Raw genomic sequence first — 225,100 nt, 5'->3', positions numbered from 1 at the left:
GAAATCAGATTACAATAATGTCAATGAACATAATACTAACCAGCTGGTTTTTAACTTATTTTAAGTGGACACTAGTGAGTAAATTTTGTTAACTACTGAAAAAACAATACAAAATTTCCATTCCCAGAAAAACTTCTTTGTCAGAACTCTTCTTATTCTTTTCGCCATCTATACAACTGGGGAGCGGTAACTTCCAATTCTCTGGCTAGTTCAGAGATCTTATGTCTATCATAACTCAATTGAACGGCTTTCTCTTTAAAAGCTCGGTCATAAAATTTACGCACTTGTTTCATAAGTTAAATTAAGGTTTTTGTTCTTAACTTTTTATGCTGGTAAAGTTAGCAAGTCCAATATATCATCGGCAACGGCAAAAAGGGGGGCGCATTGAATCTCTTTGAAATCGTAGGAACTCTGAACAAAACAAAATACCTGATAAAATAATTATTGTCAACACTACTGTAGCATTCCTATTTACACATAAAAAAAGCCCCTAAAAAAGCCGAAATGTATCAGTTTTTTTTAGGGGCTTGGTTTTTAAACTTATTTTTACAATGTAGCCATGTCTATTACAAAACGATACCGGACATCTCCTTTTGTCATTCGGTCATATGCTTCATGAACATTTTTGATATCAATCATTTCTATTTCAGAAACAATACCATGTTCCGCACAATAATCTAACATTTCCTGAGTTTCAGGCAAGCCGCCTATAAGCGAACCTGCAAGACTTCTTCGTCCGCCTATGAGACTAAAAGCTTGAATTTCATAAGGTGTTGGTGGTACGCCCACACAAATATGCACGCCGTTTACTCTCAATAATGACAAATACAAATTTAAGTCGTGTGGTGCAGAAACAGTATCCAGAATAAAATCAAAAGAACCAGCTACACTTTCGAGTTGTTTGGCATCTTTAGTAACGATAAAATTATGTGCTCCTAATTTTCTGGCATCGGCTTCTTTATTTGCTGATGTACTTAACACGGTAACTTCAGCTCCAAAAGAAACTCCAAATTTAACCGCCATATGTCCCAAACCACCCAAACCAAGAACGGCTAATTTATGCCCTTTCCCAACTTTCCAGTGTCTCAATGGAGAATAGGTCGTGATTCCGGCACATAATAACGGCGCTACAGCAGCCAAAGGCAATTTATCTGAAACTTGCAAAACAAAATCTTCATGTACTACAATGGTATTCGAATAACCGCCATAAGTAGGTGTTTTTCCGTCTTGTCCTAAAGCATTATACGTGTCGGTTCTTCCTTTCAAACAAAATTGTTCTAATCCCTCTTTACAGTTTTCACAACTTCTGCAAGAGTCTACCAAGCAACCTGTCCCTGCTATATCTCCTATTTTAAACTTCTTTACATGACTTCCTACCTTTACCACTTTACCTACAATCTCATGTCCCGGAACCATTGGGTAAATTGAACCGCCCCAGTCATCTTTAATTTGGTGTAAATCACTGTGACAAACACCACAAAACAGGATGTCAAATTGTACATCATGTGGTCCAACTTCTCTTCTTTCGAAATCCCAAGGTGCTAAATCTGTCTTAGCATCTTGTACTGCGTATCCTTTTGTAGCTATCATTTTTTTATATTTTCAATAAAATTATTGAATTTATCTTGAAAAACGAGTTATCGAAATGTTAAAGAAATCTAAAGAAATTATAAAGGTCTACTCCGTTAAAAAAAACCTCATAGTAATTGCATAGCCTTTAATGCTTTAAATCCATAGTTTAATTTATATTTAATTTTTTTTAAACTACATTAATGAAAGCACAATCTTATAAAAATCACATTCGGTACTATCCGCCGCCTCATTTTATTCATTATCCAATAATCATGACATTGCTGGCCTTCAGTATTTATTTTAGTTGTACCAAAAGAAGATTCTTTAATCTGGATATTTATTAGTGCACTCTTTGTCGTGCTTTTGCCTTGTTTTTATGTTGCGTCAACATTATGCGTTGATCCTACAAAACCGAATTGTCTATTTAGAACTTCGGTACCGTTATTTTTCTCTTACCGGAAAAATATTGGAAGATTTTTAACGTCATTTAAATGACGATCAGCTATTTGTGTTACGTTTTGCCTCAGATGATGAATTTCAAGCGTTAACTCTAAGAGCGCTGAATGAAAATCTTTCGGCAAAGGAAATTAAAAAAGCGATTCAGCACTGGAAAGCGGATTACGAAAGAGTTTAAAATTTCAAAAATAATAAGACTAATTTATCCAATTTAACAATTTCGAATTTTGTTTCTTTGTGATGAAAAGATAGCAATAAAACTGAATTTAAAACCACTAAATGCCCGAATATTTTCTAGATATTGAATACAAAGACATTACGTACAAGGAAGAGGAAGTCAATTTTAAGGAATTTGAATGCTGTACTTTTACCAATTGTAATTTCTCCCAATGCGTTTTTTTAGCGGTAACTTTCATTGATTGTACCTTCAATGACTGCACTTTTAGCAATGCTAAAATTAATTATGTGGCCTTTAGAACCGTAACTTTTAATAGGTGTGAAATCAAAGATGTCAATTTTGCCATGTGCGATAAATTAATTTTCGAAATCGCTTTTAAGGATTGTATTTTGGATTTCTCTAAATTTTACACTTTAAAAATCAAAGGAACCTCCTTCTCCAATTGTAGTCTTATTGCCGTTGATTTTATGAGCACTGATTTGACCGAAGTTGTTTTTGAAAACTGCGATTTATACCGTTCTGAGTTTGCAAAAGCAATTGCCAACAAAGCTAGTTTCAAAACAAGCTATAATTATACAATTGATCCCAAAACAACAAAATTAAAAAAAGCCGTTTTCGCTTTAGAAGGATTGAAAGGATTGCTCTATAAACATGAAATCATAGTAAAATAGTGCTTTATGAATCAATATCTGATCGTCATACTCCGTATCCATCGTAGAAAGCAAATACAACAACGTCGATTTTCCACAGCCAGATTTTCCTATGATTGAAACAAACTCTCCATGTTTGACACGCATATCCAGTGATAATTATTTAATGAAAGAAACATTAGTTTTATTTACAAGTTTTTAAATAGTTATTTTACTGATAATCAAAGAGTAATTATACGTTCATTGAGTAAAAAAATTTGTATTACTATTTTTTTGAAACATTCCTTTTACAGACATCAAAAAGGCTCGATTTAAAATTAAACCGAACCTTTTTGATGTCTGTATATTTTTAAACTAAGGAAGCAGTCGAAGAAATTGCAGCATTCAAAACTTTAGAAATAGGACAATTTTTTTCTGCTTTAGTTACTAATTGTTGAAAAGCATCTTCTGTTATTCCGCTAATTTTTGCTTGAAGCATCAGGTGCGAGGTAACAATGGTTCCATCAACTAAATCAATGTCGCATTTGGTTTCGATACTTTCGATTTCAAACCCTTCTTCACTAATGTAGGCCGAAAGTTGCATCGTAAAACAGCCTGCGTGTGCTGCGGCGATAAGTTCTTCAGGATTAGTCCCCACTCCTTCTTCAAAACGAGATTTGAATGAATATTGGGTATCTTTTAGTGTGGTACTTTGTGTAGTTAGTTTTCCGGCTCCTTCTTTGAGTGAACCATTCCAGACTGCGGTTGCATTTCTTTTCATAATTATAAATTTTCTGTTTTCTCAAATTTAGTTCTTTTTAAAAAAAGAGTATAGTATATCCACTATTTTTAACTAAAATTTAAAATTAAATCAAAAAAAATTAACAAAAACGTGGTTAAAATAAATACTGTTTAATTTTAATAGTATCAGTAAATTCTTTATGTTTGCTTTTTGAAAAAGTATACTTTACTTACAAAAAAAACTAATTGACAACCAATAAAAAAACTAATTAATCAGCAAATGAAATTAACTACAATTATTTTTTTATTATCGATTGTAATTTTACTAAATAGTTGTGCTTCAGTATACAAACCAATACAACCCGCTTCACTTAATTATATTTCGAACAACACACTTCATGGAGTAACGCTGGAATACAAATATGATTTATTAAATAAGAAATACGCAAAGAAAGAGACTAAAAAAGGGCTTCGACTAGTGGCTGTTAAAGTAAAAAACAATACTGAAAAAGATTTGGTTTTTGGAAAAGATATAAAATTAAATTTTGAAAGCGGAAATGAATTGTATCTATTGGAGAATGAAAGAACATTCAAATCTTTAAAACAAAGCCCAGCCTCCTATTTATTTTATTTATTACTATCTCCAATTCAATTGTTTACCAAAAAAACCAATTCAAACGGAATGACAGAGCAAACCAGCTCGACACCAATAGGACTGATTATTGGACCCGGATTAGCCTTAGGAAATATGATTGTTGCGAGTAATGCCAATAAAAAGTTCAAAACTGAGCTGAACGATTACTCCATTAATGGCAAAATAATAAAAAAAGGAGAAACTGTTTTTGGACTTATTACTTTTCAGTCTGATAATTATGGTGCTATTAAAGTTAGAGTAGAATAAAAATTACCCATATAATAATAATAATAATAATAACCAATTCCATCTGACAATGAAAAAATTATCTCTTCTCGTTTTTGTATTTTTAGCTTTTAGCTGTAGTCCAAAAATCACTTCTAATTTTGAATCTTCAGAAAAACCACTAACAATTGAAGACCCCGTAGCCTTTCTTGATGTTCATCATGCAATTCCTGAAGGTGCCAAAAAAATAGGAAATGCCAGATATCAGGACAGTGGTTTCACAACCGATTGTGATTTTAACTCACACCTGACAAAAGCCCGAAAATTAGCCCGAGAAAAAGGCGCTAATCTTGTAAAAGTAACCGAAAAGAGAACTCCCGATATATGGAGTCTTTGTTATCGCATCAAAGTAGATTTCTATTATTATGACGGAGACGTAACCACAATCCCCCAATATAAATTACAACTTAATTAATTATACACACTCTAATGAAAAAAACAATCCTTATTTCTACATTATCCCTAGCGCTACTAATGAGTAGTTGTGCTACAATTGTTTCCGGCTCTAAACAAAAAGTAAATTTTAGAAGCAACCCTGCTGCTGCCTCTATTTTTATTGATGAAATCGAAGTAGGAAAAACGCCTTTTGAAATCAAACTGGAACGAAAAAAAGAACATCATGTGATGATTAAATTAGAAGGATACCAAACTTTTGAAACTAACTTGACCAAAAAATTCAATGCTTGGTATATTGGAAATATTTTATTTGGTGGCTTGATTGGTATCATTGTAGATCCTATTACTGGAGCAATTTACAACTTAACACCTAAAGAAGTCAATGCTGAAATGAATAAAGGAACTGCTTTCAAAGTAAATAAAAGTGAAGTGTACATCGCTGTCGCTTTAAATATAGATCCAAACTGGAAAAAAGTAGGTCAATTAGAAAAAATAAACTAATACTAAGTATTTACACCAAAAGCTAAGGTGGCAAAAATATGGTATTAGGTGTACTAAAAAGCACCGGTTTTGCCGTTCTATTTTTATCCCTGTCATAAACTAAAAGCTGTAACGCTATTCCAAATCAAGAATAGAATTACAGCTTTTTTTTATATTGCACCTAGTAATCTTGTTGTTTACAGTGCTTAAAATATTTTCTCAGATTTCGTACGCCCTAAGAAGAACAAAAACACATTAGAAAACTATTTTTAGCCCTTTTTTGTATCAAAAACAATTGAAAAAGTAGCCCCTTTATTTGTCCCACTGCTTTGTGCATAAATTACACCGTTGTGTCGTTCTACTATGTTTTTGCACAAATACAATCCAATTCCTGTAGAAGGCTCATTTGAAGTGCCAGACATACTCATTTTAGTGAATTTTTTAAATAATTCGTCACTCTGTTTTTGAACAAAACCTACTCCTGTATCCTTCACTTTTAAATACAGTTTAGTGCCATCAAGATACACATGAACCTCAATTTCACTATTTGGGTAGGAGAATTTTATAGCATTATCAATTACGTTGACTAAAACTCGAATCAACAACTCATCGTCAATTGATAAAAGTGCTTCCTGAACGTCAATTGATAAAACTAATTTAATGTTTTTGACCACTAATACCTGATCTAATTGTTTTGCCACCATAGAAAAAACAGGTGAAAATTGAATTAGGGAGTCCTGAGAATTTCTTTTTATAATTTGATCTTGTTCCTTTAATAATGTGATAAAACTTTCAATATAATGAAATTGTTCACCACTGGATTGAACTATTAACTCCGCTAATTCTTTTATATAATCCGAAGAATCCTCTTCTAAAATAAGCAATGCGGCCGATTTTGAATTTCCTACAAAATTTCTTAGATCATGCGAAAGCAAATAAACTAAATCTTGTTTTTCAGTAATGAAATTTTCGTTATCAGCTATTGATTCTTGAATATTACTCATTAACAACCCTGCTTCATCCGAAAAATTAGTTGGCAAAGAAGGTATTGTTCTGTCTTTTCTATAGGCAATTAATGACCTGGAAGCTACCTCAATTGGTTTAATTAGTTTTTTTAAAAAAAATAAAGTGACCGCTGTTGCTAATAAAGTAATAATCAGCGCAAAAATTAAAATAGAATCGGCTGAAATTGTTTTACTTGCATAAAGCACAAAAAATAACAATCCAATTAATGGAATGTGAATGCCTATAAATGCAACAAACAGGAATTTGAAGGCATAACTATTTTTGAGAAAACCAATCCGAGACAATTTTTCATACAACTGCATAAATTTATTTTTTTAAAATGCAAATGTATTAGTAAAAAATTACAGAACCCAAAAATTACAATTAATTTTTATCTTATTTGTAACACACAATGAATATTCTAAAAATAACTCATCAAACTACTTTCTTCGAGTGTCAATAAGATAAATAATTTTCCAGTGGTTGTGTTTTTTGAAAAGTGTAAACGTATTTACCTCAGTATGACTTAGTGTACCATTAACATAAAACTCATACGTTGTCCAGACATGCTCCATGGCTCCGTTTATTTGAATGGAATACCTGAGAATTTTTTCTTGAAATTTTAAGCTATAGATTTATAAAATGCCCTCTGGTTTTTCATGAGAAAGCAAAGTGCCTTTTTCATTCTCAGCAATGGATTGCAATATCTTTGTATCATCACAAAGTAAATGCAATTGAGGTGAATCTCTGGCATGGAAGGCTTGAAAAAAAGTATCAATTACGCTTTGAACTTCTTGATATTGAGCCTACTAATATACTGAGGAGAGCAATAAAGTCAGTACTAGAATTTTTCGTATGATTACTTTTTTGATTAATTTGTATCCGATATAATATAAGTGCTACATTTTCAACCTAAAATTATACATTTTAGTACCTTTACACTCTCAAAAAATGAAATATGTCTGTCGCAAAAAAAGATTATAAAAGAATTACAACAAAGTCATTGATTGAAATGAAGGCTAATGGAGAAAAAATTTCGATGCTCACCGCATACGATTACACCATGGCAAAAATCGTTGATACGGCAGGAGTTGATGTAATATTAGTGGGAGACTCCGCTTCAAATGTTATGGCTGGTCATGAAACTACATTACCTATTACGCTGGATCAAATGATTTATCACGCCTCCTCTGTGGTAAGAGCCATTGAAAGAGCTTTGGTAGTGGTGGATTTACCCTTTGGAAGTTACCAATCCGATCCTAAAGAAGCCTTGCGCTCTGCCATCCGAATCATGAAAGAAAGCGGTGGTCATGCCGTAAAACTAGAAGGTGGTAAAGAAATTAAAGACTCTATCAAGAAAATATTAAACGCCGGAATTCCAGTTATGGGACATCTAGGTTTAACACCACAATCCATTTATAAATTTGGAACCTACACCGTTCGTGCCAAAGAAGAGGAAGAAGCACATAAGTTAATCGAAGATGCTAAATTACTAGAAATACTAGGCTGTTTTGCCTTAGTTTTAGAAAAAATTCCAGCTCATCTAGCCGAAAAAGTAGCCCAAAGCATCTCGATTCCAGTTATTGGTATTGGTGCTGGGGGTGGTGTTGACGGACAAGTATTAGTAATTCATGATATGTTAGGAATGAACAACGAATTCAGTCCTCGTTTCTTAAGAAGGTATATGAATTTATATGACGGAATGACAACGGCCATTGGCCAATATGTTGCAGATGTAAAATCAAGTGATTTCCCTAATGCAAATGAACAATATTAAATTTGACTTCTTAGATGAGTAGCCTTTAAGAGAATTTGATTATTGTCGAATACTCTAAGAGTATTGGAAATCCAACAATCTAAAAATCCAAATGAAAATAATTTCTACTAAAAACAACCTTCAAATCCTTCACGAAGACAATCATCTTATTGTAATTAACAAACGTGTAGGAGATATTGTTCAAGGGGACAAAACGGGTGATAAACCCTTATCAGATGTGGTTAAAGAATACATCAAAGACAAATACAACAAACCCGGGGAGGTTTTCCTGGGTGTTGTACATCGCTTAGATCGGCCAACAACCGGAATAGTTGTATTTGCCCGAACCAGTAAAGCTCTGACTCGAATGAATGAATTATTCAGTACCCGTGAAACTCAAAAAACATATTGGGCCATTGTCAAAAACAAACCTGCCAAGCCCACTGATACACTCGTTCATTATTTAAAAAGAAACGAAAAAAACAATAGTTCAAAAGCGCACGAAAAAGAAGTCCCTGAAAGCAAATTAGCCAGTTTAGAGTATACAATTATCAAAGAACTAAACAACTACTATGCGCTTGAGATCAATCTTCATACTGGAAGACACCATCAAATAAGGGCTCAACTTTCAGCGATTGGATTACCTATAAAAGGGGATTTAAAATATGGTTTTGACCGAAGCAATCCGGACGGAGGAATCCATTTGCATGCTAGAAAATTAATGTTCATCCATCCTGTTACAAAGGAAAATATAAAAATAATTGCTCCTGCTCCAAATGATGTGATCTGGAATGCCATTTAATACTAAAAAACAGTATTTTACTTTCAACCTTTCAATAACTCAATAATAAATATTCACAAAAACAAATTGTATGAAAAAACTACCTATTATTTTTTGTTTCATTTCGTTCTTAAACATGACCGCTCAAGACCATTTTTCAGGAATCAATATGTCTACTAGAGTCGGAATACTTAATGCCGGTATGAATCCTGCGGAACTGTCTAATTTAAGTTCAAAATATGAAATAAATATTTTTTCGGCCAGCGTAAATGCTTCTAATAATAAAATAGGATTTAGTGATATTGTTAATGGTGAAAACTTAGAAAATTTGTTATTTACAGGAAATACCCCTGTAAATATGCGCGTAGATGCTGAAATATACGGCCCAGGTTTTGCTATGAAAATGGATAAATGGGCTTTTGGTTTTACTACAAAAGCTGCTGCAAAATTAAATTTAATTGATATTGACCCACAACTTGGTGCGGCGATCAATACCGGAAATCTTATTGGTTCTTCATCAATAAGCAATGATTACAACCAACGTTTAAATGGAACAAGCTGGGGAGAAATAGGAATTTCAGCAGCCAGAAACGTATTTGAAAATGAAAACCATAAATTTAATGCGGGTGCTACCTTGAAATTATTATTTCCAGGCTCGTACACCAACTTAGGCCTGGATCAATTTCAGGGAACCATTAATACTATTGGTGCCGAAGCGTATTTAAATAATACTCAAGCGTCAATGAATATTGCGTATTCCGGGAACTTCAATGATGGTTTTACTGATTTTAATAATTACTCTGAATCCGTTTTTGGAAAACTAAACGGAGTTGCAGCTGATTTTGGTGTAAATTACCAATGGAAAGACCAAGACGGTTACAAAATAAATGCGGGTATCGCAGTGCGAAATATTGGTACGATGACCTTCAAGGATGATGCAAATTCCTCTACTAATTATGCATTAAACATACAGTCTACTTTTTCTAACCCAAATGGTTTGGCATTAAGCCAATTTCAAAACACTACTACTTTAAAGGAAGTAGAAACCATTTTAGTAAACGACGGATACTTAACTAAAACCACATCCAGCAAAAACTTCAAAGTAACCTTACCTACTGTTTTCTCCGCCTATGCAGATATAAAAGTAATACCTAAATTTTTTGTTGCGCTTTACACACAACAAAAATTAAAGGATGACACCAGCGATAATCAGGTGACAACACAAAATGTGGTTTCTATTACACCTCGATTTTCTTTGAAAAATTATGAAATTTATTCCTCTTGGTCAGATAACGAAATTTCCGGAATTACTGGTGGTGTCGGGTTAAGAGTGTATGGCTTTTATATGGGATCCAGTTCTATAGTGACTGCTTTGGCCAGCGACAGTAAACAAGCTGATTTTTATGTAGGCTACCGACTTGGGTTAAAATAATAAATCTGTACCTTTAAAATCATAATATGAAAAATGAAAATAGTGTAGACTACCGAAAAGAATCTTTAAAAAAACTATTGCATACCATCATAAAACAGGAACAAGCAATTATTAAAGCGCTTTACGATGATTTTAAAAAACCAGCCTTTGAGGCCGTTTTAACAGAAACAAATTATGTCATAAGTGATTTAAAAGAAACCATTAAAAACATTGATTCTTGGGCTAAACCCAAAAAAGTTCTCGCTTCTTTTTTGAATTTTCCATCGTCAGATTACATATATAGTGAGCCTTACGGAAATGTATTGATCCTTTCGCCTTGGAATTATCCGTTTCAATTGGCCTTATGCCCTCTGATTGCTGCTGTTGCTGCCGGAAATAAAGTAACCCTAAAACCCTCTGAACTTACCCCAAATACGTCTACTATAATAGCGAAAATTATAAATGAAACTTTCCCTGTAAAAGATGTCGTCGTCATTACCGGAGACGCGACTGTTGCTCAGGAATTATTAAAAAAACGTTGGGATTATATTTTTTTTACAGGAAGTGTTGCCGTTGGCAGAATTGTAGCAAAAGCTGCAGCCGAAAACCTAACTCCAGTTACGCTGGAATTAGGCGGGAAAAGTCCTTGTATTGTTGATGAAACTGCCAATTTAGAATTGAGTGCCCGCCGCATTGTCTGGGGAAAAATTATAAATGCCGGACAAACATGTGTTGCCCCTGATTACATAGTGGTGCACCATAAAATGAAAGCTACTTTCATAACTTTACTAATTCTGGAAATTGAAAAGGCACTAGGTCCAAATCCGGAAGAATCCCCTGATTACGCCAGAATTATCAATTTGAAAAACTGGCAACGCCAATTGCATCTATTGGAAAACCAAAAAATACTTTTTGGAGGTCAATACAATAAAGACACTTTATTCCTTGCTCCTACGCTATTGGACGAGCCAAAAATGGACAGTCCGGTGATGACCGAAGAAATTTTCGGCCCCATACTTCCTATACTCTCATACCATTCAGAGGCAGATATTGAAAAAATAATTTTAAGTTTCGAAAAACCATTATCCTTGTATTTATTCTCTCAAAACAAATCTTTTATTGCAGAAGTTTTACAAAAATATTCTTTTGGCGGTGGCTGTATCAATGATACCGTAATCCATTTAGCGAATAATCGCTTGCCTTTTGGCGGTGTTGGTACTTCAGGAATGGGAGCCTATCACGGAAAACGGAGTTTTGATACTTTTTCGCATAAAAAAGCCATTGTAAAAAGGGGGACATGGCTGGATTTACCCCTTCGGTATGCACCTTACAAAGACAAATTAAAGACCTTTCAAAAAATATTAAAATGGATGTAACCCATGAAAAAACCGTCAGTACATCCATAAAATACCGACGCTCAGTTCGGGTTTTTATAAATGAAACTATTGTGCGAAAAAAGTAAAAAAGTGTATTTACTTAGCCACAATATGGCGACAAGCTGGAAGCAGAATATTCAAAAAGAGAACAATTTGCTTTTCATCATTATCAAAAAATCGTTCCGTTGTTTTAATTTGATATCACAGGAATTATTGGAATAATCAAATTTATTGCATTTCAATTCATTGGGTTATTCAAACCCATATATAGACAGGTAAGACAAAGTGACATGCACATTGTAGCCCATAAAAGTGCCAGACTTGCGGCACAAAATTTCGTGATCAGCATGACTGCCATAAACTATGATACGTGCCAAATGGAAGGTTTTGATTCGCTACGAATAAAAATATTACATTTACCGGCATCATCCGAAATTAATATGCTACTGGGTAGCGGAAAAGGAGTGTACGGAAAACGATTCAGAGTTCCTTTTGAATACGTTTATTTTGAAAAATAACAGAATAATTAACCCACTAAAACGACCAACAAATGTTGAAAACTACACAAAACCGAATACACGAAATAGAAAAAAATGGATATCCTTTAGATTTTGGAATCGTTTTTAACCATGCTTTTGAAAATTATAAAAAAATTGCGATTTATGCCGGTTTAATTATTTTTGTGTTTTTTATACTGCTGATTGTTTTTGTATCAGTAATACTTGTTGCCTTTTTTGATTCTGCCATGATACTGGAAAAAATGAAACCGGAAAATTTACAACCGGAAAATTTAAGTTTAAACTTTATTTTAATTGTATCCGGGGTTTCTGTTTTACTATCGAGTTTATTTAGTCCTATTAGCGCCGGTTTAATCAAAATGGCGTATTGTGCTGAAAGAGATGAAGAATTTCATGTATCAACCATGTTTGAATACTATAAAATATCGTATTTCAAAGAACTCTTCATTGCTACTTTACTAATTTCAATTTTTAGCACCTTACTATCATCATTGATTGACTATGCACAAATACCCTTCATCGGATTTATTATCACAGTAACTATAACATTATTCACGATACTGACCATTCCACTTATTATTTTTGGAAACTTAAATGCTATTGAAGCTTTAAAATCAAGCATACTAATCGTGGTAAAACAACCGCTTATTTTGCTGGGTTTATTGGTAGTAGGTGCAATTTCTACATTAGTGGGACTCATTGGGTGTTGCATTGGTATAGTATTTACAGTACCCTTTATGTATTCTTTATACTATGCGATTTATAGTGAAATTATTGGTTTTGAAACTACACTAGAACCGGAACAAATGTTCTAATAAAACCGCTTTTTACTAAAAGCCAGAGCATAATTACAAGCTGATTTTGGCTTTTTGTAAAAAATAATCTTATATTTATTTTTTACAAAAAGCCAAATCTAGTCTTTAAACCTAACAAACAGTTTCTATGGTGTTATACTGTAGCTTATTATTTACCATTGACTCAGAGTCAATTTTATTCAGCGTTTATAATTCTTTTGCAATCAATAATTTTTTGTGGATTGTAATTCCTGTTTTATTTGTTTTTCTAGTCTGTAAAATTTTTAAAATAAAAATACTATTAAGCAATTCCTTTATTAAATACTATAATGAAGAGGATAGTAAAAACATAGAAAACCAGCGTTATCTTTTATATTTGGGCATACTAATTCCGGTACTTGAAACCCTATTTGAAATTTTCAAAATAAGACCTGTAAGCTTACTGATTTCAAATCTTGGTATCGGTACTTTTTTACTGATTCTCTATTTTATCAGCAAAAAATCAGCTGTTGTGTTTCAAAACCTGGGAAAAATATTTATGATAGTGTATGTAATCTGTTTTAGTTACATATCAATAAATTTGATTTTTACACCCTCTGACAGCATACCTATAGCCGCTTTTGTACTAGCTTTATTCTTTTCGTATACCATCATCAAACCCACCAAACTATATTGGATTTTCCTTATGTGCGTATTTATCTTTTTATTTATACTGTATTTTTTTGAAATAATACCCTTACGATCAATCATTATTTTATCGAATTTCTCATTAATGATCCTAATTATAAACTACATACGGTACACCTCTTTATTAAAAATTACTGATAAACTACGTTTTACTAATGAAATTGTAAATAAAGGCAACTCTCTCATTCTTGCTACCAATAAAAAAGGAGAAATTGTATTTTGCAGTGAAAATGTAAAGACTATTTTAGGTTATTCAGTAAATGAAGTTATGGGATTGGGCTACTGGAAAGTTACTGAGGACAAAGAATTTTATGGTGAAGAGTATCATATTAATTTTAAGGATGATCAGTTGTTTACCAGCAAAGTAAAATGTAAAAATGGAGCATACAAACACATTCAATGGAATGATAAAAAATTCTCAGATGATTTGATCATTGGGATAGGACAGGATGTAACAAATGAAATTAAAATACAAAACCAATATAAAAATTTAATTGAAAATGCTATTGATCTAATTTTTGAAGTCGATAATGAAGGAGATTTTATATTTGTCAATGATTATACTATTAAATCTTTGGGATACAAAATAGATGAAATCATAAATCGAAATTATTCAGAATTTATACGAGAAGATTACCTTATCAGTATCAAAGATCTCTACCAGAATTTATTAATAAATGAAAATTATTTTTCTACCATTGAATTTCCATTGATAAAAAAGGATGGGCAAGAATTGTGGGTTTCCCAGAAAGTGATTATCCGGAGAAATGAATTTGGAGAAGTGGTAGCTTATTCTAGTATTGCCAGAGATATCACTAAGTTTAAAGACATAGAAAACGATATTAAAATACGTCAGGAAAAAGTAGAGGAATACAATGAAGCTGTAAAAAAACTATCAACAACCAACTTTAGTAATTACAAAAACCTGGATGTTAGTGTGATGCAAATAATTGAATTAGCTGCTAAAGTATCAAAGTGCAATCGGGTAAGTTATTGGAAATATACCGAAGATACAATTACCTGTGAAAATTTATATGACTTGGACCATAATTCTTATTCTAAGGGCTCCGTTTTAGAAAAGAAAAATTATCCTATTTATTTTGAGTCCATCAAAAACAAAACACAAATCAGTGCTCCTGATGTTTTTAATAAATATGAAATATCTGAATTTATAAATGACTATTTTTTAAAAAACGATATCAAATCACAACTTGCCATTCCCATTTTCATAAATGGAGACTTATCTGGAACCATTAGCTTTGAAACAGTAAAAACACAACGATACTGGGACAACGAGGACATTATTTTTGCCCGAACCATCTCGGATATTATATCGTTGACTATGATTTCTCACAGTCGGTATGAAACAGAGAAGAAATTAGAATACAAGAGTGAACTTTTATCTGCTATGGCACTTTGTACAGAGAAATTTTTGAACAGCAATGACATCAACGATATTTTCTCAGATGTACTCATTATTATGGGTAAAACTACAAAATCCCATAGAGCGTATTACTACGAAAATGATAGTAATACAGGTTTTATTAGCCAAAAATACAGATGGATAATTAACAATCATAAAATAACGGAAAACAATATTAAACTTCAAAATCTACCACATGTGTTTTTTGAAGAATTGTTGATACCGCTTTTAAACAACAAAGTTTACGATGCAATAATTTCAAAAATTGAGAATCCTTCCTTAAGGAATAAATTAGAAAATCTTGATGTTGTAGCAATAATCCTTTTTCCAATTTTTATCAAAAATAGGTTTCATGGCTTTTTGGGATTTGATGATACTCAAAATGAGAGATGTTGGTCCGAAGATGAGGTCAATATTTTACAAACATTAGCTAGAAACATAGCCTCATCAATAGAACGTATTACGAACGAGACCGCGATATATGAAAGTGAAGAGAAATTTAGATTATTAGCCAATAATATTCCAGGAACCGTTTATTTATCAAATTATGATGAAAACAACACAAAGATCTACATTAATGATGAGATTGAAAAGCTTACCGGATATCCAAAAAATGATTTTCTAACGAACCATTTATCCTTTATTGATTTAATTCATCCCGAAGACAAATTAAAAACCATTGCTACTCAAAAAAATGCAATAGATACTAAAATTCCGATTCATATTGTTTACCGGATTATACACAAGAACAAAACGGTTGTATGGGTGGAAGAATTTGGTGATACCATATACAAAGATGGGAAAATTGCATTCTTGGAAGGTATTTTTATTGATATTACAGCAAGGAAACAAACCGAAACCATAGTCAAAGAAAAAGAACTAGCAGAAGCTGCCAATAAAGCAAAATCAGAATTTTTGGCCAATATGAGTCATGAAATAAGAACACCGTTAAATGGGATTATTGGATTCACAGATTTGTTAATGAAAACACAACTTGGCTCAACCCAAGAAAAATACATCAATACAGTAAAACAATCCGCATATTCCTTGCTGGATATCGTAAATGACATTCTTGATTTTTCAAAGATTGAAGCCGGAAAACTAGATTTACACATTGAAAAATATAACGTAAAAGATGTTCTGGGTCAGATTATTGATTTAATATTATACGAATCCAACCAAAAAAATCTAAGTTTAAAACTAAATATATCGTCTGAAATTCCTGAATATTTTTGGATAGACATTGTCCGATTAAGACAAATTTTAATTAATTTATTGTCAAATGCTGTAAAATTCACAGAAAAAGGTTCTATTAAATTAAATGTTTCTGTGATTGAAAAAATTGATGCGTCGCATGTTAAGATTCGATTTGCAGTGATCGATACAGGAATTGGAATATTAGAAAAAAACAAATATAAAATTTTTCAGGCTTTTTCACAAGAAGACAGTTCTACGACAAGAAAATATGGAGGAACAGGATTAGGCCTGACAATTTCAAACCAATTACTTGGTATAATGAACAGTACCCTGCAACTGGAAAGCACCATCGAACTGGGAAGTACTTTTTATTTTGATTTAGATTTAAAAACCAGCAACGAAACTCCAAAAAATAGTACTGATCCTGAAATAGATCTAGATAAAAAAATACCCATTACAACCGTCAAAAATGCTAAAAAACTAAGCGTTATGATTGTAGAGGATAACAAAGTAAACATGTTACTGCTTAAAACCATTATCAAAAATTTATTTGTAAATCCAATAATTTTCGAAATAGTCAACGGCAAAGAAGCTATCGAAAAATTTGAAATACTCCGGCCTGATCTTATTTTTATGGACATTCAAATGCCCGAAATGAATGGTTACGAAGCAACAAAAATAATAAGAAGCTTGAGTTCGGGTAAAAACCTGCCTATTATTGCAATAACTGCGGGCACCGAAAAAGAAGAGAAAGAAAAATGTCTCGCTGCAGGAATGAATGATTATATTTCAAAACCTATAGTCAAAGGAGTCATTGAGGAAACAATTGCTAAATGGATACTGTAGCCAACTATTTTTCTTTTAATTTATGTACATTTTATTTAAGTACATGACAAAAAGCTAAACAGATTGTTTTCTAAAGACTTAAATCCTGTCAAAAGAAATTTTGACAAGTAATCTAATCCGATAGCGGATTTGCAAGCTGATTTTTATGCGGGCGTATGAACACATTACAATCAAAAAATGAATGATTTACAGGAGGAAGGTGATATTGATGAAGCTTTAAGTGCAGCACATGCAGTTGGTGATGATGCGATTCAAGCTAAAATTCAAGGACACATTGTTCCGGAATCCTTTACACACGGAAGTTCCGCACAACGGAAAGTCTGGTTTATGAAAGGGTATCAATCTGGAGATATTACTCAAGGCGATACTTTTGTAGGAATTAATTAAAAAAGTGTTTAGTCTAATATGAATACTGAACTTTACATTATTTTCCTTTTTTAACTTAGATAATTGGTACCACCAAAGCTTTAGTATAGGAACGGATTAAAAATAACGTACTTGCTTTAAGTAAACAAAGTTAAACAATAAAACCATAACAGGGAAATTAGCAGTACCTTTGCGCCAAATTAAAGGAGTAAACTAAATAATAGTGTTTGCTTCATAAACACCATTTATGTCATTTAACTCATTAGGCTTATCGGATGCTTTACTTAAAGCCATCAGCAAAAAAGGATACACAACCCCTTCTCCAATACAACAAAAAGCAATTCCACCCATTTTAGAAGGCAAAGATGTATTAGCATCCGCACAAACGGGAACAGGAAAAACGGCTGGTTTTACACTGCCTATTTTACAATTATTATCGCAAGGGCAACAGTTGCGACAAAGGCCCATTCGTGCTTTAATATTAACGCCAACCAGAGAATTAGCCGCACAAATATTAGCCAATATAAAAGAATACAGTGAATTTTTAGACTTAAAAAGCACCGTTATTTTTGGAGGTGTAAACCAGAATCCACAAGTTACCCAACTGCGTCAGGGTGTCGATATTTTAGTCGCCACACCAGGTCGGTTAATCGATTTGCAAAACCAAGGATTAATATCGCTTGCCAAAGTTGAAATCTTAGTTTTAGATGAAGCGGATCGCATGCTAGATATGGGTTTTGTGCGAGACATTGAGCGCATTATAAAAGTATTACCTGCAAAAAGGCAAAATTTGATGTTTTCGGCAACCTTTTCAACAGATATAAAGAAATTGGCCATGGGCATTTTGCATCATCCCGTTCATGTGGAAGCAACCCCAGAAAATACAACCGTGGATGCTATTACTCAAATAGTGTATCCTGTTGCCAAAGAGAAAAAAACAGAACTCATCATTAAATTGATTACAGAGGGAAACTGGAAACAAATTTTGGTTTTCACCCGTACGAAACAAGGTGCTAATAAGCTGACGGAAAGCATGATTAGTGCCGGAATTAAAGCAGCTGCTATTCACGGAAATAAAGGCCAGGGCGCACGTACCAAAGCCTTGGCGGGCTTCAAAGACGGAAGCCTGACCGCGTTGGTCGCTACAGATATTGCGGCCAGAGGTCTGGATATACCATTATTACCACATGTGGTCAATTTTGAATTACCCAACATTCCAGAAGATTACGTTCACCGCATAGGCCGTACAGGAAGAGCTGGAGCTAATGGAGAAGCTATTTCATTATTCAGTCCGGACGAAACAGTCTTTTTACGTGATATAGAAAAATTAGTGGGTTTGAAATTACCTAAAGAAAACATCAAAGGTTTCGAGCCAGATCCTAACGCTTCCAAAGAACCTATCAAACAAGGACAAGGAAGACAACAACGCGATTCAACTCCGCGAAAACCAAAAACAGAGACCACAAACCGCACCAGCAATAACAGTTTTGGTCCAAGACGCCCGAGTCAAAATAACGACAGACGTTCTAATAGATAACAACTAAGAAAATACTTTTTTTTTAGGAGCAGAACGAGTTCGTTTTTTAAGAACGTATTTCCCGCTATACATTAAAATCCTTATTAGGGCTGAACACCAGCCCTAACAAGGATTTTCATTTCTATCGGGGCTATTTAGATCGTTTTTATTTTTATCATAGCATTTTGTATTCAACTCTTTGAAAAACAAAATCGAGCTCTTTTCCCGCTGCCCGTTACGCAAAGTCTCCGACTTTGAGTATGTGTTTTTCAGTCTCCGACTGATCTTAAAACCCCGATAGGCGGATTTGCAATGGGGCTATTCAAACCGCTTAATCGGGGCTCAAAACTACTCTTGTTGGTTTCAACTATATCCAAAAGCACAGCTATCATTGACCATCAGCAGATTGTTTTTCTTATAAGACAATAACTATTTATAAAAATTCTGCAAAATCAGAAAATGTTTAAAGAACTTTTATTAAAAGAATGGCTGAATGATATTTATTTCTATTAATAGTTAATTTTATATTAGCATTCAAAACACAATACTTGATCCAATTAATTTAAATTTTTAAACGTAAAAAAAGGAGCTCTGCTATACAAACAGAACTCCTTTTTAACTTTAAAACTAAATTTTTATTTAATACCCATCATTTTGAGTTAAGTTTTTATTTACATCTATTTCTCTTCTCGGAATAGGTAAAATTAAATTATTGGCATCGTAAGGAAGAGATCCAATATTTTGTTTTAATCGTTTTGCATCAAATAAAGCAAATCCTTCAAAAGATAATTCTCTTTTTCTTTCCATTAAAATAGTAGCCAAATCAACAGTGATAAATAGAGCTGCACCCGAACGTTGGCGTAGTATATTAACATCTTTAACAGGAGAAAGCCCTGTAACCGTTCCTAGTCTAAAATTAGACTCAGCCCTTGTTAAATACATTTCAGCTAGACGTAGCATTGGTATATTCGCAAATTGGCTTTTCCATTTTGTTGTACACCACCATTTTGCTTTGTAAAAGAAATCGGCTCTCTTATCATTCGGATCATCATAAATATCCCAATGCTGTGATAAAATTTCCACATCTGGATTTCCCACGCGACCTCCAAAAGCGGAACCGGCCCAAAACACATTAAAATCATTAGAGCTAGCATCCTGACTCGTTATTTGCCAAGCAAATAAATCTTCATTTGAATTTTCTAAATTATTAAATGCTTGTGCAAAAGTAGTCGTTAAAGTCGCGGGACTTTCATTAATAACGATATCAGCCATATTTCGGGCATTGGCATAGTCTCCTTTTTGCAAATAAACTCTAGCAAGAAGTGCCGCTGCACTGTATTTTGTTGCAAAAATATCATTCGATGCTGGTAACAAAGTGTAAGCATCTTTTAAATCCGCAATAACCTGAGTGTATACTTCTTCTAAAGTGTTCCTTTTAGGAAATTCAATCTGACTAGGATCCAGCACCCCTCTAAGAACAATAGGAACTCCAAGCTGACTATTTACGGATCCCGAAACATAGGGTTTCGCAAATAATCGTGCCAAATCAAAATATACCAGACCTCTAAGAAATTTTGCTTCTCCTTCGGTAACATCTTTATCAGTCACGTCGGTGATTACAGCTAAATTATCAAGTACGATATTAACGTGATTACTAATTCCATATCCGTTTAGCCAAATACTTGCAACAAAACTATTGTCCGTTAAAATAGCTTTCTCATTATATTCTCCTGGTTGAATATAAGTTCCGTTCCAATAAAGATCACCATCATTGGCCAGTAATTCTGAAGCTAGTGCGATTCCACCGCCATAACTAGAACTGGACCTCGCAACACCGTAAGCATTGATTAAAATCTTATGTATGTTCTCTGGAGTTGAAATGGCTACCTCTTTTGAAATGGCTTGTTCCGGCTTAATATCCAAGTTATCATCACAACCCACAAAGAAGATAGTAAGTAATGACATTAAAATTATTATGTAGTTATACTTTTTCATAAATGTTTTATTTATAGATCAATATTTAATCCAATAGTAATTGTTTTAGCAGGAGGAGCGGAATAAAATGCAATTCCTTTTTGAATATTAGAATCGCCATTATTATCAAAAGAGGCTTCTGGATCATATCCACTATAATTAGTAAAGGTTAGCAGATTGACTCCTGTTAAGTAAAGTCGTACCCTGTCGACAGACAATTTTTGAATGAGTGTTTTAGGAAGCGTATATCCTAAAGATAAATTTCTTAATCGAACAAAATCAGTTTTTTCTAAATAACGTGTTGAGGCTTGTTGCCCGTTTGTAGAATACATTCTGGCTTGAGGTACCATAGTAATATCCCCCGGATTTTGCCATCTATTTAACTGATCCGTTGTTTGATTGTCTTCATATCGGGCATTCCCTGATTGGAATTTCCCACCTTCATTATACATAGAAGATCCCCATTCGCCTTGAAAAGTAAAAGAAAAATCAAAATTTCTAAAAGATACCGTATTGGTCATTCCTGTCATAAACGTAGGATATGGACTTCCTGAAATTACTCTTTGTGCTTCACTATAATTATTAGTTGTTGATTTATCTAAACTACCATCTGGATTTGCCGTATTTCGATAAAATAAAGCATCTCCATTTGCGGGGTCAACCCCAGCATATTCCACTATATAAAAAGAGGAAATGGTTTCACCTACCCTAACAATATTATGTCCAGCTACAATATCTCCACCAGGCAAAGCAGTCACTTTATTATCTAAAGTCGAAAGGTTTAAAGACGTTTTCCAATTAAAATTAGTTGTTTTGATATTGGTAGTATTCAATACAAATTCAAACCCTTTATTAGTCAAAGATCCTACATTACGAGTTAAAGAACTCCAGCCTGAAGTTCCCGGAAGTGGTTCATTTAATAAAAGATCATTTGTTTTTTTAACGTAATAATCAATTTCACCGCTTACTCTGCTATTCAATATTCCAAAATCAATTCCCACATCAAATTGATTTGTCTTTTCCCATTTTAAATCTTGATTTACCAATTGAACTGGATTAATTGCTGATCGTTGATTATAGGAGGATCCTTCAAAAAGACCTAAACTAGCAAAGTTGCCAATACCTGCATTTCCCGTTACTCCAAAACTTCCTCTAACTTTTAATAAGTTGATGACACCACTGTCTTTCAAAAAATCTTCTTCAGAAATAATCCAACCTGCAGAAGCAGCAGGAAATACTCCGTATCGGTTTGATACTCCAAATCGCGAAGAACCGTCATAACGTATGCTTCCTTTTAAGAGGTATTTATCCATAAATGAAAAAGTAGCTCTACCAAAATAGGAAAGAAAATTATACTTTGTTCTACTTGAAGATCCAGCTATTATTTCAGAAGCACTTTCTATAGTTTGCAGCGCATCTGACGGAAATCCTGTTCCCGCAACATATTGCCTGCTTCGAGAACTTTCTTCAAAGCTCATTCCTCCAACAAACTCTACGTCATAATCCTCATTAAATGTTTTAGCATAAGTAAAATAATTATTAATACTGTACTTATCTGACTGAACTGCATTGGCATCTGCATAACCATTAGTAGAAACAGATTCCGTCAGACTTCCTGAAAAATATTCTTCCGTTTGATTGTTATTATCATAGCCTAACTCTGTTTTAAAAGTCAATTCAGGCAAAATTTTATATTCCAAATAACTATTCATTAAAGTTCTAAAAATATTTACTCCCCAACTTCCATTGAATTCTTGCATTAAAAAATTATAATAGATGGTAGATTGATTGTTAGGTGTCACCCCATCGTCTAAATAAGCGGGAGATAAAGGGGATTGTGCCACCGCTTGCAATGGAGTTGCAAAAGAATTATCTGCTCCAATTCTTGCAATATTTGTTTTACTTAAACTCGTATTAAGTCCCACTCTTAATCTATCGGAAACTTTATGATCTAAATTCCCTCTATAAGAATAACGCTCCATACTGTTCCCTCTAATAATTCCTTGCGTGTTATTATAACCACCTGAAATAAAGAATACCGTTTTTTCATCACCTCCTGATATAGAAAAGGTATGGTCTTGAACTGATCCTTTTACCAAGGCTAAATCTTGCCAATCCGTATCAACTTCATTAATTCTCCAATTTTTACCATTCCCCTGTTGATCAAAAACACCTCCAGGTTCCGTTAACCATAAATCCGCAGCTCCATAACTATTTGCAGAAGCTTCGGTAAAAAGCTCCGTATATTGTGCTGTATTTAACCAGCTCATTTTATTGGTTGCTTCGCTCCAACCTGCAGAGGTGTTCAAAGAGATTTTCGTTTTCCCAGATTTCCCTTGTTTAGTTGTAATCAAAACAACTCCATTCGTTCCTCGAGCTCCGTAAATGGCGGCAGATGAAGCATCTTTTAATATTTGAATAGATTCAATATCATTAGGATTTAATGAAATTAAAGGATTAATAGGGGCGCTTCCCGTACTTTCATTATCATTTATCAATGGCAACCCATCGATTACGTATAAAGGCTCTTGAGACGAAGAAATACTAGAAATTCCTCTTATTCTCATTTTCACACCACCTTCTACTTTACCATTTATTTGAGTAATTTGGACACCCGCAGCTTTACCAACAAGTGCATTTTGCAAATTTGCTACTGGAATTTGATTAATTTGATCAGAAGAAATAGAAGCGATGTTATCCGTTAATTTACGCTTGGATTGTTTTCCAAAACCAATTACTAGAACTTCTTTTAGCTCAGCCGAATCTTCTTTTAAAATTAAATTTAGGGTACTTATCCCTGCTACACTTAATTCCTGAGTTTTTAATCCAATGTAACTAAAGATTAAAACGGCATTAGAGCCAACATTTTTAATCGTAAACTTTCCATCCATATCTGTAAGTACGCCATTGGTTGTTCCTTTAACTAAAATAGTGGCTCCTGGAAGGGGACCATTAGAATCCGACACTCTACCAGAAACCTCTTGTGAATAGGTCATAGTAGTACAAAACATCGTTAGAAACACCATCAAGCCTTTGAGTAGACTATTTTTCATAAATAATAAATAAGTTAGTTAATACCTGTTGTTATTTGTTATAATTTTAACAAATATACACAAATAAGTTAAGAAAATATTAATTGATAACTGATAATAATCAAAAGAGAAGGAATTAAATTTAAAATAGGAAATCATTTACCAAGCGTTAAAGAGTATCGCTTTGAATGAAAAAATTTAAGCAATAAAGCCTAAAACATTAAAAATCATAACTTTATAATACAAAACAAGGAGGTGATAATTTGTTTTTAAAAGGTATAAAAATCTTAAAAAATTATACTCATTTTTAAAAAATAAATAAAATATAGGTTAGCACGTGTTAAAATAATAAAATATGAAATTAAAATTTGGTATTCATACAAAAAAAAGAAAATATCGTTTACATTTTTTAACAAAAAACAAAGTACTATTAAATAGTAAATTTCCGTTTTTCCGTGAGAATTCAGAACAAGAGAATAATCAGTCATAATGTAAATCCCTTTCTTTTTGAATCGATTGCAAAACTGACTGTATTCTCTAATTTATTTTTAATTTTATGCTCTACAAAACCATAACTCTTATACTCTTTTGGAACATAAACCAGAATTAAATGTTTTTTAAAGCGAATAATCTCTGTTGTTTGTTTTAAAACGGAAATATTTATTGCCTAAACCAAAAGATATCGGATGCCTTACATCCAATACATTTTCTATGACTATGCCGATGAAAGTGGACATTCTATAACATCTCCACGAATTGAGGCTGAAATGGTTGTGTTTTTTGCTTTTTTACAAACTGCAAAACGCTATTTTAATTTCACATCGAATCCTGTTTTTTTGATTACTTTTATCATTTTCTCATTCGAAAAGAATCAATGCAGGCTTTTAAACTTGGAGGAATAGAATCCAATAATTACAAAAAAAAATAAAATATAGAAAAAATAATGTTCACTTTCTTTAAATATCAGTTTTTCTACTTGAAAGCTAGTCTTGTATTAAATTTAAAAGTCTTGTATTAAAAAATAAATTGTATTTTGGATCAATTCGATAGTTAATCCCATAGAAATTAATTGTAATTTTTTAACTAAAAAGATGAAAAATGTTGTAATAAACTCGATACTGATTATGAAAAAACTGTTATTTCTTCTACTGTTTCTTGTTCCCATTATCATTTTTTCACAAGAATCCAAAAAAATTGCTCATATTGATTCAGTACTGAATTATTTGCATCAACGACAACTTTTTAACGGCAGCCTATTGATTGGAAAAGAAGGAAAAATCCTTTATAAAAAAACATTTGGCAATGCAGACCCAAAAAATGACACTCCCTTAAATAATTCTTCAGCATTCAACCTTGCTTCTGTCTCCAAGCAGTTCTTTTCGATGATGATTATGATATTAAAAGAACAAGGTAAATTGAATTATGACGAATCTGTACAAAAATATTTACCAAACTTTCCATACAACAACATCAGCATTCGTCAACTGATGAATCATACTTCGGGACTTCCCGATTATTTCGAAATAGCGAAAGGCGACATGACATTGCTCGATACACTCAGCAATAAATCGCTGTTGGAATTACTAGCCCTCAAAAAACCAAATCTTGTTTTTCAGTCAGGAGAAAAATGGCAGTACTGCGATACTAATTATGCCATACTTGCCTCCGTCCTGGAAATGGTTTCTGGTAGCACGTCCGACAAATTTTTTCAGCAATATATAGCTGCTCCACTTAAAATGAACAACAGTTATGTCTATCATTTGAAGATGAAATCCTATCCGCCATCACGCGTTTTTGGTATGCGATATGAAGGAGGAAAATCATTGTCTAATGACCTGATTCGTTTTGATGGCGTAGTTGGCGATGGCAATGTATATGCTTCGGCAGAAGATCTATATAAATGGGATCAGGCACTCTACACCGGAAAAATTTTAAACAAATCAAGCTTCACAGAAGCGATCACATCCGGGAAACTAAATAATGGTGCCGAAACTAAATATGGTTTTGGCTGGGACATAATAGAGCCTGGAAAAACGGTGGCACATACTGGCAATTGGGTTGGTTTCAATGCCGCCATCATTCGATACATCGATAAAAATCAAACACTAATTATACTTGACAATTCTTCTAATTCTTATGCAAACAAGTTGATCCCGAATATTTGGGAAGAAAAACCCATTGCACTTCCACAAACCCAGCTTATTACCAATATAAAAGTAATTGATGGAACGGGCCTTCCGGCTTATGCCGCTAATGTTCGCCTTGTGGATGATCGCATACAAGACATCGGATCACTAAAGGTTTTCAAGAATGAAAGTACTACCGACGGAAAAGGAAAAGTACTGGCTCCTGGTTTTATTGACAGCCATAGTCATCATGCCTCAGGACTTGATGAAAAACCTGAAGGAATCGCAGCAACAAACCAAGGTATTACAACTATTGTAATAGGGCAAGATGGAGAATCAGTACCCATCGACACAATACTTTCATCGATAAAAAAAATCCCCGTAAGTATAAATATCGCTACATACACCGGACAGGCTTGGTTACGCGAAAAAATAATGAAGGATGATGTAGGTAGAAAAGCTACTACTCTTGAAATTGATGCTATGAAAATTTTGCTAGCATCTGAGATGGATAAAGGTTCGCTTGGACTTAGCACTGGACTTGAATACGAGGCAGCTTATTACAGTAGTCGCGATGAAGTAGTTGAACTTGCCAAAGTAGCTGCCTCCAAAGGCGGGCGTTACATTAGCCACATTCGCAGCGAAGATATGCATCTCGATGAAGCTATTGATGAAATTATTGATATTGGAAGAGAGGCAAAAATTCCTGTTCAAATCTCTCATTTAAAAATTGCCATGCGTAGTAGATGGGGCAATTCTGGTCTTATTCTTAAAAAATTACAACAGGCACGACTCGAAGGTATCAATATCACAGCCGATGTATATCCTTATACCATGTGGAATTCTACGCCGAGGGTTTTATTTCCAGAGAAAGATTTTGACAATCTCGCCAGTGCTGAATTTGCAACACAAGAATTGTTTGATCCTGCTAATTCAGTAATGGTCCGTTACGCACCAAGTCCTACTTGGCAAGGAAAAACGGTGACCGAAATTGCTGCAATAAATAATGAAACTGCTGCGCAGGCGCTCTTGCGCATCATTCGCGAGACATCAGCAATCGGTCAGGATGGAACTATTGTGGCAAAATCAATGAGTGAAACTGACATCAGCAATTTCCTCAAGTGGCCTTTTAGCAACGTCTGTTCTGATGGGTCGATGGGTGGACATCCTCGTGGACATGGTTCTTTCTCCCGAGTGCTGGGTCGCTATGTCCGTGAGCAAAAACTGATACCACTAGAAACGGCCATACAAAAGATGACTAGCTTATCTGCAGAAAACGTAGGCATAAAAAATCGCGGACTCATTGCCCCAGGTTACTTTGCCGACTTAGTCTTGTTTGATCCTAATACTATAATGGATAATGCCACAGTAAGCAATCCTACGGCTCTTTCCACAGGAATACAGAGCGTATGGGTAAATGGAAAACTAGTTTATAACGAGCAAAAATCAGTTCCGAATTTTACGGGTAAGTTTATTAAAATGGAAAAAAATTAAATACAAAAAAGCAATCAAAATAATTATAAAACACCTAAAACCATGAACAAATCTATTTCAATTTCTAAATTTCATTTTATAATTTTTCTATTATTGGCCTTTTGTTCCATTCAAGCTCAAACTCCAAAAGGAACCTTATTTATCATTGGCGGTGGAAACAGATCAGATAAACTGATGACCTGTTTATTGTCCCTTTCTAAATTAGAAGCAAAAGATTATATCGTCGTATTACCCATGTCCAGCGAAGAGCCAGACAGTGCCTACATTTACTTCAATGATCAGCTAAAAAGGCTAACGTCAAATCCCATAGTGATGCTCAATTTTGATAAAAAAACCGCAACTAATCCAAAATGGATTGACTCTCTTCAAAAGGCAAAACTCATTTTTATAAGTGGAGGCGACCAAACCCGATTCATGGATATCGTCAAAAACACTCCCATTAAAACAGCCATTCATCAAGCCTACAAAAACGGAAGTACCGTTGCCGGAACAAGTGCTGGAGCAGCGGTAATGTGCGAACACATGATCACCGGAAATCAAAAATTAAATCCGGTATATACTGGAACTTTTGACAACATACGCCACAATAATCTCGAAACAACAGAGGGTTTAGGCTTAATGAAAAACGTGATTATTGATCAGCATTTTCTAAAAAGAAGTCGATACAACCGTTTATTATCTGCTATGGTAGAATTCCCTTCTCACGTCGGAATAGGAATTGATGAAGCCACAGCTATCATTGTTCAAAATAAAACTATAGAAATTACAGGAGAAAGCGAAGTTATCGTAATCAAAAATCCAAAAGGGATTCAAAAGTCAGGTACAAATAATCTTATATCCATAGAAAGTCTGGAAATGAGTATTTACAATAATGGTCAAAAATTTAAAATATAAAATTATTATCCAATTATAAAAACGGTCTGAAATTTATCTTACTTACGCTTATGTAAACTCTCCGGTATTTATCAGAATTCCAACTACTAAGAACACAACACCACAAACCGCACCAGCAATAACAGTTTTGGTCCAAGACGCCCGAGTCAAAATAATGATCGACGTTAAACTAAATAATAGTTTAAGAAAATACATTTTTTTTAGGAGCAGAACGAGTTCGTTTTTTAAGAACGTATTTCCCGCTATACATTAAAATCCTTATTAGGGCTGAACACCAGCCCTAACAAGGATTTTCATTTCTATCGGGGCTATTTAGATCGTTTTTATTTTTATCATAGCATTTTGTATTCAACTCTTTGAAAAACAAAGTCGAGCTCGTTTCCCGCTGCGCGCTGCGCAAAGTCTCCGACTTTGAGTATGTGTTTTTCAGTCTCCGACTGATCTTAAAATTCAAAGATTCAAAAAACAAAATCGGTTAAAAACCGAAAGGCACTTCCTCAAAATCCGAGATTTTGTGGAACGTTGTGATAAACATCTGAAATTAAAAATTGTTGATCAAAAACCCCAACTCTGCTCCACTTTACACTGAAAACTGTTGTTTCCAAATACAACAATAATTTAAAGCTTTATTTTACAAATAAGTATTCTATTCATATGTAGATAATATTTGTTTTTTATAGGAATATGGTATCGCCAGATCTTCATTGGTGTTTGCGACAGCTTCTGTCATGGCGATTTCATACGTATTCAAATCTAGCTTAAGAATAGTACCTACTCTGCTAAACTCTTCATTAATCTTTGCATTCAAGATTAGTTGTTCATTTGTTATTGGATGATTAAAAATTAACTGATGTGCATGAAGCATCATTCCTTTCAGTTCAAAATTCTCCAACCATAATTTATTTTGCTTGTTACAACCATGTGGCCGACTTCCTAAAATGGGATGAAAAATATGTTTGAAATGTTTTCGTAATTGATGCATACGTCCAGTTTCAGGAATCGCTTCTACCAAACAATATCGTGACGTTGGTTGATTGTTAAATTCTAACTCAATTTCGGTAGTTTGCAATCGATGAAAGTAGGTTATTGCATTTTGTATAACACCATCATTATTGGTTAAATCATAATCAATCGTTAGTTCTTCGGGTGACCAACCACGTAAAATTGCTAAATACTTTTTTTCGACTTCGCGTGTGGCAAAACGATCATTCATAATTTTTAAAACCTTTTTATCCAACGCAAATAACAAGACACCAGATGTTTTGCGATCTAACCGATGAATAGGATAAACGTGTCGCCCTCCTATTTGATTTCTCAATTCTTGAATAGCAAAAACTTTTGCATCACGCGCATAGAATGATTTGTGAACCAACAAGCCACTTGGTTTATTAATTGCTATAATATATTCGTCTTGGTAAAGAATTTCTAACATTTGGCAAAAATAAAAGAGATTTCTATCGAAATCTCTTTTTTAACTTATTTATTTCTATTCTTTTCTTTTTCCCCCGCTAGCGCGAAGGTATTCTCATTTTTGCAGCCGTGAAACATCTGAAATCTATTTTAGCCCAACCACCCATCACGATCCAAACTTCTATACTGAATTGCTTCAGCAATGTGGCTGGAAACCACTATTGGAGCCGCATCAAGATCAGCGATCGTGCGTGCAACCTTCAAAATACGATCATAGGCTCGAGCCGATAAATTTAATCGTTCCATCGCTGTTTTCAATAATTGTTTTGAAACATCGTCCAAGGCACAATATTCCCGAATGTGTTTGGTATTCATTTGGGCATTGTAATGGATATTTTCCATTTGCTCAAAGCGTTCGGTTTGAATTTCTCGAGCCGCTGTCACTCTTTTGCGAATGTCTACACTACTTTCTGCTTTTTGATCATCCGATAATTTTTCGAAAGGGACTGGTGTCACTTCGATATGAATATCAATTCTATCTAATAAAGGTCCTGAGATTTTACTCAAATACCGTTGCATTTCATGTGGTGAAGAAGTTTGTGGCGAATCCGGATCGTTGAAAAAACCACTTGGACTCGGATTCATACTTGCCACCAGCATAAACGAGGATGGATAAGTAACTGTAAATTTAGCTCTGGAAATAGTCACTTCTCGATCTTCCAGTGGTTGGCGCATCACTTCCAGAACATCGCGTTTAAATTCCGGCAATTCATCCAGAAACAAAACGCCATTGTGCGCCATTGAAATTTCGCCGGGTTGCGGATAACTGCCGCCGCCAACAAGCGCCACATTCGAAATAGTATGGTGCGGGCTACGAAACGGACGCTGATTCATCAAACCTACTTCCTTCAATTTTCCGGCAACACTGTGAATTTTTGTGGTTTCTAATGCTTCACGCAACGTCATGGGAGGCAAAATACTGGGCAGTCGCTTAGCTAACATGGTTTTTCCGGCACCCGGTGGACCAATCAAGATAATATTATGCCCGCCGGCAGCCGCAATTTCCATACATCTTTTTATAGACTCCTGCCCCTTGACATCACTAAAATCAAATTCAGGAAAGTCTAATGTTTTATAAAATTCGGCTCTAGTATCGATTGTTGTTGGTTCCAAAGTCCCTTTTCCTTCTAGAAAGTCAATTACTTCCTGTATGTTTTCTATTCCATACACATTTAATCCTGCAACAATTGCTGCTTCTTTCACATTTTGCTTTGGAAGAAAAAAACCTTTAAAACCCTCTTCTTTTGCTTTGATAGCAATCGGCAAAGCGCCACGAATGGGTTGCAAACCTCCGTCAAGCGAAAGCTCTCCCATGATTACATACTGGTCAATTTCATCGGCTTTAATCTGCCCAGAGGCTACCAGAATACCAATTGTCAAAGTCAGGTCATACGCAGAGCCTTCTTTACGTAAATCCGCAGGAGCCATATTGATGGTGATTTTTTTGCCGGGCATCGCATAGCCATTGTTTTTAAGCGCAGCCGCAATACGGTAACTGCTTTCTTTAATAGCATTATCTGGCAATCCAACTAAATGGTATCCAATCCCTTTATCAATATTTACCTCAACGGTAATTGTTGTGGCTTCAACTCCAAAAACTGCACTTCCAAAAACTTTAACTAGCATCTGTTTTTATTTGATTCTAAAATTAATGAAACTTTTCTTATTGTTATTATAAATCTTACATAAATTCCAATAAAATAATGAACAGCAAAAATTTCATCAAAAAGACACTCAAAATACTTTGGTATACAGCTCTATACGATACATTTTTCGCGAAAACAAAATGTTAAAATTAAAAAAAGTGAAGGTATAATATTAACATTTTTCTACTTTTAGAAAATAATTAGAAACCACACTATGAAAAAAATCCTACTCCTACTCTGTTTGAGTTTTTTGGTACCAAAAACCTATGCTCAGGAATACTTTCCTAATAACGAAAGTGTTCAAAACAAAAACACCAATTTCACTGCTTTTACCAATGCCAAAATTTATGTTACCCCAACACAAATTATTGAAAAAGGCACTTTATTAATTCAAAACGGAAAAGTAATTGGTGCCGGTGCTACCATTACTATTCCTAAAAATTGCGTTACTATTAATCTGGAAGGAAAATCAATATATCCTTCCTTTATTGACATTTATACCAGTTTTGGAATTGAAAAACCAAAAGAAATAACAAGTACGGAAAGAAATCCTTTGTACGATACTAAAAGAGTAGGATATTATTGGAATGAAAGTATTCGCTCAGAAGTAAATGGATATGAAAGTTTTAAATACGACCCAACTAAAGCAGAGGAGTTGTTAAAAGCAGGATTTGGTGTTGTAGGTACTCACGTTCCGGATGGAATTGCCCAAGGATCCGGAATGTTAATCGCTTTGAACAACGCTGATAAAAGCACACAATTATTATCTGACAAAATCACTAATCACTTTGCATTTACAAAAAGTGCCACTACAAATCAATCCTATCCTAGCTCATTAATGGGAATGATGGCCTTATTACGCCAAATGTACTTTGATTTAGATTGGTACAAAAAAGGGAATGCTGCAACCAAAGATTTATCATTAGAAGCCTTATCAAATAATGAAAAATTAGTTCAAATTTTTGCTTCGGAGGATAAATTAAATAGTGTTAGAGCTTCTAAAATAGCAAAAGAATTTGGATTGAACTATGTATTGAAAGGCATAGGAAATGAATTTGAAAGAATTGAAGAAATAAAAAAAACAAATTCTAAATTTATTATTCCAATCAATTTCCCTGAAGCTTATGATGTGTCTGATCCGTACCAAGCCAATCAAATGGAATTGAAAGATTTGCGTTTCTGGAATCAAGCCCCTACTAATCTAAAGGTTTTGTCTGATAACGGTATTGTTTTCGCCTTGACGACAGACAAATTAAAGAAGGTGGAAGATTTCAGAACCAATCTTCTAAGAGCCATTAAATATGGTTTTGATACAACCAAAGCATTAGAAGCACTGACAACAATTCCAGCATCAATTTTAGGAAAAAGCAACGAAATTGGAAGTTTAAAAACCGGAAGTCTAGCTAATTTTGTGATCACCTCCGGAGAAATATTCGAAGAAAAAACCATCGTTTACGAAAACTGGGTTCAAGGAAGTAAGTATGTCATCAATGATATTATGGTTAAAGACATTCGTGGTAAGTATGACTTAACGGTCAATAACACCAAATACAAATGGACTCTTGACGGCGACATAGCTGCACCAAAATCAGAAATCACAAGTGTTGATGCTAAAAAAATAAAGTCTAAACTTACTATTGCTAATAACTGGATTTCAATAATAATCAAACCCAATGATTCTACAAAAACCAGCTTTACAAGAGCAACAGGATACATAGACGATATTGAGAAAATTTCTGGAAAAGCAATTTTATTCAATGGAAATGAAGTGAAATGGAGCGCTGTAAAAACGGCTCCTTTTGCAAAAGCGGTTGATTCTTCAAAAATTGAAAAAAACAATATGATCCTCCCTACAACATTTCCAAATGTTGCCTTCGGGACGGTAAAAAAAGCAACACAACAGACACTTTTATTCAAAAATGCCACGGTTTGGACCAATGAAAAAGAAGGTGTATTAGAAGAAACAGATGTTTTAATCAAAAATGGAAAAATTGCTGCTATCGGCAAAAACCTTTCTGATGCTTCCGCCACAGTTTTAGATGCAAAAGGCAAACATTTGACCAGCGGAATAATCGATGAACATTCCCACATAGCCATTTCAAGAGGTGTCAATGAAGGGGGACACAACTCCAGTGCTGAAGTAACAATTGAGGATGTAGTCAATTCCGAAGACGTTAATATCTATAGAGATTTAGCTGGTGGTGTAACAACTTCGCAATTATTGCATGGCTCTGCTAATCCTATCGGAGGACGCTCTGCCATTGTAAAATGGAAATGGGGCGCTTCTGCAGAAGAAATGCTTTACAAAGACCAACCAAAATTCATTAAATTTGCTTTAGGTGAAAATGTGAAACAAGCCAACTGGGGAATTACCAACCCTACTCGTTTTCCTCAAACAAGAATGGGTGTGGAACAGGTTTTTACAGATTATTTTCAACGTGCAAAAGAATATGACTTGGCTTGGAAAACTTATAATTCAAGTGGTAAAAAAGGAAAAGGGAAAGCGCCAAGGGTAGACTTAGAACTACAGACTCTAGCTGAAATCCTTAATAAGGAACGTTTCATTTCCTGCCACTCTTATGTGCAATCTGAAATTTTGATGTTGATGAATGTTGCCGAAAAATTTAACTTTAGAGTAAATACCTTTACACATATCCTTGAAGGATACAAAGTAGCCGATGAAATGAAAAAACACGGAGTAGGAGCCTCGACGTTCTCGGATTGGTGGGCGTATAAATTTGAAGTGAATGATGCCATTCCGTTCAACGGTCCAATCATGCACAATGCGGGACTTGTAGTAGCCTATAACTCTGATGACGCTGAAATGTCCAGAAGATTAAATCAAGAAGCTGCAAAAGCAGTGAAATATGGAAACATTTCAGAAGAAGAAGCATGGAAATTCGTGACTTTGAATCCTGCAAAATTATTGCATATTGATGATAAAGTGGGAAGTATAAAAATAGGAAAAGATGCTGATGTAGTACTTTGGAACAACAATCCTTTATCTATTTATGCTAAAGCTGAAAAAACAATAATTGAAGGTGTCGTTTATTATGATGTGCAAAAAGATGAAGCACAAAGAGTAGCAGTTGCCAAAGAAAGAAATGAGTTAATAGGCCAACTATTGCAAGAAAAAAACAAAGGAATGATCACTCAAGAGCCTAAAAAGAAGGAAAAAATAGAATATCATTGTGATTCTTTGGAACATTAAGCTCAAGAAATCTACGTTTCTTAAATCTAAAACAACAAAATAGGATGAATAAAAATATATATATTTTACTATTGGTATTTAGCATATCAATACTTACAAAGGCACAGCAAGCTCCTGCTTCAAAACAATCAAAATCTATTTTAATTCTAAATGCAACAGCACATTTAGGAAATGGCGAAATAATCGAAAACAGTGCTATAGGATTTGTAGAAGGCAAAATTACATTAGTGGCAGATGCCCGATTAATAAAACTAGCTCAAGGAGCGTATGATATTACCATTGACGCCAGCGGAAAACACGTATATCCAGGATTTATAGCGCCCAATTCTACCTTGGGCTTAGTCGAAATTGATGCCATAAAATCTTCTGATGATGAAAGCGAAATAGGAAATATGAATCCTCACGTAAGAAGTATTATTGCCTATAATGCTGATTCAAAAGTAATTGAAACCATTAAACCAAACGGAATTTTGATGGCGCAAATTACCCCACGTGGCGGAAGAATTTCAGGCACTTCATCCATCGTTCAGCTTGATGCCTGGAACTGGAAGGATGCACTGATAAAAGAAAATGATGGGATTCATCTTAATTTCCCTTCTAGTTTTAAAAGAAGTGGTTCCTGGTTTGAACCCGGAACAATTGAAGCAAATAAAGACTATAGCAAACAACACTCAGAGATAACTACTTTTTTGACTAGCGCAAAAGCATACTTAGCAGATAGCCCCAAAGAAATAAATTTGATTTTTGAGGCTACAAAAGGATTGTTTGACGGAAATCAAACCTTATTCATACACGCAAATGAAGAAAAACAAATTATTGATGCTATACAAATGGCAAAAGAAAATGGAGTTAAAAAAATAGTAATTGTTGGTGGTTATGAAGCGTATAAAACGGCTGACTTACTTCAAAAAAACAACATTGGAGTATTATTAAAAAGAGTGCATGATATGCCTGAAAATGAAGATCATGACATTGATTTACCGTACAAAAACGCTAAATTATTGACAGATAAAGGCGTTATTGTAGGCTTGGAAAACAGCGGATCCATGGAGCGTATGAATACCAGAAACTTACCTTTCCTGGCCGGAACATGTGCTGCTTATGGACTTGACAAAGAAAAAGCGCTACAACTAATAACCTTCAATACCGCCAAATTATTAGGGATCGATAAACAATGTGGTACTTTAGAACAAGGAAAGGATGCTACCTTATTTATTTCTGAGGGTGATGCTTTAGACATGAGAACGAACAAACTAACTAATGCTTTTATTCAAGGCAGAATGATCAGTCTTGAAACACACCAAACAAAAATGAACGATATTTATAAAACAAAATACAATCAAAAATAACAAATACAATGGGACTATTTAACGCCATCCTGGGCAATGCCTCTGAAGTAAACATTAAAGATGTTGCTACTGAATTTGAGCCAATCCTAATTGATGGAGAAACAATCGAAAAAGCATATAAATTAATTCGGGATATGTTTGTTTTCACCAATAAAAGATTGATTCTGGTCGAAAAACAATTGGTTGGAACCAAGGTTGATTATATGTCAATTCCGTATTTGAGTATCAAAAAATTCTCTAAAGAAAGTGCTGGAATATTAGATATGGATGCCGAGTTGAAAATTTGGTTAAACAATGACGCAACCCCAATTGTAAAACAATTTGGTAAAGGTGGTAATAACATTAATGAAGTTTACAAACTTTTAAGCAAACATCTTTTAAAATAAGGAGATCCTTTAGTTTTTGAAAAATGCATCACTTGTAGCTATACAATTGGTGCATTTTTTATATATCAAATTTTGTCTTAATGCTAAGTGCATTAAAATTCCCAGATTGGAAGTCTAATTTTTTACCACAAGACCCCAAGTATTCATTAAATTGGTGATTTTATTTAAATAAAAAACAAATTTTATCTTTAAAATATAAAATACCCATAAAAAAATAGGGGCTAGATTGCAAAAATCATAAAAATAAAACATTAACGCGCTTTACAATAGGGGTATGTTAAACAATTTTATATTTTTATCAAAATTTAAAACTGAAAAACGATGCGAAAAATTATTTTAAGTGTGATATTGATCACGATTTTGGTATTAACCCTTTGTTCAAATTATTTCTTAGCAGAAAGTCCAGCTCCTACAGAAGCAGTAAAATTTGATACCGGCGATACCGCTTGGATGATCGTTGCAACTGCACTTGTATTAATCATGACACCCGGTTTAGGTTTCTTTTACGGTGGAATGGTAGGTAAAAAAAATGTCATTAGTACCATGCTTCAAAGCTTTATGGCAATGATAATCGTTACCGTGTTGTGGGTTGTCATCGCTTTCGGATTATCTTTTGGTCCAACTATTGGAGGAATAATAGGGAATCCAATTCCAAATTTATTTTTTCAAGGCGTAAATACAAATACATCTTGGGGTCTAGCTCCAACAATTCCATTTATGCTCTTTGCCTTATTTCAAGCAAAATTCGCCATCATTACACCCGCTTTAATCACCGGCGCTTTTGCAGAACGAATTCGTTTTTGGGCGTACTTACTATTTATGGTTTTATTCATACTGCTCGTTTATACCCCGCTGGCTCACATGACATGGCATCCAGATGGTATTCTCTTTAAAATGGGCGTATTGGATTTTGCTGGTGGAACTGTAGTTCATATGAGTGCTGGTTGGGCTGCTCTGGCTGGTGCCATTTTCTTAGGCAAAAGAAAAGCAGAAAAAGGAAATCCCGCACGTATAACATACGTAATGTTAGGTACCGGATTGTTGTGGTTTGGATGGTTCGGGTTCAACGCTGGTTCCGCTTTAGGAGCTAATGGGCTTGCCGTACAAGCACTGGGGACAACTACTATTGCTGCTGCTGCTGCTGGAATGGCTTGGGTATTTCTTGATAAAATTCTTGGTCATAAATTGTCGGCAATGGGAGCTTGTATTGGTGTAGTGGTCGGATTAGTTGCCATTACTCCTGCAGCTGGTTTTGTTAGCATTCCTCATGCTTTGTTCATAGGAATTTTTGCAAGTATTGTGAGTAATCTGGTGGTTAGAAGTTTCCACAAATGTAAAATTGATGATGCTTTAGATGTATTTGCCTGTCACGGTGTAGGTGGCATCATTGGGATGCTTTTGACAGGTGTATTTGCTTCAAAATCAATAAACGCGGCAGTTGGTGATAACCAAGGACTTATTTTTGGAGAAACAACATTATTCTTAAATCAATTATTTGCTATGGTTGTCGTTTCCATATTTGCATTCTCAATGTCTTATTTCCTTTTCTATATTGTAAACAAAATAACTCCTCTAAGAGTAAGTGAAGAAAAAGAAGAATTAGGCTTAGATATTTCGCAACACGGTGAATTTCTATAAATCTTCGGTATAAAGTTAGAGACGCTCTGAAATTTCAGAGCGTTTTTTTGCTCTTATCCGTTCTAAATACCTATAATATACAAAGCAATTCTTATTCTTTAAACAATAAACTAAAAACTTTAAAAATAGCGTAGTACATATTAATTTTGCCTGCATCCTTTAAAACTAAAATCCCAATCTTTAAAAAAAGATTGGGATTTTAGTTTTAAATATAGTCGAATGCTTTTATGGCGCACAACCCGATTGCCGTTTTATTTTAAAACAGTACACTCAATTTTAGAGTCGTTATAAATCTTGTGCGTTTGTTTCTTAAAATCTTCAGGTTTTGCATAAAAGATATTGTCAACAAATGTCTGTGGATTCAAATCTATAAATGGAAACCACGTACTTTGAACCTGAATCTGGATTTTGTGTCCTTTTTTGAACGTATGAAATACATCTTGTAACTTAATATTAACTGCTGTTTTCTCATTGGCTACAAAAGGTTCTGGTTTTGAAAAACTATTTCTAAAACGGCCTCGCATAACTTCACTTCGTACCATCATGTGGTAATTACTCATCTTTAGATACGGAGCTACTTCTTTTGTTTCCGGTTCGTCGTTTGGGAAAACATCAATCACTTTTACAATCCAATCCGCATCAGTTCCTGTAGTAGAAACTTGTAATTTAGCCAAGATTTCTCCGGCTAATGTGGTATCATCATTCAATACTTCTGTTTCAAAAACAATCACATCCGGACGTCGTGCAGCAAAACGCTGGTCATCGGTCATGTATTTCCTTGGAGTAAGTCCGTTTTGTTTAATATCCTCCGAATAGGGTACCGGTTTCTTAGGATCACTAATAAATTCTTCAAAAGAAATATTTTGCTTAGCCAATTTTGTCAATTTACTCCCTTGCAAAAAGAAATCTTGTTTTTCAGTATTTACGGGAGGCCAGGCATCATAGGTTTTCCACTCTTTTCTTCCGGTGTCAAAAACATAAGCTTCAGGCAATTTATTAGCTCCTTTTCCATTATTTTTCAAAAAATGGCGGAAGAAATTAGATTCAATATTTTTTTGATAAAAACCAGAAATACTATCTCCAAAATTAATATTACCAATCACTTGCTTTGCTGAATTCCTAGCCCAATCACCATGACTCCAGGGTCCCATAACAATTGTGTTGTAGTTTTTACTGCTCTTTTCTATCGTACTGTAGGTATTCAAAGGACCGTATAAATCTTCGGCATCAAACCAACCTCCTACTGTCATTACCGCTGGTTTAATATTATTCAAATGCTGTAAAATTCCACGCTTTTGCCAAAAATCATCGTAACTGGAATGGTCTTTCAGCTGTTGCCAAAACTCATTCTCTTTTCCATAATATTTGTCTAAATTAGAGAGTGGTCCTGCATCCAGGAAAAACTGATAATCATCGTTTGTACCCGCATTCGTAAATTTGTACCAAGGTTCCGTAGTACGTTTTGTTTTTTGAGGGCCAAATAACGGAGTGACTTTCCAATAACTCAACAAATACGCTCCATTGTGATGAAAATCATCAAAAAAGAAATCAGCGATACATGCCTGAGGCGAAACGGCTTTCAAAGCTGGATGATTACTCAATAAAGAATATGTAGCGTAAAAACCTGGATATGAGATTCCCCAAGTTCCAACATTTCCATTATTGTTAGCCACATTTTTCACCAGCCACTCTATCGTATCATAAGTATCCGAAGCTTCATCCGTATCTTTCTTGCCTTTTTTATTTGGAATAAAACCACGCATGTTGTCATACAAACCATCACTCATGAATCGTCCTCGAACATCTTGATAGACTACAATATATCCTTCTTTCATCATCGTTTCACTGGGAGAAATGCTTTTCTTGAACTGATTTTCTCCATAAGGCCCCGAGTTATATGGTGTTCTTTGCATTATAATTGGATATTTTGTAGAAACATCTTTGGGAGTATAAATGGCAGTAAACAACTCTACTCCATCACGCATTTTAATATGCACTTCCTTTTTAGTATAATTTTCAGACACATAATTGGCTTTATTGTCTTGGGCAAACAGAACTGTACCAATAAAAAAAAGCGAAATACCTAATAGTTTTTTCATGAATTTTTTTGAGTTAAAATAATTTTTAAAGATAAAAAATCTCTTCGAATATTGCATCCATATTCCTTCTTTTTTGAAATTTATGAATTTTAGTTTATCAAAAAAACACCAAATATGTTAAAAAAAATAATCGTTTTTAGGATCTTTTTAAAGAAAACTGCACGGTCAGATTGGCATTTTTCATCAAAAATTTCATTCGATTTTACTTCTATAAAACCAATACTATTAATGCAAAAAGTGGCCGTTATTTGTTGCAAAAAAGACAATATCTGCATTTTAAAAGGATTTTTTAGATAATTTGCCTTACATTTGTAAAATACCAAATTATTTTTTGTGGTTAATAAAGTCTTTTTTTTGCACTTTTAACCCAAAGCTAAGATCCCTTATTTTAGAAAATATTCTAAAAAAAATCATCTTTTTTTGCAGTTTACTGCACCTTTTGCCTTTTGGAAAAATTCCATGTACAGGCTATTAAATAATCGAAAATTAATAATATGCACCTAATAGATTATGCAATCTTTGTTGTTTACATGCTGGTTATGCTAGGCGTTGGCGTTTATTTTTTCAATAAGAATAAAACCGCGGAAGATTTTTACGTTAGCGGAAGAAATATGAATAGCTGGCACATTGGTTTATCCGTTGTAGCCACAGATGTAGGTGGTGGATTCTCAATAGGATTGGGCGGTCTGGGTTTTACGATGGGAATATCCGGTTCTTGGATGCTGTTCACCGGACTGCTGGGCGCTTGGCTGAGTGCTGTTTTTCTAATTCCAAAAGTAAGTGCATTAGGACATAAATATAAGTTTTTCACTTTTCCCCAAATATTTGATCATTTTTATAATGCTAAAGTAGCGCTACTGGCCGGAATTATTTCGGCTATTGGATATCTTGGATTTACAAGTTCTCAGGTTTTGGCTGGAGCCAAATTAGCTTCGGCAACCATAGAAGGACTTAATTTACAAACAGCGCTAATTGTAATGGGACTTATCGCGGTAATTTATACGGCTATTGGAGGATTAAAAGCCGTTATTTATACCGATACAATCCAGTGGTTAGTCCTTATTGGCGGATTGGTTTTTATAGGAATTCCAGTTGCCTACAATGCCGTGGGAGGGTATGAGGCGATCAAGACTACCTTGGCACCTGAATATTTATCACTGACCAATGTAAAATGGTATCAGATTTTAAACTGGTCTATAACCATTATACCCATTTGGTTTGTAGGAATGACTTTATACCAGCGGATTTATGCCAGCAAAGGAGAGAAAGAAGCTAAAAAAGCATGGTTGATTGCGGGTGTTTTTGAATGGCCTATAATGGCATTTATGGGAGTGATTCTGGGAATGCTGGCTAAAGTGGCTGCAAACAAAGGAATGTTTGACGGTATTACAGATGCAGCCAATATGGATAGCGAAATGGGATTGCCTATTTTACTGGCCACCATACTCCCCGTTGGATTAATGGGGCTGATGCTTTCTTCCTATTTTTCGGCCATACTTTCTACCGCGGACAGCTGCTTAATGGCAGCTTCCGGAAATATTGTCACTGATATTATTGCTAAATTTTCAAAAAAAGAATTGAGTCATAAAAAAGAGCTTCGGCTCTCACAATTGGTCACCTTAATTGTAGGTCTTCTTGCTATTTTAATTGCTTCCCAAATGCAAAATGTACTGGAACTGATGCTCTACTCTTATGCTTTTATGGTGTCGGGCCTTTTCGTTCCGGTAATAGGCGCTTTATTTTGGAAGAAAAGCCATCCAACAGCTGCTTTTTGGAGCATGTTATTTGGGGGTGCCACCACAATCCTGCTAATTGTTACAGAGAATAAACTACCTTTAGATTTAAAATTACCGGAACATTTAGATGCAAACCTTTATGGAATAAGTATTTCTCTTATTTTATTCGTTACAATATCACTTTATCACCATAACAAAAAAGAAAGACAAAATGGAATTCAAACAAATTAATCACACAACCGGAGAAGATACAATTTATACCAATCAAATTATAGCATTATTCCTTTATACCCATTTAGAACAATATGGCGATACGATTGAAGACATTCGAAAATGTATTGATTACGTTATGAATCCTACAAAAGGAGGCAACATTGTAGTGGGAATCGAAGATCAAAAAATCGTAGGAGTTGTCATCTTGAACAACACGGGAATGAAAGATTTTATTCCTGAAAATATTTTGGTATACATTGCCGTGGACAACAGCCAACGGGGAAAAGGGTTTGGAAAACAATTGATGCAAAAAGCAATATCAATTGCCGAAGGAAATATTGCCCTGCATGTAGAACCGGATAATCCTGCCAAAAAACTATATGAAAGCTTAGGTTTTACCAATAAATATTTGGAAATGCGCCTCATTAAATAATCCAAAATGGAAAACTCAAACCCGTCCATCGAGACACTTGTACGGTTACGAAAGGAGCTTCACAAACACCCAGAGGTTTCGGGTAAAGAAAATCAAACAGCAAAACGCGTCCTATCTTTTCTCGAAAATTACCCTCCTGATGAATTGATTACCGCAGTAGGAACAACTGGTGTGGTTGCAATTTATAAAGGTAAAAAAAATGGAAAAACAGTATTATTCCGATGTGAATTAGATGCTTTGCCAATTGAAGAAACGAATCGTTTTGAACATCGTTCACTAATTGATGGTGTCTCACACAAATGCGGACATGATGGACACATGGCTATTCTTTGTGGTTTGGCAGCTGAATTGCATCAGAACAAACCGGACTCTGGAACCGTCATTTTGCTGTTTCAACCGGCTGAAGAAGATGGTAGTGGTGCTCAAAAGGTGTTTTCAGATACTAAATTCACTTTGATTCAACCTGATTACGTCTTTGCGCTGCACAATTTACCAGGGTTTCCAATGCATCAAATTGTAGTAAAAAACGAAACTTTTACCTGTGCCGTAAATAGCATTATCATAAAATTAAAAGGAAAAACAGCCCATGCCGGTGAACCTGAAAGAGGAATTAATCCTACTCTGGCAATAGCCGCCATTATCAATCAATTTAATGCTACTATTCAGACCGATATTACCAAAGAAAACTATTGCCAGATAACTCCCATTTATACCAAAATAGGTAAAAAAGCATATGGTGTAGCAGCTGGTGCGGGAGAAATTCATTTTACAGTACGAAGTGATAGCAATTTACAGATGAGAAAGATCGAAATAGCTTTAGAAAATGCAGCCCGATCAATCGCAAAAGAATATCAACTGAAGTGTAAAACGCAATGGACACAAAGTTTCCAAGCCAATGAGAATGACAAAACTGCTGTAGCATTCATCAAAAAGGCAGCAGAAATTAATGGTTTTGAACTATTCGAAAAAGAGAAACCATTCACTTGGGGCGAAGATTTTGGTTTGTTCACACAGCACTATCCCGGCGCCATGTTCGGACTGGGAGCTGGGGTAAACACTGCCGCACTACACAATCCTGATTATGATTTTCCTGACGAAATTATAGCAACTGGAGTGGCTGTTTTTCATCACATCAGCAAACAAATTACAAATGCACACTAACTCAATAATAGAGCTTAATCGCTCCGCGTATCAAAAGAACATCGATTTTCTAAAAAAGACCTTTGGAAAAAAAGTACTGATTTCCTCTGTCGTAAAAGGAAATGCGTATGGTCATGGAGTACAGCCGTTTGTGGCTATGGCTTTTCAATGTGGTGTAACTCATTTTTCTGTTTTTGATGTTCAGGAAGCCAAAGTCGTAAAAACAACACTACAGGACAAAGCAACTATTATGGTTATGGGACTCGTTCAGGATGAAGATATGGAATGGGTAATCAAGAATGATATTGAATTTTTTGTCTTTGATAAAACTCGACTGACGAAAGCTATGAAAACAGCTAAAAAACTCGAAAAAAAAGCAATTCTGCACATTGAAGTAGAAACCGGAATGAACCGAACTGGTTTTGACAAAAACGAACTGAATACTGTTATTACTTTTTTAAAGAAAGAAGAACAACATCTTACTTTCAAAGGGCTTTGTACTCATTATGCCGGGGCCGAAAGTATAGCTAATTATTACAGAGTGGATCAGCAAATCAAGAAGTTTGAAGAAATTTATGCCTTTTTTTGTAAAAATGATCTGAAGCCACAAATGAGACATTCTGCTTGCTCTGCAGCATCAATAATGTTTCCACAAACCAGAATGGATATGGTGCGAATCGGAATAATGCAATACGGATTGTGGTCCAGTCCGGAAGTATTTGTTACCTATCTCAATTCTAAAAAAAATAAAATAGATCCGCTGCAACGCGTTATCACTTGGAAAAGTGCTATAATGAGCGTAAAGAAAGTAAATATTGGTGATTTTATTGGATATGGAACCAGTTTTATGGCCAAAAGAAAAATGAAAATTGCTGTTATCCCTATTGGTTACTGCCACGGATACAGCCGCTCGTTGAGCAACCAAGGTCGTGTACTTATTCATGGACAACGCTGTATTGTAGTGGGTTCCGTAAACATGAACATGATGACTGTCGATGTTACTGATATCGACATGGCAAAAAAAGAAGATGAAGTGGTCTTGATAGGCACACAAAAAGAGCTATCCGTTTCTGTAGCTTCCTTTAGTGATTTCAGCAACCAACTCAATTACGAATTATTAACTCGGATTTCCAAATCAATTCCACGTAAAATCATAGAATAATGGCTTTTATAAAACTATATCGCAAAAAACTTGAAGAAAATTATGCCTTTCTGGATACTATTTTTAAATCCAGAAATATACAATGGGGAGTGGTTTCCAAACTATTGTGTGGAAATAAAATTTATCTCAAAGAAATCATCGCTTTAGGAGTACGTGAAATTCATGATTCCAGAGTAAGTAATTTGAAAAAAATTAAAGCCTTGGATCCGGAAATCCAAACCGTGTATATTAAACCACCTGCTAAACGAAGTATTGAAAGTATTGTGCGGTATGCTGACATCAGTTTTAATACTGAAATCTATACCATACAATTACTTTCAGAGGAAGCCGTAAAACAAAACAAGACCCATAAAATCATCATTATGATTGAAATGGGAGACCTTCGTGAAGGTGTAATGGGTGAAGAATTGATCGATTTTTATGGCACAATTCTAAAAATGCCTAATATTGAAATCTCTGGAATTGGTACCAATTTCAATTGCCTTAGCGGTGTAATGCCCACGCAGGACAAATTGATTCAATTGAGCTTATACAAACAGCTAATTGAAGCTAAATTCAATATCAGTATTCCATTTGTCTCCGGAGGAACTTCTGTTACTGTACCGCTACTCCTAAAAAATGCCCGACCAATGGCCGTAAATCATTTTCGAATAGGGGAAGCCCTATTTTTCGGGAAAGATTTGTTTACAGGAAATACCATAGAAGGAATGCACAATGATGTTTTCAAATTATACGCTGAAATCATCGAAATTACAGAAAAACCAAACACACCAACAGGGGAGTTAGGCGAGAATGTAGCCGGAAATTCCTTTTCGATGGATGCTGTCACTGATTTAGGCGATACTTCCCTTAGAGCTATTCTAGACATTGGTTTGTTAGACATGCAACCACAATACATCGAATCTGATGATACGGATATCACTATAGTAGACGCCAGTTCTGACATGCTGGTTATAGACATTTCAAATTCTAAAAAAAATTATAAAATTGGGGATTTAGTGGCGTTCAAAATACGATATATGGGCGCATTGTACCTTTTAAATTCTGCTTATATCGAGAAAATAATCGAATAAAAGGCAATTTTATACCCTACCTTGTATACGGCATCTCACGCATCAATACTGAGTAAATTAAGTCTATAGTATTAAATATAAACACAAATCGCACGAATTTCCACGAATTGAATCGTAGAAATTAGTGCCATTTGTGTCTAATATTCGGTTCAGTGATTTTTAGATGTACCTCTTATTCGACCTTTTTAAATCTATCAATCCCTTCTCTCAACCATCCTTTGTAGGCATTGATATTTGAGTTATAACTTTCTGGTTTATCAGACAGCATATTCTCTTCTACATCTAAAACAATGTAATACGGTTGCGCATTGGCTTTGTACCTTGTAATTTGGAAATCGCTCCATTTATTACCCACGCTTACAATTTCTTTGCCCGTTTCTTTAGATACGTATTGCTCACTTTTTGGCAATTCTCTTTTATCATCAACATATAAAGATATTAAAACCACTTCTTCTTGTAATATTTTTAAAATCGCAGGATCTGACCACACATAATCTTCCATTTTTCTACAATTCACACAGGCATAACCCGTAAAGTCAAGTAAAATAGGTTTGTTTACTGATTTGGCATAAGCCAATCCTTTTTCATAATTATCAAAAGCAATAAGATCATGTGGCCCTAAATGTGCGCCTTCCGGCAAAATTTGGGCAGATGCATTTGAGCCACCTTGGGAGTTTCCTACTCCGTAAGGACTTTCGCTATAGGTCATTGGCGGCGGGAAACCAGAAATTAATTTTAATGGCGCTCCCCAAATCCCAGGAATCAAATAGATGGTAAAGGCCAAAACTACTAATCCAAAGGACAGTCGTCCTACTGAAATATGTGTCATCGGGCTATCGTGCGGCAACGTAATTTTTCCGAATAAATAAAAGGCCAATGTTCCAAAAATAGCGATCCATATTGCCAAGAACACTTCTCTTTCCAAGAAATGCAATTGCAAAACCAAATCAGCATTCGACAAAAATTTAAATGCCAAAGCCAATTCTAAAAAGCCTAAAACTACTTTAACTGTATTCAACCAACCACCGGATTTTGGCAATGAATTCAACCAACCCGGGAACATCGCAAACAACATAAAGGGTAAGGCTAGAGCCAATGAAAACCCAAACATACCCACAATTGGAGCTATTCCGCCTTTAGAAGCCGCTTCGACTAATAGGGTTCCTACAATCGGTCCGGTACACGAAAACGAGACAATCGCTAACGCCAAAGCCATGAATAAAATTCCAACTATCCCACCTCTATCCGCTTGATTATCCACTTTATTTGCCCAAGAATTAGGCAGCATAATCTCAAAACCACCCAAAAATGAAGCTGCAAAAGTGACTAACAAAACAAAGAAAATAATATTGAACCAAACATTCGTGGACAACGCATTCAGCGCATCGGCACCAAAAATCCACGTCACTAAGAATCCTAAAACCACATAAATGAATATGATAGCTACTCCATAAATAATGGCATTACTAATCCCTTTTGCTTTTGTTTTGCTTTGTTTAGTAAAAAAACTGACTGTCATAGGAATCATTGGGAAGACACAAGGCGTAAGCAATGCGGCAAATCCAGATAAAAAAGCAATGAAGAAAATAGACCATAATCCTCTTTTTGTAGCTGGTTCAGAGTCTAGAGGAACGACTTTTTCAGGAGTAACTGTTTCTTCGTTATTTACATCCGGACTTACAGCTGCTGTATCAACTTTAGCCGTATCTATCACCGGTAAAACGGGGACTACAGCAGCTATTTCTGCTATTTTTGATGCCGAAGGAATTTTAAACGTAAAATTCTTCTCCATGTTAATACAAACATCTTTGCACACCTGGTAATTGAAATCGACTTTAATTTCAGTCAGCTTAGGATTTGTTAGTGTAATTTCCTGCTGGATTTGACCTTTCTTTTCGAAGAATGTTTCGTTAACTTCAAATATATCATTGTAAGCGGTTCTCGTTTTACTTTCTTTGGCTTTGCCCACTAAAGTGAAGTTTCCTTTTTGATTTTTGAAAATGATTTCCAGTGGCAACGGCCCTCCGTCTGGAGTAAATTGAGAATACAAATGCCAATCCTTTTCTATAACAACATTAAAAGTAAGAATATAATTAGTGTCCGATTTTTTTTCTATTTTAGTTGTCCATTTGGCGGGATCCAGAATCTGGGCATTTCCATTGGCAAAAGCCAAAAAAGCAATAAGTATAAATAGTAATTTCTTCATTATTCTGATTGTATTTTAAGTATATTTTTAGTTGTGTTGTCTATTCTAAAGCGTTCATCCTGACGTAGACCAATTATCCAGACTATTTCATCATTCGAACATAAAAGCCAAGAATTTTCTTTTTCTAGCAAGGATAATTTTTCATCTTTAAAAAACTTGCTCACTTTCTTTGACTTACCGTTCATCCCAAAAGGCTGAAAACTATCGCCTTCGTTCCAATGGCGTAAAATTAATGGATACTGCACTTTATCACCATCTACAAAGATAGTTTTATTTGAAACGATACCAATGTCGGCTACTTTGCAAAACGTAAGATTTAAGGGAATATTAACTTCTTTTTGATTTTCATCTATAAAATATTTGTCCTTTACATTTACGAAATTTATCGGACTTAGGATTAAGTAATCCCTGTCTTTTAATACTCTATATTCTGGAGAAAAAACATGTTTCCCAGATTGACTATCAACCAAATCATAAATATCATCCCAAGCTTTGAATCCAAATTCTTTCAGCCATTGGTACAAATAAGATTTGTAATTGGGTAATTTTTTTAGTTTTTTTAAATCAAAATAAATAGTCTCATTCTCTTGCTTCACCACTTGCTGATAAATCATAATCGAAGCATCTTCAGCCATAACTTGCGCGTCTTGCAAATACAGTTGTGTTTTGTGAAACGAGGAAAGAAAATTAGAATTCAATTCTTTTAACATCGGAACCAGATGATGCCGAATTTTATTCCGAAGGTATTTATCGGATGCATTACTGCTGTCCTCGCGCCATTTAATGTTATTTAATTTGGCATAATCTTCCATTTCTTTTTGGTTAAAGGCCAAAAGTGGGCGAATTACTTTATCGTTCTGCTCCGGAATTCCTGTCAAACCTTCTAATCCTGTTCCACGACTCAGATTGATTAGGAACGTTTCCAAATTATCATCGGCATGATGTGCTGTGAGAATATAATCGAATTTCTCAGTCTCTAATAACTCATAAAACCAGTTATATCGCAACTCGCGGGCTGCAACTTGTGTCGAAATTTTATAATCTTCAGAAAAAGCTTTGGTGTCAAATTGTGTTATAAATACTGGAATAGCATTTGCAGCAGCATATTCCTGGACAAAATTTTGGTCTTCAAAACTTTCCATTCCACGCAATTGAAAATTACAATGGGCCATTCCTATTGTATATTTCAATTGCTGAAACAAATGCACCAATACCATACTGTCTTTCCCGCCACTTGTAGCAAGAAGTATTTTTTTTCCGTTCAAGAACTGGAAATTATGAAGAAGATGGTTTTGGAATTTCTGTAGCATATTCAAATTTAATTCATTCATTTTGATTTAACTTAAAACTTCTCGCATCGCTTTTGCTTTAAGCAAACATTCTTCATACTCCTTTTCAGGAATTGATGGCGAAGTGATAGCGCTTCCAACTGAAAAAGAAACATATTTTTTTTCTTGATTGTACAAAATGCTTCGGATAACTACATTAAAATCGAAATCACCATTTGGTGTAAAATACCCCACAGCACCGCTATATAAACCGCGTTTTGTTTCTTCGAGTTTTTCAATTATTTTCATCACCGAAATCTTTGGTGCACCCGTCATACTTCCCATTGGGAAAGTTGTTTTTAAAGTATCTACTATAGAATAGTGCGCCTCTAACTTTGACGTAACCGTTGATATCATCTGATGCACTTGCAAAAAAGAATAAATTGTACACAACTCTTGTACTTCAACGGATCCTTTTTGTGCTGTTCGAGACAAATCATTGCGCACTAAATCCGTAATCATAATATTTTCGGCTCGTTCTTTTGGGTCTAAAGCCAATTGCATTTTCGATTTTTCGTCTTCAATTGGGTCTGAAAATCGTTTTGCAGTTCCTTTAATCGGTTGCGAAATAATAAGTTCTCCTTCTTTCCTTAAATAACGTTCCGGTGTCGCCGAAAGTAAAAAGTGATTGTTGTTTTTAAAAAAAACGGCAAATGGCGGCTGAGAAATTTCGTTGAGTTTTATAAATTTTTCTATGGGATCAATCGTTGCATTTTCAGCAAAAAATTCCATGCAGAAATTGGCTTCATAAATATCGCCCTGATGAATGTGTTCCAATATTTTTGAAACTTTTTGAAGATAATTCTCTTTCGGAATCCGTTGTTGGATCGTTATTTGTGGATTTTGAACGCTCAACGCTGAACACTGAACACTAATTTCTTTAAAGTCTGCCTCCACTTCCTCCACACACATATTGAGATATTGAATTTCGAGTTGATTTCCTTTCAATAAAAACAGTTTCTTAGGTTGGAAAAAATACAAATCCGGAAAATCCAGCCCGTCAAAATTAGCAGATTGCAACTGCTCAATATCATTTTTTAAATCATACGATAAATAACCAAAAAGCCAGTCTTTCGTATTTTGCTGGTACTGTTTCAAATCCTCAAAGGCATTGTAAACATCTGTTTTGATGGAGGTAAAAGCATCTACGGCAAGAATACAATCGCAACTGGAGTACTGTTGCGGATACTCATTACTATCCATAAAAACAACTTCACGAAATTGTTGTGACCAAAGTAAAAGTTGTTGTTTGAACAATTTTGAATCAGAAATAGACTTATAAATTGAAGTTCTCAAAAAGTTTTAATGTTTAAAAATTCAAAATTACAACAAAAAAAATTCTTCAATAACTGGTTATGCTAAAATTAGCTTATTTTTTTGTAAATTTGGTAGTGCGTGATCAATTTTGGATTTTTTTAATCGTTTAATCATTCCCGTTATGGCTTCAAAAATTTTCCTTAATTTAGCAGTTAAAGACCTTAAAAAATCCATTGTTTTTTTTACACAACTCGGATTTTCTTTCAATCCTCAATTTACTGATGAACAAGCCACTTGCATGATTACAGGAAAAAACATTTTTGTGATGCTGCTTACTGAGCAACGATTTAGAGACTTTACCAAAAAAGAAATTTGCAATGCCCATAAAAATACCGAAGTATTAATCGCAATAGATGTTGAAAGCAAAAAAAAAGTGGACGAAATAGTACAAAAAGCGATATTTGCGGGTGGTACAACGTATATGGAGCCACAAGATCACGGATCGATGTATGCCCATGGTTTTGCGGATTTGGACGGACACCAATGGGAAATTATGTGTATGGATGAACGTGCAATTCCCCTATAATTATTCTCAAATATGTAACCAATAAAACCATATACTATGAAAATTGTAATTATTATTATCCGAACTTTAATTGGAATTTTACTTCTTTATGCATCAATTAGTTTTTTTCTGAAACTAGCTCCAGAACCGGAGGTTACCGGAAATTTCAAGGCTTTTAATGTGGGCTTGGTTGCCTCTACTTACATTATGCCATTAGCCAAGTCTATTGAGTTGTTATGTGGCCTAGCCTTTTTGACAGGGCGTTATGTTACTCTTGCCAGTATTTTGATTTTACCAATAACCATCAACATTTTATTCATAAATTTTTTCTTGTCTCCAGAGGGAATTCCTACTGCCCTTTTCTTATTCTTGGGAAATATGTTTCTAATTTTTAACCATTGGAACAATTATAAAAGTTTATTTATTGCTAAAGACTAAATAAGTGCACCTCATAACAAAAAAACCCGCTCAATGTAGCGGGTTTCTTTATTCTAAAGCAAAAATTTATTCTTTAATTACACATGCAACGCTCTATTGTCAGTAGCGGCTAGTGCTGCTTCTTTGATCGCTTCTGCAAATGTTGGATGAGCATGAGACATTCTGGAAATATCTTCAGCAGAGGCTTTGAATTCCATTGCAACTACTGCTTCAGCAATTAAATCCGCACAACGAGCCCCAATCATGTGAACGCCTAGTACTTCATCTGTTTTTGCATCAGCAAGAATTTTTACAAATCCGTCTAAATCTCCACCAGCTCTTGCGCGTCCTAAAGCTTTGAAAGGAAAACTTCCTGCTTTATACTCAACTCCGGAAGCTTTCAATTGCTCCTCTGTTTGTCCTACAGCAGCCACTTCTGGCCAAGTGTACACAACTCCGGGAATCAAATTATAATCGATATGTGGTTTTTGACCTGCTAATATTTCAGCCACCATGGCTCCTTCTTCTTCTGCTTTGTGTGCTAACATTGCGCCACGCACCACATCGCCAATTGCATAAATAGAAGGAACTGAAGTTTGCAAATGATCATTTACTTCTACCATTCCTCTATCTGAGATTTTCACACCTGCTTTATCAGCATTTAATCCGTCAGTATACGGACGACGACCTACAGAAACTAAGGAATAATCCCCTTCCAGCGTAATTGTTTCTCCTTTTGTATTTTCAGCTTGAACTACAACGCCTTCACCATTTCGTTCTACGGATTTCACTTTGTGTGAAACATAGAATTTCATGCCTTGTTTTTTTAATACTTTAGTCAATTCTTTAGACAATGAAGCATCCATTCCAGGAATAATTCGGTCTAAATATTCTACAACAGAAACTTGTGATCCCAATCGCAAATACACTTGACCTAATTCGATCCCGATAACTCCACCACCAATAATTACTAAATGTTTTGGTACTTCTTTAAGTTTCAATGCTTCGGTTGAAGTGATGATTCTTTCTTTATCAATTTTGATAAAAGGCAAAGAAGATGGTTTTGAACCTGTAGCGATAATGATGTTTTTGGCTTCGATAGTTTCAGAAGTTCCGTCTGCTTTTGCCACCGCAACATGCGTAGCATCAACAAATGAACCCAATCCTTCCAGAACTGTAATTTTATTTTTGTCCATTAAAAATTTCACACCACCAGAAGTCTGATCTACAACTGCTTGTTTGCGCGCAATCATTTTTTCAAGGTTTACTTTTACTTCCCCGGAAACTTCAATTCCGTGATCTGCAAAATGTGCAATTTCACTGTAATGATGAGAAGAAGCAAGCAGTGCTTTTGAAGGAATACAACCAACATTGAGGCAAGTTCCTCCAAGAGTGGAATATTTTTCGATAATTGCTGTTTTAAAACCCAGTTGTGCACAACGAATTGCTGATACATATCCGCCTGGTCCAGAACCTATAATGACTACGTCAAATGAACTCATAGTATTTTTTTTTATTGTGTTTTTATAAAATGTTCCACAAAATTAAGGAATTAAGTTTTGTTTGAAGTTTAATTCAGAAGGTTTTTTGTTATGAAAATGACATAACCAATATTCATCAAAAAATTATTTATGGCTTTTTAGAAGGATCTCTATAAGTATGAAAATCAGAGTAAATAATAATTTCATCATTAAATACTTCATAAATAATTACAAAAGGGAATTTTTTAAAGGATAATTCTCTGAAAAACGGTTCTTTTTTTAGTGGGAATAGTTCAGGATTCATTTTTAATATTTTTAAATATCTTTTAAGATAAGTAGTTGGAACTATTTAATGTCATACTAAAAAATGAGTGAAATAATATTTAACATATAAGTCATATAAGAATTAAACCTTAAATGACCTTATGATTGTTATAGTTACATAAGGCTAACATAATCGAAACTTAAACTTACATGGCTTATATGGTAAAAAAAATGCAACATTGTTTTATTCTTATTGCTTAAGCAAAAAAAACTTTGCCTAATCCCTTTTTTTACTTTTATAAATTTCAATAGCCTCAATTATTTCAATTTCTGCTAATTTTGAAATAACTATTTTAAAAACCATATTTGGCATTTAATTGCTTCTCCAAATCTTCCCAAGAAGTTGATAAACTATTCCCGGAATGATAGACGGTTCTGGCTTCTTCCACTTTTTGATACTGATTATCCGAAACTAGGGAAGCTTTTTCTCAGTTTAAAATAGCGTCAAATATTCCTTCCAAAACGACTAATTTTGAATCATCCTGGATAAGTTTTCCAAAATTCACAATACCCTTTTGTCTAATTTCTTTAGTTTTCATGGAGCAATTGATTTATTCTAAATTTAATGACATTAAAACAATCAACATTTATATATCAACGACAGTCGTGCTTTTTACTTCGCTAATCATAAATGTGCTGTGCGTACTTCCTATATGTTGTAATGTCGTTAGTTTCGTTACTAAAAACTCTCGATAAGCTTCCATATCTTTTACCACAATTTTCAGGATATAATCATAATCACCGCTCACATGATGACATTCTAAAACTTCTTTTAGTTTCACCACTTCACTTTCGAACTTCGTGAGAAACTCTTTGGTATGCTGTATCAATTTGAGGTGACAAAAAACCACAAATCCTTTCTCGGCTTTGGAGCGATTAATCAACGCAACATACTTGTCAATAACCCCTTCTCTTTCTAATTTTTTAATGCGTTCATAAACGGCAGTAACGGAAAGATTGAGTTTTAAGGACAATTCTTTGGTTGTTTTCTTACTATCATTTTGTAATAAAAAAAGTAATTTTTTGTCTGTTGAATCTAATGTCATTGTGTTGCAAATTTCAAATTGATAGATAATCTATAAAAATCCTGATTACCGAACTAATTTAGTGAAAAAAATTAATTATTTAGTGTTATATAGTTTTATAATCTAATAAAACTACAGACTATTGATTTTTAATCTTAAAATATTTTGTTTTGAATAGGATTTCTTGACATACCGGAATGTCCAAGCCCTGATAGCAACGGCATCCTTTTACTTTTTTCTTTAAAAAGTAAAAGATAGAGTGAATAGCAGGAATAGCTTCAAATAACAATAAAAAATAATTATGAAAAATTTCAATCCCGCAGACAACATTCAGGATTTGCAGTACTTTGGCGAATTTGGTGGTGTGAATCCCTCTATTTCTGACTCCTCAACCTACACTTTTTTATCGGCAAAAACGATGTTCGATACTTTTGAAGGCAATATGGAAGGCTGTTATTTGTATTCACGTCATTCCTCGCCGAGTAATTTATACCTGGACAAAGCCTTGGCAGCCATGGAAGGCACGGAAACAGCGAACGTTTCGGCATCCGGAATGGGAGCGATTACGCCTACTTTGTTGCAATTGTGCGGTTCCGGCGACCATATTGTTTCTAGCAGAACCATTTATGGCGGAACGTATGCATTCCTGAAGAATTTTACACCTAGATTAGGTATCAAAACCACATTTGTTGACATCACAAAACTTGAAGTTGTAGAGGCTGCTATTACTGCTGAAACTAAAGTTTTGTATTGTGAGACGGTGAGCAATCCTTTATTGGAAGTGGCTGATATTGAAGGTTTATCAAAAATTGCAAAAAGACATAATTTGAAATTAGTTGTTGATAATACTTTTTCGCCACTATCCGTTTCGCCTGCTAAATTAGGAGCTGATATTGTGATTCACAGTTTGACAAAATACATCAACGGAAGCAGTGATACGGTGGGCGGAGTAACATGCGCCTCTCAGGAATTTATTGATAGTTTAAAAAATGTAAACAGTGGAGCCAGCATGTTATTGGGGCCAACGATGGATAGTCTGCGATCTGCCAGTGTGATGAAAAACTTGCGTACGCTGCACATCAGGATGAAACAGCACAGCCATAATGCGATGTATCTGGCGGAACGTTTTGAAAAAGACGGAATCAAAACAGTGTATCCGGGGTTAAAAAGCCATCCGAGTCATGAGATCTATAAAAGCATGATTAATCCTGAATATGGTTTTGGCGGGATGATGACACTGGATGTTGGAACTTTGGTGAAAGCCAATGCTTTGATGGAGTTGATGCAGGCCAAAAATCTAGGGTATCTGGCGGTGAGTTTAGGCTTTTATAAAACCTTATTCAGCGCGCCGGGAACCTCAACTTCCAGCGAAATCCCTTTGGAGGAACAAATTGAAATGGGATTGACAGACGGTTTGATTCGGTTTTCTATCGGATTAGACAATGATATTGAAAGAACATATCAAAGTATGAAGGCCTGTATGATGGAATTAAATCTGCTAAAATAAGGAGCCATAGTCATAGAATGATTATCCTTTAGCCGCCTATCATTTTTAAGGAAAACTAGAAAACACAAAAAAAGCTTCGAATTTCTTCGAAGCTTTTGCTTTCTGGGTGGAAGACGGGGCTCGAACCCGCGACCCTCGGTACCACAAACCGATGCTCTAACCAACTGAGCTACAACCACCATTTGCTTAGCGGTGGCAAATATACGATATAAGTTTATTTCTGCAAATATTTATTTCAAAAAATTACATGAAAATTAGATCAAATCTGCTAAGCTATTGACTGCCAAATATCTTTCAGTCGTAAAACCTTCTGCATGATCCAGTCCTGCAATCCTTCCTAAATCTCTGGAGCGATAATTCAGGCTTTCCAGAAAGTTTTTGCTTGTTATTGGGGATTCCGGTTCCTTTGAGTTGGCATCATAAAACTGGGAACTGTAGGCTAAAATTGCTTCAATTTTTTTATCGGTAAAACCTGTAATGTCGACTACAAAATCCGGCTCTATATTTTTCCATTGAATGTAATGATAGACAATTTTTGGCCGCCAAGGCGCTTGCTTTTCGCCTGCTAATGAAGTTTCTATCTTGATCAACCCGGATAAAAAACAAGCATCAGACACTAATTTACTTCCTTTTGCATGATCAATATGGCGGTCATCAATAGCATTGCACAGAATAATTTCCGGCTGGTACTTGCGAATCATTTGTATAATTTCTAATTGGTGTTTTTCGTCATTGACAAAAAAGCCATCTCGCATTTCTAAATTCTCACGCACTGAAACGCCCAGTATTTTTGCAGCAGCATTCGCTTCCTGATCTCTGATATCAGCGGAACCGCGAGTCCCTAATTCGCCACGTGTCAAATCAATAATCCCAACTGTTTTTCCTAAGGACATTTCTTTTAAAATGGTTCCCGCACAACCCAACTCTACATCATCAGGATGCGCACCAAAAGCCAATATATCTAATTTCATTATTTTCTGTTTATTTTATTTAAAGTTATACTAACTCGCCTTCATCTAATATTTATAATACTTTTTTCATTGTCATTGATTTATGGACGCTTTCCTCCCACTCTTTTTCAGGGACGCTATCTTTTGTGATACCACAACCCATATACAAATATGCGCTAGTCAATGCGAGATTCGAATCAAAATCAATTTGCATGCACCGCAAATTTACAAACAAATCAGAACTTACGGTATTGGTCGTGAAACTGCTGTTCAATTCCCCCAGAAAACCGGTGTAAAAACTCCTGTCGTACTGCTCGTTTTCTAGAATAAAAGTCTTAGCACTTTCTTTTGGCAACCCACAAACGGCAGGTGTGGGATGCAATAACTCAATTACTTTTTGCAAGCTGGAATCGGAATTTAAATGTCCAAAAATATCTGTTTTTATATGCCAGATACTTCCCGCTTTGACGCTGTACGGCTCCGTCACCAAAACTCCGGAAGCCACACTTTCGAGTTTTGAAACAATATAATCCGTTACAAACTGCTGTTCTTCTTTTTCTTTTTTGTGCCAAGTAATTTCGGACAAACCCAAATCTTTCTGCGTTCCCGCCAAAGAAATCGTTTCAAAAACGGCTTCAGTTGCTTTCAGTAATTGCTCCGGTGTAGCGCCCAACCAAGTTCCAATTTTTGGATGATAAAAACAATACACAAAAGTAGAAGGATAAAGCTGTACTAATTTTTCGAAAGTGGAAACCAAATCAAAATCTGCTACTTCAACGGTTTCTTTTCTGGAAAGCACTACTTTATTACATTCGTTATTCTTTATGGACTGGATCCCTTTGGAAACTAAAGCTTCAAAATTATTTTTAGCCAAGGCATCTACAATCGTAAATTCATTTTTAGAAATAGCATTTTCTTTTTTTTTCAAAGTAACCCGCACCATTTCCGATTCATTTTCAGGAATCAAATGCGTTTTTGCTCCATCAAAAGAGGCAAAAACAAACCCTTTTTCGGTAAAATCAACAGCTGAAAATACCGTGTCATTTTGTTGAAAAAAACCAATTACTTCTGCTGAATCAGGCTTACAATACAAAACAAAAGGTAGTTTTTCCTGAAACTGTTTTTTGGCTTTAGCTATAATTGCTTCCATTATTTGTTTTCGCTTTTTCTTTTTGGCAAAATCATATTAGTCAATTTACAAAGCGATATTAAGGTATTATTTTCATCCGTAATTCGTATTTCCCAAAGATGAATGCTTCGTCCTTTGTGCACGATTCGAGCTGTTGCCGTTACAATTCCGTCCCGCTTTGCTTTCAAATGATTGGCTGAAATCTCGATTCCGCGCACTTCACTTAGCTCAGAATTCACATACAGCATAGAAGCGGCACTGCCCACACTTTCTGCTAAAGCTACTGAAGCACCACCATGCAACAATCCCATTGGCTGATGTACGGATGGATTAACAGGCATTGTGGCTACTAAAAAATCTTCTCCTGCATCAGTATATTCAATATTCAACGTTTGCATTAAGGTGTTTTTAGAAATGTGATTGCAATATTGAAGTATTTTTTCTTTGTCGAATGTCATGTTATTGGCTTTAGAAACGTAAAAATAAATAAAAGATAAGTCACAAAACAGTAATTGCAATTGTTATTCTGATTTCGAAATAGATTTTTCCTATTTTTACAAAAAATACAACTAGATGCGTGCCAAAATAGTCCTGCTTTTTATTGGAATAGTATTCTCCATTTGTTCCTGCCGATCTGATTTTGAGACCGTAGCCAGCACCGGTGATTTAGCTTTTTCCAAAGACACTATTTATCTCGACACTGTTTTTTCAAACATTGGTTCCAGCACGTACCGACTCAAAGTATTCAACAAAAGCAAAAATGACATTACCATTCCAACCATTAAATTAGGAAAAGGATTAAGTTCTAAATACCGAATGACCGTTGACGGAATGCAGGGAACGGAAGGTAAAATTTTTACTAATGTGGCTCTTTTAGCCAAAGACAGTTTGTATATTTTCATAGAAACCACTGCAAATAGTACTGATGCTAACCCAAACGATTTTTTATACACCGATCAAATTCAGTTTGACAGTGGCGAAAACCGGCAAAATGTAGAACTGGTAACGCTCATTCAAGACGCTGTTTTTCTTTATCCAAAGCGTTTTACTAATGGAACTACTGAAACACTTCCTATTGGAGACCAAAAAATAGATGGCTTTTATCTGGATGAAAACGATCCTGTAAATGGAAATGAATTACAGTTTACCAATGACAAACCCTATGTAATTTATGGCTACGCAGCAGTTCCTTCGAATAAAACAGCCACTTTTGAGGCGGGAACCCGAGTTCATTTCCATGCTAATTCTGGGCTTATAGTAACCAATGATGCCTCCATCAATATTAATGGAACAGTATCTATAACGGATAAACTGGAAAACGAAGTCATTTTTGAAGGCGACCGTTTAGAAACTAATTTTTCGGATGTTCCGGGACAATGGGGAACCATTTGGCTTACTGATGGCAGTACGAATAACACATTGAATCACCTGACGATTAAAAATGCCACTATCGGATTATTGATTCAAAATAATGATGGCAGTACAGTTTCTATCAAAAACACTCAAATTTACAACAGCAGTACCTTTGGAATTTTGGCGCAGACCGCAAAAATAAATGGAAAAAACGTAGTTATTAATAATGCCGGATTAGCCAGTTTAGCCTGCACCTATGGCGGAAATTATTCCTTTACACATTCAACCTTCAATAACAACTGGAACAGTTCCCAACAAGTGGCGGTTTTGATAAATAATTATATTTTGGGAGCAATTCCGGAAGTTAAAGATTTAACCGCAGCTACTTTTAACAACTGCATTATTTACGGTTCCTATTCAAACGAAATGAGTTTAAACAAGAAAACGGGAGCCACTTTTGAATACCAATTTAATAATTGCCTGATTAAATTTGATAACACATCGAATCAATTTGCAACGAATCCTGATTATCAATTCAGTACGGATACGGCACATTACAATGCGATACTTTTGAACAAGGATCCAAAATTCTTTAATATAACACAGAACAAATTTAATATTAACGAAACTTCGGCTGCTTTCGCAAAAGGGAATTCGGCATACCTGATTCCGTTAGATATTACAGGAAACACCAGAAGTTTACCCCCTGATTTAGGCGCATATCAAAACAAAGTATTCCCAAAATAAACAACTTTGAATGACAACACAAACTAAGACAAAACGCCTCCTATAATTAACTATTTAGTAACCTGATACACCGATTTAAAGAGTAGTTTTATCAAAAATTTTACTCAAAAATCCAATCTATTTTAAAACCAATTTAATCTATTATCAGACTATGAAACAAATCTACTCACTTCTCTTTTTATTTCTTTTCACGGCAGGTTTTGCGCAAGCGCCAGCAGGATATTATACCAATGCCACAGGAACGGGCTACACGTTGAAAACTCAATTATACAACATCATCAAAGACCATACAGTACAAACGTATGCAGGCTTATATGTTACTTATGAAACTTCCGATATTGATAATTTCTTTGAAAAGGACGGAACAGTTTTAGATATGTACTCTGAAAATCCTGCCGGAGCTGATCCATATACGTACACTATTGCAACTACGCAACGATGCGGAAGCAGTGGTTACGCAAAAGAAGGAGATTGTTACAATCGAGAACACATTATACCGCAATCTATATTCAGCGAAGCCTTACCAATGGTTTCTGATGCGCATTTCATAACGCCTACTGACGGAGAAGTAAATGGAATCCGATCTAATTACCCGCATTCTGTAGTAGCAACCGCTACTCAAACTACCCTTAACGGAAGTAAACTTGGAGCCAGTACAACAGCAGGTTATACAGGTCCTGTTTTTGAACCAATAGATGAATTCAAAGGGGATATTGCCCGTATGTATTTCTATTTTGCCACTCGTTATGAAAATACAGTTGCCGGATACAATTACCCAATGTTCAACAATTCAACTAGTAAAGTATTTACCACCGCATTTTTAAATCAACTGCTGGCTTGGCACAATCAAGATCCGGTAAGTGCCAGAGAAATTGCCCGTAACAACGCTATTTATGCGCGCCAGAACAATAGAAATCCTTACATTGACAATCCAAGTTATGTAGCATCAGTTTGGACTACACAACCTGCCGATACAGAATCTCCAACAGCTGCAACAAATTTGACAGTAACTAGTACCACATCAAACTCGGCTACTTTAACATGGACAGCAGCAACAGATAATGTTGGTGTTACCGGTTATGATGTGTATGTAAACGGTACATTAAAATCTACCGAAACAGGGTTAACTGCTACAGTAAACGGTTTAGTTGCATCTACCACTTATTCCTTTTATATTATAACCAGAGATGCTGAAAGAAATTCTTCGGTTGCCAGTACATCAGTAAATGGAACCACTAAAGCACCAGCTGCCGGTACCACTTTTTGTGCCTCTGAAGATTTTCAAACTATTCCTGCAAATGCAAGTTCTTATGCTACACAAACGTGGACTAACGCAGGAATAACATGGACCTCTACTGATTCTCGTACCGACCAAACATTAAATTCAAGAGCAATAACAATACGAAATGGCGCTCTTACCTCTTCATCTGTTGCTAATGGTATCAAGGATTTGACAGTTACCACCCAGCTTATTTTTTCTGGATCTGCAGGATCTTTTAAACTGAATGTCAATGGAACAGAAGTTGGCACTATCCCTTACAGCAGTACGTCAACGACGACGACAATACCAAACATCAATGTAACTGGGAATGTGATTATTACCCTTTCTGGAAACAGCACAGCATCAAATCGTGTTCGATTTGATGATCTTTCTTGGACTTGTGCCGCTTCACTTGGTGTTGATCAATTAGAAACAAAAAGTTTTGAAATTTATCCCAATCCATCCAATGGAAATATCAAAATAAATTTCAAAAATTCAAATGAAAAATACTCGGTTCAAGTATTTTCAGTATTAGGACAAAAAGTTTTTGAAAAAGAGTATACCAACAGTTCTTCTGCAGCGGTTAACAATCTTCAAAAAGGAGTTTATTTAATTAAAATAACCAACGATTCTAAATCAGTTACTAAAAAACTAATTGTAAACTAATTTAAGCACGAACCATTTCTTTTAAAGCGGCATTTATTGCCGCTTTTTTTGTTTTATTTTAGACTTGTTTTATACATAAAAAGAAAATTTTTAGCTCCTTTACAACTTAGCGCTACAGGTTTCCTGTTTATTTTTCTAAAAAAAATGCAACCTGTTGTACTTCAAATGTTACTAATTATGTTAATAAAAATGCAAATACCTTCATAATTTCATAACATATACCACCCAAAATGTTATAAATTTGTGAGTCTTCAGTATTTTCCCATTTGGAAGCCTGAGACTAACCCCAATAACCAAAACAAATTTAAATTATGAAAAAAATCTACTCTGCATTATTATTACTGTTCGTCACAGCAACGATAGCCCAAATACCAAGTGGTTATTACAACACCGCCACAGGAACTGGCTACACACTCAAAACACAATTATACAACGTCATCAAAGGGCATACGGATAACGGATATGGCGGTTTATACACCATATATCAAACCTCGGATAGGGATTATTACTTTGAAAATGACGCCACAATTTTAGACATGTATTCTGAAAATCCTGCCGGAACAGACCCTTATAACTACTCCGCCGGAACAACCCAAAGATGTGGCACTTATAGTGTAGAAGGAGATTGTTACAATAGAGAACACATCATTCCGCAATCTACTTTTGGTTCTGCAGCCCCAATGGTTTCAGATGCCCATTTCATCACACCCACAGACGGAAAAGTAAACGGTCAGCGTTCTAATTATCCGCACGGACCGGTGACTTCAGCATCTTGGACTTCCTTAAACGGAAGTAAACTTGGAACGAGTACAACTTCTGGTTATTCAGGACCTATTTTTGAACCTATCAATGAATTCAAAGGCGATATTGCCCGAATGTATTTTTATTTTGCCACCCGTTATGAAAATACAGTTGCTGGTTATTCCTATGCAATGTTCAATGGATCGAGTAATCAAGTGTTCACGACCGCTTTTTTAAACGTATTGATTACTTGGCACAACCAAGATCCTGTCAGCACTAGAGAAATTGATCGCAACAATGCCATTTATAATTCTCAAAACAATAGGAATCCTTATATTGATCATCCTGAGTATGTACAGGCAATTTGGAACCCAAGCGCTGATGCACAAGCCCCAACTACTCCAACGAATTTAGTTGCTAGCGGAACAACATCAAATTCCGTTTCATTAAACTGGACGGCTTCCTCTGATAATAGTGGAGTAACTGGCTATAATGTGTATATGAACAGTGCTTTAAAAACAACCACAACCGGAACAACAACCACTATCACTGGGCTAACCGCTTCTACTGCCTACTCTTTCTTTGTAAAAGCTAAAGATGCTGCAGGAAATATCTCTGGCCCAAGTAACACGGTGAATGTGACAACTGCTGCAGCAAGTGGTTCAACTGCAACAGATTTATTATTTTCAGAATATATTGAAGGCTCTTCAAACAATAAAGCTTTGGAAATTTCGAACGCAACTGGCGCCGCGATCAGCTTATCGATTTATAGCATAAAAAAACAAACGAATGGTTCCGGTGCCTGGAGTACAGGATTAGCCCTAACAGGGACTTTGAATACCGGCAGTAAATTCACAATCGTAAATAGTTTAATGGCGTCTAGTTGTTATCCTACAAGCTCAGCAAACCTTTCTACATCAGCAACTGAAATGACTTTTAATGGGAATGATGCTGTAGGTTTATTCAAAAATGGCGTCTTAATTGATGTCATTGGAACTTTTAACGGTGGAACTGCAAACTTTGCGGCGGATCAAACCCTGAGAAGAAAATCAACCGTTACGGCACCAACAACTACTTTTAATAAAACAACCCAATGGGATTCCTTTACATCAGATACGTGTAACAATTTAGGAAGTCGTACGATTGAAAAAACACCAAAAACCAGTGTGGCTTTAGATATAAATGATATTGCCCTCTATCCAAATCCATCCAATGGAACTTTCTCTATCAATAATTCGAATAAAAGGTATGCTATCGAAATTTATTCTATAATTGGTCAGAAAATTTACAGCGACGAAAACAGCACCAAATCAGAAATTACGCTGCCAAATAGTGTAAAAGGAACGTACTTGGTTCGAGTGACTATTGATTCCAATTCAGTCCTCAAGAAATTAATAATCAACTAATTAACAAAGCGGCAAATTGCCGCTTTTTTTTTACTCCAAATTTAATCTTAATTGACTAAATTTGCACCGCAATACAACAAACTACATAACAATGATCCATTTCTTTGAAAACCAAAGCAAGACTGTTTATGCCGTACATACGCAAAACGCATTGAGCGAAGTCGAAATGTCAGCTCAAGACATTTCAAGACTCAACTGGCTTTTTGCCAATTCAAATAAAATAGAAAAATCCGTACTGACGGATTTTTTTGTTGGTCCTCGCGCCACAATGATAACCCCTTGGAGTACTAATGCTGTAGAAATCACCCAAAACATGGGAATATCCGGCATCATTAGAATCGAGGAATTTCATAAAGCGACCGCTGATTTTTCTGATTTTGACCCGATGCTTTCGCAAAAGTACACCGAGTTGAATCAAGATATTTTTACTATCAATGTACTTCCGGAAGCTATTTTGGACATCGATGATATTGCTGCTTACAACAAACAAGAAGGATTGTCTTTGAGTCCGGAAGAAGTAGCATATTTAGATAATCTAGCGCTTAAATTAGGGCGAAAACTAACAGATTCTGAGATTTTTGGTTTTTCACAAGCCAATTCAGAACACTGTCGTCACAAGATTTTCAATGGAAAATTCATCATTGACGGGGAAGAAAAAGAATCTTCTTTATTCAAATTAATCAAGAAAACATCCCAAGAAAATCCGAACGATATTGTCTCGGCTTACAAAGATAACGTTGCTTTTGTAAAAGGGCCTCGGGTACAACAATTTGCTCCAAAAAGCGCTGATAAACCTGATTTTTATGAAGTCAAAGAATTTGATTCGGTTATTTCATTAAAAGCAGAAACACATAATTTTCCAACAACGGTAGAACCTTTCAATGGGGCTGCAACAGGTTCTGGCGGAGAAATTCGGGATCGTTTAGCAGGTGGACAAGGTTCTTTGCCAATGGCAGGAACTGCAGTTTACATGACTTCCTACTCTCGTTTAGAAGCCCCATTCGACTCCGCTCAGGGCAGTAGACCTTGGGAAAATGGTATGGCCGAAAGAAAATGGTTGTATCAAACGCCAATGGATATTTTGATCAAAGCGTCCAACGGAGCTTCTGATTTTGGGAATAAATTTGGACAACCGTTAATTACAGGTTCTATCCTGACTTTCGAACACGAACACTTCGACACGCTCAGTGTGACGGGTCGAAAATTAGGGTACGACAAAGTAATTATGCAAGCGGGCGGAATTGGGTACGGAAAATTAGATCAAGCGATTAAGAAAAAACCACAAACAGGCGATAAAATTGTTATCCTTGGTGGTGAAAATTATAGAATTGGAATGGGTGGAGCAGCAGTTTCTTCAGCAGATACCGGAGCTTTCAGTTCAGGAATTGAGTTGAACGCCATCCAACGTTCGAACCCAGAAATGCAAAAACGTGCTGCCAATGCCATTCGTGGTTTGGTAGAAAGCGATATTAATCCAATTGTTTCGATTCACGATCACGGTGCTGGCGGACATTTAAACTGCCTTTCGGAATTAGTGGAAGAAACTGGCGGATTAATTGATTTAGACAAATTGCCTGTGGGAGATCCCACCCTTTCCGCAAAAGAAATCATTGGTAACGAATCTCAGGAAAGAATGGGATTGGTTATTGCAAAGGAAAACATCGATTTATTGCAAAAAATTGCGGATCGAGAACGTTCTCCAATGTACCAAGTGGGAGACGTAACCGGAGATCACCGTTTTACTTTTCAATCAAAATCAACAGGAGCTAAACCAATGGATTTCGCTTTAGAAGACTTTTTTGGAAGTTCTCCAAAAGTGGTTATGACAGACAAAACAATTGAAAGAAATTATACTGATTTAAGTTACGACAAGAAAAACATTTCAACCTATTTAGAGCAGGTACTTCAATTGGAGGCTGTAGCTTGTAAAGACTGGTTGACCAATAAAGTAGACCGTTGTGTGGGTGGTAAAGTTGCCAAACAACAAAATGCCGGACCCTTGCAATTGCCTTTGAATAATTGTGGAGTAATGGCCTTGGATTATCAAGGAATAGAAGGAGTTGCCACTTCGATTGGGCACTCGCCTATTGCTTCATTAATTGATCCGGTGGCAGGAACAAGAACTGCCATTGCTGAATCTTTATCAAACATTGTTTGGGCACCAATAAAAGACGGATTAAAGGGAATTTCACTTTCGGCAAACTGGATGTGGGCGTGTAAAAACGAAGGCGAAGACGCCCGTTTATACGCAGCTGTTCAAGCCTGTTCGGATTTTGCAATCGAATTGGGAATCAACATTCCAACCGGAAAAGATTCTCTTTCCATGAAACAAAAATATCCAAATGAAGAAGTAATTGCGCCGGGAACGGTGATTATTTCAGCAGGTGGAAATTGTACCGATATTAGAAAAGTAGTAGAGCCTGTTTTACAAAGAGATGGCGGTTCTATTTATTACATTAATTTATCTCAAGATGATTTCAAATTAGGCGGTTCTTCGTTTGCACAAACGTTGAATACTATTGGACAAGAAGTACCCACGATAAAAGACGCTGCATTTTTCAAAAGAGCGTTCAATACCATTCAAGAATTAATTTTAGAAAACAATATTCTTGCAGGACACGATATTGGGAGTGGTGGTTTGATTACTACTTTATTGGAAATGTGTTTTGCCGATGTGAATTTGGGAGCTAAAATAGATTTCTCTCCCGAAGCTTCGGGATTCGAAGAAAAAGACATCATCAAATATCTTTTTGCTGAAAATATCGGAATTGTTTTCCAAGCAAAATCGGATGCTGAAGTAGAATCTAAATTGAATGCTAATATCGTTTCTTTCTATAAATTGGGAATCCCCTCCCCAGCCCTCCCCGAAGGAGAGGGAGCCAAACTGGAAATAATCAGTTCTTCTCCTGAAATTTTGACTTTCGACATCGCTAAATACAGAGATATTTGGTTCAAAACTTCTTTTTTATTAGACCAAAAACAATCGAAGAACGGAATGGCTCAAGCGCGTTATGACAATTATAAAAATCAAGCGTTACACTATACTTTTCCAACACATTTTACAGGAAAAAAACCAGTTATTGACAATTCTAAACCGCGTCCTAAAGCAGCTATTATCCGTGAAAAAGGAAGTAATTCGGAGCGTGAAATGGCAAATGCCATGTACCTAGCCGGTTTTGATGTAAAAGATGTTCACATGACCGATTTAATTTCAGGTCGTGAAACCTTGGAAGACATTCAGTTCATTGGCGCGGTTGGTGGATTCTCGAATTCAGATGTATTGGGTTCTGCCAAAGGTTGGGCGGGAGCATTTTTATACAATGAAAAAGCAAAAACCGCTTTAGACAATTTCTTTAAGAGAGACGACACCTTGTCTGTTGGAATCTGTAATGGTTGTCAATTGTTCATGGAATTGGAAGTAATTAATCCGGAGCATGACGTACACGGAAAAATGCTGCATAACGAAAGCAACAAACACGAAAGTATTTTTACATCAGTGACTATACAGGAAAACAATTCAGTGATGCTTTCTTCATTAGCAGGAAGTACGCTTGGAGTTTGGGTTTCGCATGGCGAAGGAAAATTCAACTTGCCAATGGGGGAAGAAAATTATACTATTGTTTCTAAATATGCCTATGAAGGTTATCCTGCTAATCCAAACGGATCGGATTACAATACGGCCATGCTTTGCGACAAAACAGGACGACATTTAGTAATGATGCCACACATAGAGCGCTCTACATTTCAATGGAACTGGGCACATTATCCAAAAGATAGAGACGATGAAGTTTCGCCTTGGCATGAAGCTTTTGTCAATGCCAGAAAATGGGTTGATAAAAAATAATTTATTCTATACTTTCTTAAAGCGTTCCTTTTCAGGAACGCTTTTTTTATGGAAAAGAATTTAAAAGCCATTTTGATGATTTGTAAGAAAATTTTAATATATTTGAAAATAGACAAAGTGAAACAAAACTTCGCCAATCTAGTCAATTTTAAGTGTATGTGAGAAGGTTTGTATCGCCTATTGACTAGTTGGCGGGAATACCAAAGAACTGCAAAGTTGAAAATTACCAGTCAAAAACTTTGCTAAAGTTATCTAATTGACTAACTTTGCCCAATGAGTCAGAAATTTATAAGAGAAGTTGTTTATTACGAAGACTATTATCTTAATTTTTTTAACGCTCAAAAAGAAGACGTTAAGAAAAAATTTAACTGGACTTTACAGTTAATTTCAACTCAACAAAGAATCCCCGAAAAGTTTTTCAAACATTTGACTGGTGCAGACGGAATATTTGAAGTTCGTGTTGAAGTCGGTTCAGATATTTTTAGAGTTTTTAGTTTTTTTGACAAAGGAAAGATTGTTGTTTTAGTAAATGGATTTCAGAAGAAAACACAAAAGACCCCGAAATCAGAAATCAAAATAGCTGAAAAACTAAAAGCAGAATATTTAGAAAATAAATATAAAAAGTAACGATTATGAAAACTGAAAATAAAAAAATTACAACATTTGCCGAACACTTAGATGCTCAATACGGGAAAACAGGAACCGAAACCCGTGAAAAATACGAAGAAGAATACGAGACCTTCGAACTTGGTGTTATGTTACAAGAAATGCGAAAAGAACGTGGAATGACACAAGAACAACTGGCATTAAAATGTGGAACAACAAAATCGTATATATCTAAAATTGAAAATAACACCAGCGATATAAGACTTTCTACATTAATGAGAATAATTAGACTAGGTTTAGGTGGACACTTAAAGTTAAGTTTAACCGAATAAAGGTACTACCCCGCCAATCGAGTAGACGGCTCCGCCAGAAACTGACGGAGTGCGCCTCTCACACCACCGTACGTTCGGGTCTCGTATACGGCGGTTCGCAAAGTGATGGGTTGAGTTCCATGTAAATCTCCAACATTGATTGATAGCCTTTCTTCTTAAGTCGCAGTAGGGTAATTGTAGTGGTTAGAATCGGACTCTGGGCAATACGCCATCCTCCTTTTACTCACGCTTTGGTATTGTATTTTTGGTATTCGTGAATGCGGAGCATTTCTGGTTCTGCTCCAAGCATAAGCGTGGTCTTTGTCAATCCCTAGTCGTATCAGGTTTTTCCTTTTGCGCTTGGGCTTTTTCCAGTCCGTCCAAATGCAGTAGCGCAGTCTATTGTGCAACCATCCATCAATATCTCGTAACTTTCCTCGAATACTCGTTCCTCGAAAATAGTTTAACCATCCTCGTTGAATTTGCTTCGCCAGTTCGCCTTTCAGGCTCGGGTCGTTGATTTTTCGGACAACGATAGCGATTTGCAATCCGTGCCCACAAAGAGAATGATTCAGCAAGAAATTATGCCCATTTAGAGTGCGAAATAGAAGTGGTTTTATTAGACTTATTTTTGTGGCAAATTGGAATTGGCACTGTTTGCAAAATTATTCCAACGATTCTCTGCAAACACTCGCGGTCTGGTTATAAATTCAATCGAAGATATTTTTAAGATAAAACAATGAAAAGACTAATCATTGCTTGGAGTTAATCATCGATGGAATGAACTATAGGTAATTAAACGGACAAGCCTATTTATTTTAAGTACTTACTGTTAAAAGTAGCCCTTTGTCTTGAATTTATTTAGTCCGTTAGTAGTGATTTATTTTATAAACAACTTTAATAAAATTACTGCCTATAATTGGAACACCGCTAACAGACGCCTTTCCATTTGTAATATCCATTGTATTTCCATACATAGCCTTCAAGTCGTTTCTGGGTAAGGCATTAAATAAATATTCTACAGCTATATCATCTGATAAATCCCACCTAAGCCCTAAATTCAACCCTAACGATAAATGAGAAGACTCTTGATTATACCCAATTCCTCCTCCCCAATCACCATTTCTGTTTATTAATGTAGGTTCTATACTAGGTATAAAAACAGTGTGAATAACTCTTCTAAATAAATTTACATAGAAATGGGTGTGATATCCCACTCCAATCGTATACTTAGAAAAATCTAATCTTGGAAACGTTTCATACCCTATGTTGACTTCTACATCTTTGCTAACCATTGAAAATTGCACTAAAAAGTCTTTAGCTGATTCATTATTTGTTGGTTCACTTCCCATAATTGTATTCCTAACGTCAAACGCAACCGAAAAGGCTAGATAATTATCTTGTGCAGTTAATTTAGTAACAAATAAAGCAACTACAATTGTTATTAATTTTATCATGATTCATTAGTGCTGATAAAGTTATACAATACTATATTATTACATATGACTATCAGTAACTAATACTAAGTTGTTTCTAAAGCATTAATCATGAGTCTATCCAATAGTTTGTTTCCAAAATACCGTCTGTTAAATTTGTAGCAGAACTCATCAAGATAATTATGTACATATTACTGGTTTACACAATTATGATGAATATCTAAAAGTACTTTTTTGGTATTACTGATTGTTCTATTTACACAAGGAAATATCTTTGCCGCCTTTTTCTTGTCTGGCTCTACTACAACATAATGATTTGTTATCACTTCTTTGAGTTTAGCATACCCTGGTGTAACCATCGCTTAACACAGATGCTGTTTTGTTTGCAGATTTCAAATCTTTCATAACTACCCTTTTTAGACAACCAACTTTTCTGTTTGGTTTACCCTTTTTTGGTGCAGAGATACTGGGTTTCGATTCAACTATTACCAATACCTTTCCTTGTCTTTCACTTCCACGATCTCGCTTATTAGGAGTAGATTCTTGACTGTTTTATTTTTATTTTAATTGATAACATCTTTTATGTCAATTATTTAAAACAATCTTTCATCAAATTCAACACAGCCTTTTAATTGATATTTTTCATCACGCATACTATCTTATGCATCATAAACCAAATGTGTTCATACCGTTTGTGACCCTACATACGTTGCATTTCTAATGCCGAAAAACTCTTTTTTGACAGCGTCATGAGTTCAATACAGATCATCCAATATTGAAAAGGCAAATTAGTATTCTCCATAACAGTACCTGAACGAAGACTGACACGACTACCGCATTTTTTACATTGAAATTTCAAATCTGTCTTACGAAAGTAATGTTCGCTGTGTTTACACTTTTTACATACAATTCCCATTTCAAGTCGTTTAGCCTTGATCCCTTATCACATGTGGCTTAATCAGGGTATTTTTCGAAAAATTCAGGCAGGTTCTTAATTTGAATTTAATGGGTTGATGACTCAAATATAAGCTTTTTTTAGCATTTGTACAAGTAAAGGATAGTCATGTTATTTTATTTGATTATTGTTGTGGGTGAACTAATTCCCAAAAGTCGCAACTAATCTTGATATCTTTTAAAATGAAAAGATTTATTCATGTCTTTAATAAAATATAAGTCAAATCTACATTTTAATGGTTTTTAAAAATAAATTCCCTTATCCCAAATTGATTTTACTTACAACATCAGTAAATTCTACTTTTAAACATCTAGGGTTTTATACCCGATCGCTCCGATATACCACAACAGTTAGCGCAGTTTTATAAACTGTGCTCACAATATGGTTCGTGACTTTGGGAAAATTAGAAAATCATATTATTTTTATTGTGGGGTAGTGCCATAGCCACTAACGTTCTGGGACTACAGCGGGTTTGGGACTAAATTAAACCCATTCTTCGGATTTGCCAAATCATCCCAAATACAAAACCAACCTTCCATTAAGCCAATTGCCCAAATCCGTTGTAGTAGCTGTTAGTGGCCGGCTTAAACGTCTGCTAATTAACGATTAAATATATAATCAAACAAACAACAATTAGAAAGAATAAAAGACATCCAATTTTACGGCTACGCTTTTCGAGACCCAATTCATCAAGTAATTTTATGGCATTTTTTTCATCAAGAAAAAAACCACGCCACGCAATATCAGGTGTCGATAACCACCAATTAGTTCCACATTCAGAACACTGATAAATACTATAACCAAATTTCAGATATACTCCGTCATCTTTTACATAATTCAATTGTCCTTTACCAAATTTTTTTGTCAGTAATATGTCAAAGTCTTCAAACTCTTTTTGAGTTTCAAAATTTTTAAATCCTTTATCAAAACAGTTATTACACATTTGGTTTTTTGTCAAATATTTGATCCTACCGAAGCATTATCTTTTTGGTTGCTTGTCACTAACTAGTATATATGCGAAACAAACCTTCGCATATGCACCCAAAATTGGATAGATTAGCGAAGGTTTGTTTCGCTTTACTTATTTTCAAATATACTAAAATTTTCTTACAAATCATCAAAAGGACTTTTTATTTGTTGGATGCTTTTTGAATAGTAATGGGAAAATTTAGTTGCTGTTAAACCAAATCTCGCGTGAGGGATAATAGTGGAAATCCTTTTATGAAGCGCAGCGCAGTAAAAGATTATAACGGATAGCCCGGCCTTTTTAGGGCACGCCCAAGTCCATGTGCTAAATGGTATGTGTGTTTTTGAATACTATTATTGTTTAATTATTTCTTAAAAAAAAAGGTTGTTTTGGTTGTCATCCCACAGCTTTCGATGCACTTTATTACTTTGCGGGATGGCAAACATTTTTTTGATGTAGGTTTCAAATTAACCTATCTTTGCCAGCCGAACAATCGGTTGAAATACGTTGCTATGTTCTGCGCTGCGGTAAATGTTTGGTAAAACAGCTTTATTGGCGAATAGCATGTGACCGAAAAAACAATAAAAATACTAGATGAAGTTTGATTTATTAAAAAAAGATCCGCTGTCCAAAGCCAGAGCGGGAAGTATTACTACTGATCACGGGGTGATTGAAACCCCAATTTTTATGCCTGTGGGTACCGTAGCTTCGGTCAAAGGAGTGCATCAACGGGAATTGAAACAAGACATTAACCCGGATATTATTCTGGGAAATACCTACCACCTATACTTGCGACCTCAAACGGAAATCCTAGAGAAAGCCGGAGGTTTGCATAAATTCATGAACTGGGACCGTAATATTTTGACGGATTCTGGTGGCTACCAAGTATATTCGCTTTCGGCCAATAGAAAAATCAAGGAGGAGGGCGTGAAGTTCAAATCGCACATTGATGGTTCCTATCACTTTTTTACGCCAGAGAATGTGATGGAAATTCAGCGTACCATTGGTGCCGATATTATCATGGCGTTTGATGAATGTACGCCGTATCCCTGTGATTACAACTATGCAAAACGCTCGATGAAAATGACACACCGCTGGCTGGATCGTTGCATCAATCATTTAGACACGCAGCCTGTAAAATACGGTTACGATCAGGCTTTTTTCCCAATTGTTCAAGGAAGCTGTTATAAGGATTTGCGTCAGCAATCAGCGGAATATATTGCAAATTCTAATCAAGTAGGAAACGCCATTGGTGGACTCTCCGTAGGGGAACCTGCCGAAGAAATGTATGCCATGACCGAAATAGTTTGCGAAATTTTACCGGAAGACAAACCGCGTTACCTGATGGGTGTGGGAACTCCGATAAATATTCTCGAAAATATTGCCCTTGGGATTGACATGTTTGACTGTGTGATGCCTACGCGAAACGCCAGAAATGGAATGTTATTTACAGCGAATGGCACCATCAATATCAAAAACAAAAAGTGGGAAGCTGATTTTTCGCCCGTTGACGAAATGGGAATCACCTTTGTAGATACAGAATATACGAAAGCGTATTTGCGTCACCTTTTTGCTGCCAATGAATACTTGGGGAAACAAATTGCCACGATACACAATCTTGGTTTTTATATGTGGTTGGTTCGGGAGGCCAGAAAACATATCTTAGCGGGCGATTTTAGACCTTGGAAAGAAATGATGGTGAAAAACATGAACCAGAGATTGTAAATTAGGTTAGGGGTATTAGGTTTTAGTAACCAAAACCCAAAACCTAAAACCTAATACCCAAAACTATGCTTACAATAATAGACAAATACATCCTAAAAAGATATTTAACCACATTTGTGGTGATGTTGTTGTTGTTTATCCCCATAGGAATCGTTGTTGATGTATCTGAGAAGATCAACAAAATGCTGGAAAACAAGGTTCCGTTTTTAGAGATTGCACTTTATTACTACAACTTTACGGTTTATTTTGCGAATTCTCTTTTTCCGATATTTTTGTTTTTATCCGTGATTTGGTTTACCTCAAAACTGGCAAATGATACGGAGATTATTGCTATTTTGAGCTCCGGAATTTCATTTACGCGTTTCTTAAGACCGTATATTATTGGTGCTTCCATAGTTTCTGTTTTTGTTTTACTAATGGGGTTTTTTGTTGTTCCCGCTGCCAGCGAAGGCTTTAATAACTTTAGGTATACGTATTTAAAAGGAGGCGGAAAAGAGGCCATGCGCGGGGATAATACGGATGTGTATCGCCAAATTAGTGATGATGAATTTATCTATGTAAACAGTTTTAATACGGAGTCTAAAATAGCTTTTAATTTTTCACTGGAAAAATTTAAAAACGAAAAACTCGTTCATAAAATCACGGCCAGCAGGATCAAATGGAATCCAAAGGACAGTACCTACACCCTGTATGATTATACAAAAAGAACGGTGGGCGAACTGAATGATAAAATTGAAAAACTACCCCAGAAAGAGGCTATTTTCACATTCGATTTAGAGGATTTAACTCCAGTGGTGTATATTGCAGAAACCCTGAATTTAGGAAAATTGAATGCCTTTATTGCCAAAGAAAAAGAACGCGGTTCCTCTAATATCAACATCTATTTAGTGGTTTTGTACAAAAAATACAGTGTCCCGATATCCGCATTTATCCTGACCATCATTGCAGTTGCAGTCTCATCGATGAAACGAAGAGGCGGAATGGGAACGAATCTGGCCATAGGAATTGCGCTGGCTTTTGCCTTTGTATTCTTTGATAAAATCTTTGGTGTTCTTGCAGAAAAATCCAGTTTCCCTCCCCTATTAGCGGTTTGGTTGCCCAATATTGCTTTTGGAATTTTAGCCATCTACCTATTACGAAATGCAAAACGATAATTTAAAAAGTTACTTAAACCTCCATTTGATTGTTTTTATTTGGGGTTTTACCGCCATTTTAGGCGCTCTAATCACTATAACGGCAGATGCCTTGGTGTGGTACCGCATGTTTTTTGCCGGTATCTTTTTAGCTCTTTTTCTGGTGTATAAGAAAAAATCGTTTCGGATTCCGCTAAAATCATTTTTTAAATTGATTTTTGTCGGATTATTGATTGCTTTGCATTGGATTTTATTTTTCAAAGCGATCCATGTTTCTAATGTGTCTATTACGTTATCCGTTTTTTCATTGGGTGCTTTTTTTGCATCGCTGCTGGAGCCACTTTTTTATGGTCGAAAAGTACTATGGTACGAAGTCTTTTTTGGTCTGATCATAATTGCAGGGCTGGGACTGATTATGAAGGTCGAAATCAATTACCTGGACGGAATGTTATACGCCTTAGCATCCATTATATTAGGTGTTTTATTTACGCTGATGAACGGAAAACTCATTGCGGATCACGATCCTTCGGTTATCTCGTTTTATGAATTCCTGGCGGGTGTTGGTTTCATATCGATTTACTTTGTGTTCGAACAAAAATTCACGGCCGATTTCTTTGTATTAACGGCTAATAATTGGATCCTGATATTGATTCTGGCATCCGTTTGTACCGCCTATGCCTTTACTGCTTCAGTAAAAATAATGCAAAAACTAACGCCATATACCGTAATGCTGACTACGAATTTAGAACCGGTTTACGGCATTGTTTTGGCCTATTTTATCCTTGGCGGAAAAGAGAAAATGAGTTTTGAATTTTACATTGGTGCACTAATAATTGTAATCACCGTAATCCTAAACGGGGTGATTAAACACTATCAAAAAAATAAAATTAAAAAAGAATCTCCCGCTTTAGAGAAGCAAACTTTTACACATAAATAGAATATTTACCTTTTCGAACGATTTAAAATTTTATATTTGCGGTTCGAAATAAAAACAAAAACGCAAAAATCCTATGGAATATTTAGATTTTGAGCTTCCAATAAAAGAACTAGAAGAACAGTTAGATAAATGTCTTATTATTGGTCAGGAATCAGATGTTGATGTAACGAATACTTGCAAACAAATCAACAAAAAACTAGAAGAGACCAAAAGAAAAATCTATAAAAATTTGACTGCCTGGCAACGTGTCCAATTATCCAGACATCCAAGCCGCCCGTATACAATGGACCACGTGCGTGCCTTGTGTGGCGATACGTTTCTGGAACTTTTTGGCGACAGAGGTTTTAAAGATGATAAAGCCATGATTGGTGGTTTAGGAAAAATTGACGGGCAATCCTTTATGATTGTGGGTCAGCAAAAAGGATTCAACACTAAGACGCGACAGTTCCGTAATTTTGGAATGGCCAATCCGGAAGGATATAGAAAAGCGTTGCGATTGATGAAGATGGCAGAGAAATTTGGGATTCCTGTTTTGACGTTGATCGACACTCCAGGGGCTTACCCGGGATTAGAAGCCGAGGAACGCGGACAAGGAGAAGCCATTGCCAGAAACATATTTGAAATGATTGGTCTTAAAGTGCCAATTATTACTGTTATCGTAGGAGAAGGTGCCTCTGGTGGCGCATTAGGAATAGGAGTTGGTGACAAGGTATACATGATGGAAAACACCTGGTATTCCGTCATTTCTCCAGAATCATGTTCTTCTATTTTATGGAAAAGCTGGGAATATAAAGAACAAGCTGCCGAAGCACTGAAGCTGACTTCAGCTGACATGAAAAAACAAAAATTAGTAGATGATATTATTCCTGAACCACTAGGCGGTGCACATTATGACAGAGCAACTGCTTTCAAAACGGTAGAGCAATATATCATGAAAGGTTTCAACGAATTGAAAGACTTATCAACAGCAGAATTAGTGGCTCAAAGAATGGATAAATACTGCAAAATGGGAGAATATAAAGAGTAAAATCTTACGAATTACTATTTAATCCGAAGCCTTGCCGTTTCGGATTTTTTTTTGGTTATAAACAAAAAATAGTTAGTTATGAACAATTATTTGTAACAACTCAACGACTATGTTTTTTTAATTTTAGTTACTTTCGCTTCATGGAAAACTTCAGAAATATTAATCCTGTCAAGGTTGATAAAACGACTATTATAAGCCTTGAAAAAGGAAAATTACAACCACAGGTGCTCGATTTAGAAGAGGCTGTGCTTGGTGCCATGATGATTGACAAAAAAGGGGTTGATGATGTTATTGACATTTTACAACCTGATGCTTTTTATAAAGAAGCACACAAACATATTTTTGAGGCTATTGTTCAATTGTTTACAGAAACACAGCCTATTGATTTATTAACCGTTTCTGCCCAACTGAAGAAAAATGCAAAATTAGATTTAGCAGGCGGTGATTTTTACTTAATTCAGCTTACGCAAAAGATATCCTCTTCGGCACACATTGAATTTCACTCCAGAATCATTCTTCAAAAGTTTATTCAACGCAGTTTGATTCGGATTTCTACTGAAATCATTGAAGACTCTTACGATGAATCAGCGGATGTTTTTGATTTATTAGACAGAGCTGAATCTAAATTATATGAAATAACACAAGGAAACATCAAACGAAGTTCAGAGACAGCTCAAAGTTTAGTGCTACAGGCAAAAAAACGAATTGAAGAAATTGCCGGTCAAGAAGGATTGAGCGGTGTTGCCACTGGTTTTGATAAGTTAGATAAGATTACTTCCGGTTGGCAGCCCAGCGATTTAATTATTATTGCGGCACGACCTGCAATGGGAAAAACTGCATTTGTATTATCCATGGCCAGAAATATGGCTATTGATTACGGAATACCAGTGGCCTTATTTTCTCTGGAGATGGCATCAGTACAGTTAATTACCCGGCTAATTTCCTCTGAAACAGGTTTGTCATCAGAGAAATTGCGTACCGGAAAACTAGAAAAACACGAATGGGAACAGTTGAGTACCAAAGTTAAAAACTTAGAAAAAGCACCTCTCTTTATTGATGATACGCCTTCCTTATCGATTTTTGATTTACGGGCTAAAGCCAGGCGATTGGTTTCGCAACATGGGATCCGAATTATCATTGTGGATTACTTGCAATTGATGACGGCTGGCGGAAACGGAAAAGGAGGCGGAAACAGAGAGCAGGAAATTTCTAGCATTTCCCGAAACTTGAAAGCATTAGCCAAGGAATTGAACGTTCCTGTTATTGCACTTTCTCAATTATCTCGAGCGGTAGAAACCCGTGGATCCAGCAAGAGACCGTTATTGTCTGATTTACGGGAATCAGGAGCGATTGAGCAAGATGCGGATATTGTGTCTTTTTTATACCGTCCTGAATACTACAAAATAGACGAATGGGATGATGAAGAAGCCTCACCAACAGCCGGTCAGGCAGAAATAATGATTGCCAAACACCGTAATGGTAGTATAGAAAACGTTCGGTTGAAGTTTATTGGACATCTGGGAAAATTTGATAACCTGGAAGATTACAGTGGCGGATATGATGACTTACCATCCAGTATGAATCAGGATGACAACCCTTTCATTACTAAAAACCTGCCCTCTGCCAATGATGCTTTTGGAAGCAATTTGAATGATCCGGATGATGACAGCGATGTTCCTTTTTAGCAAACAAGCCTCATCAGCATGCGCACTACCCGTTTTTCTTTACAAAAAAAAGTAAGCATAAAATACAGTTTATAAAAATAGAAAGCCCGCTATTGCGGGCTTTCTTGTGAATTATAATTGAACCTCAAAATAAAGACAATGGTATTTTGACACTATTCTTGTTTAATTTATTTATTTGCTTGTACGCAATCGTACCAAACAAAAAACCGACACAGATTCCACAGATTTTCAATAAAAAAATGTCTAATTTGTAAAAATATATGAAATGTGTGTCAAAAAATATTTCTTACGTAGAACTACAGACAAGCATACTTCTTTATTAAACCATGGCCGGGTAATCAGTATATCCTTTCACAGTATCCGTGTAAAACGTGCTTTGATCTGGTTTACTTAATGGAGCATCAGTCTCAAAACGAGCCACTAAATCCGGATTTGCAATAAAGGGAACTCCATAAGCAACAAGATCTGCATACCCATCTTCAAGCACTTTGATTCCCATTTCTTTTGTAAACCCTTTATTGATGATTAATGTTCCTTTGTAAAACGGTCTGAAATGCTTAGCTACTTCAGTAACAGCAAAAGGTACATCATCAACCGGCGTAAAAGGCTCCGTCAAATGCACATACGCTAAACCATAGTCATTCAAACGGTTTACAATATATTCATAAGTAGGAATTGTCTGTTCATCTAACATCATTCCCTGCGTATTATGCAGGGTAGGATTCAATCGAACACCCACTTTAGAATAATCAATAACACCGGCTAAAGCATCTAGAATTTCAAAAAGGATTCGGGTTTTATTTTCTATTGAACCACCATATTCATCGGTACGATTATTGGAATAACCATTAAAAAACTGTTGTAGTAAATAGCCGTTGGCAGCGTGCAATTCGACACCATCAAAACCCGCCTCAATAGCATTTTTAGCTCCATTTTTAAAATCTAAAACGGTTTGTTTTATGTCTTCAATAGTCATTTCTTTTGGAACAACAGTGTCTACAAAACCGTCTTTTGTGTAAGCTTTTGCATACGGATTCAAAGCGGATGGCGCATGTGGTAATTCGCCATTATGCAAATCCGGATGCGACAACCGTCCCGTGTGCCACAATTGTGCAAATATAGTTCCTCCTTTTTCGTGAACTGCTTTTGTAACCAGTTTCCAACCTTCGGTTTGTGCTGCACTGTAAATTCCGGGCACATTGATAAAACCCACTGCTTTTGTACTCACAAAAGTTCCCTCGGAAACAATTAAACCTGCTGTAGCTCTTTGTGTATAATATTCTGCCGTAAGTGCAGTAGGAACATTACCTTCATTATTAGAACGGCTTCTGGTCATTGGAGCCATCACCATTCGATTTTTTAAAGTACTGCTTCCTAATGTATAGGATTGAAATAAAATTGATTTACTCATTTGATTTTTGTTAAAAATTAGTGTTTTATTAAATTAAATACTGGCTTTCAAACCAATACTTGTAAATAGAGTTAAAATAGTGTTTAAGGTTTCTTGCTCATTTCCTTTCAAAAGAAGGAAATCGTTAGAATCATACGCTGATTCGTTACTCAGAACAACTTTAGAAAAAGGAAACAAATGCTGTAATTTATCCAGTGTACTTTCGGAATTAATCACCTCCATTTCGTTTCCCAAAATAAGTACGATTTTACCCGTTGCCACTTTTTTGATTTTTTCAATAAGAATAACATTTGTTGCCACATCATTTGAAAGTATAATAATATCTGCCTCCCAACTTGCATTGGTTGGACAAATCATCATTTCTACATTTGCCTTCGGATTCTCTGAAATAATTTCGGTATACACCTCCAAAAGTGTAGCGGCTTTTTGATCAAACAGCAAAACGGGATTGGTTTTGGCAATTTGCTTTGCTAAAACAATACTATTGGTTACTGAAACTCCTAGGACTGCAAATGTGGTTCTATTTGACATCGACTTATATTTACAGGACAAATTTAAGGCTGTATTGCAAAAGTTTTCGTTGATGTAAAACAAGAAATTCTATTGATCTATGTCAATTAAAATGAACTTCGATTGTTAATTTGTTTGCGAACCCGACTCAATGTTTCCGGTTTCAGACCAAGGTAAGAGGCGATCATGTGTTGGGGTACACGTTGAACAATTCCGGGATAAGCAATTCCTAAATTGGTGTATTTTTCTTCGGCGGTTTCTGTTAAAGTCGAATTTATTCTGGCTTGATTGGCGATGTAGGCATTTTGCAAAAGCAAGCGTTGGTATCTTTCAAACATGGGGACTTTATCCATTAAAGCTTCTCTTGCCGATGTTGTCAGCAAAAGCAGTTCAGAATCCTCCAAGGCTTCAATCGTATAAATAGAGGAACTATTTGTTAGAAAACTGGACAAATCTGCGATCCACCAGCCTTCAATTGCAAATTGTACGATGTGTTCATTTCCTTTTTCATCGATGGAAAAAGAGCGCAGTATTCCTTTTTCAATAAAGGCATTGTAGACACAAATGTCTCCTTCTTGCAACAGGATTTGTTTTTTGCGTAATCTTTTAGGGATAAAAAAAGTTTTACACAACTCCATTTCTTCCTGAGTCAGTATCACTTTTTCCTGAATGCTTTTGAATAATTGTTGAAACATGGTTGCAAGATACTAAATAATCAAGAATTCTTAAAAATAGTATTGCTGCTAAAAAAACAATCCTTGATAACTATTGATAAATCTAAAAATGGAAGTCTGTATAAATCAAAATATCTGACTACCTTTGCCCAGTCTAATTTTAACACACAAATGAAACCGAACACACAACAATTAAACGATTTAACAATCCAAGTCAGAAGAGATATTCTTCGAATGGTACACGCTGTCAACTCAGGTCACCCAGGTGGTTCTCTAGGTTGTACTGAATTCCTTGTCACTTTATATCAAAATATAATGGAACGCAAAGAAGGTTTTGATATGGACGGTATTGGAGAAGATCTTTTCTTTCTTTCAAACGGGCATATTTCACCTGTATTTTACAGTGTTTTAGCTAGAAGCGGTTATTTTCCAGCAGCAGAACTAGCTACTTTCCGTTTGATCAATTCAAGACTACAAGGACACCCAACTACACATGACGGCTTACCAGGAATACGTATTGCATCTGGTTCTCTTGGACAGGGATTATCAGTAGGGATTGGTGCTGCTCAAGCAAAAAAATTGAATGGTGACAACCATATTATTTATACACTTCATGGTGATGGTGAATTACAGGAAGGTCAAAACTGGGAAGCAATCATGTATGCTGCTGCAAAAAAAGTGGACAACCTTATTGCTACAATCGATTTAAACGGAAAGCAAATTGATGGAACAACTGACGAGGTTTTAGCCATGGGAAGTATTCGTGCCAAGTTTGAAGCTTTTGATTGGGATGTTTTAGAAATTGAAAAAGGAAATGATATCGAAGCTATTATTGCCGGAATGAATGATGCCAAATCCAGAACTGGAAAAGGAAAACCAGTTTGTGTATTGTTGCACACTGAAATGGGTAATGGGGTAGATTTTATGATGTACAGTCACGCTTGGCACGGTAAAGCGCCTAATGATACGCAACTTGAAATTGCTTTAGGCCAAAACTACACAGCAGCAGAAAGCGACTACTAATCCCCACCTAGCCTCCCCGAAGGGGAGAAACAGCTACAGAATCATTAAATAAAAATTTAAAACCCTATTTACCCCAATAGGAGCTCCCCTCCTTTGGAGGGGTTGGGGGAGGAAAATGAAAAAATATACAAATACAGGAAGTAAAGATACACGTTCGGGTTTTGGAGCGGGAATGACTGAATTAGGTCAAAAAAACGAGAATGTTGTGGCACTTTGTGCAGATTTAATTGGTTCTCTTAAATTTGATGATTTCAAGAAAAATCACCCAGAACGTTTTTTCCAAATTGGAATTGCAGAAGCCAACATGATTGGAATTGCTGCCGGTTTAACTATTGGAGGAAAAATTCCTTTCACGGGAACTTTCGCTAATTTTTCTACGGGAAGAGTGTACGACCAAATTCGTCAGTCGGTTGCGTATTCAGAGAAAAACGTAAAAATTTGTGCTTCACACGCCGGATTAACTTTAGGGGAAGACGGTGCAACACACCAAATCCTGGAAGATATTGGTTTAATGAAAATGTTACCGGGAATGACGGTAATCAATACGTGTGATTACAACCAGACAAAAGCGGCTACATTGGCAATTGCGGATCACCACGGTCCTGTTTATTTGCGTTTTGGTCGTCCGGTTGTGCCTAACTTTATGCCCGCTGACGAACCTTTCGAAATAGGGAAAGCGATTGTTTTAACGGAAGGGACTGATGTAACTATTGTTGCTACGGGACATTTAGTTTGGGAAGCTCTTATCGCAGCTGAAGCATTAGAAGCACAAGGTATTTCTGCTGAAGTAATCAATATTCACACGATCAAACCATTAGATGAAGAAGCAATTTTGAAATCATTGGAAAAAACAAAATGTATTGTTACCGCTGAAGAGCATAACATTCTTGGTGGTCTGGGCGAAAGCATTTCTAGAGTTTTAGCTTTGAACAGCCCATTACCACAAGAATTCGTGGCAGTGAATGACAGCTTTGGAGAGTCCGGAACACCAGAACAATTAATGGATAAATACAAATTGAACAATCAAGCGATTGTTGAAGCGGTTCAAAGAGTAATGAAAAGAAAATAATAGCTTCCTTTTACTTATACAAAAAAAAAATCCAGTTCAAATTGAACTGGATTTTTTTTGATTTGTATGTTTTAATTGCATTTTACTAAATGTCTTTTGATTCTTGCCGGATCAGTAGTATTTCCGTTACAGCTTGGGATAGATTCAAATGGGATTAAAACGCCATTAGCATCCGTGATTTCCGTTCTGGTACTCACACTGTCTCCATCATCATCAGTATCTAAAAAGTTTGGAATTCCATCTCCATCCGTATCATCCGGATTTATAACTCCTGTCGCTAAAACGCGCATATAACCATCGCCGTCAAGATCTTCTTGAAAATTCATGATTCCATCACCATCTGAATCCAGTCTGTTAATTTCGTATAATTTAAAACTAAAAACTAGAGGTGCGTAAGAAGGAATCGATCCACTTCCTGAATTATAATATCCTAATCCAGAAGGCAAAAACATTACTCCTGCTCCAAAATCTCTGTAAGATACGGTGCCATCTGTATTAGAATCGTAAGTCCCAGTCTTAAATTGCGGAAAAGTTTCGCCCCATCCTACTACTGTAGTAAGCAAACTAAAGAATTGTTGTGGGTTTTTCACCACCTCAAACTGAGTAGCAGAAAGTGTCGTAACTTCCGAAACCGTGGTACGGGATAAATAATCTCCTTTGTAAGAAGCCAATACCGCATCAGCATTAGTAGGAGATTTGCCCGCTCCCTCTCTAAGTACTAAATAATACAAGGTATACGTTATATCATGAAGTTTGACATCTCTACTCAAAAGTTTAGGAAAGGTTGTTTTATCTTTATAAGACCAAATAGAGGGCTGGCTACCTCCTGCAGGAATTTTTGTATAGCTAACGTCCTGGTCGTCCGGGAAACCGGCGTGATTTACAACTGTGATATAATAGTTTTTTAAATATTCTTCGATATCCGTTAAATCAGTCGCATATTGCACTGCGAAATCTCTAGGCGGTTGAATTTCAGCAGCCTCATCCTTTGAGCATGAAAATAAAGAGATAGTTGTAATTAATAGAATAAAATAATACTTAAATTTGTTCATTATAGCTAATTTTTTTAAGTGCGCAAGATACAATATTGATTGATTTTTGTAAACAATTTAACTCCTATTTTAGAAAATTTATGAGAATAGATAAATATTTATGGTGCGTGCGGTATTATAAAACCCGAAATATGGTTACTGAAGCCTGCAAAAAAAATCACGTAACTGTTAACGGTCTTGTTGCCAAGCCTTCTAAAGAAGTTTTCGCTACTGACAAAATCACGTTTCGGAAAGACCAAATTACCCAAATAATCACCGTGTTGGATATCCCGGAAAATCGTGTCGGAGCAAAACTGGTTGATATTTACAGACGAAACGATACTCCGGCAGAAGCGTATCAACATTTAGAATTACTAAAACTATCAAAAGAACATTATCGAAAGAATGGCACGGGAAGACCTACCAAAAAAGATCGAAGAGATATTGATGAATTTCTCCCCTCCCCGACCCTCCCCGAAGGTGAGGGAGACTAGCCTTAGTAAATTAAGTACAATCCCGAATGAACTTTATCAAACGCAATTCTCACCCCAGAGTTTTGAATGTAAGATAAGCAACAAATAAAAATTAAGTAAAACATCGAATAACCTTTGCCAGTCCTAGCTCCCTTCCCTTCGGGGAGGGCTGGGGAGGGGAATATAAAAATTTTAAATAATGAGCAAAAATATCATCTTAACAAATCAGGAAATTGATCACAAAATAAAAAGAATTGCCTACCAAATATATGAAACTTTCGTAGATGAAGAGGAAATAGTCATTGCAGGAATCGCCAGTAATGGTTTCATTTTCGCAAAAAAAATAGCCGCCGTCCTGGAAACTATTTCCCCTCTTAAAGTTGCACTATGCGAAGTGCAGATCAACAAACAAAACCCTCAATTACCCATTCATACTTCGTTATCAAAAGAACAGTATACCAATAAAGGTTTAGTTCTGGTAGATGATGTATTAAACTCCGGAACGACACTTATCTATGCCGTACGACACTTTATAGATGTTCCTTTGAAAAAATTCAAAACCGCAGTGCTTGTGGATAGAAATCACAAAAAGTATCCTGTAAAAGCAGATTTTAAAGGAATCTCGCTTTCTACTTCGTTATTAGAGCACGTACAAGTTGTTTTTGATGAAAACGATACTAATTATGCGTATTTAAGCTAAAAGAGCCACAATATCCTGCGCAGTCTGATCGATTGTTTTACCATCAACCACAACTTTATATTGCGCTTGGTTGTAATAAAAGCTCCTGTCAAAAAGGTGTTTTGCTATGAACTCTTTCATATCTTCAGGACTTTTATCCGCAATCAGTGGACGCTTACTTACATTAAAAGCCAATCTGTTCAATAACGTTTCAATAGAAGCCTTTAGATAAATAGAAACAACATTATCTCCTTTTAGCAACTCATGATTATTGGCATAACAAGGAGTCCCTCCACCTAAACCTATAATACATGATTCGGGAGCGTTTAATAATTCGATAAAAACTTCGTGTTCTACCTTTCTAAAATAAATTTCTCCATGCTTTTCAAAAATGGCATTTATAGACAAATTCATCTTCTCTACTATCTTTTCATCCAAATCTACAAAAGGAAATTGGATAATTTTGGACAACTTATTTGCAATTGTAGACTTACCACACCCCATATAACCTAATAAAATTATTTTTTTCATCTGAATAAAACCTTACAAATTAAGGTGTTGAGTAATTTTGTTTAAAAAAGACAAATTTATAATAAAATTGCTTGGAAAACTCCAAAATAAGTCCTTATATTTGCACCCGCATTCAAGGAAAGAAAATGACTCGATAGCTCAGTTGGTAGAGCACATCACTTTTAATGATGGGGTCCTGGGTTCGAGCCCCAGTCGGGTCACAATTTTAGTGATCAACACATACTTTCCTTGAAGCATTGACTCGATAGCTCAGTTGGTAGAGCACATCACTTTTAATGATGGGGTCCTGGGTTCGAGCCCCAGTCGGGTCACAAAAGGTCGAGTAATTTATTACTGGACCTTTTTTTTATAAGGCCACGTGGAGAAACGGTAGACTTGCCAGCTTGAGGGGCTGGTGCTCGCAAGGGCGTGTGGGTTCAAATCCCACCGTGGTCACTATAAGCATTGATTATTAGATAGTTACAGGTATTTTAGTCGCTATTTAATCGCTAATCATTATTTTAAGCATAAAAAACCCGATACAATTTAGTTTTCGTATCGGGTTTTTTCTTTAATCTATAAAATCAATTATTGCATCTGCTGGAGGGGCTTCCTTATCCCGTTCCAAGAACGTTACCGTTAGCCCTGAGTAACTCGATGCAGTTGGATCATCCCGTATCTCTCTAATTATTGTCAGCATCCTGGGAATAAGTAAATTGTTGCCATCCTCAATGCCATTAATCTCAATGAATACAATGGGGAATGATCGTAGAGCCTGCACAAATATTCGGAATTTATCTTTTTTCGATACTTTAGGATTTAAAACCAACTGCTCTAGGTCATCTAAATTAGATATTTTTATTTTAGCCATGCTCTTCTAATCTTAAAGTTTGTTCAATTATTGTTAAATTCATTTGCTGGAAATGATGTGCTGGGCTATCAATTTCAATATGTGAATTTTTAGGTATCACATAAGGCAGTAATTTAATAATTGCATCCAAACGCTCTTTTGGAGTTATTTGAATTTCCTCAGGAAAAGGGATTTTATCTAAGCGTCTAAAAGCCAATGCGTGTAATTTCACACCATAATAATACAAGCTTTTAGTAGAGCAATATCCTTTGTCGGTCAGTTCTTTAGCTACTTTTGCATTACGCTTTCCAGAACAAGTGATTATAGGCATTGAATCCAGTAAACTTTGATCAGCAAAACAGTCAGAGGGTAGAAAATCTTCAAACAACGAAGATGTAAAACGTCTAAAAGCTTCCGACAATTGGTTAAGCCGATTAGAAAAAGCAGTATATGAACCGAGTTTTGGAAACCAATCAATCAAATAATCACAAGCATATTTGTGAATTTGTTTGATGCTAAAGCGTTGTTCTTCTTGAACTGCGAATAGATAAATGGTCATAATTTCTTGGTCTGTTAAATCTTGCTTATCATTGTTGCTAAAACGTTCGCAAGTATATTTTAAATCTTTTTCAAATCTGTCGCAGATTATTGAGTAGATTTTTATTAATTTTAGGGCTTTAGGCTGATTAATCATATATTTAAATGTGCGTTAGATACACTATAAATATACTGATTATCAGCTTATTAATCTAATTTTTAAACAGATATTTCTTTCTTTTTTAACCCTTGATTCGCATAAATTACTATTTATACCAAAAAAAAGCCAGTCAAAATGAACTGGCTCTTACCTTTAATTTGTTTTTTTATTTCCAACCGCCGCCTAAATCCCTGTAAACATGGACTACGGCATTAAGCTGCGCTTTTTTAGTTTCTATAAGCTCGAGTTTAGATTCCAGCGCATCACGTTGCGTCATCAAAACTTCAAAATAATCGGCTCTGGCAGATTTAAATAAATCACCTGCTATATCTATAGACTTGTTAAGAGCATCTACTTGTTGTGATTTTAAATTATAACTCTTCTCCAAATTACCAATTCTAGAAAGTTGATTAGATACTTCCAGATACGCATTTAAAAGCGTACGCTGATAATTATACATCGCCTGAAGTTGCCTTGAATTGGCGTTGTAAAACTCGGCTTTAATCGCGTTCCGATTGATTAGTGGTCCAGCAATATCACCCGCGAGCGAATAAAGTACTGATTCCGGGAACTTAAAGAAATAAGAAGGCTTAAATGCCTGTATTCCTAATGCTGCCGTGATATCAAGAGAAGGATAAAATTCCGCCCGAGCCACTTTCACATCCAGCTTTGCGGCAGCTAATTCTAATTCTGCTTGTTTAATATCCGGACGATTCGCTAATAATTGTGATGGAATTCCCGAATTGATTCCCGAAGGTAGTAAACTTAAAAAATCACTTTTATCCCGCGCTATTTCTTGTGGATAGCGTCCCAGCAAAAAATTAATCCTATTCTCCGTTTCCTTTATCTTCTGAAGAATATCAAATTCCATACTTCTGGAAATTAATACCTCCGCTTTAAACTTTTGAACAGCTAATTCAGTAGTCCTAGCGGCTTGTTTCTGAATTCTGACAATTTCCAGGGCATTACTTTGCAAGTTGATATTCTGTTTTACAATTCCCAACTGGCTGTCGAGTGATCGTAATTCATAATACGAATCTGCAACCTCAGCGATAAGGTTTGTTATCACAAAATTTTTCCCTTCTACAGTAGATAAATACCTGCTCACAGCAGCTTTCTTAGAATTGCGCAATTTCTTCCAAATGTCTACTTCCCATTTTGCATAAGCAGCCACGGTATAATCCTTTAGCGCATCTGGAACTTCAATGCCGGGAACAATTTCTGTAGCTGCATCACCAGCTCCTTGACTGGTGTACCGTCCTACCTTTTCAACTCCGGAGCCAGCCCGTAAACCAACTGTTGGAAACAACGCCCCTTTTTTGATTCGGATTTCATTCTTTGCAATTTCAATTTCCTGCAAAGTGATCAACAGCTCCTGATTATTTTGGAGCGCTGTATCAATCAAAGCTATCAGGTTTTTGTCTTTAAAGAAATTACCCCATTGAATAGCAGCCATATTCGTGGAATCTCCATTACTGCCGAAAGATTCCGGAATAGGGCGATTGACCTCTAAAGTAGCTATTGTCGGAGCTTTACAGCTTACCATCGTCAGGAAAATACCTAACGAGATACTATATTTATACAACTTGATTTTATACATGATTATTATCAATTTCTTCCGTTAATGGATTTTCTTTTTCCTTTTTTACTAGCTTGTATTTTTCTGCGATTCTACCAAAAACGTAGTACAACCCAGGAATAATAAATACACCGCAAATTGTTCCTATAAGCATACCACCAGCTGCGGCAGTACCAATAGTTCTGTTACCAATTTTACCAGGTCCAGAGGCAAACACCAAAGGAATTAAACCTGCAATAAAGGCAAATGAAGTCATCAAAATAGGGCGAAACCTAGCTTTAGAACCTTCCATCGCTGCTTCGAGCACTGATTTTCCTGCTGCATGTCTTTGAATAGCAAACTCGACAATCAAAACGGCATTTTTACCCAATAAACCAATAAGCATGACCATAGCTACCTGAGCATAAATATTATTTTCTAAGCCTGTTAGCTTTAATAAAAGGAACGCACCAAAAATACCGGCTGGTAAAGAGAGAATCACCGATAATGGCAAAATAAAACTCTCATATTGTGCTGCTAAAACTAAGTATACAAAACCTAAACAAATCAGGAAGATCCAAATGGCCTGATTCCCTTGCGCTACTTCATCGGCAGAAATTCCCGCCCAGTCAATACCATACCCTCTAGGCAGTTTTTTCTCTGCCACGTCCTGAATCGCTTTAATGGCTTCACCACTACTATAACCTTCAGCTGCGGCTCCACTTATTTCAGCAGAAGTATACATATTGTGCCGTGTAATTTCCGACAATCCATATACTTTTTCCAGCTTCATGAAAGCAGAAAATGGGACCATTTCATCTCGGTTATTCTTTACATACAATTTTAAAATATCTTCCGGCAAAGCTCTGTATTCAGGAGCTGCCTGCACAATTACTTTGTAATTAAATCCGTACTTAATAAAGCTAATTTCATAGTTACTTCCCACTAGTGTAGATAACGTATTCATGGCATTATCAATGGACACACCTTTTTGCTGTGCCAAATCATTATCAACTTTCATCATAAACTGCGGAAAACTGGCACTGTAAAAGCTAAATACCGAAGCTAGCTCAGGACGTTTATTCAATTCTTTTACGAATTCAGTATTCACTGTTTCCATTTTTTTATAATCCCCTGAACCTGCTTTGTCAAGCAAACGAAGTTCAAACCCTCCTGCAGCTCCATACCCAGGGACAGCAGGCGGCTGGAAAAATTCAATATTAGCACCGGGAATGTCTTTAGCTTTTTCTTCTAATTCTGCCATAACCTCTTGTACTGCATTTTTCCTATCGCTCCAATCTTTAAGGTTTATCAAACAAGTTCCGGTGCTAGAGCCGGTACCTTCTGTCAGAATTTCATAACCTCCCAAAGCAGAAACTGATTTGACTCCTTCGACAGTTTCTGCGATCTTTTGAAGTTTTTCTGCAACACTATTGGTTCTTTCTAATGATGAACCTGGAGGGGTTTGAATAATAGCATAAAACATTCCTTGATCTTCATTTGGAATAAAACCAGAAGGTACGTTGCTGCTTATTACCCATGTTCCTATACAGAAACCTACAAGGGTTATAAAAGTAATGGTTCTTCTGTTAATGATACGACTCAACGCATTTTGATACTTTCCAGCCGTAGTATTAAACGTAGTATTAAATCCATCTACAAATCTGTTTACTGGAGTTCTCTTTTTAGGCTTTCCATGATTATTTTTCAACATCATCGCACAAAGTGCCGGTGTAAGCGTTAACGCCACAATACCAGATAGAATAATTGCAGTAGCCATAGTGATGGAGAACTGACGATAGAATATCCCCACAGGGCCTGACATAAAAGCAACTGGAATGAATACCGCAGCCATCAAAAAGGTAATAGCAATAATAGCACCCGCAATTTCATGCATCGCTTTTTTTGTAGCTTTTATGGCTGAAAGATGTTCTTCTTCCATCTTGGCATGCACGGCTTCGATCACCACAATAGCATCATCAACCACGACACCGATCGCTAATACCAATGCAAACAAAGTAATAAGGTTGAGCGAAATTCCAAAGAATTGCATGAAAACAAAAGTTCCAATAAGTGAAACTGGCACTGCAATTGCCGGTATAATAGTTGATCTCCAATCTCCTAAGAACAAAAACACAACCAATCCCACCAGAATAAAGGCTTCAACCAAAGTGTGAATTACTTTTTCGATAGAAGCATCCAGAAATTTAGAAACGTCATAACTTATTTCATAATCCATTCCTTTCGGGAAAGAATTTTTCTTAATTTCAGCTAATTTTGCCTTTACCTCTTTAATAACCTGGCTGGCATTACTACCGTACGATTGCTTCAATACAATTGCAGCAGAAGGCTTACCGTTCAGGTTCGAGTAAATATCGTACATGGAGCTTCCAAACTCAATATTAGCAACGTCTTTTAATCGTAAAATTTCACCGTCAGCGCTAGCTCGTAAAACAACGTTTCCGTATTGCTCTTTTGTAGTAAATCGCCCAGAATATTTCAATACATATTCAAATGCCTGAGATCGTTTACCGGAGCTTTCCCCGGTTTTACCAGGAGATGCTTCCAAACTTTGATTGGCCAATGCTTCCATAACCTCATCTGTAGAGATTTTATAGGCCAACATTCTGTCGGGTTTCAACCAAATTCTCATGGCGTACTCACGCGTACCCAAAACATCAGCAAACCCTACTCCATTTACCCTTTTCAATTCGGAAAGGATATTAATTTCGGCAAAGTTGTAAAGAAATTTTTGATCGGTATTGTTATCCTTACTATAAAGATTTACATACATGAGCATACTCGATTCTTCACGTGTAATCTTTAAACCTTCTCTTACCACTAATGGCGGTAATTTATTAACTACCGAAGCAACCCGATTTTGAACATTTATTGCCGCTTGATTTGGGTCTGTACCTAAATTAAATATTACTTGTATGCTAGCCTCTCCATCATTACCCGCATCAGAAGTCATATATTTCATTCCTGGAACACCATTCAAGGCTCTTTCTAACGGAATAATTACTGATTTGATCATCAGTTCACCGTTAGCGCCAGGAAAATCGGCGGTTATATTGACTTTTGGTGGAGAAATTGAAGGGAATTGAGTCACTGGCAAATTTGTTAAAGCCAAGGCGCCCAAAAAGACTATTATTAGCGATATTACTATCGATAGAACTGGTCTTTCAATGAATTTATTAAACATCTATTTATTTTTTAATGATTAAACCAAATTGGAATTACGAAGTTATTCCGCTTTTAATCGCAAATGAGCCAGAACCGCATTAGGTGCTAGATATTCATACTTGATTTTGTCCTCCTCTTTTACTTTTTGAACCCCTTCTAACACGATTTTATCATTCTCCGAAATACCACTGCTTACGACATACAAGTCTGGCATTTCACTATTTATAGTTATTTCCCTGGATCGCACTTTATTATTTTTATCGACCACAAAAACATATTTCTTATCTTGAATTTCATACGTTGCTTTTTGCGGAATTACAATGGCATTTCGAAGCGGAACCAGCATCTGAACCTCCCCTGTTTCTCCATTTCTTAACAGTTTATCTCCATTAGGGAATTTTGCTCGGAAAGCAATATTCCCAGTTTCGTTATTGAATTCGCTTTCAATAATTTCAACTTTTCCTCTGTATTTAAAGGGTTGATTGTTCGCTAAAATTAGCGTTACATTTGTTTCGGCACGATTTTTTAAATTGGTTTGATAATCGATATATTCCGGTTCCGAAACATTAAAATAAGCAAACATCTGACTATTGTCAGAAAGGCTTGTCAGCAATTCACCTTCATCAATAAGACTTCCTAGTTTCAAAGGAATGCGGTCAATGGTACCGTCAAAAGGCGCTCTGATTTCGGTAAATGACAAATGAATTTTTGCCAGTGACACTTCGGCTTTAGCTTGTTCAAGTTTAGCTTGTGCCATCGCTTGCTCGTTTTTTGAAATCACATTTTTATCCACCAAGGTTTTGGCATTCAGTAATTCGATTAGTGCAGCTTTTTCTTCCGCTTTTGCTTTTTGCAGTTCAGCTTCATAAATTCTTGGCATGATTCTAAACAATAACTGACCTGCCTTCACAAACTGCCCTTCATCCACATAGATGTTTTGCAGATACCCTTTTTCTTGTGCTCGGATTTCAATATTTCGAACAGATTTTATTTGCGAAACATATTCCTTGGTATACGAAGTATCTATTTTTATTGGATTTGTTACTGTAAATTTTTCAGCTTCTTCTTTTTCTTCTTTTTTAGTTGTACAGCCTGTAAGGCACAACAAGGCAATTAAGCCCGTGAAAACGAGTATTCTTTTCATAATATAAAATGGAAATTAAGCGATTTGATACTTGGAATTAAGAATTCCTTTAGACGTAAAAAGTCATCAGCTTCCTGAAAAGTATCTGTATTCCCATACCGAAAAATAAGATGCTATATTTTCACGAGGTAAGTAAGGATCTAAACTTTGGAAATTGACGTGAAGTAATTATCAAATTCTTAAAACACCCTGAGTAATATAAATAGGATTTGATTGGCCACAAAATGGGGCGAAGATTTTAAAATTCTTGGTATAATAATTTAAAACAGGCTGACAGGAAAACAACAAATACCAGCTTCTGGTCAAGTCTATTTTATTAGTAAAAAAATTATCTGAATCCTTATTTTTAAGATTTTCACCGCTGAAGCACTCCTCTTCTAATTCAAAACCAGCTGAAATAACTTTACTATTGCTATAATCGTTGTTAGCAAATCTTACTTCTCCATTTTTTACACTGCTTGACGTTAAAGCGTTGCTTACACGACTATCATGCGTTGCTGCATGAGCATAATTTTCTCCACCTAACAGGTGGAAACATAAGTATAAGAAAAATACAACTACTTTCATTGGGCGCCAAAAGTAATAAAAGTAAAGATCGAAATAAAAGAAATTAATTATGTTTAACAAAAAAAAAGGACGAAAACGTTTTCAGTCAAAAGCTTGGTATTTTATTATTACAATGTAAAAACCAGAAAAGATCTAGCACTCAACCAATTGTAAATATTACACATTACGCCGTACATTTCGTCCTTCGGAAAAGAAATGAACCAATTTTAATTTTTCATGCCAATTGTATATTTATCGCTTAAAATCAATACCCTACATTGTCCTGATTTTTATTTTCAGCAAATTAAATTCATCAAAATACGAATACTGAAAGAAAAAAAAGGAAATACCACTGACAAAAAAACTCCCAAATCCGCTGTAAAACCCCACATATACATTGGTGAATGTGATTTTTAAACAATGTAAGAGTTTCTATTGTTTATCAAAAATCCATACTTCTACAAAACATGTATGCATAAGGCCGGTCGTAAGATTACAATTGGCGCTATTTAATAAGTCCTTTACCTCTTGATAAAGGAAAACAAATATTTATTGTAAAGAATAAACAGAGACAACAACGGAAAATTACCTTTTGGTTTTCAATACTAAATTTACCTGATGTTTAGTTGTTATTCTTTATTTTAACTTCTCAGCAATTCCATTTGATTTATGAAAATACCGTTATAAAGAGAGTTTAACGGGTTGCATATATATTATTAAGACAGTCCTTCGCTTGTAACGAACTTGCTTTCATCGATAAAATTTAGCTTTTTTATCATTTTTAATAAGATTTAATCTTATTAAAAAAAACTTTAGTTGTGTGATTTCTTTTTTGTAAAAATGACAAATTAAATACTATTGGTAGTAATAAGAGTCCTAAAAAATTAATACGTTATACAACTAAATTATTGCACACAATTTTAATTGCAGTGATCCACATCAAATACTTTTTTATCCAAAATCATACTTTTTAAAACTGGCCTAGAAACAATCTTAAATACGCTTTTAAAATAAAATCGATTTCTATTCGTTATCAAAATAAATAAAAAGAATTGTACCTTTAAATAATAGATATCTAATTAATAATTGAATAAATTCTCCCAATTTGAAACCTAAAATTTTTATGAAAAAATTAATTTTTCTTGCATTATTATTAAGTTCCTTAACTGGCTGGAGTCAGAGTCCAATTGCCTACGATTTTTTTGACCAAGCTTTAAAAAAAGCAGAAACAGGCAATCTAAAAGGCGCTATTGCTGATTATACTAAAGCCATACGAGCTGATCCATTGTTTGCTGAAGCCTACTTAAACAGAGCCCTTTTGAAACAAAAATCAGGCGATATAAAAGGGGCGTTAGATGATGTCAATAAAACCATCATCATTGAACCTAAAAAAGGAGATGCTTATACCACCAGGGCTGACATCAATTACAAGGCTAAAAATTATACGGGAGCCATTGAAGATTGTACGATATCTATCACGTTAAATCCTAAAGACTACATTGCCTATAATCTTAGAGGGTTATCTAATATTCACATTCAAAATAAAAAAAATGCGTGCGCTGATTTCACCAAAGCCATTAAATTAGGAAGCCAAAGTGCCGTTAAAAATAAAAAAATGTTTTGCAAATAATATTCTTGAAATAGGCATAAAAAAAGCGTCTCGATTACAACATCAAGACGCTTTTTTTTATAGATATAACTCTGTTTATTTCATGAACTGCTATAGCGGCTTCAATTGTTCTAAATCAATGTTCGATTGTTGCAATACGCTCATCATAATCATTACGCTGGTTGGGTTCCTCTTATTTTCTGCCTTTAGTTGCTTTTTTTAAGTCATCACCTCCTGGAATTCGCATCTTATCGGTAAGAACTGAAATTTCATTCAAATCAAAATTTCCTGTCAATGACATCAGCACTGTATCCTCATTTTTAGCTCCTTCAATAAACATCAGCAATTCTCTAATTTGAGAATCTGAAGTTCCTGATTTTACCAGAATTTTTATATTCCTTCCGTTTTCATTCACGCGCATCAACTCTTCTAATCCCGCTGTTTTGATGTACTTCTCTGCAGCAGCTTTCATTTCTCCCTCTGCTCTGGTACTTTTTGTAGTAAAAACTTTTAGGTTGTCCAATTTTTTTATCAAACTCAGGTACTGTTGCGTTTCTTTATCAGAAGCATCTACTTTGACCTTACTCATCAAGTCGAACATTTTTTTATTGACTATAATGGACGTAACATCATCTTGTCCGTCAAATTTGTCAAAGACTGCTTGTGCAAAAAATGGACTCGAAATAACTAGAAATACTAAAGTGATCAGACACTTTTTGCTAAAACTCCTATTGATACTTTTTTGAATGGTTGCTTTCATTTTATTTAATTATTTTATTGTTAGTATTCTTAGTTTGATTTTTAGGATCTTTTCCACTCTTTTTTAGCGCTTACAAAAACCCTGTTTTTAACGGTTTGATATTCTTCAATGTATTGTACACTTTTTATGCCAATATTCACATTCTTGGATAATAATGACAATGCTTTTTGAGTGGCCCTAAAAGCGGCTTCAGGATCTTCATAGGTTCCTAAATTTGTATTTTCTTTTGTAGCATCCAAATCAAAAAGGACATACGTTGCTATTCCCATCAAAACAACAACTGAAGCTGCAATAGAAACCCAGCCTAAATTCCCTTTTTTATTCTTGTTTTTAGCCATAACAACTTCAAATACTGGAGTTTTATTCATATTCTGCTGCTCTTTTGCAACAGCAAAACAGTCAAATAATGAAGCATACTGTTGTAAATGCGAAGCAACATCCTGAGACGAAAAATAATCCCGCAACTCTTTTTCTTGGGCTAAAGTGGCCGCTACCTGAAAGTATTTTCCTAATAAACCCTCGACTTTATTTGATTCCATAATTGTGTATTTGTATCATAAATTCTTTAATCGTTTTTCGTGCCCGGGAAAGTGACACCCGGATTGCGTACTCTTTCATATCCATTAAAAATCAAACGAGTTATACTATTAAGATGAATCCTATTTATTTTTGCAACAAAAAAACATAAAATAAAACTAAAGTTAGTATTTTTACGTTAATAAAGTATTAAAATACAATTATGAGAACAGTATTCAAATTTACACTTTTATTTTTCATAGCTACTTTCACTTTACAAAGCTGTCAGGACAATGATGACGTGACACCACCTGCAAGTCTCGAGATTCAGGATTTCATTTGGAAAGGAATGAATCTGTACTATTTGTGGCAAGCTGATGTTCCAAATTTAGACGATGACCGATTCGCAGATCAAACTGCATTAAACTCTTTTTTAAAAGACTATCCCGTGCCTGAGGATTTGTTTAATGCATTGCGGGTAAATCCCTCTACGGATAGATTTAGTTGGATTGTAAGCGATTATTTAGAACTCGAAGGAACGCTTCAAGGTACCACTAAAAACAATGGTATCGATTTTGGTTTAAGTTTTAAACCAGGTAGTACAACTGAAATATTTGGCTACGTTCGTTATATTATTGCAAACTCAGACGCCTCCAGTAAAGCTATAAAACGTGGTGATTTTTTTACTGCCGTAAATGGTACACAGCTGACTTTAAGCAATTATGAATCGTTACTTTTTGGTTCAAACGAAAATTACACACTAAATCTTGCTGATTATAACGGAACTACAATTGTCAGCAACGGTAAATCAGTGGCATTGACAAAAACAGTCCTATCCGAAAATCCAATTTTAATCAATAAAGTAATCACCTCCGGCTCTCACAAAATAGGCTATTTGATGTACAATGGCTTTTATGCTAATTTTGACACTCAATTAAACGATGCTTTTGCATCTCTAAAATCACAAGTAGTTACGGACTTGGTTTTAGATTTACGTTACAATGGCGGTGGTTCTGTACAAACGGCTACACGATTAGCAAGTATGATTACCGGGCAATTTAAAGGAAAAGTCTTTGCAAAACAACAATGGAATGCAAAAATTAATGCTTATTTCGAGGCTGAAAATCCCGAAGCATTATTCAATTATTTTACCGATAAAATAGGAAGCACAGCCATCAATAGTTTAGGATTGACTAAAATTTATATTTTAACTACGAAAAGCTCTGCATCAGCAAGCGAGTTAGTAATCAACGGGCTAGAACCTCACATTCAAGTTATACAAATTGGGGATGTTACAGTAGGAAAAAACGTAGGATCCGTAACGCTTTATGACTCCCCGACTTTTGGAGCTCAAAGCAGGAATCCCAATCACAGATATGCCATGCAGCCAATCGTGTTAAAAATTGTCAATTCAGTGGGTTTTGGGGATTACTTCAGTGGGTTACAACCTGATTTTCTACAAAAAGAAACATTGATCACTCTGGGAATCCTTGGCGATTCTGCAGAACCGTTATTAAGTACAGCCATTCGCAAAATTACTGGAACTGGTCGCGTATTGCGACAAAGTCCCGGACAAGATTTTGAGTTTTTCACGGATGCCAAATCAATAAAAGGAATCCAAAACCAAATGTACATTGAGAAAGCACCAGAAGGTCTTTTGAGAGCTTTGGAATAGAATAAAGTTACACAATAATTCTTATTTTTATAAGTTACAATTGAATAACAAATTAAACAAAACCACATGAAAAAAGCAATTCCGTTATTTCTAACTCTTGCCACCGTCGTCTCTTTTGCATTTGTAATTCCGAATACTGTCCTATCTAAACAAATAAATGTTGTTATTGATGCCGGACATGGTGGATCTGATTTTGGAGCAACTTCCAGTAGTGCTACTGAAAAACAAATTGTAGCGAAAATCACAGACAAAATCAAATTTTTGAACAAAAATGAGAAAGTGACCATACACCTTACAAGAATTGGAGACCAATTTCTTTCTTTGAGTGACCGTTCTGCGTTGATCAACAAGATCAAACCCGATTTAGTTTTGTCACTTCATGTCAATCAAAATTTAAATCTATCAAAATCAGGAATGGAATTTTATATTGCCACAGAATCAATTGCGAATGAAAGGTCAAATGAGATTGCGGTGGAACTTCGCAACAAATTTATCCGCAATACTACTATAAAATCATCAGAAATAAAGAAAGCTCCCTTCTACATTTTAAAAAAATCAGAAGTCCCGGCTGTACTTGTTGAATTGGGTTATATGTCTAACCTTGGTGACCGAGACTATTTAACCAATGATGTGGAACAAAATAAAATTGCAGCAACTATCGTAGCATTCATTTCAGAATTGAAATAAGAATATTTTATAAACTAAAAAGAGGCTTTCATCACTGAAAGCCTCTTTTTTTATGGAATAATGCAATGGTATTACATTTTGATATTCAAACCTACTTTGAAATTTCGTCCTCTGGTACTAAACCCTCTTGTTTCAACAAAATCCTTATCTAAAATATTATCTGCTGCTGCAAAAATATTCATTCGATTTTTGATCAACTCATACCGTACATTCATGTTGATCAGCTGGTAATCTTTCAGTATTTCAGAATTCAATACCGGATCAAAAGTGGGTGCCGGATATGTTGTATACTCAAAATAGCGATCCGAAACAAATTGATATGTGGCATTAAAAGCCAAACGTGGCGTTGCTTGCAGATCAACTGCGGCGTTCGCTTTGTGTTTTGGATTCAGCACTCGCGATTGTTTTTCTAATTCTGTAAACGCATAATTGGCATTCAAATTTATTTTAGCCGTCAAAGCATACGAAATCATGGTCTCAAACCCTTTGACTTTATTTAGACCCGCAACATTAAAATACTTGTAAGACACTAAATCAAACCCAATCGCATTTTCTTCCTCTCTTTGAAAAACCAAAGCATTCAGAACCAATTTTTTATCAATCATCGTTGTTTCAAAACCCAATTCAAATGTTTTATCTTTCTCTGAGGATAAATTCAAATCACCATAAGGAGAATACAATTGATACAAGCTAGGGGCTACAAATGCCGTACTGTAAGAAACTAATAGTTTCAAGGGTAAATTAGGAAATGAAAAAGAAGGATTTACATTGTAAACTAAATTATTTCCGTATTTACTGTGCATGTTGTAACGAGCTCCCAAATTCAGGTTTAACCCAAATTCAGAGCTATAAACCGCCGTCACATAGGGATCAATCATATTAAATTTGGCCAATTCATTTGCTATGGCCTCGTACGGGCTCTCATTAGACATTTCATGAAATTGAAATTGAGCACCTGTTACCAGGAATAATTCAGGTGAAATTTCATATTTATTAAACGCATCTGCATTGACGCTTCTGGATTTATAATCCAACATTGTTCCATAATTAAAAATGGACCTTGTAATTAAATTAGCACTTGAATTGATTACAAATTCTCCTTTTTTATATTTGTATTTTGGTGAAAACCCAACTCGAAATTGTTCAGAGGCACTGCTGTTTTCATCGTTATCCGCAAAAGATCCTGCATCAAAATCGCTTTTTATTTTATCGTAGTTTGCAAAGAAATCCAAATCTAATTTAGCTGTTGGCTTGAAACCAATTTTCACCACTGAGTTCACTCTGGAAAAACGATCAGCTTCAAATAAAACAGCGTCATTAGGTGATTTTGCCTCAGAAATTCCCGTGGTTTCGGTGCTGTTTAAGGAAGCATAATAATTAATTTTTTCAGCGCTTCCGTTCAAAGCAACCCCTTGGCTGTAGTCATTTATACTATAATTTTCCTGATTGGCAATCGTTTGGGTGCCCACATTAAGGTATGCATTTGCTGCAATCGCTTTTTTGGAGGCTTTTTTCAACGTAATATTAATAACTCCGGCAGCGGCACCTGATCCGTATAAAGTACTTGAAGCGCCTTTCATCACCTCAATACTTTCTATTTGTTCAACGGGCAGCAAGCGCAAATCATACGATAAGCTAATTCCAGAAGCATCGGTAACCGGAACGCCATCAATAAGAATTAGCACTTGATGATTTCGTCCCCCACGAATGTAAACCCCTAAATCCTTTCCATTCCGGCTTTGGTTTCCGTTGATTTCAATTCCGGCTACTGAACTCAAAATGGTAGCTACAGTTTGCCCTTGTCTTCTCTTTAAATCTTCGGCTGTAATTTTTACGATTACTTTTCCGGACTTTTCTTTTGGCAAAGCAAATTTAGAATCGGAAATTACGACCTCATCCAATTGATTTGTGGATGCAATGGTGTCTTTTTGTTGTGCGAAAGCACACGAAGTCATCAGCACGCAGAGCGCACTAATACGAACGATTTTCTTGTTCATTTTGAAACATTTAATAGCAGTTTTATGGTACTGCCACATGACTATAAATGGGAGAAAAGCATAGAATTACCCATACCCAAACCTTTTTTCCCGAAAGTTTGATACTCGATGTAACAGGCAGGTCTCCTGGCTCGCGTCTTGTTGTTTACCTTCCCATTCGCAAAGACGAACAGTGGTTTTGTAGATAACAACAAGCTTTATAGCTTACAGTTGCGGGTACAGCCCAGGATTTTTGATTCTTGATTTAGGATTCTTGATTTAGGATGTAAACTCTCTAATCTGAATACTGAAATCTGTAATCGCTTACCTGATTCCCTTTTAATGCTGGTATGAAAAACAAAACAGCAACCTCATTACGGCGGCAAAGATAAAATTATATTACGTTATTATCCTACACTATTCTCAATTTTATATTTCAATTTTAATCACCGCTCCAAAGTTCACTTTATTTTGAAACGCATCTCGTAGTGGCAACTTTGTAATTTTACACAAAATACTTCGAATCACTCCGGCATGGGTCACGATCACAATAGGTTTAATGGTCTTTTTAGGAAGTTCATGATCTAAAAAATCGCTAACTCTATCACGGAGGTCTGTAAAAGACTCCCCGTTTGGCACACGAACATGAACAAAATCATTCATCCAAGGGGTCAAATCGATAACAGGAATGCTATCCCAATTTTTTAATTCCCAATCACCAAAATTCATTTCCATTAACCGGGAGTCCATTTGTATTTTTGTTGATGATAGGAAGTTTGCCAACTCCACGCATCGATTTAACGGACTAGAGTACACGATACTTTCAGCAGGAATTTGTGCTTTTATGGCTTCAAATTGTTGTTCATAAGGTTCCAACAATGCCACATCAGCTTGTCCGTAGCAAATTCCTTTTTCACAAACGGTTTCGGTATGGCGTACTAAATAAACTTCCATAAAGCAATACAAGATAAGTAGAATATAATTTCACAAACTTGCTGTGTTGCACCAAGACAGTCCCCCGTATAGCCATCTATCCATTTTTGAAAATAACGAGCCAGAAAAAAGCGGGTGATAAAAACCGGCACTAACACCAACAGCATTTGCCAATGAAAAAAAGACAAAACAATAAGCGGTAACAACCCAAAAAAGAACGCCCCAATCACCTCACGCCAGGAATAACTTTGTGCAATGGGCTTGCTTTTACTCGAGGCATCTTCACGGGAATACTGATGCGTAAAAACAATAGAAATGGCTGCCAGACGACTCACGGAATGTGCTGCAACAAAAAGCAATAAATTCTGTAATGAAGAAGTAGTAAGTACCTCCGAAACAGCCTGAAACTTCAATAAAAACAGCAGTACCAAACCTATGGCACCATAAGCTCCAATGGCACTGTCTTTCATTATCACCAAGATTTTTTCTTTGGTCCGACCCCCACCAAAACCATCACAAACATCAGCAAAACCATCTTCATGAAAAGCACCGGTAGTAAGGATTCCAGCAATCATCGAGAGAACAATCGCTATTTCAGGGGTAAAAACACCAACCGATACATCATAGACTAAAAAACTAATAGTACCTACAATCCAACCAATTAAAGAAAAATAACGAGATGCCTTATTTAAATAATCCGAGTTATGATCGATGTTTTTAGGACAGGGAATTCGGGTGTAAAACATCAATGCGGTAAAAAATATGTGTAGTTCTTTTTTCATGTGAATGCAATCTGGATTTTATGTCGTTTTTAGTGCTCTATTTATGAATTTGGACTGAAAAAATTATTATTTTGTACTCACACCGGCACTGTCAAAACTGGCCATTTCATTCAAAAAAGCAACTGCCGATTGAATAATTGGAAAAGCCACCGCACAACCCGTTCCTTCGCCCAAGCGCAAGTCGAGTTGGAGCAGGGCTTTTACACCTAAATAATCCAATAATTTAGCATGCGCCTGTTCTGCAGAACAATGACAGAAAACAGCATTTTTTAGAATCAGTGGATTTTTTTTATAGGCAATCAAAAAAGCCACACTGCAAATAAATCCATCTACAAGAAGCAGCATTCTGTTTTGATGTGCCGTGAGCATTCCAGAAGCCATTTGCATAATTTCAAAGCCACCAAAATGAGCTAACTTATCTTCTAATGTTGGCGAGCCTTGATAATCCTCAATAGCTTTTTTGAGTAATCGGTGTTTTTGAAGTAGTCTTTCATCGCTAACTCCCGTTCCTTTTCCGATACAGTCTTCAATTGCAATTCCAGTAATTACACTCATCAAAACTGAAGCAGTTGATGTATTCCCAATACCCATTTCTCCAAAACCAATACAATTACTTCCCGTTTTGGCAATAGCGGTAACAATTTCATTTCCCTTGGTATAACAGTGCTGCAATTCGGTAAGACTCATTGCAGGACCCTGCAGAAACGACTGGGTTCCTTTGGCAATTTTGGCCGAAATCAAAGTACTCGTCATCGAAAAATCATAATTTACTCCTGCATCAACTATGGCTAATTTGATGGAATTTTGTTTACAAAACACATTTATTGCAGCTCCACCATCCAGAAAATTAGCCACCATTTGTCTGGTAACATCTTGTGGATAAGCGCTAACATCGTGGGCAGCAATTCCGTGATCTGCAGCAAAAACAACAAGTGTAGGTTCTAAAATTTTTGGTTCCAATGTTTGAAAAACTTCGCCAATTTGTTTGGCTAAAACTTCCAAAACACCCAATGAACCTGTTGGCTTGGTCTTCTGATCGATTTTATACTGCAGTGCTTCAGATAAATGGATTGTATCTAGAATGGCAGTCTTAAATTCCGGCACCGAAATTTTATCTTTTTGATGCACTTTCGTAATTTCTTCGACAGATGGACTTTCTGATTTTTGTTTCCAATTCAATTGCTGTAACATGGGTTGGTTGTCGTAATCAGTAGCTGGTTTTCCCACACAGAAATACCCTAAAGGCTCCATGTTTTCTCCCAAACCCAATAATTCCTTGAACTGACTATAATTCAAAATAGAAACCCAGCCCATGGAATACCCTTGTTCGGTTAGGGAAAGCCAAATATTTTGCGCAGCACAAACCGCACTAAATTTGATGGCTTCATTACTTCCCACGGTGCCGATGGTAAAATTATTCAAAACCGAACGATCATAACAAATCACCAATCCAAGCGGTGCTTCCTCTATTGCCTCTAATTTTAAAGCTTGATACTGCGTTTTTTGTGCTGCCGTGTCAGTTTGATTCGCTGCTTTTTTATCAAAATCCAAAAATAAATTTTTTATGGCTTTTTTTATGACATCTGATTTAATGAGGTAATATTTTGTAGCATCCGTCAATCCAACAGAAGGAGCATAATGACCGGCTTGCAATGCTTTTTCAATAACAGATTCAGGGACTGGTTCCGAGGTAAAATGACGGGTATCTCGGCGCGATTTTATAATTTCATCTAAGTTTTTCATCTTGAAATACGATGTTTTTGAGTACTTTTAAAGTTTGGACAAACAGTGATTCAATAGCCACCTGCATTTTTTAGGCTTGCTGCTTCAAAACAGACAACGGCAATCCGTGTGAGCGGGAAACTTTCCCGTTTTCATTCATCATATTGAGTAATCCCTTTGGAATAAAACCGTTTTGACTAGCTTTCATCACAGCATAACAGCTGTCTTTTCCTCCGCTCCAAGAACTTACAAAATTCATCTTTTATTGTTTTATAGTAACCGGAATTCCAGAAATCATCAAAATCACCTTATCCGCATTTTTAGCTAAATATTGATTCATCCAACCTTGTAATTCGGTAAATTTTCTGCCAATTTGAGTTTCAGCATGTACGCCCATGCCTATCTCATTAGTGATAATAATAACGGTTGTATTTTCCTGATTGGCCACTTGTTCAAATTCGGCTTTGGCTTGTTCCAAACATAAAGCGACATCATTTTTAGTGTCTACAAAAAAATTAGTCAACCAAAGGGTCACACAATCAATCACGGCTACTTTACCGGAAAAATCGATCTCGCTCCACTGTTTTTCTTTTTCGATATTTATCCAGCGCTCGTCACGTTCTTGTTGGTGACGATCAATTCGCTTTTGAAAATCACCATCCCATTTTCTGGCGGTTGCCACATACATGGGTCTGGCCGAAAGTTCCATTGCCAGATCCTGTGCATACCTGCTTTTTCCCGAGCGTTCTCCACCTGTTATCAAATATATCATGCTACTTTTTTTTAAATCCATAGGGACAATGGCGGCAACCATTAGTACAACAATGTCCTCTTTTTAAATGAAACCAAGCCTTAAAAACGTAATTGCCTTGTGCAATATAATAATCGATTCCTTCGATTAGCTGATCCGTTTTAGGCAAAGTTGCTGCTTTATTTCCTTTAGCCGTTTCCGGGGTTATTGTGCCCACATACTCCTCAATTTTAATCGAACAAGCCGTAGCAAAACAGCTGGGACAAAGGCAATCCACACCATCTAAAGGAGAAAAAACAGGAGGAAAATCAGCACACCAACAGCTATTACCTTGAAAATCGTCCCCGCAGTTAAAAGGTTTTGTACAACTGGAGCAGTTTTTAATCTTTAGGCTATCCATTTGTCAAAGATAGTATTTGTTGAAATTTTTACTATAAAAATTAAACAATAAATTTTATAAATGGCCTACCTTTGCCAGTATTGAAAATGGAATCATGAAAATTTATCTTTATAAAATCCTTTTTGCGGTGGCACTTTTATCATTCGTCAGTTGCAAAAAAAACGAAAACCCTGCAACACTAAAAATAAGTAACGCTAACAACGAAATTGAATATGCAAGTGGTCTGGCTATTTACAAATATCAAGGGTACTCGCTGGTAAAAGTGAGTAATCCATGGCCAAATGCTGCTACAGACTTCACTTATATCTTAAAAGAAAAAGGAGCTGTTATTCCCGATACTTTACAAAAAAACCTCATAATTCAAGTGCCGTTAGAAACGATTGTGGTTACCTCAACAACCAATATTCCTTTCCTGGAAATGATTGGTGCCGAAAACAAATTAGTTGGTTTTCCGCATACTGATTACGTATCTTCTGAGAAAACCCGTCGTTTAATTGGCAAGGGTTCCGTCAAAAATGTGGGGCAAAATGAAAAGCTAAACATGGAACAACTCATCGATATCGCTCCTGACCTGATTGTCACTTTTGGCATCGACAATAACAACCCGATGATTGAAAACTTACAAAAAAGCGGATTGAAAATCATGATTCAAGGCGACTGGATGGAACAATCTCCTCTTGGAAAAGCAGAATGGCTCAAACTTTATGGCGCTCTTTTTGGCAAAGAAAAAGAAGCTAAAATACTTTTTGACCAGATTACAAAAGACTACAAGGAAGCGGTACAATTAGTTGCAGACAAACAGCCTGAATCTACTGTATTGTATGGCTCAATGTATCAAGATCAATGGTTTGTTGCCAAGGGAAACAGCTGGGTGGCACAATTCATGAAAGATGCAAAAGCAACGTATCTCTGGGCAAATCTGGAAGGAACAGGAAGCCAGGCACTTTCTTTTGAACAGGTATTGTATAAAGCAAAAAATGCGACTCACTGGATTGCTTCCGGGTCATTTAAAAACCTGTCAGAATTAGAAAAAAGCAATCCCCATTACAGTCAGTTTAACGCTTTTTCTACCAAAAATATTTATACTTTCGAAAGCAAATTAGGAGCAACAGGAGGAACCATTTATTATGAAACAGGACCGAGCAGACCGGATTTGATTTTAAAAGACTACATCAAAATGTTCCACCCTGAATTGCTTCCAAATTACACTTTTACTTTTGCACAAAAACTGAACTAAGTTGGCCAATAAAAACCGAAATATCCTTTTATTTTCCGCTCTTGCTTTAGGGCTTCTTTTCTTGTTTTTTCTGAACATCAGTTTGGGTTCGATACGAATTCCTTTTCGGGAGGTGTACACGAGTTTAACCGGTGGTCAGTCCAGCAGATCAACTTGGGAATACATTATCATCAACTACCGCTTACCTAAGGCTATCACTGCAGTTTTAGTGGGAATGGGACTTTCGATCAGCGGATTATTAATGCAAACCCTTTTTAGAAACCCGCTGGCTGGTCCCTATGTTTTAGGGTTGAGTTCAGGAGCGAGTCTGGGAGTTGCCTTTGTAATTTTGGGTGCGGGATTATTACCTCCATTTCTAAGTGGTATTTTACTGTCGTCTTACGGAGTAGTCCTTGCCTCAACCCTTGGCAGTTCTATCGTTCTACTTGCCATTTTAGTAATTTCCAGACGCTTGCGGGACACGATGACCATACTGATTGTAGGCTTGATGTTTGGTAGTTTTACAAGTGCTGTGGTGGGCGTACTGACCTATTTTAGCTCGGCAGAACAATTGCAAAAATTCACTTTCTGGTCTATGGGATCTTTAGGGAACCTTTCTTGGTCCTCGATTTTGATTTTGACAGTGTGCGTAGTTATAGGATTATTATTAAGCCTATTCAGCGTAAAACCACTTAATGCCTTGCTTTTAGGAGAGAATTATGCCCAAAGTATGGGACTGAATTTCAAAAGAACACGATTGATTATCATTATTGCAACGAGTATTTTGGCGGGAAGCATTACTGCGTATGCTGGACCTATAGCTTTCATTGGTTTAGCCGTACCACATATAGCAAAATTACTGTTTCAAACCAGCAACCATTCTATATTGTACTGGAGCACCCTCCTTTTAGGAGCAGCAATAATGCTCATTTGCGATGCAATTTCCCAAATGCCAGGTACGAATATCACATTGCCAATAAATGCCATCACTTCCTTACTAGGAGCGCCTATAGTTATCTGGCTGATTGTCCGAAAACGAAAAATGATGGGATAATATTAAAAATTGCGTGCCTATATTTATATTTGTTTTTAAAATCGATATAATCGACGTTTAAATTTTCCAAAAAAAGAAAAATGAGTACCACTAAGAACATCCTTTCAACAAACAATTTGAGCATTGGTTACAAAACTAAAAGTGCGGCTATTTGTATTGCCGAAAACCTCAACTTAAACTTAGATAAAGGAAAACTCATTACCTTAATAGGCGCTAACGGAATTGGAAAATCTACACTTTTACGAACCATAACCGGAATTCAGAAACCCCTTTCAGGAACTGCTTTGCTGAATAACAAAAATATTCAAGAGCTGGATACGTTAACCTTGGCACAAAATTTAAGCATCGTTTTAACTGAAAAATTACCGCCCAGTAATTTGACCGTTTGGGAACTCATCGCTTTAGGAAGGCAACCGTACACCAATTGGATTGGAAAATTAACCGACACTGATATTGCTAAAATTAACCAAGCAATTGCACTCACACAAATTGGTCATTTGGTTTCAAAAAAACATTACGAAATCAGTGACGGACAGTTACAAATCGTTCTGATCGCAAGGGCTTTAGCACAAGACACACCGTTAATCATTCTGGATGAACCCACGACCCATTTAGATTTATTACACAAAGTGGTGTTGTTTAAACTCCTAAAAAAACTTACAGCGGAAACTCAAAAATGCATTCTTTTTTCTACACATGATATTGATATGGCCATACAATTAAGTGATGAAATGATCATTATGACTCCGGAAACCGTCGTTCAGGACCAACCTTGTAATTTGATTATGAAAGGAACTTTCAATACGCTGTTCAAAGATGAGCATATTGTTTTTGATGCTGAAAAAGGGAAGTTTATTATTTCTTAAATCTGCAATCCTATTTGTCTTTTTGCTTCGCCAATGACAAAAGCCACGGAATTAGCAATATTGAAACTCCGGATCAGCGGTGCCATAGGAATTGTCAGATGATTGGGGAATTCGTTTAAAACAGCTTCACTCAACCCTTTGCTTTCTTTGCCAAAAACCAACCAGTCACCCTCTTGAAAATCATTTTCTAAATACGATTTTTTAGAGTGGGAACTCATCAGAAAAACGCGGGACAAATCCGGAATCTGCACTTTCCATTCGGCTATATTTTGATATTCGGTAACGTCAAGATGCACCCAATAATCGAGTCCAGAACGCTTTAGATTTTTATCATTGATCACAAAACCAAAAGGATGAATTAGATGCAACCGGCTTTCGGTTCCTACGCACAATCGGCCAATATTTCCGGTATTATTTGGTATTTCGGGTTCTACTAAAACGATATTTAACATTGTAACTATTGTATTTTTTATTGTTATTTTTCATTTGAAAGGACTGCAAAATCAGACACTTCCACAACTTCTCCCGCCTGTAAATCATGTAAAAAAACATTTCCTATCCGCACTCGAACCAATCGCAAGGTAGGAAACCCAACCGCTGCGGTCATTTTTCGTACTTGGCGAAACTTTCCTTCATTGACAGTAATTGAAGCCCAGGAAGTTGGACCATGGCGTTCGTCCCGTATTTTTTTCCCTCTGGCACCAAAAGCGGGAACTTCATTTATCAAAAAAGCAGTACACGGTTTAGTGATGTATTTAGTGCCATTAAAACCAATTTCGACTCCTTTTTGCAATTGCTGAATGGCATCCTGATTAATAATACCATCAACTTGTACATAATATTCCTTGTCGACTTTTTTGCTTCTAATGATTTCGCTCATCATTCCGTCCGTGGTCAGCAACAATAACCCTTCTGAATCTTCGTCAAGACGTCCTATTGCCATCGTTCCTTTGGGAAAATCGTACAATTCACCCAGCAGTTTCTTTTTTCTTTTGAGCTCATAAATAAACTGGCTCAGATAGCCGTATGGTTTGTGTATGATAAAGTGCGAATGAGACATGTTATACTTTCTGTTTTGGCACAAAGATAGCTTAGTTTTTAATGGGTTTAAAAAAGTAAAACCGAAAACATTTATTGGTGTAAACTAAATATTTTATTAACGAATAGAATTACTTTGGATAAATGATGAACTGTTACAGCAAGTTGCTATCTTAACTTTAAAAATACAGATTGCAGAAAAACAACTGCTTTAGGTTTGAAAAAGCCGACTGACAGATGAAGTATGCAGTAGTAGTTAAAATCCACCCAAAAATATAAATTCTGAAGTATAGCTTTTGAAATCGAAGGAAATATAAAACTGGATAAAATAAGAATTCATCGTATTGAAAAAAAGCGAACAATTGGGTTTTACTAAAGCTCTTTTCTTTTATAATAAATTCCTTTAAAAACAATCTGAAGTACGAATTTATAATATTCTGTTAACGTAAGAAATGTTATTTTTGACTCCTAATTCAATCGTAAACCTATGAAAAACAAGTGCCATTTGTGCCATATCCTGGCTTTTTTAAGTTTTTTTTATTGCTTTACGGCCTCTATTTTTGCCCAAGGAACTGCGCCAGCTCCCCAAGATTTACTTTTTTTACAGGATTTTTCAACTTTAGATGCAGCCTCTGCTACATATCCCGCCGGATTTCAGGGCTGGACAGCCAGTACAGCACCGGGAAGTACATTTAATACCGCAGCTGCAGTTGTTACAGACAAACCATTAGTGGCCAGTAGTACCGCTGCAACAACGAGCGGGAATTTCCATAATTACAATGGAAAAATTGGTTTTCTAAATACCGGTTCATTGGATTTAACTTTAGGATTTGCTTTCAAAACACTTGGTAAATCTAGAATTACCGTAGAATATGATGCCATGGTGATTCGTAATCCCTATAACGGAACTTCTAATACGCGGATCAACGAGTTCGTCCTGCAATACAGAGTGGGCACCGCTGATGCTTTTATTACTTTATCCCCAACGGTGTATTCGAGCGGTACAACAGGACAAACTTCAGGAACAATAGGGCAAAACATTCAAAAAATAAAAGTTGTACTGCCAATAGAATGCGACAATAAAGACGTAGTTCAGATCCGATGGATTTCAAGACAAGTTTCAGGCGGTGGTTCCCGTCCCTCATTTGCCATTGATGACATTAGTGTGATAAATGATGTTACAGCTCCTGTAAATGCCGTGGGATATCCAAAAATAAGCAGCATTCTTTCTGATGGATTTGATTTTTCGACTAAACTAGACGAGCCCGGAAAAACCTATTTTGTGCTATTGCCTTCAGGAAGTGCAACCCCAAGCGGTGCACAAATAAAAGCAGGAACAAATGCGACCAATGCACCCGCTTTACAATCCGGTATCCTGGAAATTAAGGACGCCGCGATTGAGTCTGTAAAAACCATAACGGGATTATCGTTAGGCACTGATTATGTTTTATATTCTATATCTGAAGATGCAACTGGTAATACTCAAACTGAAAGCAATCTATTAAACATAACAACTTCCAGCGTTCTTGTTCCCTCTTTGTCGACTACTAAAGCTGCATTAGATTTTAATTTTGTGGAGCAAAATTTCAGTTCAACGGCAATAAACTACCAGATTGAAGCGCTTAATCTTACTGGAGCAGTAACCCTGACAACATCCGGAAACTTTACCATTTCTAAAAATCAAAGTACTGGTTTTCAAACGGCATTGGTTTTTGCTTCCCAAGATTTCAATAACAATACAACACCTACAGTTTATGTACGATTTACACCTACTACAACTGGTCTTTTTTCAGGTAAAATCACTCATGAATCTACTGGCGCTTCTACAAAGACGGTGTCTTTATCAGGAACAGGAATAAATCCTTATTTTCAAAATTTTAATGATGTAAATGTACTTACAAACAGTGGTTGGACAGAATATAGTGTGGCAGGAGGCAAGAGTAAATGGGTGAGCACAACTACCCGTTTCAACAGTTCTCCTGCTGCTGTACAAATGAATGGATATTCAGAAACAGGGGCCAGTAAAGATTGGTTAATTTCTCCTAATTTACGTTTGGACACTTTTGATAAATTCCCATTATTGTCTTTTTATTCGCGTAAATTTTTCGCTGGAACACCGCTTAAATTAATGGTCTCAGTAGATTATGATGGCAAAAGCACCCCGGAAACAGCCACTTGGACGGTTCTTGAAGGCGATTTTCCAAGTATTACAGGAACTTTCAAACAATCGCAATATATCAATCTCGAGGCCTATAAAACCAATCATACTTATGTGGCCTGGGTATATGAGACTTCAACTTCCGGCGGTACGGATAGCGCCGAATGGACTGTTGATGATGTGAAAATATCTAATGAAGCGTCATTTTTAGCTTCAAATCCTAATTTTAATTTTGGAGAAGTAGCACCAAATACCGCATCAACAAGCCAGTCGTTTGTTTTCATGGCTGGTGGTTATAGCGATATCACTGTTACAGCTCCTGCTGATTACCAGTTGTCTGTTGACAACAGTAATTTTCAATCCAGTGTAGCGGTTTCAGCTGCTGACGGAGTTGCTGGGAAAATAATTTATGCACGTTTTTTCCCTTCCTCAAAAGCATTGAGTATTTCAGGTCGTTTGACCGCTGTTGGAACCGGATTAAATCAAGAAATTGGATCTTTATCAGGATCCTCATTACCTAAAACAGAAACATTTGACATCGTAACGTACAACGTAGAGTTTTTTGGAAGCAATGTAATCGGTGCAACAGGAACTGAATTTGGTCCAACTGATGATGCGCTACAAATTGAAAATGTGGCAAAAGTCATGAATACGTTGAATGCTGATGTTTATGCCCTACAAGAGATTTCTGATGATGCGGCTTTAGAGACATTAATCCAAAAAATAAGTGTCAACGGAAAAACTTTTGCCAAAGTGATTTCTCCTGCTTGGTCCTATTCTTTCAATGCGCCTACACCTGACTTCCCTGCTCAAAAATTAGTGGTTCTTTACAATACTCAAACAAGCTCAGTAAAAAAAAGTCGAGTACTGTTCAGCAAACTTTTTGATGATATTCGTGCAGGAAATGCAACTTTACCCAATTACCCGGGCGGAAATAGTGCTAGTTTTTATTCCTCTGGTCGCTTACCGCAAATAGTTGAAATTGAAACTAATATTGGCGGTGTAAAAAAAGACATAAAAATCATTAACATTCACGCCAGAGCAAATAGTGGCAGCGATATCGCAAGATACAATATGAGGAAATATGACGCTGAATTGTTGAAAGACAGTTTAGATGTCAATTATCCAGAGGCCAATTTAATCCTCTTAGGAGATTATAACGATGATGTCGACGAATCTGTAATTGCAGGTAACCCATCCTCGTACCAAAAAATGGTTGAGGATACGGCCCGTTACAACCCTTTGACTTTAGAAATCAGCAAAGCGGGAGCTTTCAGCTACCTGTCTTCTGGAGGTTTCTTAGACCATATTATCATTTCAAATGAATTAATGGCAGAGTATGTACCAAATTCAACAACAGTTTACGACCCGAGACTGGATGTGGCTAATTATGTCAACACCACCTCTGATCATGGGCCGGTCATTGCGCGTTTCCAACTTAAAACGAATACCACCTTATCAACTAATGATTTGATTTCGACTACTAAATCAACAGTAGTTACGTATCCAAATCCTGCTTCAGAATCCTTTACTATCGTAATTAATTCCGGAAACACAAAAGACCTGAAGCTAACTATTTATGATATTCAAGGAAGATCGGTGGGAGTTCCAATTGAATTAAAAGGTTTTAACAGCGATAACACAACAAGAATTGATGTGGCTCATTTACCGGTAGGAATTTATATTTATACCCTTTCCAATGGTACTAAAGTAGTTTTCAAAGATAAATTAGTAAAAAAGTAAACGACTAATTTCAGTATTCAAAAAAGCCAGATTTCATTTTTGAAATCTGGCTTTTTTATCTAATATGTTTTTAAAACTCCGCCTGTTTGAGTCATCAAAATTAATAACTTTCTATAAAAAAACTTGCATTAGTATTTTGATTTCCGAAAGAAAATCAGGAAACTTTTGTTTATTTTTACAACGTTTCAAAAAGAAATTCTATGTCAGATATGTTTCCGTTTTTATTGATTTTTATTGTTGCGCTCGCGATTGGTGTTTTCATTGGCAAGCTCATTTTCTCTGCTCGATTTCAATCGGAAAAAATTAGTTTAGAAGAAAAACTGATTGCATTTTCCACCCAATTCAATCAACTGAAAGAACAACTAATTGTAGACAAAATAACTTTTGAAAAGCAACTGGAAAACACCCATTCCCAAAAAGAAAGCATCAGGAACGAAAAAGACAGTTTAGCCATTCAGCTTTCAAAAAAAGAAGTTGATTTTGAGAATCTTTGGGAACGCAACAAAGAACAAAAAGAAGAAGTGGAAAAACTACAAGAAAAATTCACCAAGGAATTTGAGAATCTTGCCAATAAAATATTAGAAGAAAAGTCCAATAAATTCACGGAACAGAACAAGGAAAACATGAAAAATATCCTGACACCATTACAGGATAAAATTCAATTGTTTGAAAAAAAAGTTGAAGACACCCACAAAGAAAGTATTGATTATCATGCGGCATTACGCCAACAAATTCTGGGCTTACGCGAAATGAATATCCAGATGAGCAGGGAAACTATTAATCTAACTAAGGCTTTGAAAGGAGACAGTAAGATGCAGGGAAATTGGGGCGAATTAGTATTAGAACGCGTTCTTGAAAAATCAGGTTTGGAGAAAGGCCGTGAATATGAGGTGCAACAAGCCTTTACAACCGAAGATGGAAATCGTGTTTTTCCTGATGTTGTGATCAATCTGCCGGAGGGTAAAAAAATGATAGTTGACTCTAAAGTTTCTTTGACGGCGTATGAAAAATATATCAATGAAGAAGATGATCTACTGAAAATTGCCTATCTAAAAGAGCATGTCAGTTCCATCAAACGCCACGTAGAGCAACTTGGCAATAAGAACTACCATGATTTGTACCAAATAGAAAGTCCTGATTTTGTGTTGTTATTTATTCCTATTGAACCTGCTTTTGCCATGGCACTCAATGAGGATACGTCTTTATACAACAAAGCGTTCGAGAAAAACATTGTCATTGTTACTCCAGCAACTCTTCTGGCTACCCTGCGAACAATTGACAGCATGTGGACCAATCAAAAACAACAGGAAAACGCACTCGAAATTGCACGTCAAGCTGGCGCATTGTATGATAAATTTGAAGGTTTTGTGGCAGACCTAATCAAAATTGGAAAAAAAATAGACGAGAGCAAAATAGAATACAGCGGTGCGATGAATAAACTTGTAGAAGGAAAAGGAAATCTAATTGTGAGTGTCGAAAAATTAAAAAAAATGGGAGCTAAAGCGAAAAAATCACTTCCCGAAAGCATTATAAACCGAGCCGAAAAAAACGAAAATTAACTTTAAACTAAATCCTAATGAAAAAATTCATACTAATCCTTTCTGTACTGCTTGTAGTAACTGTTGCGGGTTATTTCACTTTTATATACTATGCTACGTACAGTGAAGGAGTTCGCTCCGGCGAATTAATAAAAGTGAGTCGCAAGGGAGTTGTATTCAAAACTTGGGAGGGCGAAATTAGTCAAGGCATTTCCGGTGCGCAAATTTTTTCTTTTTCGGTAATGGACAGTGCGGAAAAAGTAATTACGGATTTAAAGAAATTTGAAGGACAATACGTCCAAGTAACTTATATGGAACGTTATAGAACATATCCATGGTGGGGCGATTCACACTATTTTATTACTAATGTCAAGAAAGTTAATTCTCCCTTTAAAATCAAATAAATGAACAGCATTTTTAAAACAGTAGCATCATCTGACATTAGTATTTCAGAATTGATGTTACCCTCAAACACTAATTTCAGTGGCAAGATTCATGGTGGGTATATCTTATCCCTAATGGATCAAATTGCTTTTGCCTGTGCTTCAAAATTTTCAGGAAATTACTGCGTAACGGCATCGGTAGATACGGTTAACTTTCTTAAACCTATTGAAGTGGGTGAATTGGTAACCATGAAAGCCAACGTGAATTATGTAGGGAAAAGCTCTATGATTATTGGCATTCGGGTAGAAGCCGAAAACATTCAAACCGGAAAAATTAAACATTGTAATTCCTCCTATTTCACAATGGTTGCCAAAGATAAGGAAGGCAACAGTACCCTTGTTCCCAGATTGATCCTCACGAATCTCAATGAAGTACGCCGTTTTTATAATTGCATCAAACTAATAGCGTTAAAAGAAGAAAAAAATCTCCATAAAGAAGCGTTTGATTACCGTTCAGAAAAAGCACTAGAAAATATAAAAAAATATAATGTTCGAGTAGAATTATAATGTTGCAAACACTTATTATCAAAAAGGCCAGCTGTTCTTTTGGACAATAAACCTCTAATTTCTTATTAAAAAAGAACAGATAAATTAACTTATCCAGTTGTTATTTCAAGCAAACAATAATTTTATATTTGCTGCTTATTTTGTAACTTTAAGTAATTTAATTCATAAATCATTATGAAAAAAATTATACAAATAATGCTGCTCTTTACTGTAATAGCAACCACTGCTCAAGAAAAAATGGTATCCTATTCCGGAATCATTAATTTTGAGGCTTCAATCCCATTATTTGAAGAAGTGAACGCAATCAACGAAAAAACAACCTGTATTTTAATCACTAAGACAGGTCAGATCATTTGTTGGATTAGTATCAAAGATTTTAAGTTCAAAAAAAAAATGATGCAAGAACATTTTAACAATAATTATATGGAGAGCAACCGTTTTCCAACAGCCATTTTTAAAGGGAAAATTGCGAAATTCGATTTAAAGAACATAAATACTACTATAGGAGAATACCCAATAAATGGAAAAATAACCATTCGTGGAAGAACTAAAAGGCTCCTTTTTAACGGAACCTTAAAAAAAGTAGATCAGGGAATTGAGCTATATGCCACATTTCCCCTAAATACGGATGATTTCAAGATTAAAATTCCGTTCATTGTTCGCAGCAAAATATCCAAAAATGTGAACACAAAAATCATTTGTGTCTTATATTAAATCTATTTTGTTAAACAATTTCTCAAAGCTCCTTCTAAATTTTTAAATTTAAATTTAAACCCAGTTTGAGTTATTTTATCCGAAGAAACCCTTCGTCCCGTTAGTACAATTACCGCCATTTTCCCCATCGCTAATTTCAATACAAAAGCAGGTACATTTGGCAACCATATTGAATATCCAAAAACACATGCCAAGGTTTTAGAAAAAACGGTGTTTGTAGTATTATCAGTAATCGCTGCATTATACGGCCCAGCCATATTGGGATTGACAATTGCCTGAAAGTAGATCGCACACAAATCATCGATATGAATCCAAGGCATGTACTGCTCTCCAGATCCCAATGCAGAACCTAACCGATACTTGAATAAAGGAGTGAGTTTCATTAAAAAACCATCATTTTTTCCTAACACTAATCCGGTACGAATTTTTACGGTACGTATATTTAAATTTTCTATAAAATCTATGGAATCTTCCCATTTCTGGCAGGTATATCCTAGAAAATCATTGGCAGGAGCCATGGTTTCTGAACAAATTTCTTCGCCATTGACAGCACCATAAATGCCTACTGCCGAAGCGGAAATAAACGCTTCTACTTTTTTATCATGCTTTTTTAGAACCGTATAAAGCAACTGAACAGATTGCTCCCTGCTATCAATAATGGCCGCTTTTTGTTTGGCCGTCCAGCGCCTCTCCCCAATATTCTCGCCAGCTAAATGTACAATATAATCGGCGTTCAAAACTGCCGCTTCATCAATAGTGTGATTTACTACATCCCACTTATAATAAAACACAGCTTCTGTATTACGCTTTTCACTTCTACTCAAAATGGAAACTGTATACCCTTTTGCGACCAACAAAGCAGTTAAATTTTTTCCGATAAATCCCGAACCTCCGCTTATTAAAACATTCTTTTTCATAATACTGTAAAGCTACTGATTTATATTGATACTAAAATTATATTAAATTTTGTTTAACTTTATTGATATATGTTTAAACATTTATTACCTTTATACTCTAATTTGAAACACCGTAAAAATGGCTACTAAAAAAACAACCGTAACAAAAGACAAAATAGTTTCGTTCTACATGAATTATGTTCTTGAACACAGCGAGAAACCAAAATCAGTATATCATTTTACAAAAATAAATGATTTTACAGAAACTGAATTTTATGCTTTTTTCGGTACAATTGAAAGTATTGAGAAAGAAATTTTTAAAATGTTTGTAGAAAAAACTACTGACTTACTGAACAAAAATAAGGAATACGAAATGTATGACATGAAAAGTAAAATGTTAAGTTTTTACTTTACATTTTTTGAGATCCTGACTGCTAACAGGAGTTACGTTGTTCTTGTATTAAAGGAGCACAACAATCAGTTGAAAAAACTAATGCAACTCTCTGGGCTCAGAAACAGTTTCAGAAATTATTTATCTGAAATAATCTCAGATGAATTTAGAACACAACAGGAAAAACTGCAAAACTTTCAAGAGAAATCCTTTCAGGAAGCATCCTGGATTCAACTTTTGTTAACGCTAAAGTTTTGGTTGGATGATGCCTCAGCTGCTTTTGAGAAAACAGACATTTACATTGAAAAATCTGTTAAAGTAACTTTTGAATTAATGAATATCGCACCGATAGACAGCTTAATCGACTTTGGAAAATTCATTTTCAAAGAAAAAATATACAACAAATAATGAAAACTATAGATTATATTCCCACATCAAAAATTGAAAGAGCAACTAAGCTGGTACAAACCGGTGCTAAAGTTGGCGTAAATTACCTAAAATATTACGGTGAAAAAATAGTCAATTCTGATTTGACCCGTGATAAATTAAACGAGGACAATGCCGAGGATATTTACGACGGACTAAAAAGCCTAAAAGGAAGTGCGCTCAAAGTAGCACAAATGTTGAGTATGGATAAAAGTTTTTTGCCTCAGGCTTATGTAGAAAAATTTTCACTATCCCAATTTTCTGTCCCACCACTTTCAGCTCCGTTAGTACTGAAAACCTTCAAAACAAATTTTGGGAAGACACCCTATGAAATATTTGATGAATTCAACGCCAACTCTGTAAATGCAGCAAGTATTGGGCAAGTGCATGTTGCCATGAAAGACGGTAAAAAACTAGCTGTAAAAATTCAATATCCCGGAGTGGCTAACAGCATCTCCTCTGACTTATCGATGGTGAAACCTATTGCCATCAGAATGTTTAACCTTCAAGGAAAAGACTCTGATAAATATTTCAAGGAAGTTGAAGACAAATTGATTGAGGAAACTAATTATATATTGGAATTAAAACAAAGTCAAGAAGTAGTTGACGCCTGCAAAAAAATAAAAAATCTGGTTTTTCCGGAATATTACCCTGCCTTTTCAACTGACAAAGTCATCACAATGGACTGGATGAATGGCAAACATCTCTCTGAATTTACAAAAACAAATACCAATCAGGAAGTAGCAGACAAAGTTGGTCAGGCTTTATGGAACTTTTATATGTACCAAATTCATATTTTAAGAAAAGTACACGCTGATCCACATCCTGGAAATTTCTTAGTCAACGATGCAAACCAATTAGTAGCATTAGATTTTGGTTGTATGAAACAAATTCCAACAGAATTTTACACCCCCTATTTTGAGCTGGTAAGTAAAGATGTAATTAACGATACTAAAATATTCAATTCAAAATTATTTGAATTAGAAATTTTACGTGCTGATGATTCTGATGCAGAGATAGCCTATTTCACAGAATTGTTTCATGATTTATTATCGTTGTTTACCAAACCTTTTCAAGAGAAAATATTCGATTTCTCGGATGAAAGTTTTTTTGAAAGTATCGCACAATTGGGGGAACGCTTTTCAAAAGACACTAATCTTCGAAAAATGAACGGGAATAGAGGTTCTAAACATTTTATTTACATGAACAGAACTTTTTTTGGCTTATACAATTTGATGTTTGATTTGAAAGCGAAAATAGTTGTCAATGAATTTGAAAAATACAAGTAGTGAAAAAAGAAAATCTGCTTTCAAAAATGTGTATGGTCTGCAACCGGCCATTCAGCTGGCGGAAAAAATGGGAAAAAGTTTGGAACGAAGTTAAATATTGTAGTGAAAAATGCAAAAGAAACAAAAAGGGTTAGTTTGGTTTAGGAATGATCTTAGAGTTCATGATAATGAGTCTCTATCTACTGCGATGGAAGAAAATGACAATGTAATTGCAATTTATTGCTTTGACCCACGACATTTTGAAGAAAAAGAATATGGTTTCAAAAAAACAGAAAAATTCCGTGCTAAATTTCTATTGGAATCGGTAGCGGCTTTAAAACAGAATCTAAAAAATTTGAATGTTTCTTTATTGGTTTATCACCAAAAGCCAGAAGACTGTATTCCAGCGATTGTCATTCAAAACGAAATTAGTTCGATCTATTTTCAAGAAGAATGGACTTCTGAGGAAATGATAGTTTCCGATAACATAAAAACTCAGGTTCCAAATTCAGTAGCGTTTAAAAGTAGTTATAATCAGTTCTTATTTCATCCGGAAGAAATACCGTTTGCAATTGAAGCGGTTCCAAATGTTTTTACACAATTCAGAAATAAATGTGAAAAAACGACAAAAGTCAGACCTGAGTTTTCAGTTCAACCGTTGTCAATTGATAATTACACCATAGACAAAACTGTTATTCCTACGATAAAAAATTTAGGTTTTACTGATTTTGAAATAGATTCCAGAACGGCATTTCCTTTTGGTGGTGGTGAAGATGAAGCAATGAAACGTTTGCAAAATTATTTTTGGAAAACCAAAAAACTGAGCGTTTATAAAGTAACTCGAAACGGATTAATTGGAACTGATTTTAGTTCGAAATTTTCACCTTGGTTGTCTAATGGATCAATTTCTGCAAAAACTATTTATTGGGAAATTTTGAAATATGAACAACAAATCGAGAAGAATGACTCAACATATTGGTTGGTTTTTGAACTAATTTGGAGAGATTATTTTAAATATATTTCGTTAAAAAATGGAAATTCAATTTTTAAGATTGGCAGAATTTTAAACAAAAAATACGATTGGAAAAGAAACAAGTATGCCATCAATAAATGGATTAATGGTGCAACTGAAGAACCTTTTATAAATGCAAATATGCTTGAATTACAACAAACAGGTTGGATGAGCAATCGCGGCAGACAAAATGTAGCGTCGTATTTTGCTAAAGATCTGCTATTGGACTGGCGTATAGGAGCGGCATACTTTGAAGCAATGCTTATTGATTACGATGTTCACAGCAATTATGGAAACTGGATGTATGTTTCAGGAGTAGGCAACGATCCCAGAGATCGAAAATTTAATATTAAATTACAAGCCACGAATTACGACGGACAATCAAAATTTCAAAAATTATGGCTGCAACAACAATTATTATAAAAATAAATGAATACAAATAAAAAAAATATCAATGTAGTTTGGTTCAAAAGAGATCTTCGTTTGCAGGATAACGAAGCAATTTTTAATGCCACAAAAACAGATACGCCTACTTTGTTGCTTTATGTGTTCGAGAAATCTTTAGAAAATGATTCGCATTACAGTTCTAGACACTGGAATTTCATCAAGCAGTCCCTTGTTGATATCAATAAGCAGCTGGAGCAATCGAACACGCAGGTTTTAGCAGTCTCCTCAGAAGTGCTTCAGGTATTTAATATCCTTGAGGAAACATACAAAATTGATACTGTTTTTTCGCATCAGGAAACAGGGTTAAAAATTACTTACGAAAGAGATAAAACCTTCAAACGATTTTGTAAAAATAATCAGATCAATTGGGTTGAAAATATTAATAATGGCATTTTCAGGGCATTGAGAAACAGAGCAAACTGGGTTTCTAAATGGGAAGAATATATGAATGAATCTTTATTTATTTTCGATTCGAAAGCAGAGAATTTCCTTAATATGGCAGCAATTAATGAGCTTGAAAAAGCACTAGAAAAAACCAATCTGGAAACCATTCCCGATACTATTTTCCAAAAAGGAGGTAGCAGTATGGCTGGAAAGTATTTACAAACATTTTTTGAGGAACGGTATCACAATTACAGTTCTCATATTTCAAAACCATTACTAGCTCGAAAAAGTTGCAGCAGATTATCCCCTTACATTGCTTGGGGAAATCTATCTTCCAGACAGGTTTTACAAAAAGCAGCGACATTCAGACTCAACTGCAGCGACAAAAAACAAATTGATTCGTTTGTATCCAGACTGACTTGGCAGGCACATTTCATTCAAAAATTTGAAATGGAAGAAGTCATGGAGTTTGAAAGTGTGAATAAAGGATTCCATTCGTTGCAAAAGAAAGTGAATGAAAATTATATTAAAGCTTGGAAAACGGGATACACCGGATTTCCATTAGTCGATGCTTCCATGCGTTGTTTGAACGAAACAGGGTATTTGAACTTTAGAATGCGTGCAATGTTAGTTTCCTTTTTTACTCATAATTTATGGCAACCTTGGCAGAACGCTACACAACATTTATCGCAAATGTTCCTTGATTTTGAACCCGGAATTCATTTTCCTCAATTGCAAATGCAGGCTGGCGAGACCGGAATCAATATGTTGCGTATTTATAATCCCATAAAAAACAGCTATGAGCACGATCCTGATGGTGAGTTTATAAAAAAATGGGTTCCAGAATTGCGAAACTTAACAAGGGCATTTGTGCACGAACCAAATAAAATGACCTATTTAGATCAAAAATTTAATGAGTTTGAAGTGGGCATTCACTATCCAAAACAAATTGTAAACATGGAACGAACAAGAAAATATGCTAGCGATTTATTATGGAAAATGAAGAAAAATCCATTAGTAAAAGAGGAAAGTTCCCGGATATTAAAACTGCATACCATGACTGATATTGGCGATATCGAATAATTTTTCAGCGATAAGCACAAAGAAATCAATACCACTTTTAAATAACATATTGTGAATATAAAAAAAGAACTTACCGATTTAGACAAAGACCGAATCATAGAAATGGCTTGGGAAGACCGCACGACTTTTGATGCAATTTTAATGCAATTTGGATTAAAAGAGCAAGAAGTAATTGACCTGATGCGCACCGAGATGAAACCATCCAGTTTTAGAATGTGGCGCGAAAGAGTGCAAGGTCGTAAAACAAAACATGAAAAATTAAGAGATTTTCGCGAAGGCCGCTTTAAATGTACGATGCAAAGACAGATTAATAACAATAAGATTTCCAAACGATAAATTGGATCCAATAAACGACAAAATCAAAATAGAATTTAAATAACTGACCAAATAACATGAAAAATATCGTAATCATTGGCGGAAGCAAAGGAATTGGAAATGCCATTTTGTTGCAGCAATTAGAGACAAACATGGTGTATAACATCAGCCGAAATGCACCAGAGATCACACATCCCAATCTGAAACATTTTTCAGTAAATGTGTTACAAGATACACTTCCGGAAATTGAAGCGATAGATACATTAATTTATTGTCCGGGTTCTATCAACTTGAAACCCATAGGAAGTCTTAGTATTGACGATTTCAGAACAGATTTTGAAATTAATGTTATTGGTGCCGTAAAAGCGATCCAAAAATATTTGCCTGTTTTGAAAAAAGGAACCAATCCATCCATTATTTTGTTCAGTACGGTTGCTGCAAAATTAGGAATGCCGTTTCATGCGAGCATTGCTACTGCAAAAGCGGGTGTAGAAGGATTAGTGAAATCATTAGGAGCAGAACTAGCTTCAGTAGTGCGCATCAATGCCATTGCTCCCACAATTACGGAAACGACACTAGCCGCAGGAATTTTGAGAAATGACCGTATGAAAGAGAATATGATAGAACGCCACCCGATGAAAGGCTATTTGAAACCTCGGGAAGTAGCACACATGGTAGACTTCCTGATATCTGAAAATGCAAAATCAATTTCAGGTCAGGTATTCGAAATGGATTACGGAATAGTGACTTTTAAAATCTAAACAAGTTATTGTTAACCATCCAAAAAAGAAAAATTAACCATTAAGAAATTAAGCTTATATATAAAGAATGATTGTTTTTTTTAAATCTATAAATGGTTTGTTTAAACAAGAATCCAAAAAAAAAAATAGCCAAAATTAAAATTGAAATATAGTATACCATGATAAAAGAAATGAGAAGTTACGAGAAAGTCGAGCAATATGATGCAGAAATAACCGAAGCATTAGCTGAAAATTATAAAACCATAATTAGTGATTTGGGTGAAGATGTAACCAGAGAAGGACTTGAAAAAACTCCAGAACGTGTAGCCAAAGCCATGCAATACCTTACGCACGGTTACGGACTAGATCCTTTAGAAATATTAAAATCGGCATTATTTAGTGAAGACCACCATCAAATGATTGTGGTAAAAGATATTGAAGTATATTCGATGTGTGAACACCACATGTTGCCGTTTTTTGGAAAAGCGCATGTTGCTTATATCCCTAATGGTAAAATTGTTGGTTTGAGTAAAATACCAAGAGTGGTGGATGCTTTCGCCAGAAGGATGCAAGTGCAGGAACGATTGACAGATCAGATAAAAAATTGCATTCAGGAAGCTCTGAATCCGCTTGGAGTAGCGGTAGTAATTGAAGCGCAACACATGTGTATGCAGATGAGAGGGATTCAAAAACAAAACTCAGTTACCACCACTTCCTCTTTTACAGGTGCGTTCGAAAAAAATAAAACCAGAAGAGAATTTATTAGTTTGATTTCTACTAAACTGAGTTAAATTTAATTTTTACAACTAATAAAACAGATTAAAAGTGGCTAAAAAAATGCAAAACCCAAAATAAACTACCTCGGTGCATAGCCCCAGAGGTATTAACTAAATAACTGTCACAGATTTTCAAAAATCTTTTTAATCTGTGAATCTGTGGCAAAAAAAATAGAAGTAGAGCTTCGAGGAATTAAACCTGAAAAGATTAAAATGGGATCAATTAAAGCGGTAAGGTAGTATCTTTACAATATGATGGCAAAATATAAAAACTTATGAAAATTCTCTTAACAGGTGCAACAGGTTACATCGGGAAACGAATCTTACCCCTATTGGCAGGACAAGGGCACGATATAATCTGTTGTGTAAGAGATAAAAACAGATTTAATTGCCCGGTCGAATATCAAAAAAATGTTACCATAATTGAGGTAGATTTCCTAAATCAAGAAACATTGACAGTTATTCCAGAAACTATTGATGCGGCGTATTATCTGATTCATTCCATGTCAGGTTCAGCTGCTAATTTTGATGAATTGGAAAGTGAATCGGCTCTAAATTTTGTGCATCGCTTGAATAAAACCAAAGCCAAACAAGTAATTTATTTGAGTGGAATTATCAACGATAAATCATTATCCAAACATTTATCGTCGCGAAAAAAAGTAGAAGAAATTTTGAATACCGGCACTTTTCCCACTACTACTCTAAGAGCAGGAATTATTGTAGGTTCTGGAAGTGCTTCCTTCGAAATAATTCGGGATTTAGTCAATAAACTGCCTGTAATGATTACCCCAAAATGGCTGAATACTAAATGCCAGCCCATTGCAATTCCGGATGTTCTTGAATTTTTATCCAAATCATTATTAAACCCCGTTACTTATAATCAAAGTTTTGATATTGGCGGACCTGATATTTTAACGTATAAAGAGATGCTTTTGGGTTTTGCAGAAGCCAAAAAGCTAAAACGATGGATCTTTACTGTTCCTATAATGACGCCAAAATTATCTTCCTATTGGTTGTATTTTGTAACCTCAACATCTTATCGACTGGCTTCAGCACTGGTCAGCAGCATGAAAGTAGAAGTTGTTTGCAGTGATAATAAAATCAATGAGTTATTGCATGTTACGCCAATGACCTACAAAAAGGCACTTTCCCGTGCTTTGATAAAAGTAGATGAAGACAAAGTAGCTTCGAGCTGGAAAGATTCCCTCATTAGCGGCCGTTTCAACAGTAACATGTCAGAATATTTGAAGGTTCCAAAAAAAGATTGCTTTATAGACCGACGCAAAATGGAAATCATAGACCGAGAATACACTATAAATAAAATCTGGTCCATTGGTGGAGATTCCGGTTGGTATTATGGCGATTGGCTTTGGAGTTTACGAGGTTTTATTGATAAATTATACGGAGGTGTAGGTAGTAGAAGAGGAAGAACCAACAGACACGAGATTCATTCTGGTGATGCTTTGGATTTTTGGCGCGTACTATATGCCAATAAACAAGAAGGAAAATTAATCTTATTTGCCGAAATGAAGCTACCTGGTGAAGCGTGGCTGGAATTCAAAATAATAGGAAATACGCTGTACCAATCGGCTACTTTCCTCCCAAAAGGGATTTGGGGAAATTTATATTGGTATTCTGTTTTGCCGTTTCACGGGTTTATATTTAATGGCATGCTGAACAAATTAATAAAATAAATCACTTCAGAATTCCGGCTTTGTACGTCGCAATAGCTCTGTCTCTAGCCATCGCATGTTCTACCATTGGCTGTTTGTATCCTAAATCGAATTCTTTAATCCATTTGCGGATATAGGTTCCTTTTTCATCGAATTTTTTTAGCTGGATCTCTGGATTGAAAACTCGGAAATATGGTGCAGCGTCACAGCCAGTTCCTGCAGCCCATTGCCAATTGCCAACATTGGCAGACATCTCATAATCCAATAATTTTTCGGCAAAATAGGCTTCACCCCATTGCCACTGAATCAATAAATGCTTGCATAGAAAACTTGCGACAACCATGCGAACTCTGTTGTGCATATACCCGGTTTCATTGAGTTGCCTCATTCCGGCATCAACCATTGGATAGCCCGTTGTTCCGGTACACCAGCGCTTGAAATCTTCTTCATTATTGCGCCACTGAATCCCATTATAGGCTGATTTGAAGTTTTGCGTACCGACTTTTGGAAAACTAAATAAGATTTGCATGAAAAATTCTCTCCAAATTAGTTCACTCAAAAACACATCATTTTTATTAAATGCCCAATTGACTAATTTCCGGATACTTACCGTTCCAAAGCGCAGATGTGGCGAAAGATAAGAGGTTTTATCTAAGGCTGGGAAATCTCTTATATCTTGGTAATTTGCAATGAATTTAAGGTTATGTGGTTTTACTTTGATAAGACTTTCTACGAAACCTATTTGTTCCAAAGTGGGAAAAGCAAAACTGTTTTTATAGAAATTAGCAAAATAAACAGCAGTATCATATTCTTGAACTGGAGTCATTGACTTGTATTTCTCCAACCATTTATTTTTAAACGGTGTATACACCGTGTAGGGCAATCCATCTGCTTTAGTAACTTCTTTTTCTTCAAAAATGACTTGGTCTTTAAAAGAATAAGAAATGGTTTTATTAGTTTCTAAAAATTCACAAATTGCAGAGTCACGTTGTATCGCGTACGGTTCGTAATCTTTGTTGAAAAAGACTTCTTTAACATCAAATTCTTTTAATAAAAATTGCCAAACAGCGGTAGTTTTTCCTTTTTTAACCAAAAGTGAACTTTCAATTTCCTGTAATTGTCTATTTATTCTAGAAAGTGATTCGTGAATAAAACCGACTCGAGCGTCGTTTTTAGGTAAAGTATCTAAGATGGAATCATCAAAAATAAACAACGGAATAACCGGATATTCAGACTTTAAAGCATGAAACAATCCAACGTTATCTTCCAGACGCAAATCGCGTCTAAACCAAAAAACAGAAATTTCTTGCTTGCTCATTACTTTGAATTAAACATTTGGTCCACTTTTGCAACACGATACGCAAAAATGGATTTCAATTTATTTTTCACGATTAAGGTGTTCATGATTCGTCCCAATATACCAAGTGGTAAACCGTAATGGACCACATCGGTCATTTTTGTTCCATTTGGTGTGGTCTCAAAGAAATGTTTGTGGTGCCAGAAACTATAGGGACCAAAACGCTGCTCATCAATAAAATAATCATTTTCCTTTACTTGTGTAATTACCGTCATCCACGACAAGGTAATCCCAAAAAGTGGCGTTACTTTATATTGAATGATTTGCCCGGGATACATAGATTTATTATCGAAATCTGTGATTTGGAAACCCATTCCTTCTGGTGTGATTTTTTGAAGATTTTTTGGATTGGAAAAAAAAGTCCAACATTCTTGGACAGTTGCATTCACGTGCTGAACGGTTTCTTGTTTGTATATTTTCATAGTTGTGTTTTAAAGATAAATGCCTTCATGGGACACTGGGTTTGCGTGAGGGATAGTAGTGGAGCTCTTTTTATACCTGGCTTTTTTGCCTGGTATAAAAAAGCGGGAACGGATAGCCTGACCCCGCTGTAACACTAGTGAAAGCGGGGTCACGCCCAAATTAAATTTATATTTTGTAGTATTTTAAAGGAACGAACAGCATGCCAAAACATTCTCCATGCTCTTTGCCTAAGTGTTTGTGATGTACTTTATGGGCTTTTCGCAATCCTATTAAATACTTGTTGTTCGTGTTTTTGAACCACTTGAAACGTTGGTGAATTAGGACGTCATGGATCATGAAATAGCAAAGGCCGTAAAACATAATTCCCAGTCCGAGAAAGAATTTATAATTCAGTCCTCCTTCGACACCATAATAGAAAAGCAGGATGCTTGGGATGGCAAAAATGACGAAAAAAATGTCGTTTCGTTCAAAAACATTAGTGTATTTTGGTTGGTGATGATCGGCATGAAAGTACCACATTGAGCCGTGCATAACGAATTTGTGGGTACACCAGGTGACACATTCCATTATTAAAAAAGTACCTATAAATATCAAAAAAAATATCATTTTATTCTATGTTTAATTAAAAAATATTTAAAAACAAGCTGTAACTTAAACTAACTTCAATTTATAAGAGACAAAAGATTTTGCCAGTAATCCGGCTTTGGTGTAGTTAGAAACTCGGATTCTTGCACTTCCAATTTCATGACACGGAGTGTTTTCTAGCTTTTTTAATAGTTTTTTGTAGTACACAAAAGCGGTGTATACGCCAAACTTAGCTTCAATAGGAAGTTTTACAATTCCTTCATAGGCTACTTTAAAATCTGCTTCAATTTCATTAATGATAGCCGCTTTAGCATTTTCATCGAAGGAATTTAAATCGACTCCTGGGAAATAATTCCGGTTCAGGACAAGATTATCGTCTTTTAAATCCCGAAGAAAATTCACTTTCTGGAACGCAGATCCCAGTCGCATGGCTTCGTTTTTCAGTTGCTCATATCGTTTGTGATCTCCGGCAACAAAAACCTTGAGACACATAAGACCCACCACATCAGCCGATCCATAAATGTAATCATCATACTCTGCTTTACTGTGATAATCCGATTTGATTAAATCTAATTTCATGCTTTTTAAAAATGCCTGAATGAGATCATCAGAGATGTTGTATTTCTTCACCGTTTGCTGAAAAGAATTTAAGATGGGATTTAAACTAATCCCTCTGTCAATCGCTTTGTAGTATTCATCCTCAAACTCAGTGATTAAAATTTCTTTGTCAAAACCATGAAAAGTGTCGACAATTTCATCCGCAAAACGGACAAAACCATAAATACTATAAATGGCATCCCTAATACTGGGCGAGAGCATATAAACCGCCATAGAGAAAGAGGTACTGTAGTTTTTAGTGACTAATTTGCTACATTTAAAAGATACATCATCAAATAATTGTTTCATAATTGTTGTGCTAAAAATTGTTTATTAATTAACTCCGACACTAATTTTCCGGAAATCAATGCTGGTGGAACACCTGGTCCGGGCACGGTCAATTGACCGGTAAAATATAAATTTTTCACTTTCTTGCTCTTTAACTTAGGTCTCAAAAAGGCAGTTTGCAATAATGTATTTGCCATTCCATAGGCATTTCCTTTGTATGAATTGTATTCTGATACAAAATCATTTTTACAAAAGGATTGTTTAAATAGTATAGTATTGCGTACTTTTTGTTGTGTTAAAGTTTCGAAACGATCCATTATTTTTTCAAAGTATTCTTCTCGGAGTGCTTCAGTATCGTTGATTCCGGGAGCTAAAGGTATTAGAAAAAACCCTGATTCCATTCCTTCCGGAGCTGCAGTTTCATCTGTCACTGATGGAAAATTAGCATAAAATAAGGGTTCTTTTGGCCACTGTGGTTCATCATAAATGTCTTTGGCATGCTGATAAAAATCAACATCAAAGAATAAGGCATGATGTGAAATGTTTTTTATTTTTTTATTGAAACCAACATAAAACAATAATGATGATGGTGCAAAAACGCGACTGTCCCAATATTTTTCAGAATAAGTACGGTGCTCCATATCCAATAATGTTTCCGTGTGATGGTAATCGGCTCCGCTTAGAATTACATCAGAGGTAATGATTTCTCCATTTACCTGAATTGATTTGGCTGTTTTATGCACTACGATGATTTTTTCGATGTTGGAATTCATTTGAAATTTCACTCCCAACTCTCTTGCTAAACTTTCTATACCCCGAACTACATCAAACATTCCTGTTTTAGGATGCCAAGTTCCCAGACCAAAATCAGCATAATTCATGAAACTGTAAAATGACGGAGTATCAGATGGCTTAGCTCCAAGAAATAAAACCGGAAATTCCAGAATTTGAATCAATCTTTCGTTTTTGAATTTCTTGCGAACATCTTTACTGATAGTACTAAAAAACTGACCCACTTTCATGGCTGTTTCTGCTGTTATTAATTCCAGTGGAGAAATCCCGGGGCGATACACTAAATCTTTGATGGCGATGTCATAATTACTTTTGGCCTCAGCCATAAATTCGTTTAACAGGCTGCCGCTTCCTTTTTCGATGGCTTCAAAAGCGATTGTAATATCCCTTAAATTATCTGCTATGGTAATAAAATCATCAATTCCATAGTACACGCGGTAGGCTGGTGCTAATTTAATTAATTCGTAATAATCAGTGGTTTTCTTTCCAAAATCAGCAAAGAAGCGATCGAATACGTCTGGCATCCAGTACCAACTTGGTCCCATATCAAAGGTGAAACCTTCTTTTTTTAATTGTCGTGCTCTCCCTCCAGTTGTTGCATTTTTCTCATACACAGTCACATCGTGACCACTTTTTGCTAAATAGCAGGAAGCGGCTAAAGCCGAGAATCCAGAACCTATAATTGTAATTTTTTTTATATTCTTCATTTGTTTAGCAAATATACAAAATGTTTAAACAAAAAACAACTAGATCCAATCTACCAATTCAGTAATTGAACTAAAAAGAGTAATTCGATCTGAAAGTTCCTCTTCTTTTATAAACTCAATCATACGACCAATATACCATAATTCAGTCGTATCATCCACCAACTCATCGGACATTTTTTGAATGTATCCATCGAGTTGACATCTTTCTGGTTGTACTGTAAGGTAGGAAACAAAAATAATGGAATCAAAATGTTTTTTCAAGTCTTTCAGATTTTCAATAGGCATACTTTCTCCTAAATAAATAGTTTTGTAGCCATGCAATAAAATCTCATAATTCAGGTACATCAGACCTAATTCATGAATTTCATTCATAGGAAGTGACAGGACAAAAACTTTATCTACTTTTGTTTGCTTTAAAACTTGAAGTTTTTCGGTGTTAACTAATAATTTTTGTTTAATTAAGTAGCTGATAAAATGCTCGTGGGCTGGAGTTATCGTGTCCGATTGCCATAATAATCCCAGTTCATTCATTAATGGTATAAAGACTTGATGAAATACTTCCTTAAATGATTTTTCTGCAATTAACCAATTATAAGTATTAAAAAACAGCTCCTGATCAAAATTCATCATGGCCATTTTAAATTCACTTATGGCATGACTTTTTGCTGTTTTGCTCGAAATTATTTCACGTACTAAAGAGGGTATTTTTTCTTGAGGATAGGTTGCTATTTTTGAGATTTTATAGCCATAATCGTGTAACAATGTAATATTTAACAGTTTTTGCAAACTCACTAAATCATACAATCTAATATTAGTGTCGGTACGCATGGGTTGCAAAATATTGTATCTTTTTTCCCAGATTCGTATGGTGTGCGCTTTTATACCTGAAAGATTTTCAAGATCTTTTATACTGAACACATTTTTTACATTGTTTATCATTTATCGAAATTTAATGAACAAATGTAAAATAAATTTAATTATAAACTCTTATGATCACACCGAAACTTTTTTTAAACTCAAAACACCCCAAGATTCTATAAAACGGTACACTGCTGAAACTGATTATTTCTCGAATGCTACTAGCTGATTATAAAACTAATACACACTTTTTTTGGGATTAAACATTGAATAGCAAATAATCAATCCCTTTTAATAATAATAATAAGCCGCAGTTTGCTTCTTATTAAATGGCTGCACTTAAAATTACTTTCTGATTTTCAACTATTTTCAAAAGAAAAACAGCACTAAAAAAAGCTTTAGAAAAACTACTGCTCCATTTTATTCTCTTAAACATAAGAAAAGCCGTGTGAAAATCTGACCTTTTTCGCAACTTTTCTTAATAATGATTCCTATTATTTATTAAATTTATTTTTTTATGATTGTTCGGGTGATGTCGTCCTGATTATAGACCGTAATAAAATACATCTCACTAGAATAAGAACTTAAAACCATACTTGCCGCTTCCAAAGTTACTTTGATCTCTTGAACTAAAGCGCCTAACATATTAATACTTTAATGCCTCTGATGGGAGTAATACTCTGAATCTTCAAAATAGTAGTGATAGGATTGAGTTAAGAGCCCGTCAGCGGTGGCAGCTACCCAACTTGAAGCTAAATTATTATCCAGAGTGGTACTTATTAATTCGAGGTAACTTCCTCGACCTTCAGGAGCTAATGGACAAGACACGGAATCAAAATATTCTACTGAATCAATTTTAAATAAGTAATAACCATGGTATAATGTCGTATTTTAAAATCAGGATAAAATCATGTAAAAATCTGATTTAAAGCTGTTTTAAAGCTGTTTTACTTAAAGTTAATTCTTTTGACTTTACGACTTTTAAACTTTCGACTTACTTACATGACAAAAAGCGGTTATAAATAAGCTTGACCCTGACCCTAACTAGATCGAGTTTGACTTTAAAATGAATTTGCAAAACTGAAATTAACGCTGTATCTTTACTCTCAAGACTGATGTTTCTCATTAGAAATATTATCTGGTAATAATTCTTTAATATACTAAATTTCAGTGTTTTTACTGATTAATTATTATTTATTGTATCGATTTTTATTAAAATATATTTTTGTCATGTACTAAAAAATAATAGCTACAATTTAATATCGTATTTTATTAAAACTCTAAATTTCTTTACTACCGATTTCACAGATTAACACAAATTAATTCGTCATTTAGCTTTAAAAATCGTTTTAAACCTTCAAATCTATGACAAAACTCTTTTTAATAATTGCGACAATATATCTTTCATGCTGCTTATTTCAGTATAAAATAACAATCGGACAGGTGAATAAAGCGTAATCTTACGCAAATTTATTTAACACTAGAGTAGCGATATCCTTTTTTTAAACCGTTCCGGTGCATTCGTATTTTTTCTTAGTAAACCTATTGCATTTTAAAACTTAAAAATGATTGTTTATTCGTTTTAAAAAGTATAAACAACTAATCTTAAAATACTTAGACACCTAAAAACAACTAATTTAAAACACAAAATCATGAGCATACTCACTGACAATGTAATTCCAGGAAATCATGGTAAAATTTTTGGTACCAATGCGATCAAAGATTTAGATTTATTAGAAATTAAAGCAAGTCTGCTGAAGTTAGACGGAATAATAGACGTCCTTTTGAATACTGATCTTTTCCCTAGAGAATTTACAATACACACCTCCAAGATGATTCCTGTAAGTGTTATTCAAGATCAAGTACGATCAGTGGGGTTTCACGCCATCCCAAAAGAAGTATTTGAACTTTAATTTTTAAAGGCAACTTTTAAAAATCAACACTATCTTTAAAAAAATCAATATCATTTGTTTATTTCAAATCTATATCGTAATATTGCAATATAAATATATAACGATGGGAATTACTAAATCAGACCATTTCACAGACGAGCAAAACGAATTGGCAACTTTAGCCAAAGCCATAGGCCATCCTGCACGTATTGCTATTATTCAACACCTCATCAAGGTAGATAGTTGTGTGTGCGGTGATATTGTAAACGAACTGCCTCTAGCCCAGCCTACGGTTTCGCAGCACCTGAAGGAACTTAAAAATGCCGGACTCATAAAAGGCAATTTTGAAGGAAATGCAATTTGTTATTGCCTAAACGAAGAAGGCTTTAATAAAATAAAAGGCTTTTTTCAGCACATCAATACTTATTTAGAAAACAAGAAAAATCAATGCTGTTAATTTTTAAATTACAAAAATAATGAAACTATCCGAAATTAAAAAAGAGTTGATCACATTAGACAATGTTGCTTTTGTATTACCAAACGGAGCCTTTGTTCCTGAACATTTCCATGTAACTGAAGTGGGTTTGATCACTAAAAATTTTATTGACTGCGGTGGAAAAGTTAGAAAAGAAACTGTGGTAAATTTTCAATTATGGGATGCCAATGACTTTGAACACCGCCTAAAACCAAAAAAACTTTTAGAAATTATTGCGCTTTCAGAAAAAATACTGGGCATTGAAGATTATGAAGTAGAAGTCGAATTCCAATCAGAAACTATTGGGAAATACGACATTAGTTTCAACGGAACAGCATTTACCTTAATCAACAAGCAAACGGCTTGTTTGGCAGAGGATCAATGCGGAATTCTTCCCGAAAAACAAAAAGTAAAATTATCCGAAATTCCAAGTCAAACCAATACTTGCACCCCTGGTGGTGGCTGTTGTTAATTTTAAAACTAAGATATGACATTAATCAAAACAAACTTGTTTCCAGAAATAGAAACACAAATAACTGCCTTTGGTTTTGAAGATATTTCAGTTGAACGCAAAATTATTTTGCAACCGCTAATTGACTTTATTCAGACAAAAGTAGCCCATCAACAAGAGATCAGATTGAATTTGATTTGCACACACAATTCCAGAAGAAGTCATCTGGCACAAGTTTGGGCACAAACAGCCGCAGCACATTTCAATGTAAAAAATGTATTTTGCTATTCTGGTGGGACCGAAGCAACTGCTTTATTTCCTATGGTTGCCCAAACTTTAGTACAATCAGGATTCAAAATCAAAGCAATCACAGCAGGAAATAATCCCATTTACAGCATAAAATATGGAGAAAATGAGCCTCCTATTATTGGTTTTTCCAAGACCTACGATGATGATTTTAATCCGAAAAATGAATTTGCAGCGATTATGACTTGCTCTCAAGCAGATGGAGGCTGTCCTTTTATCGCTGGTGCTGAAAAACGTATCCCAATTACTTTTGAAGATCCAAAAGCATTTGACAACACTCCGCAACAAGCCGAAAAATATCAGGAGCGAAGTTTACAGATTGCCACCGAAATGTTTTATGTCTTCTCCCAAATAAAATTATAAATATGTCAGCATCTACTTGTTTTCCCGCAGCAGAAAGAAAAAAACTAGGTTTCCTAGATCGATTTTTAACCCTTTGGATCTTCCTTGCAATGGCACTTGGTGTTGCTGTAGGGAATTTCATCCCTTCCAGTGGAAATTTTATCAACTCTTTTTCCAGCGGAACAACTAATATCCCACTCGCCATTGGTTTAATCTTAATGATGTATCCGCCATTAGCCAAAGTGAATTATAGTAAAATGGGGGACGTATTCCAAAACACCAAAGTATTGGGTGCTTCCCTGTTCCTGAATTGGGTGGTAGGCCCAATCCTCATGTTTTCATTAGCCTTACTTTTCCTAAATGGATATCCGGAATACATGATTGGAGTCATCTTGATCGGATTAGCCCGATGCATTGCGATGGTAGTGGTTTGGAATGATCTGGCCGACGGTAATAGAGAATATGCCGCTGGATTAATCGCTTTGAATAGTATTTTTCAGGTATTGCTTTACAGCGTATATGCGTATGTTTTCATAACCATTTTGCCACCGTATTTTGGCTATACCGGTTTTGATGTGACGATAGGTATTGGTCAAATTGCAGAAAGCGTAGGTATTTATTTAGGAATTCCATTTGCTTTGGGAATAATCAGCCGGTATGGTCTTATAAAACTCAAAGGCGAAACTTGGTTTCAAAACAAGTATATACCTTTTATTTCTCCTATTACTTTAGTGGCCTTGTTATTTACCATCATATTAATGTTTAGTCTGAAGGGCGCATTAATTGTGCAAATCCCCCTGGATGTAGTTCGGATAGCTATTCCTTTAGTTATTTATTTCACCTTAATGTTTGTGATCAGTTTTTTTCTCGGAAAGTATTTTGGTGCTGATTATTCTAAATCTACCGCAATCGCTTTTACGGCAACCGGAAACAATTTTGAATTGGCTATTGCAGTTGCAATTGGCGTTTTTGGAATCAACAGCGGACAAGCATTTGCCGGCGTTATTGGCCCACTGGTCGAAGTTCCGGCGCTAATTGCATTGGTAAACGTCGCTTTTTGGTTTAGAAAAAAATATTATACAAAACCCGAATTAGACCCAAAAACTGGAACCTCTTAAATGTTCCGCTACTAGAGAACTCAACTATTTTATTACAGACTCTCTTTTGTTTTAAACTTGTTTTAAAACAGTAAATCTGTGGAGATCTAAAAAACTAAAATAGAATTTAATCCAGATTCAAAACAGAATGAATGAAATTAAAGAGGTCATTATCATTGGTGGTGGACAAAGCGGATTGGCTTGCGGATATTATTTAAAACGCAATAAATTAAACGTTTTTCTCCTGGATAAAGAAGAAAAATGCGGTGGTACCTGGCAACATGTTGGGGATAGCCTAACGCTTTTTTCTCCTGCCGAACACAATTCATTGCCCGGCTGGTTGATGCCAAAAAATCTAAAACTGATTTCGGGCTTTTTTATACACGCTAAAAAAAATTATTCTGCAGGAATAACCAGTTCTGAGGTAATGGCTTCTAAAACTTCAAAAGCAGTTTCTGCCATTTTATTTCCTTTGGTGTCTAATAATGGGTTAATCTCGACAAATTCGATACAAACTACTTTTTTGGTTTGAACAATTTGTTTGATGATCGCTATTACTTCATACTGATCAAAACCTTTGGAAACCGGTGTTCCAGTCCCGTAAGAAATCATATCACAATCCATAGAATCCACATCAAAAGAAACATATAGCACTTCACAATGCGATAGTTTAGTTAATGCTTCCGCGACACACTTTCGTAAACCGCGATACCGCACTTCATCAACTTTATAATTTTTGATTTGCAATTTTTCAATTTGCTTATCCTCCTCTTCTTCGGTATCCCGAACGCCAAAATATACCAGGTTTTCTGCCAAAACTTTCGGTCCCTTACAACCTATATTTTTCATGTCTTCCCAGTGCTGTTGGGTTTCCGGAGGCACTTCGTTATTCTGGCAACTCAAATTATCATCCGCAAGAGCCGCAGATAGTGGCATTCCATGAATATTACCGGATGGCGAAGTGTAAGGTGAATGCAAATCCGCATGGGCATCAATCCAAAACACCCCGATATTTTGTTCCGGAAAAGCTGCTTTTATACCACTTAATGTTCCTAATGCCGAAGAATGATCACCTGATAAAACAATTGGAAAATAATTTCCTGCTAAATTTTTCTGTACTGCATTACAAACTCTGGTGCATTGCTCCACTACATGCTCAATTCGTTTAGCCGAAGAACTTCGGTTTTTATCATATATGGATTCGTTGTGCGTTTTGACATCTTCAAACTCAAACTGATTAAAATAATCACTGTTTTGATTGATTGCCGCAATTTCGATAGCATCAATCCCTAAGTCGGATCCTCGTGTACCAGCACCTATATCGGATCTGTTCTTTATTAATTTTATAGATTTTCCCATTGTACTTAAAATTATTTGAAATCGTTTAGAGCTCGCTCAATTATACCCAAACATTCCTGTATTTGAGGTTCTGAAATTACTAATGGTGGTGCAAATCGAATTTTGTTGCCGTGTGTTGGTTTTGCCAATAATCCATAATCTCTAAATTTCATACAAATATTCCAGGCCAAATCAGATTCTTCGTCACTATTGATAACTATGGCGTTCAGTAATCCTTTTCCTCTGACCAACGTAATTAATGGGTTTCTGGAAGCAATCTCGTTAAGTCCTGTTCTTAAAACTTCGCCTAAGTACGCTGCATTTTGTGCTAAATTTTCTTCTTTCACTACTTCCAGTGCAGCAATAGCCACAGCCGCTGCAACAGGATTTCCTCCAAAAGTGGAACCGTGTTGTCCTGGTTTAATCACATTCATAATGGGATCATTCGCTAAAACTGCCGAAACTGGGTACACACCGCCCGAAATAGCTTTTCCTAGAATAAGGATATCTGGTTTTACTTCCGGTCTGCCTTCACATCCTTTTTTACAGTCACAATTTCCGCAAGTTGCTAATAATCTTCCCGTGCGTGCAATTCCTGTTTGCACTTCATCCGCGATAAATAGAACGTTATGTGCTTCACAAAGCGCTTTTGTTTTTGCTAAATATCCTTCGGCAGGAACATACACTCCCGCTTCTCCTTGAATTGGTTCCACTAAAAATCCAGCAATATTTGGGGTTGATTTTAATACGTTTTCTAGGGCGTCAACATCATCGTACGGAATTTTAATAAATCCAGCAGTGAATGGTCCAAAGTTTTTACGGGCACTCTCATCATTCGAAAATGAAATGATTGTTGTTGTTCTTCCGTGAAAATTGTTTTCACAAACAATGATTTGTGCTTGATTTTCAGGAATTCCTTTTATCTCATAGGCCCATTTTCTACACAATTTCAAAGCAGTTTCCACTGCTTCAGCACCTGTATTCATGGGCAACACTTTATCAAAACCAAAATACTTAGTCACATATTCCTCAAAAGGTCCTAGTTGATCATTATGAAAAGCACGTGAAGTTAAGGTCAATGTTTGTGCTTGTTTTATCATTGCATCCACAATTTTTGGATGACAATGCCCTTGGTTTACGGCAGAATAGGCCGATAAAAAATCATAATATTTTTTTCCGTCTACATCCCAGACATAAACCCCTTCGCCTCTTTCTAAAACCACAGGTAAAGGATGGTAATTGTGTGCTCCGTATTGATTTTCTTTAGCTATTAACGCTTCCGATTTTGAAGAAAGGTTTTGTTCTGTGTGTGTCATGATATTCCTATTTTGATATTACAAAGTACAAAACTACAGATTTTTTTTAAATTGACAATAAAAATAAATATTTTGACTTTTTTAAAAGTATTATTTTAAATAAATTACTTAATTTACATGAAAAAAAGTCATTTTTTAAATATAAAATTCAAATAATAGAACTATTCCCATATAAATAAAAATAAGTACTTTTATACAAACACAAAAGCATCATTTATAAGTAAACCAACATGGATATACTAGACGAGTTTGATATCAACATTATCAAAGAATTAGAGAAAGACGGAAGAATGGCGTATTCTGCTATTGCAGCCAATCTAAAAATATCAAATACAATGGTGCATCAGCGCATGAACAGATTAACAGAACAAGGAATACTTATCGGAATAAAACCGGTCATCAATGAAAAGAAAATTGGATATGATTGGGGATCATTCACAGGAATTACCTTGAATAAAGACCAAGATTCTGACCGGATTATTGAGGAACTGAAAAACATTCCAGAAATAACGGAATGCTATTATATCACCGGATCTTTTACCCTTTATATAAAAATAATTGCCAAAAATCATGAGCACATGCGTAAAGTTCTGTATGAAAAAATAGACACTATTCCGGGTATTGCCAAAACAGATTCCATAATCGAACTGGGGTGTGCATTTAAACGAAACGTAAGTCTCTAATTAAAATTCAATAATAATGACGTATTTCAAGAACCATTTACCCCTTGCAGTTTTAATTTTTTGTTTTAGTTGCTCCCTGTTTTCACAAAAGATATCAAACCAAGAACTAGAAAGACTAAAAAAAATGTCGCAACAAGTCACTATTATCAGAGACAATTGGGGAATTGCGCATGTGTATGGCAAAACGGATGCAGATGCCGTTTTTGGAATGCTGTACGCACAATGTGAAGACGATTTCAAACGGGTAGAAATGAATTACATTGAAAAACTGGGCCGTCTTTCCGAAATCAAAGGACAGTCCGTTTTGTACAATGATTTAGAAATTAAACTTTTAATCGATACCGAAGATGCTAAAAACGATTATAAAAAAGCAGCGCCTTGGTTGAAAAAATTATTAAACAGTTATGCGGACGGGATCAACTTTTATCTATACAATCACCCCGAAGTAAAACCCGCTTTATTAACTCATTTTGAGCCTTGGTTTCCATTGCTTTGGACTGACGGAAGTATTGGAGCCATAAGCACAGCTGATCTTTCTACTGGAGAATTGAAAGCTTTTTATTCGGGAAACACCGATAAAGTAGCCTATATAGAACGAGAAAAAGACGTACAAACGGGTTCTAACGGATTTGCAATTGCACCTTCAAAAACAGCGTCTGGGAATGCCATTTTATACATTAATCCGCATACCACTTTTTATTTCAGGCCAGAAATACAGATGAGCAGTCAAGAAGGGCTGAATGCGTATGGAGCCGTTACTTGGGGACAATTTTTTATTTACCAAGGATTTAACGAAAACTGTGGCTGGATGCATACCTCCTCAAGTGTTGATGTTGCGGATATGTATGCCGAGAAAATCGTGACCAAAAACAACAAACTATTTTACGAATACGATACCAAATTAGTTCCAGTTGTCGAGAAAAAAATAACCATCAAGTATCTGGAAAATGGAAAATTGATTCCTAAAACATTCAATACTTATTATACCAATCACGGTCCAATCATGGCCAAAAGAGACGGGAAATGGATTAGCTTAAAATCCAATAACCGTTCGATGAAAAGTCTGGAACAAAGTTGGATACGAACAAAATCAAAAAGTTTTGAGGACTACAAAACTGCAATGGATTTGAAAGCCAATACCTCAAACAATACTGTTTATGCCGATAAAGAAGGAAACATTGCCTACTGGCATGGGAACTTTGTTCCCATTCGGGACAAAAACCTAAATTGGTCAAAAGTAATGGACGGTACGACACCGGCTACACAATGGAAAGGATTACATGAAGTTTCAGAAACAGTACATTCTTATAATCCTATAAACGGCTGGTTACAAAACTGTAATTCTACACCATATACCGTGGCAGGAGATTATAGTCCAAAAGAAGAAAATTACTTGCCTTATATGGCTCCAGACGGAGAAAGTTTCAGAGGATTAAATGCTGTACGATTATTGAACAAAGGCAATAAATATACACTAGACAAAGTGATTGCTGACGGTTACGACACGAAACTAACGGCTCTCGAAGTGTTAATTCCATCCTTAATTTCCAGTTTTGAGAAAAACATCAGCCCCGAAGATCCGCTTTATACAGAACTGTCAGAACCGATAACCTTATTGAAAAACTGGGATTATTACGCCCGGGAAAATTCTGTGGCTACCACCTTAGCTGTGGAATGGGCTTATAAATTAAACCCCATTATTCAAAAAGTATATATTGATCAGGGCCAAAAGGACCAAGTAGAAAATACCCGTGATTTTGCTAAAAATGCGTTTCCAGATCAACTGATTCCACAATTGCAAATGGTGATAAACGAATTGAAAATAAAATTTGGTACTTGGCAAATTCCTTGGGGCGAAATCAATCGTTTCCAGAGAACATCAGGCGACATAAATCTGGTTTATAGTGATGCTTTGGAAAGTTTACCTATTAGTTATGGACCAGCGCTTTGGGGAAGTTTACCTGCTTTTAAAAGCAATTATCAAAAAGATACCAAAAAACGCTACGGATTTAACGGAAATAGTTTTGTGTGTGCGGTGGAATTTGGACCAAAAATAAAAGCCAAATCGTTACTTGCGGGAGGAAATAGCGGTGATTCAAAATCGAAACATTTTTACGATCAAGCTGAAATGTACCGAAAAGGACAATTCAAAGACGTATTATTTTATAAAGAGGATGTCCAGAAAAATGCCGAAAAAACATATCATCCCGGCGAGTAATCGCTTGTCTGTACGCCATAAGAATTAAAAATTACATCATCAATTAAAAAATCAAAGTCTTAGTTTTAGGATAAATTGATTGAGACATTTGTAAAAATAAAAATATCTAATATGAAAAATATTTTCTTTGCCTTTTTAGGATTCTTTTTGTTTTCCAATGACACATTTGCACAATTAAAATCCGTCAAATACACGGATGGAAACCAACAATTAAATGGCTTGTCTATTGCACCTAAAAAAGGAAGCAAAACAAAACCCGGAATTCTAATCCTTCCCGCTTGGAAAGGAATCGATACACATTCAAAACAATCTGCTGAGAGACTTTCAAGCATGGGCTATTATGCATTTGTAGCAGATATTTATGGCCAAGGGAATTATCCCGTAACCACACAAGAAGCCGGAAAGCAAGCTGGTTTTTACAAAAAAAATGTAGCTGATTATCAAAGACGCATTCAACTTGCTTTAGACCAATTAGTAAAAGCAGGCGCAAATCCTGCCAATATCGTAGTAATAGGCTATTGTTTTGGCGGAACAGGAGCACTGGAAGCCGCAAGAGCGGGAATGAAAATTCAAGGTGCAGTTTCTTTTCACGGAGGTTTAGGACATGATGCCGCAAGGGTAAATAATCCAATCACGGCTGAAATCCTGGTTTTACATGGTGCTGACGACACCTATGTGCCAGCAACGGAAGTATCGTCCTTTCAACAAGAAATGAGAGATACAAAAGCAGAATGGGAAATGATTTATTATGCAAATTCCGTACATGCCTTTACTGAAATTGAAGCTGGTAATGATAATTCAAAAGGAGCAGCGTATAACGAAAAAGCTGCTATACGTTCTTGGGAGCGCATGAATTCTTTCTTAAAAGAAGTTTTAAAATAATTTAGAATTTTTTTTTCAAAAAAAGTATACGTTCCAATTTTTTGTTAATTTTATAAATTAAAATGTACCTGACCGCGCTAATATACCACAATCGTTAGCGCAGTTTTACAAACTGTGCCCACAACAGAGAGCAAACAATGCAAAAAACTATGAGCAATTCAGGGCTTTTTGCTGTTTTTAAAACAAAAAATGTCTGCTAAGAATAAAGCCCTAAAAACCGAAGACCGGATTAGAAAATGAATTAGAATTGGTTTTATTAGATTTATTTTAGTGGCTAATTGGAATTGATACGGTTTTCAAAACTGCGCCAACGATTCTCTGTAAATACTAATGATCTAGTGAACGCTTTTCCTCACTGGCGCTCGTTTATCCATGTTCTTTGGTGCTCGTTTGCAACGAGTACATACTTAAATTAAGACACAAATTATAATATTTATAATGCGGATCGTTAAAAATTTCTTTAAGATTTTTTACAGAATAGATTATATAACTGCGTTACAAAAACTTTATAGTTCACATTAGTGACTAGGCACTAAAGTTTAACGGCACATTGAAAAGGGTACGAAGCCGGAAAATCTCGCACGGCCGTACACGCTTTTTTATTATAATCCTACACTAAAATTTTACTTCATGAAAACGATTTCGTTAAATAGTAACAATCCTTTCATAATTTTGCGATATAATTTCTAATTTTTTAAATTTATCCTTATTTTTTTTTTAATTTGCAATCAAATCCAATATTTTCTATAATGACAAATATCACCCGCCTTTTTGATTTCCCTTATTATCAGCAAGAAAAATACAATTCCATTCCGGATGCTTTAACAACAAAGCAAAATGGAGTTTGGATCAAAACATCTACACAGGAATATATCGCTAAAGCCAATGCCGTTTCGAGAGCACTACTCCGAATGGGTGTTCAAAAAGACGATAAAATTGCTATCATCTCTTCTAATAACAGAACCGAATGGAATATTATGGATATTGGTGTGTTGCAAACCGGCGCACAAACCGTTCCCATTTATCCTACCATTTCAGAAGAAGATTACGAATATATTCTGAACCATTCCGGTTCTATGTACTGTTTCGTATCGGATGCCGAAGTGCTTCGAAAAGTAAACCTCATCAAACATAAAGTTCCTACACTCAAAGAAGTATATTCCTTCAACGAAATAGAAGGTTGCACCAACTGGAATGAATTACTGATTCTTGGCGTAGACAACGGAAACCAAAACGAAGTGGAACAACGCAAAAATAACGTAAAAACTGAAGATTTAGCCACAATAATCTATACTTCCGGAACAACGGGAAGACCAAAAGGAGTCATGCTTTCTCATAAAAACATTGTATCGAATGTTTTAGACAGTGCTTCGAGAATTCCGTTTGAAGCCGGAAAAAGCCGTGCTTTAAGCTTCCTTCCTATTTGCCATATTTTTGAAAGAATGATTTTGTATTTATACCAATATTACGGAGTTTCAGTATATTTTGGCGAATCAATTGATAAAATTAGTGACAATCTAAAAGAAGTAAGACCAACAGTAATTACTGCCGTTCCGAGACTTTTAGAGAAAGTATACGATAAAATATACGCTAAAGGAACTGAGTTAACCGGTGTCAAAAAGAAACTATTTTTTTGGGCGATTGACTTAGGTTTAATCTATGAGCCGTATGGCAAAAATGGTTTTTGGTATGAATTACAACTCAAAATTGCCCGCAAACTGATTTTTAGTAAATGGAAGGAAGGTTTGGGTGGAAACCTCGATTTAATGGTTTCCGGAAGCGCTGCTTTGCAACCAAGACTAGCCCGCATTTTTGCCGCTGCCGAAATCCCAGTTATGGAAGGCTACGGATTGACCGAGACCTCTCCGGTAATCTCTGTAAATGATATTAGAAATGGTGGTTTCAGAGTGGGAACGGTGGGTAAAGTAATTGATAATGTGGAAGTGTTAATTGCTGAAGACGGCGAAATCCTTTGTAAAGGACCAAACGTAATGATGGGCTATTACAAAGATGAGAAATTGACCAATGAAGTAATAACTGACGGCTATTTTCACACTGGTGATATTGGAATTTTTGACGAAGACGGATTCTTAAAAATCACGGATCGTAAGAAAGAAATGTTCAAAACCTCAGGTGGTAAATATATTGCCCCACAATTAATCGAAAATACGATGAAACAATCGCGTTTCATTGAACAAATTATGGTTATTGGTGACGGTCAAAAAATGCCGGCTGCCTTTATTCAGCCGAGTTTTGATTTCATCAAAGAATGGGCCGTTATCCACGGAATCAACATAGGAAAAAGCAATGAAGAAATAATTGCCAACGAAAAAGTAATCGAAAGAATCCAATTGGAAATTGACAATCTGAACGAAAAATTTGGAAATTGGGAGAAGATAAAACGTTTTGAGCTAACGCCAGATTTATGGTCTGTGGAAGGTGGACAGCTTACGCCAACCCTGAAACTAAAACGAAAAATAGTAATGGAAAAATACATTGATTTATTCCATAAAATCTACAACTAGCCGTTATGAAACTAAAAGTCTTGATTTACTCCGTTGTCAGTGTGTTCTTTTTTTCTAATTGTCAGGAAAAACCAAAGGAAGATTCCATAAAAACAAATTATTTAGATTTCTCCAAACGGGACGACCAACTCACAGGCGGCATCAAAATGATTCCGATTCATACGCCAAAAGGCACGTTTAAAGTCTGGACCAAACGAGTGGGCAATAATCCTAAAATAAAGGTGTTGTTGCTGCACGGCGGTCCAGGTTTGACCCATGAATTATACGAGGCCTTTGACGGGTATTTTCCCAACGAAAGCATTGAATACATTTATTACGACCAGTTAGGCTCGTATTACAGCGACCAACCCAACGACAACAGTTTGTGGACTAATGAACGTTTTGTGGAGGAAGTCGAGCAAGTGCGAATCGCATTAGGCTTGGACAGTTCTAATTTTTACCTGATGGGACAATCTTGGGGCGGAATCCTAGCAATGGAATACGCTTTGAAATACCAAAAAAACCTGAAAGGATTAATTATCTCAAATATGATGGCGAGTGCTCAGGAATATAACGCTTACGCAAAAGACGTTCTGGCACCGCAAATGGATTCTAAAATCCTAAAGCAATTACAGGATATCGAAAAAAATAATGATTTTGATAATCCAAAATACAGCGAATTACTTTTCGAACATTACTACACGGAACATATTTTGAGAATGCCACTCAAAGAATGGCCAGAATCCATAAACCGCTGTTTCAAGCACATTAATCCTAATGTATATGTGTTTATGCAAGGCCACAGTGAATTTGGTATCACTGGAAATGCCTCCCTTAAAAATTGGGATGTCAAAGCCAGACTAAAAACTTTGACCGTTCCTACCTTGAGCATTGGTTCTAAATACGACACGATGGATCCCGAACACATGAAATGGATTGCTAACGAAGTCCAAAACGGACGTTTCTTGTTTTGTCCTAACGGAAGTCACCTTTCACAATACGATGACCCAAAAACCTATTTTCCGGGTGTGATTAAGTTCTTGAAAGATGTGGATAAAGGGGAGTTTAAGAAGGGTTAAATAAAAGATACTATAAAAAACCACGAATTGATTTTCGTGGTTTTTTGGTTTTTAGTCGAGAACAATAAACTCAAAAATCAAATTTAACGATAGTAAACTACTTATTACGTAAATCCATAATCCCAACAATTAAATTAAAATCCCCAATCATTCTCCTCAGCAGGATTTGCGTAAGGGATGGAAGTGGCATCCCACGCTTTTTAGCGTGGATACAACGTACAGCCCGACCCGGAGTTTTTACGCAGGGATACGACCAAAAAATTAATTACTCTTAAAAAAAGAGTATAATCTCCTCTATTTCAGTGGAGATTTTTTATATTTAATGCTTTTTAACAAAAAAATGTTTTAATATATTATGCGTGCATAGTATTTTTTATTATATTTGAAAACGATATAGTTACTTATGAAAGATAAAACGATAGATTATATTTTACGTGCCACCTGGCAAGCAGTGGCCAGAATGTATAATGAAGAAGCTTCGAAATACGATGCGAGCATGGCTACTGGGTTCGCTTTATTGAGTATTGATAAGGAAGGTGGGACGCCATCGACCTCATTAGGACCAAAAATGGGAATGGAAGCTACCAGCTTAACCAGAACCCTTAAATCTATGGAGGAAAAAGGCTTGATTATTCGCAAGAAAAATCCAGTGGATGGCCGTGGAGTATTGATTTACCTCACGGATTTTGGTAAAGAAAAAAGAGAATTGTCAAAAAATACGGTGTTGAAATTCAATGAAACGGTGAAACAAACTATTTCGGAAGAGAAACTGCAGCACTTTATTGAAGTTGCAGAAGCCATCAATGAATTAATTCAAGAGAAAAATATATTTACGCACACGAGCGCCAGCGAACTGGCGGAACAAACTGAAAAAACAGCGAATGACACCGCCAAAATTGAAATCCTTCAATAAAAATAGCGCTGTCATTTTCTAATGAAAATCAAATATTATTTATATGAAACGCACAATTAAAAAAGTTGCAGTGATTGGATCCGGAATTATGGGTTCAGGAATTGCTTGTCATTTTGCTAACATTGGAGTTGAAGTTCTGTTATTAGATATTGTTCCAAGAGAACTTACCGAAGCGGAAGCTAAAAAAGGACTGACTTTAGAAAGCAAAATCGTTAGAAACCGATTGGTAAATGAGCATTTGGCCAATTCCCTGAAATCGAAACCCTCTCCTATTTACAATCCAAAATTTGCCAGCAGAATTACTACTGGAAATACCACAGATGACATGGCGAAAATCGCTACTGTGGATTGGATTATTGAAGTTGTTGTAGAACGGTTAGACATCAAGAAAATGGTTTTTGAACAAATTGAAAAATTCAGAAAACCGGGAACTCTAGTAACTTCAAACACATCTGGAATTCCAATTCACTTTATGAGTGAAGGACGAAGCGACGATTTCCAAAAGCATTTCTGCGGGACACACTTTTTTAACCCTGCGCGTTATTTGAAATTATTCGAAATCATTCCTGGCCCGCACACAGCATCGGAAGTTTTGGATTTTCTTACGGATTATGGATCCAAATTCTTGGGTAAAACTTCGGTCGTGGCCAAAGATACTCCAGCGTTTATTGGAAACCGAATCGGGATTTATGGGATTCAAAGTTTGTTTCATTTAGTTAAAGAAATGGGATTGACGATTGAAGAAGTGGATAAATTGACCGGTCCAGTTATTGGAAGACCAAAATCAGCTACTTTCAGAACTGTTGACGTAGTTGGATTGGATACTTTGGTGCACGTTGCCAACGGAATCTACGAAAATTGTCCGAATGACGAGCAACACGATTTGTTTAAATTGCCGGATTTTGTCAACAAAATGATGGAGAACAAATGGTTGGGAAGCAAAACTGGTCAAGGTTTTTATAAAAAAGTAGACAAGGATATTTTATCATTGGATTTAGATACTTTAGAATATCGTCCGGCTAAAAGAGCGTCTTTCGCCACTTTAGAACTGACAAAAACGATTGATAAACCTATTGACCGTTTTAAAGTTTTGGTAAAAGGAAAAGATAAAGCAGGCGAATTTTACCGTAAAAGTTTTGCGGGAATGTTTGCTTACGTTTCCAACAGAATTCCTGAAATTTCAGATGAATTATACAAGATTGACGATGCCATGAAAGCCGGTTTTGGATGGGAAAATGGTCCTTTCGAAATTTGGGACGCCATTGGTGTTGCCAAAGGAATCGAAATGATGAAAGCGGAAGGCCTTGAACCAGCTGCTTGGGTAACTGATATGCTTGCTAATGGAACTAAAAGTTTCTATTCAATAAAAGAAGGTGCTACTTATTTTTATGATATTCCAACAAAATCTGCAACTAAGGTTCCTGGTCAGGATGCCTTTATTATCCTGAACAACATACGCGAAAGCAAAAAAGTGTGGAGCAATAGCGGCGCTATTATTCAAGATTTAGGAGATGGAATTTTGAACTTAGAATTCCAGTCTAAAATGAATACGATTGGTGGCGATGTTTTACAGGCGATCAACAAAGCGATTGACTTATCTGAAAAAGAATATCAAGGATTGGTTATTGGGAATCAGGCAGCGAATTTCTCTGTGGGTGCTAACATAGGAATGATTTTCATGATGGCCGTCGAGCAAGAATACGACGAGCTGAATATGGCCATCAAAATGTTCCAAGACACAATGATGCGCGTGCGCTACTCCGGAATTCCAGTTGTGGTTGCGCCACACGGAATGACTTTTGGCGGTGGTTGCGAAATGAGCTTACACGCTGATAAAGTTGTTGCTGCAGCCGAAACGTATATGGGATTAGTAGAATTTGGCGTTGGAGTTATTCCTGGCGGTGGCGGATCTAAAGAGATGGCATTGCGTGCTGCAGATTTATTCCATAAAAATGATGTGGAGTTGAACGTATTGCAAGAATATTTCTTGACGATCGCTATGGCAAAAGTATCTACTTCAGGTTACGAAGCTTTTGATACCGGACTTTTACAACACGGAAAAGATATCATCGTTGTGAATAAAGACCGTCAGATTGCTGAAGCAAAGAAACACGCTTTATTAATGGCAGAAGCAGGTTACACACAACCAATTCGCAGAAGCGACGTAAAAGTTCTTGGAAAACAAGCTTTGGGAATGTTCTTAGTAGGAACAGACCAAATGGAAGCCGGAAAATACATCTCGGAACACGACAAGAAAATCGCTAACAAACTAGCTTATGTTATGGCTGGTGGAGATTTATCAGAACCAACTTTAGTAACCGAACAATATTTATTGGATCTGGAACGTGAAGCATTCTTATCTCTTTGTACAGAAAGAAAAACATTAGAAAGAATCCAGTTTATGTTAACCAAAGGAAAACCGTTACGCAATTAGAAAATAGAACAAGGAGAATAGAATATAGATTAAAAACAAAATTTAAAGTCTATTATTTATTCTCTATATTCTCAACTCTTAAAAAAAAAAAATGAAAACAGCCTATATAGTAAAAGCATACAGAACAGCCGTGGGGAAAGCCCCAAAAGGCGTGTTTAGATTTAAACGTCCTGATGAATTGGCAGCAGAAACCATTCAGTTTATGATGAATGAGTTGCCTGATTTTGACAAAAAACGTATCGATGACGTGATGGTAGGAAATGCCATGCCAGAAGCAGAACAAGGACTAAACGTGGGACGATTAATTTCCTTAATGGGATTGAAAATCGAAGATGTACCAGGTGTAACCGTAAACCGTTATTGCGCGTCAGGATTAGAAACAATTGGTATGGCTACAGCCAAAATTCAATCGGGAATGGCAGATTGTATTATTGCCGGTGGTGCCGAGAGCATGAGTTTTATTCCAATGGGAGGGTACAAACCAACTCCGGATTATGCTGTTGCAAAAGCGGGGAACGAAGATTACTATTGGGGAATGGGGCTAACTGCAGAAGCTGTTGCCAAACAATTCAATGTGTCTCGTGCAGACCAAGATGAGTTTGCTTACAACTCACACCTGAAAGCTCTTAAAGCACAAGCCGAAGGCAAATTTGACAAACAAATTGTTCCTATTACGGTAGAACAAACATTTATCAATGAAAATGGTAAAAAAGAAACCAAATCCTATATCGTAAATAAAGATGAAGGCCCGAGAGCTGGAACTTCAGTAGAAGCTTTGGCTGGTTTACGTCCTGTTTTTGAAGAAGGCGGAAGTGTAACTGCCGGGAATTCTTCTCAAATGAGTGACGGAGCCGCTTTTGTTCTAATCATGAGCGAAGAAATGGTTAAGGAACTGAACCTTACTCCTATTGCTCGTTTGGTGAACTTCGCTTCGGCAGGAGTAGAACCAAGATTAATGGGAATTGGCCCGGTAAAAGCGATTCCAAAAGCATTGAAACAAGCAGGATTAACATTAAATGATGTTGATTTAATTGAATTAAACGAAGCTTTTGCATCACAATCGTTAGCCGTTATTCGTGAATTAGGATTGAATCCTGATATCGTAAACGTCAACGGTGGAGCAATTGCAATGGGACATCCACTGGGCTGTACCGGAGCAAAACTGTCTGTTCAACTCTTCGACGAAATGAAAAAAAGAGGCAACAAATACGGAATTGTGAGTATGTGTGTGGGAACTGGACAAGGAACTGCTGGGGTTTACGAACTTTTGTAGTCAAAGATTTCCATCCGTTTGTCATTCCGACAAAGAAGGAATCTTTACTATTAATGCAGAATTAGCTACTGAGATTCCTCCTTGTTTGGAATGACAATATTGACAATTCAATTTATAAATAAAATTCATCATTTAAAATAACAAGAAATGGCAGATACAATTGAAAAAAACGTAACCCGTGGCGGTCAGTTTTTAGTTAAACAAACAAAGTGCGAAGATATCTTTACACCAGAAGATTTTTCAGAAGAGCAATTAATGATGCGTGACTCTGTAAAAGAATTTGTAGATAAAGAATTGTGGGCACACAAAGATCGTTTTGAGAAAAAGGATTATGCGTATACACAAGAAACCATGAAAAAAGCTGGGGACTTAGGACTTTTAGGAGTTGCTGTACCTGAAGCTTATGGTGGATTAGGAATGGGATTTGTATCAACAATGTTGGTTTGTGATTATATTTCGGGAGCAACAGGTTCATTTTCAACTGCTTTTGGAGCACATACCGGAATTGGGACTATGCCAATAACTTTGTACGGAACAGAAGAACAAAAGCAAAAATACGTTCCTAAATTAGCTTCTGGCGAATGGTTTGGAGCCTATTGTTTGACAGAGCCAGGCGCAGGATCTGATGCTAATTCTGGAAAAACAAAAGCTGTTTTATCAGAAGATGGTACACATTACAAAATCACAGGACAAAAAATGTGGATTTCAAACGCTGGATTTTGTTCATTGTTTATCGTTTTTGCCCGTATTGGTGATGATAAAAATATCACTGGTTTTATCATAGAAAACACAGCTGATAACGGAATATCAATGGGCGAAGAAGAGCATAAATTAGGAATACGTGCTTCCTCTACGCGTCAGGTTTTCTTTAATGAAACAAAAGTTCCTGTAGAAAACATGTTGTCCGAAAGAGGAAACGGTTTCAAAATTGCCATGAACGCTTTGAATGTAGGTCGCATCAAATTAGCAGCTGCTTGTTTGGATGCACAGCGCAGAGTTATTTCAGGTTCAGTGAAATATGCTAATGAAAGAATCCAGTTCAATACTGCAATTTCTCAGTTTGGTGCTATCCGTGCAAAACTAGCAGAAATGGCTACAAGTTGTTACGCTGGAGAAAGCGCTTCCTACCGCGCTGCAAAAGATATTGAAGACAGAATTATAGCTCGTGAAGCCGAAGGAGTTTCACATCAGGAAGCAGAATTGAAAGGCGTTGAAGAATATGCTATTGAATGTTCAATCCTTAAAGTGGCCGTTTCTGAAGATGTACAAAATTGTGCTGATGAAGGTATTCAAATTTTTGGCGGAATGGGATTCTCTGAGGACACTCCGATGGAAAGTGCTTGGAGAGATGCCAGAATTGCCCGTATTTACGAAGGAACTAACGAAATCAACAGAATGCTTTCAGTAGGGATGCTGATTAAAAAAGCGATGAAAGGTCATGTTGATTTACTTGGACCTGCATCAAAAGTACAAGAAGAATTAATGGGAATTCCTTCTTTTGAAACTCCTGATTATTCTGAATTGTTTGCAGAAGAAAAAGAAATGATTGGCAAATTAAAAAAAGCATTCTTAATGGTAGCCGGTGGAGCTGTTCAAAAATATGGCCCGGATTTAGATGCACACCAACAGTTATTGATGGCCGCTTCAGATATTTTAATCGAAATCTATATGGCTGAAAGCACAATCCTTAGAACGGAGAAGTTAGCCAAAAAAGAAGGAGAAACTAAAGTACAAGAGCAAATTGCAATGGCCAAATTATACTTGTATAAAGCCGTAGATATTGTTACTCAAAAAGGAAAAGAAAGTGTTATTTCCTTTGCTGAAGGCGATGAACAACGTATGATGTTGATGGGACTACGTCGTTTTACTAAATATACAAATATGCCAAATGTTGTAGGATTAAGAGAAACAATAACGGTTAAATTAGTAACTGAAAATGAATATTGTTTTTAATTACAAAGATCTTTTTACTGCTTTAATTGATACAAAAACCACTCGCGACTGCGGGTGTTTTTTTGCTTTTATACCAATAAGATCTAAAGCGAAATACAAACTACTTCATTTTTATTACCTATATTTATCCTCAATCACTATTTAATTTCTTTTTAATGAATAAAAAAACAAGCTTATTTCTACTCGCATTTTCTTTTATTTCCACCATTTATGGACAGGAAAAGCCGAAATGGGATGTCGCAAAACCTGGAAAAGAATTCAATTACAAGGCCCATAAATTTACCACATCCGAAGGAACTTGGATGAACCTCGATGTGAGTCCAGACGGGAAAACTATCGTTTTTGATCTCTTGGGAGATATTTACCAAATGCCTATAACAGGCGGAACAGCAAAAATACTTCGTTCCGGTATTCCTTTTGAAGTACAACCCAGATTCAGCCCTGACGGAAAACACATTTCGTTCACTAGCGATGCTGGTGGTGGCGATAATATTTGGTTCATGAAAGCCGATGGAAGTGAAGTGAGACAAATCACTAAGGAAAATTTTCAACTACTGAACAATGCGACTTGGATGCCCAACGGCAATTATCTGGTAGCAAGAAAACACTTTACATCAAGCCGTTCTCTTGGCGCTGGTGAAATGTGGCAATACCACATTAGCGGTGGTAGTGGCGTACAATTGACCAAACGAAAAAACGACCAGCAAGATGTTAACGAACCCGTAATTTCTCCTGATGGCAAATACATGTATTACAGTGAAGACGTTTCTCCGGGTGGTTATTTCAAATACAATAAAGATCCTAACAGTGAAATCTATGCTATCAATCGTTATGATTTTGAAACGGGAGAAACAGAAAAAATTACGGGTGGTCCGGGAGGCGCCGCTCGACCACAAATTTCAAGAGATGGTAAACTGTTAGCGTATGTAAAACGAGTGCGTACCGCAACGGTTTTGTATGTTCATAATTTAGAAACAGGTGAAGAAGGTCCCGTTTATGATAAACTTAACAAAGATCAACAAGCCGCTTGGGCTTTGTTTGGTGTGTATCCCAATTTCAATTGGATGCCAAACAATGAAGACATTATAATTTGGACCGGAGGTAAAATTCAAAAAATAAATACAAAAACAAATCAGGTAACACAGATTCCTTTCACAGCCGATGTCGCTATTGACATTGCAGATCGGGTACATTCTGATACTCCAATAACTGACAATGACTTTACAGTAAAAATGATCCGTGATGCTGTAACCGCTCCCGATGGAAAAACAGTAGTCTTTAGAGCTTTAGGATATTTATGGACTAAAAGCTTGCCTAATGGAAGTCCAAAACGATTGACTACAGATACTGATTTTGAAGCAGAACCTACTTTTACCGCTAATGGTAAAGAGATAATTTATGTTAGTTGGAACGACACAAATTTAGGCGCTATCAGAAAAATTAATTTAGAAAGTAAAAAATCTGTTAAATTAACCTCTGAAAAAGGAATTTACAGAACACCAAGTCTCTCTCCTGACCAAAAAACAATTGTCTACGTCAAGGAAGGCGGAAATATGGATCAAGGTTTTGCTTTTTCAAAAAAACCAGGGATTTACACCATGAATGTTACAGGTGGCAAATCAAAATTTATTACCTCAAAAGGAGAATATCCTGTGTTTACTAAAGAAGGAAATCGTATTTTCTTCCAAACTGGGGGAGTCTTTTTTGGGGATTTAACCAAAGAACTCAAAAGTGTTGACCTTAACGGAAAAGAAGAACGCACCCATATTAAATCCAAATATGCTAACCGATTGGTGCCAAGTCCAGACAATCAGTGGATCGCTTTCACCCATTTACACAAAGCTTATGTGGCTCCATTAAACATCAACGGCCAAGAAGTAGATTTGGACGAAAAAACTACGAATGTACCTGTGTCAGAATTGTCAAAAGAGGCTGGAATTAATTTACATTGGTCTCCCAATAGCAAAAACGTGATGTGGATGTTAGGCAATACTTATTTTTCGAATGCCGTAAAAAACAGATTTACTTTTTTACCGGATTCACCTGAAAAAGTTGAAAAACCATCTGATATAGGTATTAAAATAGATTTAAAATCAAAAGTTGATAAACCAAAAGGCAGAATTGCCCTGACGAATGCTCGTATCATCACTATGGACGGCGACAAAGTGATTGAAAACGGTAGTATAATAATCAATGAAAATCGGATTGAGGCCATTGGTAATGCAAGTGACATTCGTATTCCTGAAACGGCTATGGTTTATGACCTGACTGGTAAAACTATTATGCCCGGAATGGTAGATGCTCATGCCCATGTAGGTGCTTTTCGTTATGGATTAACCACCCAACAAAATTGGCCTTTCTATGCAAATTTAGCCTTTGGAGTAACGACATCGCATGATCCGTCTTCTAACACGGAATCTATTTTTACCCTTTCGGAAATGGTAAAAAGTGGTGCCATTGTAGGACCCCGAATATATTCAACCGGATTTATTTTGTACGGTGCTGAAGGAGACTTTAAAGCAATTGTCAATACTATTGATGACGCTCGTTTTGCAGTAAAACGGACCAAAGTTTTTGGAGCACTTTCTGTAAAAAGCTATAATCAACCAAGACGTGACCAACGTCAACAGGTATTGCAAGCGGCCAGAGAAGAAGAAATTAATGTGGTACCAGAAGGCGGCTCGACCTTCTTTACTAACATGACCATGGTGATTGACGGTCATACCGGAGTGGAGCATAATATACCGGTGGCACCCGTTTATAAAGATGTACTCGAACTTTGGGGTACAAGTAAAGTAGGATATACTCCTACCCTAATCGTAAATTATGGCGGATTGAATGCCGAATATTATTGGTATCAAAAAACAAATGTTTGGGAAAACAAAAAACTACTCCAATTCACCCCAAGGGCCGTAATTGATTCCCGCTCGAGATACCGCATGATGGCTCCTGATGAAGATTATGAAAACGATCATATTCTTACGTCTAAAACCGTAAAAACGCTTGCTGATAATGGCGTAAAAGTCAATATGGGAGCACACGGACAGTTGCAAGGAATGGGAGCACACTGGGAATTATGGAGTATACAGCAAGGTGGAATGAGCAATTTAGAAAGTTTGAAAACAGCCACCATTAATGCAGCCAATTATATCGGAGCCGGAAAAGATATTGGTTCATTAGAAACCGGAAAATTGGCTGACATTTTAGTTTTGGATAAAAACCCATTAGAAAATATCCAAAACTCCAATACGTTATTGTATACCATCGCAAATGGCCGAATGTACGAATCCGAAACAATGAATGAAATAGGTAACGAACCTAAAAAAAGAGAAAATTTTTATTGGGAAAACAACGCATACAATGCTAATTTCCCATGGCATGAGGAGTCCAATAGCTTTATGCATCAACAATGTTGTAGTTCTGGCTTTAGCCACAACTAAGAATTAATTTTAAACTAAAAAAACCATTCGCAAAACGAATGGTTTTTTTGTTTAAATTCAACTTGTTAAAAAAGCAACTAATTACTTCATTTTTAAATACTTGTTAATTTCAGGATATGCCAATTCAAAATGAAATTTATATAATTTCCGTAAAAAAAATAGATATTCAAAATATCATTGTAGGTAAAACAAATCAAATTTTAAGTCTTTATTAACCCAAGTCGGTCTATTAATGATTATTTTTATACAAATATTTAATCCCTATTTAAGACTAACAAATAAATTATGGAAAATAATAATACACGAAGAAATTTTTTAAAAAAAACGGCCCTATTGTCTACAGGTACAATTATTGGCTCTGGATTATTCAATGCTGCATTTGCTGCCCAGCCAGTACTGCAAATTGACAATCAACCCTATGAAGCAGCTTTCACAGATACTCCTGGAACCTACAGTCTTCCTAAATTAGGTTATAGCTATAATGAATTAGAGCCTCATATTGATAAAGCTACAATGGAAATTCACTACAGCAAACACCATCAAGCTTATGTGACAAATTTGAATAAAGCCATTGATACTTTGGATAAAAACTTAATTGATTATTCAAAATCTTTAGAAAATATCTTTGAAAAAATGTCTAAATTCCCAGAAGCCATTCGGAATAACGGAGGCGGACATTACAATCACAGCTTGTTTTGGAGTTTAATGAAACCTAATGGTGGTGGTATTCCAAAAGGCAAATTGGCAGCAGCCATAACCACAACTTTTGGTTCTTTTGATGAATTCAAGAAACAATTTAGTGATGCATCTATGAAAAGATTTGGTTCCGGTTGGGCCTGGTTAGTGGTGCAAGACGGAAAATTAGTAATAGGTTCTACGGCAAACCAAGACAATCCTTTGATGCGATTACGAGGGAAGGGACTTAAAGGAAAACCCGTTTTAGCTTTAGATGTCTGGGAACATGCGTATTATCTTAAAAATCAAAACCGAAGAGCTGATTATATAAACTCTTTTTGGAATGTAGTTGATTGGGATGCTGCCGAAAACTTATTTAATTCTTAAAAAACAATAAAAGCCCTGAATTAAAAAGTAGGATTCCGGGTTTTTTATTTAAAAAAAAGGGGCCTCTGAGACTTCATTTTTTAATAATTATTCATTAGAAATCCGTACTGTTCAAAATTAAAAAAACCAATACTAATTAAAAGTAATATCTGTGTTAAACTAAAAAACAGAAGTTAAAATTACGAAAAAAAGTATAGCTTTGTACCTTCAAATTAAAGCAATGATTAACCCTTCAGCATCAGGTTGGATAGATAAATTTTTTATTGAACAAAAGTTTTCAAAAGAAACGGTTTCAAAAACTACCGATATATTTTATCAAAAAGTTAGAGAAACAGGTTTTATATATGGCCATATCATTGCATTTGAAACTGTAGCACCTATTGAAACTAAGGGTTGGTTCAAAGAAGAGATTTCAAAAGTCGCACTTTTAAATACTTTGCATGCAGTTTTTTGTTTAACAAATGAAAATATCAGCCCTGATAATTTCATTAAACAAGCCGTTACTTTTTACAATCAAATGAATCCTCAAGGCTTTAACCTATTTAAAAAAATACTGCCAAAGAATTCTCCTGCTTTAACTTTAGAAAAAATAATTGATGAGCGTGTTCAAACAAATGATAGCATCATCAGTAAAAATTTTTCTCACCTAGTAACTAATGCCTTACTGTTTATTGATGTCTTGGCCTTTCGCCAATACTTAATTCATGGCGAAATTCCGGAAAAGTATTTAAAAAAGATCGAGGAAACTATTGTAAATGTGGTCACACTTGCTTTAAAAATTAAAACAAAAAAATCTCAATACGATGATTTATTAATCAAGCTTTTTGAAGCTTCTATTCGCTACAGTAAATTCTCTAAGGTGTCAGTACAAAGCTTAGAGACACTTGAACTAGATTATTTTTCAAATGACTTAGAAAAATACTATTTGATAGATCTTGCAGGAATGGCTTTATGGAGTGATGGAGAAATTGAAGATAATGAAGCTTATTTTTTGCATTCACTGGCTAAAACGGTTTCGATCCCGGATGGTTTTTCGGATGAAAGTATCCGCAATACGAATGCCTTTATTACGAAACATAAAAAGGAAATTCCTTATTTTAATTATTCAAATCCAGTAAAACATTTTTATGCCCAAACGACTCAAAGTGTGGTCACACTGATTAGTCGTAATAAGAACAGATTGTCTAAGGAAATCGCACAAAGTAAGGAGTTAATGGTACTATTAGCCTACTCTACTCGCAGGGATTTAGACGAGAAAGAGAAGAAAAAAGTCAAGAAACAATTACTGGAAATTTGCAAAACCATTCCGTCGTTGACTATATTCCTTCTTCCTGGCGGTAGCTTATTGCTGCCTATTTTAATTAAATTTATACCTCAACTACTACCCTCCGCTTTTAACGAAAATCTTGATGACGAATAAAAAAAGCCACTAAGAGCGGCTTTTATTTATTACAAATTTTGGGGATTAAAATTTCAACTGATAGACTTCATCCAAATCTTTTTCGGAACTGATATTCACCTCTAAATCCGTTACAAAACCGGAATTAAGACCATAAGCCCATCCGTGTAAGGTTAAGTCCTGACCATTTCGCCATGCTGCCTGAACAATTGAAGTTTTAGCCAAATCATAAACTTGTTCTTTAACATTCAATTCTACAAAAGTGTTGAATCGCTCTGTTTCATCTAAAATAGAATCTAAGTAGGCACTGTGCAAACGATAGACATCTTTTATGTGACGAATCCAGTTGTCAATGATGCCAATAGAATCATTACCCATAGCTGCTTTGACACCGCCGCAACCATAATGTCCGCATACCAGTACATGTTTTACTTTTAATACATTTACTGCGTAATCCAGTACACTCAACATATTCATATCTGAATGAACCACCATATTAGCAATATTTCTATGAACAAAAACTTCGCCTGGTTTAGCTCCTATAATTTCATTTGCAGGAACCCTGCTGTCAGAACAGCCTATCCATAATAAGGGTGGTGTTTGCCCTTTGGCCAGGTCTTCAAAATAATTAGGATCAGAAGCCAAAGATGTTTCTACCCATTTTTCATTATTTTCCAGTATTTTTTTATAAAAATCACTCATAATCGTTGTGTACTTATTTTGTTTATATCCTTACTTAGTGACAAATTAATGCTTTGTAAAGGACTCATTTTTAAATTTATTAGTGCGAAATTAATTTTTATTTTTAGTGAATTCTTCGTCAGGCACCTCTCGTTTAACCATTACCCTTTTTGCTGCATCATAATAATGCTCAATAGTTACATGGTTTTTGGTTTCTTGAGTATTTTCTAAATCATAGGCTTTTTTAAATCCTTTGAGTTTGACTTTTATATTATGATCTATAGCTCTTGTTGTTTTGAATTCATATATCAAATCTAAAATGTCATGCGCTATATACACGGTGTCTTTGGCATCAATTATCACTTTAGAATTTTCAGGAATCTCGTTTAAAGTATATTTGATGGCTGCTTTGTTCAAAAAAGAAACTTCTTGCGCCAAATCAATGTGGATAACATCACCATCTTCATATTCTTCTTTTCTAAAACTGTAAGCTCTTTTCAGGTTTCCTTTTAAAACAAAAATAATACTGATGACAATTCCTAATGCCACCCCTTTTAATAAATCCGTAAAAACAACTGCTAATAGAGTCGCAATAAAAGGAACAAATTGATATTTCCCTTTTTCCAAAAAATGTTTGAAAGTGGCTGGTTTAGCTAACTTGTAACCAACCAAAATTAAAATTGCGGCTAATGTAGCCAATGGAATTTTATTCAGGATAACAGGAATTACAAGTACACTCACTAATAATAGTACCCCATGAATTATAGTAGACATCTTTGATTTAGCACCTGAATTAGAATTTGCTGAGGTACGCACAATTACCGAGGTCAAGGGAAGACCTCCTAGAAGTGAGCTTATCACATTTCCAACACCTTGTGCTTTCAATTCCATATTAGTGTGCGTATAACGTCTTTGAATATCCATTCGGTCTGCTGCTTCAATACTCAATAACGTTTCTATCGAAGCGACTATTGCAATAGTAAAGGCTACTATCCAAACTTTTGGATTCGAAATCCCAGAAAAATTGGGAGTAACTATAATCGTCTTAAATTCCTCCAGACTGGTAGGAACCGGTAAAGAAACTAAATGCTCGTTAGTAATAGCCCACGGACTTCCTGTTCTGATGAAAATCTCATTCAAAACAACACCTAAAACTACAGCAACCAATGCACCAGGAACTAATTTTAAATCCTTCAAAAAAGGGACTTTATTCCAGGAAATCAATACCGCTACAGAGATTAAAGTGATAATTATAGATCCAACCTGAATATAATCAAAAATATTTAATAAGGTTGAAAATGTATTACCTCCGTCCTTTTGCATAAAAGCTAAATCGCCTTCAAAATCGCTATCGTATCCAAAGGCATGAGGCAATTGTTTTAAAATAATTATAATTCCAATACCGGCCAGCATTCCTTCGATGACATTTGTTGGAAAATAATTAGATATACTTCCTGCTTTAAGAAATCCTAGAACTAATTGTATTAGACCTGCTATAAAAACAGCCGTCAAAAAAACATCAAATGCACCTAAATCCGTTATTGCGATAAGAACAATTGCGGTAAGACCTGCTGCAGGGCCTGAAACACTGATGTGTGATGTACTTAAATACCCAACGACAATTCCTCCAACAATTCCTGAAATAATTCCTGAAAATAATGGAGCACCCGAAGCCATTGCAATACCCAAACACAAGGGCAAAGCTACTAAAAAAACCACTAATCCTGATGCAAAATCAGATTTAAGGGTAGCAAAAAGATTAATTTTTCTTGTCATAATACCAAACTAAAGATTGAATACAAAGAGCTGTTTTCACGTTGAAAGTATGTGAAAATTGATTTAAGAAACACTAAAACCAACACTGTCTTAAACTTGGTTGGGTGGTAGTATAAATATAGAAGAGGTAATATTATCATGCTTTGATAAATTTTCAGAAAGAATAGCACTAGAAGATAATTTTGTTGCAATAATTATTTCCAAAGAAGATTCAGAACTAAATAATACTTTAATTTCTTTGTGAACGTGTTCCTCTTCAGAAAAACTATAGAAAACAGAGATATCTGAACTTTTCTCAATCACCGCAACAATAGTTGGGGTGACAAGGAAAGCTAAAAATAGAATTAAAAATATTTTAGATATCATTTTCATTGTCGCAAAAATAGAATTTAGTTTATAATAAAAGTAACAGTTTTTATTTATTTTAAAAAAAATAAAATTCAAAAAAAAACCAGATAAAAATGCATCATTTTTATCTGGTTTTTTTTTGAATTTTAAGTGTTACAAACTTTCTTCAAGCCAGGCCTGCATCATCCAGATTGTCTTTTCTTGTTCAGAAATGAAATCACTCATCATCGCATTTGTACCTTCATCATTGATTTGTGCCGATTTGTCAAGAATTACTCTTTCAATCTTTAATAAATGAGATAGTGATGTAACAATTAAATGTACTGCTTTTTCATCATTTGAAATATTTTTACCAACTACTAATTGATTGTTTTTTATATAGTCTTCAAACGTATGGAGCGGCGTTCCACCAACAGTGAGAACTCTTTCAGCAATTAAATCAATTTTTATTTGAGAATCCGTGTATAATTGCTCAAATTTTACATGCAAATCAAAAAAACGCTTTCCTCTAATATTCCAATGAATTCCTCTTAAATTTTGATAATATACTTGGAAATTAGCTAACAAAACATTTAGTTCAGTTGCTATTAATTCTGACTCTTTTACCGGTAAACCTAAAATATTTGTTTTCATTTTAATGTTGTTTTATATTTATTTCCGTTATATGACAAATTTAGTGTAAGATTAACGAAAAACACTATAATAAAAAGTTATTGTTTTATTAAATTTGTATCAGATATAATTATAACCATGACAATTACTCAATTAAAATACGTACTTGCAGTAGCTGAACACAAGAATTTCACTCTTGCTGCAGAAAAATGTTTTGTTACTCAACCTACACTGAGTATGCAAATTCAAAAAATAGAAGAAGAATTAAGTATTCAAATATTTGACCGTACCAAAAAACCAATCCAGCTAACTGATATCGGGTATAAAATTGTAAACCAGGCAAAAAATATAGTCAATGAAGCTGATAGAATACAAGATATTGTTGAACAACAAAAAGGTTTTATAGGCGGTGAATTTAGATTAGGCATCATTCCAACAATCATGCCTACTTTATTGCCAATGTTTCTAAATAATTTTATAAAAAAATATCCAAAAGTAAAACTTATTATTGAAGAGTTAAATACCGAAGAAATTATTATTAAACTCAATAATGGACACCTGGACGCTGCAATTGCCGCAACTCCTTTGATGGAAGAAAAAATTAAAGAAATAGTCTTGTATTTCGAACCTTTTGTTGCGTACATCCCTGAAAACCACCATAATTTTCAAAAAGAAGAAATAGAAGTTTCAGATTTAAACTTGGATGAAATTTTATTATTACAAGACGGACATTGTTTTAGAGAAGGAATTTTAAACTTATGCAAGAGTACTGGTAAAAATGAAATCAACCATTTTCAAATACAAAGTGGCAGTTTTGAAACCTTGATAAAACTAGCTGATGAAGGTCTGGGAACAACGCTGCTTCCTTATTTGCATACCTTAGATTTAAAAGAAAAAGACAAGCTAAAACTTCGTCATTTTAAAGAACCTAAGCCTGCAAGAGAAGTCAGTTTGATTTTTCCTAAAAGCGAATTAAAAATTCAAATAATAGATGCACTTCGAAATACCATAACAGGAGTTGTAAAAGGAGCAATTGTTTTTCAAAATGTTCAGATAATAAGTCCCATCGCAAAAAAATAAAAAAAGGAACCGTTTATGGTTCCTTTTTTACTATGAATTTACTATTAGTAAACAGTGCTTTAGTTCCGGTTTACCAATAGTGAAATTTAATAACCACTCCCGTAATTGATCCATTTCATAGGGCAATAATGTCTTAATAGCTTTTTCTAATTCTTTGCTAAAAAGCATAACATCAAAGCTTACTCTTTCTAAAACTGATTTAGTATAATCATACATGATTTTCGACATAATTAATGAAGATTTTAGGTTAGATTTTAATTGAAAGTGATGTAAAAATACATTTTTTACAACTAGAACATAGTTATTTAACGTAGTTTTTAGTTTTTTTATTTTTCGTACTACTTTTGATCAAAAATATAATATATTATTGATAATAAGCCACTTAACAAACATTTATTTTTTAGTAGCTCTGAACATTTCTCTTTTTCCTGGTGGTCCGGCTAATTTTTCAACCGTAAAACCTACTTCTAACATGCTCCTTTTTACAACTCCTCTGGCTGCATAAGTCACTAAAACTCCATTACTTTTCAGTGCTGTATGCATTCTTTTAAAAATATCCGTACTCCATAATTCAGGCTGCACTCTGTAACCAAAAGCATCAAAGTAAATCAAATCAAATGTGTTATTGTCGTCAATTACTTCAAAAAACTGCTTTCTTTTAGTCAACAAAAAATCATTACTAAGCGCTATTTTCTCTCCCCAGACACTTTGATGCATTGCTATAAAAATGTCACTTTCTTGAGCAGCATTCAACTCTGTAACATAATTCATACATAAAACTTCGTCAGGAGATATAGGATATGCCTCTACGCCAACATAATCGATAGACTGATTCATTTTTTTTGCTTCTAATAAGGTAATAAAAGCATTCAATCCGGTACCAAAACCAATTTCTAAAATAGAAACCGCTTTATTTTGAAATAAGGAAAGTCCGTTTTTAATAAAGACATGTTGCGCTTCCTGAATGGCTCCATGTTTAGAATGATAACACTCATCCCATTCCTCTATTCGTATGGTTGTGGAACCATCAAGTGTTTGTATTATTTCTCTTTTCAAAATTATTATTTGAGGTTATTTGAAGTTTTATAATTATATGAGCAGTCCAAATTTAATCAAAACTAAAATGATTGTCCTAAATAAAGTACATTTATTATGCAAATCCCATAAAATTGATGCTGATTTTTTCTGTTTTTTCAAAAATAAATAAATCGTACGTAAAGGCTATAATTAATGGTGTTTTGTCAAGTATTTTAGTGATTTTTATTTAATTTTGCAATTATTAAAGTTCTTTTTGCATAATCAAGATTTTAATACCCAATTGTAGTAACATATAAAAATAAACAATACATTATCATGAGTACAACTCAAACTAGCAAAATTGAAATAATTAAAGCACCCACTTCAAAAATAAATGAAGTTGATTTTAAAAGTTTAAGCTTTGGATCTGTTTTTTCAGATCATTTATTTGAATGTGATTTTAAAAATGGGGAATGGCAACAACCAGTCATTAAGCCTTACGCACCTTTTTTGTTAGATCCATCGTCAAGAGTTTTTCATTATGGTCAAGCTATTTTTGAAGGTATGAAAGCGTACAAAGATGAGAACAATGACGTTTGGCTTTTTAGACCCGATCAAAACTACAGCCGTTTCAACACCTCTGCTGTTAGGATGGCTATGCCGGAAGTTCCAGAAGATATATTCCTGAATGGTTTAAATCAATTGCTGCAATTAGACGAAGCATGGATAAAAAAAGGAAAAGGAAATGCCTTATATATCAGACCCTTTATGATTGCAACAGGTACCGGAGTAATTGCAAACCCATCAAATGAATATAAGTTCATGATTATTTTATCGCCTGTTTCCTCTTATTATTCAGGTGATGTAAAAGTAATAATTGCGGAGCATTACAGCAGGGCGGCTAATGGTGGAATTGGAGCTGCAAAAGCAGCCGGAAATTATGCAGCCCAATTTTATCCAACTAATTTAGCAAATAAAGAAGGCTTTCAACAAATAATCTGGACTGATGATGCCACACACACAAAATTAGAAGAAGCCGGTACGATGAATGTGTTTTTTAGAATAAATGACACATTATTAACGGCTCCTGTAAGTGAAAGAATACTTGATGGTGTTACTCGAAAAACACTGATTGATTTAGCAAGGAGTGAAGGTATAAATGTAGAAATTCGTTCAGTTTTAGTATCTGAACTTGTTGAGGCATTTAAAAACGAAACTTTAAAAGAAATTTTTGGTGCAGGAACAGCTGCTGTGGTAAGTCCCATTTCAGGATTCTCCTATCAGGATGTGTATCATGAATTACCAAAAATTGAAAACACAATGGCTTTGCAACTGAAAACTAAATTAGAAAATATCCAAAATAAATTAGATGCGGATCCTTTTGGCTGGACTGTTAAAGTATAATTCAAAGATTTAAAAATTAAAAAAAAGCGATTTTCAGTGTGAAAATCGCTTTTTTATATCATACACATCATCAAAGAATTTCTGAAATTTCTACCTCTATTTACCAATTATTTTAGAGAAATCAGGCTTGAAATAATTTGGCCCTTTCATGACCTTACCATCTTCACGGTAAATAGGCTCCCCATCCTGACCCAACTTACTCATATTACTACGTTGAATTTCATCAAAAACGGCTTCTATTTTGTCTTGCAGCCCATGCTCAATAATCGTTCCGCATAAAATGTACATCATATCGCCTAATGCATCGGCAATTTCTATTAAATCATTATTCTGAACAGCCTCTAAATATTCTTCATTCTCTTCTTTCATCAAATTGAAACGAAGGATATGTTTGGTTTCAGCTAAGCCGGCTATTGGAGTTTCGCTATGCCCAATTTTGAAAGCGGTATGGAATTCTTTGACGGCATTAATTTGTTTTTGCATAATTTAAATTTTATTAAATGAAAATACAAATTAGCAAACTATTATTAAACAAATAGCTAAATTTGTCAAAAATAATATAAAGTATGTTTAGTCAGGGACAATTCATTTTTGCCGGCTTTTTTTTTGTTGCATTCAGTATTGCAATGATTTATGCCTACCGAAAAGATTTAGCGTTACACCGAAAATTTTATAAAGGAAATTATAAAATTTTAATTGGGTTTGGAGTTTTTATTGGCATTTTATTTTTGATAAAAGTCTTTTTCAAACGTTAGTTTTTTTTAAATGTCTTCTGAAAAGAGGACTTTTTTTAATTTGTTCTTTTCTTATTTTAAAAACAAATCCTAATTGCTAATTAGTGCAAGGTGCCAAATAGTGCTACCTGAACATGTCCCCTATAAATTTTATTCTAGAAATCATTCTCCTAAAGTATTCCTTTCGTAAAACAACTATTTAATTAAAACATTCAAGTCGCGTTTTTTTATTTAACACTTTTGGCGACTTGTAAATTAAATTTTTAACTTTACAAAAATTAATACAATTAGATATCATGAGGATTATAAAATATTTATTTCTTTTGTTGCTGCTTAGTTTAGTGGCTTTATCCATTTTTGTAGCTACACAAAAAGGGGAATTCGCTGTACAAAGAAGTCATGTTATTAATTCTCCTAAATCAACGGTATTTAATTTTGTTAATGATTATAAAAATTGGCAGGATTTTGGTGCCTGGATCGTTGAAGATCCTGAAATTATAATCACCTATCCTAAAAACACTGTAGGAAAGGGAGCTTCCTTCACTTGGGAAGGAAAAGAAGTCAAAGGGGATATGCAAACGGTTTTTGTAAAAGAAAATGAAAGTATTTCTCAAAAAATAAATTACAACGGAGGGGTATCATCCGTTTTCTTGAGTTTAAAAGACACGGTTGGCGGAACAAAGGTCACCTGGAAAACCACCGGGAAAATGAGTTTCGTTATGAAGATCACTGCTGCGTTAAACGGCGGTATCGATACAGTTATAGGTGCCATGCAGGAAAAAAGCTTGGCTAATCTAGACAAAACACTAGTTTACGAGATAAATACCCATCAAATAAAGGTAAAAGGTGTGGTAAAAAAACTAGCAACTTTTTATTTGCACCAAACTTTTACAAGCAAAATTTCAAATATCACTAAAAATGCCCGAATCGTTTTTCCAAAAATCATTCTTTTTTGTGAACAAAACAATATAGAATTGAATGGAAAGCCTTTTATTATTTATCACACTTACGATCCAGTAAATGGATTGAGTAGATTGTCTTTTTGTATCCCTATAAAAAATCAAATTTTAACCAGTTCAGGCAGTGATATTTTATCCGGTAAACTTGAACCTTTTGAAGCCTTGAAAACAACCTTAACCGGTGATTATTCACACATAAAAAAAGCGCTAGATAAAACAACAGCGTACAGCAATGCTAACAAAATAAGTATTGACACTAAATTTTCACACCTAGAGAACTATACCATCGGCAAAGCGGAAATAAAAAATCCATCAAAGTGGATTACTGACATTTACTTTCCAATAAAACCAAAAGTAATTCCTGCTAAAGTCTTTGCTCCAGCAGCAATCAATAAACCTCCAGCGGTAAAAACACCGGAACCTGCACAAAAAAAGGAAGAAGAACAATCTGAATTTTAATATTATCTTTCCTCCGAATTAAACCTTTTTGATAAAGAGTATTCTAAATTCATAAATAAAAAATTTGCAAGACGAACATGAATATATAAATAACTTGTTGAACTCTAAAACACAAAATCAAGCGTTTCAGCAGTTGTTACAAGAGTATCAAAGACCGTTATACAATCACATTCGTAACATTGTTTTAAATCACGATGATGCGGATGATATCTTGCAAAATACTTTTATCAAAATATTTCAAAATTTAAAAAATTTTAAAGGAGACAGTAAACTCTTCTCTTGGATGTATCGTATTGCTACTAATGAAGCATTGACTTTTTTGAAACAAAAATCAAAAATCAATACGGTATCGTCTGAAATTTTACAAAGTAAAACTATTGATAATCTCGAAGCTGATGTGTTTTTTGATGGAAACGAAATTCAACTAAAATTACAAAAAGCAATTGCTTTATTACCTGAAAAACAACAGTTAGTTTTTAAAATGAAATATTTTGAAGAACTAAAATACGAGGAAATATCTGCTATTTTAGGCACTTCAGTTGGAGGATTAAAAGCTTCCTATCACCTTGCTGTAAAAAAAATAGAAGCATTTGTATCTACTAATTAAACCTTTTTGCAATACCACTGTCTAATGAATAGTATGAAAACATTTAAATTAGAAAACGAGCCCAAAATTGAGACTGGATTTAAGATTCCTGACCATTATTTTGAAAATTTTTCAGCAAAAATGATGAAGCAATTACCCATAGAGGAGCCAAAAGTATTTTCTATTTTTCAAAAAAGAAAAAACAGGATTCTAATGGTTGCAGCAATTTTAGTAATAGCCCTGATGATTCCTGTTTTAAGCCCGTCAGCAAGCAACCCTAACGAAATAGACACGCTCACTCTGGAAAATTATTTAACCTATCAATCGAGTGTAAACCCTTATGATTTAATAAGTGAATTAGAAACCGAAGATATCAATAATATTAAAGCAGATAATGAAGTTTTAGAAGATGAAGCTATAGAGGATCATTTATCCGAAAATGCTAATCTGGAGCATCTTCTTTTAGAATAAAAAACGCGTTCACCGATTACAATAAATAAAACAAAAATGAAATATAAAAAAATATTCCCAATACTGTTGCTACTTCTTTCCTTTAATTTTTATGGCCAACATGAAAACATGAAAGAGAAAAAAGAACAAATTAAAGCTTTGAAAGTAGCCTTTTTGACAACTGAGTTAAACTTGACCACTAGTGAAGCCGAAAAATTCTGGCCTATTTACAACCTGTTTGATGACAAACAATTTGAATTAAGACATCAGAAAATGAAAAGTTTCATGAGAAGAATGAATGATGGATCTTTAGATCAAATCACGGAGAAAGAATCCAATTCATTTTTAGTTCAAATAGAAGAAACCGAAGAAGAATTGTTTTTTTTACGGAAGAAATTTGTTCAAAATTTGAGAGAAATATTTCCATCTGTAAAAATTTTAAAACTTAAAAAAGCAGAGGAAGACTTCAATAGAAAGCTGTTGCAACAATACCGCAACAAAGCGCATAAAAAATAACATCTTTTTTTATTAGTTCGATAAAACATCCTAAACACAAGTAAAAACTTGAGCTTAGGATGTTTTTGTTATTTAAAATTGATCCGAATCATTTTATTTTTCCCTGCAGCAACAGCCGTTTTTTTATCTATGAACCGGAGCGTAATAAGACTTTTATCCTTTGCTATTTGTTGCCATGATTCACCACCATCCGAGGAGTAATAAACCCCTGAAGTCCCCACAGTAACGAGTTTCTTACCATTGCTTTCAGGAATATATTGCACACAGGAAGCATACCCAAATCCTTGATTCTCAGCAATAAGCCCCCATGTTTTCCCACCATCCGCAGTACGGGCTTTATTGGAAAAATTCTGGTTTTGATCTTCATAATCCCCTCCTGCTACAAAACCGATTTTTGCATCATAAAAATCGGCAGTAAAAATTCCGGTCATTGCCTTTCCTTGTGCCATTGGAGTTTCAAAAACGGTCCAACTCTTTCCTTTATCAGGAGAATAAAAAACCCTTGCTTTTTTTCCACCAGAAACAATCCAAGTATTATTCCCTTTAATTACAATATTAGTATTGCTTGCCGCAAAAGCAGCTTCGCCTTGCATCACTTTTGGTAATTTATCGCACGGAATTTTATTCCATGATCGGCCTCCATCGCGCGTTGTAATAATATTAAGACAATCAGCGATTGGATCTCCCATAGCAATACCTTCTGTATCGTCCCAAAATTGCATACTATCATAAAAGACCTTCTCATGGCTTTCCTGATATACTATTTGTGAATCCTTTTCCTCTTTTGAAATTTGATACAACACTGCAGGATTTGCCACATTGAGAATAAAAATATGATTGGCTGTTTGAGCGATACTCCTAAAATCAAGTATCAAAGAATCCTTGGTGATTTTGTGCTCTATTTTTTGATTGGTATCTAAATTATATAACCCGTATCTACCTTTATCAGCAGCATACCAGATTTTGTTTTTATCAATTTGAATCGCTCTGATACTTATTTGATCTTGAAATAAGGTATCAATTTCAACGGACTGAAAACTAACGTTATGTAACTTTTCCGACTTATAAACACTTGTTTTACAGGATACAAATCCATTTAAAACCAACAGCATTAAAAAAATATTTTTCATTTTTGTACATTTTAAGGCTAATTTACAATTAATAATATAAATACAAATAGCACCCAAATTATATTGGCACAGTAATTGGATATTGAAAAAAAGGAAAAACTTAATCCAATTAATTATGAAAACGAAACTATTACTATTGAGTCTGTTGACCGCTGTTTTCGCAACACAAATACAGGCACAAAACAGAACATACGTAAATGCTGTGAATGCCGAAATCAGTGATAATCTTGATCTGAGAGCTGTTGCTGATATCTTTGGTGATTCTAGAGACCTGCAGGATTTTGAAAGACGCCTTAATGATCCTGAGCTGCAAATATCAAATTTAGATTTGAATAATGATAATGAAGTTGACTATTTACGGATTATTGAAACGGTAGAAAACAGAACCCATCTCATCATCGTTCAGTCAGTGATTGATGAAGATATCTACCAAGATGTTGCAACAATTGATGTTGAGAAAGACAGAAACAATAAAATTCATGTACAAATAGTTGGTAATGAATTTATGTATGGCCAAAATTACATTTATGAGCCAGTTTATTACAGTACTCCAGTAATTTATGCATCCTTCTGGTCTACTAATTACCGCCCTTACTATTCCACTTGGAATTGGAATTATTATCCGTCCTATTATTATGCTTGGAATCCATTTCCCGTTTTTAGATACATAAATAACATAAACATTAATTTGAATATCAACAACAATTATAACTATGTCAATAACCGTAGAAGTAATCGTGCAGTAGTTTTACACAATTCAAGACGTTCAAACGGATATGAAAGACAACATCCAAATGCGTCTTTTTCCAGAAGAAATAGTACTGTAAATAACCGCCATGAATTAGATCAAAGAAGAGTATCCAGAAATGAAACCGGTTATTCTAATAGAAGAGCAATAGTGCAAAGAGAATATTCTCAAAACAGAACAAGTCCTTCCAGACAAGCAGCACCGCAAAGAGCTGAATCGTCCAGAGAATATTCTCAAAACAGAACAAGTCCTTCCAGGCAAGCAGCACCGCAAAGAGCGGAATCTTCCAGAGAATATTCTCAAAACAGAACAAGTCCTTCAAGACAAGCAGCACCGCAAAGAGCTCAATCATCCAGAGAATATTCTCAAAACAGAACAAGTCCTTCCAGACAACCAGCACCGCAAAGAGCGGAATCGTCCAGAGAATATTCTCAAAACAGAACAAGTCCTTCCAGACAAGCAGCACCGCAAAGAGCTCAATCATCCAGAGAATATTCTCAAAACAGAACAAGTCCTTCCAGGCAAGCAGCACCGCAAAGAGCGGAATCTCAAAACAGAGGCAACACATCAAGAGCATCAGGTCCTCAGAGAACGGAATCTCAAAGAGGCAATTCTTCTTCAAAAAATGAAAATAGAAGCTCCTAAAAATCTTAAATACAAAAAAAGAAACACGGCTCCCTAAACCGTGTTTCTTTTTTATCGGATAAAAAGCGCTAATTTATTTTAAAAGTGTAAATTTGAAAAGTTTTTTAAAAATTACACATGAGCGTATCGCACAAAGACCTGCACAGTAAATGGACATTAGGAGGTTTATTAATTTCATTAGGAATAATTTACGGTGACATAGGAACTTCACCATTGTATGTAATGAAAGCCATACTTGGCACCCACATTATTAATTCGGATATTGTCTTAGGTGGAATATCGTGTGTTTTTTGGACCCTTACACTGCAGACCACAATCAAATACGTACTAATCACGTTAAGCGCTGATAATCATGGCGAAGGCGGAATTTTTGCTTTATATGCTTTGGTCAAAAAAACAAAAATTCAGTGGTTGATTGTCCCGGCTATAATCGGAGGAAGTGCTTTATTAGCTGACGGAATCATAACGCCACCCATCTCCGTATCTTCAGCAGTTGAAGGAATAAGAACGTACTATCCAGAAATCAATACCATTCCAATTGTAATAAGTATTCTTTTTGTACTTTTTTCTATCCAGCAATTCGGCACCAAGTTAGTCGGTAAATTTTTTGCTCCAATGATGCTTATTTGGTTTGGGATGCTAGCGATACTTGGAATCGCACAAATTTCACAACACACCGAAGTTTTAAAAGCAATCAATCCTTACTACGCCTATCATTTATTGACCATCCATCCAGAAGGTTTTTTTGTTTTAGGTTTTGTATTTCTGTGTACAACAGGAGCTGAAGCATTATACTCAGACATGGGACATTGCGGACGAAAAAACATCCGAATTAGCTGGATTTTCGTAAAAACTGCATTAGTGTTGAATTATTTTGGACAAGCCGCCTATTTAATTCGCCACGAAGGAGAGACATTACAAACTTTAGGAGGAAAAAATGGAAACCCATTCTATCTCATCATGCCGGACTGGTTTCAGCCTATAGGAATTATAATTGCTACTCTAGCAGCTGTTATTGCCTCACAAGCCTTAATCAGCGGGTCATTTACATTGATAAATGAAGCAATGCGATTGAATTTTTGGCCAAAAGTAAAAATAAAATATCCTACAGAATTAAAAGGACAATTATACATTCCGTCTACAAACTGGTTATTATTTATTGGTTGCGTTGGAATTGTACTGCACTTTGAAGAATCCAGTAATATGGAGCATGCTTATGGACTGGCGATCATTTTGTGTATGATAATGACCACTATTTTACTGAATTTTTACCTGATAATGAAAAGAGTGAAATTATATTTTATAGTTCCATTGATTACTATTTATCTAATAATCGAATTTAGTTTCCTCGCAGCTAATGTTACGAAGTTTGCTGAAGGTGGCTATGTAACGCTTTTTATAGCAATCACTTTAATAGGTATAATGACTATTTGGTACCTGGCCAAAAAAATTAACAAAAGTTACACCAAAATTGTTAAAATTGAGGACTACAAAAAAGTACTAGTGGAGTTAAGTGCTGATTTATCCATTCCTAAATACGCAACACATTTAGTATATATGACTAATGCCGGTAGAATTGACGAGATCGAAGAAAAAGTAATGTATTCCATCTTACAAAAAAGACCCAAAAGAGCTGATATTTATTGGTTTGTTCACGTGAATATATTGACTGAACCTTATAAAACCGAATATAAAGTAACTGAAATTGTCAAAGATGATTTGTATCGTGTAGACTTTAATCTTGGTTTTAGAGAACCCACAAAAATAAATCTGATGTTTAGAGAGGTAATCCGGGATATGGTGCAAAAAGGAGAAGTAGATATAACCAGCCGCTACGAATCTTTGAATAAAAATAATATCATAGGTGATTTCAAATTTGTATTATCCGAAAAATTCCTTTCCAATGACAGTGATTTACGTTGGCACGAAAAAATAATTATGAACTCCTATTTCTTCATTAAAAAATTAAGTTTATCTGAAGAAAGAGCCTTTGGTTTGGATAGCAGTTCCGTAAAAGTGGAACAATTTCCAATGGTGCTCCATGCTCCTGAGAACATTGGACTGACAAGAGTAAAATAATTCTTTCTGTTTTTTTAATCCTCCAAGAAACACTGTAATAATACAGTGTTTTTTTATGTCGAAAAATTTAAAAACAACATTCATTATTTAAAATATAACATTCAATCAATTAATAGTACCTTTGCACCTCAATTATTTAAAATGAGATTACACAGAAATTTAGTTTACACAACAATAGACGCTTTGAACGCCATTTTTAACGAAGGAGAATATGCGGATAAAGTAGTTGCCCGATCTTTAAAAAAAGACAAACGTTGGGGAAGTTCTGATAGAAAGTTTGTTGCCGAAACCATCTACGAAATTGTGCGTTGGAAAAGATTATACGCAGAAATAGCCGAAGTAAAAGAGCCCTTTGACAGAGACAATCTTTGGAGAATGTTTTCTGTTTGGGCGGTATTAAGAGGCTATCCTATTCCGGATTGGCGACAGCTGGAAGGCACTCCAGAACGAAAAATAAAAGGACGTTTTGATGAACTTTCAAAAGTGAGAGCTTTAAAAGAATCTATTCCAGACTGGATGGATGAATTAGGAGTTAAGGAACTAGGCGAAAAAGTTTGGGCAACTGAAATTACAGCTCAAAACCAGCCTGCTAAAGTAATCTTAAGGGTAAATACGCTAAAGACAACCAGAGAAGCGCTGCGTGCTATTTTGATGGATTTAAACATTGAAACAGAAACGTTAAAAAATCAACCAGATGCTTTGGTTTTAAAAGAAAGAGCCAATGTTTTCTTGACTGATGCTTTCAAACAAGGTTTCTTTGAAGTTCAGGATGCCAACTCCCAATTAGTGGCTGCTTTTCTTGATGTAAAACCAGGAATGCGTATTGTGGATACCTGCGCAGGTGCTGGTGGAAAAACGTTGCACATTGCTTCTTTGATGGAAAATAAAGGACAATTAATTGCTATGGATTTGTATGAAAGCAAATTAAAGCAATTAAAAATCAGGGCCAAAAGAGACGGCGCTTTCAATATTGAATACCGAATTATTGACTCTACAAAAATCATCAAAAAATTACACGAAAAAGCAGACCGTGTTTTGATTGACGCACCCTGTAGTGGTTTAGGCGTTCTGAAAAGAAATCCGGACGCTAAATGGAAATTGAAACCGGAATTCATCGACAACATCCGTAAGGTACAATCGGAAGTTTTAGAAAGCTATTCTAAAATTGTAAAACCCGGCGGAAAATTAGTGTATGCTACTTGTTCTATACTACCCTCCGAAAATCAAGATCAAATTGCTCGTTTCCTGACAACTGACATTGGAAAACAATTCAATTTTATTAAAGACCAAAAAATATTGGCTTCAGAGTCAGGTTTTGATGGATTTTATATGGCTTTATTAGAACGTAAAGAAAGCTCAGAACAGAAAGAAAAAAGAGTACAAAAAGAAATAATATAGTATCTAGATTTAAGATTCTAGAATTCAAAAAAAAATCCTCGAATAAATCGAGGATTTTTTTATGTGTTATCTGTTTTGTTTATTCTATTCTCTTTTAATATCCCTAATCATTCATTGAGATTAAAAACTCTTCATTATTCTTGGTTTTCTTGAAACGATCATTGATAAAATCCATCGCCTCTACTGGGTTCATATCCGAAAGGTATTTTCTCATGATCCACATTCTTTGCAATGTTTTTTGATCTAATAACATATCGTCACGTCTGGTACTAGAAGAAGTCAAATCGATAGCTGGGAAAATACGTTTATTAGCAATTTTTCTATCTAATTGCAATTCCATATTACCAGTACCTTTAAATTCTTCAAAAATAACTTCATCCATTTTCGAGCCGGTTTCAGTCAATGCCGTAGCAATAATACTTAATGAACCCCCATTTTCTACATTACGGGCAGCTCCAAAGAAACGTTTTGGTTTTTGCAATGCATTTGCATCCACACCACCACTTAACACCTTACCTGAAGCAGGCTGAACCGTATTATACGCTCTGGCCAAACGTGTAATGGAATCCAATAGAATCACTACATCGTGACCACATTCAACCAATCTTTTTGCTTTCTCAAGAACGATATTCGCAATTTTAACATGCTCTTGTGGTTCTCTGTCAAATGTAGAAGCAATTACTTCACCACGCACACTACGTTGCATATCCGTAACCTCTTCCGGGCGTTCATCGATCAATAAAACAATCAAATATACTTCAGGATGATTGGCCGCAATAGCATTGGCAATTTCCTTCAACAACATGGTTTTACCTGTTTTTGGCTGCGCCACAATCATTCCGCGTTGTCCTTTTCCTATTGGTGAAAACAAATCGATAATTCGTGTTGAAATCGTACTTTGCTTTTCTGCCAATTTGAATTTTTCTGATGGAAAAACAGGCGTTAAATGTTCGAATGAAACTCTGTCGCGAACCACTTGAGGATCGTGTCCATTTATTTTTAAAACCCGAACTAATGGAAAAAATTTCTCTCCTTCTTTTGGTGGGCGAACTACACCTTTTACAGTATCTCCGGTTTTAAGACCGAACAATCTGATTTGAGAAGTCGACAAATAAATATCATCCGGCGACGCTAAATAGTTGTAATCCGAAGAACGCAAGAAACCATAGCCGTCCGGCATCATTTCCAGCACACCTTCGCTTTCTATAATTCCATCAAATTCAAAATCAGAAGCAGCAAAATTATTTTTTTTGTTTTTGAAGTTTGGATTTTGATTCCCATTTCCATTTTGACTTGGATTAGGATTTTGTTTGTGTAATTGGTTTGGATTTATTTTTTTAACCGGAGCTGAAACTTCTTCTTTCTCCTGTGTAGTTATATCTACAACTGTATCAGTCTCTTTTGCTGTTTCTTTTCCTTCTTCCTTATCCTTTTTTAAAGCAATTTTTTTCTCGTACGCTGACTTATTAAACTTAATCACCTTTCCTATTTTTTTAGCTCCGGATTCAAGTTCCTGAACAGAAGAGGAATCGTCGTCTTTGTCAACTGGCAATATTTCAACAGAATGGTCTTCAACGGAAACAGAAGATGCTGTCAAATTTTCTTCGGTTTCAAAAAATGAATTTTTCATCGTTTTTTGAATAGCAACTTTTTTTACAGGCAGTATTCTGGTTCTTTTTGGTTTATCCTCTTCCAGATTACTATTGGTTTTTGTCTCTAATATTAAATCAACGTTAGCCTCTTGATGCGCTAAAATCTGACTGATTAAAGTCTCTTTTTTTACACCGTTAAATTTTATGGTTTTAGCTGATTTAGCTATTTCTTGAAGCTCAGAAAGCTTCATTTCTTTTAATGCAGAAATATTAAACATGAATGTTCTAGGAGTTTAATTAATTTTGAAAATAATGTAAAAGATAGGTAGTAAACATTAAAATGAATCAACCGCAGTATGAAGTGCTTACGGTATTATGATGCAATATTACGAATAAAATTTAATGATACAATAGTATTTATAAAAAAGAAAATATATTTTTGTGGTAGATATTTAACAAATGATACAAAGAATTCAAACCATTTATTTACTACTCGTATTTGTAGTAACTGGTATTTTACTGTTTTTTATTCCATTATGGACAATGGATACCGGTAAGGCATTTTATTTTATGCAAAGTCAAGTGTATACTATACTATTGGGATTGAGTACTACGTTGACTTTATTTAGTATTGTTTCCTATAAAAAAAGACAAAATCAGTTTGTTATTGGCAGATTGAATATCATATTAAATTTGATTTTATTAGGATTGTTTGTATATCGTTCACTAAATCTATCTGGAGAAACACCTGCTGTTTCGGAGAAAGGTATTGGGATGTTTCTTCCTGTAGCTGCTATCGTATTATTGGTTTTGGCCAATAAAGCAATCAAAAAGGATGAGGATCTTGTAAAATCTGTGGACAGATTGAGGTAAACCTATAAATTTTAGTTTATTAGTGCGAAGGAAACCCGAATGTAACAATTCGGGTTTTTTTATATCTGCAATGCAATAAAAACCTTATAATTTAAAATTTAGCTGAATATTTTTTATAAATTTGGATCTGATAATTACAACATGGCAGAAAAAATACGGATTCATCTTGCTGATGACCATCAAATTCTTATTGATGGAATTAGAACTTTATTACACACAATCCCTACATTTGAAGTAGTGGGATATTCCTTAAACGGCACTAATATTTATGAGGAAGTCACTAATAATAAAGCGGACATTCTTATTTTAGACATTAACATGCCGGAAAAAGACGGCATTGAGGTCCTCAAAGAATTTGCTAAAAAAGGATTTCCATGTAAGATTATCATTTTGTCCAGTTATGATGACTTACGAATAATAAAAGAGGTCATGAAGTTAGGCTGCAGCAGTTACTTAACTAAGAAATGTGCCGGAGAAAATATAGTTGAAGCCATTCTAGCGGTTACTAATGGTGAAGAATATTTTAGTAAATCTGTTAGAGAAAAAATATTCAGTACCGTAACTAAAGACAATCCAAAACTAAACAAACAAGTCCCAAGTCCAAATTCACTTTTAACCGAAAGAGAACTGGAAATCATAATCCTGATTTCATTAGAATATAGCGGCAAAGAAATCAGTGATCAATTATTTATTAGTGTTAATACCGTAGAGACCCATCGCAAAAACATAATGAAAAAACTCAGCGCAAAAAACTCTATAAGCCTAGTGAAATATGCCCTTAAAAATAAATTAATCAAATCCTGAATGAATTTAGATGAAACTTAAATGCTGTTTTTTTAATTAAAAAAAAGAAAACCAACCAATTTAATCCTGATTTAAAGTCAGTTTATTTTGAAAAATAAGGCGGATTTAAAAAACCAGAAATAACCAATCTATTCAATTATTTATGTCTCAGAAACAAATTGCTATAGTCTTAGTTTTACTATTGAACCTCACTGGTAGTTTTGTTTGTGCTCAAAAGAAAGAAACTTCAAAAAAGGAAGCTCTAACATTAGCAAAAGAAGCTAATCAGCATATGAAAGCTGGTAATTACGAGAAGTCCTTAATACAATCGAGACTTGCTTTGAGCCAAGCAATCAAAATCAAGGACAACAACCTGATAGCAAGAGCTTATAATACCATTGCTGCTAATTTTGATCAATTATCGGAATCTGACAAAGCTTTTTTCTACTACAACAAAGGACTGGAATACGCTAATAAAACTAATAATGATGTTTTAAAAAATTGGTTAAACAATAATTTAGGAAATATCTATTGCTTTGATAAAAAACAATATGAAAAAGGAATTTATTATTATAAAAAATCACTGCATTACAGCACTAAAACAAAAGATTCAGCACAAATTATATTTACAAAACTCAATTTGACGTGGGCCTATTTCGACAATGATCGCTATCAAGAAGGGCTTCCCTATTTAAACTACATCAACAAACACCACAAAAAACATGGAGACGAGTCTACAATTGTAGCTTTAAATATGCTCAACGGCATGTATCATAGCCATACAAACAACACTAAAAAAGCCCATTATTTTTTCCAAAAAGCAATTGAAAAAGGAATTAAAGGAACTGAAAAATCTGATTTATCATATTCCCACCTAGAGTTTTCTAAATTTTTATTGAAAAACAATGATTATAAAAATGCCTATAAAAATTTAGTCCGATATAATACAATTACTGAGGAACTAAACGACCAAGAAAAACACAATAAAGCGAATGTTGCTGGCATAAACCTTGAAATTGATGAGTACAAAAGAGAAATCGACAAGATCGAAACAGAATATAAAACAAAACAACTTTTTTTACTGCAAGAACAATCCAGAAATAAAAAAATTGTGATTGTACTAATTGCTGTTCTACTGCTATTTTTCATCCTTTTTTACTTCTATTCTCAAAACACACAACTAAAACAAAAAAACAAACTAAAGGACTTACAAAGCAAAGTTCAGGAAAACATGATCAACGCATCCATTAACGGACAAGAATTAGAACGAAAAAAAATTGCGGCATTTTTGCATGATAACATTAGTGCTTTACTTTCATCAGCAGGACTACATCTTCATGCGTATACCTCTAAAAATCAATATTCAGCACAAGAAATCATAAAAACTAAGGCTATTCTTGAAGAAGCACACGATCAAGTACGGGATTTATCCCACGAACTGATGCCTTCGCTTTTAGCCCGTTTTGGATTATTTGATGCATTAGACGATTTGTGTGAAAAAAACTCCAATTCCATTCTGTACTTTGAATACGCAAGTTCCGTAGATCGAAAAACCCGTTATGATGAAGATTTCGAAATTAAAATTTATTTCATAATTATGGAACTCCTCAACAATACCATAAAACATAGTCAGGCAACACGTTCAGAATTAAGCATTCACGAAGATAATGATTTTCTGAATGTCAATGTTATGGATAATGGCCAAGGTTTTGATTCTAGTAAATTTCATATCCTTGAAGGTTTTGGCATCAACCAAATCAAAGCACGAATCAATAATCTGAAAGGAACTATTGTCATAAACTCCAAAATAGGTTTCGGTACAACCATAAAAATAATAGTACCCATCACCTATCAAAAAAAAATAATCAGACCCGTTTTTCAATCTCAATAATTTCCAAATCTTTGATTTTATCTCCTTCAATCACAAAACGCAACATCGTTCGCACCTGATGAAAACCACTTTTTCCCGCCGCACCAGGATTCATGTGTAATAAATTATGTTTTTTATCGAATATGACTTTTAGAATGTGCGAATGTCCACAAATAAATAATTTTGGCGGATTGGCTTCCAACTCAGCTTTAATATTGGGATTGTATTTCCCCGGATAACCGCCAATATGCGTAATCCAAACATCAACGCCTTCACACATAAAACGGTTGTGTAACGGAAATTCCAGTCGCGCCGTTGCATCATCAATATTTCCATACACGCAGCGCAACGGTTTCAGCTTTTGTATCGCATCAGTCACGGCCAAATCGCCTATATCACCCGCATGCCAAACTTCGTCAGCCAATGCAACATATTTCAAAATGGTATCATCAATATGACTGTGCGTGTCAGAAAGCAAAAGTATTTTTTTCATATTTATAGTGTCATTACTAGGTACGAAGTAATCTGAAGCAATTTGCTTCGCCAGTTCGCTTCGCTCGTGTCCAGCTATCCGTTTCAATCTTTATTGTTTTTAAAGAAAAAACAATAAAGGATTCCCACTGCAAATGTTTACATTCACTGAACTCCTATGAAAATAAAAGTTTAGTGAAGTAATCTGGGCTACGATTTTGTGGTAAAAATAAACATTCGAATTCCAAATAAAAAATCAAATCGAAACTTAACAAACTTTGCACCTTGGCAACTTCGTGGCAAAAAAATTAATAAGTATCTTTGTGGCTTCAAAAAAATTCACTTGAGATATTTTATCAAATTAGCATACAGCGGAACCCATTATCACGGCTGGCAATACCAACCCAATGCTGCCTCTGTTCAGGAAACGATGAACAAAGCGTTTTCGGTGCTATTGAACACAACCATCAATCTTATGGGCGCCGGTAGAACGGATTCCGGGGTTCACGCCAAAGAAATGTATGCCCATTTTGATTTTGAAACACCAATTGATATTCCAAGTTTACTGCACAAACTCAACTCCTACTTGCCCAAAGACATTGTTATTTATGACATTATACCGGTTCACGATGAAGCGCACACTCGTTTTGATGCCACTAAAAGGACCTATGAATATCACATCAATACATTCAAAGATGTTTTTTTGCAAGAACAAAGTTGGTATTTCCATCAAAAATTAGATATTGATTTGATGAATGAAGCGGCGCAACTATTATTCAATCACACTGATTTTCAATGTTTTTCAAAAGTCAACACAGATGTAAATACCTTTGACTGCACTATTTTTGAAGCATATTGGACTCGAGGCACAGCTGAACAGGGCGCAGACAAACAAGAAAACGGCAATTTGATTTTTACCATTTCTGCCAACCGTTTTTTACGTAATATGGTTCGTTCCATTGTGGGAACATTAGTAAATATAGGATTACACAAGAATACACTGGCTGATTTTACTGCCATCATAGAAAGTAAAAACCGAGATAAAGCTGGTTTTTCGGTTCCGGCACATGGTTTGTATTTAACCAAAATAGATTACGATTACATTACGCAATAGCCCTGATAGTAGTGAAAATCCTTTTATGTTTTTCTTTAAAAACATAAAAGATTGCAACGAATAGCAGGAAACAGCTCCAAAAAACATGAAAGCAAAAGCATTTGATACTAGATTATTCAAACGAATATTAAAATTTACCAAACCCTATCAATGGCGTTTTAACGGAGTGATTATTTTTGCCGTTTCGCTATCAGTATTTGCGGCATTGCGCCCGTATTTATTGAAACAAACTGTAGATGGTTACATTTCGACCCAAGACCAACAGGGATTATTATTGTATGTGATCCTGATGGGTATTGTACTATTGCTGGAGGTATTCTCGCAGTTTTACTTTGTGTATTGGGCAAACTGGCTCGGTCAGGATATTGTAAAAGACATTCGGACAAAACTGTTTCAACACATTTTGAGTTTCCGAATGAAATATTTTGATCACGTTCCCGTAGGTCAGCTCGTGACACGCTCGGTTTCGGATATAGAATCCATTGCTCGTATTTTCAGTCAGGGTTTGTTTATGATTATCAGTGACTTGATGAAAATGTTTGTAGTACTGATTTTCATGTTTTACATGAACTGGAAACTGACTTGGATCGTAATTATTGCAATGCCCATTTTGGTTTATTTTACCCGAATTTTTCAGCGTAAAATGCAAGTCGCTTTTGAAGAAGTACGAAATCAAATCGCTAATATGAACTCATTTGTTCAGGAACGTGTGACAGGAATGAAGATTGTACAACTCTTTAATCGTGAAAAAATCGAATACAACAAATTCAAAAATATCAATGACAAGCACAAAAAAGCGTGGATAAAAACCATTCTGTATAACTCCATATTTTTTCCTATTGCAGATATCATTTCGTCCTTAACCCTTGGTTTTATTGTACTATATGGCGGCATCAAGATCTTGAACGGAGATAATTTTACCACTTTTGGGGATTTATTTTCCTATACAATGTTCATTGGAATGTTGTTTAACCCGTTGCGCCAAATTGCTGATAAGTTCAACGAGATGCAACTGGGAATGATTGCGGCAAACCGTGTTTTTGACATTTTAGACACCGAAGATCAAATTCAGGATACCGGAATTATTGAAGCTCCAATTTTTAAAGGAGATATCGAATTCAAGAATGTCCGTTTTGGATATATTCCGGATGAAGAAGTAATAAAAGGAATCGATCTGGAGGTAAGTGCCGGTCAAACGATTGCCATCGTAGGGTCTACAGGTGCCGGAAAATCTACGATCATTAACTTACTGAATCGTTTTTACGAAATCAACAGTGGCTCTATTTACATCGATAATCACAATATTGAGAATTACACTTTAGGTTCCTTACGTAAACAAATTGCAGTAGTATTGCAGGATGTTTTCCTTTTTGCCGATACTATTTTCAACAACATCACCTTGAATAATCCTGAAATTAATCGGGAACAGGTTTTGGCTGCAGCCAAAAATATTGGCGTCCATGAATTCATTATGAGCTTACCGGATAATTATGATTTTGACGTGAAGGAACGCGGCGTTATGCTTTCTTCCGGTCAGCGTCAATTAATTGCTTTCTTGAGAGCGTATGTGAGTAATCCAAGTATTTTGATTCTAGATGAAGCTACTTCATCGATTGACACCTACTCTGAAGAATTGATTCAGCGTGCTACAGAAACCATTACTAAAGGCAGAACTTCGATTGTGATTGCGCACCGTTTGGCCACGATTGTCAATGCTGATAAAATTGTGGTAATGGACAAAGGACTGATTGTAGAACAAGGAACGCATCAGGAATTAATCAACCGCGAAAGTGGGTATTACAAGAATTTGTATGATTCTCAGTTTTCGGTAGCAAATTAGTTTTTGCTGCAAAGGAATAGCAGTTACAAAAACAAAGATCGATTTACACTTCTGCAATTTGTTTAAAACAAAGATGTTTTCTTGAAAATTAGTTAGTTTGCTACTTTATTAGTTTGAAACTTTCTCAAAACAGAATAAATCCTTAAATTCGCCCAATCAATTAAATAAGAAAAACACATAAAAATGAAATACGATATTATAGTTTTAGGAAGTGGTCCAGGTGGTTATGTTACAGCTATTAGAGCATCACAATTAGGCTTTAAAGTAGCCGTAATCGAAAAAGAAAATTTAGGTGGTGTGTGCTTGAATTGGGGCTGTATCCCGACGAAAGCGTTGCTGAAATCAGCTCAGGTTTTTGATTATCTAAAACACGCTTCTGATTACGGATTGACTATTTCATCATTTGATAAAGACTTCCCTGCTGTTGTACAACGCAGTCGCAGCGTAGCTGACGGAATGAGCAAAGGGGTTCAATTCTTGATGAAAAAAAATAAAATCGATGTGATTGATGGCTTTGGAAAACTAAAACCAGGAAAAAAAATTGATGTTACGGACAAAGACAATAAAATTACTGAATACAGTGCAGATCATATCATTATCGCTACTGGAGCACGTTCTCGTGAATTGCCAAACTTGCCTCAAGATGGTATAAAAGTAATAGGATATCGTCAAGCAATGACATTACCAACACAACCAAAATCAATGATTATCGTTGGTTCTGGAGCGATTGGAGTAGAGTTTGCACATTTCTACAACTCTATGGGAACCGAGGTAACTATTGTAGAATTTATGCCTAATGTAGTTCCTGTTGAAGACGAAGACATTTCGAAACAAATGGAGCGTTCTATGAAAAAAGCAGGTGTCAAAATTATGACCAGTTCCTCTGTTGAGAAAATTGATACCACTGGAGCAGGTGTTAAAGCGTATGTAAAAACAGCAAAAGGAGAAGAAGTGTTAGAAGCTGAGATTTTACTTTCGGCTGTTGGAATCAAAACAAACATTGAAAACATAGGATTAGAAGAAGTAGGAATCGCTACTGACAAAGATAAAATTTTGGTAAATGCTTACAACCAAACTAACATTCCGGGTTATTACGCTATTGGTGATGTTACGCCAGGACAAGCACTAGCACATGTAGCTTCTGCCGAAGGAATCAATTGTGTGGAGAAAATTGCAGGATTACACGTGGAACCTATCGATTACGGAAACGTACCGGGCTGTACCTATGCCACTCCTGAAATTGCTTCTGTAGGTTTGACTGAAAAACAAGCTAAAGAAAAAGGATACGAATTAAAAATTGGTAAATTCCCATTTTCAGCTTCCGGAAAAGCAAAAGCTTCCGGTACACCAGATGGTTTTGTAAAAGTAATTTTTGATGCTAAATACGGAGAATGGTTAGGATGTCACATGATTGGAGCCGGAGTTACCGATATGATTGCTGAGGCAGTTGTAGCGCGTAAACTGGAAACTACAGGACACGAAATTTTAAAATCAATTCACCCACACCCAACCATGAGTGAAGCGGTTATGGAAGCGGTTGCTGATGCGTATGGTGAGGTAATACATTTATAGATTGTAAATTAACAATTTTTGATTTCAGATTTATTAATCCGATTTGTTCATACAAATCGGATTTTTTTATGAAATCATTTCCAACACCAAACGCTTATTTTGTGGGAATTTAACATATTAACATTTATTTACAAAGCAGGGTTATGAATCTATTCAATTCTGCTTTATATTTGTATTTCGAGGATTTTTACTCGTTTAATTCTGATTTTATTCCATTATAAATGAATACTGAAACCAACCGTTTTTCGAATACACTGCATGAAAACCAAAATAAAAGTTGGGTAAGAGCCATAGATTCCTCTAAAATCATCAATTGGATTGATGATTTGTTCAAAATATTATTTCCGGAGAAAGCTTTAGAAACGATCCAAATTGAATTGCTTTTGGACCAAAACAAAGCCTGTTTTATTGCTATCCTATCGGAAATTGTAAAAGACAAAACGGCCAATGAAATTCTAGATGATGCCGAATCTTTTTATCGCGCGCTTCCAAAACTTTATGATTCGATGCAAAAAGATGCACAAGCTATTCTGGATACGGATCCCGCTGCTGATTGCATTCAGGAAATTATCAATTCCTATCCCGGTTTTTTTGCTATAGAAGTTTACCGTATTGCTAACGCTATTGCTTCTCGTACCTCGTGTCTGCTGCCGCGAATTCTAACCGAATATGCTCATAGCAAAACCGGAATCGACATTCACCCCAGTGCCACAATTGATGTTCCATTCATGATTGATCACGGTACCGGAATTGTCATTGGCGAGACTACAATCATAGGGAAACACGTAAGCATTTATCAAGGAGTCACTTTGGGAGCATTGCAAGTAGAGAAAAATATGCAGGAAAAAAAACGCCATCCTACCGTAGAAGATCATGTAATTATTTATGCAAATGCCACTATTTTGGGCGGCAGCACCATCATAGGAAACCACAGTATTGTAGGCGGAAACACGTTTATCACCAAGAGTATGAATCCGTATTCCTTTGTTATGCAATCCAATAAAAATACGGTTCTGAATCAGCAGGAAATAAAAGATATTAATTTTTTCTCTATATAAATATTATGAAATACAATAACATACTCGAAACAATAGGCAACACCCCACATGTAAGAATCAATCGTTTATTTGGTGCCAATCACAATGTATGGATCAAATTAGAACGTGCCAATCCCGGTGCCAGTATCAAGGACAGGATCGCTCTTGCCATGATTGAAGATGCCGAAACCAAAGGATTATTAAAAGCCGGAGGTACTATCATTGAAGCCACTTCCGGAAATACAGGAATTGGACTCGCGATGGTTGCGGCCGTAAAAGGCTATAAATTAATACTGGTAATGCCTGAATCAATGTCCATAGAAAGACGCAGACTCATGAGCCTTTATGGAGCCGAATTTGTCTTGACGCCCCGTGAAAAAGGGATGAAAGGCGCGCTGGAAAAAGCACAGGAATTAGTTACCGAAATACCTAATGCTTGGTCACCACTTCAGTTTGAAAATCCCGCCAACATCGAAATTCATAAAACAGCCACGGCACAGGAAATTATAAAAGCATTCCCTGACGGTCTGGATTATTTGATCACCGGCGTAGGAACCGGAGGGCACATCACGGGTTGTGCCGAAATATTGAAAAAACATTTCCCAAACCTTAAAGTATATGCAGTTGAACCCGAAGCTTCTCCCGTTATCAGCGGTGGCGCACCGGCTCCCCACCCTATTCAGGGAATTGGAGCAGGATTCATACCTACCAACTTGCGTACTGATTTACTGGACGGAACCATCCAAGTAAGCAAAGACGATGCATTTGCCTATACCCAAAGAGCCGCAAAAGAAGAAGGCATGTTCATAGGAATATCCTCTGGAGCATCTCTGGCAGCGGTAGCAAAAAAACTACCAGAAATCCCAGAAAATGCTAAAATATTAACCTTTTGTTACGACACTGGCGAACATTATTTAAGCATCGAAGGCTTATTTGTATAAACAAAAATCTTCATTAAAATACAAACCGATTTGTGAAAACAAGTCGGTTTTTTTTTAGGCTTTTCATTTTTATGGGCGTGTCTTTGTTGCAAAACTATTGTCCAAACAGATTGATCTTAAAATAATGTTTAGCATAATGCTCCTTTTGACTTTATGACGTTTAAACTTCCGACTTACTTAGTTGGCTTTTGGGATAAAGCAGACAATAAAAATACGTAAGTTTTTGCAAACCACGAATTTGTAAAAAACAGAAAAAGTTCCCAGAAACGAAATAGCAAGAGCCAGCAAAATATTTTGAAGATAGACCAAAAAAGGTAATGCCCTGACAACCAAAAAATAAAAGATAAATATATCAGAAAACATTAAACGGAAGAAAGAGAAAAACATAAATATCAACTTCGTACGGATATTTAGGACGGATGATTAAAATACCAGACAAAAACAAAACTTAATTCAAGAACAATTGGGGAAACTTATTAGTGTCTCAAAAGCAAAGATTTCTATACTTGAAAGCAATACCAATAGCCCAACGATTGAAACAATATTTAAAGTGTTTAGCGCCTTAAAAGCGAATATCAATTTTAATATGACAATTAAAAAAAAGAATTTGTAATTAACTTATACAATTACTCTAAGTCCAGACTTTCAGACTAGAAACAAAAAAAGCCCCAATCTCTGGGGCTTTTCCTGTTTTATTCCTCTTCCTCCGTACTATGCGACTTTGAATAGCCTCTCCATTTCTCGATGCAGTCCTGTAAATCCTGCGGAAGTTCCGTATCAAAACGCAGCATCTCACCGGTTGTAGGATGAACAAAACCCAATGTTTTAGCGTGCAAAGCCTGTCTTGGCAATGCTTTGAAACAGTTGTCAATAAACTGTTTGTATTTTGTAAACGTAGTACCTTTTAAAATCAAATGACCGCCATACCGCTCATCATTAAATAAAGGATGTCCTATGTGCTTCAAGTGTGCCCGAATTTGGTGCGTTCTCCCGGTTTCCAGTTGGCATGAAATTAAAGTAACATAACCAAAACGCTCCAACACTTTGTAATGCGTCACGGCTGGCTTCCCTATTTCCGGATCAGCAAAAACCGCCATCTGCATGCGGTCTTTAAGGTGACGTGCCAAGTTTCCTTCAATCGTTCCTTTTTCTTCGACTACATTTCCCCAAACCAAAGCCACATACTCTCTTTCGGAAGTTTTAGCTTCAAATTGCTTGGCAAGATGTGTCATAGCCGCTTCGGTTTTAGCAATCACTAATAAACCAGAAGTGTCTTTGTCAATTCGATGCACTAATCCGGGACGTTCGCTGCTGTTCATTGGCAAATTATCAAAATGATATGCCAAAGCATGTACTAAAGTTCCTGTGTAATTCCCATGACCAGGATGCACTACCATTCCTGGCAATTTGTTGATCAATAACAAAGTATCGTCTTCATACACAATATCAAGCGGAATATTCTCCGGAATAATATGGTTTTCATAAGGAGGATGCGAAAGCATAACGCGAACTACATCATGGGCTTTTACCTTGTAATTTGACTTTACGGTGGCATCGTTTACAAAAATATTGCCATCGGTCGCCGCAATTTGTATTTTATTGCGAGTTGCATTTTGAATCAAACTCATCAAATATTTATCAATCCGCAAAGACGTTTGTCCTTTAGGAACTTCAAATCTAAAATGTTCAAATAACTCGTCTTCTAAATCTATTGTATCACTATTATTGTTCATCAACTGGTATTTCTTCTATTGGTGTTGCCAGTGTATCTGCAGCACTGGTCTCTTCATAACTCATTTTTCCGTCTCCTAAAACCAAGTCGATTTTGGAGGATTTTAGGACTCTGTCCCCTGCTTTCAGGTTTCTGCCTTTGAAACGCATTTCCAGCACCATGTCTTTTCCAAGATTGGGAACGTAGGTAATTTCTCCTTCTTCAAGTCCTAAAGCTTTCAATGTAGGTACTGCTTCGCGATACGTTTTATTGACTAAATCCGGAATACGAACCGATGAAAATCCCGAAGTATTTATTTTAATATATATTTTTCGTCCTACTTTTACTTTCGTACCGGGCGTTGGATCTTGCTTAACTACACTAAATTGCGGAAAATCACTTCTATAATCTACGCTGTCTAAAAGTACATAATCTAAATCCAGCTCATTCAGTTTTTCCTCGACTTGTTCTTCTGTCAACTTACGCAAATCCGGCACGGTAATTTCATGTCCATGATCTGTTGTAAAAGTCAACCAATGCATAAATAAATAACCCAAAGCGACAATAATGGCAAGTGCAATTAGTATTTGAGCAAAGAAAACACGGCTGGTAAGATACTTACGTAAACTCATAAATTTATTTTTATATCTGGCAAAGATAAAGCTATTTCGTTTCAAAAAAAATGATAATTTTGTTTAGAATTCGTTTAGTCGGTCAATCGATTAAACGTTTAACCGATTAAACGTATATAATGAAAAACATTGCCATCATCATGGGCGGATATTCCAGCGAGTATAAAATCTCTCTTATCAGCGGAAACGTCGTATATCAATTTCTAGACAAAACAAAATACAACGGATTCCGAATCCATATTTTCAAAGAAAAATGGGTTTATGTTGATGCTGATGATGCCGAATTCACTATCGATAAAAATGATTTTTCAGTAACTGTTGATGGTAATAAAATCACTTTTGACTGTGTGTTCAACGCCATCCATGGAACACCAGGCGAAGACGGATTAATGCAGGCCTATTTTGAATTATTGCATATTCCGCAAACTTCCTGCGATTATTACCAAGCAGCATTAACGTTCAACAAACGCGATTTATTATCAGTTTTAAAACCATACGGCATAAAAACAGCCACTTCCTATTACTTAAACAAAGGTGACCGTATCAATACGGACGAAATTGTAGCTAAAGTAGGTTTGCCCTGTTTTGTAAAACCCAACAAAGCCGGTTCTAGTTTTGGTATTTCCAAAGTAAAAACTGCTGCCGAATTGCCCATTGCAATAGAAGTTGCTTACAAAGAAGACAACGAAATTATCATAGAAAGCTTCTTGGATGGCACCGAAGTTTCTGTAGGAGTAATCAATTATAAAGGAAAAGTAACCGTATTACCAATAACTGAAATTGTTTCAGACAATGATTTCTTCGATTATGAAGCCAAATATTTGGGTAAATCACAGGAAATCACTCCAGCGAGAATCTCGGATGAAATGACTCAAAAAGTGAGTGAAATTGCTAAACGTGCATATGAAGTCCTGAAAATGAAAGGTTTTTCCCGAAGCGAATTTATATTGGTAAACGGAGAGCCACACATGTTGGAAATGAACACCATTCCGGGATTAACAACGGAAAGTTTGATTCCGCAACAAGCCAAAGCCGCCGGAATTTCATTGGAAGATTTGTTTACAAATGCGATAGAACTGGCTTTGTAATAAATCACTTAATTCTTAAATACTAAACAAACGTGTCATTTAAACAAAGGAATACATTCAAATAATGTCATTCCTCCGCTGTCAGAATGACAAAACAGAAAAAATAAATGAGAAAAGCAATATTTCCAGGTTCATTTGACCCCATCACTTTAGGACATGAAGACATCATCAAAAGAAGCATTTCCTTATTTGATGAAATCGTTATTGCCATTGGTATCAATGCCGAAAAAAAATATATGTTTTCCCTCGAAGAAAGAAAACAATTCATTGAGGAAACCTTCAAAAACGAACCAAAAGTTTCCGTGATTACCTATGAAGGTTTGACGATTGATCTGTGCCACAAAATAAACGCTAATTTTATCCTTCGCGGTTTGCGCAATCCTGCTGATTTCGAATTTGAAAAAGCAATTGCGCACACGAATCGTCGGTTATCAAAAATTGAAACTGTGTTTTTATTGACCGCTGCAAAAACGTCGTACATCAGCTCCAGTATTGTACGAGATGTAATTCGCAACAACGGGCAATATGAAATGCTGGTTCCCGATGCAGTCCGAGTAAAATAATTTTAAAGCGATTTTGTCAAGTCGAGCGCAGTCGATACTAATGGATAGGTCTCGACTGCGCTCGACTTGACAAATAAACAGTCCTAATATAACTTGTAAAACGAGGCAATAATCCGTAATTTTGCCAAAAATAAAAGCCGTTAAACATGAGTATAGAAAGAGAATTAAGCAAACGCAGCGGGTCAAAATGTGAACTTTGTGGCGCAACTGAGAACCTGAAAGTGTACCAGGTATTGCCTACCAAAAAAGGAGGGATTGAGGAAAACATCATGGCTTGTAGCACCTGTATTGACCAAATTGAAAATCCGGATACCGTAGATTTAAATCATTGGAGATGTCTAAATGATAGCATGTGGAGTGAACATACTGCCGTACAAGTTGTCGCGTGGAGAATGTTAAGCCGTTTGCGTGGTTCTGGATGGCCTCAAGAATTATTAGACCAAATGTATTTAGACGAAGATACTTTGGCTTGGGCACAAGCAACAGGTGAAGGCGAAGAAGAGGAGAACAAAGTCATTCACCGTGACAGCAACGGCGTGATTCTTGAAATTGGAGATTCAGTAGTTTTAATCAAAGATTTGAAAGTAAAAGGTTCAAGCATGGTAGCTAAACAAGGAACTGCAGTGCGTAACATCAGACTGGATCATGAAAATGCCGAATATATTGAGGGTAAAGTAGACGGCCAGACTATTGTCATTATTACACAATACGTTAAGAAAATATAATGGTCAGTTGACAGTTTTTAATGATCAGTACCTGAGTTGATAAAAAAATTCAGTGGTCAGAAATAAGTGTAATCAGAGACTTCATTAAAGCAAAAAATCGTTAACAGTAAATTTAATTTACCTTTAACGATTTTTTTATTGTCAATTATTTTACGGATAACTAACCCAGAAGCTTCAGGACTGAACACTGAACACTTTTCAAAACTGAACACTAAAAAACTACTCCTCTTCTTTCTTAATCACTTTTCGAGCGACTTCGATTTTGAATTTCTTGCCTTTCATTTTTTCGTCTTTGATGGCGTGAAGTAAATCTTTCACTTTATTGAATTTCACCGCTGCAAATGAGATAAAATCTTTCACTTCAATTAATCCTAAATCGTCTTTTTCTAATTTCCCTTTTTGGGAAAAGAAACCTACGATATCAATTTTATTCAATTTATTTTTCTTTCCACCACTGATGTAAATCGTTTGAAATTCAGGTGGTTTTGGCAATGAAGTGGAATTCTCCACTTTCAAAGCTTCCATTCCGTAATCGATGTAATCCATTTTTTTCTCACTTTCATGAGCAATAATATACGCCGTACCAGAAGCTAGCATACGTGCTGTACGTCCGTTTCTATGGGTAAATTCGTCTTCTTTAGATGGCAAATGATAATGAATAACATGATTCATTTCAGGGATATCGAGTCCACGAGCAGCCAAGTCAGTTGTGATTAGATAACTTACACTTCCGTTTCTAAACTGGATTAAGGCGCGTTCTCTTTCGTCCTGATCCATTCCGCCATGATAATACGTGGCATAAATTCCTTTTTCGTTCAACGTATCGCTGATGCGCTCTGCAGCATCACGATGATTACAAAAAACAATTGCCGATTGTGATTTCAACGAACAAATCAAGTTGAATAAACTTCCTATTTTATCTTTTTCTTTCGAAACGACCATTTTCATCGAAAGATTCGTTTCGGCCACGTTTTCTGGAATAAAGTCCAAAATAGTCGGGTTTACGACTCTTGTATATCGTGGAATTTCAATATCGGAAGTGGCCGAAACCAAAACGCGTTTGTTGAGTTTCGTTAATTTTCCAATTATAAAAGACATTTGTTCATGGAAACCCAATTGCAACGATTTATCAAACTCATCCAAAATCAAGGTTTGAATTTTATCTACTCGGAAAGTGCCTCTGTCGATATGATCCGCGATTCTTCCCGGAGTTCCTATTAAAACTGCTGGAGGATTACTTAAGTTTTTAATTTCGGTATCGATGGAGTGTCCGCCATAGCACACATTTACTTTATAATCGGTTCCCATTTTTTTCCAAACCTGCTCAATCTGCAATCCTAATTCGCGTGAAGGAACCAAAATTAAACATTGAACCGATTGAATTTCGGGTTGTAACATTTCTAAAATCGGCAACAAAAAAGCCAAAGTTTTTCCGGAACCTGTTGGCGAAAGTAATAAAATATTATTGTCATTCAAGATTGCATCTTGTGCTACTTCCTGCATTTTGTTCAGGCTTTCGATGCCTAAATTCGAAAGTATATTATTGGAATGGTGTTTCTTATTCATTTTTTTTATTTGGACAAAGGTAATTTTTAATTCTCAGTTATGAATTTTGTATTTTCATTCTTTTTCAATCGGGTATTTCCTTTTCTTACATTCATATCTACAGCTGTCTAAAAAAAGCTACATTTGATATTCCATTTAAAAAACCGAAAAATGAGACTTTTCACATTCCTTTTTTTACTATTCTCCATCAGTGCTTTTGCACAAAAAAACAATAAATACGATACTTTTTTCGAAAAAGGTAATGGAAATCAATCGGCATCTTACCAAGAAACAATTGCGTACTTCAAACTTCTGGCGGATGATTTCCCTACTATCGAAATGCGAAAAATGGGACAGACAGACAGCGGTGAGCCTTTGCACATGGTTATTTTTAATCCGGAACAGCAATTTGACTTTGGAACCATCCAAAAAAACAAAGCGGTAATTCTGCTTAATAACGGAATTCACGCAGGGGAACCTGACGGAATTGACGCTTCTATGCAACTGTTTAGAGATTTAGCTTTAGGCAAAATAAAAGTGCCAAAAAACACCATTATCGTTTGTATTCCGGTGTACAATATTGGCGGCGCTTTAAACAGAAACTCCACTTCAAGAGCCAATCAGGACGGACCTGAAATCTATGGCTTTCGTGGCAATGCCAGAAACTACGATTTGAATCGAGATTTTATCAAATCAGACACCCGTAACACAAAAAGCTTTGTAGAAATATTCCATAAAGTAAATGCAGATGTTTTTATTGACAATCACGTCAGCAATGGCGCGGATTACCAATACAAACTGACGTATATTATGACCCAACATAATAAACTAGGAACTATTTTAGGGAATTTTTTAAATACTGAAATGATGCCTCCTTTGGTCGAAGATTTACAAAAAAAGAATATCGAAACTACGCCTTATGTCAATGCTTTTCAGGACACACCAGACAAAGGTTTTGGTCAGTTTTTTGAGAGTCCACGATTTGCAACCGGTTATACTTCATTGTTCAACACCATTGGGTTTGTGGTAGAAACGCACATGCTAAAAAATTATGTGGATCGGGTGAAAGTAACTTACGAATACATGCGTTCCGCAATTGATTTTACAGATGCTAATTACAAAAAAATCAAACAACTGCGATTAAAAAATGAAGAGCAGTATAAACCACAACAATCGTACACGATAAAATGGGAAATTGACAGTACAAAAACGATTCCTTTTTCGTTTTTAGGCTATGAAGCCAGTTACAAAAAAAGCGACGTCACCTCCGGAAACCGTTTGTTTTATGACCAAACAAAACCGTACAAAAAAGATATTCCGTACAATAAGGAATTTAAATCGGTAAAAGAGATAATAATACCAGAAGCGTATATAATTCCGAGAGGATTTTGGCCTGTAATTGAATTATTAAAGAGCAATACGATCTCCTATCGCCAATTAAAAAAGGACACAATAATTGAAGTTGAAAGCTACAGGATTGCGGATTTCAAAACGGCAAGTTCCGCATACGAAGGTCATTATTTACACCGAAACACTTCGGTAACCGCTAAAATGGAGAAAGTGGCTTTCGCCAAAGGGGATTACGTTATTCCTACACAACAAAAGGGAATCAAATACCTATTGGAAACATTGGAACCAGAGGCCGTCGATTCTTTTTTCAATTGGAATTTTTTCGACACGATGCTACAACAAAAAGAAGGGTATTCCGATTATGTTTTTGAAGATTCTGCAACACAAATTTTGAAAGATAATCCAAAATTAAAAGCCGAATTTGATTTAAAAAAACAAAGTGACGTTACCTTTATCAATAATCCGGAAGCGCAACTGGACTGGATCTACAAACATTCCGTTTATTATGAAAAGGCACATTTACGCTATCCTGTGTATCGTGTTTTAAAATAAAAAAACGCTCGTTAAAATGTTTATTACACACAAATTTCACGAATTCCCACAGATTAATTCGTGGAAATTCGTGAAATTAGTGTTTAACTTACTATGCCAATTTAAAAATCAGTTCAAAACTGTTCAATCAGCTTATCTTTTGACAAAATGAAGTGCTATCTCAAGTGCTTTTCTTCTTCAAATAATAATTTTATATTTTCATAGGAATTTTTCAAAGCTTCCTTAATTTGCTCCGGATTCATCCATGCTACTTTATCAATTCCTTCTTCTAATTGTCCATGAGGTGTTCCTTCAAAATCAGATTGCATTTCGAACCAATGTGTAATTTTTAGTTTGTACTTGCCGTTACGTCTAAAAACATGATACGTTTTTTGAAGTTTATGGGAAATTGTCAAGCCATTTACTCCGGTTTCCTCCTCTACTTCTCGCATAGCAGTATCCCCAATTTCCTCTCCTTTTTCGATTCCTCCTTTGGGTAAATCCCATTTTCCGTTTCTAAAAATGAATAAGACTTCTCCTTTTTTATTGTACACCAAGCCACCTCCTGCTTTAGTAACCGGGATTTTTGCTTTCAAAGTCTTCATAATCAAGCTTTCATCCGGATGGTATAAATAGGCTTTATTAATTTTATTTTGAAAGATTTTTACTATAAGTTGCTCTATATCAATGCTTTCTAGCAAAAATAATTGAAAATCGGTCTCCTTGGAGATATGATTTGTTAAAAAAAGTGGTTTGTCGTTAACAAAAACTTTATACATTTGTACTATGATTTTTAATAAAGATACAGCCGAAAAAACAGCCGAATTTCTTTTGCAAATAAATGCAATTAAATTGAATCCAAGAAATCCTTTTACATGGGCTTCTGGATGGAAATCGCCTATTTATTGTGACAACCGATTAATACTCTCATTTCCAGCGGTACGAAATTATGTCCGGGATGAATTTTCTAAGAATATTCAGAAACAATTTGGTAAACCAGATGTTATTGCCGGTGTAGCCACTGGAGCAATAGGAATTGGTATGCTGGTTGCTGAAAGTTTAGGAGTCCCGTTTGTATATGTGCGTCCGGAACCTAAAAAACACGGGAGACTAAATCAAGTCGAAGGTTTTTTACAAAAAGGGCAAAATGTAATAGTGGTGGAAGATTTGATCAGTACCGGAAACAGTAGTTTACTTGCTGTGGAAGCGTTGCGCGAAGCAGGAGCCAATGTCAAGGGCATGGCCGCGATATTTACGTATGGTTTTGATGTAGCTGAAACTAATTTCAAGAGCGCACATGTGGATTTATACACTTTAAGCAATTATCAAAATTTATTAAATTTGGCTGTAGCCAAAAGATACATTACTGAAGAAGAAGAACAAACTTTAAGAGAATGGAATGTAAATCCGTCTACCTGGAACATTTAAGTTTAAAAAAATAAAAACAAAATCCTACAAAACATGAACTTAGAAAGTCCAAAAGTTACTGTACCCAAATCCGCTCAAGAATTATTTGGTTTATTAAGCGATGTAAAAAATTTTGAAAAACTAATGCCTGAAAACATTGCTAAATTTGAGGTTATTGGTGATGATGCATTTATTTTTGGATTAAAAGGCATGCCCGAAATCAAACTTAAAATGAAAGAAAAAGTAGCGCCTGTAAAAATTGTTTTGGGAGCTGCAAGTGACAAACTTCCATTTACTCTTATAGCAAATATTGAGGCTATAACAGAGCAATCCAGTGCTGTAAAACTTGATTTTGAAGGAGAATTTAACCCTATGATGGCCATGATGATAAAAGGACCAATTGGAAAATTTATAGAAACTTTAGCAGCCAATATGAATAAATTGTAAAAACTGTTTAAGTAGTAACAATATAATAATATTTTAAGTACATGACAAAAAGCTAATCAGATTGTTCTATAATAAATGTTTTTGTTATGTACTAAAAAACAATTGTTTAAAATAAAGTTGTTTTTCTAAAAACAGAAAGTTAAAATTGTTAATAACTATTTTTTTTTTAGAATAGGCTGAATAGTTACCAAAAAAAATAGCTAATGATTAGGTTTTTTAAACGCTTTGTCATTAGCTATTGTAATTTTGAGATAAATTACTTTTATTATAATAATCTAAATATGTTTTGATCAATTACTCATAAAGAGATAATTCCCGTTAATTGAATGAAATTTCTGATAGAAAAAAATTATGATTACTCACAATACCATTTTTGTCAAATAGGTTTAGCTTTATCAATGGCACTTTATTTTTGTAGAAAATTTCTATTAAGCCAATGTTATTTTGGATAATAACACCGCCAATTCTGTTTTTATTTGATTCAGTACTAGTCCATGTTTGGGTTATCCCGCTTGAGGTAACATCATACAATGGATACGTGTTTTTTGTATTCATTTTTGAAATCTCACCCCAGTGAACATCTCCCGAAATGAATACAACTCCGTTGGCTTTGGTTTTGTCTATTAAATCAACGAATTTTGTTTGTTCATGAGGCATATTTGTCCAAGATTCATACCCGTTGTACTCATGTCCAAATTGCAAACTTGAGGCAATGATTCGGATATTTGCTTTTTTCGACAATTCATTTTCTAGCCATTTCCATTGCTTGTCTCCAAGAATCGTACTGTCTTTTTTACTATATGGAATATAGTCATTTTTATAAACTGAATTTTTAGGCTCATTTTTTAATAAATTATCTCTAAAAGTTCTTGTGTCCAGCATTATTATCTGAAGTGTTTTATCACCTAGTTTTACATATTCGGAACCATAAATACCTTCATGGTTTCTTCTTTCAGAGTTTTGAGGAACTTCCCAAAAGTTCATAAAAATTTCTTTAGACTCTTTTTTAAAAGGGTAGTGCCTTCCTTTATCGTTTTCTCCAAAATCATGATCGTCCCAAACCGATAAAATTTTAGTTCTTTTTTTTAATTCTTGAAATTCAACTTTGGATGCTAATTTTTCATATTTATTTTTTAATAAATTCATGTCTCGAGTGTCTCCATAAATATTATCCCCAAGATAAATAAATAAATCAGGATTTAGCTTCACGGCGTTCAAAAGCATAGGCTGATCTTTGTACTGATGGGCACAAGATCCAAATGCGATTTTGAAACTTTCATCGAGTGAAGTCCCTTGATTCTCATTTTTTTGAGCGTTGCAAAAAATACTGTTTGTTAATATAAATAATTGCAGTATTATTAATAATCTATTGAAATTTGTCATCGTTTTTTTTATTAAAATTGGTTCTGTCATAAAACCTTAAAAGTTATCCCACCAAATTTTATTGTTAATGTTGTCTCCTCCGATTGCTTTCACTGCAGCACTATTATTTTCGGCATTTACGGATTGCTCTATACTTGGATACATTATTCTTCTAGGTATTTTACCCCCATTTTTAGCTCCAGGACCAGCTTGAATAAAGCTTGGTTTTCCAGTTCTTTTCCAATCTATCCAAGCTTCTACACCAGTGTGGTATAAAGCCAGCCATTTCTGTGTATACAACACATCATTGGTGGCGCTATAAGGTGCCGTTGTGACTAAATAATTAGCAGGCATAGTCACACTCCATTGATTAAATGATGCTTCTACAGCAGTGTTGTAATACACCTGGGCAGTTCCGGTAGTAATTATATTTCGTTGACGGGCTTCGGCTAACAAGAAATTTAACTCACTATAAGTCATGAATATTGAAGTTATTTTAGTTTTTGTATAAAAATAATCTTCGGCTCTACGGGAGTATTTTGTTGGTTCCCCAATTTGATCTAAAGCAAGACCTGGCTGAACCCCTTTATAATTATTGGTTCCAGCAATTGGATCGATCCATTCATTCAGACGCGGATCATTGTTCGTGATTAATGTATTTACGATATGGGTTGAAGGCATAACGATATTATAACCATACAATCGGTTTATTCCATCAGTCATAGGAGATATATTTGGAAAAACACCAGTGTACTTGTAATTTGCATTGTCTAAGTTTGACGCAAATAAGGGATAGGTTGCCGGGTTCGAAATGATTTCACTTAGTTTCGTATTTACAACTGTCTTATTAGAAACACGCATTAACAATCGTACATGAAGTGAATTGCAGAATTTTTTCCATTTCAACATGGATCCGTTAAACAATAAATCACCTTCTATTGATTTGCTCGTTTCGATTATGGAATTAGCAGTAGTTAAATTTTCAAATATTTTTGTATAAATCTGTTCTTGAGAATCATACACTGGTTTCAAAATTCCGTCTTCTCCTTTTGATGATTCCGAATAAGGGACATTGCCATACGTATCCGTAATTACACTTATTACATAGGATTCTAATATTAAAGATACGGCCTCATAATTTTTATTGTTCAATACAATGGCTTGTTTTTTAATATCATTGATGTCGTTAAGCCATTTATACATATTCCAGAAACGGCTGCTAGCTCCCCAATTATATATGTCTAGCTCATTGTATTCATAGTTCCCGCCATATTGAGCCACAATATCTCCAAAGTCAAAAGCATTCGATACATTTTCATTTGCTAAATTAAAAATGACATTTGGTAATAATGTTTTAGGTTGGGCTGCTGTTGGCTGGTTTTTGTTGGTGTTAATTTCTTCGAATTGATCAGTACAAGAAATTGAAACACTTAATAATAGAACGAATATTAGAAATTTTTTCATGATTGTTTTTTTTTAGAATGAAACATTTAGTTTTACACCATAGCTTCTTGAAGATGGAAGTTGCATAACTTCAAATCCTGGTAATAATGTTCCTCCGCTTATAGATTGAGTTTCCGGATCGATATTAGGCACTTTTGTCCAAAGAGCCAGGTTGTTTCCTACTAAGCCAATGCTTATATTTTGCATATTTGCAGCTTTAATTAACTTTTGTGGAAATCTATAGTTCAAGCTTATTTCTCTCAATTTTACATAAGAAGCATCAAATGAATTTGCTTCAATATTATCACGACGAAAAGCATTTGAATAATACCAGTTTTCGGCACTAATGACTGTTGTATTTGGACTGTACGAACCATCTGAATTTTGTACCACACCATCACCAACAATTCCAGTTTCTCTGCCTGGTAATGAAACGTCTAATATGCCACTTTCCATTCCTATCGCATTTGTCATTGAATAAATTTTACCGCCGTGTCTTACATCAAATAAAGCATTAAGAGTGACATTTTTAAACCTTAAATTAGTAGAAAGACCCAGCATCCAGTCTGGATTGTAGTTTCCGATTTTTTTAATTTGAGTGTCTAAAATTGGAGAGCCAGTATTATCAAAAACAACTTGACCATCAGGACTTCTAAGATAACCTCTACCATACATGTCTCCCATTCTTTCCCCTACACGAGCTTCTACAGTTCCACCGTTAGGACCTTGTGCAATTATATAACTGCTAATTCCTTCTGTTAATTCTTTTACAACTCCTCTGTTTTGGCTAAAGTTAGCATTAATTGACCATTCTAGATTTTCACTTCTAACAGGTGTAAACCCTAAGCCTATTTCAATTCCTTTATTCTGAATTTTTCCTGCATTGATTACGTTTGATGTAGATCCGGTTGCTTGTGAAACATCTAAACCTACAATTTGATTTTTGGAGTTTGTAATGTAATAACTAGCATCTAGTGTTATTCTTCTGTTGAAAAACTGAGCTTCGACCCCTACTTCATAGGATGTTGCAATTTCAGGTTTCAAATTACTATTTAAAATAGTTCTTGGATTTGTTAATGTACCTGCTAAAGCTCCATTTTCATACGTTTTTACTAGACGATACGGATCAGTATCATTTCCTACAGATGCGGCATTTGCTCTAAATTTTAAAAAATCAATGTTTTTATTCATTTCAAACAATGATGTAGGTATAAAACTTAAAGATGCTGAAGGATAGAAATAAGAATTGTTATTTGCCGGAAGTGTAGAAGACCAGTCGTTTCTGGCGGTTAGATCTAAATAAAGATAGTTTTTATAGCCAATATTTGCCATTCCATACGTACTATTTATACGTTTCTTATAGATATTTCTGGATTGTATAGGCATTACATTAATATTTTGTAAATTGTAAATTCCGGGAATACTGATTCCTTGTCCTTCAATTTTACCTTCAGATGTGTATTGATTCATTCGGTTTGCACCTACAGAAAACTTTGTTGAAAAATCTCCAAAAGTACGATCGTAAGTAAGTAAAGCGTCTGAATTGTACTCCGTAAAAGTGATACTTTGTTCACGGTACATTCCTTGTGAATATCTGGAAGATCCAATAGGTCTTCGTGACCAGCGGAAATCATTGGAATTGTCCATTCCCATTCGAACCATTAAAGAAAGGGTTTCATTGAAATCATACGTTGAAGCGATATTACCAAATAGACGGTCTTTTTTAAAGGCATTAATGTTTTCATAAGCAATTTTAAAAGGATTGTCTCCCCAGCTGAACATCCTGTTTTGTTTGACGTCTTTAACAATCCAATAATCCTTAAGCCAGTCTAAATCAACATTGGTATGATTCCATAATAAATTATACATAAGCCCTTGACTTCCATATCCAGTTACAGGAGTATTGTCACTACGGCTTTTTGTATAAGTAGCTATCGTTATTACTTTCCATTTATCTGAAATTTTATGGTTTAAGTTCAAACTAATATTGTCTCTTTTTAAATTTGAATTTGGGACAATATCCTCACTTGTAGTTTTTCCGTAACTCAAACGAAAATTAGTTTTCTCATCTGAACCAGTTATGGATACTGAGTTAGAAATTGAATTTCCTTTTCTGAAAAAGTCATTTAAATCATATCTGAATTGGAAAGGAAGTGCTACTCCTTGACCAACAGAATAACCTGGACTTCCGTTTTGTAAAATAGACAATCCGGAATCTAATCTAGGACCTAAATTAGTATCTGCTCCTGGATCATAGGTTAATTTTGATCCTGCACCGTAAATCTCCTGAATTTCAGGTAATCTTAGCGCTTCACTTGTCATGAAAGAGGAAGAGATGGAAACACCAAGACCTTTATTTTTTTTACCTGATTTAGTAGTAATGACAATAACTCCATTTGCTGCTCTTGATCCATACAAGGCAGATGCCGCTGCACCTTTTAATACATTCACGCTTTCTACATCTTCTTGGTTTATTTCTGATGCCCCATTACCATAATCCGTTGGTAAATCACGTTGATTGGTTGAACTGCCACCAACTCCATACGTATTGTTATTTATCGGTATTCCGTCAACAACAAATAATGGACTGTTATTATTGATATTTAACGATTTATCGCCGCGAATCACCACTCGGGAAGAGCTTGTAATCCCATTTCCGGAACCTGTTATTTGAACACCGGCAACTTTTCCTGATAAATTGGAAACAAAATTAGTGGAGTTGACTTTATTGATATCATCTGATTTTAATTCTTGAGAAGCATATCCAAGAGCTCGTTTTTCTCTTCTGATACCTAAAGCAGTTACTACGACTTCTCCCAAAGCCAATGAATTATCATCCAATACCACATCTATTTTAGACGTTTCAGAAGTTAAAATTTCTTTAGTTTTAAAACCCATAAAAGAGAATACTAAAGTTTTTCCATTTTCAGTTTTAATGGAATAGTTTCCATCTAAATCTGATATTGAGCTCAATTTGGTCTCTTTAACCATAATAATAGCTCCTGGTAATGGAAGCCCCGACTGATCGGTTATTTTTCCAGTAATTGTTTTTGTTTGTCCATTAATTAAGTGAACAGAAAAAACAAATAAAAAAAACAATAATTTTTTTCCTAAGATTTTCATTTTTTGTGAAGTTTGATTTTTGAGGGCAAACTTACTCGTAAGATGTATGGCGTATGTTATGATACTTTTAACAAAATATATTCATTTATTAACAAAAAAATATACTGTTAAATAATTGATTTATGAGTCTTTCGGTAGTGTGTGTTAAAATTTATTAAGGTCTTAAAATATTCATCTATATAGCTTTAAAGTGTCTTGTGTTTTATTTTTTGATTGTAATTTTGTTTCTATCTCAACAGATAAAAACAAAAAAATATTTTAATTAAAGTTTAATTGTGGATTTGCTAACTTTATTCATACAATTGGATAACATTAGAACCTTTATCTTAACTTATGTAACAAGTACGTAAAATTTATAACCGAGCTTTTTTTATGAGAAATCTTTTAGTTGAGTTGTGAGAGACAACATCCAGATCAAAGAATTAGAAGTTATCACTCCGCAGTTGTATCATAAGTGAAAAAGTATGAATCTTTAGGGTCTGCTGAGAAACACACATTAATTTACACTTCAATTAGATATAGCAATATTTGAGAAACTAAGTGCCTCCATTTGATGCTTCTTTATTTGTAACATTCCGAAAGCATTTAAATTTGGATGTTATCAATCCAATCACGGAGAAAATTATTGCTATAAAAACTAAACAGGAACAGAAAAAGAATGAACCCAAAGACGATTCGGATTCAGCAAGCAATGATGAAAATCCCAATAGAGGAAGTCATTTAATGGATTAACAGCATATTTTTAGTGCTCAACCTAGTCAAATTAGCAGGAGTGATACCCCAGTCTGATAGTTATGATATTCGAGAGTTTATCAAAAAGGGTAATACTAGAAATTGACCAAAACCAAAACAGGTGTGATTTAAACGAAAATCATAACTATATCTTTTATGAAAATCTAGAATAAACGGGTCTCTGAGTTTTTCAGCAAACCCTATTTAGGAGTAAATTTTATTTTATGAATTTTCACATTTAATACAACATTTGAATTTCTTTGATGTCAAATTCAACGACACGATCATCTTCCAGAAGAACCAGAAGTTTCCCAGATACCGAAACGCCCTGAATAATTCCCATAAAGTTACCGTTATTATGAGCTGAAAAGGCCATAGGAATACCTTTTTTGTATAATGTGTTTGTGTATTTGTTCCAAGAAGTACTGGATTGCTGATTCCATAATGCTCTATTTTTTTCTAAGGATGTAACAATAGTAGAAAGAAGTGCTTCTTTATCAAATTCAGTTGCACAAATCACGGCCAAAGAAGAAGCTTTTGCTAAATTTTCGAAATTAGTTTGATTTACATTGAGTCCCAAACCTACAATAGAAACAATTGTTCCGTCGCTTTTGATGCTATTCTCTATCAAAATGCCACCTATTTTTTTATTGTATGACATAATGTCGTTAGGCCATTTGATACTAAGATCAGGAATCCTAAGCGATTCTAAAACCTCAATTACAGCAAGTGAAACCAAAATATTTAAGCTGAAAATCTGACAAATATCTGCTAAAAAATCCTTAACCAAAATACTCATTATTAAGTTTTTACTTGGTTCAGAAACCCAAACAGCTCCCATTTGTCCTTTTCCTTTTGTTTGACTCTCAGCGGTAACAACAGTAAAGTTTTCGAGCTCTTGTTTGTTCGATAACCCTTTAAGGAATTCGTTTGTAGAATCTATGGCATCGAGTTTGATTACCTTACTATACGTTTTTTTGTGAAACATAATTTAATATTGTGTTAAGGTTCAAAAATAATCACAAAAAATGGTAACTTTACAAACTTATATTAAAAATAATTCATGGCGAAAAAGACTATAAATAATGACGTTCTATTAGCGAACATCATTAAAGGGATAGAAGAAGTAAAAGGGAATGATATCACTATCCTTGATTTAAGAGAAATAGACACTGCAGTTTGCGACTATTTTGTAATCTGTAATGGAAATTCAAACACGCAGGTAAATGCAATAGTCAACTCTATCCAAAAAACAGTTTCAAAAGAATTAAAAGACAAGCCTTGGCATGTTGAGGGAACTGATAATGCAGAATGGGTATTAATGGATTATGTGAATATAGTGGTTCATGTATTTCAAAAACATATTAGAGAGTACTACAACATCGAAAGTTTATGGGGCGATGCTAAAATAACAACTATAGAAAACAAATACTAAAGACACATAATCCGTAGTAATGGCTAAAGAAAATAATCCAAATCCGAATAAGTTTAAAGTAAGCCCTTGGCTAATTTACGCTGCAATATTATTAATTTTCTTATTTATAAGTTTTATAACTAATGGCTCCAGTCTTAATGAACCCGGACAATTAACCTCGTCTAAGTTTAACGACTACTTAGAGAAAGGTCAGATCGATAAAGTTGTTGTAAACAACAAAACCGAAGCTGAAGTTTTTCTGAATGCGGCAGCAATGAAAGATGCAGCACACAAAAAAGTTTCGAAAGATGTTTTTGACAGACCTAATAAAGGACCACATTACGTTTTTAACATTGGTAATGATCAAATATTTCAAAAAAAGCTGGAAGAAGCAGTTGCCAAAGGTAAATTAAACGATTTTAATTTCTTGGCAAAAAGTAATTGGTCAGATATCCTAATCAGTTTATTGCCAATTATAATTATTATAGCCGTTTGGATCTTTATCATGAGAAAAATGTCTGGTGGAGCCGGTGGTGGTGGTGGCCAAATTTTTAATATTGGAAAATCCAAAGCAAAACTATTTGACGAAAAAACAGATATTAAAACTACTTTCAAAGATGTTGCTGGTTTAGAAGGAGCGAAAGAAGAGATTCAAGAAATTGTTGAATTTTTGAAAAATCCTGAAAAATACACCAACCTGGGAGGAAAAATACCAAAAGGAGCTTTACTCGTAGGACCTCCAGGCACCGGTAAAACATTATTGGCTAAAGCCGTAGCTGGTGAAGCTCAAGTACCGTTCTTCTCTTTATCCGGTTCTGATTTTGTAGAAATGTTTGTAGGTGTGGGCGCATCACGTGTGCGTGATTTGTTCAAACAAGCCAAAGAAAAATCTCCTGCAATCATTTTCATTGATGAAATTGATGCCGTAGGTAGAGCCAGAGGAAAAAGCAACATGTCCGGAGGAAATGACGAACGTGAAAATACATTAAACCAATTACTGACAGAGATGGATGGTTTTGGAACAAATTCAAATGTAATAGTTCTAGCCGCTACAAACAGAGCAGATGTACTGGATAAAGCTTTAATGCGTGCCGGACGTTTTGACAGACAAATTTTTGTTGACTTACCCGATATTCGTGAACGTGCAGAAATATTCAAAGTACACCTACAGCCATTGAAAAAAGTGGAAGGACTAGACACTGACTTCTTAGCCAAACAAACACCAGGATTTTCAGGCGCAGACATTGCTAATGTGTGCAATGAAGCCGCTTTGATTGCAGCAAGACATAACAAAACAGCAGTTGACAAACAAGATTTCCTTGATGCAGTTGATCGAATTGTAGGAGGTCTGGAAAAGAAAAATAAAATTGTAACACCTGATGAAAAAAGAGCAATCGCTATTCATGAAGCAGGTCACGCTACAGTTAGTTGGATGCTTGAGCACGCAGCACCACTAATAAAAGTAACAATTGTTCCTAGAGGACAAAGCTTAGGTGCCGCTTGGTATTTGCCGGAAGAACGCTTAATTGTACGTCCTGACCAAATGCTTGACGAAATGTGCGCTACTATGGGTGGAAGAGCTGCTGAAAAAGTAACTTTCAATAGAATTTCGACAGGAGCGCTAAGTGATTTAGAAAAAGTAACCAAACAAGCTCGTGCAATGGTAACGGTTTATGGTTTGAATGAAAAAATAGGAAATGTTACCTATTATGATTCAACTGGACAAAGCGAATATAATTTATCTAAACCGTATTCTGAAGAAACGGCTAAAGTTATTGATGAAGAAATATCATTACTAATTGAAGGCCAATACCAAAGAGCCATTCAGATTTTAGAGGATAACAAAGACAAACTGAATCAGCTCGCAAATATTTTGATCGAAAAAGAAGTTATTTTTAAAGATGATTTAGAAGCTATATTCGGAAAAAGAACATTTGATAAAAATCTTGAAGAAGTAGTGTCTTAGAAACATCTAAATATTTAATTATTTTTAAAATCTTAATTCAAAAACTACTTTTGAATTAAGATTTTTTTATCTTTGAACGTTTTCAAGTAATAAATTAAAGTAGTTGACAGCGATATGAGTCTTTTTAGAAAAATTTTTGGTTCAATTAATCCGGCTTCTGAGGAAGATAAAGAAAGTGAATTTAGTAAAACCAATGCTGATAGCACGATCTCTATAGATGAAAAATTTATCAGTAATTTTAAAAAAAATGGAGGTAAGTTTTTATACTGTGAAAATCCAGAGGAAGTAAAAGAACACTTTGAAAATATTCTTGAAGAGAATGACTGGTTCGAAAGTGAAGTTTTATGCTATGAACCAGAACTTTTCAGTATGCTTGAGGATAATAAATTAAGTTTCTCTAAACCAAAAAATCCTTCATTTTTACTGGCCAGTTGTGAAAATTTAATTTCTGAAGAAGGATCTATATTGTTTTCTTCAAAACAAATTAAGCAAGACAAACCAAACGAATTACCCACAAACATTATAATTTTAGCAAATACAAGTCAAATTCTTGAAGCCAAAAGCGATGGACTTAGCGCTATAAAAAAGAAATATGAAAGGGACTACCCTACTAATATTACTACTATAAAATATTTCGAAAAAGCCAAAGAAGAAGACTTCACGCAATACGGAAGTTCTGCAAAAAATCTTTATTTATTGCTTTTAGAAGATCTGTAAGATGAATGAAACTCTAAAACGAGGTATATCGGGAGCTGTTTATATCCTATTATTACTTGCTTCTATTTTATACTCTACTGAAAGCTTTTTTATTCTTTTTGGTATTTTTCTACTTATTGCCATTTATGAATTTTGTAATTTAATTCAAATACATAAAATTTTACCGGTTCTTTTTGGTGCAACCTTGTATACAGCTGTTACTTTAGTAAGCCATTATAATAAAATCACTACGGATACCCTCAATCAGCTATTTAATTCTAATTTAGAAATTTCAATAAACATACAGCAACTAGATGTTGTTTTATTGGTTATAGCGTTAGTTGTATCTATAAAATGTATCCTTTTCTTATTTTATGATAACATTCAAAAAATAAGCACTTCATCAAAATACTTGTATTTACTAGGTTACATCATATTACCTTTTGTATTTATTACTAAAATTTCATTTGGAATAAATGACTATAATCCCAAAATTATAATTGGATTATTCATCTTAATATGGACTAATGATACCTTTGCTTATATTATTGGGAAATCAATAGGCCGAACCAAATTATTTGAAAAAATATCGCCCAAAAAAACAATTGAAGGGTTCTTAGGCGGAATCATTTTTGCTATTTTAGCCGGTTATTTGATCTCAAAGTACTACATAAAAGCCAACCCTGAATTTAGTGAACGATCCATACTAATCTGGACTTCAATAGCTGTTATTGTTGGAATTGCAGGTACTATAGGAGACTTAATTGAATCTAAATTCAAACGAATTGCCGATGTCAAAGACAGCGGAAAAATAATGCCTGGTCACGGAGGCATCCTAGATCGACTAGATAGTGTTATATTTGTAGCACCAATTATATTTTTATTTTATCAAATTTTAAACTATGTTTCATAAAGAAGGAACCCAATCTATTTTATTAGGCACTATTTTTACTGCCGTTGTGCTCTTATTGTCTGATAATTTCATAGACACCATCTGGCTCAAAATGGCCATACAAATAGCAGCGCTGTTGCTTTTGATCATCATACTGCAATTTTTCAGAAATCCAAAAAGAACCGTAATCATCACTGAAAACCAAATTCTTGCGCCAGTAGACGGTAAAGTTGTGGTTATTGAAGAAGTGTATGAAAGCGAATATTTTAAAGACAAACGTTTACAAATATCCATCTTCATGTCGCCCATTAATGTGCATGTCACCCGTTATGGATTGAGCGGAATTGTAAAATTCAGCAAATACCATCCTGGGAAATTTTTAGTAGCATGGCACCCAAAAGCAAGCGAGGAAAACGAAAGAACTACAATTGTCATCGAAAATAAAACCTTTGGTGAAGTACTATACCGTCAAATTGCCGGAGCCTTAGCCCGAAGAATCGTAAATTACGCTGAAGAAGGAATGCAGGTTATTCAGGGAACTGATGCCGGTTTTATCAAATTTGGCTCACGAGTAGATCTCTTTTTACCATTAGGAACAGAAGTTAATGTTGAATTGAATCAAAAGGCAATTGGAGGTAAAACTATTATTGCTACCAAAAGATAATGAATGAAAAAGAATTAGAGCTACAATTTCTGGAAGCTGTAAAAATAGCTTCATCGATGACACAGGCATCTTTACCGCAAGATGTTCAATTGCGACTTTATGCCTTTTACAAACAAGCTACTTTTGGAACTTTAGATCTAAAACAAACTTCTACTTACCATTTGAGAGGTGCTTTTAAAACCAATGCATGGATGCAAATCAGCCACCTTACCTCAGATGAGGCCAAAAAACAATACATAGAAACTATTTATTCTTTGTTAAAAAAATAGTATTATTATGAAAAAATTATATTTTTTAATTCCAGTTATACTGCTACTGATTGGCATAATTTCTTGTAATAAAAAAAAATTTACCGAAGTCGTTGAAGTTCCCTTACCTACGACCGAAGAGAAAGTATTAACCGGAATTCCGGAGGACGTAAAGGCTAATGAAGGTTCTTTTCAACTGGAAAAACTTCCTTACGGGTACAATGCATTAGCTCCAAACATATCAGCTACTACTTTAGAAATCCATTATTCCAAACATTATTTGACTTATACTAACAATTTGAACAAGGCTATTTTAGGAACTCCACTTGAAAATCTGACAATTGAGGAAGTATTAAGTAAATTAGATCCAAATGACCCCACACTTCGCAACAATGCAGGAGGTTTTTACAATCATTCTTTGTATTGGAAATGCATGACGCCAAAAGGAGGAGGTCAACCATCAAATGCATTGGCTGAAGCAATTACCAGAGATTTTGGTTCATTTGAAAACTTTACCACAGCGTTCAAAGTTGAAGCGACAAAACAATTTGGCTCCGGTTGGGCATGGTTGATTCTAGATAAATCCGGAAAATTACAAGTAACCAGCACACCTAATCAGGATAATCCCTTGATGCGTAATGCAGTTGTTCCCGGAACTCCAATATTAGCTTTAGATGTATGGGAACACGCTTATTATTTAGACTACCAATACCGAAGAAAAAATTATATTGATGCTTTTTTTAATGTAATTAATTGGAAAAAAATAGAAGAAAATTATGATGCTGTAACAAAAAAATAGTATTCGTTTGAGCTAAAAAAAAGCTGATATAAATTTATATCAGCTTTTTTTTATCCTTTTGCTAGCTAAAAATCCTTTACAATTGATAAATAAACGATTCTGAAGGTGCTATTGTAATTTTCGCGTTTCCTTCACCATTGAATACTTTCAGCTCAACAGAACTTTTATGGTATAATTGATCCGTAAGTGTATAATTTCCGTCTTTCAAATTCCATTTTTGGATTACATCTGAAGGGATTTTTAACTCGAAATTGCTAGTAGTAAGCCAGGAAAAATTAGTGATAACGATTAATTTTTGCGTATCAGACCAGCGTGTGAATGCATAAATTCCAGAATCGTATCCTTGAGTCATATGGCGATTCACCGTTTGTATTTCTTGGTATTTCCCCATTAAAGCAGTACTATTCAAAGAGAAATTCAATAATTTTTTATAAAAATCTCGCAAGTCCTTTTCATCCTGCGTTAACTGACCACCATCAAATTTTCCTCCGCTCATCCAGCGTTGGTGATTAGGAACACCTATATAATCAAAGATTGACGTTCTGGAATGGGTACCAAATCCAGCATTTTCATTTCCAGCCTCTCCTACTTCCTGTCCAAAATAAACCATCGTAGGCGACGTACTTATGGTTGTAGAAACCACCATCAAAGGCTTCCCTTTTTGTGGCGTTCCCGCAAATTCCGGACTTGCTAAACGTTGTTCATCATGATTGTCCAGAAAATGCAACAGGTGATGCTCAATATCTGAAATTCCGTTTTGGATGTCAGATAATCCATCAGGCAATGCTTTTCCTTGAATGATATCTTTCAATTTATCATACGTTTCTACTTTATCATACAAATAATCCATTTTACCCAGATGAATATAATTTCTATATTCTTTAGGATTGTAGACTTCGGCTAATAAAAAAGCATTCGGATTATTTACTTTAATGGCTGAATTCATATAACTCCAAAATTCATACGGCACCATTTCGGCCATGTCAAATCGAAAACCATCGACTCCTTTTGCCGTCCAATACAAGGCAATGTCTTTGAATTTATCCCAAGAGTTTGGAACATCTTTTCCTTTCCAAAAATCGAAATGTTCCTGATAGGATTTGGAATCAAAACCAGTAGGAAGTTCCGGAAAATCTTTGGAACCATCCGGACGAATACCGTAATTTACTTTGATGGTTTCATACCAGTCATTTCGATCTGGTTTTGCCATACGAGAACCATTACCAGTCCATTTTGCTGGACTTTCTACAAATTTTCCATCAATTAACAGATTCTTTTCTCCATTTAATGGCTTGTCTGTGTCAGGGATTTCAAAGTGTGTATTTGGAATATAATAAAAATTATTGTCTCTTTTGTATTCAACGGTCGTGTCATCATCTGCACCAAAATCTTTGACACCAACCGGATTACTTTTTCCTTCATACTTTCGCGCAATGTGATTGGGAACAATATCGATAATCACCTTTAATCCAGCTTGGTGAGTTCGCGCAACTAAAGCTTCAAATTCCTGCAAACGATTTTCAGGATTTACAGCCAAATCTGGATTCACATTGTAGTAATCTTTTACGGCATAAGGAGAACCGGCTCGTCCTTTGACCACTTCCGGATCATCATTAGAAATTCCAATAGCGGAATAATCCCGAATCACAGCATGATGCGGAACTCCGGTGTACCAAATATAAGTAACTCCCAAATCCTTTATTTCCTTTAAGGCCGTATTTGTAAAATCGTTGAACTTCCCTACTCCATTTTCTTCAATGGTTCCCCAAGGCTTGTTGTTCGTATTTTTATTCCCAAATAATCGGGTAAAAACCTGATACACCACTTCTTTTTTATGGGAAACAGACTCCTTTTGTTCCGTATTCATTTTTAACTCTTTCGTTTTACAGGCTGTCGCCAAAAGCACTACGCTTATACCGGCAACAATAGTTGTTTTTTTCATCATATAAAATTATTTATGCTGATTTTAATTCTTTTGATACTAAAATGAATATCAATTTTTAAATTTAATATTTTTTAAATATAAAGAACTCTATATTGTTTGAAATTATATAATCATCTCTCCATTAGAACAAACTACAACGAAGGAGTTGCCGCATTTGTTGATAACTTTAAAAAGGAAAAGTCATCGTTTATCATGCACTTTTGACTAATTATAAATAAATCCTAATATGGATTAGGATTGTATCCTTTTTCATAAATTTGACAAAAATTAAATCCATTGAAAAAATCGTTGTTTTTCCTTCGTTATTGTTTCATACTGTTCACTGCTAATTTAGTTTTGGCGCAAGCTCCAAAAAAAATTATTGTAGAAAACTCAGATTTTGCCGATGTAAATCAGGTAGAAATACCGGATGCATTATTGCTGATTGGGAACGTACGTGTCAATCATGATGGCGTGATAATGACTTGTAATAAAGCGTATTATTTTCAAAAAGAAAACTACATCAAGGCTTTTGGCAATGTTCAAATGGTGCAAGGTGACACTTTATTCCTAAACAGTAAATATGCGGAATACAATGGAAATGTAAAAAAAGCCTATGCTTCCGGAGATGCCGTAATGAGTTCCCCTGATGCGACTTTGGTAACAGAGATTATTAATTTTGACCGAAACACTCAAGAAGTATTTTACGATACGCCAGGAACAATTACCAATAAAGACAATACGCTAAAAAGCAATTCAGGAAGATATTATGTGAAACAAAAGAAATTCCAATTCCTTACAGCTGTTACTATTACTAATCCAACCTATGTAATTAAATCAAATCACTTGGATTATTTCAGTAATTCCGGGCATTCGTATCTTTTTGGACCATCCACAATTACCAGTAAAGCCAATTATATATATACCGAAAAAGGATTTTATGATACCAAAAAAAATCTGGCTCATTTCCTGAATAAATCGTACATCAAATACGATGATCGGGTGATTAAAGGCGACAGTTTGTACTATGATCGAAACCGGGAATTTGCATCGGCAACGCGAAACGTAAAAATAACGGATTCCATCAATCGCGGAATTATAAAAGGGCATTATGCTGAGGTGTATAAAAAACTGGATTCTATGTACGTAACCAAAAGAGCTGTTGCCGTGAATTTTGTCGAAAATGACTCGGTTTACATCCATGGAAAAAAATTAATGGTTACTGGAAAAGAAGGAAACCGAATTATCAGAGCGTTTAACAATGTCCGGTTTTTCAAAACTGATATGAGCGGAAAATGTGATTCGATTCATTCAAGTTCTAAAACAGCGTTGACCAAAATGATTGGAAATCCGATACTTTGGAACGCAGAAAACCAAATCACAGGAGATGTCATGCATCTCATAGGAGACAACAATACCCAAAAATTAGATTCGCTCAAAGTACTCAACAACACATTTATAGTCTCCAAAGACACGATCGGAACTGGATATAATCAAGTCAAGGGTCAAAATCTCTATGGGAAATTTAAAGACGGAAAACTCCATGATGTTGATATTATAAAGAATGCCGAAGTCATTTATTACATGCGCAACGAAGCTCAGGAACTCATTGGTATCAATAAGAATGTAAGCAGCAAAATCAATCTTATTTTAGAAGAAAATGCGATAGAAACTATTACGTTTTTCCAGCAGGTGGATGGCGATATTTATCCAGAGAAAGAGTTGCCAGAAAATGCACGTATTCTAAGAGGACTGCTTTGGCGAGGAGAGGAACGAATAAAATCCAAGGACGATATTTTTCCTGCCGAAGAAAATGAAGACAACGATAAAATAGATAAAGCAACTAAAGCGGCAGAGGCCAAAGAGGATATTCCTATGAAAATCCGAAAAGAAACTCTGAATTACGATAAGAAGAAGAAGAATAAGAAGAAGTAAGTCAGCAGTGAGCGGTCCCGACACTTCGGGAGTAGTATTCAATCACCGTTCTATCAATTTAACAAATAAAAGATTAAACAAATAACCGTGAATCCAGATTTCTTAAAATACCAAGCGCAAACCTCACCATATCCATTGGGCATGGAAGTCTCACATGCTATAGGTTCTTATATTTACGATACGAACGCTAAGAAATACTTGGATTTTGTGGCGGGAGTTTCCGCATGCACATTGGGACACCAACATCCTAGAGTCAATCAAGCCATAAAGGATCAGTTAGACAAATATTCTCATGTTATGGTCTATGGCGAATATTCACAAAGTCCGGCGGTTCAGTATTGCAAATTGTTAGCCTCGCTCCTGCCCGCACCTTTAGATAAAACTTATTTGGTCAATTCAGGAACCGAAGCCATTGAAGGTGCTTTAAAACTAGCTAGAAGAACTACCGGAAGAAGCCAATTGATTTCGTGTCATAACGCATACCATGGCAATACAATGGGTGCTATGAGCGTCATGGGATTTGAAGAACGCAAACAAATTTTTCGTCCATTGATACCTGATGTTGATTTTATTACCTTCAACAACGAAGCCGATTTACAAAAAATAACCACTAAAACGGCTGGAATTATTCTGGAAACCATTCAAGGTGGTGCCGGATTTATTCAGCCAAACGATGATTATCTCAAAAAAGTACGCGAGCGTTGCACAGAAGTGGGCGCAATGATGATTCTCGATGAAATCCAACCAGGCTTTGGGAGAACCGGAAAACTCTTTGGATTCCAAAATTATGATGTTGTTCCTGATATCGTAGTTATGGGAAAAGGAATGGGAGGTGGCATGCCTGTAGGTGCTTTTACGGCTTCATCAGCAATGATGGATTTGTTGAGCGATAATCCAAAACTGGGTCATATCACGACTTTTGGAGGCCACCCTGTCATTGCGTCAGCCTGCTTGGCTACTTTGCAGGAAATTACCGAGACCAATCTCATGGATGAGGCGATGGAGAAAGAAAAGCTATTCAGATCACTTTTGGTACATCCTTTGATACAGGATATAAGAGGAAAAGGATTGATGCTGGCTGCAATGACCCAAAGTGCCGATATAACAAACGAAGTGATTCTTAAATGTCAAGACAAAGGACTCATTTTATTCTGGTTATTATTTGAAGATTGCGCAATTAGAATTACACCTCCGCTAACCATTTCTGAAGAAGAAATACGAGAAGGTTGCAGCATCATATTAGAAGTAATGGATGGAATAATGATTGAAGAAAAATGATTAACGATTTTTGATAGCAGAAGTTGTACTATTGGATACATATTGAAATACCTATTCAAAACAATTAAAAAAATTGGGAGCTATTCCTGCTATCCATTTTAATCTTTTACTTTTTGTCAGCAAAAAACAAAAGGATTTCCACTCTTATCAGGGCTAGGGCATACGTTTAAACTACCCCTTTTTTTGTTAATTAAATTGTTCACAACAATTCCAACTTTCCCTCGCAGTACACGCACGATTCTCTAAATTTATTTAGGCCAAATTAAAAACACACAGTATGCAATTAAGCAACGAAGAAGAAGACTATAACTTATCATTGTCTAAATTTGAGTCCATGTTGAAAACCAACAAAGTACTCTTTTTTGACTCCGAAGAATTTGAAGAAATTATTCTTCATTACCTCGATATGGGTAAGGCCGCTTTAGCAAAAAAAGCACTCAAACTGGCATTAGAACAGCACCCAAAATCTACCGGACTAAAATTAGTTCAGGTGGAAATGCTAGTTTATGACGACAAACTCGAACTAGCCGAAAAGCTATTGAACGAGTTGTATGCCATTGAACCAACCAATGAAGAAATTTACATTCAAAAAGCCAATATCTGCTCCAAAAGAGACCAACACGAAAAGGCGGTTGAATTATTACAAACCGCGTTAAAATACACAGATGATTATGCTGATGTCTATAATTTAATAGGCATGGAATATCTTTTTATGGACAATCTTGAACTGGCAAAAGAAAGCTTCATCAAGTGTTTAGAAGAAGATCTGGAAGACCAATCCGCTTTGTATAACGTAGTGTATTGTTTTGAATTTTTAGATCAAAACCAAGAAGCGATTACTTATTTAAATAAATACATTGACAAAAATCCATACAGCGAAATTGCCTGGCACCAACTGGGCCGTTTGCATTATGGTGTAAAAGAATATGAAAATGCGATTCGTGCCTTTGATTACGCTACTTTAATTGATGATGAATTCCTTGGTGCTTTCATGGAAAAAGCAAAAGCGTTTGAACGATTAAAAAAATACGAGAAAGCCATAGAAAGTTATAGCAGAACTATTGAATTAGATGATGCAACTTCGTATGCGTTACTTCGAATGGGAAAATGTTATGAAAGATTAGGGAACAAAGCTTTAGCCTTAAAATATTTCAATCAAACAGTGCATGAAGATCCACTCTTAGATAAAGGTTGGATTGCCATCACGGATTTTTATGTACGTCAAAAAAATTACCAAAAAGCATTATTTTATGTCAATAAAGCATTAGCGATTGACAACCAAAATCGCTTGTATTGGAAACGCTTTGCGACTATCAATAAGCAAATGAACTTCTTTGAAGAAGCTGAATTTGGATACAGGAAAGCAGTTGAATTTGGCGATACTGAACTTGACACCTGGTTATTCTGGGTGGATATTCTACAATTTTTAGGAGAATTCGAAAGTGCCATTCAAACCTTATTACAAGCTTCAGAATATTTTCCGGAAGAAAATGAAGTTGAATACCGCTTAGCAGGATTGTATTTTATGCTAACAGATAATACAAAAGCAAAATTCCATTTAAGCAATGCCCTACGATTAAATTTTGATAATTACATCCTTTTAGAAGATTTATTTCCAGTAGTTTGGGCCAAAAAAATGGTGCAAAACTACATTGCAAAACATAAAAAAAAATAATGACAGAAACAGTTAGAAAACGTTTTGGGTTACTGGGTCGCAATATTAGTTATTCTTTTTCTAAAGGATATTTTACCGATAAATTTAACAATGAAAATTTTACTGGTTGCACCTATGAAAATTTTGATATTCCAGAAATAACAGCACTTCCAGAGATACTAAAAAACACTTTAAATTTAAAAGGGTTAAGTATAACTATTCCATACAAGGAGACCGTCATTCCGTTTCTGGATAAATTATCTAAAAAAGCGGAATTAATTGGCGCTGTAAATACCATCAAAATCACCAAAAAAGGAACGTTGAAAGGGTATAATACCGATTATTATGGTTTCAAAAAATCATTAGAACCCCTGTTGCAACCGCACCACAAAAAAGCCTTGATTTTAGGCACAGGAGGAGCTTCTAAAGGAGTCGCTTTTGCTTTGGATGAACTGGACATTCCTTATACTTTTGTATCGAGAGAAGCTAAAGAAAATGCGATTGAGTATAACCGAATCAACGCAACAACATTCGACAATTACCAAATCATCATCAACTCGACTCCAGTAGGAACAAGTCCAAATGTGGATGCGTTTCCATTGATCCCGTATGAGTTTTTCACAGAAAAGCACATTGCATTTGACTTGATTTACAATCCTGCAGAAACACAATTCCTAAAAAAAGCCAAACAGCAAGGAGCACAAATCAAAAATGGTTTGGATATGCTTATTTTTCAAGCAGAGAAAGCGTGGAAAATCTGGAATAAATAACTAAGAAGTTTATTTCTTGTCAAATCGAGCGTAATCAAGATTATTGTTTTAGCTCTCGCTTAAATTAATTAATTAATTAAAATTTCTATCGGTCGTCTCGTTTTAAAACAGCCATTTTACTGTTTTAAAACGAGACGATTTTTTTATACAAGCAATTTAAAAGGCAGATTGAGGTTTCCCGTAAAATAACTGATTATTAAATATGTTAATTTGATTGATAATCAAATATTTGCAATTAATTTAACGACTTAAATTATGATCAAAAGAACAATTCTTATCGAAAATAAATCCTCAATCACGACAAAAAACCAACAGCTAATACTAAAATCAGAAATAAGAGAAAGTACCATTCCAATAGAAGACATTGGTTTTCTGGTACTCGATCATGCTGAAATTTATCTGAGTATTCCTGCTATGAACTTAATTGTAGAAAATAATACTGCTATTATTATTTGTGGTAGCAACCACTTACCCAATGGAATGTTACTCAACCTCAACAGCCATCACATTCAGCAGGAAATATTCAAAAATCAAATCGAAGCTTCAATTCCTCTGAAAAAACAACTATGGCAACAAACTATTATTGAAAAAATTAAAAATCAAGGGGAATTGTTAGCAAAAATAACTGAAAATAAAAATACGTTTGAGTTTCTGGCTAGCAAAGTATTAAGCGGTGACACCACAAATATGGAAGGCGTTGCTGCACAACAATATTGGAAAAATTTTCCGTTACCTAATCATGAAAAAAATGGCATAAAAAGAGAACGTTATGGTGATTATCCCAACAATTTTTTAAACTACGGGTATGCTATTTTAAGAGCCGCTACAGCTAGAGCACTTTCCGGAAGCGGATTATTGAATACACTTGGTATTCATCATAAAAGTAAATACAATGCTTTTGCACTTGCTGATGATATTATGGAACCTTTTCGTCCCATTGTTGACGAAAAAGTTTTTGATATTATGAACCGGTATCAAGAACAAGAACTAAACACCGCAATAAAAGCGGAACTATTACAAATGCTGACACAAACTGTTTATTTCAAAGAAGAAAAAAGCCCTTTAATGGTAGGATTGCAAAAAACGGCTAGTTCGCTCCAGCACTGTTTTACAGGTCACCGAAAAAAAATTAAATATCCTAAATTATGGAACTTAACGGATACCGAATAATGTGGCTGTTCGTGTTTTTCGATTTGCCTACAGAAACTAAAAAAGACAAAAGGAATGCCTCTCAGTTTCGAGGAAATCTCTTAAAAGATGGCTTTAGCATGATGCAATTTTCAGTTTATATTAGGCATTGTGCGAGTGGAGAAAGTGCTGATGTTCATGAAAAACGCATTAACCGACTCGTTCCTTCGTTAGGAAAAGTTAGTGTTTTACGTATTACCGACAAACAATTTGGAATGATTATCAACTATTTAGGAAAAGCCAAACAGGAAAATAGTAATGCCCCAACACAGTTGGAATTGTTTTAAACAATAATTTTATTTTTCAAAAAGCGCATCTGTATTCCACCTCTCAGGATTTGTTTCGATATAATTATAAATTCTTTCATAAGACCCATCGTTTCTAATTATATGATCATGAAAAGAACGCTGCCAGGCAAAATCAGACAAACCGGCTAAATGAATTTGTTTTGATGAGGTCGTTTTATAAGCACCAATTAGTTCCGATACTGATTTTATTTTTATTTCACAATCAGAAATCAAATTACTATCAATTTCCAAAATTGCGTGGACATGATTCGGCATTACTATAAAAGAATGTAAAATAACATACGCATACTGATTATCCAACCAATTCCATTGTTTTTGTGCAATAGAACCATATTCATTCCATTCCATATACGGATTCATTGGCTCGTGTACGGACAGGTCGCGACCTGTTCCTGCCGTATTAACATTCCCAAAACAACATTTTCTATCTTGCACACAAATCGTAACGAAATATAAATTATTTTGCGAATAATCATATCCCAGCATTCTATTTCGCTTTCTATTTTTCATTATTTTTTCTTTTTCATAATTAGTGTACGGACAGGTCGCGACCTGTCCCTGCCCAATTCACATTCCCAAAACAACATTTTCTATCTTGCACACAAATCGTAACGAAATATAAATTATTTTGCGGATAATCCCCAATACCTATTGCATTTGGATAACGTACGGACAGGTCGCGACCTGTCCCTGCAGATTGCACTAAAAATTAATCATTGAATCTTGCCTCTTACTATGATTCTACTACCATTTATCGAATTTTTATTGATAGAAATAAAAAAATGCCTCAATATTGGGATATCAATCCAAAAAAGAGGCATTTTTTTATACGACATTCACCCATATTCCTTTGATAATTAGAAGGTAACAAGCCAACTAATATCGTGTTTTCTAATCTTTAATCAAACCACAACATAATTACTTTTTGTTTTAATGATTCATACAATATCGTGTTTTCTAATCTTTAATCAAACCACAACTAACTTCACCTCTTTAAACGCTGCCACGAAAATATCGTGTTTTCTAATCTTTAATCAAACCACAACTAACTACATCTTTAACGTCTTGAATTATGTAATATCGTGTTTTCTAATCTTTAATCAAACCACAACAACTATTGCAGTCAGGTGAAATGTTTTTTGAATATCGTGTTTTCTAATCTTTAATCAAACCACAACGGCTGATTGGTAAATAGATCTGGCGGTATTAATATCGTGTTTTCTAATCTTTAATCAAACCACAACCTGTAAGAGGTGTTTTCTATTTTATAAACAAATATCGTGTTTTCTAATCTTTAATCAAACCACAACAATAAGGCAAATCATCATTGTCGTTTCCTGAATATCGTGTTTTCTAATCTTTAATCAAACCACAACCATAGCCGTAACTTCTAACCATTGATTTGAAATATCGTGTTTTCTAATCTTTAATCAAACCACAACGAGCCAAGTCCGCTAAAAGCTTCTCGTAAAAATATCGTGTTTTCTAATCTTTAATCAAACCACAACCGCAGAAAAGTTTAGAATTGTCCCCGCAAAAATATCGTGTTTTCTAATCTTTAATCAAACCACAACAGAGGTAACGTCAACTTTTAACAATAGCAAAATATCGTGTTTTCTAATCTTTAATCAAACCACAACGCTATTGCCGCCGCTTTAGCTACTAATGTGAATATCGTGTTTTCTAATCTTTAATCAAACCACAACTATAACGTTTGCCTGAGCACACCAACTCCTAATATCGTGTTTTCTAATCTTTAATCAAACCACAACCCTACTCATTAGCTTTTCAGGTTCCGCTTTAATATCGTGTTTTCTAATCTTTAATCAAACCACAACTCCTAGCGTGGAGACAACCAAAAGCCATCCAATATCGTGTTTTCTAATCTTTAATCAAACCACAACAGCGATCAATTTTTCATCAATTGGATTTTCAATATCGTGTTTTCTAATCTTTAATCAAACCACAACGCGGGTTTATCACTCACTAAAGAGGGAAATAATATCGTGTTTTCTAATCTTTAATCAAACCACAACCAACCTTGAATTGTATTGAAAACAGTCAACAATATCGTGTTTTCTAATCTTTAATCAAACCACAACAAGTCAATCAAATCATTAAATTCCTCCAGAATATCGTGTTTTCTAATCTTTAATCAAACCACAACATCATCCCTGATTTGTCTAAACTTTTCCGCAATATCGTGTTTTCTAATCTTTAATCAAACCACAACGCTACAAATCCAAACTCGACAGCTAATAACAATATCGTGTTTTCTAATCTTTAATCAAACCACAACTGCACGAACCGATACCCCGATACTGAACCGAATATCGTGTTTTCTAATCTTTAATCAAACCACAACAATTACGGCGCTTATTAAGGGTGTCAGAATAATATCGTGTTTTCTAATCTTTAATCAAACCACAACACCCCTGATGCGTTTGAGAATGTTTTAATAAATATCGTGTTTTCTAATCTTTAATCAAACCACAACCCTATATCACTGATTTAATACTTAAAAATAATATCGTGTTTTCTAATCTTTAATCAAACCACAACATAGTTGGTTCATTCATCGCGTTTTATTTTAATATCGTGTTTTCTAATCTTTAATCAAACCACAACTATTATTGAGTTCCTAACCGCATACGGATTAATATCGTGTTTTCTAATCTTTAATCAAACCACAACGCTTTAACGGCTTGCATCAAAAGCTCCTGCAATATCGTGTTTTCTAATCTTTAATCAAACCACAACAACAATGGGAACTTGCAAGTTTTGGATTGAATATCGTGTTTTCTAATCTTTAATCAAACCACAACGTAAAAGCTATAACGGCTTCGGATACGATCAATATCGTGTTTTCTAATCTTTAATCAAACCACAACGAGATTGTGCGGGAACCGAACCCGCGACAGAATATCGTGTTTTCTAATCTTTAATCAAACCACAACGTACTGGCTTCGGTAATCGTAAATCTGGAGAATATCGTGTTTTCTAATCTTTAATCAAACCACAACGCAAACGATCATAGGTTAAAGCAGACGTTTAATATCGTGTTTTCTAATCTTTAATCAAACCACAACGCTAAAAGTAAACAAAAGGAACAATAAACAAATATCGTGTTTTCTAATCTTTAATCAAACCACAACATAACCAATGGGCTCAGTTATTACTAATGAAATATCGTGTTTTCTAATCTTTAATCAAACCACAACCCACCTGCTCTTAAAAAAGAAGTAGCAAAAAATATCGTGTTTTCTAATCTTTAATCAAACCACAACAGAATGATGCTATCAATTACGATGAATTTCAATATCGTGTTTTCTAATCTTTAATCAAACCACAACATATGGGTGATTGCAATCCTGTGCGGAATTAATATCGTGTTTTCTAATCTTTAATCAAACCACAACCGCATCTGCTGTAGCAACAAAAGCAGTACTAATATCGTGTTTTCTAATCTTTAATCAAACCACAACTTAAAGATGTTGGATTAATAATCATTGACGAATATCGTGTTTTCTAATCTTTAATCAAACCACAACTTTTTAACTAATTCAAACGAGCCAGAATTGAATATCGTGTTTTCTAATCTTTAATCAAACCACAACTGTTAAACTATTTTTCGTGCCGTTTACTACAATATCGTGTTTTCTAATCTTTAATCAAACCACAACTTTTTAACTAATTCAAACGAGCCAGAATTGAATATCGTGTTAATATCGTGTTTTCTAATCTTTAATCAAACCACAACTTTTTAACTAATTCAAACGAGCCAGAATTGAATATCGTGTTTTCTAATCTTTAATCAAACCACAACGAAACGGGACGGTGGAATGATTCTCGATGGAATATCGTGTTTTCTAATCTTTAATCAAACCACAACAAGTAGTTTATCGTTAAATTTTCGTTTACAATATCGTGTTTTCTAATCTTTAATCAAACCACAACGGAACCCCAAAAACTACGCCAAATGCTATCAATATCGTGTTTTCTAATCTTTAATCAAACCACAACCCTAAATCCCTTGTTCTTCTATTCCGATTTAATATCGTGTTTTCTAATCTTTAATCAAACCACAACAGTGGGACTACGCGATTCTCAACATGAGGCAATATCGTGTTTTCTAATCTTTAATCAAACCACAACATTAAAAACCATTTCAACTGGTTTTTTGCAAATATCGTGTTTTCTAATCTTTAATCAAACCACAACACCGTTTCAGACGTAAGGGACTCAATGCTTAATATCGTGTTTTCTAATCTTTAATCTGGAAAAACCGGTCAAATTGACCACCCAATTCCAGTGCAAATTGACCACCAGTTCCGGAGTAAACTGACCACCCTAT

At 35.2% G+C, this 225,100-nt stretch carries 192 protein-coding genes, 4 tRNA genes, 6 pseudogenes, 1 CRISPR repeat array and 1 riboswitch; of the genes and pseudogenes, 125 read left to right on the top strand and 77 right to left on the bottom strand.

The features are described 5' to 3' along the window. Positions 1–152: 152 nt before the first annotated feature. Together EKL98_RS06090 and EKL98_RS06085 are read right to left on the bottom strand one after the other, a co-directional pair. On the bottom strand, positions 153–293 hold the full coding sequence (locus tag EKL98_RS06090) for a transposase (protein ID WP_126561790.1): 141 nt from the start codon (positions 291–293) through the stop codon (positions 153–155). A gap of 253 nt (positions 294–546) precedes the next feature. Continuing rightward, positions 547–1,590: an NAD(P)-dependent alcohol dehydrogenase gene (locus EKL98_RS06085; protein ID WP_126462502.1), complete on the bottom strand. Its 1,044-nt coding sequence runs from the start codon at positions 1,588–1,590 to the stop codon at positions 547–549. Between the two features lie 182 nt (positions 1,591–1,772). On the opposite strand from EKL98_RS06085, the gene EKL98_RS18400 reads away from it, so the two are divergent. The 3 genes and pseudogenes from EKL98_RS18400 to EKL98_RS06075 all read left to right on the top strand — a co-directional run bounded on the left by EKL98_RS18400 (position 1,773) and on the right by EKL98_RS06075 (position 2,877). Next, positions 1,773–1,916, top strand: a complete 144-nt coding sequence (locus EKL98_RS18400; protein WP_262706912.1) for a DUF6526 family protein — start codon at positions 1,773–1,775, stop codon at positions 1,914–1,916. Between the two features lie 32 nt (positions 1,917–1,948). Then, positions 1,949–2,206, top strand: a pseudogene (locus EKL98_RS18395) (DUF6526 family protein). A gap of 101 nt (positions 2,207–2,307) precedes the next feature. Then, the gene (locus EKL98_RS06075; protein ID WP_126462505.1) at positions 2,308–2,877 is read left to right on the top strand and encodes a pentapeptide repeat-containing protein; all 570 of its coding nucleotides are present in this window, start codon (positions 2,308–2,310) and stop codon (positions 2,875–2,877) included. Here the strand turns inward: EKL98_RS06075 and EKL98_RS18480 are convergent. Continuing rightward, positions 2,827–3,003, bottom strand: coding sequence for an ATP-binding cassette domain-containing protein (locus tag EKL98_RS18480; protein WP_317125144.1), 177 nt, complete (start codon positions 3,001–3,003; stop codon positions 2,827–2,829). The genes EKL98_RS06075 and EKL98_RS18480 overlap by 51 nt on opposite strands. A gap of 202 nt (positions 3,004–3,205) precedes the next feature. After that, positions 3,206–3,616: an OsmC family protein gene (locus tag EKL98_RS06065; RefSeq protein WP_126462508.1), complete on the bottom strand. Its 411-nt coding sequence runs from the start codon at positions 3,614–3,616 to the stop codon at positions 3,206–3,208. A gap of 240 nt (positions 3,617–3,856) precedes the next feature. Between EKL98_RS06065 and EKL98_RS06060 the strand changes: the two genes are divergently transcribed. From EKL98_RS06060 to EKL98_RS06050, 3 genes are read left to right on the top strand one after another with little or no spacing between them, the layout of a single operon-like run. Next, positions 3,857–4,477, top strand: a complete 621-nt coding sequence (locus EKL98_RS06060) for a hypothetical protein (RefSeq protein ID WP_126554154.1) — start codon at positions 3,857–3,859, stop codon at positions 4,475–4,477. Positions 4,478–4,526: 49 nt separating this feature from the next. Then, positions 4,527–4,910, top strand: a complete 384-nt coding sequence (locus EKL98_RS06055) for a hypothetical protein (RefSeq protein WP_126462513.1) — start codon at positions 4,527–4,529, stop codon at positions 4,908–4,910. A 14-nt stretch (positions 4,911–4,924) separates the two neighbouring features. Beyond that, entirely contained in the window at positions 4,925–5,392 is a 468-nt protein-coding gene (locus EKL98_RS06050) for a PEGA domain-containing protein (protein ID WP_126462516.1), read from the top strand. Positions 5,393–5,640: 248 nt separating this feature from the next. Here the strand turns inward: EKL98_RS06050 and EKL98_RS06045 are convergent, their stop codons facing one another. Continuing rightward, positions 5,641–6,699, bottom strand: coding sequence for a sensor histidine kinase (locus EKL98_RS06045; protein ID WP_126462519.1), 1,059 nt, complete (start codon positions 6,697–6,699; stop codon positions 5,641–5,643). A gap of 635 nt (positions 6,700–7,334) precedes the next feature. Between EKL98_RS06045 and panB the strand changes: the two genes are divergently transcribed. From panB to EKL98_RS05995, 9 genes and pseudogenes are all read left to right on the top strand, one after another. Continuing rightward, on the top strand, positions 7,335–8,153 hold the full coding sequence (gene panB / locus EKL98_RS06035) for a 3-methyl-2-oxobutanoate hydroxymethyltransferase (RefSeq protein WP_126554152.1): 819 nt from the start codon (positions 7,335–7,337) through the stop codon (positions 8,151–8,153). A gap of 91 nt (positions 8,154–8,244) precedes the next feature. Then, a complete protein-coding gene (locus EKL98_RS06030; RefSeq protein WP_197037243.1) occupies positions 8,245–8,934 on the top strand; it encodes an RluA family pseudouridine synthase in 690 nt (229 codons plus the stop codon). Positions 8,935–9,004: 70 nt separating this feature from the next. After that, complete coding sequence (locus EKL98_RS06025; protein WP_233579303.1) at positions 9,005–10,345, top strand: hypothetical protein; 1,341 nt, start codon at positions 9,005–9,007, stop codon at positions 10,343–10,345. A gap of 26 nt (positions 10,346–10,371) precedes the next feature. Further along, positions 10,372–11,700 carry an aldehyde dehydrogenase gene (locus EKL98_RS06020; RefSeq protein WP_126462528.1) on the top strand — a complete coding sequence of 443 codons (1,329 nt, stop codon included), beginning with the start codon at positions 10,372–10,374 and terminating at the stop codon, positions 11,698–11,700. 200 nt (positions 11,701–11,900) lie between these two features. After that, positions 11,901–12,218: a nitroreductase family protein gene (locus tag EKL98_RS18010; RefSeq protein WP_317125380.1), complete on the top strand. Its 318-nt coding sequence runs from the start codon at positions 11,901–11,903 to the stop codon at positions 12,216–12,218. A gap of 32 nt (positions 12,219–12,250) precedes the next feature. Next, positions 12,251–13,033 (top strand): hypothetical protein, encoded by a 783-nt coding sequence (locus EKL98_RS06010; protein WP_233579304.1) that lies wholly within the window; start codon positions 12,251–12,253, stop codon positions 13,031–13,033. A 751-nt stretch (positions 13,034–13,784) separates the two neighbouring features. Beyond that, a complete protein-coding gene (locus EKL98_RS06005; protein ID WP_233584063.1) occupies positions 13,785–17,165 on the top strand; it encodes a PAS domain S-box protein in 3,381 nt (1,126 codons plus the stop codon). 126 nt (positions 17,166–17,291) lie between these two features. Continuing rightward, positions 17,292–17,552: pseudogene (locus tag EKL98_RS06000) on the top strand (neutral zinc metallopeptidase); the annotation flags it as partial. A gap of 226 nt (positions 17,553–17,778) precedes the next feature. Then, the gene (locus EKL98_RS05995; protein WP_126561788.1) at positions 17,779–19,068 is read left to right on the top strand and encodes a DEAD/DEAH box helicase; all 1,290 of its coding nucleotides are present in this window, start codon (positions 17,779–17,781) and stop codon (positions 19,066–19,068) included. A gap of 618 nt (positions 19,069–19,686) precedes the next feature. Here the strand turns inward: EKL98_RS05995 and EKL98_RS05990 are convergent. Both EKL98_RS05990 and EKL98_RS05985 read right to left on the bottom strand, forming a co-directional pair. Beyond that, entirely contained in the window at positions 19,687–21,042 is a 1,356-nt protein-coding gene (locus tag EKL98_RS05990) for a RagB/SusD family nutrient uptake outer membrane protein (protein ID WP_126561787.1), read from the bottom strand. An 11-nt stretch (positions 21,043–21,053) separates the two neighbouring features. Further along, on the bottom strand, positions 21,054–24,074 hold the full coding sequence (locus tag EKL98_RS05985; protein ID WP_126561786.1) for a SusC/RagA family TonB-linked outer membrane protein: 3,021 nt from the start codon (positions 24,072–24,074) through the stop codon (positions 21,054–21,056). Positions 24,075–24,739: 665 nt separating this feature from the next. Here EKL98_RS05985 and EKL98_RS05980 point away from each other — a divergent pair. The 3 genes from EKL98_RS05980 (at position 24,740) to EKL98_RS05970 (ending at position 28,567) form a co-directional block, all read left to right on the top strand. After that, positions 24,740–24,955, top strand: a complete 216-nt coding sequence (locus EKL98_RS05980) for a hypothetical protein (RefSeq protein ID WP_126462544.1) — start codon at positions 24,740–24,742, stop codon at positions 24,953–24,955. A gap of 222 nt (positions 24,956–25,177) precedes the next feature. Next, positions 25,178–27,673 carry a serine hydrolase gene (locus EKL98_RS05975; protein ID WP_126561785.1) on the top strand — a complete coding sequence of 832 codons (2,496 nt, stop codon included), beginning with the start codon at positions 25,178–25,180 and terminating at the stop codon, positions 27,671–27,673. 42 nt (positions 27,674–27,715) lie between these two features. Beyond that, the gene (locus EKL98_RS05970) at positions 27,716–28,567 is read left to right on the top strand and encodes a cyanophycinase (RefSeq protein WP_126554146.1); all 852 of its coding nucleotides are present in this window, start codon (positions 27,716–27,718) and stop codon (positions 28,565–28,567) included. Between the two features lie 646 nt (positions 28,568–29,213). Here the strand turns inward: EKL98_RS05970 and EKL98_RS05965 are convergent. Continuing rightward, positions 29,214–29,999, bottom strand: a complete 786-nt coding sequence (locus tag EKL98_RS05965; RefSeq protein ID WP_126462553.1) for a pseudouridine synthase — start codon at positions 29,997–29,999, stop codon at positions 29,214–29,216. A gap of 128 nt (positions 30,000–30,127) precedes the next feature. Then, on the bottom strand, positions 30,128–31,663 hold the full coding sequence (locus tag EKL98_RS05960) for a YifB family Mg chelatase-like AAA ATPase (protein WP_126462556.1): 1,536 nt from the start codon (positions 31,661–31,663) through the stop codon (positions 30,128–30,130). A gap of 234 nt (positions 31,664–31,897) precedes the next feature. Between EKL98_RS05960 and EKL98_RS05955 the strand changes: the two genes are divergently transcribed. From EKL98_RS05955 to EKL98_RS05940, 4 genes are all read left to right on the top strand, one after another. Further along, positions 31,898–34,894, top strand: a complete 2,997-nt coding sequence (locus EKL98_RS05955) for an amidohydrolase family protein (protein ID WP_126561784.1) — start codon at positions 31,898–31,900, stop codon at positions 34,892–34,894. 44 nt (positions 34,895–34,938) lie between these two features. Continuing rightward, entirely contained in the window at positions 34,939–36,243 is a 1,305-nt protein-coding gene (locus tag EKL98_RS05950) for an amidohydrolase family protein (RefSeq protein WP_126561783.1), read from the top strand. A gap of 8 nt (positions 36,244–36,251) precedes the next feature. After that, positions 36,252–36,629 carry a PH domain-containing protein gene (locus tag EKL98_RS05945; RefSeq protein WP_126462565.1) on the top strand — a complete coding sequence of 126 codons (378 nt, stop codon included), beginning with the start codon at positions 36,252–36,254 and terminating at the stop codon, positions 36,627–36,629. A 321-nt stretch (positions 36,630–36,950) separates the two neighbouring features. Beyond that, positions 36,951–38,267, top strand: a complete 1,317-nt coding sequence (locus EKL98_RS05940; protein WP_126462568.1) for an ammonium transporter — start codon at positions 36,951–36,953, stop codon at positions 38,265–38,267. Positions 38,268–38,518: 251 nt separating this feature from the next. Here the strand turns inward: EKL98_RS05940 and EKL98_RS05935 are convergent, their stop codons facing one another. Beyond that, positions 38,519–40,366: a CocE/NonD family hydrolase gene (locus tag EKL98_RS05935; RefSeq protein WP_126561782.1), complete on the bottom strand. Its 1,848-nt coding sequence runs from the start codon at positions 40,364–40,366 to the stop codon at positions 38,519–38,521. Between the two features lie 494 nt (positions 40,367–40,860). Here EKL98_RS05935 and EKL98_RS05930 point away from each other — a divergent pair, with 494 nt between their 5' ends. From EKL98_RS05930 to EKL98_RS05910, 5 genes are read left to right on the top strand one after another with little or no spacing between them, the layout of a single operon-like run. Further along, positions 40,861–42,333 carry a sodium:solute symporter family protein gene (locus EKL98_RS05930; RefSeq protein WP_126462574.1) on the top strand — a complete coding sequence of 491 codons (1,473 nt, stop codon included), beginning with the start codon at positions 40,861–40,863 and terminating at the stop codon, positions 42,331–42,333. Beyond that, entirely contained in the window at positions 42,314–42,748 is a 435-nt protein-coding gene (locus tag EKL98_RS05925) for a GNAT family N-acetyltransferase (RefSeq protein ID WP_126561781.1), read from the top strand. Before EKL98_RS05930 ends, EKL98_RS05925 begins: the two co-directional genes overlap by 20 nt. Before the next feature lie 6 nt (positions 42,749–42,754). After that, positions 42,755–43,909, top strand: coding sequence for an amidohydrolase (locus tag EKL98_RS05920; RefSeq protein ID WP_126561780.1), 1,155 nt, complete (start codon positions 42,755–42,757; stop codon positions 43,907–43,909). Further along, on the top strand, positions 43,899–45,050 hold the full coding sequence (gene alr / locus EKL98_RS05915; RefSeq protein ID WP_126462583.1) for an alanine racemase: 1,152 nt from the start codon (positions 43,899–43,901) through the stop codon (positions 45,048–45,050). Before EKL98_RS05920 ends, alr begins: the two co-directional genes overlap by 11 nt. Further along, the gene (locus EKL98_RS05910) at positions 45,050–46,123 is read left to right on the top strand and encodes an alanine/ornithine racemase family PLP-dependent enzyme (RefSeq protein WP_126462586.1); all 1,074 of its coding nucleotides are present in this window, start codon (positions 45,050–45,052) and stop codon (positions 46,121–46,123) included. Before alr ends, EKL98_RS05910 begins: the two co-directional genes overlap by 1 nt. Before the next feature lie 172 nt (positions 46,124–46,295). On the opposite strand, the gene EKL98_RS05905 is transcribed toward EKL98_RS05910, so the two are convergent. From EKL98_RS05905 to EKL98_RS05895, 3 genes are read right to left on the bottom strand one after another with little or no spacing between them, the layout of a single operon-like run. Then, entirely contained in the window at positions 46,296–48,329 is a 2,034-nt protein-coding gene (locus EKL98_RS05905; RefSeq protein ID WP_126561779.1) for a protein-disulfide reductase DsbD family protein, read from the bottom strand. Further along, positions 48,329–49,639 carry a tRNA lysidine(34) synthetase TilS gene (gene tilS / locus EKL98_RS05900; RefSeq protein ID WP_126462665.1) on the bottom strand — a complete coding sequence of 437 codons (1,311 nt, stop codon included), beginning with the start codon at positions 49,637–49,639 and terminating at the stop codon, positions 48,329–48,331. The genes EKL98_RS05905 and tilS overlap by 1 nt, the downstream gene beginning before the upstream one ends. 27 nt (positions 49,640–49,666) lie before the next feature. Further along, the gene (locus tag EKL98_RS05895) at positions 49,667–50,953 is read right to left on the bottom strand and encodes an anthranilate synthase component I family protein (RefSeq protein ID WP_126561778.1); all 1,287 of its coding nucleotides are present in this window, start codon (positions 50,951–50,953) and stop codon (positions 49,667–49,669) included. Positions 50,954–51,095: 142 nt separating this feature from the next. Between EKL98_RS05895 and EKL98_RS05890 the strand changes: the two genes are divergently transcribed. Further along, a complete protein-coding gene (locus EKL98_RS05890; RefSeq protein ID WP_126561777.1) occupies positions 51,096–51,500 on the top strand; it encodes a VOC family protein in 405 nt (134 codons plus the stop codon). A 36-nt stretch (positions 51,501–51,536) separates the two neighbouring features. Beyond that, positions 51,537–51,917: a DoxX family membrane protein gene (locus EKL98_RS05885; protein WP_126462598.1), complete on the top strand. Its 381-nt coding sequence runs from the start codon at positions 51,537–51,539 to the stop codon at positions 51,915–51,917. A 77-nt stretch (positions 51,918–51,994) separates the two neighbouring features. Here EKL98_RS05885 and lpdA (EKL98_RS05880) read toward each other — a convergent pair whose 3' ends face one another. The 3 genes from lpdA (EKL98_RS05880) to EKL98_RS05875 all read right to left on the bottom strand — a co-directional run bounded on the left by lpdA (EKL98_RS05880) (position 51,995) and on the right by EKL98_RS05875 (position 54,747). Next, complete coding sequence (gene lpdA / locus EKL98_RS05880) at positions 51,995–53,398, bottom strand: dihydrolipoyl dehydrogenase (protein WP_126561776.1); 1,404 nt, start codon at positions 53,396–53,398, stop codon at positions 51,995–51,997. Positions 53,399–53,525: 127 nt separating this feature from the next. Then, positions 53,526–53,681, bottom strand: a complete 156-nt coding sequence (locus tag EKL98_RS17565) for a hypothetical protein (RefSeq protein ID WP_156063275.1) — start codon at positions 53,679–53,681, stop codon at positions 53,526–53,528. Between the two features lie 607 nt (positions 53,682–54,288). Further along, positions 54,289–54,747, bottom strand: a complete 459-nt coding sequence (locus tag EKL98_RS05875) for an Lrp/AsnC family transcriptional regulator (protein WP_126462604.1) — start codon at positions 54,745–54,747, stop codon at positions 54,289–54,291. Between the two features lie 280 nt (positions 54,748–55,027). Between EKL98_RS05875 and EKL98_RS05870 the strand changes: the two genes are divergently transcribed. Next, complete coding sequence (locus EKL98_RS05870; protein ID WP_126561775.1) at positions 55,028–56,233, top strand: aminotransferase class I/II-fold pyridoxal phosphate-dependent enzyme; 1,206 nt, start codon at positions 55,028–55,030, stop codon at positions 56,231–56,233. A gap of 104 nt (positions 56,234–56,337) precedes the next feature. On the opposite strand, the gene EKL98_RS05865 is transcribed toward EKL98_RS05870, so the two are convergent. The 4 genes from EKL98_RS05865 to EKL98_RS05850 form a co-directional block, all read right to left on the bottom strand. Next, a tRNA-His gene (locus EKL98_RS05865) sits at positions 56,338–56,413 on the bottom strand. A gap of 74 nt (positions 56,414–56,487) precedes the next feature. Then, the gene (bshB1, locus tag EKL98_RS05860) at positions 56,488–57,204 is read right to left on the bottom strand and encodes a bacillithiol biosynthesis deacetylase BshB1 (RefSeq protein WP_126554109.1); all 717 of its coding nucleotides are present in this window, start codon (positions 57,202–57,204) and stop codon (positions 56,488–56,490) included. A 52-nt stretch (positions 57,205–57,256) separates the two neighbouring features. Then, a complete protein-coding gene (locus tag EKL98_RS05855) occupies positions 57,257–58,333 on the bottom strand; it encodes a chorismate-binding protein (RefSeq protein WP_126561774.1) in 1,077 nt (358 codons plus the stop codon). Next, positions 58,333–58,770, bottom strand: coding sequence for a PaaI family thioesterase (locus EKL98_RS05850; RefSeq protein WP_126462616.1), 438 nt, complete (start codon positions 58,768–58,770; stop codon positions 58,333–58,335). The genes EKL98_RS05855 and EKL98_RS05850 overlap by 1 nt, the downstream gene beginning before the upstream one ends. Positions 58,771–58,885: 115 nt before the next feature. Between EKL98_RS05850 and EKL98_RS05845 the strand changes: the two genes are divergently transcribed. From EKL98_RS05845 to EKL98_RS05820, 6 genes are all read left to right on the top strand, one after another. After that, positions 58,886–60,412: a hypothetical protein gene (locus tag EKL98_RS05845; RefSeq protein ID WP_126561773.1), complete on the top strand. Its 1,527-nt coding sequence runs from the start codon at positions 58,886–58,888 to the stop codon at positions 60,410–60,412. Positions 60,413–60,563: 151 nt separating this feature from the next. Further along, on the top strand, positions 60,564–62,339 hold the full coding sequence (locus EKL98_RS05840) for an endonuclease (protein WP_126561772.1): 1,776 nt from the start codon (positions 60,564–60,566) through the stop codon (positions 62,337–62,339). Positions 62,340–62,650: 311 nt separating this feature from the next. Next, positions 62,651–64,486, top strand: coding sequence for an endonuclease (locus EKL98_RS05835; protein ID WP_126561771.1), 1,836 nt, complete (start codon positions 62,651–62,653; stop codon positions 64,484–64,486). A 91-nt stretch (positions 64,487–64,577) separates the two neighbouring features. After that, a complete protein-coding gene (gene purL / locus EKL98_RS05830) occupies positions 64,578–68,330 on the top strand; it encodes a phosphoribosylformylglycinamidine synthase (RefSeq protein ID WP_126561770.1) in 3,753 nt (1,250 codons plus the stop codon). Between the two features lie 273 nt (positions 68,331–68,603). Next, positions 68,604–68,957 (top strand): type II toxin-antitoxin system RelE/ParE family toxin, encoded by a 354-nt coding sequence (locus EKL98_RS05825; RefSeq protein ID WP_126462631.1) that lies wholly within the window; start codon positions 68,604–68,606, stop codon positions 68,955–68,957. Positions 68,958–68,962: 5 nt separating this feature from the next. Continuing rightward, complete coding sequence (locus tag EKL98_RS05820; RefSeq protein ID WP_126462634.1) at positions 68,963–69,268, top strand: helix-turn-helix domain-containing protein; 306 nt, start codon at positions 68,963–68,965, stop codon at positions 69,266–69,268. A gap of 155 nt (positions 69,269–69,423) precedes the next feature. Here EKL98_RS05820 and EKL98_RS05815 read toward each other — a convergent pair whose 3' ends face one another. From EKL98_RS05815 to EKL98_RS05800, 4 genes and pseudogenes are all read right to left on the bottom strand, one after another. Then, the gene (locus EKL98_RS05815) at positions 69,424–69,795 is read right to left on the bottom strand and encodes a group II intron maturase-specific domain-containing protein (protein WP_394343472.1); all 372 of its coding nucleotides are present in this window, start codon (positions 69,793–69,795) and stop codon (positions 69,424–69,426) included. Between the two features lie 321 nt (positions 69,796–70,116). Then, entirely contained in the window at positions 70,117–70,704 is a 588-nt protein-coding gene (locus EKL98_RS05810) for a hypothetical protein (RefSeq protein WP_126460856.1), read from the bottom strand. 65 nt (positions 70,705–70,769) lie between these two features. Further along, a pseudogene (locus EKL98_RS05805) lies at positions 70,770–71,679 on the bottom strand (IS1595 family transposase). Between the two features lie 554 nt (positions 71,680–72,233). Next, on the bottom strand, positions 72,234–72,596 hold the full coding sequence (locus tag EKL98_RS05800; protein WP_126561769.1) for a hypothetical protein: 363 nt from the start codon (positions 72,594–72,596) through the stop codon (positions 72,234–72,236). Positions 72,597–73,199: 603 nt separating this feature from the next. Here EKL98_RS05800 and tgt point away from each other — a divergent pair. From tgt to dnaB, 5 genes are all read left to right on the top strand, one after another. After that, positions 73,200–74,330 carry a tRNA guanosine(34) transglycosylase Tgt gene (tgt, locus tag EKL98_RS05795; RefSeq protein WP_126460838.1) on the top strand — a complete coding sequence of 377 codons (1,131 nt, stop codon included), beginning with the start codon at positions 73,200–73,202 and terminating at the stop codon, positions 74,328–74,330. Between the two features lie 65 nt (positions 74,331–74,395). Continuing rightward, the gene (locus tag EKL98_RS05790; protein WP_126561768.1) at positions 74,396–75,484 is read left to right on the top strand and encodes an LptF/LptG family permease; all 1,089 of its coding nucleotides are present in this window, start codon (positions 74,396–74,398) and stop codon (positions 75,482–75,484) included. Next, positions 75,471–76,400 (top strand): DMT family transporter, encoded by a 930-nt coding sequence (locus EKL98_RS05785; RefSeq protein WP_126460832.1) that lies wholly within the window; start codon positions 75,471–75,473, stop codon positions 76,398–76,400. Before EKL98_RS05790 ends, EKL98_RS05785 begins: the two co-directional genes overlap by 14 nt. A 73-nt stretch (positions 76,401–76,473) precedes the next feature. Next, positions 76,474–77,427: an acetyl-CoA carboxylase carboxyltransferase subunit alpha gene (locus tag EKL98_RS05780; RefSeq protein WP_126455741.1), complete on the top strand. Its 954-nt coding sequence runs from the start codon at positions 76,474–76,476 to the stop codon at positions 77,425–77,427. A gap of 140 nt (positions 77,428–77,567) precedes the next feature. Continuing rightward, positions 77,568–79,112: a replicative DNA helicase gene (gene dnaB / locus EKL98_RS05775; RefSeq protein WP_126460829.1), complete on the top strand. Its 1,545-nt coding sequence runs from the start codon at positions 77,568–77,570 to the stop codon at positions 79,110–79,112. 319 nt (positions 79,113–79,431) lie between these two features. On the opposite strand, the gene EKL98_RS05770 is transcribed toward dnaB, so the two are convergent. From EKL98_RS05770 to EKL98_RS05760, 3 genes are all read right to left on the bottom strand, one after another. Then, the gene (locus EKL98_RS05770; RefSeq protein WP_126561767.1) at positions 79,432–80,523 is read right to left on the bottom strand and encodes an alkene reductase; all 1,092 of its coding nucleotides are present in this window, start codon (positions 80,521–80,523) and stop codon (positions 79,432–79,434) included. Positions 80,524–80,556: 33 nt separating this feature from the next. Then, on the bottom strand, positions 80,557–81,054 hold the full coding sequence (locus tag EKL98_RS05765) for a hypothetical protein (RefSeq protein WP_126561766.1): 498 nt from the start codon (positions 81,052–81,054) through the stop codon (positions 80,557–80,559). Between the two features lie 86 nt (positions 81,055–81,140). Further along, complete coding sequence (locus EKL98_RS05760) at positions 81,141–81,728, bottom strand: Crp/Fnr family transcriptional regulator (RefSeq protein WP_126455733.1); 588 nt, start codon at positions 81,726–81,728, stop codon at positions 81,141–81,143. 150 nt (positions 81,729–81,878) lie between these two features. Between EKL98_RS05760 and EKL98_RS05755 the strand changes: the two genes are divergently transcribed. Together EKL98_RS05755 and EKL98_RS05750 are read left to right on the top strand one after the other, a co-directional pair. Beyond that, positions 81,879–82,730 carry a transketolase gene (locus EKL98_RS05755; RefSeq protein ID WP_126556365.1) on the top strand — a complete coding sequence of 284 codons (852 nt, stop codon included), beginning with the start codon at positions 81,879–81,881 and terminating at the stop codon, positions 82,728–82,730. Between the two features lie 115 nt (positions 82,731–82,845). Further along, positions 82,846–83,799, top strand: a complete 954-nt coding sequence (locus EKL98_RS05750) for a transketolase family protein (protein ID WP_126515735.1) — start codon at positions 82,846–82,848, stop codon at positions 83,797–83,799. A gap of 71 nt (positions 83,800–83,870) precedes the next feature. Here EKL98_RS05750 and EKL98_RS05745 read toward each other — a convergent pair whose 3' ends face one another. After that, positions 83,871–84,851, bottom strand: coding sequence for an FKBP-type peptidyl-prolyl cis-trans isomerase (locus tag EKL98_RS05745; protein WP_126460814.1), 981 nt, complete (start codon positions 84,849–84,851; stop codon positions 83,871–83,873). A gap of 80 nt (positions 84,852–84,931) precedes the next feature. Between EKL98_RS05745 and EKL98_RS05740 the strand changes: the two genes are divergently transcribed. Continuing rightward, entirely contained in the window at positions 84,932–85,324 is a 393-nt protein-coding gene (locus EKL98_RS05740; protein ID WP_126460811.1) for an RNA-binding S4 domain-containing protein, read from the top strand. A 178-nt stretch (positions 85,325–85,502) separates the two neighbouring features. Next, complete coding sequence (locus tag EKL98_RS05735) at positions 85,503–86,003, top strand: phosphoribosyltransferase family protein (RefSeq protein ID WP_126455725.1); 501 nt, start codon at positions 85,503–85,505, stop codon at positions 86,001–86,003. On the opposite strand, the gene EKL98_RS05730 is transcribed toward EKL98_RS05735, so the two are convergent. Next, entirely contained in the window at positions 85,995–86,513 is a 519-nt protein-coding gene (locus tag EKL98_RS05730) for a shikimate kinase (RefSeq protein WP_126460808.1), read from the bottom strand. The two genes, EKL98_RS05735 and EKL98_RS05730, sit on opposite strands and share 9 nt — an antisense overlap. Before the next feature lie 127 nt (positions 86,514–86,640). Here EKL98_RS05730 and EKL98_RS05725 point away from each other — a divergent pair. From EKL98_RS05725 to EKL98_RS05715, 3 genes are all read left to right on the top strand, one after another. Continuing rightward, positions 86,641–86,713: transfer RNA gene (locus tag EKL98_RS05725), tRNA-Lys, on the top strand. A gap of 38 nt (positions 86,714–86,751) precedes the next feature. Continuing rightward, positions 86,752–86,824 (top strand) — tRNA-Lys (locus EKL98_RS05720). A 41-nt stretch (positions 86,825–86,865) separates the two neighbouring features. Then, positions 86,866–86,948: transfer RNA gene (locus EKL98_RS05715), tRNA-Leu, on the top strand. A 115-nt stretch (positions 86,949–87,063) separates the two neighbouring features. On the opposite strand, the gene EKL98_RS05710 is transcribed toward EKL98_RS05715, so the two are convergent. From EKL98_RS05710 to EKL98_RS05685, 6 genes are all read right to left on the bottom strand, one after another. Beyond that, positions 87,064–87,363 (bottom strand): hypothetical protein, encoded by a 300-nt coding sequence (locus tag EKL98_RS05710; RefSeq protein ID WP_126556287.1) that lies wholly within the window; start codon positions 87,361–87,363, stop codon positions 87,064–87,066. Further along, positions 87,356–88,036, bottom strand: coding sequence for a transposase (locus EKL98_RS05705; protein ID WP_126561765.1), 681 nt, complete (start codon positions 88,034–88,036; stop codon positions 87,356–87,358). Before EKL98_RS05705 ends, EKL98_RS05710 begins: the two co-directional genes overlap by 8 nt. Positions 88,037–88,205: 169 nt before the next feature. Next, positions 88,206–89,639: a TolC family protein gene (locus EKL98_RS05700; protein WP_126561764.1), complete on the bottom strand. Its 1,434-nt coding sequence runs from the start codon at positions 89,637–89,639 to the stop codon at positions 88,206–88,208. Then, entirely contained in the window at positions 89,632–92,802 is a 3,171-nt protein-coding gene (locus EKL98_RS05695) for an efflux RND transporter permease subunit (protein ID WP_126561763.1), read from the bottom strand. The genes EKL98_RS05700 and EKL98_RS05695 overlap by 8 nt, the downstream gene beginning before the upstream one ends. 42 nt (positions 92,803–92,844) lie before the next feature. After that, the gene (locus EKL98_RS05690) at positions 92,845–93,927 is read right to left on the bottom strand and encodes an efflux RND transporter periplasmic adaptor subunit (protein ID WP_126556276.1); all 1,083 of its coding nucleotides are present in this window, start codon (positions 93,925–93,927) and stop codon (positions 92,845–92,847) included. 171 nt (positions 93,928–94,098) lie between these two features. Continuing rightward, a complete protein-coding gene (locus EKL98_RS05685) occupies positions 94,099–94,494 on the bottom strand; it encodes a hypothetical protein (RefSeq protein ID WP_126561762.1) in 396 nt (131 codons plus the stop codon). A 1,102-nt stretch (positions 94,495–95,596) separates the two neighbouring features. Here EKL98_RS05685 and EKL98_RS05680 point away from each other — a divergent pair. Further along, entirely contained in the window at positions 95,597–96,103 is a 507-nt protein-coding gene (locus EKL98_RS05680; RefSeq protein WP_126561761.1) for a tetratricopeptide repeat protein, read from the top strand. A 172-nt stretch (positions 96,104–96,275) separates the two neighbouring features. On the opposite strand, the gene EKL98_RS05670 is transcribed toward EKL98_RS05680, so the two are convergent. The 3 genes and pseudogenes from EKL98_RS05670 to EKL98_RS18005 all read right to left on the bottom strand — a co-directional run. Next, positions 96,276–96,842 carry a DUF4252 domain-containing protein gene (locus tag EKL98_RS05670; protein ID WP_126460802.1) on the bottom strand — a complete coding sequence of 189 codons (567 nt, stop codon included), beginning with the start codon at positions 96,840–96,842 and terminating at the stop codon, positions 96,276–96,278. Between the two features lie 41 nt (positions 96,843–96,883). Continuing rightward, a complete protein-coding gene (locus EKL98_RS05665) occupies positions 96,884–97,381 on the bottom strand; it encodes a hypothetical protein (protein WP_126561760.1) in 498 nt (165 codons plus the stop codon). Then, a pseudogene (locus EKL98_RS18005) lies at positions 97,368–97,469 on the bottom strand (RNA polymerase subunit sigma-70); the annotation flags it as partial. The gene EKL98_RS05665 and the pseudogene EKL98_RS18005, both read right to left, overlap by 14 nt. A 112-nt stretch (positions 97,470–97,581) precedes the next feature. Here EKL98_RS18005 and EKL98_RS05660 point away from each other — a divergent pair. Then, positions 97,582–99,033, top strand: a complete 1,452-nt coding sequence (locus EKL98_RS05660) for a S41 family peptidase (protein WP_126561759.1) — start codon at positions 97,582–97,584, stop codon at positions 99,031–99,033. 66 nt (positions 99,034–99,099) lie between these two features. Next, positions 99,100–99,720 (top strand): N-acetylmuramoyl-L-alanine amidase, encoded by a 621-nt coding sequence (locus EKL98_RS05655; protein WP_126561758.1) that lies wholly within the window; start codon positions 99,100–99,102, stop codon positions 99,718–99,720. 71 nt (positions 99,721–99,791) lie between these two features. On the opposite strand, the gene EKL98_RS05650 is transcribed toward EKL98_RS05655, so the two are convergent. The 7 genes from EKL98_RS05650 to EKL98_RS18000 all read right to left on the bottom strand — a co-directional run bounded on the left by EKL98_RS05650 (position 99,792) and on the right by EKL98_RS18000 (position 106,101). Continuing rightward, on the bottom strand, positions 99,792–101,717 hold the full coding sequence (locus EKL98_RS05650; protein WP_233589309.1) for a TonB-dependent receptor plug domain-containing protein: 1,926 nt from the start codon (positions 101,715–101,717) through the stop codon (positions 99,792–99,794). Positions 101,718–101,816: 99 nt separating this feature from the next. Next, a riboswitch (cobalamin riboswitch) is annotated at positions 101,817–102,086 on the bottom strand. Between the two features lie 39 nt (positions 102,087–102,125). Then, positions 102,126–102,650: an alpha-ribazole phosphatase gene (gene cobC / locus EKL98_RS05645; RefSeq protein WP_126561757.1), complete on the bottom strand. Its 525-nt coding sequence runs from the start codon at positions 102,648–102,650 to the stop codon at positions 102,126–102,128. Next, the gene (locus tag EKL98_RS05640; RefSeq protein WP_126561756.1) at positions 102,635–103,411 is read right to left on the bottom strand and encodes an adenosylcobinamide-GDP ribazoletransferase; all 777 of its coding nucleotides are present in this window, start codon (positions 103,409–103,411) and stop codon (positions 102,635–102,637) included. The genes cobC and EKL98_RS05640 overlap by 16 nt, the downstream gene beginning before the upstream one ends. A gap of 66 nt (positions 103,412–103,477) precedes the next feature. Further along, the gene (gene cobT, locus EKL98_RS05635) at positions 103,478–105,154 is read right to left on the bottom strand and encodes a nicotinate-nucleotide--dimethylbenzimidazole phosphoribosyltransferase (RefSeq protein ID WP_126561755.1); all 1,677 of its coding nucleotides are present in this window, start codon (positions 105,152–105,154) and stop codon (positions 103,478–103,480) included. Positions 105,155–105,224: 70 nt separating this feature from the next. Next, complete coding sequence (locus tag EKL98_RS05630) at positions 105,225–105,392, bottom strand: Dph6-related ATP pyrophosphatase (protein ID WP_126460781.1); 168 nt, start codon at positions 105,390–105,392, stop codon at positions 105,225–105,227. A gap of 3 nt (positions 105,393–105,395) precedes the next feature. Beyond that, the gene (locus EKL98_RS05625) at positions 105,396–105,905 is read right to left on the bottom strand and encodes a bifunctional adenosylcobinamide kinase/adenosylcobinamide-phosphate guanylyltransferase (protein WP_126455584.1); all 510 of its coding nucleotides are present in this window, start codon (positions 105,903–105,905) and stop codon (positions 105,396–105,398) included. 1 nt (position 105,906) lies between these two features. Continuing rightward, positions 105,907–106,101: a DUF5522 domain-containing protein gene (locus tag EKL98_RS18000; RefSeq protein ID WP_231507453.1), complete on the bottom strand. Its 195-nt coding sequence runs from the start codon at positions 106,099–106,101 to the stop codon at positions 105,907–105,909. Between the two features lie 277 nt (positions 106,102–106,378). Between EKL98_RS18000 and EKL98_RS05615 the strand changes: the two genes are divergently transcribed. The 3 genes from EKL98_RS05615 (at position 106,379) to EKL98_RS05605 (ending at position 109,420) form a co-directional block, all read left to right on the top strand. Then, a complete protein-coding gene (locus EKL98_RS05615) occupies positions 106,379–107,521 on the top strand; it encodes an ABC transporter substrate-binding protein (protein ID WP_126556247.1) in 1,143 nt (380 codons plus the stop codon). A gap of 1 nt (position 107,522) precedes the next feature. Then, on the top strand, positions 107,523–108,554 hold the full coding sequence (locus EKL98_RS05610) for an iron ABC transporter permease (RefSeq protein WP_126460775.1): 1,032 nt from the start codon (positions 107,523–107,525) through the stop codon (positions 108,552–108,554). Between the two features lie 80 nt (positions 108,555–108,634). Then, positions 108,635–109,420 (top strand): ABC transporter ATP-binding protein, encoded by a 786-nt coding sequence (locus EKL98_RS05605; RefSeq protein ID WP_126455577.1) that lies wholly within the window; start codon positions 108,635–108,637, stop codon positions 109,418–109,420. Here the strand turns inward: EKL98_RS05605 and EKL98_RS05600 are convergent. Both EKL98_RS05600 and EKL98_RS05595 read right to left on the bottom strand, forming a co-directional pair. Then, complete coding sequence (locus tag EKL98_RS05600; RefSeq protein ID WP_126455575.1) at positions 109,417–109,872, bottom strand: tRNA (cytidine(34)-2'-O)-methyltransferase; 456 nt, start codon at positions 109,870–109,872, stop codon at positions 109,417–109,419. The genes EKL98_RS05605 and EKL98_RS05600 overlap by 4 nt on opposite strands. A 23-nt stretch (positions 109,873–109,895) precedes the next feature. Continuing rightward, positions 109,896–110,480 carry a pseudouridine synthase gene (locus EKL98_RS05595; protein ID WP_126561754.1) on the bottom strand — a complete coding sequence of 195 codons (585 nt, stop codon included), beginning with the start codon at positions 110,478–110,480 and terminating at the stop codon, positions 109,896–109,898. 465 nt (positions 110,481–110,945) lie between these two features. Here EKL98_RS05595 and EKL98_RS05590 point away from each other — a divergent pair, with 465 nt between their 5' ends. The 5 genes from EKL98_RS05590 (at position 110,946) to EKL98_RS05570 (ending at position 117,561) form a co-directional block, all read left to right on the top strand. Continuing rightward, complete coding sequence (locus EKL98_RS05590; protein WP_126561753.1) at positions 110,946–114,359, top strand: T9SS-dependent choice-of-anchor J family protein; 3,414 nt, start codon at positions 110,946–110,948, stop codon at positions 114,357–114,359. A 200-nt stretch (positions 114,360–114,559) separates the two neighbouring features. Then, positions 114,560–115,918 (top strand): DNA recombination protein RmuC, encoded by a 1,359-nt coding sequence (gene rmuC, locus EKL98_RS05585; protein WP_126556090.1) that lies wholly within the window; start codon positions 114,560–114,562, stop codon positions 115,916–115,918. Between the two features lie 17 nt (positions 115,919–115,935). After that, positions 115,936–116,301 carry a 6-phosphogluconate dehydrogenase gene (locus EKL98_RS05580; protein WP_126561752.1) on the top strand — a complete coding sequence of 122 codons (366 nt, stop codon included), beginning with the start codon at positions 115,936–115,938 and terminating at the stop codon, positions 116,299–116,301. After that, positions 116,302–116,847, top strand: a complete 546-nt coding sequence (locus tag EKL98_RS05575) for an acyl-CoA thioesterase (protein WP_126455565.1) — start codon at positions 116,302–116,304, stop codon at positions 116,845–116,847. Positions 116,848–117,021: 174 nt separating this feature from the next. Next, positions 117,022–117,561: a YceI family protein gene (locus EKL98_RS05570; RefSeq protein ID WP_126561751.1), complete on the top strand. Its 540-nt coding sequence runs from the start codon at positions 117,022–117,024 to the stop codon at positions 117,559–117,561. A 2-nt stretch (positions 117,562–117,563) separates the two neighbouring features. On the opposite strand, the gene EKL98_RS05565 is transcribed toward EKL98_RS05570, so the two are convergent. Then, on the bottom strand, positions 117,564–118,478 hold the full coding sequence (locus tag EKL98_RS05565; protein WP_126455561.1) for a TIGR01777 family oxidoreductase: 915 nt from the start codon (positions 118,476–118,478) through the stop codon (positions 117,564–117,566). Positions 118,479–118,596: 118 nt separating this feature from the next. On the opposite strand from EKL98_RS05565, the gene EKL98_RS05560 reads away from it, so the two are divergent. From EKL98_RS05560 to EKL98_RS05520, 9 genes are all read left to right on the top strand, one after another. Next, positions 118,597–119,256, top strand: coding sequence for a TetR family transcriptional regulator C-terminal domain-containing protein (locus tag EKL98_RS05560; RefSeq protein WP_126455559.1), 660 nt, complete (start codon positions 118,597–118,599; stop codon positions 119,254–119,256). After that, on the top strand, positions 119,256–120,563 hold the full coding sequence (locus EKL98_RS05555) for an ABC1 kinase family protein (protein WP_126561750.1): 1,308 nt from the start codon (positions 119,256–119,258) through the stop codon (positions 120,561–120,563). The genes EKL98_RS05560 and EKL98_RS05555 overlap by 1 nt, the downstream gene beginning before the upstream one ends. 26 nt (positions 120,564–120,589) lie before the next feature. Further along, complete coding sequence (locus tag EKL98_RS05550) at positions 120,590–120,697, top strand: DUF2256 domain-containing protein (protein WP_370273044.1); 108 nt, start codon at positions 120,590–120,592, stop codon at positions 120,695–120,697. Beyond that, positions 120,673–121,977 carry a DASH family cryptochrome gene (locus tag EKL98_RS05545; protein ID WP_126561748.1) on the top strand — a complete coding sequence of 435 codons (1,305 nt, stop codon included), beginning with the start codon at positions 120,673–120,675 and terminating at the stop codon, positions 121,975–121,977. The genes EKL98_RS05550 and EKL98_RS05545 overlap by 25 nt, the downstream gene beginning before the upstream one ends. Positions 121,978–121,983: 6 nt before the next feature. Next, entirely contained in the window at positions 121,984–123,468 is a 1,485-nt protein-coding gene (locus tag EKL98_RS05540; protein ID WP_126561747.1) for a cryptochrome/deoxyribodipyrimidine photo-lyase family protein, read from the top strand. Between the two features lie 51 nt (positions 123,469–123,519). Beyond that, on the top strand, positions 123,520–123,804 hold the full coding sequence (locus EKL98_RS05535) for a TIGR03643 family protein (protein ID WP_255416288.1): 285 nt from the start codon (positions 123,520–123,522) through the stop codon (positions 123,802–123,804). A 56-nt stretch (positions 123,805–123,860) separates the two neighbouring features. Continuing rightward, entirely contained in the window at positions 123,861–124,544 is a 684-nt protein-coding gene (locus EKL98_RS05530; RefSeq protein ID WP_126561746.1) for an SDR family NAD(P)-dependent oxidoreductase, read from the top strand. Between the two features lie 158 nt (positions 124,545–124,702). Then, entirely contained in the window at positions 124,703–125,314 is a 612-nt protein-coding gene (folE, locus tag EKL98_RS05525) for a GTP cyclohydrolase I FolE (protein WP_231507417.1), read from the top strand. Between the two features lie 260 nt (positions 125,315–125,574). Next, entirely contained in the window at positions 125,575–126,993 is a 1,419-nt protein-coding gene (locus EKL98_RS05520; RefSeq protein ID WP_126561745.1) for an SDR family oxidoreductase, read from the top strand. Position 126,994: 1 nt separating this feature from the next. Here the strand turns inward: EKL98_RS05520 and EKL98_RS05515 are convergent, their stop codons facing one another. From EKL98_RS05515 to EKL98_RS17560, 7 genes are all read right to left on the bottom strand, one after another. After that, the gene (locus tag EKL98_RS05515; protein WP_126561744.1) at positions 126,995–128,290 is read right to left on the bottom strand and encodes a cryptochrome/photolyase family protein; all 1,296 of its coding nucleotides are present in this window, start codon (positions 128,288–128,290) and stop codon (positions 126,995–126,997) included. Next, positions 128,290–128,751 (bottom strand): SRPBCC family protein, encoded by a 462-nt coding sequence (locus EKL98_RS05510; protein WP_126561743.1) that lies wholly within the window; start codon positions 128,749–128,751, stop codon positions 128,290–128,292. Before EKL98_RS05510 ends, EKL98_RS05515 begins: the two co-directional genes overlap by 1 nt. A gap of 166 nt (positions 128,752–128,917) precedes the next feature. Beyond that, positions 128,918–129,358 carry a sterol desaturase family protein gene (locus tag EKL98_RS05505; RefSeq protein ID WP_126561742.1) on the bottom strand — a complete coding sequence of 147 codons (441 nt, stop codon included), beginning with the start codon at positions 129,356–129,358 and terminating at the stop codon, positions 128,918–128,920. 45 nt (positions 129,359–129,403) lie between these two features. Beyond that, positions 129,404–130,243 (bottom strand): phytoene/squalene synthase family protein, encoded by an 840-nt coding sequence (locus tag EKL98_RS05500; protein WP_126561741.1) that lies wholly within the window; start codon positions 130,241–130,243, stop codon positions 129,404–129,406. Further along, positions 130,240–131,721 (bottom strand): phytoene desaturase family protein, encoded by a 1,482-nt coding sequence (locus EKL98_RS05495; RefSeq protein WP_126561740.1) that lies wholly within the window; start codon positions 131,719–131,721, stop codon positions 130,240–130,242. The genes EKL98_RS05500 and EKL98_RS05495 overlap by 4 nt, the downstream gene beginning before the upstream one ends. A gap of 39 nt (positions 131,722–131,760) precedes the next feature. Continuing rightward, positions 131,761–132,660, bottom strand: coding sequence for a MerR family transcriptional regulator (locus EKL98_RS05490; protein WP_197037229.1), 900 nt, complete (start codon positions 132,658–132,660; stop codon positions 131,761–131,763). A 426-nt stretch (positions 132,661–133,086) separates the two neighbouring features. Continuing rightward, positions 133,087–133,224, bottom strand: a complete 138-nt coding sequence (locus EKL98_RS17560; protein ID WP_158614851.1) for a hypothetical protein — start codon at positions 133,222–133,224, stop codon at positions 133,087–133,089. Between the two features lie 1,007 nt (positions 133,225–134,231). On the opposite strand from EKL98_RS17560, the gene EKL98_RS05485 reads away from it, so the two are divergent. From EKL98_RS05485 to EKL98_RS18540, 6 genes and pseudogenes are all read left to right on the top strand, one after another. After that, a complete protein-coding gene (locus tag EKL98_RS05485) occupies positions 134,232–134,492 on the top strand; it encodes a heavy-metal-associated domain-containing protein (protein ID WP_126460711.1) in 261 nt (86 codons plus the stop codon). Between the two features lie 103 nt (positions 134,493–134,595). Further along, the gene (locus EKL98_RS05480; protein ID WP_126460708.1) at positions 134,596–134,928 is read left to right on the top strand and encodes an ArsR/SmtB family transcription factor; all 333 of its coding nucleotides are present in this window, start codon (positions 134,596–134,598) and stop codon (positions 134,926–134,928) included. Positions 134,929–134,947: 19 nt separating this feature from the next. Further along, entirely contained in the window at positions 134,948–135,418 is a 471-nt protein-coding gene (locus tag EKL98_RS05475) for a DUF6428 family protein (RefSeq protein ID WP_126561739.1), read from the top strand. 15 nt (positions 135,419–135,433) lie between these two features. Next, positions 135,434–136,066 (top strand): arsenate-mycothiol transferase ArsC, encoded by a 633-nt coding sequence (locus EKL98_RS05470; RefSeq protein ID WP_126556044.1) that lies wholly within the window; start codon positions 135,434–135,436, stop codon positions 136,064–136,066. A 2-nt stretch (positions 136,067–136,068) separates the two neighbouring features. Next, positions 136,069–137,163, top strand: coding sequence for an ACR3 family arsenite efflux transporter (gene arsB, locus EKL98_RS05465; protein WP_126460699.1), 1,095 nt, complete (start codon positions 136,069–136,071; stop codon positions 137,161–137,163). Positions 137,164–137,290: 127 nt separating this feature from the next. Further along, a pseudogene (locus EKL98_RS18540) lies at positions 137,291–137,413 on the top strand (FAD-dependent oxidoreductase); the annotation flags it as partial. A gap of 125 nt (positions 137,414–137,538) precedes the next feature. On the opposite strand, the gene EKL98_RS05455 reads toward EKL98_RS18540, so the two are convergent. Both EKL98_RS05455 and rocD read right to left on the bottom strand, forming a co-directional pair. Beyond that, positions 137,539–138,501: an arginase gene (locus EKL98_RS05455; RefSeq protein WP_126556039.1), complete on the bottom strand. Its 963-nt coding sequence runs from the start codon at positions 138,499–138,501 to the stop codon at positions 137,539–137,541. 11 nt (positions 138,502–138,512) lie between these two features. Beyond that, on the bottom strand, positions 138,513–139,796 hold the full coding sequence (gene rocD, locus EKL98_RS05450) for an ornithine--oxo-acid transaminase (protein ID WP_126561738.1): 1,284 nt from the start codon (positions 139,794–139,796) through the stop codon (positions 138,513–138,515). Between the two features lie 230 nt (positions 139,797–140,026). Here rocD and EKL98_RS05445 point away from each other — a divergent pair, with 230 nt between their 5' ends. From EKL98_RS05445 to EKL98_RS05390, 12 genes are all read left to right on the top strand, one after another. Next, a complete protein-coding gene (locus EKL98_RS05445; protein ID WP_126454003.1) occupies positions 140,027–140,479 on the top strand; it encodes an Lrp/AsnC family transcriptional regulator in 453 nt (150 codons plus the stop codon). 124 nt (positions 140,480–140,603) lie between these two features. Then, positions 140,604–142,697: a penicillin acylase family protein gene (locus EKL98_RS05440; RefSeq protein WP_233589310.1), complete on the top strand. Its 2,094-nt coding sequence runs from the start codon at positions 140,604–140,606 to the stop codon at positions 142,695–142,697. Positions 142,698–142,808: 111 nt separating this feature from the next. Further along, positions 142,809–143,579: a dienelactone hydrolase family protein gene (locus tag EKL98_RS05435; RefSeq protein WP_126561736.1), complete on the top strand. Its 771-nt coding sequence runs from the start codon at positions 142,809–142,811 to the stop codon at positions 143,577–143,579. A gap of 749 nt (positions 143,580–144,328) precedes the next feature. Next, positions 144,329–146,104, top strand: a complete 1,776-nt coding sequence (locus EKL98_RS05430; RefSeq protein WP_126460681.1) for an AMP-dependent synthetase/ligase — start codon at positions 144,329–144,331, stop codon at positions 146,102–146,104. Between the two features lie 5 nt (positions 146,105–146,109). Next, positions 146,110–147,162 (top strand): proline iminopeptidase-family hydrolase, encoded by a 1,053-nt coding sequence (locus EKL98_RS05425; protein WP_126561735.1) that lies wholly within the window; start codon positions 146,110–146,112, stop codon positions 147,160–147,162. A gap of 403 nt (positions 147,163–147,565) precedes the next feature. Further along, a complete protein-coding gene (locus EKL98_RS05420) occupies positions 147,566–148,075 on the top strand; it encodes a MarR family winged helix-turn-helix transcriptional regulator (RefSeq protein WP_231507419.1) in 510 nt (169 codons plus the stop codon). A gap of 43 nt (positions 148,076–148,118) precedes the next feature. Further along, positions 148,119–150,509 (top strand): 3-hydroxyacyl-CoA dehydrogenase/enoyl-CoA hydratase family protein, encoded by a 2,391-nt coding sequence (locus EKL98_RS05415; protein ID WP_126455655.1) that lies wholly within the window; start codon positions 148,119–148,121, stop codon positions 150,507–150,509. A gap of 91 nt (positions 150,510–150,600) precedes the next feature. Beyond that, complete coding sequence (locus EKL98_RS05410) at positions 150,601–151,782, top strand: thiolase family protein (protein WP_126460675.1); 1,182 nt, start codon at positions 150,601–150,603, stop codon at positions 151,780–151,782. A gap of 147 nt (positions 151,783–151,929) precedes the next feature. After that, the gene (locus EKL98_RS05405; protein WP_126561734.1) at positions 151,930–153,735 is read left to right on the top strand and encodes an acyl-CoA dehydrogenase family protein; all 1,806 of its coding nucleotides are present in this window, start codon (positions 151,930–151,932) and stop codon (positions 153,733–153,735) included. Between the two features lie 155 nt (positions 153,736–153,890). Continuing rightward, positions 153,891–157,175 (top strand): amidohydrolase family protein, encoded by a 3,285-nt coding sequence (locus tag EKL98_RS05400; RefSeq protein WP_126561733.1) that lies wholly within the window; start codon positions 153,891–153,893, stop codon positions 157,173–157,175. 285 nt (positions 157,176–157,460) lie between these two features. After that, positions 157,461–158,237: a superoxide dismutase gene (locus EKL98_RS05395; RefSeq protein ID WP_126561732.1), complete on the top strand. Its 777-nt coding sequence runs from the start codon at positions 157,461–157,463 to the stop codon at positions 158,235–158,237. A gap of 220 nt (positions 158,238–158,457) precedes the next feature. After that, entirely contained in the window at positions 158,458–159,657 is a 1,200-nt protein-coding gene (locus tag EKL98_RS05390; protein WP_126460662.1) for an LETM1-related biofilm-associated protein, read from the top strand. Positions 159,658–159,702: 45 nt separating this feature from the next. Here the strand turns inward: EKL98_RS05390 and can are convergent, their stop codons facing one another. From can to EKL98_RS05370, 4 genes are all read right to left on the bottom strand, one after another. Next, a complete protein-coding gene (can, locus tag EKL98_RS05385; protein ID WP_126561731.1) occupies positions 159,703–160,338 on the bottom strand; it encodes a carbonate dehydratase in 636 nt (211 codons plus the stop codon). A 90-nt stretch (positions 160,339–160,428) separates the two neighbouring features. Further along, positions 160,429–162,093: a SulP family inorganic anion transporter gene (locus EKL98_RS05380; RefSeq protein ID WP_126561730.1), complete on the bottom strand. Its 1,665-nt coding sequence runs from the start codon at positions 162,091–162,093 to the stop codon at positions 160,429–160,431. Positions 162,094–162,183: 90 nt separating this feature from the next. Beyond that, positions 162,184–162,459 carry a hypothetical protein gene (locus EKL98_RS05375; protein WP_231507420.1) on the bottom strand — a complete coding sequence of 92 codons (276 nt, stop codon included), beginning with the start codon at positions 162,457–162,459 and terminating at the stop codon, positions 162,184–162,186. 135 nt (positions 162,460–162,594) lie between these two features. Next, positions 162,595–163,074, bottom strand: coding sequence for a Dps family protein (locus EKL98_RS05370; RefSeq protein WP_126460653.1), 480 nt, complete (start codon positions 163,072–163,074; stop codon positions 162,595–162,597). A 117-nt stretch (positions 163,075–163,191) separates the two neighbouring features. Between EKL98_RS05370 and EKL98_RS05365 the strand changes: the two genes are divergently transcribed. Continuing rightward, on the top strand, positions 163,192–164,133 hold the full coding sequence (locus tag EKL98_RS05365) for a LysR substrate-binding domain-containing protein (protein ID WP_126460650.1): 942 nt from the start codon (positions 163,192–163,194) through the stop codon (positions 164,131–164,133). A 30-nt stretch (positions 164,134–164,163) separates the two neighbouring features. Here the strand turns inward: EKL98_RS05365 and EKL98_RS05360 are convergent, their stop codons facing one another. Continuing rightward, positions 164,164–164,361: a hypothetical protein gene (locus tag EKL98_RS05360; protein WP_126455626.1), complete on the bottom strand. Its 198-nt coding sequence runs from the start codon at positions 164,359–164,361 to the stop codon at positions 164,164–164,166. 165 nt (positions 164,362–164,526) lie between these two features. Continuing rightward, complete coding sequence (mnmD, locus tag EKL98_RS05355) at positions 164,527–165,189, bottom strand: tRNA (5-methylaminomethyl-2-thiouridine)(34)-methyltransferase MnmD (protein WP_126460647.1); 663 nt, start codon at positions 165,187–165,189, stop codon at positions 164,527–164,529. 297 nt (positions 165,190–165,486) lie between these two features. On the opposite strand from mnmD, the gene EKL98_RS05350 reads away from it, so the two are divergent. Next, positions 165,487–166,554, top strand: coding sequence for a branched-chain amino acid aminotransferase (locus EKL98_RS05350; protein WP_126561729.1), 1,068 nt, complete (start codon positions 165,487–165,489; stop codon positions 166,552–166,554). 96 nt (positions 166,555–166,650) lie between these two features. Here EKL98_RS05350 and EKL98_RS05345 read toward each other — a convergent pair whose 3' ends face one another. Next, positions 166,651–167,037: a pyrophosphohydrolase domain-containing protein gene (locus EKL98_RS05345; protein WP_126455620.1), complete on the bottom strand. Its 387-nt coding sequence runs from the start codon at positions 167,035–167,037 to the stop codon at positions 166,651–166,653. An 83-nt stretch (positions 167,038–167,120) separates the two neighbouring features. Here EKL98_RS05345 and EKL98_RS17995 point away from each other — a divergent pair, with 83 nt between their 5' ends. From EKL98_RS17995 to EKL98_RS05320, 5 genes are all read left to right on the top strand, one after another. Then, positions 167,121–167,309, top strand: coding sequence for a hypothetical protein (locus EKL98_RS17995; protein ID WP_126460641.1), 189 nt, complete (start codon positions 167,121–167,123; stop codon positions 167,307–167,309). A 275-nt stretch (positions 167,310–167,584) separates the two neighbouring features. Then, a complete protein-coding gene (locus EKL98_RS05335; protein WP_126556208.1) occupies positions 167,585–168,706 on the top strand; it encodes an SRPBCC family protein in 1,122 nt (373 codons plus the stop codon). Positions 168,707–168,770: 64 nt separating this feature from the next. After that, positions 168,771–169,313 carry an RNA polymerase sigma factor gene (locus EKL98_RS05330; protein ID WP_126561728.1) on the top strand — a complete coding sequence of 181 codons (543 nt, stop codon included), beginning with the start codon at positions 168,771–168,773 and terminating at the stop codon, positions 169,311–169,313. Positions 169,314–169,346: 33 nt separating this feature from the next. Continuing rightward, positions 169,347–169,763 carry a hypothetical protein gene (locus tag EKL98_RS05325; RefSeq protein WP_126561727.1) on the top strand — a complete coding sequence of 139 codons (417 nt, stop codon included), beginning with the start codon at positions 169,347–169,349 and terminating at the stop codon, positions 169,761–169,763. Positions 169,764–169,799: 36 nt separating this feature from the next. Next, complete coding sequence (locus tag EKL98_RS05320) at positions 169,800–170,258, top strand: sensor of ECF-type sigma factor (RefSeq protein ID WP_126561726.1); 459 nt, start codon at positions 169,800–169,802, stop codon at positions 170,256–170,258. Between the two features lie 68 nt (positions 170,259–170,326). Here EKL98_RS05320 and EKL98_RS05315 read toward each other — a convergent pair whose 3' ends face one another. Beyond that, positions 170,327–171,388, bottom strand: coding sequence for a WD40/YVTN/BNR-like repeat-containing protein (locus tag EKL98_RS05315; RefSeq protein WP_126561725.1), 1,062 nt, complete (start codon positions 171,386–171,388; stop codon positions 170,327–170,329). 115 nt (positions 171,389–171,503) lie between these two features. Here EKL98_RS05315 and EKL98_RS05310 point away from each other — a divergent pair, with 115 nt between their 5' ends. From EKL98_RS05310 to EKL98_RS05300, 3 genes are all read left to right on the top strand, one after another. Next, a complete protein-coding gene (locus EKL98_RS05310) occupies positions 171,504–172,781 on the top strand; it encodes a hypothetical protein (RefSeq protein ID WP_126561724.1) in 1,278 nt (425 codons plus the stop codon). Positions 172,782–172,898: 117 nt separating this feature from the next. Beyond that, the gene (locus tag EKL98_RS05305) at positions 172,899–174,860 is read left to right on the top strand and encodes a KUP/HAK/KT family potassium transporter (protein WP_126460620.1); all 1,962 of its coding nucleotides are present in this window, start codon (positions 172,899–172,901) and stop codon (positions 174,858–174,860) included. A 141-nt stretch (positions 174,861–175,001) separates the two neighbouring features. Then, positions 175,002–176,258, top strand: a complete 1,257-nt coding sequence (locus EKL98_RS05300) for an RsmB/NOP family class I SAM-dependent RNA methyltransferase (protein ID WP_126455602.1) — start codon at positions 175,002–175,004, stop codon at positions 176,256–176,258. Positions 176,259–176,361: 103 nt separating this feature from the next. Here the strand turns inward: EKL98_RS05300 and rho are convergent, their stop codons facing one another. Further along, positions 176,362–178,128: a transcription termination factor Rho gene (gene rho / locus EKL98_RS05295; protein WP_126561723.1), complete on the bottom strand. Its 1,767-nt coding sequence runs from the start codon at positions 178,126–178,128 to the stop codon at positions 176,362–176,364. 181 nt (positions 178,129–178,309) lie between these two features. On the opposite strand from rho, the gene EKL98_RS05290 reads away from it, so the two are divergent. The 3 genes from EKL98_RS05290 to EKL98_RS05280 all read left to right on the top strand — a co-directional run bounded on the left by EKL98_RS05290 (position 178,310) and on the right by EKL98_RS05280 (position 181,397). After that, on the top strand, positions 178,310–178,723 hold the full coding sequence (locus EKL98_RS05290) for a DUF4293 domain-containing protein (RefSeq protein ID WP_126460610.1): 414 nt from the start codon (positions 178,310–178,312) through the stop codon (positions 178,721–178,723). Positions 178,724–178,864: 141 nt separating this feature from the next. Then, positions 178,865–179,527, top strand: coding sequence for a response regulator (locus tag EKL98_RS05285; RefSeq protein WP_126460607.1), 663 nt, complete (start codon positions 178,865–178,867; stop codon positions 179,525–179,527). A gap of 142 nt (positions 179,528–179,669) precedes the next feature. Further along, complete coding sequence (locus EKL98_RS05280; RefSeq protein ID WP_126561722.1) at positions 179,670–181,397, top strand: tetratricopeptide repeat-containing sensor histidine kinase; 1,728 nt, start codon at positions 179,670–179,672, stop codon at positions 181,395–181,397. Here the strand turns inward: EKL98_RS05280 and EKL98_RS05275 are convergent. Continuing rightward, on the bottom strand, positions 181,372–181,869 hold the full coding sequence (locus EKL98_RS05275; RefSeq protein WP_126561791.1) for a metallophosphoesterase family protein: 498 nt from the start codon (positions 181,867–181,869) through the stop codon (positions 181,372–181,374). The two genes, EKL98_RS05280 and EKL98_RS05275, sit on opposite strands and share 26 nt — an antisense overlap. A gap of 321 nt (positions 181,870–182,190) precedes the next feature. Here EKL98_RS05275 and truA point away from each other — a divergent pair, with 321 nt between their 5' ends. The 6 genes and pseudogenes from truA to EKL98_RS17990 all read left to right on the top strand — a co-directional run. Beyond that, positions 182,191–182,961, top strand: a complete 771-nt coding sequence (gene truA / locus EKL98_RS05270; protein ID WP_126561721.1) for a tRNA pseudouridine(38-40) synthase TruA — start codon at positions 182,191–182,193, stop codon at positions 182,959–182,961. Positions 182,962–183,046: 85 nt separating this feature from the next. Next, on the top strand, positions 183,047–184,801 hold the full coding sequence (locus tag EKL98_RS05265; RefSeq protein WP_126556232.1) for an ABC transporter ATP-binding protein: 1,755 nt from the start codon (positions 183,047–183,049) through the stop codon (positions 184,799–184,801). A 183-nt stretch (positions 184,802–184,984) separates the two neighbouring features. Beyond that, entirely contained in the window at positions 184,985–186,373 is a 1,389-nt protein-coding gene (lpdA, locus tag EKL98_RS05260; RefSeq protein WP_126556235.1) for a dihydrolipoyl dehydrogenase, read from the top strand. Between the two features lie 221 nt (positions 186,374–186,594). Further along, positions 186,595–187,431, top strand: coding sequence for a serine O-acetyltransferase (locus EKL98_RS05255; RefSeq protein ID WP_126556238.1), 837 nt, complete (start codon positions 186,595–186,597; stop codon positions 187,429–187,431). A gap of 5 nt (positions 187,432–187,436) precedes the next feature. Beyond that, complete coding sequence (cysK, locus tag EKL98_RS05250; protein ID WP_126561720.1) at positions 187,437–188,351, top strand: cysteine synthase A; 915 nt, start codon at positions 187,437–187,439, stop codon at positions 188,349–188,351. Positions 188,352–188,796: 445 nt separating this feature from the next. Further along, positions 188,797–188,964 (top strand): annotated as a pseudogene (locus tag EKL98_RS17990) (helix-turn-helix domain-containing protein); the annotation flags it as partial. Positions 188,965–189,043: 79 nt separating this feature from the next. Here EKL98_RS17990 and EKL98_RS05240 read toward each other — a convergent pair. Continuing rightward, the gene (locus EKL98_RS05240) at positions 189,044–190,084 is read right to left on the bottom strand and encodes an RluA family pseudouridine synthase (protein WP_126561719.1); all 1,041 of its coding nucleotides are present in this window, start codon (positions 190,082–190,084) and stop codon (positions 189,044–189,046) included. Next, positions 190,074–190,694, bottom strand: a complete 621-nt coding sequence (locus tag EKL98_RS05235) for a PASTA domain-containing protein (protein WP_126561718.1) — start codon at positions 190,692–190,694, stop codon at positions 190,074–190,076. Before EKL98_RS05235 ends, EKL98_RS05240 begins: the two co-directional genes overlap by 11 nt. A gap of 119 nt (positions 190,695–190,813) precedes the next feature. Between EKL98_RS05235 and EKL98_RS05230 the strand changes: the two genes are divergently transcribed. The 3 genes from EKL98_RS05230 (at position 190,814) to EKL98_RS05220 (ending at position 193,070) form a co-directional block, all read left to right on the top strand. After that, positions 190,814–191,782, top strand: a complete 969-nt coding sequence (locus EKL98_RS05230) for a D-alanine--D-alanine ligase (RefSeq protein WP_126561717.1) — start codon at positions 190,814–190,816, stop codon at positions 191,780–191,782. 107 nt (positions 191,783–191,889) lie between these two features. Further along, positions 191,890–192,345: a pantetheine-phosphate adenylyltransferase gene (gene coaD / locus EKL98_RS05225; protein ID WP_126554451.1), complete on the top strand. Its 456-nt coding sequence runs from the start codon at positions 191,890–191,892 to the stop codon at positions 192,343–192,345. 146 nt (positions 192,346–192,491) lie between these two features. After that, positions 192,492–193,070 (top strand): PhnA domain-containing protein, encoded by a 579-nt coding sequence (locus EKL98_RS05220; protein ID WP_126460579.1) that lies wholly within the window; start codon positions 192,492–192,494, stop codon positions 193,068–193,070. Positions 193,071–193,289: 219 nt separating this feature from the next. On the opposite strand, the gene EKL98_RS05215 is transcribed toward EKL98_RS05220, so the two are convergent. Next, the gene (locus tag EKL98_RS05215) at positions 193,290–194,636 is read right to left on the bottom strand and encodes a DEAD/DEAH box helicase (RefSeq protein WP_126460577.1); all 1,347 of its coding nucleotides are present in this window, start codon (positions 194,634–194,636) and stop codon (positions 193,290–193,292) included. A gap of 150 nt (positions 194,637–194,786) precedes the next feature. Between EKL98_RS05215 and EKL98_RS05210 the strand changes: the two genes are divergently transcribed. Beyond that, entirely contained in the window at positions 194,787–196,517 is a 1,731-nt protein-coding gene (locus EKL98_RS05210; protein WP_126561716.1) for a M14 family metallopeptidase, read from the top strand. A gap of 155 nt (positions 196,518–196,672) precedes the next feature. Here the strand turns inward: EKL98_RS05210 and EKL98_RS05205 are convergent, their stop codons facing one another. After that, on the bottom strand, positions 196,673–197,275 hold the full coding sequence (locus tag EKL98_RS05205; RefSeq protein ID WP_126460572.1) for an NUDIX hydrolase: 603 nt from the start codon (positions 197,273–197,275) through the stop codon (positions 196,673–196,675). A 7-nt stretch (positions 197,276–197,282) separates the two neighbouring features. On the opposite strand from EKL98_RS05205, the gene pyrE reads away from it, so the two are divergent. Both pyrE and EKL98_RS05195 read left to right on the top strand, forming a co-directional pair. Continuing rightward, positions 197,283–197,924, top strand: a complete 642-nt coding sequence (pyrE, locus tag EKL98_RS05200) for an orotate phosphoribosyltransferase (protein WP_126460569.1) — start codon at positions 197,283–197,285, stop codon at positions 197,922–197,924. Between the two features lie 33 nt (positions 197,925–197,957). Then, positions 197,958–198,350: an SRPBCC family protein gene (locus tag EKL98_RS05195; protein WP_126460566.1), complete on the top strand. Its 393-nt coding sequence runs from the start codon at positions 197,958–197,960 to the stop codon at positions 198,348–198,350. A gap of 318 nt (positions 198,351–198,668) precedes the next feature. Here the strand turns inward: EKL98_RS05195 and EKL98_RS05190 are convergent, their stop codons facing one another. The 3 genes from EKL98_RS05190 to EKL98_RS05180 are packed head-to-tail and all read right to left on the bottom strand — an operon-like array spanning position 198,669 to position 204,278. Further along, positions 198,669–199,733, bottom strand: coding sequence for an alkaline phosphatase D family protein (locus EKL98_RS05190; protein ID WP_158618320.1), 1,065 nt, complete (start codon positions 199,731–199,733; stop codon positions 198,669–198,671). A 36-nt stretch (positions 199,734–199,769) separates the two neighbouring features. Beyond that, positions 199,770–201,176, bottom strand: a complete 1,407-nt coding sequence (locus EKL98_RS05185) for a SusD/RagB family nutrient-binding outer membrane lipoprotein (RefSeq protein WP_126561714.1) — start codon at positions 201,174–201,176, stop codon at positions 199,770–199,772. Between the two features lie 12 nt (positions 201,177–201,188). Then, positions 201,189–204,278, bottom strand: a complete 3,090-nt coding sequence (locus EKL98_RS05180; protein WP_126561713.1) for a SusC/RagA family TonB-linked outer membrane protein — start codon at positions 204,276–204,278, stop codon at positions 201,189–201,191. 591 nt (positions 204,279–204,869) lie between these two features. On the opposite strand from EKL98_RS05180, the gene EKL98_RS17555 reads away from it, so the two are divergent. Further along, positions 204,870–205,010 carry a hypothetical protein gene (locus tag EKL98_RS17555; protein WP_158614915.1) on the top strand — a complete coding sequence of 47 codons (141 nt, stop codon included), beginning with the start codon at positions 204,870–204,872 and terminating at the stop codon, positions 205,008–205,010. Positions 205,011–205,248: 238 nt separating this feature from the next. Here the strand turns inward: EKL98_RS17555 and EKL98_RS05175 are convergent, their stop codons facing one another. Then, the gene (locus EKL98_RS05175; protein WP_126561712.1) at positions 205,249–205,998 is read right to left on the bottom strand and encodes a biotin--[acetyl-CoA-carboxylase] ligase; all 750 of its coding nucleotides are present in this window, start codon (positions 205,996–205,998) and stop codon (positions 205,249–205,251) included. Between the two features lie 75 nt (positions 205,999–206,073). Here EKL98_RS05175 and rsfS point away from each other — a divergent pair, with 75 nt between their 5' ends. The 7 genes from rsfS (at position 206,074) to EKL98_RS05140 (ending at position 211,689) form a co-directional block, all read left to right on the top strand. Continuing rightward, positions 206,074–206,445 carry a ribosome silencing factor gene (gene rsfS, locus EKL98_RS05170; RefSeq protein WP_126455820.1) on the top strand — a complete coding sequence of 124 codons (372 nt, stop codon included), beginning with the start codon at positions 206,074–206,076 and terminating at the stop codon, positions 206,443–206,445. A gap of 19 nt (positions 206,446–206,464) precedes the next feature. Continuing rightward, positions 206,465–208,390, top strand: coding sequence for an ATP-dependent zinc metalloprotease FtsH (gene ftsH, locus EKL98_RS05165; protein ID WP_126455818.1), 1,926 nt, complete (start codon positions 206,465–206,467; stop codon positions 208,388–208,390). Between the two features lie 114 nt (positions 208,391–208,504). Next, positions 208,505–209,107 (top strand): LUD domain-containing protein, encoded by a 603-nt coding sequence (locus EKL98_RS05160; protein WP_126460560.1) that lies wholly within the window; start codon positions 208,505–208,507, stop codon positions 209,105–209,107. Position 209,108: 1 nt separating this feature from the next. Further along, positions 209,109–209,999: a phosphatidate cytidylyltransferase gene (locus tag EKL98_RS05155; protein WP_126561711.1), complete on the top strand. Its 891-nt coding sequence runs from the start codon at positions 209,109–209,111 to the stop codon at positions 209,997–209,999. Next, positions 209,989–210,642, top strand: a complete 654-nt coding sequence (locus EKL98_RS05150) for a phosphatidylserine decarboxylase family protein (protein WP_126460552.1) — start codon at positions 209,989–209,991, stop codon at positions 210,640–210,642. The genes EKL98_RS05155 and EKL98_RS05150 overlap by 11 nt, the downstream gene beginning before the upstream one ends. After that, a complete protein-coding gene (locus EKL98_RS05145) occupies positions 210,642–210,911 on the top strand; it encodes an acyl-CoA-binding protein (RefSeq protein ID WP_126561710.1) in 270 nt (89 codons plus the stop codon). Before EKL98_RS05150 ends, EKL98_RS05145 begins: the two co-directional genes overlap by 1 nt. Before the next feature lie 7 nt (positions 210,912–210,918). Next, positions 210,919–211,689, top strand: a complete 771-nt coding sequence (locus EKL98_RS05140; protein WP_126460546.1) for a superoxide dismutase — start codon at positions 210,919–210,921, stop codon at positions 211,687–211,689. Between the two features lie 76 nt (positions 211,690–211,765). Here the strand turns inward: EKL98_RS05140 and EKL98_RS05135 are convergent, their stop codons facing one another. Continuing rightward, complete coding sequence (locus EKL98_RS05135; RefSeq protein ID WP_126561709.1) at positions 211,766–213,634, bottom strand: alpha-amylase family protein; 1,869 nt, start codon at positions 213,632–213,634, stop codon at positions 211,766–211,768. Positions 213,635–213,910: 276 nt separating this feature from the next. Between EKL98_RS05135 and EKL98_RS05130 the strand changes: the two genes are divergently transcribed. From EKL98_RS05130 to cas2, 6 genes are all read left to right on the top strand, one after another. After that, complete coding sequence (locus EKL98_RS05130; protein ID WP_126561708.1) at positions 213,911–215,548, top strand: OstA-like protein; 1,638 nt, start codon at positions 213,911–213,913, stop codon at positions 215,546–215,548. A gap of 87 nt (positions 215,549–215,635) precedes the next feature. After that, positions 215,636–216,826 (top strand): aspartate aminotransferase family protein, encoded by a 1,191-nt coding sequence (locus EKL98_RS05125; RefSeq protein ID WP_126561707.1) that lies wholly within the window; start codon positions 215,636–215,638, stop codon positions 216,824–216,826. Between the two features lie 277 nt (positions 216,827–217,103). Continuing rightward, positions 217,104–218,501 (top strand): tetratricopeptide repeat protein, encoded by a 1,398-nt coding sequence (locus EKL98_RS05120; RefSeq protein ID WP_126460534.1) that lies wholly within the window; start codon positions 217,104–217,106, stop codon positions 218,499–218,501. Next, positions 218,501–219,250 (top strand): shikimate dehydrogenase family protein, encoded by a 750-nt coding sequence (locus tag EKL98_RS05115; RefSeq protein ID WP_126554441.1) that lies wholly within the window; start codon positions 218,501–218,503, stop codon positions 219,248–219,250. The genes EKL98_RS05120 and EKL98_RS05115 overlap by 1 nt, the downstream gene beginning before the upstream one ends. Positions 219,251–219,505: 255 nt before the next feature. Then, positions 219,506–220,420: a type II CRISPR-associated endonuclease Cas1 gene (cas1, locus tag EKL98_RS05110; RefSeq protein ID WP_126460527.1), complete on the top strand. Its 915-nt coding sequence runs from the start codon at positions 219,506–219,508 to the stop codon at positions 220,418–220,420. Continuing rightward, positions 220,396–220,725, top strand: a complete 330-nt coding sequence (gene cas2, locus EKL98_RS05105) for a CRISPR-associated endonuclease Cas2 (RefSeq protein ID WP_126455227.1) — start codon at positions 220,396–220,398, stop codon at positions 220,723–220,725. The genes cas1 and cas2 overlap by 25 nt, the downstream gene beginning before the upstream one ends. 9 nt (positions 220,726–220,734) lie before the next feature. Here the strand turns inward: cas2 and EKL98_RS05100 are convergent, their stop codons facing one another. Further along, positions 220,735–221,256 (bottom strand): transposase, encoded by a 522-nt coding sequence (locus EKL98_RS05100; protein WP_126460523.1) that lies wholly within the window; start codon positions 221,254–221,256, stop codon positions 220,735–220,737. A 368-nt stretch (positions 221,257–221,624) separates the two neighbouring features. Next, positions 221,625–225,033: direct repeats of the CRISPR family, unit length 36 nt; unit sequence AATATCGTGTTTTCTAATCTTTAATCAAACCACAAC. Between the last annotated feature and the right edge of the window lie 67 nt (positions 225,034–225,100).

The organism is Flavobacterium bomense (assembly GCF_003970355.1).
This window is presented reverse-complemented; position numbering and strand designations above follow the sequence as displayed.

What these genes read in the sequence shown, in the direction of transcription:
- EKL98_RS05755 (WP_126556365.1), top strand. Translation starts at nt 81,879, where the DNA reads ATGAAACCGAACACACAACAATTAAACGATTTAACAATCCAAGTCAGA.
- EKL98_RS05550 (WP_370273044.1), top strand. Translation starts at nt 120,590, where the DNA reads ATGTGTATGGTCTGCAACCGGCCATTCAGCTGGCGGAAAAAATGGGAA.
- EKL98_RS05345 (WP_126455620.1), bottom strand. Translation starts at nt 167,037, where the DNA reads ATGCAAAAACAAATTAATGCCGTCAAAGAATTCCATACCGCTTTCAAA.
- EKL98_RS06090 (WP_126561790.1), bottom strand. Translation starts at nt 293, where the DNA reads ATGAAACAAGTGCGTAAATTTTATGACCGAGCTTTTAAAGAGAAAGCC.
- EKL98_RS05835 (WP_126561771.1), top strand. Translation starts at nt 62,651, where the DNA reads ATGAAAAAAATCTACTCTGCATTATTATTACTGTTCGTCACAGCAACG.
- EKL98_RS06045 (WP_126462519.1), bottom strand. Translation starts at nt 6,699, where the DNA reads ATGCAGTTGTATGAAAAATTGTCTCGGATTGGTTTTCTCAAAAATAGT.
- EKL98_RS05485 (WP_126460711.1), top strand. Translation starts at nt 134,232, where the DNA reads ATGAGCATACTCACTGACAATGTAATTCCAGGAAATCATGGTAAAATT.
- cobT (WP_126561755.1), bottom strand. Translation starts at nt 105,154, where the DNA reads ATGAAAAACTTAGATGAAATTATAAAATCGCGCCGAGATACCCGTCAT.
- EKL98_RS05730 (WP_126460808.1), bottom strand. Translation starts at nt 86,513, where the DNA reads ATGAAAAAAATAATTTTATTAGGTTATATGGGGTGTGGTAAGTCTACA.
- EKL98_RS18480 (WP_317125144.1), bottom strand. Translation starts at nt 3,003, where the DNA reads ATGCGTGTCAAACATGGAGAGTTTGTTTCAATCATAGGAAAATCTGGC.
- EKL98_RS05695 (WP_126561763.1), bottom strand. Translation starts at nt 92,802, where the DNA reads ATGTTTAATAAATTCATTGAAAGACCAGTTCTATCGATAGTAATATCG.
- EKL98_RS05180 (WP_126561713.1), bottom strand. Translation starts at nt 204,278, where the DNA reads ATGAAAATCTTAGGAAAAAAATTATTGTTTTTTTTATTTGTTTTTTCT.
- EKL98_RS05930 (WP_126462574.1), top strand. Translation starts at nt 40,861, where the DNA reads ATGCACCTAATAGATTATGCAATCTTTGTTGTTTACATGCTGGTTATG.
- EKL98_RS05175 (WP_126561712.1), bottom strand. Translation starts at nt 205,998, where the DNA reads ATGTTTCACAAAAAAACGTATAGTAAGGTAATCAAACTCGATGCCATA.
- EKL98_RS05975 (WP_126561785.1), top strand. Translation starts at nt 25,178, where the DNA reads ATGAAAAAACTGTTATTTCTTCTACTGTTTCTTGTTCCCATTATCATT.
- EKL98_RS05455 (WP_126556039.1), bottom strand. Translation starts at nt 138,501, where the DNA reads ATGGGAAAATCTATAAAATTAATAAAGAACAGATCCGATATAGGTGCT.
- EKL98_RS05955 (WP_126561784.1), top strand. Translation starts at nt 31,898, where the DNA reads ATGAAAAAAATCCTACTCCTACTCTGTTTGAGTTTTTTGGTACCAAAA.
- EKL98_RS06060 (WP_126554154.1), top strand. Translation starts at nt 3,857, where the DNA reads ATGAAATTAACTACAATTATTTTTTTATTATCGATTGTAATTTTACTA.
- EKL98_RS05115 (WP_126554441.1), top strand. Translation starts at nt 218,501, where the DNA reads ATGACAGAAACAGTTAGAAAACGTTTTGGGTTACTGGGTCGCAATATT.
- cobC (WP_126561757.1), bottom strand. Translation starts at nt 102,650, where the DNA reads ATGGAAGTTTATTTAGTACGCCATACCGAAACCGTTTGTGAAAAAGGA.
- EKL98_RS05650 (WP_233589309.1), bottom strand. Translation starts at nt 101,717, where the DNA reads ATGAACAAGAAAATCGTTCGTATTAGTGCGCTCTGCGTGCTGATGACT.
- EKL98_RS05575 (WP_126455565.1), top strand. Translation starts at nt 116,302, where the DNA reads ATGAACAGCATTTTTAAAACAGTAGCATCATCTGACATTAGTATTTCA.
- EKL98_RS05595 (WP_126561754.1), bottom strand. Translation starts at nt 110,480, where the DNA reads ATGTCTCATTCGCACTTTATCATACACAAACCATACGGCTATCTGAGC.
- EKL98_RS05495 (WP_126561740.1), bottom strand. Translation starts at nt 131,721, where the DNA reads ATGAAGAATATAAAAAAAATTACAATTATAGGTTCTGGATTCTCGGCT.
- EKL98_RS05825 (WP_126462631.1), top strand. Translation starts at nt 68,604, where the DNA reads ATGAGTCAGAAATTTATAAGAGAAGTTGTTTATTACGAAGACTATTAT.
- EKL98_RS05100 (WP_126460523.1), bottom strand. Translation starts at nt 221,256, where the DNA reads ATGAAAAATAGAAAGCGAAATAGAATGCTGGGATATGATTATTCGCAA.
- EKL98_RS05885 (WP_126462598.1), top strand. Translation starts at nt 51,537, where the DNA reads ATGAAAATTGTAATTATTATTATCCGAACTTTAATTGGAATTTTACTT.
- EKL98_RS05195 (WP_126460566.1), top strand. Translation starts at nt 197,958, where the DNA reads ATGAACTTAGAAAGTCCAAAAGTTACTGTACCCAAATCCGCTCAAGAA.
- EKL98_RS05135 (WP_126561709.1), bottom strand. Translation starts at nt 213,634, where the DNA reads ATGATGAAAAAAACAACTATTGTTGCCGGTATAAGCGTAGTGCTTTTG.
- EKL98_RS05565 (WP_126455561.1), bottom strand. Translation starts at nt 118,478, where the DNA reads ATGAAAAAGAATGTTTTAATAAGCGGAGGTTCGGGATTTATCGGAAAA.
- EKL98_RS05940 (WP_126462568.1), top strand. Translation starts at nt 36,951, where the DNA reads ATGCGAAAAATTATTTTAAGTGTGATATTGATCACGATTTTGGTATTA.
- rsfS (WP_126455820.1), top strand. Translation starts at nt 206,074, where the DNA reads ATGGCGAAAAAGACTATAAATAATGACGTTCTATTAGCGAACATCATT.
- EKL98_RS05255 (WP_126556238.1), top strand. Translation starts at nt 186,595, where the DNA reads ATGAATACTGAAACCAACCGTTTTTCGAATACACTGCATGAAAACCAA.
- purL (WP_126561770.1), top strand. Translation starts at nt 64,578, where the DNA reads ATGATCCATTTCTTTGAAAACCAAAGCAAGACTGTTTATGCCGTACAT.
- EKL98_RS05660 (WP_126561759.1), top strand. Translation starts at nt 97,582, where the DNA reads ATGAGAACAGTATTCAAATTTACACTTTTATTTTTCATAGCTACTTTC.
- EKL98_RS05855 (WP_126561774.1), bottom strand. Translation starts at nt 58,333, where the DNA reads ATGGAAGCAATTATAGCTAAAGCCAAAAAACAGTTTCAGGAAAAACTA.
- EKL98_RS05310 (WP_126561724.1), top strand. Translation starts at nt 171,504, where the DNA reads ATGAAAACGAAACTATTACTATTGAGTCTGTTGACCGCTGTTTTCGCA.
- EKL98_RS05285 (WP_126460607.1), top strand. Translation starts at nt 178,865, where the DNA reads ATGGCAGAAAAAATACGGATTCATCTTGCTGATGACCATCAAATTCTT.
- EKL98_RS05820 (WP_126462634.1), top strand. Translation starts at nt 68,963, where the DNA reads ATGAAAACTGAAAATAAAAAAATTACAACATTTGCCGAACACTTAGAT.
- EKL98_RS05810 (WP_126460856.1), bottom strand. Translation starts at nt 70,704, where the DNA reads ATGATAAAATTAATAACAATTGTAGTTGCTTTATTTGTTACTAAATTA.
- EKL98_RS05230 (WP_126561717.1), top strand. Translation starts at nt 190,814, where the DNA reads ATGAAAAACATTGCCATCATCATGGGCGGATATTCCAGCGAGTATAAA.
- EKL98_RS05920 (WP_126561780.1), top strand. Translation starts at nt 42,755, where the DNA reads ATGGAAAACTCAAACCCGTCCATCGAGACACTTGTACGGTTACGAAAG.
- EKL98_RS06050 (WP_126462516.1), top strand. Translation starts at nt 4,925, where the DNA reads ATGAAAAAAACAATCCTTATTTCTACATTATCCCTAGCGCTACTAATG.
- EKL98_RS05235 (WP_126561718.1), bottom strand. Translation starts at nt 190,694, where the DNA reads ATGAGTTTACGTAAGTATCTTACCAGCCGTGTTTTCTTTGCTCAAATA.
- EKL98_RS05400 (WP_126561733.1), top strand. Translation starts at nt 153,891, where the DNA reads ATGAATAAAAAAACAAGCTTATTTCTACTCGCATTTTCTTTTATTTCC.
- EKL98_RS05315 (WP_126561725.1), bottom strand. Translation starts at nt 171,388, where the DNA reads ATGAAAAATATTTTTTTAATGCTGTTGGTTTTAAATGGATTTGTATCC.
- EKL98_RS05530 (WP_126561746.1), top strand. Translation starts at nt 123,861, where the DNA reads ATGAAAAATATCGTAATCATTGGCGGAAGCAAAGGAATTGGAAATGCC.
- EKL98_RS05475 (WP_126561739.1), top strand. Translation starts at nt 134,948, where the DNA reads ATGAAACTATCCGAAATTAAAAAAGAGTTGATCACATTAGACAATGTT.
- rmuC (WP_126556090.1), top strand. Translation starts at nt 114,560, where the DNA reads ATGTCAGATATGTTTCCGTTTTTATTGATTTTTATTGTTGCGCTCGCG.
- EKL98_RS05500 (WP_126561741.1), bottom strand. Translation starts at nt 130,243, where the DNA reads ATGAAACAATTATTTGATGATGTATCTTTTAAATGTAGCAAATTAGTC.
- folE (WP_231507417.1), top strand. Translation starts at nt 124,703, where the DNA reads ATGATAAAAGAAATGAGAAGTTACGAGAAAGTCGAGCAATATGATGCA.
- EKL98_RS05690 (WP_126556276.1), bottom strand. Translation starts at nt 93,927, where the DNA reads ATGAAAAGAATACTCGTTTTCACGGGCTTAATTGCCTTGTTGTGCCTT.
- cas1 (WP_126460527.1), top strand. Translation starts at nt 219,506, where the DNA reads ATGATCAAAAGAACAATTCTTATCGAAAATAAATCCTCAATCACGACA.
- EKL98_RS05790 (WP_126561768.1), top strand. Translation starts at nt 74,396, where the DNA reads ATGCTTACAATAATAGACAAATACATCCTAAAAAGATATTTAACCACA.
- EKL98_RS05925 (WP_126561781.1), top strand. Translation starts at nt 42,314, where the DNA reads ATGGAATTCAAACAAATTAATCACACAACCGGAGAAGATACAATTTAT.
- EKL98_RS05185 (WP_126561714.1), bottom strand. Translation starts at nt 201,176, where the DNA reads ATGAAAAAATTTCTAATATTCGTTCTATTATTAAGTGTTTCAATTTCT.
- EKL98_RS05615 (WP_126556247.1), top strand. Translation starts at nt 106,379, where the DNA reads ATGAAAATTTATCTTTATAAAATCCTTTTTGCGGTGGCACTTTTATCA.
- EKL98_RS05300 (WP_126455602.1), top strand. Translation starts at nt 175,002, where the DNA reads ATGAGATTACACAGAAATTTAGTTTACACAACAATAGACGCTTTGAAC.
- lpdA (WP_126561776.1), bottom strand. Translation starts at nt 53,398, where the DNA reads ATGAGTTCATTTGACGTAGTCATTATAGGTTCTGGACCAGGCGGATAT.
- alr (WP_126462583.1), top strand. Translation starts at nt 43,899, where the DNA reads ATGCACACTAACTCAATAATAGAGCTTAATCGCTCCGCGTATCAAAAG.
- coaD (WP_126554451.1), top strand. Translation starts at nt 191,890, where the DNA reads ATGAGAAAAGCAATATTTCCAGGTTCATTTGACCCCATCACTTTAGGA.
- EKL98_RS05910 (WP_126462586.1), top strand. Translation starts at nt 45,050, where the DNA reads ATGGCTTTTATAAAACTATATCGCAAAAAACTTGAAGAAAATTATGCC.
- EKL98_RS05745 (WP_126460814.1), bottom strand. Translation starts at nt 84,851, where the DNA reads ATGAACAAATTTAAGTATTATTTTATTCTATTAATTACAACTATCTCT.
- EKL98_RS17560 (WP_158614851.1), bottom strand. Translation starts at nt 133,224, where the DNA reads ATGTTAGGCGCTTTAGTTCAAGAGATCAAAGTAACTTTGGAAGCGGCA.
- EKL98_RS06010 (WP_233579304.1), top strand. Translation starts at nt 12,251, where the DNA reads ATGTTGAAAACTACACAAAACCGAATACACGAAATAGAAAAAAATGGA.
- EKL98_RS05700 (WP_126561764.1), bottom strand. Translation starts at nt 89,639, where the DNA reads ATGTATAAAATCAAGTTGTATAAATATAGTATCTCGTTAGGTATTTTC.
- EKL98_RS06065 (WP_126462508.1), bottom strand. Translation starts at nt 3,616, where the DNA reads ATGAAAAGAAATGCAACCGCAGTCTGGAATGGTTCACTCAAAGAAGGA.
- EKL98_RS05710 (WP_126556287.1), bottom strand. Translation starts at nt 87,363, where the DNA reads ATGGCTAAAATAAAAATATCTAATTTAGATGACCTAGAGCAGTTGGTT.
- EKL98_RS05190 (WP_158618320.1), bottom strand. Translation starts at nt 199,733, where the DNA reads ATGACAAATTTCAATAGATTATTAATAATACTGCAATTATTTATATTA.
- EKL98_RS05150 (WP_126460552.1), top strand. Translation starts at nt 209,989, where the DNA reads ATGTTTCATAAAGAAGGAACCCAATCTATTTTATTAGGCACTATTTTT.
- EKL98_RS05970 (WP_126554146.1), top strand. Translation starts at nt 27,716, where the DNA reads ATGAACAAATCTATTTCAATTTCTAAATTTCATTTTATAATTTTTCTA.
- EKL98_RS06020 (WP_126462528.1), top strand. Translation starts at nt 10,372, where the DNA reads ATGAAAAATGAAAATAGTGTAGACTACCGAAAAGAATCTTTAAAAAAA.
- panB (WP_126554152.1), top strand. Translation starts at nt 7,335, where the DNA reads ATGTCTGTCGCAAAAAAAGATTATAAAAGAATTACAACAAAGTCATTG.
- EKL98_RS05515 (WP_126561744.1), bottom strand. Translation starts at nt 128,290, where the DNA reads ATGAGCAAGCAAGAAATTTCTGTTTTTTGGTTTAGACGCGATTTGCGT.
- EKL98_RS05265 (WP_126556232.1), top strand. Translation starts at nt 183,047, where the DNA reads ATGAAAGCAAAAGCATTTGATACTAGATTATTCAAACGAATATTAAAA.
- EKL98_RS06025 (WP_233579303.1), top strand. Translation starts at nt 9,005, where the DNA reads ATGAAAAAACTACCTATTATTTTTTGTTTCATTTCGTTCTTAAACATG.
- EKL98_RS05840 (WP_126561772.1), top strand. Translation starts at nt 60,564, where the DNA reads ATGAAACAAATCTACTCACTTCTCTTTTTATTTCTTTTCACGGCAGGT.
- EKL98_RS05555 (WP_126561750.1), top strand. Translation starts at nt 119,256, where the DNA reads ATGAAAACTATAGATTATATTCCCACATCAAAAATTGAAAGAGCAACT.
- EKL98_RS05420 (WP_231507419.1), top strand. Translation starts at nt 147,566, where the DNA reads ATGAAAGATAAAACGATAGATTATATTTTACGTGCCACCTGGCAAGCA.
- EKL98_RS05305 (WP_126460620.1), top strand. Translation starts at nt 172,899, where the DNA reads ATGAGCGTATCGCACAAAGACCTGCACAGTAAATGGACATTAGGAGGT.
- EKL98_RS05990 (WP_126561787.1), bottom strand. Translation starts at nt 21,042, where the DNA reads ATGAAAAAGTATAACTACATAATAATTTTAATGTCATTACTTACTATC.
- arsB (WP_126460699.1), top strand. Translation starts at nt 136,069, where the DNA reads ATGTCAGCATCTACTTGTTTTCCCGCAGCAGAAAGAAAAAAACTAGGT.
- ftsH (WP_126455818.1), top strand. Translation starts at nt 206,465, where the DNA reads ATGGCTAAAGAAAATAATCCAAATCCGAATAAGTTTAAAGTAAGCCCT.
- EKL98_RS05640 (WP_126561756.1), bottom strand. Translation starts at nt 103,411, where the DNA reads ATGAAAAAAGAACTACACATATTTTTTACCGCATTGATGTTTTACACC.
- EKL98_RS05995 (WP_126561788.1), top strand. Translation starts at nt 17,779, where the DNA reads ATGTCATTTAACTCATTAGGCTTATCGGATGCTTTACTTAAAGCCATC.
- EKL98_RS05205 (WP_126460572.1), bottom strand. Translation starts at nt 197,275, where the DNA reads ATGTATAAAGTTTTTGTTAACGACAAACCACTTTTTTTAACAAATCAT.
- EKL98_RS05370 (WP_126460653.1), bottom strand. Translation starts at nt 163,074, where the DNA reads ATGAAAACAAATATTTTAGGTTTACCGGTAAAAGAGTCAGAATTAATA.
- EKL98_RS05520 (WP_126561745.1), top strand. Translation starts at nt 125,575, where the DNA reads ATGAAAATTCTCTTAACAGGTGCAACAGGTTACATCGGGAAACGAATC.
- EKL98_RS05625 (WP_126455584.1), bottom strand. Translation starts at nt 105,905, where the DNA reads ATGATATATTTGATAACAGGTGGAGAACGCTCGGGAAAAAGCAGGTAT.
- EKL98_RS05845 (WP_126561773.1), top strand. Translation starts at nt 58,886, where the DNA reads ATGCGTGCCAAAATAGTCCTGCTTTTTATTGGAATAGTATTCTCCATT.
- EKL98_RS05965 (WP_126462553.1), bottom strand. Translation starts at nt 29,999, where the DNA reads ATGTTAGAAATTCTTTACCAAGACGAATATATTATAGCAATTAATAAA.
- EKL98_RS05740 (WP_126460811.1), top strand. Translation starts at nt 84,932, where the DNA reads ATGAGAATAGATAAATATTTATGGTGCGTGCGGTATTATAAAACCCGA.
- EKL98_RS05415 (WP_126455655.1), top strand. Translation starts at nt 148,119, where the DNA reads ATGAAACGCACAATTAAAAAAGTTGCAGTGATTGGATCCGGAATTATG.
- EKL98_RS05870 (WP_126561775.1), top strand. Translation starts at nt 55,028, where the DNA reads ATGAAAAATTTCAATCCCGCAGACAACATTCAGGATTTGCAGTACTTT.
- EKL98_RS05120 (WP_126460534.1), top strand. Translation starts at nt 217,104, where the DNA reads ATGCAATTAAGCAACGAAGAAGAAGACTATAACTTATCATTGTCTAAA.
- EKL98_RS05380 (WP_126561730.1), bottom strand. Translation starts at nt 162,093, where the DNA reads ATGACAAGAAAAATTAATCTTTTTGCTACCCTTAAATCTGATTTTGCA.
- EKL98_RS05980 (WP_126462544.1), top strand. Translation starts at nt 24,740, where the DNA reads ATGCCTTACATCCAATACATTTTCTATGACTATGCCGATGAAAGTGGA.
- EKL98_RS05290 (WP_126460610.1), top strand. Translation starts at nt 178,310, where the DNA reads ATGATACAAAGAATTCAAACCATTTATTTACTACTCGTATTTGTAGTA.
- EKL98_RS05480 (WP_126460708.1), top strand. Translation starts at nt 134,596, where the DNA reads ATGGGAATTACTAAATCAGACCATTTCACAGACGAGCAAAACGAATTG.
- bshB1 (WP_126554109.1), bottom strand. Translation starts at nt 57,204, where the DNA reads ATGAAATTAGATATATTGGCTTTTGGTGCGCATCCTGATGATGTAGAG.
- EKL98_RS05540 (WP_126561747.1), top strand. Translation starts at nt 121,984, where the DNA reads ATGAATACAAATAAAAAAAATATCAATGTAGTTTGGTTCAAAAGAGAT.
- EKL98_RS05545 (WP_126561748.1), top strand. Translation starts at nt 120,673, where the DNA reads ATGCAAAAGAAACAAAAAGGGTTAGTTTGGTTTAGGAATGATCTTAGA.
- EKL98_RS05600 (WP_126455575.1), bottom strand. Translation starts at nt 109,872, where the DNA reads ATGTTAAATATCGTTTTAGTAGAACCCGAAATACCAAATAATACCGGA.
- rocD (WP_126561738.1), bottom strand. Translation starts at nt 139,796, where the DNA reads ATGACACACACAGAACAAAACCTTTCTTCAAAATCGGAAGCGTTAATA.
- EKL98_RS05985 (WP_126561786.1), bottom strand. Translation starts at nt 24,074, where the DNA reads ATGAAAAATAGTCTACTCAAAGGCTTGATGGTGTTTCTAACGATGTTT.
- EKL98_RS05440 (WP_233589310.1), top strand. Translation starts at nt 140,604, where the DNA reads ATGTCGCAACAAGTCACTATTATCAGAGACAATTGGGGAATTGCGCAT.
- lpdA (WP_126556235.1), top strand. Translation starts at nt 184,985, where the DNA reads ATGAAATACGATATTATAGTTTTAGGAAGTGGTCCAGGTGGTTATGTT.
- EKL98_RS17565 (WP_156063275.1), bottom strand. Translation starts at nt 53,681, where the DNA reads ATGAATCCTGAACTATTCCCACTAAAAAAAGAACCGTTTTTCAGAGAA.
- EKL98_RS05220 (WP_126460579.1), top strand. Translation starts at nt 192,492, where the DNA reads ATGAGTATAGAAAGAGAATTAAGCAAACGCAGCGGGTCAAAATGTGAA.
- EKL98_RS05210 (WP_126561716.1), top strand. Translation starts at nt 194,787, where the DNA reads ATGAGACTTTTCACATTCCTTTTTTTACTATTCTCCATCAGTGCTTTT.
- EKL98_RS05320 (WP_126561726.1), top strand. Translation starts at nt 169,800, where the DNA reads ATGAAATATAAAAAAATATTCCCAATACTGTTGCTACTTCTTTCCTTT.
- EKL98_RS05390 (WP_126460662.1), top strand. Translation starts at nt 158,458, where the DNA reads ATGATTAACCCTTCAGCATCAGGTTGGATAGATAAATTTTTTATTGAA.
- EKL98_RS05490 (WP_197037229.1), bottom strand. Translation starts at nt 132,660, where the DNA reads ATGATAAACAATGTAAAAAATGTGTTCAGTATAAAAGATCTTGAAAAT.
- EKL98_RS05280 (WP_126561722.1), top strand. Translation starts at nt 179,670, where the DNA reads ATGTCTCAGAAACAAATTGCTATAGTCTTAGTTTTACTATTGAACCTC.
- EKL98_RS05605 (WP_126455577.1), top strand. Translation starts at nt 108,635, where the DNA reads ATGAGTACCACTAAGAACATCCTTTCAACAAACAATTTGAGCATTGGT.
- EKL98_RS18400 (WP_262706912.1), top strand. Translation starts at nt 1,773, where the DNA reads ATGAAAGCACAATCTTATAAAAATCACATTCGGTACTATCCGCCGCCT.
- EKL98_RS05335 (WP_126556208.1), top strand. Translation starts at nt 167,585, where the DNA reads ATGAGGATTATAAAATATTTATTTCTTTTGTTGCTGCTTAGTTTAGTG.
- EKL98_RS05735 (WP_126455725.1), top strand. Translation starts at nt 85,503, where the DNA reads ATGAGCAAAAATATCATCTTAACAAATCAGGAAATTGATCACAAAATA.
- EKL98_RS05560 (WP_126455559.1), top strand. Translation starts at nt 118,597, where the DNA reads ATGGCTACTAAAAAAACAACCGTAACAAAAGACAAAATAGTTTCGTTC.
- EKL98_RS05875 (WP_126462604.1), bottom strand. Translation starts at nt 54,747, where the DNA reads ATGACATTAGATTCAACAGACAAAAAATTACTTTTTTTATTACAAAAT.
- can (WP_126561731.1), bottom strand. Translation starts at nt 160,338, where the DNA reads ATGAGTGATTTTTATAAAAAAATACTGGAAAATAATGAAAAATGGGTA.
- EKL98_RS17995 (WP_126460641.1), top strand. Translation starts at nt 167,121, where the DNA reads ATGTTTAGTCAGGGACAATTCATTTTTGCCGGCTTTTTTTTTGTTGCA.
- EKL98_RS05780 (WP_126455741.1), top strand. Translation starts at nt 76,474, where the DNA reads ATGGAATATTTAGATTTTGAGCTTCCAATAAAAGAACTAGAAGAACAG.
- EKL98_RS05140 (WP_126460546.1), top strand. Translation starts at nt 210,919, where the DNA reads ATGAAAAAATTATATTTTTTAATTCCAGTTATACTGCTACTGATTGGC.
- EKL98_RS05325 (WP_126561727.1), top strand. Translation starts at nt 169,347, where the DNA reads ATGAAAACATTTAAATTAGAAAACGAGCCCAAAATTGAGACTGGATTT.
- EKL98_RS05405 (WP_126561734.1), top strand. Translation starts at nt 151,930, where the DNA reads ATGGCAGATACAATTGAAAAAAACGTAACCCGTGGCGGTCAGTTTTTA.
- rho (WP_126561723.1), bottom strand. Translation starts at nt 178,128, where the DNA reads ATGTTTAATATTTCTGCATTAAAAGAAATGAAGCTTTCTGAGCTTCAA.
- EKL98_RS05275 (WP_126561791.1), bottom strand. Translation starts at nt 181,869, where the DNA reads ATGAAAAAAATACTTTTGCTTTCTGACACGCACAGTCATATTGATGAT.
- EKL98_RS05240 (WP_126561719.1), bottom strand. Translation starts at nt 190,084, where the DNA reads ATGAACAATAATAGTGATACAATAGATTTAGAAGACGAGTTATTTGAA.
- EKL98_RS05215 (WP_126460577.1), bottom strand. Translation starts at nt 194,636, where the DNA reads ATGAATAAGAAACACCATTCCAATAATATACTTTCGAATTTAGGCATC.
- EKL98_RS05945 (WP_126462565.1), top strand. Translation starts at nt 36,252, where the DNA reads ATGGGACTATTTAACGCCATCCTGGGCAATGCCTCTGAAGTAAACATT.
- EKL98_RS05510 (WP_126561743.1), bottom strand. Translation starts at nt 128,751, where the DNA reads ATGAAAATATACAAACAAGAAACCGTTCAGCACGTGAATGCAACTGTC.
- EKL98_RS05145 (WP_126561710.1), top strand. Translation starts at nt 210,642, where the DNA reads ATGAATGAAAAAGAATTAGAGCTACAATTTCTGGAAGCTGTAAAAATA.
- cysK (WP_126561720.1), top strand. Translation starts at nt 187,437, where the DNA reads ATGAAATACAATAACATACTCGAAACAATAGGCAACACCCCACATGTA.
- EKL98_RS05705 (WP_126561765.1), bottom strand. Translation starts at nt 88,036, where the DNA reads ATGATTAATCAGCCTAAAGCCCTAAAATTAATAAAAATCTACTCAATA.
- EKL98_RS05470 (WP_126556044.1), top strand. Translation starts at nt 135,434, where the DNA reads ATGACATTAATCAAAACAAACTTGTTTCCAGAAATAGAAACACAAATA.
- EKL98_RS05750 (WP_126515735.1), top strand. Translation starts at nt 82,846, where the DNA reads ATGAAAAAATATACAAATACAGGAAGTAAAGATACACGTTCGGGTTTT.
- EKL98_RS05665 (WP_126561760.1), bottom strand. Translation starts at nt 97,381, where the DNA reads ATGGAATCAAATAAAGTCGAGGGTTTATTAGGAAAATACTTTCAGGTA.
- EKL98_RS05395 (WP_126561732.1), top strand. Translation starts at nt 157,461, where the DNA reads ATGGAAAATAATAATACACGAAGAAATTTTTTAAAAAAAACGGCCCTA.
- EKL98_RS05670 (WP_126460802.1), bottom strand. Translation starts at nt 96,842, where the DNA reads ATGAAAGCAACCATTCAAAAAAGTATCAATAGGAGTTTTAGCAAAAAG.
- EKL98_RS05890 (WP_126561777.1), top strand. Translation starts at nt 51,096, where the DNA reads ATGGCTTCAAAAATTTTCCTTAATTTAGCAGTTAAAGACCTTAAAAAA.
- EKL98_RS05570 (WP_126561751.1), top strand. Translation starts at nt 117,022, where the DNA reads ATGAAAAAAATTATACAAATAATGCTGCTCTTTACTGTAATAGCAACC.
- EKL98_RS05630 (WP_126460781.1), bottom strand. Translation starts at nt 105,392, where the DNA reads ATGAATTTTGTAAGTTCTTGGAGCGGAGGAAAAGACAGCTGTTATGCT.
- EKL98_RS06085 (WP_126462502.1), bottom strand. Translation starts at nt 1,590, where the DNA reads ATGATAGCTACAAAAGGATACGCAGTACAAGATGCTAAGACAGATTTA.
- EKL98_RS05765 (WP_126561766.1), bottom strand. Translation starts at nt 81,054, where the DNA reads ATGTCAAATAGAACCACATTTGCAGTCCTAGGAGTTTCAGTAACCAAT.
- EKL98_RS05960 (WP_126462556.1), bottom strand. Translation starts at nt 31,663, where the DNA reads ATGCTAGTTAAAGTTTTTGGAAGTGCAGTTTTTGGAGTTGAAGCCACA.
- EKL98_RS05430 (WP_126460681.1), top strand. Translation starts at nt 144,329, where the DNA reads ATGACAAATATCACCCGCCTTTTTGATTTCCCTTATTATCAGCAAGAA.
- EKL98_RS05850 (WP_126462616.1), bottom strand. Translation starts at nt 58,770, where the DNA reads ATGACATTCGACAAAGAAAAAATACTTCAATATTGCAATCACATTTCT.
- EKL98_RS05905 (WP_126561779.1), bottom strand. Translation starts at nt 48,329, where the DNA reads ATGAAGAAATTACTATTTATACTTATTGCTTTTTTGGCTTTTGCCAAT.
- EKL98_RS06030 (WP_197037243.1), top strand. Translation starts at nt 8,245, where the DNA reads ATGAAAATAATTTCTACTAAAAACAACCTTCAAATCCTTCACGAAGAC.
- EKL98_RS05445 (WP_126454003.1), top strand. Translation starts at nt 140,027, where the DNA reads ATGGATATACTAGACGAGTTTGATATCAACATTATCAAAGAATTAGAG.
- EKL98_RS05680 (WP_126561761.1), top strand. Translation starts at nt 95,597, where the DNA reads ATGAAAAAATTAATTTTTCTTGCATTATTATTAAGTTCCTTAACTGGC.
- EKL98_RS06005 (WP_233584063.1), top strand. Translation starts at nt 13,785, where the DNA reads ATGATCCTAATTATAAACTACATACGGTACACCTCTTTATTAAAAATT.
- EKL98_RS05155 (WP_126561711.1), top strand. Translation starts at nt 209,109, where the DNA reads ATGAATGAAACTCTAAAACGAGGTATATCGGGAGCTGTTTATATCCTA.
- EKL98_RS06055 (WP_126462513.1), top strand. Translation starts at nt 4,527, where the DNA reads ATGAAAAAATTATCTCTTCTCGTTTTTGTATTTTTAGCTTTTAGCTGT.
- EKL98_RS05360 (WP_126455626.1), bottom strand. Translation starts at nt 164,361, where the DNA reads ATGTCGAAAATCATGTATGATTATACTAAATCAGTTTTAGAAAGAGTA.
- EKL98_RS05580 (WP_126561752.1), top strand. Translation starts at nt 115,936, where the DNA reads ATGAAAAAATTCATACTAATCCTTTCTGTACTGCTTGTAGTAACTGTT.
- EKL98_RS05785 (WP_126460832.1), top strand. Translation starts at nt 75,471, where the DNA reads ATGCAAAACGATAATTTAAAAAGTTACTTAAACCTCCATTTGATTGTT.
- EKL98_RS05350 (WP_126561729.1), top strand. Translation starts at nt 165,487, where the DNA reads ATGAGTACAACTCAAACTAGCAAAATTGAAATAATTAAAGCACCCACT.
- EKL98_RS05760 (WP_126455733.1), bottom strand. Translation starts at nt 81,728, where the DNA reads ATGTTTCAACAATTATTCAAAAGCATTCAGGAAAAAGTGATACTGACT.
- EKL98_RS05160 (WP_126460560.1), top strand. Translation starts at nt 208,505, where the DNA reads ATGAGTCTTTTTAGAAAAATTTTTGGTTCAATTAATCCGGCTTCTGAG.
- EKL98_RS05410 (WP_126460675.1), top strand. Translation starts at nt 150,601, where the DNA reads ATGAAAACAGCCTATATAGTAAAAGCATACAGAACAGCCGTGGGGAAA.
- dnaB (WP_126460829.1), top strand. Translation starts at nt 77,568, where the DNA reads ATGGAAAACTTCAGAAATATTAATCCTGTCAAGGTTGATAAAACGACT.
- pyrE (WP_126460569.1), top strand. Translation starts at nt 197,283, where the DNA reads ATGATTTTTAATAAAGATACAGCCGAAAAAACAGCCGAATTTCTTTTG.
- EKL98_RS06075 (WP_126462505.1), top strand. Translation starts at nt 2,308, where the DNA reads ATGCCCGAATATTTTCTAGATATTGAATACAAAGACATTACGTACAAG.
- EKL98_RS05685 (WP_126561762.1), bottom strand. Translation starts at nt 94,494, where the DNA reads ATGAAAGTAGTTGTATTTTTCTTATACTTATGTTTCCACCTGTTAGGT.
- EKL98_RS05375 (WP_231507420.1), bottom strand. Translation starts at nt 162,459, where the DNA reads ATGATATCTAAAATATTTTTAATTCTATTTTTAGCTTTCCTTGTCACC.
- cas2 (WP_126455227.1), top strand. Translation starts at nt 220,396, where the DNA reads ATGGAACTTAACGGATACCGAATAATGTGGCTGTTCGTGTTTTTCGAT.
- EKL98_RS05365 (WP_126460650.1), top strand. Translation starts at nt 163,192, where the DNA reads ATGACAATTACTCAATTAAAATACGTACTTGCAGTAGCTGAACACAAG.
- EKL98_RS05505 (WP_126561742.1), bottom strand. Translation starts at nt 129,358, where the DNA reads ATGATATTTTTTTTGATATTTATAGGTACTTTTTTAATAATGGAATGT.
- EKL98_RS05935 (WP_126561782.1), bottom strand. Translation starts at nt 40,366, where the DNA reads ATGAAAAAACTATTAGGTATTTCGCTTTTTTTTATTGGTACAGTTCTG.
- EKL98_RS05590 (WP_126561753.1), top strand. Translation starts at nt 110,946, where the DNA reads ATGAAAAACAAGTGCCATTTGTGCCATATCCTGGCTTTTTTAAGTTTT.
- EKL98_RS05770 (WP_126561767.1), bottom strand. Translation starts at nt 80,523, where the DNA reads ATGAGTAAATCAATTTTATTTCAATCCTATACATTAGGAAGCAGTACT.
- EKL98_RS05655 (WP_126561758.1), top strand. Translation starts at nt 99,100, where the DNA reads ATGAAAAAAGCAATTCCGTTATTTCTAACTCTTGCCACCGTCGTCTCT.
- EKL98_RS05425 (WP_126561735.1), top strand. Translation starts at nt 146,110, where the DNA reads ATGAAACTAAAAGTCTTGATTTACTCCGTTGTCAGTGTGTTCTTTTTT.
- tilS (WP_126462665.1), bottom strand. Translation starts at nt 49,639, where the DNA reads ATGCTACAGAAATTCCAAAACCATCTTCTTCATAATTTCCAGTTCTTG.
- EKL98_RS05435 (WP_126561736.1), top strand. Translation starts at nt 142,809, where the DNA reads ATGAAAAATATTTTCTTTGCCTTTTTAGGATTCTTTTTGTTTTCCAAT.
- EKL98_RS05950 (WP_126561783.1), top strand. Translation starts at nt 34,939, where the DNA reads ATGAATAAAAATATATATATTTTACTATTGGTATTTAGCATATCAATA.
- tgt (WP_126460838.1), top strand. Translation starts at nt 73,200, where the DNA reads ATGAAGTTTGATTTATTAAAAAAAGATCCGCTGTCCAAAGCCAGAGCG.